This window comes from Mycobacterium saskatchewanense (assembly GCF_010729105.1).
Classification (GTDB): Bacteria; Actinomycetota; Actinomycetes; order Mycobacteriales; family Mycobacteriaceae; genus Mycobacterium; species Mycobacterium saskatchewanense.
This window is the reverse complement of record NZ_AP022573.1, coordinates 3,024,601-3,250,062: the sequence shown is the minus strand read 5'-3', so window position 1 is coordinate 3,250,062 and position 225,462 is coordinate 3,024,601. Positions and strand designations below refer to the sequence as shown.

At 68.9% G+C, this 225,462-nt stretch carries 226 protein-coding genes, 2 tRNA genes and 2 pseudogenes (2 of these 230 cut by a window edge); 142 read left to right on the top strand and 88 right to left on the bottom strand.

Annotated features, from left to right (window positions below; genetic code table 11):
• The 6 genes from G6N56_RS15280 to G6N56_RS15260 form a co-directional block, all read right to left on the bottom strand.
• Positions 1-372 carry the 5' portion of a Rieske 2Fe-2S domain-containing protein gene (locus tag G6N56_RS15280; protein WP_232069067.1) on the bottom strand. It extends 681 nt beyond the left edge of the window, so only the first 372 of its 1,053 coding nucleotides appear in the window; it begins with the start codon at positions 370-372; the stop codon falls past the left edge of the window.
• Positions 369-1,133, bottom strand: coding sequence for an SDR family NAD(P)-dependent oxidoreductase (locus tag G6N56_RS15275; protein WP_085255199.1), 765 nt, complete (start codon positions 1,131-1,133; stop codon positions 369-371). Before G6N56_RS15275 ends, G6N56_RS15280 begins: the two co-directional genes overlap by 4 nt.
• Positions 1,130-1,552, bottom strand: coding sequence for a VOC family protein (locus G6N56_RS29125; protein ID WP_232069066.1), 423 nt, complete (start codon positions 1,550-1,552; stop codon positions 1,130-1,132). The genes G6N56_RS15275 and G6N56_RS29125 overlap by 4 nt, the downstream gene beginning before the upstream one ends.
• Positions 1,539-2,657, bottom strand: a complete 1,119-nt coding sequence (locus G6N56_RS15270) for a C45 family autoproteolytic acyltransferase/hydrolase (RefSeq protein WP_232069065.1) — start codon at positions 2,655-2,657, stop codon at positions 1,539-1,541. Before G6N56_RS15270 ends, G6N56_RS29125 begins: the two co-directional genes overlap by 14 nt.
• The gene (locus G6N56_RS15265) at positions 2,654-3,481 is read right to left on the bottom strand and encodes a polysaccharide deacetylase family protein (protein WP_232069064.1); all 828 of its coding nucleotides are present in this window, start codon (positions 3,479-3,481) and stop codon (positions 2,654-2,656) included. Before G6N56_RS15265 ends, G6N56_RS15270 begins: the two co-directional genes overlap by 4 nt.
• Before the next feature lie 221 nt (positions 3,482-3,702).
• Complete coding sequence (locus G6N56_RS15260) at positions 3,703-4,164, bottom strand: Lrp/AsnC family transcriptional regulator (RefSeq protein WP_085255381.1); 462 nt, start codon at positions 4,162-4,164, stop codon at positions 3,703-3,705.
• A gap of 232 nt (positions 4,165-4,396) precedes the next feature.
• Here G6N56_RS15260 and G6N56_RS15255 point away from each other — a divergent pair, with 232 nt between their 5' ends.
• The 15 genes from G6N56_RS15255 to G6N56_RS15185 all read left to right on the top strand — a co-directional run bounded on the left by G6N56_RS15255 (position 4,397) and on the right by G6N56_RS15185 (position 20,922).
• Positions 4,397-5,863 (top strand): APC family permease, encoded by a 1,467-nt coding sequence (locus tag G6N56_RS15255; protein WP_085255201.1) that lies wholly within the window; start codon positions 4,397-4,399, stop codon positions 5,861-5,863.
• Between the two features lie 511 nt (positions 5,864-6,374).
• Positions 6,375-6,674, top strand: a complete 300-nt coding sequence (locus tag G6N56_RS15250) for a PE family protein (RefSeq protein WP_085255202.1) — start codon at positions 6,375-6,377, stop codon at positions 6,672-6,674.
• A gap of 71 nt (positions 6,675-6,745) precedes the next feature.
• Positions 6,746-7,042 carry a WXG100 family type VII secretion target gene (locus G6N56_RS15245; protein ID WP_085255203.1) on the top strand — a complete coding sequence of 99 codons (297 nt, stop codon included), beginning with the start codon at positions 6,746-6,748 and terminating at the stop codon, positions 7,040-7,042.
• An 11-nt stretch (positions 7,043-7,053) separates the two neighbouring features.
• Positions 7,054-7,338, top strand: coding sequence for a WXG100 family type VII secretion target (locus G6N56_RS15240; protein WP_085254792.1), 285 nt, complete (start codon positions 7,054-7,056; stop codon positions 7,336-7,338).
• Positions 7,339-7,523: 185 nt separating this feature from the next.
• The gene (locus tag G6N56_RS15235) at positions 7,524-8,927 is read left to right on the top strand and encodes a PPE family protein (RefSeq protein WP_232069063.1); all 1,404 of its coding nucleotides are present in this window, start codon (positions 7,524-7,526) and stop codon (positions 8,925-8,927) included.
• Between the two features lie 2 nt (positions 8,928-8,929).
• Positions 8,930-10,264 carry a PPE family protein gene (locus G6N56_RS15230; protein ID WP_142280553.1) on the top strand — a complete coding sequence of 445 codons (1,335 nt, stop codon included), beginning with the start codon at positions 8,930-8,932 and terminating at the stop codon, positions 10,262-10,264.
• Between the two features lie 278 nt (positions 10,265-10,542).
• Positions 10,543-13,875, top strand: coding sequence for a formate dehydrogenase (gene fdh / locus G6N56_RS15225; protein ID WP_163645125.1), 3,333 nt, complete (start codon positions 10,543-10,545; stop codon positions 13,873-13,875).
• Positions 13,850-14,821, top strand: a complete 972-nt coding sequence (locus tag G6N56_RS15220; protein ID WP_085255383.1) for a 4Fe-4S dicluster domain-containing protein — start codon at positions 13,850-13,852, stop codon at positions 14,819-14,821. Before fdh ends, G6N56_RS15220 begins: the two co-directional genes overlap by 26 nt.
• A gap of 7 nt (positions 14,822-14,828) precedes the next feature.
• Positions 14,829-15,914 (top strand): NrfD/PsrC family molybdoenzyme membrane anchor subunit, encoded by a 1,086-nt coding sequence (gene nrfD / locus G6N56_RS15215; RefSeq protein ID WP_085255207.1) that lies wholly within the window; start codon positions 14,829-14,831, stop codon positions 15,912-15,914.
• Between the two features lie 106 nt (positions 15,915-16,020).
• Positions 16,021-17,007, top strand: coding sequence for an LLM class F420-dependent oxidoreductase (locus G6N56_RS15210; RefSeq protein WP_085255208.1), 987 nt, complete (start codon positions 16,021-16,023; stop codon positions 17,005-17,007).
• Positions 17,008-17,183: 176 nt separating this feature from the next.
• Positions 17,184-18,128 (top strand): SRPBCC family protein, encoded by a 945-nt coding sequence (locus tag G6N56_RS15205; RefSeq protein WP_085255209.1) that lies wholly within the window; start codon positions 17,184-17,186, stop codon positions 18,126-18,128.
• Positions 18,125-19,294 (top strand): zinc-dependent alcohol dehydrogenase, encoded by a 1,170-nt coding sequence (locus tag G6N56_RS15200; protein WP_085255210.1) that lies wholly within the window; start codon positions 18,125-18,127, stop codon positions 19,292-19,294. Before G6N56_RS15205 ends, G6N56_RS15200 begins: the two co-directional genes overlap by 4 nt.
• A 15-nt stretch (positions 19,295-19,309) precedes the next feature.
• The gene (locus G6N56_RS15195) at positions 19,310-19,864 is read left to right on the top strand and encodes a type 1 glutamine amidotransferase domain-containing protein (RefSeq protein ID WP_085255211.1); all 555 of its coding nucleotides are present in this window, start codon (positions 19,310-19,312) and stop codon (positions 19,862-19,864) included.
• 105 nt (positions 19,865-19,969) lie between these two features.
• Positions 19,970-20,671 carry a HemK2/MTQ2 family protein methyltransferase gene (locus G6N56_RS15190; protein WP_264020410.1) on the top strand — a complete coding sequence of 234 codons (702 nt, stop codon included), beginning with the start codon at positions 19,970-19,972 and terminating at the stop codon, positions 20,669-20,671.
• Positions 20,668-20,922, top strand: a complete 255-nt coding sequence (locus G6N56_RS15185) for a CDGSH iron-sulfur domain-containing protein (protein ID WP_232069062.1) — start codon at positions 20,668-20,670, stop codon at positions 20,920-20,922. The genes G6N56_RS15190 and G6N56_RS15185 overlap by 4 nt, the downstream gene beginning before the upstream one ends.
• Here G6N56_RS15185 and G6N56_RS15180 read toward each other — a convergent pair.
• Genes G6N56_RS15180 through G6N56_RS15155 form a run of 6 tightly spaced genes read right to left on the bottom strand, consistent with a single transcriptional unit; the run spans position 20,849 to position 26,520 of the window.
• The gene (locus G6N56_RS15180; protein ID WP_085255212.1) at positions 20,849-21,886 is read right to left on the bottom strand and encodes an iron-containing redox enzyme family protein; all 1,038 of its coding nucleotides are present in this window, start codon (positions 21,884-21,886) and stop codon (positions 20,849-20,851) included. The two genes, G6N56_RS15185 and G6N56_RS15180, sit on opposite strands and share 74 nt — an antisense overlap.
• 42 nt (positions 21,887-21,928) lie before the next feature.
• Positions 21,929-24,151, bottom strand: a complete 2,223-nt coding sequence (locus tag G6N56_RS15175; protein WP_085255213.1) for a SpoIIE family protein phosphatase — start codon at positions 24,149-24,151, stop codon at positions 21,929-21,931.
• On the bottom strand, positions 24,148-24,747 hold the full coding sequence (locus G6N56_RS15170; protein ID WP_085255214.1) for a SpoIIE family protein phosphatase: 600 nt from the start codon (positions 24,745-24,747) through the stop codon (positions 24,148-24,150). The genes G6N56_RS15175 and G6N56_RS15170 overlap by 4 nt, the downstream gene beginning before the upstream one ends.
• Positions 24,748-24,778: 31 nt before the next feature.
• Complete coding sequence (locus G6N56_RS15165) at positions 24,779-25,207, bottom strand: ATP-binding protein (RefSeq protein ID WP_085255215.1); 429 nt, start codon at positions 25,205-25,207, stop codon at positions 24,779-24,781.
• On the bottom strand, positions 25,197-25,586 hold the full coding sequence (locus G6N56_RS15160) for an STAS domain-containing protein (protein WP_085255216.1): 390 nt from the start codon (positions 25,584-25,586) through the stop codon (positions 25,197-25,199). Before G6N56_RS15160 ends, G6N56_RS15165 begins: the two co-directional genes overlap by 11 nt.
• 34 nt (positions 25,587-25,620) lie before the next feature.
• Positions 25,621-26,520 carry an STAS domain-containing protein gene (locus tag G6N56_RS15155; RefSeq protein WP_085255217.1) on the bottom strand — a complete coding sequence of 300 codons (900 nt, stop codon included), beginning with the start codon at positions 26,518-26,520 and terminating at the stop codon, positions 25,621-25,623.
• Between the two features lie 154 nt (positions 26,521-26,674).
• Here G6N56_RS15155 and G6N56_RS15150 point away from each other — a divergent pair, with 154 nt between their 5' ends.
• Together G6N56_RS15150 and G6N56_RS15145 are read left to right on the top strand one after the other, a co-directional pair.
• Positions 26,675-27,025 carry an STAS domain-containing protein gene (locus G6N56_RS15150; protein WP_232069061.1) on the top strand — a complete coding sequence of 117 codons (351 nt, stop codon included), beginning with the start codon at positions 26,675-26,677 and terminating at the stop codon, positions 27,023-27,025.
• Positions 27,026-27,061: 36 nt separating this feature from the next.
• Positions 27,062-27,562: a DUF6328 family protein gene (locus G6N56_RS15145; protein ID WP_085255219.1), complete on the top strand. Its 501-nt coding sequence runs from the start codon at positions 27,062-27,064 to the stop codon at positions 27,560-27,562.
• Between the two features lie 11 nt (positions 27,563-27,573).
• On the opposite strand, the gene G6N56_RS15140 is transcribed toward G6N56_RS15145, so the two are convergent.
• Positions 27,574-28,260 (bottom strand): HAD family hydrolase, encoded by a 687-nt coding sequence (locus G6N56_RS15140; RefSeq protein WP_085255220.1) that lies wholly within the window; start codon positions 28,258-28,260, stop codon positions 27,574-27,576.
• 34 nt (positions 28,261-28,294) lie between these two features.
• On the opposite strand from G6N56_RS15140, the gene G6N56_RS15135 reads away from it, so the two are divergent.
• From G6N56_RS15135 to G6N56_RS15115, 5 genes are all read left to right on the top strand, one after another.
• A complete protein-coding gene (locus tag G6N56_RS15135) occupies positions 28,295-28,603 on the top strand; it encodes a hypothetical protein (protein ID WP_085255221.1) in 309 nt (102 codons plus the stop codon).
• A gap of 57 nt (positions 28,604-28,660) precedes the next feature.
• Entirely contained in the window at positions 28,661-28,915 is a 255-nt protein-coding gene (locus G6N56_RS15130; protein WP_142280536.1) for a hypothetical protein, read from the top strand.
• Positions 28,916-29,054: 139 nt separating this feature from the next.
• Positions 29,055-29,351: a DUF4193 domain-containing protein gene (locus tag G6N56_RS15125; protein ID WP_085255223.1), complete on the top strand. Its 297-nt coding sequence runs from the start codon at positions 29,055-29,057 to the stop codon at positions 29,349-29,351.
• 39 nt (positions 29,352-29,390) lie between these two features.
• Positions 29,391-30,797, top strand: coding sequence for a cytochrome P450 (locus G6N56_RS15120; protein WP_142280537.1), 1,407 nt, complete (start codon positions 29,391-29,393; stop codon positions 30,795-30,797).
• Positions 30,798-30,850: 53 nt separating this feature from the next.
• On the top strand, positions 30,851-31,456 hold the full coding sequence (locus G6N56_RS15115) for a restriction endonuclease (RefSeq protein ID WP_085255387.1): 606 nt from the start codon (positions 30,851-30,853) through the stop codon (positions 31,454-31,456).
• On the opposite strand, the gene G6N56_RS15110 is transcribed toward G6N56_RS15115, so the two are convergent.
• From G6N56_RS15110 to ponA2, 7 genes are all read right to left on the bottom strand, one after another.
• Positions 31,453-31,869 carry an ArsI/CadI family heavy metal resistance metalloenzyme gene (locus G6N56_RS15110; protein ID WP_085255224.1) on the bottom strand — a complete coding sequence of 139 codons (417 nt, stop codon included), beginning with the start codon at positions 31,867-31,869 and terminating at the stop codon, positions 31,453-31,455. The genes G6N56_RS15115 and G6N56_RS15110 overlap by 4 nt on opposite strands.
• A 20-nt stretch (positions 31,870-31,889) precedes the next feature.
• Complete coding sequence (arsB, locus tag G6N56_RS15105; RefSeq protein WP_085255388.1) at positions 31,890-33,338, bottom strand: ACR3 family arsenite efflux transporter; 1,449 nt, start codon at positions 33,336-33,338, stop codon at positions 31,890-31,892.
• Positions 33,339-33,343: 5 nt separating this feature from the next.
• Positions 33,344-33,688: an ArsR/SmtB family transcription factor gene (locus G6N56_RS15100; RefSeq protein WP_085255225.1), complete on the bottom strand. Its 345-nt coding sequence runs from the start codon at positions 33,686-33,688 to the stop codon at positions 33,344-33,346.
• A 78-nt stretch (positions 33,689-33,766) separates the two neighbouring features.
• Positions 33,767-33,840 (bottom strand) — tRNA-Pro (locus tag G6N56_RS15095).
• A 61-nt stretch (positions 33,841-33,901) separates the two neighbouring features.
• The gene (gene cds1 / locus G6N56_RS15090) at positions 33,902-34,978 is read right to left on the bottom strand and encodes an L-cysteine desulfhydrase Cds1 (RefSeq protein ID WP_180150338.1); all 1,077 of its coding nucleotides are present in this window, start codon (positions 34,976-34,978) and stop codon (positions 33,902-33,904) included.
• Positions 34,975-35,934 carry a metallophosphoesterase gene (locus G6N56_RS15085; protein WP_085255226.1) on the bottom strand — a complete coding sequence of 320 codons (960 nt, stop codon included), beginning with the start codon at positions 35,932-35,934 and terminating at the stop codon, positions 34,975-34,977. Before G6N56_RS15085 ends, cds1 begins: the two co-directional genes overlap by 4 nt.
• 64 nt (positions 35,935-35,998) lie before the next feature.
• On the bottom strand, positions 35,999-38,425 hold the full coding sequence (gene ponA2 / locus G6N56_RS15080) for a transglycosylase/D,D-transpeptidase PonA2 (RefSeq protein WP_085255227.1): 2,427 nt from the start codon (positions 38,423-38,425) through the stop codon (positions 35,999-36,001).
• Positions 38,426-38,785: 360 nt separating this feature from the next.
• Here ponA2 and G6N56_RS15075 point away from each other — a divergent pair, with 360 nt between their 5' ends.
• Entirely contained in the window at positions 38,786-39,136 is a 351-nt protein-coding gene (locus G6N56_RS15075; protein WP_085255390.1) for a WhiB family transcriptional regulator, read from the top strand.
• 249 nt (positions 39,137-39,385) lie between these two features.
• Here G6N56_RS15075 and G6N56_RS15070 read toward each other — a convergent pair whose 3' ends face one another.
• Positions 39,386-40,516, bottom strand: coding sequence for an ATPase BagB (locus tag G6N56_RS15070; protein WP_085255228.1), 1,131 nt, complete (start codon positions 40,514-40,516; stop codon positions 39,386-39,388).
• Positions 40,513-41,541 carry an ATPase BagA gene (locus G6N56_RS15065; RefSeq protein WP_085255229.1) on the bottom strand — a complete coding sequence of 343 codons (1,029 nt, stop codon included), beginning with the start codon at positions 41,539-41,541 and terminating at the stop codon, positions 40,513-40,515. The genes G6N56_RS15070 and G6N56_RS15065 overlap by 4 nt, the downstream gene beginning before the upstream one ends.
• A gap of 75 nt (positions 41,542-41,616) precedes the next feature.
• Between G6N56_RS15065 and G6N56_RS15060 the strand changes: the two genes are divergently transcribed.
• The 3 genes from G6N56_RS15060 to G6N56_RS15050 are packed head-to-tail and all read left to right on the top strand — an operon-like array spanning position 41,617 to position 43,031.
• On the top strand, positions 41,617-41,778 hold the full coding sequence (locus G6N56_RS15060) for a Sp36 family protein (RefSeq protein ID WP_142280538.1): 162 nt from the start codon (positions 41,617-41,619) through the stop codon (positions 41,776-41,778).
• Positions 41,779-42,234: a RidA family protein gene (locus tag G6N56_RS15055; protein WP_085255230.1), complete on the top strand. Its 456-nt coding sequence runs from the start codon at positions 41,779-41,781 to the stop codon at positions 42,232-42,234.
• Positions 42,235-42,239: 5 nt separating this feature from the next.
• Positions 42,240-43,031, top strand: a complete 792-nt coding sequence (locus G6N56_RS15050; RefSeq protein WP_085255231.1) for an MBL fold metallo-hydrolase — start codon at positions 42,240-42,242, stop codon at positions 43,029-43,031.
• Between the two features lie 107 nt (positions 43,032-43,138).
• Here G6N56_RS15050 and crp read toward each other — a convergent pair whose 3' ends face one another.
• On the bottom strand, positions 43,139-43,813 hold the full coding sequence (gene crp, locus G6N56_RS15045; protein ID WP_044508824.1) for a cAMP-activated global transcriptional regulator CRP: 675 nt from the start codon (positions 43,811-43,813) through the stop codon (positions 43,139-43,141).
• A 97-nt stretch (positions 43,814-43,910) separates the two neighbouring features.
• Positions 43,911-44,306, bottom strand: a complete 396-nt coding sequence (locus G6N56_RS15040) for a hypothetical protein (protein ID WP_142280539.1) — start codon at positions 44,304-44,306, stop codon at positions 43,911-43,913.
• A 161-nt stretch (positions 44,307-44,467) separates the two neighbouring features.
• Between G6N56_RS15040 and nth the strand changes: the two genes are divergently transcribed.
• The 4 genes from nth (at position 44,468) to marP (ending at position 47,818) form a co-directional block, all read left to right on the top strand.
• The gene (gene nth / locus G6N56_RS15035) at positions 44,468-45,148 is read left to right on the top strand and encodes an endonuclease III (RefSeq protein WP_408632704.1); all 681 of its coding nucleotides are present in this window, start codon (positions 44,468-44,470) and stop codon (positions 45,146-45,148) included.
• Between the two features lie 9 nt (positions 45,149-45,157).
• Positions 45,158-45,799: a TlpA disulfide reductase family protein gene (locus tag G6N56_RS15030; protein WP_085255233.1), complete on the top strand. Its 642-nt coding sequence runs from the start codon at positions 45,158-45,160 to the stop codon at positions 45,797-45,799.
• A gap of 64 nt (positions 45,800-45,863) precedes the next feature.
• On the top strand, positions 45,864-46,613 hold the full coding sequence (locus G6N56_RS15025; protein ID WP_142280555.1) for an NUDIX hydrolase: 750 nt from the start codon (positions 45,864-45,866) through the stop codon (positions 46,611-46,613).
• A gap of 11 nt (positions 46,614-46,624) precedes the next feature.
• The gene (gene marP, locus G6N56_RS15020) at positions 46,625-47,818 is read left to right on the top strand and encodes an acid resistance serine protease MarP (RefSeq protein ID WP_142280540.1); all 1,194 of its coding nucleotides are present in this window, start codon (positions 46,625-46,627) and stop codon (positions 47,816-47,818) included.
• 5 nt (positions 47,819-47,823) lie between these two features.
• Here marP and G6N56_RS15015 read toward each other — a convergent pair whose 3' ends face one another.
• Both G6N56_RS15015 and G6N56_RS15010 read right to left on the bottom strand, forming a co-directional pair.
• A complete protein-coding gene (locus tag G6N56_RS15015; RefSeq protein ID WP_085255236.1) occupies positions 47,824-48,789 on the bottom strand; it encodes an alpha/beta fold hydrolase in 966 nt (321 codons plus the stop codon).
• Positions 48,790-49,332, bottom strand: coding sequence for a phage holin family protein (locus tag G6N56_RS15010; protein WP_085255237.1), 543 nt, complete (start codon positions 49,330-49,332; stop codon positions 48,790-48,792).
• A gap of 188 nt (positions 49,333-49,520) precedes the next feature.
• Between G6N56_RS15010 and G6N56_RS15005 the strand changes: the two genes are divergently transcribed.
• Complete coding sequence (locus tag G6N56_RS15005) at positions 49,521-50,219, top strand: chymotrypsin family serine protease (RefSeq protein WP_142280541.1); 699 nt, start codon at positions 49,521-49,523, stop codon at positions 50,217-50,219.
• A gap of 1 nt (position 50,220) precedes the next feature.
• On the opposite strand, the gene acs is transcribed toward G6N56_RS15005, so the two are convergent.
• Entirely contained in the window at positions 50,221-52,179 is a 1,959-nt protein-coding gene (acs, locus tag G6N56_RS15000; RefSeq protein WP_085255238.1) for an acetate--CoA ligase, read from the bottom strand.
• A gap of 110 nt (positions 52,180-52,289) precedes the next feature.
• Between acs and G6N56_RS14995 the strand changes: the two genes are divergently transcribed.
• The gene (locus G6N56_RS14995) at positions 52,290-52,835 is read left to right on the top strand and encodes a DUF4232 domain-containing protein (protein ID WP_408632620.1); all 546 of its coding nucleotides are present in this window, start codon (positions 52,290-52,292) and stop codon (positions 52,833-52,835) included.
• A 28-nt stretch (positions 52,836-52,863) separates the two neighbouring features.
• Here G6N56_RS14995 and G6N56_RS29950 read toward each other — a convergent pair whose 3' ends face one another.
• Positions 52,864-53,040: an LppU/SCO3897 family protein gene (locus G6N56_RS29950; RefSeq protein WP_456299253.1), complete on the bottom strand. Its 177-nt coding sequence runs from the start codon at positions 53,038-53,040 to the stop codon at positions 52,864-52,866.
• A 315-nt stretch (positions 53,041-53,355) separates the two neighbouring features.
• On the opposite strand from G6N56_RS29950, the gene G6N56_RS14990 reads away from it, so the two are divergent.
• The 5 genes from G6N56_RS14990 to G6N56_RS14970 are packed head-to-tail and all read left to right on the top strand — an operon-like array spanning position 53,356 to position 59,166.
• Positions 53,356-54,969, top strand: coding sequence for a peptide ABC transporter substrate-binding protein (locus G6N56_RS14990; RefSeq protein WP_085255239.1), 1,614 nt, complete (start codon positions 53,356-53,358; stop codon positions 54,967-54,969).
• 1 nt (position 54,970) lies between these two features.
• Positions 54,971-55,897, top strand: coding sequence for an ABC transporter permease (locus tag G6N56_RS14985; protein ID WP_085255240.1), 927 nt, complete (start codon positions 54,971-54,973; stop codon positions 55,895-55,897).
• A complete protein-coding gene (locus G6N56_RS14980; RefSeq protein ID WP_085255241.1) occupies positions 55,890-56,765 on the top strand; it encodes an ABC transporter permease in 876 nt (291 codons plus the stop codon). Before G6N56_RS14985 ends, G6N56_RS14980 begins: the two co-directional genes overlap by 8 nt.
• Positions 56,762-58,396, top strand: a complete 1,635-nt coding sequence (locus G6N56_RS14975) for a dipeptide ABC transporter ATP-binding protein (protein WP_085255394.1) — start codon at positions 56,762-56,764, stop codon at positions 58,394-58,396. The genes G6N56_RS14980 and G6N56_RS14975 overlap by 4 nt, the downstream gene beginning before the upstream one ends.
• 11 nt (positions 58,397-58,407) lie before the next feature.
• Positions 58,408-59,166, top strand: a complete 759-nt coding sequence (locus tag G6N56_RS14970) for an oxidoreductase (RefSeq protein WP_085255242.1) — start codon at positions 58,408-58,410, stop codon at positions 59,164-59,166.
• A 432-nt stretch (positions 59,167-59,598) separates the two neighbouring features.
• On the opposite strand, the gene G6N56_RS14965 is transcribed toward G6N56_RS14970, so the two are convergent.
• Positions 59,599-60,456 carry an HAD-IB family hydrolase gene (locus tag G6N56_RS14965; RefSeq protein WP_085255243.1) on the bottom strand — a complete coding sequence of 286 codons (858 nt, stop codon included), beginning with the start codon at positions 60,454-60,456 and terminating at the stop codon, positions 59,599-59,601.
• Positions 60,457-60,939: 483 nt separating this feature from the next.
• On the opposite strand from G6N56_RS14965, the gene ssd reads away from it, so the two are divergent.
• Genes ssd through G6N56_RS14915 form a run of 10 tightly spaced genes read left to right on the top strand, consistent with a single transcriptional unit; the run spans position 60,940 to position 68,209 of the window.
• On the top strand, positions 60,940-62,004 hold the full coding sequence (gene ssd, locus G6N56_RS14960) for a septum site-determining protein Ssd (protein ID WP_085255395.1): 1,065 nt from the start codon (positions 60,940-60,942) through the stop codon (positions 62,002-62,004).
• Positions 62,001-63,176, top strand: a complete 1,176-nt coding sequence (locus G6N56_RS14955) for a TadA family conjugal transfer-associated ATPase (RefSeq protein WP_085255244.1) — start codon at positions 62,001-62,003, stop codon at positions 63,174-63,176. Before ssd ends, G6N56_RS14955 begins: the two co-directional genes overlap by 4 nt.
• A complete protein-coding gene (locus tag G6N56_RS14950; RefSeq protein WP_085255245.1) occupies positions 63,173-63,976 on the top strand; it encodes a type II secretion system F family protein in 804 nt (267 codons plus the stop codon). Before G6N56_RS14955 ends, G6N56_RS14950 begins: the two co-directional genes overlap by 4 nt.
• Entirely contained in the window at positions 63,973-64,569 is a 597-nt protein-coding gene (locus G6N56_RS14945) for a type II secretion system F family protein (protein WP_180150335.1), read from the top strand. Before G6N56_RS14950 ends, G6N56_RS14945 begins: the two co-directional genes overlap by 4 nt.
• An 18-nt stretch (positions 64,570-64,587) precedes the next feature.
• On the top strand, positions 64,588-64,788 hold the full coding sequence (locus tag G6N56_RS14940) for a DUF4244 domain-containing protein (RefSeq protein WP_085255246.1): 201 nt from the start codon (positions 64,588-64,590) through the stop codon (positions 64,786-64,788).
• A gap of 35 nt (positions 64,789-64,823) precedes the next feature.
• Entirely contained in the window at positions 64,824-65,114 is a 291-nt protein-coding gene (locus G6N56_RS14935; protein ID WP_085255247.1) for a TadE family type IV pilus minor pilin, read from the top strand.
• Positions 65,026-65,436 (top strand): Rv3654c family TadE-like protein, encoded by a 411-nt coding sequence (locus G6N56_RS14930; protein ID WP_264020546.1) that lies wholly within the window; start codon positions 65,026-65,028, stop codon positions 65,434-65,436. The genes G6N56_RS14935 and G6N56_RS14930 overlap by 89 nt, the downstream gene beginning before the upstream one ends.
• Positions 65,437-65,445: 9 nt before the next feature.
• Positions 65,446-66,243 carry a prolipoprotein diacylglyceryl transferase gene (locus G6N56_RS14925; RefSeq protein WP_085255248.1) on the top strand — a complete coding sequence of 266 codons (798 nt, stop codon included), beginning with the start codon at positions 65,446-65,448 and terminating at the stop codon, positions 66,241-66,243.
• Positions 66,240-66,662: a hypothetical protein gene (locus G6N56_RS14920; RefSeq protein WP_142280542.1), complete on the top strand. Its 423-nt coding sequence runs from the start codon at positions 66,240-66,242 to the stop codon at positions 66,660-66,662. The genes G6N56_RS14925 and G6N56_RS14920 overlap by 4 nt, the downstream gene beginning before the upstream one ends.
• A 5-nt stretch (positions 66,663-66,667) precedes the next feature.
• Complete coding sequence (locus G6N56_RS14915) at positions 66,668-68,209, top strand: radical SAM protein (RefSeq protein WP_085255398.1); 1,542 nt, start codon at positions 66,668-66,670, stop codon at positions 68,207-68,209.
• Here the strand turns inward: G6N56_RS14915 and G6N56_RS14910 are convergent.
• Both G6N56_RS14910 and G6N56_RS14905 read right to left on the bottom strand, forming a co-directional pair.
• Entirely contained in the window at positions 68,206-69,243 is a 1,038-nt protein-coding gene (locus G6N56_RS14910) for a PAS domain-containing protein (RefSeq protein ID WP_085255250.1), read from the bottom strand. The two genes, G6N56_RS14915 and G6N56_RS14910, sit on opposite strands and share 4 nt — an antisense overlap.
• A 500-nt stretch (positions 69,244-69,743) precedes the next feature.
• On the bottom strand, positions 69,744-72,071 hold the full coding sequence (locus G6N56_RS14905; RefSeq protein ID WP_085255399.1) for a DEAD/DEAH box helicase: 2,328 nt from the start codon (positions 72,069-72,071) through the stop codon (positions 69,744-69,746).
• 248 nt (positions 72,072-72,319) lie between these two features.
• Between G6N56_RS14905 and cspA the strand changes: the two genes are divergently transcribed.
• The 3 genes from cspA (at position 72,320) to topA (ending at position 76,251) form a co-directional block, all read left to right on the top strand.
• Positions 72,320-72,523: a cold shock protein CspA gene (cspA, locus tag G6N56_RS14900; protein WP_007166602.1), complete on the top strand. Its 204-nt coding sequence runs from the start codon at positions 72,320-72,322 to the stop codon at positions 72,521-72,523.
• 132 nt (positions 72,524-72,655) lie between these two features.
• Positions 72,656-73,246, top strand: coding sequence for a hypothetical protein (locus G6N56_RS14895; RefSeq protein ID WP_085255251.1), 591 nt, complete (start codon positions 72,656-72,658; stop codon positions 73,244-73,246).
• A gap of 194 nt (positions 73,247-73,440) precedes the next feature.
• Complete coding sequence (gene topA / locus G6N56_RS14890; protein ID WP_085255252.1) at positions 73,441-76,251, top strand: type I DNA topoisomerase; 2,811 nt, start codon at positions 73,441-73,443, stop codon at positions 76,249-76,251.
• Positions 76,252-76,254: 3 nt separating this feature from the next.
• Here topA and G6N56_RS14885 read toward each other — a convergent pair whose 3' ends face one another.
• A complete protein-coding gene (locus G6N56_RS14885; RefSeq protein WP_085255253.1) occupies positions 76,255-77,883 on the bottom strand; it encodes an adenylate/guanylate cyclase domain-containing protein in 1,629 nt (542 codons plus the stop codon).
• Between the two features lie 155 nt (positions 77,884-78,038).
• Between G6N56_RS14885 and G6N56_RS14880 the strand changes: the two genes are divergently transcribed.
• A complete protein-coding gene (locus G6N56_RS14880; protein WP_085255254.1) occupies positions 78,039-79,259 on the top strand; it encodes a DNA polymerase III subunit delta' in 1,221 nt (406 codons plus the stop codon).
• A gap of 33 nt (positions 79,260-79,292) precedes the next feature.
• Positions 79,293-79,368 (top strand) — tRNA-Thr (locus tag G6N56_RS14875).
• Between the two features lie 266 nt (positions 79,369-79,634).
• On the opposite strand, the gene G6N56_RS14870 is transcribed toward G6N56_RS14875, so the two are convergent.
• Entirely contained in the window at positions 79,635-81,443 is a 1,809-nt protein-coding gene (locus G6N56_RS14870; protein ID WP_163645124.1) for a hypothetical protein, read from the bottom strand.
• On the opposite strand from G6N56_RS14870, the gene G6N56_RS14865 reads away from it, so the two are divergent.
• Complete coding sequence (locus G6N56_RS14865; RefSeq protein WP_163645123.1) at positions 81,409-82,353, top strand: NAD-dependent epimerase/dehydratase family protein; 945 nt, start codon at positions 81,409-81,411, stop codon at positions 82,351-82,353. The two genes, G6N56_RS14870 and G6N56_RS14865, sit on opposite strands and share 35 nt — an antisense overlap.
• Here G6N56_RS14865 and G6N56_RS14860 read toward each other — a convergent pair.
• From G6N56_RS14860 to G6N56_RS14850, 3 genes are read right to left on the bottom strand one after another with little or no spacing between them, the layout of a single operon-like run.
• Positions 82,350-82,691, bottom strand: a complete 342-nt coding sequence (locus G6N56_RS14860; protein WP_085255255.1) for a DUF2304 domain-containing protein — start codon at positions 82,689-82,691, stop codon at positions 82,350-82,352. The genes G6N56_RS14865 and G6N56_RS14860 overlap by 4 nt on opposite strands.
• Entirely contained in the window at positions 82,688-83,389 is a 702-nt protein-coding gene (locus G6N56_RS14855) for a polyprenyl-phospho-N-acetylgalactosaminyl synthase PpgS (protein WP_085255402.1), read from the bottom strand. Before G6N56_RS14855 ends, G6N56_RS14860 begins: the two co-directional genes overlap by 4 nt.
• A 14-nt stretch (positions 83,390-83,403) precedes the next feature.
• Positions 83,404-84,657: a hypothetical protein gene (locus G6N56_RS14850; RefSeq protein ID WP_085255256.1), complete on the bottom strand. Its 1,254-nt coding sequence runs from the start codon at positions 84,655-84,657 to the stop codon at positions 83,404-83,406.
• 103 nt (positions 84,658-84,760) lie between these two features.
• On the opposite strand from G6N56_RS14850, the gene G6N56_RS14845 reads away from it, so the two are divergent.
• Positions 84,761-85,843: a DUF475 domain-containing protein gene (locus G6N56_RS14845; RefSeq protein ID WP_085255257.1), complete on the top strand. Its 1,083-nt coding sequence runs from the start codon at positions 84,761-84,763 to the stop codon at positions 85,841-85,843.
• Here the strand turns inward: G6N56_RS14845 and G6N56_RS14840 are convergent.
• On the bottom strand, positions 85,840-86,328 hold the full coding sequence (locus tag G6N56_RS14840) for an inorganic diphosphatase (protein ID WP_085255258.1): 489 nt from the start codon (positions 86,326-86,328) through the stop codon (positions 85,840-85,842). The genes G6N56_RS14845 and G6N56_RS14840 overlap by 4 nt on opposite strands.
• Before the next feature lie 114 nt (positions 86,329-86,442).
• Between G6N56_RS14840 and dacB the strand changes: the two genes are divergently transcribed.
• From dacB to hpt, 4 genes are read left to right on the top strand one after another with little or no spacing between them, the layout of a single operon-like run.
• On the top strand, positions 86,443-87,828 hold the full coding sequence (gene dacB, locus G6N56_RS14835; protein ID WP_142280543.1) for a D-alanyl-D-alanine carboxypeptidase/D-alanyl-D-alanine endopeptidase: 1,386 nt from the start codon (positions 86,443-86,445) through the stop codon (positions 87,826-87,828).
• Positions 87,825-88,874, top strand: a complete 1,050-nt coding sequence (locus G6N56_RS14830) for a zinc-dependent metalloprotease (RefSeq protein WP_085255260.1) — start codon at positions 87,825-87,827, stop codon at positions 88,872-88,874. The genes dacB and G6N56_RS14830 overlap by 4 nt, the downstream gene beginning before the upstream one ends.
• Positions 88,853-89,815 carry a tRNA lysidine(34) synthetase TilS gene (gene tilS, locus G6N56_RS14825; protein ID WP_085255261.1) on the top strand — a complete coding sequence of 321 codons (963 nt, stop codon included), beginning with the start codon at positions 88,853-88,855 and terminating at the stop codon, positions 89,813-89,815. The genes G6N56_RS14830 and tilS overlap by 22 nt, the downstream gene beginning before the upstream one ends.
• 49 nt (positions 89,816-89,864) lie before the next feature.
• Positions 89,865-90,476, top strand: coding sequence for a hypoxanthine phosphoribosyltransferase (gene hpt, locus G6N56_RS14820; RefSeq protein WP_085255262.1), 612 nt, complete (start codon positions 89,865-89,867; stop codon positions 90,474-90,476).
• A 4-nt stretch (positions 90,477-90,480) separates the two neighbouring features.
• Here the strand turns inward: hpt and G6N56_RS14815 are convergent, their stop codons facing one another.
• Entirely contained in the window at positions 90,481-91,224 is a 744-nt protein-coding gene (locus G6N56_RS14815) for an SIMPL domain-containing protein (RefSeq protein ID WP_085255263.1), read from the bottom strand.
• 291 nt (positions 91,225-91,515) lie between these two features.
• Between G6N56_RS14815 and G6N56_RS14810 the strand changes: the two genes are divergently transcribed.
• The 10 genes from G6N56_RS14810 (at position 91,516) to G6N56_RS14765 (ending at position 100,929) form a co-directional block, all read left to right on the top strand.
• Positions 91,516-91,815, top strand: a complete 300-nt coding sequence (locus G6N56_RS14810; protein WP_085255264.1) for a PE family protein — start codon at positions 91,516-91,518, stop codon at positions 91,813-91,815.
• An 8-nt stretch (positions 91,816-91,823) separates the two neighbouring features.
• A complete protein-coding gene (locus G6N56_RS14805) occupies positions 91,824-93,026 on the top strand; it encodes a PPE family protein (protein ID WP_085255265.1) in 1,203 nt (400 codons plus the stop codon).
• A gap of 427 nt (positions 93,027-93,453) precedes the next feature.
• On the top strand, positions 93,454-93,975 hold the full coding sequence (locus tag G6N56_RS14800; RefSeq protein WP_085255403.1) for an MSMEG_0572/Sll0783 family nitrogen starvation response protein: 522 nt from the start codon (positions 93,454-93,456) through the stop codon (positions 93,973-93,975).
• Between the two features lie 40 nt (positions 93,976-94,015).
• Positions 94,016-94,915, top strand: a complete 900-nt coding sequence (locus G6N56_RS14795) for a carbon-nitrogen hydrolase family protein (protein WP_085255266.1) — start codon at positions 94,016-94,018, stop codon at positions 94,913-94,915.
• Positions 94,908-95,204 (top strand): MSMEG_0570 family nitrogen starvation response protein, encoded by a 297-nt coding sequence (locus tag G6N56_RS14790; RefSeq protein WP_085255267.1) that lies wholly within the window; start codon positions 94,908-94,910, stop codon positions 95,202-95,204. The genes G6N56_RS14795 and G6N56_RS14790 overlap by 8 nt, the downstream gene beginning before the upstream one ends.
• Complete coding sequence (locus G6N56_RS14785) at positions 95,201-96,472, top strand: MSMEG_0569 family flavin-dependent oxidoreductase (RefSeq protein ID WP_085255268.1); 1,272 nt, start codon at positions 95,201-95,203, stop codon at positions 96,470-96,472. Before G6N56_RS14790 ends, G6N56_RS14785 begins: the two co-directional genes overlap by 4 nt.
• Before the next feature lie 12 nt (positions 96,473-96,484).
• Positions 96,485-97,540, top strand: a complete 1,056-nt coding sequence (locus G6N56_RS14780) for an MSMEG_0568 family radical SAM protein (protein WP_163645122.1) — start codon at positions 96,485-96,487, stop codon at positions 97,538-97,540.
• A complete protein-coding gene (locus tag G6N56_RS14775; RefSeq protein WP_085255269.1) occupies positions 97,540-98,964 on the top strand; it encodes an MSMEG_0567/sll0787 family protein in 1,425 nt (474 codons plus the stop codon). Before G6N56_RS14780 ends, G6N56_RS14775 begins: the two co-directional genes overlap by 1 nt.
• Positions 98,965-98,974: 10 nt before the next feature.
• On the top strand, positions 98,975-99,820 hold the full coding sequence (locus G6N56_RS14770; protein WP_085255270.1) for a carbon-nitrogen hydrolase family protein: 846 nt from the start codon (positions 98,975-98,977) through the stop codon (positions 99,818-99,820).
• A 2-nt stretch (positions 99,821-99,822) separates the two neighbouring features.
• Entirely contained in the window at positions 99,823-100,929 is a 1,107-nt protein-coding gene (locus G6N56_RS14765; RefSeq protein WP_085255404.1) for an MSMEG_0565 family glycosyltransferase, read from the top strand.
• 12 nt (positions 100,930-100,941) lie between these two features.
• Here the strand turns inward: G6N56_RS14765 and G6N56_RS14760 are convergent, their stop codons facing one another.
• From G6N56_RS14760 to G6N56_RS14750, 3 genes are read right to left on the bottom strand one after another with little or no spacing between them, the layout of a single operon-like run.
• Entirely contained in the window at positions 100,942-101,958 is a 1,017-nt protein-coding gene (locus G6N56_RS14760) for a zinc-binding dehydrogenase (protein WP_085255271.1), read from the bottom strand.
• A complete protein-coding gene (locus G6N56_RS14755) occupies positions 101,958-103,142 on the bottom strand; it encodes an LLM class flavin-dependent oxidoreductase (protein ID WP_085255272.1) in 1,185 nt (394 codons plus the stop codon). The genes G6N56_RS14760 and G6N56_RS14755 overlap by 1 nt, the downstream gene beginning before the upstream one ends.
• Positions 103,139-104,107: an alpha/beta fold hydrolase gene (locus tag G6N56_RS14750; protein ID WP_142280559.1), complete on the bottom strand. Its 969-nt coding sequence runs from the start codon at positions 104,105-104,107 to the stop codon at positions 103,139-103,141. The genes G6N56_RS14755 and G6N56_RS14750 overlap by 4 nt, the downstream gene beginning before the upstream one ends.
• Before the next feature lie 114 nt (positions 104,108-104,221).
• Here G6N56_RS14750 and G6N56_RS14745 point away from each other — a divergent pair, with 114 nt between their 5' ends.
• From G6N56_RS14745 to G6N56_RS14655, 19 genes are all read left to right on the top strand, one after another.
• Positions 104,222-104,638 (top strand): VOC family protein, encoded by a 417-nt coding sequence (locus tag G6N56_RS14745; RefSeq protein ID WP_085255273.1) that lies wholly within the window; start codon positions 104,222-104,224, stop codon positions 104,636-104,638.
• 149 nt (positions 104,639-104,787) lie between these two features.
• A complete protein-coding gene (gene ftsH, locus G6N56_RS14740) occupies positions 104,788-107,178 on the top strand; it encodes an ATP-dependent zinc metalloprotease FtsH (RefSeq protein ID WP_085255274.1) in 2,391 nt (796 codons plus the stop codon).
• Between the two features lie 16 nt (positions 107,179-107,194).
• On the top strand, positions 107,195-107,800 hold the full coding sequence (gene folE / locus G6N56_RS14735) for a GTP cyclohydrolase I FolE (protein ID WP_085255275.1): 606 nt from the start codon (positions 107,195-107,197) through the stop codon (positions 107,798-107,800).
• A complete protein-coding gene (gene folP / locus G6N56_RS14730) occupies positions 107,797-108,630 on the top strand; it encodes a dihydropteroate synthase (RefSeq protein WP_142280546.1) in 834 nt (277 codons plus the stop codon). The genes folE and folP overlap by 4 nt, the downstream gene beginning before the upstream one ends.
• A complete protein-coding gene (gene folB / locus G6N56_RS14725; protein ID WP_085255406.1) occupies positions 108,623-109,024 on the top strand; it encodes a dihydroneopterin aldolase in 402 nt (133 codons plus the stop codon). Before folP ends, folB begins: the two co-directional genes overlap by 8 nt.
• A complete protein-coding gene (gene folK, locus G6N56_RS14720; protein WP_085255276.1) occupies positions 109,021-109,569 on the top strand; it encodes a 2-amino-4-hydroxy-6-hydroxymethyldihydropteridine diphosphokinase in 549 nt (182 codons plus the stop codon). Before folB ends, folK begins: the two co-directional genes overlap by 4 nt.
• Positions 109,569-110,045, top strand: a complete 477-nt coding sequence (locus tag G6N56_RS14715) for a DUF3180 domain-containing protein (protein ID WP_085255277.1) — start codon at positions 109,569-109,571, stop codon at positions 110,043-110,045. The genes folK and G6N56_RS14715 overlap by 1 nt, the downstream gene beginning before the upstream one ends.
• Before the next feature lie 80 nt (positions 110,046-110,125).
• Positions 110,126-111,514 (top strand): DUF6779 domain-containing protein, encoded by a 1,389-nt coding sequence (locus G6N56_RS14710; RefSeq protein ID WP_085255278.1) that lies wholly within the window; start codon positions 110,126-110,128, stop codon positions 111,512-111,514.
• A 96-nt stretch (positions 111,515-111,610) separates the two neighbouring features.
• Positions 111,611-112,522 (top strand): Rossmann-like and DUF2520 domain-containing protein, encoded by a 912-nt coding sequence (locus G6N56_RS14705; protein WP_085255279.1) that lies wholly within the window; start codon positions 111,611-111,613, stop codon positions 112,520-112,522.
• A complete protein-coding gene (gene panC, locus G6N56_RS14700) occupies positions 112,519-113,460 on the top strand; it encodes a pantoate--beta-alanine ligase (protein ID WP_085255280.1) in 942 nt (313 codons plus the stop codon). The genes G6N56_RS14705 and panC overlap by 4 nt, the downstream gene beginning before the upstream one ends.
• Positions 113,460-113,888: an aspartate 1-decarboxylase gene (panD, locus tag G6N56_RS14695; protein WP_085255281.1), complete on the top strand. Its 429-nt coding sequence runs from the start codon at positions 113,460-113,462 to the stop codon at positions 113,886-113,888. The genes panC and panD overlap by 1 nt, the downstream gene beginning before the upstream one ends.
• 2 nt (positions 113,889-113,890) lie before the next feature.
• Positions 113,891-114,715, top strand: coding sequence for a type III pantothenate kinase (locus G6N56_RS14690; RefSeq protein ID WP_085255282.1), 825 nt, complete (start codon positions 113,891-113,893; stop codon positions 114,713-114,715).
• A 44-nt stretch (positions 114,716-114,759) separates the two neighbouring features.
• Positions 114,760-116,256: a lysine--tRNA ligase gene (gene lysS, locus G6N56_RS14685; RefSeq protein WP_085255283.1), complete on the top strand. Its 1,497-nt coding sequence runs from the start codon at positions 114,760-114,762 to the stop codon at positions 116,254-116,256.
• Positions 116,257-116,382: 126 nt separating this feature from the next.
• Positions 116,383-116,721: a histone-like nucleoid-structuring protein Lsr2 gene (gene lsr2 / locus G6N56_RS14680; protein WP_066817684.1), complete on the top strand. Its 339-nt coding sequence runs from the start codon at positions 116,383-116,385 to the stop codon at positions 116,719-116,721.
• Positions 116,722-117,035: 314 nt separating this feature from the next.
• Positions 117,036-119,567, top strand: coding sequence for an ATP-dependent protease ATP-binding subunit ClpC (gene clpC1 / locus G6N56_RS14675; RefSeq protein WP_085255284.1), 2,532 nt, complete (start codon positions 117,036-117,038; stop codon positions 119,565-119,567).
• Between the two features lie 203 nt (positions 119,568-119,770).
• Positions 119,771-119,983, top strand: a complete 213-nt coding sequence (locus tag G6N56_RS14670; protein WP_085255285.1) for a CbtB domain-containing protein — start codon at positions 119,771-119,773, stop codon at positions 119,981-119,983.
• Positions 119,984-119,992: 9 nt separating this feature from the next.
• Positions 119,993-120,769 (top strand): CbtA family protein, encoded by a 777-nt coding sequence (locus G6N56_RS14665; RefSeq protein WP_085255286.1) that lies wholly within the window; start codon positions 119,993-119,995, stop codon positions 120,767-120,769.
• Entirely contained in the window at positions 120,766-121,308 is a 543-nt protein-coding gene (locus G6N56_RS14660) for a histidine phosphatase family protein (RefSeq protein WP_085255287.1), read from the top strand. Before G6N56_RS14665 ends, G6N56_RS14660 begins: the two co-directional genes overlap by 4 nt.
• 115 nt (positions 121,309-121,423) lie before the next feature.
• On the top strand, positions 121,424-122,668 hold the full coding sequence (locus tag G6N56_RS14655) for an HNH endonuclease signature motif containing protein (protein WP_085255288.1): 1,245 nt from the start codon (positions 121,424-121,426) through the stop codon (positions 122,666-122,668).
• On the opposite strand, the gene G6N56_RS14650 is transcribed toward G6N56_RS14655, so the two are convergent.
• The 3 genes from G6N56_RS14650 to mhuD form a co-directional block, all read right to left on the bottom strand.
• Complete coding sequence (locus G6N56_RS14650) at positions 122,665-123,009, bottom strand: hypothetical protein (RefSeq protein ID WP_142280547.1); 345 nt, start codon at positions 123,007-123,009, stop codon at positions 122,665-122,667. The two genes, G6N56_RS14655 and G6N56_RS14650, sit on opposite strands and share 4 nt — an antisense overlap.
• Before the next feature lie 289 nt (positions 123,010-123,298).
• Positions 123,299-124,663, bottom strand: a complete 1,365-nt coding sequence (locus G6N56_RS14645; protein WP_085255291.1) for a serine hydrolase — start codon at positions 124,661-124,663, stop codon at positions 123,299-123,301.
• Positions 124,638-124,958, bottom strand: a complete 321-nt coding sequence (mhuD, locus tag G6N56_RS14640; RefSeq protein ID WP_085255292.1) for a mycobilin-forming heme oxygenase MhuD — start codon at positions 124,956-124,958, stop codon at positions 124,638-124,640. Before mhuD ends, G6N56_RS14645 begins: the two co-directional genes overlap by 26 nt.
• Before the next feature lie 63 nt (positions 124,959-125,021).
• Between mhuD and G6N56_RS14635 the strand changes: the two genes are divergently transcribed.
• The 8 genes from G6N56_RS14635 to G6N56_RS14600 all read left to right on the top strand — a co-directional run bounded on the left by G6N56_RS14635 (position 125,022) and on the right by G6N56_RS14600 (position 133,333).
• Positions 125,022-125,792 (top strand): alpha/beta fold hydrolase, encoded by a 771-nt coding sequence (locus G6N56_RS14635; RefSeq protein ID WP_085255293.1) that lies wholly within the window; start codon positions 125,022-125,024, stop codon positions 125,790-125,792.
• Positions 125,793-125,983: 191 nt separating this feature from the next.
• Positions 125,984-126,319 carry a lsr2/espR transcriptional regulator gene (locus tag G6N56_RS14630; RefSeq protein ID WP_085255294.1) on the top strand — a complete coding sequence of 112 codons (336 nt, stop codon included), beginning with the start codon at positions 125,984-125,986 and terminating at the stop codon, positions 126,317-126,319.
• A 5-nt stretch (positions 126,320-126,324) separates the two neighbouring features.
• A complete protein-coding gene (locus G6N56_RS14625) occupies positions 126,325-126,804 on the top strand; it encodes an NADH-quinone oxidoreductase subunit B family protein (protein ID WP_085255295.1) in 480 nt (159 codons plus the stop codon).
• A 41-nt stretch (positions 126,805-126,845) separates the two neighbouring features.
• Positions 126,846-128,777, top strand: coding sequence for a proton-conducting transporter transmembrane domain-containing protein (locus G6N56_RS14620; protein ID WP_142280560.1), 1,932 nt, complete (start codon positions 126,846-126,848; stop codon positions 128,775-128,777).
• A 5-nt stretch (positions 128,778-128,782) separates the two neighbouring features.
• On the top strand, positions 128,783-129,733 hold the full coding sequence (locus G6N56_RS14615) for a respiratory chain complex I subunit 1 family protein (RefSeq protein ID WP_085255408.1): 951 nt from the start codon (positions 128,783-128,785) through the stop codon (positions 129,731-129,733).
• The gene (locus tag G6N56_RS14610) at positions 129,730-130,392 is read left to right on the top strand and encodes a hypothetical protein (protein WP_085255297.1); all 663 of its coding nucleotides are present in this window, start codon (positions 129,730-129,732) and stop codon (positions 130,390-130,392) included. The genes G6N56_RS14615 and G6N56_RS14610 overlap by 4 nt, the downstream gene beginning before the upstream one ends.
• Positions 130,392-131,858, top strand: a complete 1,467-nt coding sequence (locus tag G6N56_RS14605; RefSeq protein ID WP_085255298.1) for a proton-conducting transporter transmembrane domain-containing protein — start codon at positions 130,392-130,394, stop codon at positions 131,856-131,858. The genes G6N56_RS14610 and G6N56_RS14605 overlap by 1 nt, the downstream gene beginning before the upstream one ends.
• Positions 131,855-133,333: a hydrogenase large subunit gene (locus G6N56_RS14600; RefSeq protein ID WP_085255299.1), complete on the top strand. Its 1,479-nt coding sequence runs from the start codon at positions 131,855-131,857 to the stop codon at positions 133,331-133,333. The genes G6N56_RS14605 and G6N56_RS14600 overlap by 4 nt, the downstream gene beginning before the upstream one ends.
• A 12-nt stretch (positions 133,334-133,345) precedes the next feature.
• Here the strand turns inward: G6N56_RS14600 and G6N56_RS14595 are convergent, their stop codons facing one another.
• Positions 133,346-134,257, bottom strand: a complete 912-nt coding sequence (locus G6N56_RS14595; protein ID WP_085255300.1) for an HhH-GPD family protein — start codon at positions 134,255-134,257, stop codon at positions 133,346-133,348.
• Between G6N56_RS14595 and G6N56_RS14590 the strand changes: the two genes are divergently transcribed.
• Positions 134,256-134,873 (top strand): carbonic anhydrase, encoded by a 618-nt coding sequence (locus G6N56_RS14590; RefSeq protein ID WP_085255301.1) that lies wholly within the window; start codon positions 134,256-134,258, stop codon positions 134,871-134,873. The two genes, G6N56_RS14595 and G6N56_RS14590, sit on opposite strands and share 2 nt — an antisense overlap.
• A 105-nt stretch (positions 134,874-134,978) precedes the next feature.
• Positions 134,979-135,785, top strand: a complete 807-nt coding sequence (locus tag G6N56_RS14585; RefSeq protein ID WP_142280548.1) for a hypothetical protein — start codon at positions 134,979-134,981, stop codon at positions 135,783-135,785.
• A gap of 6 nt (positions 135,786-135,791) precedes the next feature.
• Here G6N56_RS14585 and disA read toward each other — a convergent pair whose 3' ends face one another.
• From disA to G6N56_RS14570, 3 genes are read right to left on the bottom strand one after another with little or no spacing between them, the layout of a single operon-like run.
• The gene (gene disA, locus G6N56_RS14580) at positions 135,792-136,865 is read right to left on the bottom strand and encodes a DNA integrity scanning diadenylate cyclase DisA (RefSeq protein WP_085255303.1); all 1,074 of its coding nucleotides are present in this window, start codon (positions 136,863-136,865) and stop codon (positions 135,792-135,794) included.
• The gene (gene radA / locus G6N56_RS14575; RefSeq protein WP_085255304.1) at positions 136,862-138,289 is read right to left on the bottom strand and encodes a DNA repair protein RadA; all 1,428 of its coding nucleotides are present in this window, start codon (positions 138,287-138,289) and stop codon (positions 136,862-136,864) included. Before radA ends, disA begins: the two co-directional genes overlap by 4 nt.
• A gap of 48 nt (positions 138,290-138,337) precedes the next feature.
• On the bottom strand, positions 138,338-138,859 hold the full coding sequence (locus G6N56_RS14570; RefSeq protein WP_085255305.1) for a copper chaperone PCu(A)C domain-containing protein: 522 nt from the start codon (positions 138,857-138,859) through the stop codon (positions 138,338-138,340).
• A gap of 325 nt (positions 138,860-139,184) precedes the next feature.
• Here G6N56_RS14570 and carD point away from each other — a divergent pair, with 325 nt between their 5' ends.
• The 7 genes from carD to G6N56_RS14535 are packed head-to-tail and all read left to right on the top strand — an operon-like array spanning position 139,185 to position 145,989.
• Entirely contained in the window at positions 139,185-139,673 is a 489-nt protein-coding gene (gene carD / locus G6N56_RS14565) for an RNA polymerase-binding transcription factor CarD (protein ID WP_007166539.1), read from the top strand.
• 16 nt (positions 139,674-139,689) lie between these two features.
• On the top strand, positions 139,690-140,376 hold the full coding sequence (gene ispD / locus G6N56_RS14560) for a 2-C-methyl-D-erythritol 4-phosphate cytidylyltransferase (RefSeq protein WP_085255306.1): 687 nt from the start codon (positions 139,690-139,692) through the stop codon (positions 140,374-140,376).
• A complete protein-coding gene (gene ispF / locus G6N56_RS14555) occupies positions 140,373-140,849 on the top strand; it encodes a 2-C-methyl-D-erythritol 2,4-cyclodiphosphate synthase (protein WP_085255307.1) in 477 nt (158 codons plus the stop codon). The genes ispD and ispF overlap by 4 nt, the downstream gene beginning before the upstream one ends.
• Before the next feature lie 49 nt (positions 140,850-140,898).
• Positions 140,899-142,305, top strand: a complete 1,407-nt coding sequence (gene cysS / locus G6N56_RS14550; RefSeq protein ID WP_085255308.1) for a cysteine--tRNA ligase — start codon at positions 140,899-140,901, stop codon at positions 142,303-142,305.
• Positions 142,306-143,235, top strand: coding sequence for a 23S rRNA (guanosine(2251)-2'-O)-methyltransferase RlmB (gene rlmB, locus G6N56_RS14545; protein WP_085255309.1), 930 nt, complete (start codon positions 142,306-142,308; stop codon positions 143,233-143,235).
• 4 nt (positions 143,236-143,239) lie between these two features.
• A complete protein-coding gene (locus tag G6N56_RS14540; RefSeq protein WP_085255310.1) occupies positions 143,240-144,259 on the top strand; it encodes a glycerophosphodiester phosphodiesterase in 1,020 nt (339 codons plus the stop codon).
• Entirely contained in the window at positions 144,256-145,989 is a 1,734-nt protein-coding gene (locus G6N56_RS14535; RefSeq protein ID WP_085255311.1) for an AMP-binding protein, read from the top strand. Before G6N56_RS14540 ends, G6N56_RS14535 begins: the two co-directional genes overlap by 4 nt.
• Positions 145,990-146,012: 23 nt before the next feature.
• On the opposite strand, the gene G6N56_RS14530 is transcribed toward G6N56_RS14535, so the two are convergent.
• Genes G6N56_RS14530 through G6N56_RS14505 form a run of 6 tightly spaced genes read right to left on the bottom strand, consistent with a single transcriptional unit; the run spans position 146,013 to position 151,566 of the window.
• Entirely contained in the window at positions 146,013-147,254 is a 1,242-nt protein-coding gene (locus G6N56_RS14530) for an SLC13 family permease (protein ID WP_085255312.1), read from the bottom strand.
• Positions 147,255-147,266: 12 nt separating this feature from the next.
• Positions 147,267-148,187: an MBL fold metallo-hydrolase gene (locus G6N56_RS14525; protein WP_085255313.1), complete on the bottom strand. Its 921-nt coding sequence runs from the start codon at positions 148,185-148,187 to the stop codon at positions 147,267-147,269.
• Positions 148,187-148,945 carry a LamB/YcsF family protein gene (locus tag G6N56_RS14520; RefSeq protein WP_085255314.1) on the bottom strand — a complete coding sequence of 253 codons (759 nt, stop codon included), beginning with the start codon at positions 148,943-148,945 and terminating at the stop codon, positions 148,187-148,189. The genes G6N56_RS14525 and G6N56_RS14520 overlap by 1 nt, the downstream gene beginning before the upstream one ends.
• A 23-nt stretch (positions 148,946-148,968) precedes the next feature.
• Positions 148,969-149,829, bottom strand: a complete 861-nt coding sequence (locus tag G6N56_RS14515) for a metal ABC transporter permease (RefSeq protein WP_085255315.1) — start codon at positions 149,827-149,829, stop codon at positions 148,969-148,971.
• Positions 149,826-150,650, bottom strand: a complete 825-nt coding sequence (locus G6N56_RS14510; RefSeq protein ID WP_085255316.1) for a metal ABC transporter ATP-binding protein — start codon at positions 150,648-150,650, stop codon at positions 149,826-149,828. Before G6N56_RS14510 ends, G6N56_RS14515 begins: the two co-directional genes overlap by 4 nt.
• A gap of 7 nt (positions 150,651-150,657) precedes the next feature.
• A complete protein-coding gene (locus tag G6N56_RS14505) occupies positions 150,658-151,566 on the bottom strand; it encodes a metal ABC transporter solute-binding protein, Zn/Mn family (RefSeq protein WP_085255409.1) in 909 nt (302 codons plus the stop codon).
• A 139-nt stretch (positions 151,567-151,705) separates the two neighbouring features.
• Here G6N56_RS14505 and G6N56_RS14500 point away from each other — a divergent pair, with 139 nt between their 5' ends.
• Positions 151,706-152,785, top strand: a complete 1,080-nt coding sequence (locus tag G6N56_RS14500) for an Rv3575c family transcriptional regulator (protein WP_085255317.1) — start codon at positions 151,706-151,708, stop codon at positions 152,783-152,785.
• Between the two features lie 323 nt (positions 152,786-153,108).
• On the opposite strand, the gene kstR is transcribed toward G6N56_RS14500, so the two are convergent.
• Entirely contained in the window at positions 153,109-153,726 is a 618-nt protein-coding gene (kstR, locus tag G6N56_RS14495; protein ID WP_163645211.1) for a cholesterol catabolism transcriptional regulator KstR, read from the bottom strand.
• A 250-nt stretch (positions 153,727-153,976) separates the two neighbouring features.
• On the opposite strand from kstR, the gene G6N56_RS14490 reads away from it, so the two are divergent.
• Positions 153,977-156,100: an acyl-CoA dehydrogenase family protein gene (locus G6N56_RS14490; RefSeq protein ID WP_085255319.1), complete on the top strand. Its 2,124-nt coding sequence runs from the start codon at positions 153,977-153,979 to the stop codon at positions 156,098-156,100.
• 123 nt (positions 156,101-156,223) lie between these two features.
• Complete coding sequence (locus G6N56_RS14485; RefSeq protein WP_085255320.1) at positions 156,224-157,036, top strand: slipin family protein; 813 nt, start codon at positions 156,224-156,226, stop codon at positions 157,034-157,036.
• Between the two features lie 173 nt (positions 157,037-157,209).
• Here the strand turns inward: G6N56_RS14485 and G6N56_RS14480 are convergent, their stop codons facing one another.
• Both G6N56_RS14480 and G6N56_RS14475 read right to left on the bottom strand, forming a co-directional pair.
• Entirely contained in the window at positions 157,210-157,743 is a 534-nt protein-coding gene (locus tag G6N56_RS14480) for a hypothetical protein (protein WP_085255321.1), read from the bottom strand.
• A 52-nt stretch (positions 157,744-157,795) separates the two neighbouring features.
• On the bottom strand, positions 157,796-158,878 hold the full coding sequence (locus tag G6N56_RS14475) for a ferredoxin--NADP reductase (RefSeq protein ID WP_085255322.1): 1,083 nt from the start codon (positions 158,876-158,878) through the stop codon (positions 157,796-157,798).
• A gap of 153 nt (positions 158,879-159,031) precedes the next feature.
• Between G6N56_RS14475 and hsaA the strand changes: the two genes are divergently transcribed.
• The 4 genes from hsaA to hsaB are packed head-to-tail and all read left to right on the top strand — an operon-like array spanning position 159,032 to position 162,564.
• A complete protein-coding gene (hsaA, locus tag G6N56_RS14470) occupies positions 159,032-160,216 on the top strand; it encodes a 3-hydroxy-9,10-secoandrosta-1,3,5(10)-triene-9,17-dione monooxygenase oxygenase subunit (RefSeq protein ID WP_085255323.1) in 1,185 nt (394 codons plus the stop codon).
• Positions 160,213-161,085 carry a 4,5:9,10-diseco-3-hydroxy-5,9,17-trioxoandrosta-1(10),2-diene-4-oate hydrolase gene (gene hsaD / locus G6N56_RS14465; RefSeq protein WP_085255324.1) on the top strand — a complete coding sequence of 291 codons (873 nt, stop codon included), beginning with the start codon at positions 160,213-160,215 and terminating at the stop codon, positions 161,083-161,085. The genes hsaA and hsaD overlap by 4 nt, the downstream gene beginning before the upstream one ends.
• Positions 161,085-161,987 carry an iron-dependent extradiol dioxygenase HsaC gene (gene hsaC / locus G6N56_RS14460; protein ID WP_085255325.1) on the top strand — a complete coding sequence of 301 codons (903 nt, stop codon included), beginning with the start codon at positions 161,085-161,087 and terminating at the stop codon, positions 161,985-161,987. The genes hsaD and hsaC overlap by 1 nt, the downstream gene beginning before the upstream one ends.
• A 13-nt stretch (positions 161,988-162,000) precedes the next feature.
• Positions 162,001-162,564, top strand: coding sequence for a 3-hydroxy-9,10-secoandrosta-1,3,5(10)-triene-9,17-dione monooxygenase reductase subunit (gene hsaB / locus G6N56_RS14455; protein WP_085255326.1), 564 nt, complete (start codon positions 162,001-162,003; stop codon positions 162,562-162,564).
• 136 nt (positions 162,565-162,700) lie between these two features.
• On the opposite strand, the gene G6N56_RS14450 is transcribed toward hsaB, so the two are convergent.
• Positions 162,701-163,138 (bottom strand): hypothetical protein, encoded by a 438-nt coding sequence (locus tag G6N56_RS14450; protein ID WP_085255327.1) that lies wholly within the window; start codon positions 163,136-163,138, stop codon positions 162,701-162,703.
• 349 nt (positions 163,139-163,487) lie between these two features.
• Positions 163,488-164,099, bottom strand: coding sequence for a mycothiol-dependent nitroreductase Rv2466c family protein (locus tag G6N56_RS14445; protein ID WP_085255328.1), 612 nt, complete (start codon positions 164,097-164,099; stop codon positions 163,488-163,490).
• Positions 164,100-164,195: 96 nt separating this feature from the next.
• On the opposite strand from G6N56_RS14445, the gene G6N56_RS14440 reads away from it, so the two are divergent.
• Both G6N56_RS14440 and G6N56_RS14435 read left to right on the top strand, forming a co-directional pair.
• On the top strand, positions 164,196-165,026 hold the full coding sequence (locus G6N56_RS14440) for an arylamine N-acetyltransferase family protein (RefSeq protein WP_085255329.1): 831 nt from the start codon (positions 164,196-164,198) through the stop codon (positions 165,024-165,026).
• A gap of 143 nt (positions 165,027-165,169) precedes the next feature.
• Positions 165,170-167,010: pseudogene (locus G6N56_RS14435) on the top strand (fatty acyl-AMP ligase).
• On the opposite strand, the gene G6N56_RS14430 reads toward G6N56_RS14435, so the two are convergent.
• From G6N56_RS14430 to fadD3, 5 genes are read right to left on the bottom strand one after another with little or no spacing between them, the layout of a single operon-like run.
• Positions 167,000-168,169: a pyridoxal phosphate-dependent aminotransferase gene (locus G6N56_RS14430; protein ID WP_085255331.1), complete on the bottom strand. Its 1,170-nt coding sequence runs from the start codon at positions 168,167-168,169 to the stop codon at positions 167,000-167,002. The pseudogene G6N56_RS14435 and the gene G6N56_RS14430 sit on opposite strands and share 11 nt — an antisense overlap.
• The gene (gene ipdE2 / locus G6N56_RS14425; RefSeq protein WP_085255332.1) at positions 168,166-169,125 is read right to left on the bottom strand and encodes an acyl-CoA dehydrogenase IpdE2; all 960 of its coding nucleotides are present in this window, start codon (positions 169,123-169,125) and stop codon (positions 168,166-168,168) included. The genes G6N56_RS14430 and ipdE2 overlap by 4 nt, the downstream gene beginning before the upstream one ends.
• Positions 169,122-170,072 (bottom strand): acyl-CoA dehydrogenase family protein, encoded by a 951-nt coding sequence (locus tag G6N56_RS14420; protein WP_142280550.1) that lies wholly within the window; start codon positions 170,070-170,072, stop codon positions 169,122-169,124. The genes ipdE2 and G6N56_RS14420 overlap by 4 nt, the downstream gene beginning before the upstream one ends.
• Complete coding sequence (locus G6N56_RS14415) at positions 170,069-171,202, bottom strand: acyl-CoA dehydrogenase family protein (protein WP_085255333.1); 1,134 nt, start codon at positions 171,200-171,202, stop codon at positions 170,069-170,071. The genes G6N56_RS14420 and G6N56_RS14415 overlap by 4 nt, the downstream gene beginning before the upstream one ends.
• Positions 171,202-172,755, bottom strand: coding sequence for a 3-((3aS,4S,7aS)-7a-methyl-1,5-dioxo-octahydro-1H-inden-4-yl)propanoate--CoA ligase FadD3 (fadD3, locus tag G6N56_RS14410; protein ID WP_085255334.1), 1,554 nt, complete (start codon positions 172,753-172,755; stop codon positions 171,202-171,204). The genes G6N56_RS14415 and fadD3 overlap by 1 nt, the downstream gene beginning before the upstream one ends.
• A gap of 71 nt (positions 172,756-172,826) precedes the next feature.
• Here fadD3 and ipdE1 point away from each other — a divergent pair, with 71 nt between their 5' ends.
• Together ipdE1 and ipdF are read left to right on the top strand one after the other, a co-directional pair.
• Positions 172,827-173,975, top strand: a complete 1,149-nt coding sequence (gene ipdE1, locus G6N56_RS14405; protein WP_085255335.1) for an acyl-CoA dehydrogenase IpdE1 — start codon at positions 172,827-172,829, stop codon at positions 173,973-173,975.
• Positions 173,976-174,095: 120 nt separating this feature from the next.
• Positions 174,096-174,884: a (5R,7aS)-5-hydroxy-7a-methyl-1-oxo-2,3,5,6,7,7a-hexahydro-1H-indene-carboxyl-CoA reductase gene (gene ipdF / locus G6N56_RS14400; RefSeq protein WP_085255336.1), complete on the top strand. Its 789-nt coding sequence runs from the start codon at positions 174,096-174,098 to the stop codon at positions 174,882-174,884.
• Between the two features lie 22 nt (positions 174,885-174,906).
• On the opposite strand, the gene G6N56_RS14395 is transcribed toward ipdF, so the two are convergent.
• Positions 174,907-175,071: a hypothetical protein gene (locus tag G6N56_RS14395; protein ID WP_158090714.1), complete on the bottom strand. Its 165-nt coding sequence runs from the start codon at positions 175,069-175,071 to the stop codon at positions 174,907-174,909.
• Positions 175,072-175,245: 174 nt separating this feature from the next.
• Here G6N56_RS14395 and kstR2 point away from each other — a divergent pair, with 174 nt between their 5' ends.
• On the top strand, positions 175,246-175,848 hold the full coding sequence (gene kstR2, locus G6N56_RS14390; RefSeq protein WP_142280551.1) for a TetR family transcriptional regulator KstR2: 603 nt from the start codon (positions 175,246-175,248) through the stop codon (positions 175,846-175,848).
• An 11-nt stretch (positions 175,849-175,859) separates the two neighbouring features.
• Positions 175,860-177,020: a steroid 3-ketoacyl-CoA thiolase FadA6 gene (gene fadA6, locus G6N56_RS14385; protein WP_085255411.1), complete on the top strand. Its 1,161-nt coding sequence runs from the start codon at positions 175,860-175,862 to the stop codon at positions 177,018-177,020.
• A 9-nt stretch (positions 177,021-177,029) separates the two neighbouring features.
• On the opposite strand, the gene G6N56_RS14380 is transcribed toward fadA6, so the two are convergent.
• The 5 genes from G6N56_RS14380 to echA20 all read right to left on the bottom strand — a co-directional run bounded on the left by G6N56_RS14380 (position 177,030) and on the right by echA20 (position 180,915).
• A complete protein-coding gene (locus G6N56_RS14380) occupies positions 177,030-177,311 on the bottom strand; it encodes a hypothetical protein (protein WP_085255337.1) in 282 nt (93 codons plus the stop codon).
• Positions 177,312-177,468: 157 nt separating this feature from the next.
• Positions 177,469-178,536, bottom strand: coding sequence for a (3aS,4S,5R,7aS)-5-hydroxy-7a-methyl-1-oxo-octahydro-1H-indene-4-carboxyl-CoA dehydrogenase (gene ipdC / locus G6N56_RS14375; RefSeq protein WP_085255338.1), 1,068 nt, complete (start codon positions 178,534-178,536; stop codon positions 177,469-177,471).
• Positions 178,536-179,279, bottom strand: coding sequence for a cholesterol ring-cleaving hydrolase subunit IpdB (gene ipdB / locus G6N56_RS14370; protein WP_085255339.1), 744 nt, complete (start codon positions 179,277-179,279; stop codon positions 178,536-178,538). Before ipdB ends, ipdC begins: the two co-directional genes overlap by 1 nt.
• The gene (gene ipdA / locus G6N56_RS14365; RefSeq protein WP_085255340.1) at positions 179,276-180,160 is read right to left on the bottom strand and encodes a cholesterol ring-cleaving hydrolase subunit IpdA; all 885 of its coding nucleotides are present in this window, start codon (positions 180,158-180,160) and stop codon (positions 179,276-179,278) included. Before ipdA ends, ipdB begins: the two co-directional genes overlap by 4 nt.
• Positions 180,157-180,915, bottom strand: a complete 759-nt coding sequence (echA20, locus tag G6N56_RS14360) for a (7aS)-7a-methyl-1,5-dioxo-2,3,5,6,7,7a-hexahydro-1H-indene-carboxyl-CoA hydrolase (RefSeq protein WP_085255341.1) — start codon at positions 180,913-180,915, stop codon at positions 180,157-180,159. The genes ipdA and echA20 overlap by 4 nt, the downstream gene beginning before the upstream one ends.
• A 100-nt stretch (positions 180,916-181,015) precedes the next feature.
• Between echA20 and G6N56_RS14355 the strand changes: the two genes are divergently transcribed.
• A complete protein-coding gene (locus G6N56_RS14355; RefSeq protein ID WP_085255413.1) occupies positions 181,016-181,774 on the top strand; it encodes an SDR family oxidoreductase in 759 nt (252 codons plus the stop codon).
• Positions 181,775-181,788: 14 nt separating this feature from the next.
• A complete protein-coding gene (locus tag G6N56_RS14350; protein WP_085255342.1) occupies positions 181,789-182,694 on the top strand; it encodes an SDR family oxidoreductase in 906 nt (301 codons plus the stop codon).
• Positions 182,695-182,792: 98 nt separating this feature from the next.
• On the opposite strand, the gene G6N56_RS14345 is transcribed toward G6N56_RS14350, so the two are convergent.
• The 4 genes from G6N56_RS14345 to G6N56_RS14330 form a co-directional block, all read right to left on the bottom strand.
• The gene (locus tag G6N56_RS14345; RefSeq protein ID WP_085255343.1) at positions 182,793-183,983 is read right to left on the bottom strand and encodes a cytochrome P450; all 1,191 of its coding nucleotides are present in this window, start codon (positions 183,981-183,983) and stop codon (positions 182,793-182,795) included.
• 236 nt (positions 183,984-184,219) lie between these two features.
• Positions 184,220-184,666 carry a nitroreductase family deazaflavin-dependent oxidoreductase gene (locus G6N56_RS14340; RefSeq protein WP_085255344.1) on the bottom strand — a complete coding sequence of 149 codons (447 nt, stop codon included), beginning with the start codon at positions 184,664-184,666 and terminating at the stop codon, positions 184,220-184,222.
• Positions 184,667-184,674: 8 nt separating this feature from the next.
• Complete coding sequence (locus tag G6N56_RS14335; RefSeq protein ID WP_085255345.1) at positions 184,675-185,061, bottom strand: DUF8021 domain-containing protein; 387 nt, start codon at positions 185,059-185,061, stop codon at positions 184,675-184,677.
• Between the two features lie 22 nt (positions 185,062-185,083).
• Positions 185,084-186,259 (bottom strand): steroid 3-ketoacyl-CoA thiolase, encoded by a 1,176-nt coding sequence (locus G6N56_RS14330; protein WP_085255346.1) that lies wholly within the window; start codon positions 186,257-186,259, stop codon positions 185,084-185,086.
• 121 nt (positions 186,260-186,380) lie between these two features.
• Here G6N56_RS14330 and G6N56_RS14325 point away from each other — a divergent pair, with 121 nt between their 5' ends.
• From G6N56_RS14325 to G6N56_RS14295, 7 genes are all read left to right on the top strand, one after another.
• A complete protein-coding gene (locus tag G6N56_RS14325; protein ID WP_085255347.1) occupies positions 186,381-187,622 on the top strand; it encodes a cytochrome P450 in 1,242 nt (413 codons plus the stop codon).
• A gap of 7 nt (positions 187,623-187,629) precedes the next feature.
• Positions 187,630-188,655: an acyl-CoA dehydrogenase family protein gene (locus G6N56_RS14320; RefSeq protein ID WP_085255348.1), complete on the top strand. Its 1,026-nt coding sequence runs from the start codon at positions 187,630-187,632 to the stop codon at positions 188,653-188,655.
• The gene (fadE29, locus tag G6N56_RS14315) at positions 188,646-189,809 is read left to right on the top strand and encodes an acyl-CoA dehydrogenase FadE29 (protein WP_085255349.1); all 1,164 of its coding nucleotides are present in this window, start codon (positions 188,646-188,648) and stop codon (positions 189,807-189,809) included. The genes G6N56_RS14320 and fadE29 overlap by 10 nt, the downstream gene beginning before the upstream one ends.
• Positions 189,806-190,765 carry a bifunctional MaoC family dehydratase N-terminal/OB-fold nucleic acid binding domain-containing protein gene (locus G6N56_RS14310; RefSeq protein ID WP_085255350.1) on the top strand — a complete coding sequence of 320 codons (960 nt, stop codon included), beginning with the start codon at positions 189,806-189,808 and terminating at the stop codon, positions 190,763-190,765. Before fadE29 ends, G6N56_RS14310 begins: the two co-directional genes overlap by 4 nt.
• On the top strand, positions 190,762-191,163 hold the full coding sequence (locus tag G6N56_RS14305; RefSeq protein ID WP_085255351.1) for a MaoC family dehydratase: 402 nt from the start codon (positions 190,762-190,764) through the stop codon (positions 191,161-191,163). Before G6N56_RS14310 ends, G6N56_RS14305 begins: the two co-directional genes overlap by 4 nt.
• Positions 191,163-192,332, top strand: a complete 1,170-nt coding sequence (locus G6N56_RS14300) for a 17-hydroxy-3-oxo-4-pregnene-20-carboxyl-CoA lyase (RefSeq protein ID WP_085255352.1) — start codon at positions 191,163-191,165, stop codon at positions 192,330-192,332. The genes G6N56_RS14305 and G6N56_RS14300 overlap by 1 nt, the downstream gene beginning before the upstream one ends.
• 109 nt (positions 192,333-192,441) lie before the next feature.
• On the top strand, positions 192,442-193,287 hold the full coding sequence (locus G6N56_RS14295; RefSeq protein ID WP_085255353.1) for a type IV toxin-antitoxin system AbiEi family antitoxin: 846 nt from the start codon (positions 192,442-192,444) through the stop codon (positions 193,285-193,287).
• Between the two features lie 61 nt (positions 193,288-193,348).
• Here the strand turns inward: G6N56_RS14295 and G6N56_RS14290 are convergent, their stop codons facing one another.
• Both G6N56_RS14290 and kstD read right to left on the bottom strand, forming a co-directional pair.
• Entirely contained in the window at positions 193,349-194,209 is an 861-nt protein-coding gene (locus G6N56_RS14290; protein WP_085255354.1) for a MaoC family dehydratase, read from the bottom strand.
• Position 194,210: 1 nt separating this feature from the next.
• Positions 194,211-195,893, bottom strand: a complete 1,683-nt coding sequence (gene kstD, locus G6N56_RS14285) for a 3-oxosteroid 1-dehydrogenase (protein WP_085255414.1) — start codon at positions 195,891-195,893, stop codon at positions 194,211-194,213.
• Positions 195,894-195,965: 72 nt separating this feature from the next.
• Between kstD and G6N56_RS14280 the strand changes: the two genes are divergently transcribed.
• The 8 genes from G6N56_RS14280 (at position 195,966) to G6N56_RS14245 (ending at position 203,873) form a co-directional block, all read left to right on the top strand.
• Positions 195,966-196,751 (top strand): 2-keto-4-pentenoate hydratase, encoded by a 786-nt coding sequence (locus tag G6N56_RS14280; protein WP_085255355.1) that lies wholly within the window; start codon positions 195,966-195,968, stop codon positions 196,749-196,751.
• 348 nt (positions 196,752-197,099) lie between these two features.
• Positions 197,100-198,020, top strand: a complete 921-nt coding sequence (locus G6N56_RS14275) for an acetaldehyde dehydrogenase (acetylating) (protein WP_085255356.1) — start codon at positions 197,100-197,102, stop codon at positions 198,018-198,020.
• Positions 198,017-199,072 carry a 4-hydroxy-2-oxovalerate aldolase gene (gene dmpG, locus G6N56_RS14270; RefSeq protein WP_085255357.1) on the top strand — a complete coding sequence of 352 codons (1,056 nt, stop codon included), beginning with the start codon at positions 198,017-198,019 and terminating at the stop codon, positions 199,070-199,072. The genes G6N56_RS14275 and dmpG overlap by 4 nt, the downstream gene beginning before the upstream one ends.
• Positions 199,073-199,195: 123 nt before the next feature.
• A complete protein-coding gene (locus G6N56_RS29120) occupies positions 199,196-200,368 on the top strand; it encodes a PPE family protein (RefSeq protein ID WP_085255358.1) in 1,173 nt (390 codons plus the stop codon).
• A 50-nt stretch (positions 200,369-200,418) separates the two neighbouring features.
• The gene (locus G6N56_RS14260) at positions 200,419-200,724 is read left to right on the top strand and encodes a hypothetical protein (RefSeq protein WP_085255359.1); all 306 of its coding nucleotides are present in this window, start codon (positions 200,419-200,421) and stop codon (positions 200,722-200,724) included.
• A gap of 88 nt (positions 200,725-200,812) precedes the next feature.
• Positions 200,813-201,940, top strand: a complete 1,128-nt coding sequence (locus G6N56_RS14255) for a hypothetical protein (RefSeq protein WP_085255360.1) — start codon at positions 200,813-200,815, stop codon at positions 201,938-201,940.
• A gap of 2 nt (positions 201,941-201,942) precedes the next feature.
• Positions 201,943-202,725, top strand: coding sequence for an SDR family oxidoreductase (locus tag G6N56_RS14250; protein WP_085255361.1), 783 nt, complete (start codon positions 201,943-201,945; stop codon positions 202,723-202,725).
• The gene (locus tag G6N56_RS14245) at positions 202,725-203,873 is read left to right on the top strand and encodes a sulfotransferase family protein (protein WP_085255362.1); all 1,149 of its coding nucleotides are present in this window, start codon (positions 202,725-202,727) and stop codon (positions 203,871-203,873) included. The genes G6N56_RS14250 and G6N56_RS14245 overlap by 1 nt, the downstream gene beginning before the upstream one ends.
• Before the next feature lies 1 nt (position 203,874).
• Here the strand turns inward: G6N56_RS14245 and G6N56_RS14240 are convergent, their stop codons facing one another.
• Together G6N56_RS14240 and G6N56_RS14235 are read right to left on the bottom strand one after the other, a co-directional pair.
• Positions 203,875-204,330: a hypothetical protein gene (locus G6N56_RS14240; protein WP_085255363.1), complete on the bottom strand. Its 456-nt coding sequence runs from the start codon at positions 204,328-204,330 to the stop codon at positions 203,875-203,877.
• Positions 204,331-204,335: 5 nt separating this feature from the next.
• Positions 204,336-205,493 carry a 3-ketosteroid-9-alpha-monooxygenase, oxygenase component gene (locus tag G6N56_RS14235; RefSeq protein ID WP_085255364.1) on the bottom strand — a complete coding sequence of 386 codons (1,158 nt, stop codon included), beginning with the start codon at positions 205,491-205,493 and terminating at the stop codon, positions 204,336-204,338.
• Between the two features lie 111 nt (positions 205,494-205,604).
• On the opposite strand from G6N56_RS14235, the gene G6N56_RS14230 reads away from it, so the two are divergent.
• The gene (locus tag G6N56_RS14230) at positions 205,605-206,129 is read left to right on the top strand and encodes a gamma carbonic anhydrase family protein (protein ID WP_085255365.1); all 525 of its coding nucleotides are present in this window, start codon (positions 205,605-205,607) and stop codon (positions 206,127-206,129) included.
• Positions 206,130-206,169: 40 nt separating this feature from the next.
• Here the strand turns inward: G6N56_RS14230 and G6N56_RS14225 are convergent, their stop codons facing one another.
• From G6N56_RS14225 to G6N56_RS14210, 4 genes are read right to left on the bottom strand one after another with little or no spacing between them, the layout of a single operon-like run.
• On the bottom strand, positions 206,170-206,577 hold the full coding sequence (locus G6N56_RS14225) for a nuclear transport factor 2 family protein (protein WP_085255366.1): 408 nt from the start codon (positions 206,575-206,577) through the stop codon (positions 206,170-206,172).
• Positions 206,574-207,773 carry a thiolase family protein gene (locus tag G6N56_RS14220; RefSeq protein WP_085255367.1) on the bottom strand — a complete coding sequence of 400 codons (1,200 nt, stop codon included), beginning with the start codon at positions 207,771-207,773 and terminating at the stop codon, positions 206,574-206,576. The genes G6N56_RS14225 and G6N56_RS14220 overlap by 4 nt, the downstream gene beginning before the upstream one ends.
• A complete protein-coding gene (locus tag G6N56_RS14215) occupies positions 207,773-208,837 on the bottom strand; it encodes a thiolase family protein (protein ID WP_085255368.1) in 1,065 nt (354 codons plus the stop codon). The genes G6N56_RS14220 and G6N56_RS14215 overlap by 1 nt, the downstream gene beginning before the upstream one ends.
• Before the next feature lie 14 nt (positions 208,838-208,851).
• Entirely contained in the window at positions 208,852-209,847 is a 996-nt protein-coding gene (locus G6N56_RS14210; protein ID WP_085255369.1) for a Zn-ribbon domain-containing OB-fold protein, read from the bottom strand.
• Positions 209,848-209,918: 71 nt separating this feature from the next.
• On the opposite strand from G6N56_RS14210, the gene G6N56_RS14205 reads away from it, so the two are divergent.
• A complete protein-coding gene (locus G6N56_RS14205) occupies positions 209,919-210,950 on the top strand; it encodes an LLM class F420-dependent oxidoreductase (protein WP_085255370.1) in 1,032 nt (343 codons plus the stop codon).
• A 60-nt stretch (positions 210,951-211,010) separates the two neighbouring features.
• Here G6N56_RS14205 and G6N56_RS14200 read toward each other — a convergent pair whose 3' ends face one another.
• Positions 211,011-211,733 carry an acetoacetate decarboxylase family protein gene (locus G6N56_RS14200; protein WP_085255415.1) on the bottom strand — a complete coding sequence of 241 codons (723 nt, stop codon included), beginning with the start codon at positions 211,731-211,733 and terminating at the stop codon, positions 211,011-211,013.
• 37 nt (positions 211,734-211,770) lie between these two features.
• On the opposite strand from G6N56_RS14200, the gene G6N56_RS14195 reads away from it, so the two are divergent.
• The gene (locus tag G6N56_RS14195; RefSeq protein ID WP_085255371.1) at positions 211,771-212,991 is read left to right on the top strand and encodes a cytochrome P450; all 1,221 of its coding nucleotides are present in this window, start codon (positions 211,771-211,773) and stop codon (positions 212,989-212,991) included.
• Positions 212,992-213,029: 38 nt separating this feature from the next.
• Here the strand turns inward: G6N56_RS14195 and G6N56_RS29615 are convergent.
• A pseudogene (locus G6N56_RS29615) lies at positions 213,030-213,221 on the bottom strand (hypothetical protein); the annotation flags it as partial.
• 114 nt (positions 213,222-213,335) lie between these two features.
• On the bottom strand, positions 213,336-214,157 hold the full coding sequence (locus G6N56_RS14190) for a crotonase/enoyl-CoA hydratase family protein (RefSeq protein WP_085255372.1): 822 nt from the start codon (positions 214,155-214,157) through the stop codon (positions 213,336-213,338).
• 64 nt (positions 214,158-214,221) lie between these two features.
• Here G6N56_RS14190 and G6N56_RS14185 point away from each other — a divergent pair, with 64 nt between their 5' ends.
• From G6N56_RS14185 to G6N56_RS14175, 3 genes are read left to right on the top strand one after another with little or no spacing between them, the layout of a single operon-like run.
• Positions 214,222-215,874 carry an acyl-CoA synthetase gene (locus tag G6N56_RS14185; protein ID WP_085255373.1) on the top strand — a complete coding sequence of 551 codons (1,653 nt, stop codon included), beginning with the start codon at positions 214,222-214,224 and terminating at the stop codon, positions 215,872-215,874.
• A complete protein-coding gene (locus tag G6N56_RS14180) occupies positions 215,871-216,638 on the top strand; it encodes a fructosamine kinase family protein (protein WP_085255374.1) in 768 nt (255 codons plus the stop codon). Before G6N56_RS14185 ends, G6N56_RS14180 begins: the two co-directional genes overlap by 4 nt.
• Positions 216,639-216,667: 29 nt before the next feature.
• On the top strand, positions 216,668-217,492 hold the full coding sequence (locus G6N56_RS14175) for an amidohydrolase family protein (protein ID WP_085255375.1): 825 nt from the start codon (positions 216,668-216,670) through the stop codon (positions 217,490-217,492).
• Positions 217,493-217,525: 33 nt separating this feature from the next.
• On the opposite strand, the gene G6N56_RS14170 is transcribed toward G6N56_RS14175, so the two are convergent.
• On the bottom strand, positions 217,526-218,155 hold the full coding sequence (locus G6N56_RS14170; protein WP_197746628.1) for a TetR/AcrR family transcriptional regulator: 630 nt from the start codon (positions 218,153-218,155) through the stop codon (positions 217,526-217,528).
• 166 nt (positions 218,156-218,321) lie between these two features.
• On the opposite strand from G6N56_RS14170, the gene G6N56_RS29805 reads away from it, so the two are divergent.
• Together G6N56_RS29805 and G6N56_RS14160 are read left to right on the top strand one after the other, a co-directional pair.
• On the top strand, positions 218,322-219,677 hold the full coding sequence (locus G6N56_RS29805) for an amidase (protein WP_085255377.1): 1,356 nt from the start codon (positions 218,322-218,324) through the stop codon (positions 219,675-219,677).
• A gap of 145 nt (positions 219,678-219,822) precedes the next feature.
• Positions 219,823-221,373, top strand: coding sequence for an acetolactate synthase large subunit (locus G6N56_RS14160; protein ID WP_085255378.1), 1,551 nt, complete (start codon positions 219,823-219,825; stop codon positions 221,371-221,373).
• Here the strand turns inward: G6N56_RS14160 and G6N56_RS14155 are convergent.
• Both G6N56_RS14155 and G6N56_RS29475 read right to left on the bottom strand, forming a co-directional pair.
• A complete protein-coding gene (locus tag G6N56_RS14155; protein ID WP_085255379.1) occupies positions 221,359-222,054 on the bottom strand; it encodes a serine hydrolase family protein in 696 nt (231 codons plus the stop codon). The two genes, G6N56_RS14160 and G6N56_RS14155, sit on opposite strands and share 15 nt — an antisense overlap.
• A gap of 25 nt (positions 222,055-222,079) precedes the next feature.
• Positions 222,080-225,462: the 3' portion of a PE family protein gene (locus G6N56_RS29475; protein WP_163645121.1), read on the bottom strand. It continues 280 nt past the right edge of the window; the window shows 3,383 of its 3,663 coding nt (coding positions 281-3,663); its start codon lies beyond the right edge, outside the window; the stop codon is at positions 222,080-222,082.

The window sequence follows — 225,462 nt, the reverse complement described above, 5'->3', positions numbered from 1 at the left end:
GATCGCCGCTCGCGGTGGGATCTGCGATTGGTCTGACAGGGAAGGGATTCGGGTACACGCGCCGTTCTCGCTGCCGAACTCCCACCCGTGGTACGGGCACGCTATCGAGTCCCTGTGCACCTCGCCGCGGGACAGGTCGGCGCCACGGTGCGGGCAACGCCGCGATTGAACGGTTACCTGTCCCCTCCCGTCGCGGTATACCACCAACTTCGTCCCGAGCAGAGTCGCGCGCTGCGGGGTGTCGAGATCGCGGATGCGAGCCACTGGGAACCAGGACCGGCGCATCGCCGCCTCGGCCAGATCGCGTTTGGTGATGCTGGAATTGGCTGTGACAGTCATGCGACCTGCCTCTTTCGGTGACGTGCTGCTCACGCAGCGGGAATAAGGGCACCGCCGTTGACGGCAAGCGTTTGGCCGGTGATGAAACCGGCGGCGTCACTGGCCAGGAACGCGACCGCCGCAGAGATCTCGGCGGGGTCGCCGAGCCGTCCGAGCGGAACCGCGGCCAACTCGGCTTCATAGACATCCTGTGGCACCATCCGGGTCTGGATGGCGCCGGGGGCGATCGCGTTGACCAGGATCCGATGCGGAACCATTTCGATGGCGAGGGCCTTCATCAGTCCCAGCTGTGCGGCCTTGGACACCATGTAGCCGTAGGAGTGGCCGTCGGGTACTTGGCCCCACTGCGAGGAGATGAAGATGACGCGTCCGGCAGTGCTGTTCTTCAGTAGCGGAAACAACGTCCGGGTGATCTCGTAAGGGCCCAGGACGTTGACGTCGAGGTAGGGCTGCAGGTGCGCGGCCGGGGTATCGGCCAGCGTCTTCCAGTCGTGGACGATGCCGGCGTTGTGCACCACGATGTCGAGACCGCCGAACACCTGCCGAGCGCGGTCACACACGCGCGTCCCGGCATCCGGTGTGGTGACGTCGAGCGTCAAGGTATGCACTTGTCGGCCGGTGTCAGCACGGATCTCTTTGGCCACCACCTCAAGTTCGTTCGTATCAAGGTCGGCGATCAGCAGGTCGGCGCCCCGGTCGGCCAAGGTGGCGGCATGAGTTGCTCCCATTCCGCGGGCGGCGCCCGTGACGAACGCGGTCCGTCCGGCCAGGCTCGTCGTCGGCAGCCCGCTCATGAGGCCGTCCGAGACACGTGCGGTTCGGTGATGTAGAGCATGTTGCCGTCGGGATCGAAGAAAGGACGGTAGCGGTACCAGGTGCCACTGGGGTGCTTCCACTCGATGCGCTTGTCGACCCACTGCACCCGTCCATCGAGCTCGGCCTCGGCCTCGTCGAGGTCGTCGACCTCGAACGCAAAGGAGTCGTACCCGGGCGCGTTCTCCGGATTGACCGCGGTGCGGCGCGGAGGGTGCTCTCCCACTTCGGATTTGAAGATATAAAGGGTGAGGTTACCCAAGTCGATTGCGGCCCACTCCTCGTCCTTCTCATAGGGTAGGTAAAACGGTAGGCCGAGGACGCCGTGGTAGAAGTCAACCAGCGTGTCCACATTGTGAGTAAGGATGTCCATATTGTCGATTCGTTTAAGCGTGGGCATTGGTCTTCTCCTTCGCTGATGGTGCCGCCAGAGCGGCCGGGGCGGTGCACGGGCCGCCCGGGTGGACGGTCAGCGTGCCGGCGTCAACCTCGAGGATGACGGTGGCCAGGGTTTGGAACTGGGCGGACGGCGGCAGCGCGGGATCGACGTGACAGCAGGTGCCGCCGCCGCCCAGCAGATGCGACGACATCGCGGCCAGGACGTCGTGGATGGTGATCTCGGGGCGGCCGGCTAGTGCCCGCCGCAGCATGTCGTGGCGGACGACGGTATCTGGCCCGTTGCGCAGTTCGGTATCGGCGAGATTGGCCGGCGTGCTCAGAAAGTGGTTGGTATGCACCAGGAGTCCGTCGGCGTCAGGCAATGCGTAGCCCACACCGGCGGGGTTGAGTTCCACGCTGATGGCCGCAGACTCGCCACCGGCCGTCGCGACCAGCGTGAGCGAAGAGGAGGCGGACACCGCCGCTTGAGCCGCCATGGTGAGTGCGTGGTTGAGGTCGCGGGCTTCGTCGAGGATCCTGCGGGCCAAAATATGCACCGGCACACCGATTTCGGCCCCGTCGTCACGGTGATGCAGGATGTTGAAGTGGATACCCAGACCCTGGTTGTTGACGCCGATCTTGCCCAAGATGCCGTATTCGGTGACGGTGGTGACGAGGCGGCCGTCGGGGCGCGGAATTTCCCACACGAGCCACAGGTCACTGAGGTCGGCATACCAATCCCAGGCTTGCACCGCCAACGGCGCCCGACCCTTCCGGAGTCGCACCACGGTCGAGCATTCATGGGCCCGCGCCGATTCGCCGTTTGCGCGCCGGCCGAGGGCGGCCAATACCTCAGTACGAGCGTTGATGGCTGCGATGGAGGCGACCGGAACTTTCGCCGCGTGGGCGAGGCCGGTGATCTCGTCGGCCAACTCGGTTGAGTACCGCGCGATGCGACTGAAAGCGATTTTCCCCCAATGCTTCAAGTCCACAGACTTGCCGGCGACGCGGTCGAATAGCCCCTGGTAGGCAGCAACCGTCGCTGCGACTTCGCCCGCATACGTCTCCCCGAACTCGGCGCCTCGCTCATAGGGGAGTGTCTGCGAGGACCGGAATCGGTTTGTCACGGCTGGGATTTCACCGCCACGCCCAGCGACGGCGCCGCGTACTCGGCGACTTGGTCCATTCTGGCGAACCAGACATCCCCCGATGCGACGATGTGTTCCACGACTCGCTCGAGTTGAGCGAGTCGATAGGGCCGGCCGATAACCTCGGGATGCATCGTGAAGCTCGTGTGGCGCCGCTCGGCGCGTGCCGACTCGAATTCGGCGATCCAGGTGCGGCGCAACTCATCCGGGTCGGCGACATTGCCACCGCCGTCGATGTTCCAGCCGAATCGGGGCCAGTCGTCCAGTGACCAGTGCACTGGAATCTCCAGAATCTGGAGATCGCCCCAGCGCTCAATGTACGGACGATCATCACCCATGCAGCTGGAGTCGTAGACGAAGCCGAATTTCACCAGCAGCTCGAAGGTTTCCGGTGTCAGCTCCCAGGAGGTGGAGCGGTAGCCGCGGGGCTTGGGAACGCCGATTTGTTCGAAAACCTCCAGACCACGCTCGATCTCGTCGGCTTGGGACTGCGCGGACGCCTTATCGCTACGCAGGTGCAGGTACCCGTGGTGAGCCACCTCGTGGCCGGCTTCGAGCAACCTGTCCACCAGCCCGGGGTGATGTTCGGCGGTATAGCCCGGCACAAAGAAGGTCGCTGGAATATGTTGGCGTCCAAGCAGTTCCAAGATCCTCGGAATGCCGCGCACCACCCCGTAACGCCCCTCGGAAAGGATCGTGAGCCTGCGCTCGTACTCCGCGCCCTCGCCGAGCCAGCCTGCTTCGGCGTCGACGTCGAACGTCAGCGAAACGGCGACACTGTTGTCGCCGGGGAAGCGGTGCAATCGGGTCACGAAACCTCCTGGTACGCGCTGCGCAATGCATCAATGACACCGCTATGTGCGACGCGTTGCGTTGTCCATAACGCTAACACCACGCAAACAGGGCATGCAACCTGCGCCATTCGCCTTCGCATTGTGCGTGGGAGCCCCGGCGTCCCGCGTTGCGCGACGGTGCGGCGGCTCCGAAATCGCGCCTCTCCCGCGAGATCGGCGCCGCGTCGATGTCAGTCGGTCGGTGGCGTCACGTAGCGCAGCTTATGCACATGCACCACGGACATCGCCTCGACCGACCGCACACCCTCGATCGTATGGACCTCGTTCTCCAGGAACTCCCACAAGTCGACGTTGTCGGCACTGGCGATCTCCGCGCAAACGTCTGCGCGGCCGAGCAGGGTGGAGACATAAGAGATTTGAGGCAATTTCGTCAGGGCGGCCACCACGTCACGATGGTGTTGCGGGTCCACCGTGAGCATTGCGATGGTCAGTTGCTGGTTGCTCAGACGTTTCGGATCGGCAAAAGCCACGATCCGCAAGATCTCGAGATCTTGCATGCGCTTCACGCGTGCGCGCACGGTGGCCTCAGAAGTGCCCACCACTCGGGCGATCTCGCGAAATGCGCGTCGGCCGTCCTCTTCGAGCTGATGCAGGATCGCGCGGTCGAGGTGGTCGAGACTGTCCTGGGCCATGCCCATGACTCTAGCGAGACGCGTTTGCTGCATCGGACGGGCACATCCACGCATTCACTAGGTGCGGGGCGCCCAGCGTCTACGTCTCGCGCAGAAATTTCAAATTGCACCACGCAATGCGCAGTGCTAGTGTTCCGCCTCACAACCGATGCGATGAGCAAAGTTGCGCCGATCGCGTTTCCCGACAGCAAGGCCCGGGGCTTACCTTCAGCCAGGAACCAGAGGAGCCTGAATGACCGCACACGACTCGTTCGCCGACGACCACACCTACGACAAGAGCCTTAGGTGGTGGGACGGCTTCACGATCAGTCTGTCCATCCCAGCTGCCCTGTTTGTCGGTATGGGCTATGCCATCGGCTTGATCGGTGCGTGGACCACGGTGGTACTGCTGGGGATCGTCGCCGTGCAGGCTTGCCTCCAGAACTTTGTGTACTCGGAAATGGCCAGCATGTTCGCCGACAAGGTCGGCGGTATCTCGATGTACGCCCACCAGGGTTGGCGCAGACATTCCACACTGGTGGGTCCGCTCGCAACCTATGGCTACTGGTTTGCGTGGTCGAGTTCGCTCGCCATCTATGGTCTGCAGATCGGCAAGCTGGTGCAGTCCGAGTGGTTCCCCGAGCAAACGTGGACGTTTTCCACCGGGCTTGCGACGGTCGGGCTTCCGCACATGATCGGGCTCGGTGTCCTGGTACTGGGCTGGGCCCTCAACGTGCTGGGCATGCGCCCTGCGATGTGGATCATGTACGCCACGGGGATCCTGGTGCTTATCCCGATCGTGGTGTTCGCCGCTTCTCCGCTGCTCTCCAGCCAGTGGTCGATAAGCAAATTGCATTGGGATCTCGCCGCCAGCGGGGAACCCGGGTGGCGCACAGCACTCGCCTGGATGTTCGTGCTCGCCTGGTCCGGATACGGCATTGAGGCGGTCGCGTCCTTCGTCCCTGAATTCCGTGACACTGTCCGCGACAGCCGAATTGCGCTGCGGCTGGCCGGCCTCTTCATCATCGTCGTGTACACGCTGGTCCCCTTCGGCGTCGGTGGCATTGTCGATCAAGCGGACGTCGCGGCGAACCCCGTGACGTTCTACCTCCGCCTGTTCGGCAGCCTCTTCCGGGGCGGGGACGTGGTGATGACGATCTGCATGATCGCGGGACTGCTACTTCTCATGGTGATGACCACCGCCGACGGCGGACGCGTGCTACACGGGAGCGCGCGTGAAGGTCTGACCATCAAGCAGCTCGGCGAACTCAACCGCTTCAAAGTCCCGGGCCGCGCCATGTCGTTGGATTTGGTAGTGAATGTGATCCTGATCCTTTTCGTCGGGGAAGCGCTCGCGGTGATTGTGGCCGGCATCCTCGGTTACATTCTGTGCCATATCTTTTCGCTCACCGGGTTCCTGCACCTGCGTCGCGACCAGCCGGATGCGCCACGCCCCATCAAACTCGGCCGCCGGTGGATCTACATCGCGGCCGCCCTCGTAGTGATCGACACGGCGATGCTCGTGGTCGGTGCGTTCAGCGCGTCGATCACCGGCTACGGCACTACCAAGGATTTAATCGTCGGAGTCGTGGTGCTCTCGATGTCGATTGTGCTCTACGCCTACCGGCGCCTCGTTCAGGATCGCCAGCCATGGGTATGGCGCGAGCCCGCCGTCGCCAGCGAGGTGGACGGGACCAGCGTTCCCCTGGTCTCGCCGTGACGATGGCGTCAACGTTCATTTACCTAGGACGCTGTTGATAAAGCGATATGCGATCTGTAGCAAACTAATATAGCCGATCAATTGTCTTTGCGACGGGTAGCTTCGAAGTAATCGTTACTGCCGTTGTGTGAACTGTTGCATTCGGACTGGCAAGCGGGCGTGCGAGCCTGGCGGCGACCCGCTCTCATGGAATTCCCCGGCTTCCGGGTTGCAGGGGCGTGACGACGAATTGGGCATGTAAACGCCCTCTGACTCGATACGTGCCGAGGATGCCTCGCGTGCGGGTGTCGGGCTGAACGCCAGAAGTGACGGTTCTCGAGCTTCGAAAGGAACGGTTATCCGCGAGCCGCGACGAATCGGTTCGGCTAATCGATTACTAGACCCGTAACGCGGCTGTTAATTCCGGTAATCAGTCAACAATCCCGTCGGTATAGGTATTGCACAGCTAACTTTACTACGTTAGCATTACGCCAATCAATAAGGGCCTATTACTAGCGCGAAAGGAAAAGCTATGGTGTTCGTGACTACGCAGCCGGAGGCCTTGGCGGCTGCCGCTGCGACTTTGAGCGGTATCGGGGCGGGGGTTGATTCGCAGAACGCGGCTTCCGCGGCGCCCACGACTGGTGTGGTCCCGGCGGCGGCTGACGAGGTTTCCGCGCTAACCGCGGCACAATTTTCCGCGCACGCACAGATGTACCAGGCGGTGAGCGCCCAGGCGGCGGTGATCCACCAGATGTTCGTGAACACGCTGGGAATCAGTGCGTTTTCGTATGACGCCACTGAGGCCGCCAATGCCACCGGCGTGGGTTAACTCCCACCACCCACCGCTCCCCTTGGGGGCGAGTCCTTTCCGGTGATCGATTACTAGTCGAGGAGATTGAGATGGCAACTCGGTTCATGACCGACCCGCACGCGATGCGTGCGATGGCCGGTCGTTTCGAAGTGCATGCGCAGACGGTGGAGGACGAGGCCCGCAAGATGTGGGCGTCGTCGATGAACATCGCCGGTGCGGGGTGGAGCGGCCAGGCCCAGGCCACGTCCTACGACACGATGGGGCAGGTCAACCAGGCCTTCCGCAACATTGTGAACATGCTGCACGGGGTTCGCGACGGCTTGGTCCGCGACGCGAACAACTACGAGCAGCAAGAGCAGGCTTCGCAGCAGATCTTGAGCAGCTAGGGGATATGACGATGACGATCAATTACCAGTTCGGTGACGTTGACTCCCACGGTGCCCTGATCCGGGCCCAGGCGGCGTCGTTGGAGGCCGAGCACCAGGCCATCGTTCGCGATGTGCTGGCCGCCGGTGACTTCTGGGGCGGCGCCGGTTCGGTCGCCTGCCAGGAGTTCATCACCCAGTTGGGTCGTAACTTCCAGGTGATTTACGAGCAGGCCAACTCCCACGGCCAGAAGGTGCAGACCGCCGGCAGCAACATGGCGAGCACCGACAGCGCCGTCGGGTCCAGCTGGGCCTGACGCCCCGCTTTCTCGAACCCGGGGCCGCACCCCGGCGAGGTCGCAACGGTGCTTCCGGCAGGGAATCGGCATCCGCGAGTGCGCCGCGTAACGGCTTGAGAGAACAGACATTTCACTGAAAGCGGTTCCTCGCAGCAACAGGGCAACCGTGAATGCAATCAGCAGCCAGCTGGGTAGGAGGGAAAATGCTGGATTATGCGGCGTTGCCGCCGGAGATCAACTCCGCGCGGATGTACTTAGGAGCCGGTTCGGAGCCGCTGATTACGGCCGCGGCAACCTGGGACCGGTTGGCTTCCGAGTTGACGTCGGCGGCGACCTCCCATCAATCGGTGATCTCCGAGCTGACAAGCGGGCCCTGGTTGGGCCCGTCGTCGGCATCGATGACCGCCGCAGCCCTGGCGTACGTGGAGTGGATGACGACCACCGCAGCGCAGGCTGAACAGACCGCGGACCAGGCGCGTTCGGCGGCCGCGGCATACGAGGCCGCTTTCGCGGCCACGGTGCCGCCGCCGCTGATCGCGGCCAACCGGACGCTGTTGGCGTCGCTGGTGGCCACCAACATCATTGGCCAAAACGGCGCAGCCATCGCCGCCGCCGAAGCCCAGTACGCCGAAATGTGGGCGCAAGACGCCGCTGCGATGTATCGATATGCCGCCGGCTCAGCGGCCGCGACGACGCTGACCGCGTTCACTGCGGCGCCGCAGACCACCACCAACTCGTCCGCGCCGGCCGCCCAAGCTGCCGCGGCGGGCACGCAGGCCAGTTCGGCCGCCGGCCAGTCGCTGCTGTCCCAGGTGCCGGCGGCGCTGCAAAGCCTATTGGGCGGCGGTACCAACCCCCTGCAGGCGCTGGCCGACTTGATCAACGAGTTCAATGCCACCCCCTTGGGTAGCGCGCTTTCCCCGTTCCTGGAATCTGTCGGGTTGGACAACACATTCCTCAGTGGCGTTACGTTCTTCGCTTCCGGTCCCCTGTTCATGCTGGGCCCGCTGATGTCGTTGGCGCTGCCGAATCTGGGAGTCAACGGGGGGCTGGTCGCGGCGGCTGCGACTTCGGTGACCGCGGCACCGGACGCCGTGGCGGGCTTGGCGAACTCGTCGGGGGCCGGAACGGGTCCGGTGAGCCTGGTAGGAGCCGACGTGTCGGCGAAGTTGGGTCGCGCCGCATCCGTCGGAGGTCTCGCGGTGCCGCAGGCTTGGGGCAGTGCTGCGCCGGAGATTCGACTCGTCGGAAAACCGCTGCCGATGCCCGGTCTGGACGCGTTGCCCGAAGCGGGGGCGGCCGGCCCGGGTGGCTGGTTTGGCGGTATGCCTCCCGTGGCCAGCGTGGTCAACGCACCCCGAAGCGGCGCGTCATACCGTCCCGAGACTCGGCGCAAGGTGGTTGCCCAGATGCCCGGGGAGGAGTCCGTCACGCCAGCGGCCATCCAAAGTCGCGAGCCGATGCCGGAGCGGCGTGGCCTGGAGGGCGAAGCCGCGATGAGTGAACGCGAGCGTTTCGATCTGGAGCGACTACGCGACGAGCTAGCCGATTTGGTCATGGAACGGGACGCCGCCGCGCGGCTGATCAAGGAAGCGATTAGGCCATGAGCATAGATTTCACAGCGTTGCCGCCGGAGGTCAACTCGGGCCGGATGTATGCAGGAGCAGGTGCGGGTCCGCTGATGGCGGCCGCGGCGGCCTGGGACGGTATCGCAGCGGAGATGAGTTCGGCGGCGAACTCGTATCAGGCGGTGGTTTTGGAGCTGACCAACGGACCCTGGGTTGGTCCGTCGTCGCTGTCGATGGCCGCTGCGGCGGCTCCGTACGCGGCGTGGATGGACACCACCGCAGCGCAGGCTGAGCAGACGGCAAACCAGGCCCGCTCCGCCGTGGCCGCCTACGAGGCCGCGTTTGCCGCGACCGTGCCGCCCGCGGTGGTCGCGCAGAACAGGTTGCTCCTCGCGACGTTGGTCGCCACGAACATCCTCGGCCAAAACACCCCGGCGATCATGGCGACCGAAGCGCACTACGCCGAGATGTGGGCCCAGGACGCCGCGGCGATGTACGGCTACACCGTCGCGTCGGCGGGAACGGTCCAATCGATTCAATCCACGCCATTCAGCGCTGCACCGCAGACCACCAACGGATCCGGGTCGAGCACCCAGGCCGCTGCTGCCACTCCGGCGGCGGGTTCCACCGCATCGCAGATTGTGCAGACCCTGGGATCGGGTAACGGGCCGCTGAGCTGGCTGACAGACCTTCTGAACAACCCGTGGATCACCGGTTACGAAAGCCTGACGAGTGCCGGGGCTTTGGCTCCGTACGCGTCGTTATCGGACGGAGTCCTGTTCAACGCGTGCGGTGTCCTGTTCGATATCGTCCCCATGACCAGCGCGGGAATGATCCCCGGCGTCGCGGCAGCGCAAGCCACGGTCGCCGCCGCGGCGCCCGCTGACGCGGCGGCCGCCGCGGCGAGCCTGGCGGGCTCTCATAGTGGCGACGCCTCGGCCGCCATAGGTCGGGCGGGCACAGTCGGCGGCCTCTCGGTACCGCAGTCCTGGGCCAGCGCGGCGCCCGAGATCCGGCTTGTCGCAAGAGGTTTGCCGATGGCTGGTCTCGACGCGCTACCGCAGGTGGTGTCCCTACCGGGCGGTGGCTTCGGCGGCATGCCCGGAATTGGTCCGATCGGCAGTGTGGTCAATGCGCCACGAAATGGCGAGACCCGATCCCGGTCCCAGGCCAAAGCAGGTGGGCAGCAGCCCGGCGCGGGCGGCGGCCACGGCGAGACGAAGGTCCGCTGGGCGAACTTCGACGAGTTCCCCACGGACGGGAAGCCGATGAGTGAACACGAAAAGCTGCGCAAGGCGATCGCCGAGGTCGCCAAGGAACGTGATGTGCTCACACGTTCAGCAGCCATGCTCATCAATGAAGCTCTGCAAAGGTGAGGCGCTGAGAACCTGGACGACGCCGGATCCCCGCTTACCCTTCTGCGCTGGTCGCGAACTGCGCGATCCAGCCCGCCGACTGTCCGAGACGGCCGAGTCGGCAGCGGGGCCGTGGACAGGGGCAGCCGGTTCAATTCCCGCACCGCGCATGAACTTCGCGGCAGTCACGGGCTGCGTCGGAGCCCGCCCGGACGCCGTCGGCTTCCGTTGGCGCAGCAAAACTGAGAGTTAGGACGCACGCCAGGGCCCAGCCTCGTCATACCCACTAGGGTGGGGGTATGGCCCCGATAAAAGACCCGCGCAAGCTTTTCCTGGAATGGCCCGTGCTGCGCCAGCTGCGTTCGGGAGATAAATTCGGCCGCGGGTCGGCCGTCACGTCCCAGCACACGCGCGCCGTGGAGCCGCGCACGACGACGGCAGACCGGGTAGTGCAGAGCGTGTGTCCCTACTGCGCGGTGGGCTGCGGCCAGTTGGTCTACGTGAAGGACGAGAAGGTCGTCCAGATCGAGGGTGACCCCGGCTCGCCCATCTCGCGGGGACGCTTGTGCCCCAAAGGTTCTGCGAGTGAGCAGCTGGTCAACTCCCCCGGCCGGCAGGTGCACGTGCTGTACCGAGCGCCGCGCTCGACGGAATGGCAGCGCCTCGAGCTCGACACCGCGATCGACATGATCGCCGATCGCTTCGTGGAATCCCGCCGCCACACCTGGCAGGACATCGACAAGAAGGGCCACCCCCTGCGCCGCACCATGGGGATCGCGGCCCTCGGCGGCGCAACCCTGGACAATGAAGAGAACTACCTCATCAAAAAGCTCTTCACCGCCGCGGGCGCGATCCAGATCGAGAACCAAGCTCGCATTTGACACTCCGCCACGGTTCCCGGTCTGGGAGCCTCCTTCGGGCGCGGCGGCGCCACCCAAACCCTGCAAGACATGGCCAACGCCGACTGCATCGTCATTCAGGGCTCCAACATGGCCGAGTGCCACCCGGTCGGCTTCCAGTGGGTCGAGGAAGCGCGGGCGCGCGGCGCGCGGATCATCCACGTCGACCCGCGGTTCACCCGCACCTCGGCGGTGTCGGACCGGCACATCCCCATCCGGGCCGGCTCGGACGTGGTGCTGCTGGGCGCGTTGATCAACCACATCCTCACCAATGACCTGTGGTTCAAGGAATACGTCGTCGCGTACACCAACGCCGCCACGCTGATCAACGACAAATACCGGGACGCCGAGGATCTCGGTGGGCTGTTCTCCGGCTACGACCCCGAGACCGGGCAGTACGACACGTCGACGTGGGCGTACGAACAGGAGGAGAACGGCCAGATCGAGTCGCCCGGTGGCGGCCACACGCACGGCGCGACGGCGGCGCAGAGCGCGGCCGGCCACGAGCAGGGCAGCGGCGGCCCGCCGCTCGCGCACGCCCGGGTGAAGCGCGACGAGACCCTGCAGCACCCGAGGACCGTGTTCCGGATCCTCAAGCGCCACTACGCCCGCTACACGCCCGAGATGGTGACCGACGTCTGCGGCATCAGCCGCGCGGATTTCGACTACCTCGCCCGCTCGATCGTCGAGAACTCCGGGCGCGAGCGCACCACCTGCTTCGCGTACGCCGTCGGTTGGACGCAGCACACCCTCGGGGCCCAATTCATCCGCACCGCAACCATTTTGCAGCTGCTGCTGGGAAACGTGGGCCGGCCGGGCAGCGGCATCATGGCCCTGCGCGGCCACGCCACCATTCAGGGCTCCACCGACATCCCGACGCTGTTCAACCTGCTGCCCGGGTATCTGGCGATGCCCAAGGCCGGCGTCCACGACACGCTCGCCGACTACCTCGACGCCGTCGGCTCCAAGAAGCAGAAGGGCTACTGGGCCAACGCCGACACCTACATGGTCAGCCTGCTCAAGGCGTGGTGGGGCGACGCGGCCACCGAGGACAACGACTGGGCCTACGGCTACCTGCCCCGGCTCTCCGGCCCGCACGGCACCTACCAGACCGTCACGGCGATGCTGGCCGACGAGGTGGAGGGCTACTTCCTGCTGGGCCAGAACCCCGCGGTCGGGTCGGCGCACGGCCGGATGCAGCGACTCGGCATGTCCCACCTCAAGTGGCTGGTGGTCCGCGACCTCAACCTCATCGAGTCCGCCACCTGGTGGAAGGACGGGCCGGAGATCGCGTCGGGCGAGCTGAAGACCGAGGATATCGAGACCGAGGTCTTCTTCCTGCCGGCCGCCTCGCACGTGGAGAAGGCGGGGTCGTTCACCCAGACGCAGCGGCTGGTGCAGTGGCGCCACAAGGCCGTCGATCCGCCGGGGCAGTGCCAGAGCGAACTGGCGTTCTTCTACGAGCTGGGCAAGCGGATCAGGGAGCGGCTGGCCGGCTCCACCGACGAGCGCGACCGCCCGTTGCTGGACCTCACGTGGGATTACCCGACCGACGAGGACGGCGATCCGCACGGCGAGGCGGTGCTGGCCGAGGTCAACGGGTATCACGTCACCGGCGCCCATGCCGGCACGCCGTTGTCGTCCTACACCGAGATGCGTGCCGACGGATCGACGGCCGGCGGATGCTGGATCTACACCGGGGTCTACGCGGGCGCCGTCAACCAGGCGGCCCGGCGGGTGCCGCAGGGCGGCCCGTCGCCGAGCCAACAGGAGTGGGGCTGGGCGTGGCCCGCCGACCGCCGCATCCTCTACAACCGCGCCTCCGCCGACCCCGAGGGCAAGCCGTGGAGCGAGCGCAAGAAGCACGTCTGGTGGGACGCCGATCAGCAACGCTGGGTCGGCTACGACGTGCCCGACTTCGTCGCCGACCGGGCGCCGGGCAGCCGGCCCGATCCGGACGTCGGGGGTCCCGACGCGCTCGCGGGGGACGACCCGTTCATCATGCAGGCCGACGGCAAGGGCTGGTTGTTCGCGCCGCAGGGCGTGGTCGACGGGCCGCTGCCCACCCATTACGAGCCGCAAGAGTCGCCGGTCGCGAACCCGCTGTACCCCCAGCAGCGCAACCCCGCGCGAATCACGTTCCCGCGCAAGGACAATCTGAGCGCGCCCAGCGCCGGTGAGCCCGGGGCCGACGTCTATCCCTATGTCTTCACGACGTATCGGCTCACCGAGCATCACACCGCCGGCGGCATGAGCCGGTGGCTACCCTACCTGTCGGAGCTACAACCGGAGATGTTTTGCGAGGTGTCCCCGGAGTTGGCCGCCGAGCGCGGCCTCGAACCCTACGGTTGGGCGACGATCGTCTCGCCGCGCGCCGCCATCGAGGCGCGGGTGCTGGTCACCGAGCGGATGAGCCCGCTCGTCGTCGGAGGCCACACGGTCCACCAGATCGGCCTGCCCTACCACTGGGGCGTCGGGAGCGACGCTGTGGTCAGCGGGGACGCGGCCAACGATCTGCTCGGCGTGACGCTGGACCCCAACGTGCAGATCCAGGAATCCAAAGCGGGGTCCTGCGACATCCGCCCGGGCCGCCGGCCACAGGGCGAGGAACTGCTCCGGCTGATCGCCGAGTACCAGTCCCGGTCGGGCGCCACGGTCGAGACCGGCAATGTTTTGGTGAGCGACGCCGCGCGGGAAGGAGGAGCCGATGGGACAACTGAGCGGACCGACTGACCCGACCGTCGACGCCGGCTGGGCGGAACCCAAGCCGCGCAAGGGGTTTTTCACCGACACCTCGATCTGCATCGGCTGCAAGGCCTGCGAGGTCGCGTGCAAGGAGTGGAACCGCAACCCGCGCGACGGCAACCTGGAACTACTGGGGTCGTCCTACGACAACACCGGCGCACTGGGTGCCAGCACATGGCGCCACGTCGCGTTCATCGAACAGGGTCGCGACCGCATCGAGGAGGCGCGCGAATCCGGGCGCGCCCTGGTGGGTTTGGGGATGCCCGCCGTTCGGAAGGCCGACGAGAAGCCGGACCTCACGCCGCCGGACACGCCCGAATTCCGCTGGCTGATGTCGTCGGACGTGTGCAAGCACTGCACCCACGCCGGCTGCCTCGACGTCTGCCCGACGGGCGCGCTGTTCCGCACCGAGTTCGGCACGGTCGTCGTGCAGGCCGACGTGTGCAACGGGTGCGGCACCTGCGTGGCCGGCTGCCCGTTCGGCGTGGTCGAGCGCCGCAGCGACGGCACGTACGCGACGCCGGCCGAACGGCCGGGCCGTCCCGCCGAGAAGTTCGTCACCGGGGTCGCCCAGAAGTGCACCCTCTGTTATGACCGCCTCGTCGAGGACCAGATCCCGGCCTGCGCCAAGACCTGCCCCACCACGTCGATCAAATTCGGCGACCACGACGACCTGGTTGTCACGGCGCGGGAACGGGTCGCGGCGCTGCACGCCGAGGGGCGTACCGAGGCCCGCCTCTACGGCGCCAACGAGCACGACGGGGTGGGCGGTACCGGGTCGATCTTCTTGCTGCTCGACGAGCCGGAGGTCTACGGGCTGCCGCCGGATCCGCGGGTGTGCACGGCCGACCTGCCCCAGATGTTCAAACGGGCGAGCATGGCCGCGGCGGGGATGGCTGCCGCCGCGGTGCTGGCCTTCTGGAAAGGCCGGTGAGGCTCGGATGAGTACCTCCGAATACGACAGCCTGCGTCCGCCGGAGCCTCCAGGAGGCAGGCGCCGCAAGGGCAAGCGCGGCGGACGGCGGGGCGGGGGCGACGGCTCGCGCGAAATGCCCATGGTCCCGGAGGTCGAATTCTCCTCGTACTACGGGCGTCCGGTGGTGAAACCCCCGCCCTGGGGACACGAGGTGGCCGCGTACCTGTTCCTGGGCGGCGTGGCCGGCGGGTCCGGTCTGCTGGCCGCCGGAGCGCAGCTCACCGGGCGAAATACGTTGCGCCGCAACGCGCGGCTGTCGGCGTTGGTCGCGGTGATGCTGGGCGCGGTCGCGCTGGTCAAGGACCTCGGCCGGCCAGAGCGGTTCGTCAACATGCTGCGAACGGTCAAGCTGACCTCGCCGATGAGCATCGGCTCGTGGATCCTGAGCTTCTTCAGCGCCGGAATCGGGATCGCCGCGATCTCAGAGGTCGACCGGATGACCGGAGAGCGAATCCCCTTGGGCCCCTTGCGACCCGTGCTGCGCGCCGTGGAGGGACCGGCCGGACTCGAGGCGGCCGTCTTCGCGCCGCCGCTGGCCGTCTACACCGCCGTGCTGCTCACCGACACCGCGAACCCGACCTGGAACGCCGCGTACCGGGACCTGCCGTTCGTGTTCGTCAGCTCGGCGAGCCTGGCCGCGTCGGGACTGGCGATGATCACCACCCCGGTCGCCGAGGCGGGGCCCGCCCGCCGGCTGGCCGTCATCGGTGCGGTCAGCGACCTGATCTCCGCCAGGTTCACGGAGTACCGGATGGACCCGGTCACCCGCGAACCGCTGCATCACGGCACGCCCGGCCGGCTGCTGGCCTGGAGCGAGCGGCTGGCCGCCGCGGGGGGTCTGGGAGCCCTGGTCGGCGGGCGGCACCGCGGCGTCGCGGTCGTATCCGGGCTGGCGCTGCTGACGGCGTCCGCGCTGCTCAGGTTCGGTTTCTTCGAGGCGGGACTGGAGTCGGCGCGCGACCCCCGCTACACGATCGAGCCGCAGAAACGGAGGCTGGCGGAGCGCCGCGCGGCCGGAACCGCCGGCGACTCGATCACCACCGCCGGTTGACGCGCGGCGGGCCCGCACCGCCGGCCTCCCGTAACGCGGCGACGGAGAATCGGGCGCTATTCCGCCCCGGCGTTACGCCCGCAAGCCAAGCGGGTAATAGCTTGCTATGACGAATTTCGGCTACACTCTGATGACCGAGCAGAGTGGACCCAAAGATCTTGTCCGCTACGCTATTTCGGCCGAAGAACGCGGTTTCGACTTCGAAGTCTGCAGCGACCACTTCACGCCGTGGCTGATGTCGCAGGGGCACGCTCCCAACGCCTGGACGGTGCTGGGCGCGGTTGCCCACGCCACCGAACGGGTCGAGCTCTACACCTACGTGACCTGCCCGACGATGCGGTACCACCCCGCGATCGTCGCGCAGCAGGCCGCCACGTTGCAGATCCTTTCCGACGGCCGGTTCACCCTGGGTCTCGGCAGCGGCGAAAACCTCAACGAGCACGTCGTCGGCAAGGGCTGGCCGACTGTGGAACGCCGCCACGACATGCTGCGCGAGGCCATCAAGATCATCCGCGAATTGTTCGGCGGCGAACTGGTGGACTGGCGGGGCGACTATTTCCAGGTGGACTCCGCGCGCCTGTGGGACACCCCCGATGTCCCGGTCGAGATCGCGGTGGCGATCGGCGGCAAGCGGGCGGTTGACAAATTCGTCAAGCTCGCCGACCACTTCGTCGCGGTGGAACCCGACAAGGAACTCATCGACGCGTGGCACGCCGCGCGGCAGGCCGCCAACGGGACCCAGGCCGGCCGCGTGGTCGGCCAGATACCGGTGTCCTGGGACCCCGACCGCGACACGGCCATCAAGCGCGCGCACGACCAGTTCCGCTGGTTCGCCGGGGGCTGGAAGGTGAACGCCGACCTGCCGACGCCGGCCGGCTTCGCCGGGGCCACGCAGTTCGTCCGGCCCGAGGACGTCGCCGAATCCATCCCCTGCGGTCCCGACCTGGACGCGATCGTCGAGGCGGTCAAGCCGTACTGGGACGCCGGCTTCACCGATGTGGCGCTGGTTCAGATCGGCGGCGAGACACAGGAACGCTTCCTGTCCGAGGCGGCCGAGCCGTTGCTCGAGGCGCTGCGCGACGCCTCGATCTGATTGCTGGTTTGGGTGAACACCCCCCGGGTATTCGCACGAAACCGTGCGCTTCACGCCGCCGCGGTGGCCGGCGCACGGGACAAGACTGATGGCCGGACCCGTGTGCGGTCCGCTGGGCGATTGCGCCGCAGCGGATTCGCGCATTCGTCGTGTCCGGCGAGGCGAGGGGGTCGTTGATGAGTGATCAATCCGGCAAGATCACCGGGACTTTGGTGAAAGCGCTCGCCGGGGCGAGTTTCGGCCTGGGGCTCAGCGAGCTGCTAGCGCCAGGCAAGGTTGCCGCGGTCGCCGGGGTCGACGAGACGGCCCGGTCGCGGCGCGTCATTCGCGCGCTCGGCGCGCGCGAATGCGGGCACGGCGCGGCGCTGTTGGCCGGCTCCGACCGGCTGGTGTGGACGAGGGTGGCCGGCGACGTGCTGGATACGGCGCTGCTGCTGGCCGGGGTCGCCGCCCGCGGGCCCGGGCGGCGCCGCCGGGGCATGATCACGGCCGTGGCGCTCTCCGGGGTCGGGGCGCTCGACCTCTACACGGCGCTGCGGACCGCCGGCGGGGGCCCGGCCGGGGGCGGCGGCCGACACGCCGGCGGATCGCCACACCGCATGGTGCGCGCGGCCGTCACGGTCCGGAAGTCGCCAGAGGAGGTCTACGGCTTCTTCAGCGACCTGCAGAACCTGCCGGCGTTCATGCACCACCTCAAGTCGGTGACCGTCGACGGTGACGGCCGTTCGCACTGGGTGGCCAACGCGCCGGCCGGCCAGTCGGTGGAGTGGGACGCGCAGACCACGGAGAACGAGCCCGGGAAGCGGATCGCCTGGCAATCGCTGCCCGGCTCGGTGGTCGAGAACGGGGGCAGCGTCGAGTTCGCCCCCACGCCGGACGGAAAGAGCACCGAGGTGCGGGTGACCATCGGGTATCACCTGCCCGGGGGCGCCCTGGGTGAGGCGGCGCTCACCCTGTTGGGCGAATCGCCGGATCAGCAGGTCAACGACGACCTTCGCCGTTTCAAGCAGATCCTCGAGACGGGCCAGGTGATGCGCTCGGAGGGATCGCCGGAAGGGGCCGCGGCCGGCCGGCAGCTGCACCAGCAACCCGCCCAGTCGAACCAAGGAGCGTCCGCATGAAAGCCACCGTCTGGGCGGGCCGCAACAGCGTTGAGGTGCGATCGGTTCCCGATCCCAAGATCCTCAACGACCGCGACGCCATCGTGCGCATCACGTCGACCGCGATCTGCGGATCGGACCTGCACCTCTACGACGGGTACATCCCGACCGTCAAGCGCGGCGACGTGCTCGGGCACGAGTTCATGGGCGAGGTCGTCGAGGTCGGTAAAGGGGTGAAGAACCTCGCCGCCGGCGACCGGGTGGTCGTCCCGTTCCCCATCGCGTGCGGGGCGTGCGCCGCCTGCGAACGCGGCCTGTTCTCGTTGTGCGAGAACTCGAACCCGAACGCGGGCATCGCCGAGAAGTTCATGGGACACTCCCCGGCCGGCCTGTTCGGGTATTCCCACATGCTCGGCGGCTTCGCCGGCGGCCAGGCCGAATACGCGCGGGTGCCCTTCGCCGACGTGGGGCCGCTCAAGATCGACGACGACCTGACCGACGAGCAGGCGCTGTTCCTGTCCGACATCCTTCCGACGGGCTACATGGGTGCCGAGATGTGCGGCATCGCGCCCGGTGACGTGGTGGCGGTGTGGGGCGCCGGCCCGGTGGGCATCTTCGCGATCATCAGCGCGTATTTGCTGGGCGCGTCGAAGGTGGTTGCTATCGACCGGGTGCCGTACCGGCTCGAGCTGGCCCAGAAGGTCGGCGCGACGCCGGTCAACTTCGAGGAGACCTCGGTGCTCGCGGAGTTGCAGGACATCACCGCCGGGCGCGGACCGGACCACTGCATCGACGCGGTCGGCATGGAAGCCCGCAACGGCACGACGGTGGTGGACGCCTACGACCGCGTCAAGCAGGCGATGCGCCTGGAAACCGAGCGGCCCCAGGCGCTTCGGGAAGCGGCCATGAGCTGCCGCAACGGCGGCACCATCTCGATCATCGGGGTGTACGGCGGCCTGATGGACAAGTTCCCCATCGGGGCGGTCATGAACCGGTCGCTGACCATCAAGACAGGCCAGTGCCACGTGCAGCGCTACATGCGGCCGCTGCTGGAGCGAATCCGCAACGGCGACATCGATCCGACGATCATCGTCAGCCATCACCTGTCGCTCGACCAGGCTCCTCACGGCTACGAGATCTTCAAGCACAAGCAAGAACGTTGTACAAAAGTCATTCTCAAACCATGAAAACGGGAGGACACAATGTCGAATGAGTTGCAGGGCAAGAGGATTGCATTCCTGGCGGCCGATGGTGTCGAAAAGGTGGAACTCGAGCGGCCGCGTGAGGCGCTGCAGCAGGCCGGCGCGCAGACCGAGGTGTTGTCCCTGAAGGCCGGCGAGATCCAGGCGCGGAACCACGATCTCGAGCCGGCCGGGACCTTCCCGGTCGACCGCGCCGTATCCGACGCATCGGTCGACGAATTCGACGGCCTGGTGCTGCCGGGGGGCACGGTGAACCCCGACAAGCTGCGCATGGACGCTACGGCCGTTTCCTTCGTGCGTGACTTCGTGCGGTCCGGAAAGCCAGTCGCCGCAATCTGTCACGGGCCGTGGACGCTGCTCGAGGCCGGTGTCGCGGCGGGCAGGACGTTGACGTCCTACCCAAGCATCCGCACCGACCTGCGTAACGCCGGTGCCAACGTGGTGGACGAAGAGGTCGTCGTCGACGGCAACCTGATCTCGAGCCGCTCACCGAAGGACCTGCCGGCCTTCTGCGCCACCATCGTCAAGCAATTCGCCCATGCCCCTTCGGCTTAGTCGCCGCTGGGCGGTGGTTGCTCCGTTTGAACCCATGGGTTTGCGGGCATTATCCACGCCAAGCGTTGATCGCCGCGGCGATCTGTCGAAAGGCCTACATTGACCATCACCTATTCCGAGACCATCGCCTATTCCGACCCCGCCGTCTCGGCCGGCGTCAACGTGTATCCGCCGCAGGACGATTCCCGTCTGCTCGTCGACACCATGCATCAGACGTCGCTCATCGCGGGACGGCGGGTGCTCGACTTGTGCACGGGGAGTGGGTTCGTCGCGATCGCCGCCGCCGAACTGGGCGGCGCCAGCGTGACCGCCTTCGACATCTGTCCGCACGCCGTGCGCTGCTCGCGGGAGAACGCCGCGCTTGCCGGCGTCGAGGTCGACATTCGCGAGGGAACGTGGGTCGATGCGCTGGAGTGCGCACCCTTCGACGTCGTCGTGTCCAATCCGCCGTACGTGCCCACGCCGCCGGGCGGCGACACCGAGGTGATCTGCTCCAGCGCCGGCCCGTCGTGGGCCTGGAACGCCGGGCCGGACGGCCGAATGGTGCTGGACCCCTTGTGTGACGCGGCGCCCAAGCTGGTGACCGACGGTGGGTCTCTGCTGCTGGTGCACTCGGCGCTTGCCGGCGTCCAGCAGTCGCTGGATCGTCTGAAGTGGGCCGGTATGCAGGCCGAAGTCATCGCTTCCAAATGGATTCCGTTCGGCCCGGTGATGTCGGTGCGGGCCAAGTGGCTCGAAGACACCGGGCACATCCCCCGCGGGCGCCGCGAGGAGGAGCTGGTGGTGATCAGGGCGGACAAGCCGTGACCACCACTCGCGTCCAGGTGGTGGCGGGCGGCCCCGTGCTCGTGTCGGGGCCGGTGCGGATCGAGATGCCCGGCGGTGACGTCGTCGAGTCGGATCGGTTCATGGTCGCGATCTGCACGTGCCGTCGCAGCGGCGATTACCCGTTGTGCGACACCAGCCACCGCAGGTGCCGAAACCTCAAAGGCTCCGCGCGTCGGGTCGACCCGGGGGCGTCCGCAACGACGTCCGACCCTGCTGCCACGACGCCATGAGCCGGTCGGCGAGCCGGTCTTCGACCGAGGCGTGCGCGCGGATACCGAACACGACGTCGCCGTCGAGGAGGGGTTCGCGTCCGACCAGATCGCCGACCACGTCGCGCACCACATGCTCGTGCACCGCGTCGGCCTCGACGTGCTCGCTGTAGAACTCGACGCAGGCCGCCGGTGCGGCCATCCGCCGCAGCGCCTGAACCATCCGCTTGGACCCGGGGGGCGAGGTGATCTCCGTCGACGCGAAGTGTCCGATCGCGGCGCCGCGCAGCGAGCGGTGCAGACCGAACAGTGACATCAGGTTGACCGCCGCCAGCGACTCGGCGGGGACGGCGTCGATGTAACCCAGGTAGGTCGAATCCAGGCCGGCCGCCGATAGCAGATCGGCGAAGAGCTGCTGATGCAGGCGGGGGCCCTGCCCCGCGCCGTATTCGTCGAACTCGACGGCCACGAACCCCGCCTTGGCCCGACCCATCAGGCGGGGGATCGCCCAGGCGTGGGGGTCGCCCTCCTTGAGGTGGTAGATCGATCGGTGCACGAAGTACTCGCACATCTGCCGCCACGTTCCGGAGTCGCGCAGGAAGTACGACGGGCCCGTCCCGTCGGCCGGCTCGATCGCGATCGCCTCCATTTCGGCCGCCGCCGTGTGATCGGGCTCGATGGGCCCGACTTCGCGCCGCACGCCCGCCAGGAACTCACGCTCGAGCTCGGAGCGCAGCTGCAGGAGTGCGGGGTTCCACTCCCATTCCGGGTCGACGCCCGCGAAGCCGCGGTAGTGCAGCTCGTAGCACATGGAGAGCGCCAGCTGCAGGTCCAGACCGTAGGGGTCGGAGTCGCGAACGGATGCGCCGATGCGGGTCAGCTGGTCGCGGGAGGGCGGCCCGGTCAACGCCCGACGGACAGCCGTCGACAGCGGCCCGTGGGCCGCCGGCAGGACCGGTTCAACCGTCGTCGATGCGTGAGTCACGCCGATGACTACCCGGTCTGCGGGTGGGACAAACGGCGCCGCTCAGGCGGCCGGCAGCCGGAACGTGATGTCGACCGTGGTGCCGGTCGGCGAGCTGTCCAGCTCGATGGCGTCACTCATCGCGCGCATCAGCAGCAGGCCGCGGCCGCTGTTGCCGGGATTGACCGCCGGTGTCTTCCATGAACCGGAGTCGCTGACCTGCGCGCGCACCTCGCCGTCGGCGACGTCGACCGCCAGCAGCATGGTCCCGGGACCGTTTTCGCGGTAGGCGTGCTCGACGCAGTTGGTGCACGCCTCGCTGGCAACCAGCACGATGTCCGCGGCCAGGTCGTCCGGGACGTCGGCCGTCCGCAGCCAGTCGGCCAGCCGATGCCGGATGAGCACCAATTGGTCTGCGGTCGCAGGGCTTTCGATGCGGAGTGGTTCCGGCCGATGCCGGTATATGACCATGGCCACGTCGTCGTCATACCCCGCCGCGGGAGAGAGTTCACGCAGCACCGCGTCCGCGACGGCATTCAGCGGCAACGTGTTGATCTTCGTCAAAACGTCAGCGGCGCGGGCTATTCCATCGTCGATGGACTCGTACTTGCGCTCGACGAGGCCGTCGGTGTACAGCATCAGCGTCGAGCCCGGCGGCAGGACCCGGGTCGCCTGGGGGCGGGGCTGGTCCCGGCGCACCGCGAGCGGCACCGACGCGGCGTCCGTCAACATCGTCGCGTGCGATCCGGGCCCCGCGAGGACGGCGGGCATGTGCCCGGCATTGCTGTACTGCAGGACCCCGGATTTGGTGTCCAGCACCGCGAGAAACACCGTGGTGCAGTACGCGTTCGGGATGAGCGACGCCGCCGAGTCGAGCTGTTCGAGGAGTAACGCGGGTTCGGCGCCGTTGATGAGCAGCGCGCGCGCCGAGCTGCGCAATTGACCCATGATCGCGGCCGCAGGCAGCCCGCGACCGACGCAGTCGCCGACGACGATGCCGATCCGGTGGTCCCCGATGGGCAATACGTCATACCAGTCACCGCCGATCTCCAGCGGCGGCACCGCGGGTTCGTAGCGCACCGCGAACCCCGGCGGCGGCTGCACCGGCGGCAGCATCGCGCGCTGCAACGTCAGCGACGTCTCGCGGGCGCTCTCGAACTGCCGGACGTGCTGCATGGCCAGGCTGAGGTGCCCGATCAGGACGGTGACCAGGAGCCGGTCCTCCGCGCTGACCCACCGGGGTGAGCGCAGCTCCAGCCAGAGCGCCAGGTCGCCCGCTCCGGACAGCACCGCCACCAGCCCGGCCGCCTTGCCGGGGTGCCCGGGACGTTCGACGGTCTTGGCCGTCAGCGGCAACTGGTGCCGGGCGTCGGCGAAGGTGTCACGCAGCCACGGCTCCAGCCGGCGCCAGCTGGACGCGGCCGGGGCGCCCGCGACCTGGACCGCGGGGTCGCCGTCACCGCTCGGCCATGAGACCGCGACCACCCGTTGCACGTCGATCGCCGCGCTGCACTCGTCCAGCGTGATCGCCAGCAGCTCGTCCACCGTCTTGGCCACGGCCACGGCCGTGGCCAGCCGGAGCACCGCGCTTTCCCGGGCCGCGAAGGCGCGTTCGGCGGTGACGTCACGGATCGTGCCGACGTAGGCGTTTCGGTCGCTGTCGGCCTCCTTGACCGAGTTGATGCTCACCGCGACCCACGCGAGGTGGCCGTCGCGGTGCCGGATCGGCGTCTCGTACGCGGTGGTGCCGTTGAGCTCGACCAAGGTCTGTTGCTGGCGCGCCCCGACTCGATCGACAAGCCACGGGTGCGGCCACCGGTACGGCAGGCCGTCCGCCGGGTAGCCGAGGATGTCGATCAGCGCGCTGTTCATCTCGACCACCGTCCCGTTGTGGTCGGCGACGAAGAAGCCCTCCTGCAGCGAATTCACCAGCGCGGTGCGGAATTTGTCGCGGTCGGCGAGTCCGTCGGCGCGGGCGCGCTGCTCGGCGTAGCGCTTGGTGCCGTCGAGGAAGCCGCGTGTCGCCACGTCGAGCGGGGCCAGCGTCTGCAGCAGGAACTCCAGGGCCGTCGGTGCGTCGATACCCGGACCCGCCGCGAGATCCTGAGCCAGGTTGAAATGGTGCTCGACGATGTCGAGCATGCTGACCCGTTCCTCCAGTGCCCGCCGCCCCAGCTCGTGACCGACGGACAGGTTGTCCTCGTCGCGCGCGGCCAAATAGGTGCGCAGCGCGGCGGTGTAGCGGGTGTGGAAGTCCCCACCGCTGACGTTGTCGTGGTCGGTCATGTGGAGGCTCCCCGATGACGGGCGGTCAGCACCATTGCATCGTCGGTCCCCTTGGCATGCCTGCTCAAGAGTTCCGTGGCGATCACCGTGGCCGAAGCCGCAAAGTCGATGTGCTGCAAGTGGTCTTCGGCGATGCCGTCAGTGGCGATGACGATCAGGTCGCCGGCGCGAATGGGGACCACCTGGGCGGGCCGGATGTCGGGGATCCGGTAGCCGACGATGCCCGCGGTCAGGCGTGCGCTGGACCGGACCTGGATGCCGGTCGCCGACTTGGCGACCAGGTCGGCGGTGACGTTCCCGACCCCGGTCCACGCCAGGGTGCCGGCCGCGAAATCCACCCGCGCCAGGGTCATGGCCACCCCCCGCGTGCCGCCCAGCACCCGATGACAGAGCTGAACGAGCACCTCCAGCCGCTGCGCCCGCGCGTTCTCGAGGGTGTCGACGGCTCGCAGCGCGGCCGCCGCGGCTGCCGCGCCGTGGCCGAGGCCGTCCATCACACCGAACAGGGCGGCGTCGTCGTCGATGCCGATCGCGATCGGCTGGTCACCGGAGACGTGCTCGCCCGGCAGCGGGCGACCCGCCGTCGCCCACTCCATCGGTCCGAGGCGTCCCCCTCTGCTGCTGTTCTCACGCACGGGGCGGAACCCATTTCCACATCTCGACGACCGTGCCCCGGCCCAGCGTGGACTCCACGACCAGGCGGTCCATCAGGCGGCGGGCGCCGGGCAGGCCGAGGCCCAGCCCCCGGCCCGTCGAGTAGCCGTCCTCCAGCGCGCGCTCGATGTCGGCGATGCCCGGACCGCTGTCTTCGGCGCGGACCACCAGGGCCTTGCGGCCTTCCTTGTCCGCCACCCCGACCCGGACCGCGCCGCGCCCCGCGTAGCTGGTGATGTTGCGCGCGATCTCAGAGATCGCGGTGGCGATCATCGTGACGTCGGTCAGAGAGAACCCGAGGTCGAGTGCCAGTTGGTGCCCGGCCTTGCGGGCAGCGACGATGTCGTCCGGTTTGTTGATGTCGACGACGATGTTGTCGGGGTCACCCGCGTCATCCGCCACCGTCGCGCCCGATCGTCGAATTACGCTTTCCCAGTTGCCGATTCAGCAGGGCGAGGCCCTCTTCCAGGTCCAGCGCGGTGTTCATGTCGTCGAACGCCAGACCGAGTTGCACCATGGCGAAGGCCACCTCGGGCTGCAGGCCCACGATCACCGTGTCCGCGCCCCGCAGCCGCGTCATGTGGGCGATCGTGCGCAGCGACCGGGCCGCGAAGGAATCCATCACGTCGATGGCGGTGACGTCGACGATGATGCCCTGCGCGCGGAACCGGCTGACCTGCTCCATGAGGTCGTAGCGGAGTCGCTCGGTGTCGGAGTCGGACAGGGCGGCCTGCACCGTGGCGATGAGGATCGCGCCCTGTTTCAGGATCGGTACTGGCATGTGGTGACCGCGGTCGTTCTGATGGTCCGGGCGATCACCCGGTCTGCTCCCCGGTGCGCGTGACCTCGTAGCCCAGCAGTCGCTCCGCCTCTTCGATGCCACCCTGCAGGTCACCGACGGCGTTCATCTTCGACAAGTCCAGCCCGATCGTCACCAGCGTCAGGGCGATCTCCGAGGACAGGCCGGTGATGATGACGCTCGCGCCCATCAGCCCGGACGCGTCCACGGTCTGCACCAGGTGGTTGGCCACCGTCGAGTCGATGGTCGGCACACCCGTGATGTCGATGACCACCACTTTCGCCCGGTTGGCGCGGATCGCCCTCAACAGCTGCTCGGTGACCTGGCGGGCGCGCTGGGAGTCGAGCACGCCGATGATCGGCAGGATCAGCAGCTGCTCGCGCACCTGCAGCACGGGGGTGGAAAGCTCGCGGATCGCCTCCTGCTGCTGGCGGATGATGCGCTCGCGTTCCTGGACGAAGCTGACGCCCACCGTGTTGGCGATGCGGTTGGCGGCCGGTTCGTAGGCGTCGAGCACCCGGTTGAGCATCTCGAAGTCGGTCTGGTACTTCTCGAACAGCGAACGCGCGAGTACGTCGCGCAGCAGCAGGACGATGCCGAGCACCTCGTCGGTCTCGACTCCCCGCGGGATGATGCGCTCGGAGAGGTCCCGGGCGTACGCCTGCAGCGCCTCGACGCTACCGGTCTCGAGCACCTCCACATAGTTGTCGTAGACGGCGGTGGCTTCGGAGAACAACTCCTCCGGGGTCATCGCGGTCAGCAGCTCCGCCTCGGTGATCCGGCGCGCCCACTCCTCGCGCAGGATCGTTCTGTTCTGTCGGAGATGCTGAACCAGCTGCGGCAGCAGGCCTTCGCTGGAAATCACCGTTGGCGTGGCGGTGGCGGTGCTGCTGAAGTCCGACGGCGAATCTGACATCTGGCCTCCCGAGTGCCGTGTCCCCCGCGATGCGCAGGTATAGGGGACACTAGCCTGGGCTGTCGCGGGGTAGGTGCTGAGGGCTTATTCTTCTCGCAGTTCGCACGGCAGGCTAGGCTTGCAGCACGCTCGAGGCCCGGACAAAGGATCGCCATTGTCAGCTCCTGATTCGATTACCACGTTGGTCGAGGACCACGGCGGCGTTTCCGTGGTCCGTGTCAGTGGCGAAATCGATTTGGTCACCGCGCCGACCCTGGAACAGGCGATCGGCGCGGTGGTCGCGGAGAGCCCGACGGCGCTGGTCATCGACCTTTCCGCGGTGGAGTTCCTCGGCTCGGTGGGATTGAAGATCCTGGCGGCGACGCACGAGAAACTCGGCGCGTCAACCCAGTTCGGGGTGGTGGCCCGCGGCCCCGCGACCAGGCGGCCGATCCACCTCACCGGCCTGGACAAGACCTTCCCGCTCTACCCCACGCTGGACGAGGCGCTGACCGCCGTCGGTTAACCGGTTTACCCGCCCGCGGGTGCGATGATCAGGTCTATGGACGTCGACCATCCGCAAGACGACCAGCGCTGGGACCGCCAGGAACGGGACGAAACCGAAATCCAACGGCTGGACCGCAATTGGAACAACCTGCTGCAAGAGCTGCGGGTGGTGCAGACCGGCGTTCAGCTGCTCACCGGGTTCCTGTTGACGCTGCCGTTCCAGCAGCGTTTCGAGACGCTCAACGGGCCCATGCGCCACGTCTATCTGGCCACGGTCGGGCTGTCGGTGGGCGCAACGGTGCTGCTGGTCGCGCCGGTCAGCATCCACCGCCTGCTCTTCCGGCGGCACCGCCTTCAGGTGCTGGTGTCCGCCGCCCACCGGTGCGCCTACGCGGGGCTTGCGCTGCTGGGTGCGGCGCTGACCGGCGTGACCGCAGTCGTCTTCGCCGCGGTGGCGGGGGAGCGCGCCGCCGTCATCGCCGGGGCGTGTGCGCTGGCGCTGTTCACCTTCTTCTGGTGGGTGTTACCACTCATATTGCGCACCCGCGGTATGTGACGGTCCGTCGGTCAGTGCCGGGGTGCCAGCGCCGCGATCCGCGTCGACGACAGGTGCTCGAGCAGATCCTGCGTATCGGTGAAGACCGGGGTCGCCCCGGCCTCCCGGAGTTCGGCCTCGGCGACGCCCCCGCTCTGCACCCCGATGCACGGGAGGTTCGCGCGGGCCGCGGCCTCGGCGTCCCACACGGCGTCGCCGACGAACACGGCATGGTCGGCGTCCACGCCGGCGCGATCCAGCGCGACCTGCACGATGCCGGGTTCGGGCTTGGCGGTGTCGACGTCGTGCGACGACGTCGTCTCGGAGATGACGTCGTCGCAGTCGAGCACCTTGAGCAGCGCCTCGAGCTCGTCGTCGGGCGCGGAGCTGGCCATCACCACCTGCAGTCCCAGCTCGCTGACCCGCCGAACCAGCTCGCGCGCGCCCGGTAACGGCGTCAGCAGCGGGATGAGTTCCTTGTAGACCCGGCTGTGCGCGTCGCTGAGCCGCTCCCGCACGTCGTCGGGGGCATCGTCGGTGAGCGTCCTCACCAGCTGGGAGCCGTCCATGCCGATGCCGCGGTGGATTCGCCATGCCGAAACCGGCACGCCTTCCTCATAGAATGCGCGTTGCCAGGCATAGACGTGGAGATAGACGGAATCGACCAAAGTTCCGTCGACGTCGAACAGGACGGCGGGGGCGCCGTGGCCGGGCTTCAGCGGAGGCTCCCCGAGTCAACGGGGGAGCGGCCCGGTGCAAGCGGTCGAAGTTTCACTCGCGCGGGATACCCAGGTTGGAGGTGGCCGACACGAAACCGCCAAGAACGGCCCCCACGCTCCGGGCGTCTACGGGATCCTGTTCGCCGCCGCCGCTTTGGTCATCGCGTTGAGCGCATTCGCAACCGGGCATCTCGTCGCTGGCACGGTGTCCGTGGTGCTCGCGGCGGCGCTGGGAGTGGCGAGTGCGCTCTGGCTGGTACACAGCCATCGCAAGGTCCGCGCCGCCGAAGAGCGCTGGTACGCCGAGAAGTCCGACGAGCCCGCGCCGCCACCGGTGAGTTGATCGTCACGCTTTTCTTATGTGGCGTTTAATTTCGCCGCGACGGGGTATCAGCGGTCCATGCTCGACACATCCGGTTCGCTGGGCTTTGCGGACGACCCGGTCGGCGGAGGGAACTTCGGCCTTCCTGGCCTGCTGGCCGCTGCGATCTGTGCCGTCGGCCTGCTGATCGGTGTGTTCGCCCTGGCGACGGGGGTCATGTGGCTCGCCGTCGTGGGGCTGGGGGTGGCCCTGATGGGGCCGTGGCTCGGGATGGCCCTGCTCTCGTACGCCCAGCGCGGCGCCTACAACGTCGCCCTGCCGCCGCAGGACTGACGCCGGCGAGCGCTTTTCGTCGTGTGTGCAATTTCTTATGAATTCTCGCGTGTAGACCCCGCCAGAACGGGGTAATGCCTGCGCCACGGGTGACTACAGGGAAGTGCGTCAACCGCCCACTGAGCAGGAAGGAACTCCCATGGCGACTGCAAGCGACTACGACGCACGCCGTGTAGACGTCGACAGCGCGGACAAGACGACGCTGCGCGAGCTGGCGACCCTGCCCGCGGCCACCACCGCCGTGGTCGACGAGGACCCCAACGATGTGCACTTCTTCGAGCTGCCCGGTGCCGACTTGTCCGGCGAGGAACTGTCGATCACGGTGATTCCTCAGCAGAAGGACGAGTTCACCTGCTCGTGCTGCTTCCTGGTGCAGCACCGCAGCCGGCAGCGGAGCACCAACGCGGGGCTTCCGGTCTGCGCCGACTGCGCGTAGCGCCACCCGCGCCGGCCCCGAGACTGGGGCGGGCGCAGCTTGACCAACCCGGCGGCCCGTGTTTCTGTCATCAGCGTGGCAGGACCCGCTATTCGCCGGACGGACGCGCCGGGTGCCACGAGACGTCCACCGGGCCTGCCCGCTCCGCGCCCGTTCCGGTCCGCGTTCGCCGCCGCGTACGCCGTCGCCTACCTCGTGGGTGGCGAGCGGCGGATGCTGCGGCTGATCCGGCGTTACGGGCCGATCATGACCATGCCCATCCTCAGCCTGGGCGACGTCGCGATCGTGTCCGACGCCGACCTCGCCAAGCAGGTGTTCACCGCACCGACCGACGTCCTGCTCGGCGGAGAAGGCGTGGGCCCCGCGGCCGCGATCTACGGGTCCGGCTCGATGTTCGTGCAGGAAGAGCCGGAGCACCTGCGGCGGCGCAGGCTGTTGACACCGCCACTGCACGGCGCCGCACTGAGCAGCTACGTACCGATCATGGAGAACGCGGCCCGCGCGGCCATGCACAGCTGGCCGGTCGACCGGCCGTTCGAGATGCTCGAGGCGGCCCGGGCCCTGACGCTCGACGTGATCGTCAGGGTCATGTTCTGGGTCGACGAGCCCGGCGAGGTTCGGCGATTGGGCCGGCCGTTCGAGCGACTGCTGAACCTCGGTGTGTCGGAGCAGCTGACGCTTCGCTATGCCCTGCGTCATGCGGGGGCGCTGCGGGTCTGGCCGCAGCGGACCAAGGCGCACAACGAGATCGACGAGCTGTTGATGCCGCTCATCGACCACCGCCGTGACGACCCTCGCCTGGACGAGCGGCTCGACATCCTGTCGCTGTTGATCCGCGCCCGCGGCGAGGGTGGAGAACCATTGTCCGACACCGAGATTCGTGACGATGTCATCACCCTGATGCTGGCCGGGCACGAGACCACCGCCACCACGCTGGCGTGGGTCTTCGACCTGCTGCTGCACCATCCCGACGCGCTGCGCCGCGTGCAGGCCGAGGCGCTGAGCGGCGACGAGACCTACACGACCGCGGTCATCAACGAGGCGTTGCGGGTGCGCCCACCCGCCCCGCTCACGGCTCGTGTTGCGGCCCAACCATTTCCGATTGGCGGGTACCTCGTCGACCCGGGCACGCGCATCGTCGTCCACATCATCGCGATCAACCGCGACGCCCAAACCTACGAGCATCCGAACGAGTTTCTCCCCGAGCGGTTCCTGGGCACCCGGCCCCAGACCTATGCGTGGGTGCCGTTCGGGGGCGGCGTCAAACGCTGTCTGGGCGCGAGCTTCTCCATGCGCGAGCTCGTCACGGTGTTGCACACGTTGCTGCGCGAGGGGGAGTTCAGCGCCGTGGACCCCGAGCCCGAGCGGATCGTGCGGCGTTCCATCATGCTCGCCCCCCGCAACGGCACCAGGCTGCGGTTCCGGCCGCTCAAGCCGTCGCTGTAGCGGCGCACCGCTCACCGACCGGGTTGTCGCACCGCTCCGGTAGCTTCATCGGCGTGGAGAAGGTTCTCGGATCGCTGCTCGTTGTCGGGCTCGCTCTCCCTTGGTATTTCGCTCAGCGGGCGACCGGCAGCGTGTTGGCCGGTTGTGTAGCGGGATTGACCGGGCTCGCCGTGGCGGTGGTCGTTCTTCTGTGGTTGTCGGCGCAGCGGGACAGTTACCGCATCGCCCGGCAGCGCAGGCGCGACCATCGGCGCGCGATGGCGGACATGGCAGACGTCGACGAGATGACGGGCGCCGAATTCGAGGGGTTCGTCGCGGCGCGGCTTCGGACCAGGGGCTGGAGCGTCACGCACACCGGCGGCACCGGCGACTACGGGGTCGACCTCATCGCCCGGCGGGACGGCACCCGCATGGCGGTGCAATGCAAGCGGCTGGCCAAGGCCGTCGGTGTAGCCGCGGTGCAGCAGGTGGTCGCCGGCGCGCGGCACCACGGTTGCGATCAGACGGTCGTAGTGACCAATCGATCGTTCACCAGGGCGGCCCGGCAGTTGGCGATCACCCACCGATGCCGCCTGGTGGGCCGGGAGCAACTACTGATCTGGGCGGGCGTCGTGACGCCCCTCCCCAGGCGGCGGTTGCAGCCGGACATGGAAGCCTAGGACTGGCAGCAGGCCGTGTCGCTCGCCGTGACCTCATCACCGAAGGTCTCGGAGTCGGAGAGGACGGTGTAGACCTCCCACCGCTCGCTCGTGGGTCCGGTCACCCATACCTTGTCCTGAGTCGCGTAGCAGCAGGTGGTGCCGATCTCCTCGTCGGGGACCAGGCCTTGGTCGGCGAGGCGCGCGATCTCTGCGTGCACCTTGTCGCTCGAGTCCACCTCGACGCCAAGGTGATTGATGGTGCCGCCGTGGCCGGGGTTTTCGATCAGAACCAGCTTCAGCGGCGGGTCGGCGACCGCGAAGTTCGCGTAGCCCGGTTTGACCTTGGCCGGTGCGGTGTCGAACAGCCTGCGGTAGAACGCGATCGCCTCGTCGAGGTCGTCGACGTTGAGGGCGAGCTGCACACGTGACATGGCGGGTCCTTCCTTGTGGGTTACGGGGCCGGGGCCAGGAGTTCGCTGACCAACGTCTGTACTCTTTCGGCGATGTCGTCGCGGATGGCTCGGACCGTGCTCAGCGGCTGGCCGGCGGGGTCCGGCAGTCTCCAGTCGCGGTACGACACACCGGGAAAGAATGGGCAGGTGTCGCCGCAACCCATCGTGATGACGACGTCACTGGTTTCGACTGCGTCACCGGTCAGGAGCTTCGGGCGGGCGGCGGTGAGGTCGATCCCGATCTCGGCCATGGCGGCGACCGCGGCCGGATTGAGCTGATCCGCGGGCTCGGTGCCGGCGGATCGGACCTCGATGCGATCTCCGGCCAGGTGACTCAGGAGCGCGGCGGCCATCTGCGAGCGGCCGGCGTTGTGGACGCAGACGAAGAGCACGCTCGGTTTGTGGGTGAGCGGGCCGGCGCGCAATGACAGTGCGAGGTAGACCAGTCCGAGCAGCACGGGCACCTCGATCAGCGGTCCGACCACGCCGGCCAGGGCTTGGCCGGACGTGACGCCGTAGGTGGCGATCGCGACCGCGATGGCCAGCTCGAAGTTGTTGCCGGCGGCGGTGAACGCCAGGGTGGTGGTGCGGGCGTAGCCCAGCCGGAGGGCGTATCCAAGGGCGTATCCGCCGGCCCACATGATCGCGAAGTAGGCCAGGAGCGGCACCGCGATGCGGGCCACATCCCAAGGCCGCGAGGTGATTTCGCGGCCCTGCAGGGCGAACAGGATGACGATGGTGAACAGCAATCCGTAGAGGGCCCAGGGGCCGACGTGGGGCAGGAACGTCGACTCGAACCAGGCGCGCCCCTTCGCGCGTTCACCGAGCCGGCGCGACAGGAACCCGGCCAGCAGGGGAATCCCGAGGAAGACGAGCACGGACTTGGCGATCTGCCAGGGGGAGACCTCGATGCCGGCGCGGGGCAGGCCGAGCCAGCCCGGCAGAACCGAAAGGTAGAACCAGCCCAGCGCCGCGAACATGACGACCTGAAACAGCGAGTTGAGGGCGACCAGCACGGCCGCGGCCTCCCGGTCTCCGCAGGCGAGGTCGTTCCAGATGATGACCATCGCGATGCACCGGGCCAGCCCGACGATGATCAGCCCCGTGCGGTATTCGGGAAGGTCGGGCAGGAGCAGCCACGCCAGCGCGAACATCACGGCCGGCCCGACCACCCAGTTCAGCAGCAGCGAGGACACCATCAGCCTGCGGTTGGTGGCGACCTCGTCGAGCCGGTCGTAGCGGACCTTGGCCAGCACCGGGTACATCATCACCAGCAGGCCGATGGCGATCGGCAGCGAGATCCCCTGCACCTCAACGGCGCTCAGGGCCGACCCGAGGCCGGGAATGAGCCGGCCCAGCAGCAGGCCACCGGCCATCGCCACCCCGATCCACACGGGCAGGAAACGATCCAGCGTGGGCAGGCGAGCTGCGGTGTCTTTGGCGGTCATCGACGTCACCGGTCGCCCGGGCTCACGTGAAGGACCGCCGAGAGCTGTTGCAAGGCCGAGGGGATCACCCGGTAGTAGACCCACGTGCCGCGGCGCTCGCAGTCCAGCAGCCCGGCCGAGCGCAGCAGTTTGAGGTGGTGGGAGATCGTCGGCTGCGAGACGTCGAACGTCGCCGAGATCTCACACACGCACGCCTCCCCGCCCGGGTGGCTCGCGACCAGGCTCAGCAGGCGCAGGCGCACCGGGTCGCCCAGCGCCTTGAACATCGCCGCCAGATCCGATGCCTGCGACTCGCTGAGGGCGTCCGCCGTCAGCGAGGGGCAGCACTCCGCCGTCGCTTGATTCGACATCCTTCTATATAAACATTCATCGAATCAAGGCGCAACAAGTGCTGGTGGCGGGAGGGTGATTGGTTGACTCGAACTGAGTCGGGGTGGCGGGATTCGAACCCACGGCCTCTTCGTCCCGAACGAAGCGCGCTACCAAGCTGCGCCACACCCCGCGTGAAGCTCCGACAGCCTATCGTACGGGCCCGGCGGCTCACCAAATCGCGGTGTCTCGGCTCACGCCCAGGTGCAGGACCGCTCGAATTCGACCAGCGCCTCGGCGTGGTCGCCCGGGTCGAGGCCCTGCCTGCTCACCCAGTCGTCACTGAAGTAGGTGTCGGCGTAGCGGTCGCCGCTGTTGGAGATCAGCGTGACCACCGACCCGCTTCGGCCGCCGGAAACCATTTCGGCGAGCAGCCCGAAGGCGCCCCACAGGTTGGTGCCCGTCGACGGGCCGACCCGGCGCCGCAGCACGGCGCTGACGTGCCGGGCGGCGGCGATGGAGGCCGCGTCGGGGACCGTGACCATGCGGTCGACCACGCCGGGCAGAAACGACGGCTCCACCCGCGGGCGGCCGATGCCCTCGATGCGCGACGACACCGGCATCACGATGTCGTACCGCCGCTCGGTGTAGGCGGGAAAGAACGCGGAGTTCTCGGGGTCGACCACGCACAACCGCGTCGCGTGCCGCCGGTAGCGGATATACCGGCCGATCGTCGCGCTGGTGCCGCCGGTGCCGGCCCCGACCACGATCCACTCGGGGATCGGGTAGCGCTCGTCGCGCATCTGCTCGAAGATCGACTCGGCGATGTTGTTGTTGCCCCGCCAGTCGGTGGCGCGCTCGGCGTTGGTGAATTGGTCTAGGTAATGGCCGCCGGTCTCGTCGGCAACGCGCTGCGCCTCGGCGTACACCTGGCTCGAGTCCGCGACGAAATGGCACCGGCCGCCCTGCGATTCGATCAGCGCGACCTTCGCGGGACTCGTCGCCGCCGGCATGACGGCGACGAACGGCAGGCCCAGCAGGGCCGCGAAGTAGGCCTCGGAGACGGCCGTCGATCCCGACGAGGCCTCGACGACCGTGGTGCCCTCGCCGATCCACCCGTTGCACAGGGCGTAGAGGAAGAGCGAGCGCGCCAGCCGGTGCTTGAGGCTGCCCGTGATGTGCGTGGACTCATCCTTGAGGTACAGCGCGACGTCGGCGTGGGAGCACCACGCCGACGGCAGCGGGTACCGGAGCAGGTGGGTGTCGGCGCTGCGGCGGGCGTCGGCCTGGATCAGCCGTATCGCGTTGTCGGTCCAGGCCCGGCCGCTCAACGCACCGAGGCGGTCGGCTGTGAACGGGTCAGGTCGCTGGCCGAGTCCCGGCCGCCCATCGGCGTGGCGATCAAGGTGAGCAGCGTCGCCTCGGGCCGGCAGCAGAACCGCACCGGCGCGTACGGCGAGGTTCCGATCCCGGCCGAGACGTGCAGCTGCATGTTGGCGCCCCAGCGCGACGGTCCCTTCGCCCGCGAGCGGTCCAGGCCGCAGTTGGTCACCAGCGCGCCGTAGAACGGTAGGCAGACCTGGCCGCCATGGGTATGGCCGGCCATCACCAGCTGGTAGCCGTCGGCGGCGAAGCGATCCAGCACCCGGGGCTCGGGCGAATGGGTCAGCCCCAGCCGCAGATTCGCGGCCGGGCTGGCCGGTCCCGCGATCGTGTCGTACCGGTCGCGGTCGATGTGTGGGTCGTCGACGCCCGCGGCGGCGACGTGCAGGCCGGCCACCTCGAACTCGCGGCGGGTGTGGGTCAGGTCGAGCCAGCCGCGTTCGGTGAACGCCGCCCGCAGGTCCTGCCAGGGCAGCGCCTCCCCGCGGATGCGGTGCGACGGGTTGGTCACGTAGTGCAACGGGTTCTTCAGGCGCGGCCCGAAGTAGTCGTTGCTGCCGAAGACGAACACGCCGGGCCGGGACAGCAGGTCGCCCAGGGCCTGGATGACCGCGGGCACCGCCTTGGGGTGGGCCAGGTTATCGCCGGTGTTGACTACCAGGTCGGGCTCCCAGCCGGACAGCTCACGCAGCCACGCCTGCTTGCGGCGCTGGTTGGGCGTCATGTGGAGGTCGCTGATGTGCAGCACGCGCACCGGCGTCGAGCCCGGCGTCAGGACGGGCATGGTGATCTCGCGCAGCACGAAGGCGTTGCGCTCCACGAGCGAGGCGTAACCGATCCCGGCGACGGCCGTGCCGACCGCGGCGGCACCGGTGCGGATGAGAATGGGCAAAACTTCAGCCATGCAGAAAGACTACTGCCGGTCGGGGACAGGCAGCGCATTCCGCGCGCCGACGGTGCCGCAACGCCTACGGGGGCGGCTGACCGGGCGGCGGGGGAGGCGCCAGCAACGGGATGGTGATCGGCGGCAGGCCGGGAATCTCCACCACCTGCGATCCGATCGGCGGGGGCACGCCGTCCGGCGGCGGAGGCGGCGCCGGCGGGATGCCGTTGCTGACCTGAATCGTGATGATCGAGCCCGGAATGGTCTGGCCGCTGGGGGTGGTCCCGACCACCTCGCCCATCTCCGCGCTGCTGTTGACGGAGTTGGTCTGGTCGGCAACCTGGAAGCCCGCGTCCTTGAGCCGCTGCCGGGCGGCGTCCACCTTCAACCCCGCCACGCTGGGGACTCGCGACCCGGGTGACCCGTCGACGTACCGCGGGTCGGTGGGCGGCAATGCCACCGGGCCGAAGTTGAGGGCGATCGGTTTCATGGCGGTGAACCACGTGCGCGCCGGCTCGTTACCGCCGTAGAGGTCGCCCTCGCCGCAATGGCGCAGCGGGGCCGAGCACAGGTCCGTCGGGTTCGGCGAGTCGTCGTAGATGTAGTTCGCCGCCGCGTAATGGCTGGTGAAGCCCACGAAGCCCGACGAGCGGTGCGCCTCGGTGGTGCCCGTCTTACCGGACACCGGCAGGTCCCAGCCCGCGGCGCCGGCCGAACCCGCGGCCGTGCCGCCGCCCACCGCGTCCTTGCTCATCGCGTTCGCCAACGTGTTGGCCAGGCCTTCAGGCACCACCTGGTCGCAGGTCTCGGTGGTGACGGCGACCTCGTTGCCGTTGCGGTCGATGAGCTTGTCGATCGGGTTCGGCGGGCACCACACGCCGCCCGAGGCCAGCGTCGCCGCGACGTTCGAGAGCTCCAGCGCGTTCACCTCGATGGGACCGAGCGTGAAAGACCCGATGTTCTGCCGCTTGACGAAGTCGGCCAGGCTCTCGTTGCTGTCGGGGTTGTACGTCCGGGCGGTGCCGGGGTCGGCGTAGGACCGCAGGCCGAGCTTGATGGCCATGTCGACGGTGCGCTGGACGCCGACCTGCTGGATCAGCTTGGCGAACGCGGTGTTGGGCGAGGTGGCCAGCGCGTCCGTCACGTTCATCGAGCCGCGGTAGTTGCCGGCGTTGACGACGCACCAGGTGTCCTTCGGGCAGCCCTTCGCCCCTCCACTTCCCATGCCCTTGGCCTGGAACCGGCCCGGCACCTCGAGCGTGGCGTTGATGCCCATGCCCATGTCCAGCGCGGCGGCCGTAGTGAAGATCTTGAAGACCGAGCCGGCGCCATCGCCGACCAGGGAGAACGGCTGCGGGCGCATGGTTTCGCCGGCGTCGGTGTCCAGCCCGTACTTGCGGTTGCTGGCCATCGCCATGACCTTGTGCGAGTCCTTGCCCGGGCGGATCACGCTCATCACGCTGGAGATGCCGGGCAGCGTCGGGCTGGCGAACTTGTCGATGGCCGCCTTGACCGGGGTCTGCACGTCGGGGTCCAGCGTGGTGCGGATCAGGTAGCCGCCGCGGGCCACCTGTTCCTTGCTGATCCCGGCGCGCGACAGGTACTCCTGCACGTAATCACAGAAGAAGGCGCGGTCTCCCGCGGCGATGCAGCCGCGGGGGAGCTCGTTGGGCTGCGGCAGAACCCCGAGGGGCGTGGCCTTGGCGGCGCGCAGGGCGTCGGCCTCTTGGGGCAGGTTTTCGATCATCGTGTCCAGCACCACGTTCCGCCTGGCCAGGGCGCCGTCGGGGTTGGTATAGGGGTTGAGCGCGCTGGTCGACTGGACCATGCCCGCCAGCAGCGCCGCCTGCTGCCAGTTCAGGTCGGAGGCGTTGATGCCGAAGTACGTCTGGGCGGCATCCTGAACCCCGAACGAGCCGTTGCCGAACGAGACCAGATTGAGGTACCGGGTCAGGATCTCGGGCTTGGTGAACGTTTTGTCGAGGGTGAGCGCCATCCGGATCTCGCGCAGCTTGCGGGCCGGGGTGGTCTCCACGGCGGCGCGCTTCTCGGCGTCGGTCTTCGCTGTGACCAGCAGCTGATAGTTCTTGATGTACTGCTGCTCGATGGTGGAACCGCCGCGCGTGTCGACGTCGCCGCGCGCGTACCCCGCCAGCCCCGTCAGCGTGCCCTTCCAGTCCACCCCGTTGTGGTCGGCGAACCGCTTGTCCTCGATGGAGACGATCGCCAGCTTCATCGTGTTGGCGATCTTGTCGCTGGGCACCTCGAATCGGCGCTGCGAGTACAGCCAGGCGATGGTGTTGCCCTTCGCGTCGACCATGGTGGACACGGCGGGAATCTCGCCCTGCAGGAGCTGGGCCGAGCCGTTGGCCACCACCTCGGAGGCGCGGTTCGACATGAGCCCGAGCCCCCCCGCGAGCGGGAACATCAACGCCGTGGCCACCACACTCGCCAACAGGCAGCACCCCACGAGCTTGACGATCGTGAGCGCTGCCGGGGGGCGGTCTGACATGGGTACTAGAGTAGCGGCCCGGCGACACGCCGCCGGGCGATCACTTCTCCGGAACCCGTCGCGGGGCCTGACCAGCCAACTTATGATCGGTGTGGGGCAAAATTTTCGCCGGTGTAACTGGACGGTCGCCCAGATGTAGCGCGATTCCGGTAACCAAGACATATCGTTTTGAGACGAGACTGGACGGGCGTCCCAAAAAAAGCGTTATGAGACTGTTGCGCAATTGCCATCTGACCACCTAACTTAGACACACGGTGAGATTCAGATAACACCGATCTGCATGGTGTGGCGTAGATCGCAAGGGGTATGCACCCGAGGAGGGACGGTCGCGAGGCGCGGCCGGGAGGAAGGGAACAGCTCGTGTCAGGAACACGGCCTGCCGCGCGGAGGACCAACATCGCGGCTGCACAAGGGGTGCTCCGAAGCGTTGACGCCGAGGAACGGATTGCATGGGTCTCGAAGGCGCTGTGCAAGACCACTGACCCCGATGAACTGTTTGTCCGCGGGGCGGCTCAGCGCAAGGCTGCTGTGATATGCCGGCACTGCCCGGTCATGCAGGAGTGTGGAGCGGACGCGTTGGACAACAAGGTCGAGTTCGGTGTGTGGGGTGGCATGACCGAACGGCAGCGTAGGGCGCTCCTCAAGCAGCACCCGGACGTGGTGTCTTGGGCCGACTTCTTCGACAAGCGGAGGCCTCGCAGCGTCGGCTGAGGTCACTGGGCTCCGCCATGCGCAGGGTCGCGCCGGCGGGGTCGGTCGTTTCGCTCGGTTCTGAAAACTTCGGTTTGCGTGATTACTTTTTTGTTACGGCTCTCGGGCGATGCGTTACTGACTTTGTTCAATAGCGGGCGGCTTTGCGCCCGCGGCCCAAGTAGCCGCTGCCGGTTAGCGTTTCGCTAACCATGGCGAGGCAAACCCGAGCGATAACTGGCGTGTGCCTAATAACGAACGGCGGGACGCTCAGGCCGTTGACGTGATCTGATCGGCCAGCGCCCGCAGGGCGTCCAGGTCCGACACATCAAACGGCAGTGACGGGACCCCGATCACGGGAACGTGCGGATGGGCGCCGGTGAACCGGGAGAGTAATCGGATCTCCCGCTTCGCGGTTTGCGCCCGGTCGGCGTGGATTTGGAGGACACCGGCGGCCAGCGACGCCACCTCGGAGTCCGACTTGGCCTCCAGCGTCTCGCTGCCGTCGATGGCCCGCTCCACGGGCAGGGAACACAGCGGCGGGTGGGTGCGGTTGAGGATCAACCCGGCGAGCGGCATCCCTTCCTGGGAGAGCCGGTCGACGAAGAAGGCCGCCTCACGCAGCGCGTCGGGTTCGGCCGCCGATACCACGACGAACTGCGTACCGCGCTGCTTCAGCAGGGCGTACGTGCGATCGGCCTTCTCGCGGAACCCGCCGAACGTGGCATCCAGCGACTGGACGAACGCCGCGGCGTCGCTCAACATCTGCGAGCCGAGCACCGTAGACATCGCCTTCATGGCCAAACCCATTGCGCCGGTGACCAGTCGGCCGATGCCCCGCCCGGGGGCCAGCAGCAGGCGCCACAACCGGCTGTCCATGAAGCTGCCCAGCCGCTTCGGGGCATCCAGGAAGTCCAGGGCGTTGCGGGACGGGGGAGTGTCCACCACGACCAGGTCCCACCGATCCTGGGCGAGCAGCTGGCCCAGCTTCTCCATCGCCATGTATTCCTGCGTGCCGGCCAGCGAGCTGGCGACGGTCTGATAGAACTGATTGTCCAGAATGCTTTGCGCCCGACCGGTTCCGGAGTACTGGATCACCATTTCGTCGAATGTGCGGCGCATGTCGAGCATCATCGCGTACAGCTCGCCGGAGACCTCCGGGGCCAGCGGGACACGCTGCGGGGTGTTGCCGAGGTCGTTCACGCCCAGCGCCTGCGCAAGCCGCTTCGCCGGGTCGATCGTCAACACGCAGACATTGCGGCCGTATTCGGCCGCCCGCAGCGCCATCGCCGCCGCGGTGGTGGTCTTGCCCACGCCGCCCGCGCCGCAGCACACCACCACCCGGTTGCCGGTGTCGGCCAGGATCGCTGCCATGTCGAGGGTCGTCGGCGTGATACTCATCTAACCCCCTGCTGCGCAAGCGATTCGGACAGCTCGTAGAGGCTACCGAGGTCGATACCGTCGGAGATCGCGGGCAATTCCAGCCTCGGAACCTTCAATGCATCGAGTTGCTGGGCTATTTCGGCGCGCGCGGTGATTCTGGTTGCATGCTCGATGGTTTCGGTCAGTAGACCGGCGAAGTCGTTGTCGTCCAGCGTGATTCCGGCCATCTCGAGCCCGGCCCGCACCGAGTCGGCATCGATGTGCCCCTCGGCCGCCTTGGCCAGATCCCGCGGGTCCAGGTACGTCGGGATGTTGCGGTTGACGATGACGCTGCCGATCGGCAGCTGCATCTCCGCCAGCTCCTCGATGGCCTCCATCGTCTCCTGGACCGGCAACGCTTCCAGCAGGGTGACCAGGTGGATGGCGGTCTGCTCGGAGTGCAGCAGCTTCACCACACCTTCGGCCTGCGAGTGCACCGGCCCGCCTTTGGCCAGGTCAGACACCGCCTTGGTCACGTCGAGGAAGCGCGCGATCCGGCCGGTCGGGGGTGCGTCGACGACGACCGCGTCGTACACGGGGTCTTTCGAGCCTTTGTTGAGGCGGACGACCGACTCCTTGATCTTGCCGGTGAGCAATACGTCACGCAGGCCCGGCGCGATCGTGGTCGCGAACTCGATCGCGCCGACGCGCCGCATCGCCCGGCCCGCGATGCCGAGGTTGTAGAACATGTCGAGGTATTCCAAGAAGGCGGCCTCGATGTCGATGGCGAGGGCGTTGACCTGGCCGCCGCGCTCGGCGGTCGCGATCTTGACCTCCTGGTATGGCAGCGGCGGGACGTCGAAGAGTTGCGCAATCCCCTGGCGCCCCTCGACTTCGACGAGGAGGACCTTGCGGCCCCCCGCAGCCAGGGTCAGGGCCAGCGCGGCCGCGATCGTCGACTTGCCCGTACCGCCTTTGCCGGTGACGAAGTGCAGGCGGGCCTTCGACAGGCGTGCCGGCCAGCCCAGGGAACTAGCAGCGCCGCTAGATGTGGTTGCCACCATCGCATGCTAGCCCGCCGGTCGGGCGGCGCCCCGGCCTGGCCAGAGCCCTCCGTTTCCGACCGATAAGCTGCCCCCATGACCCAACCGATCGCGTGGGAATACGTCACGGTTCCGCTGCTGACCCACGCCACCAAGCAGATTCTCGACCAGTGGGGGGCCGACGGCTGGGAACTGGTGGCCGTCCTGCCCGGACCCACCGGTCAGGATCACGTCGCGTACCTGAAGCGTCCCAAATAGATGAGCGCTTCCACCCGGCTTGCCGAGCTCGGTGTCACCCTCCCGGAAGTCGTTGCGCCGCTGGCCTCTTACGTCCCCGCGGTGCGGACCGGAAACCTCGTCTACACCTCCGGTCAGCTGCCGATGGAGGCGGGGAGCCTGATGGGGGCGGGCAAGGTCGGCGCGGACGTCGCGCCCGAGCAGGCCAAGGTCATGGCTCGCGTCTGCGCGCTGAACGCGTTGGCGGCGGTGCATTCGCTGGTCGGGATCGACGCGGTCACCCGGGTGGTGAAAGTGGTCGGGTTCGTCGCCTCGGCTCCCGGGTTCAACGGTCAGCCGAGCGTCGTCAACGGGGCCTCCGACCTGCTGGGTGAGGTGTTCGGCGACCACGGGGCGCACGCGCGTTCGGCGGTCGGCGTGTCCGAGCTGCCGCTGGATGCGCCGGTGGAGGTCGAGCTGGTCGTCGAGGTCGGCTGACCGCCGTGACCGAGTCCGCCGGGTCGCCGACCCATCCCGCCTACGGCCGGTTGCGGGCGGTGACCGAGACGGCCTCGGTCATGCTGGCGGACAACCCCGGGCTGCTGACGCTCGAGGGCACCAACACCTGGGTGCTGCGCGGGCCGCGCAGCGACGAGGTGGTCGTCGTGGACCCCGGCCCGGACGACGACGAGCACATCGCGCGGCTCGCCGCGCTCGGCCCCATCGCGCTGGTGCTGATCAGCCACCGCCACGGAGACCACACCGACGGCATCGACAAGCTGGTCGAGCTGACCGGGGCGCCGGTGCGGTCGGCGGGCAGCGGATTCTTGCGCGGCCTGGTCGGCGAGCTGACCGACGGCGAGGTGATCGACGCGGCGGGGCTGACGATCAAGGTGATGTCCACCCCGGGCCACACGGCCGACTCGCTGTCCTTCGTCCTCGACGACGCCGTGCTGACGGCCGACAGCGTGCTGGGCCGCGGCACCACCGTCATCGACAAGGAAGACGGCAGCCTTGCCGACTACCTGGAGTCGCTGCGCCGGCTGCGCGGCCTGGGCCGCCGTACGGTGCTACCCGGGCACGGTCCCGACCTGCCCGACCTGGAGGAAGTCGCCTCGGGTTATCTGAGGCATCGGCACGAACGTTTGGACCAGGTGCGCGCCGCCCTGCGCCAGATCGGGGACGACGCCACGCCCCGCCAGGTAGTCGAACACGTCTACGTCGACGTCGACGAGAAGCTTTGGGACGCCGCCGAATGGTCCGTCCAGGCGCAGCTGGATTATCTGCGCGCTTAGCCGCCTGCCGTTCCCCGGTGCGATCGAGCCTGCGCTCACCGTTAGGCCGGGGGCCTCAAAAAGTGCGCGCAGTTTGGAGCAGGGTTGCGCCCAAGCTTCGCCCGCGCTTACCTCGCTCGGCGGGCCAGCCTCTCGGAGTCCGAGATCAGCACACTCTTGCCCTCCAGGCGGATCCAGCCGCGGTGCGCGAAGTCGGCGAGCGCTTTGTTCACGGTCTCACGCGAGGCGCCCACCAGCTGCGCGATCTCTTCCTGGGTCAGGTCGTGGGTGACGCGCATGGCGCCACCTTCCTGGGTGCCAAAACGTTGGGCGAGTTGCAGCAGCTGCTTGGCCACGCGGCCCGGCACGTCGGTGAAGATGAGGTCGGCCAGGTTGTTGTTGGTGCGGCGCAGCCGGCGGGCCAGCACACGCAAGAGCTGCTCGGCGATCTCGGGCCGATCGGCGATCCACGCCCGCAGGGCGTCGCGGTCCATCGACACGGCCCGGACCTCGGTAATGGTCGTCGCGCTGGATGTCCGGGGCCCCGGGTCGAATATCGACAATTCGCCGAACATATCCGACGGACCCATGATCGTCAGCAGATTCTCCCTGCCATCCGGAGAGCGGCGACCGATCTTCACCTTGCCCGAGACGATGATGTATAGCCGGTCGCCGGGCTCGCCCTCGGCGAAAACCGTGTGCCCCCGGGGGAAGTCGACTGGCTGCAGTTGCTTGGTCAGTGCGGCGACTGCGCCAGGCTCAACCCCTTGGAAGATTCCGGCCCTTGCCAGGATCTCGTCCACGTTGCCTCTTCAGCTTTCCAATTAAGTGATATGGGCAGGCTAACCCCTGACCCGCGTGATGATTCTAGAGGTAGCCAATGTGTCCAACGTGCCAACGCTACACACGATTGACGTATCGGGTTAGCGTAAATTCCGGATTAACGCCCGAATGGGCGCGCATTCGCACAGCTACGAGGGCCTGAACGCGCTCCCTGGAATCCAGGGCAAAGTGCGGCGCGGCGTGGTTCGGCAAGGCGTGCCGGCCCGTCGGCTGGGGACGGGACAGCTCCCGCGCCTGGCGTAGATGGAGGAATTCCAGCGCCTCCGGCATGCCCTCTCGGGCCAGCGTGTGTACGTCGACGGCCTCGGCCTGGTCGAGGAATTCGTCGACGTCGGTGGTCGTGACGGGCGCCGGCGAAAGGTCGCGTTCCAGTCGCCCCAGACCGAGCGCCGCGAGCATCAGCAGGCCCGGAACGCACGCCACCAGCAACCATGACACAAGGGAAGTAAACATGCCCAAGGTCTCAGCGAGATCACGAAATCAGTACTCTGTCGTAGGTGACAGCGGCGAAGGCATCCGGGCGCGCGAAGTCCACCTCGGCCACCCCCGGAGCCGACCTGGCCCGCCGCTGGGCCGACGAAACTCGGGTCGGTCTGGTTCGTCGGGCGCGGCGGATGAATCGTGCGCTGGCGCAAGCGTTTCCGCAGGCCCACTGCGAGCTGGACTTCACGACGCCGCTGGAGCTCACCGTGGCCACCATCCTGTCCGCGCAGAGCACCGATAAACGGATCAACCTGACGACGCCGGCGCTCTTCGCCCGCTACCGGACGGCACTGGATTATGCGCAGGCCGATCGCGCCGAACTGGAAAACCTCATCCGTCCCACCGGTTTCTTCCGCAACAAGGCCACCTCGCTGATCAACCTTGGGCAGGCGCTCGTCGAACGGTTCGACGGTGAGGTGCCGTCGACCATGGCCGAGCTGGTGACGCTTCCCGGCGTGGGGCGCAAGACGGCCAACGTCATCCTGGGCAACGCCTTCGGCATCCCCGGCATCACGGTCGACACTCACTTCGGGCGGCTGGTGCGCCGGTGGCGGTGGACCATGGAGGAGGACCCGGTCAAGGTCGAGCACGCCGTCGGCGAGCTGATCGAACGCAAAGAGTGGACGATGTTGAGCCACCGGGTGATCTTTCATGGCCGCCGCGTGTGCCACTCCCGCAAACCGGCGTGTGGTGTGTGCGTCGTCGCCAAGGACTGCCCCTCCTTCGGCCTGGGCCCCACCGATCCCCTGCTCGCTGCGCCCTTGGTGCGGGGCCCGGAAACCGCGCACCTGCTGGCCCTCGCCGGGCTGTAAAGCACGACGTTGACGCGCACGACGCGCTGGACGATCGCGATCCTCGTGGTGGTGGCGGCGCTGGTGGCGGCGCTGGTCGCCGAGCTGCGGGACCGCTCGGCGCCGACCGCGACGGCCCCCGTCCCCGCCGACCGTGCACACCGGGATGCCGACACCCCGGCCGCGCTCGCCGGTCCTCGCGCGCGCGCGGACCTGCCGCCCTGCCCCGCCCCGGCCGCAGGCGCCAGCGGTCCCGCGGCCTTGCGCGGCGTGACGGCGGAATGCGCAGCCGACGGCTCGGTAGTCGACGTCCCGCGGGCGCTGGCCGGGCGCCGGGTCGTCCTCAACTTATGGGCGTACTGGTGCGCGCCGTGCGCCGCCGAATTGCCCGCGATGGCCGAATACCAACGCCGGGCGGGGCCGGGCGTGACGGTTTTGACGGTGCACCAGGATGAGAACGAGACGGCCGCGTTGCTGCGGCTGGCTGACCTGGGTGTTCGGCTACCGACCTTGCAGGATGGCCGCCGCCGAATCGCCGCCGCGCTGCGGGTCGTGAATGTCATGCCCGCGACCGTGGTCCTGCGGCCAGACGGTAGCGTTGCGCAGACGCTGCCGCGAGCCTTCGCCAGTGCCGACGACATCGCGGCCGCGGTCGGAAACGACGCGGGATGAGCACGTACAAGGGGAGGCGCCGGTGAGTGCTGGGGGTCCTGCCCGCCCGCCGGGGGCCTCGGGGATGCTTGCGCTCAGGCCTGAAGTCTGCCCGTCCTGGCTGCGCCCACTGGTTGACAACCTCGCCGCAATCCCCGACGCGTACCGCCACCGGCTGCCCGCCGACGTGCTGGAGATGGTGAGTAAGGCCGCGTCGTCGCGCGACGGTGGTCGGGAAGCCGCCGTCCTGGTGCTGTTCTCCGGCCCCGTCAGCGGATCGTCCGACGCCGGACTGCCCGACGATGCCGACCTGCTGGTGACGGTGCGCGCGTCGACGTTGCGCCACCACGCCGGCCAGGCGGCCTTCCCCGGCGGCGCGTCCGACCCGACCGACCGCGGCCCGGTGGACACCGCATTGCGGGAGGCCCGCGAGGAGACGGGAATCGACCCGTCCAGGCTGCACCCGCTGGCCACCATGGACCGCCTGTTCATCGCACCGTCGCGGTTCCACGTGGTTCCTGTGTTGGCGTACTCACCCGATCCCGGGCCGGTGTCCGTCGTCAACGCGGCCGAAACGGCGATCGTCGCGCGGGTTCCGGTGCGCGCCTTCGTCAATCCGGCCAACCGGCTGATGGTGTACCGCGGCGACCTGGGTCGCCGATGGGCCGGTCCGGCGTTCCTGCTGAACGAGATGCTGGTGTGGGGATTCACCGGCCAGGTGATCTCAGCGCTCCTCGACGTCGCCGGCTGGGCGCAGCCGTGGGACACCACGGACATGCGCGAGCTGGACGCGGCGATGGCGCTGGTCGGCGAGCAGGGTGGGACCCGCCGATGAACATGAACGCGATGACCCCGTCGCAGTGGCTCGACGTCGCCGTCCTGGCCGTCGCGTTCATCGCGGCCATCTCGGGCTGGCGGTCCGGCGCGCTGGGGTCGGTGCTGTCGTTCGCGGGTGTCCTGCTCGGCGCCATCGCGGGGGTCCTGCTCGCCCCGCACATCGTCAGCCACATCGCCGCGCCGCGCGCAAAGCTGTTCACCGCGCTGTTCCTCATCCTCGCGCTGGTGGTGGTCGGGGAGGTCGCCGGTGTGGTGCTCGGCCGCGCGGTTCGCGGCGCGATCCACAGCCGCACCGTGCGGACGGTCGACTCGATCATCGGGGTCGGGGTCCAGCTCCTGGTGGTGTTGACGGCGGCGTGGTTGCTGGCGACGCCGCTCACGCAGTCCAAGGACCAGCCCGAGCTCGCCTCCGCGGTCAAGGGATCGCGGGTGCTGGCCCAGGTCAACGAGATTGCGCCGGCCTGGCTCAAGACAGTGCCCAAGCGGCTCTCGGCCCTGCTGAACACGTCCGGGCTGCCCGCGGTGCTGGAGCCGTTCAGCCGCACCCCGGTGATCCCGGTCGCCTCGCCCGACCCGGCGCTGGCCAGCAATCCGGTGGTGCTGGCAACCGCGCCGAGCGTTGTCAAGGTGCGCAGCCTGGCACCGAGCTGCCAGAAGGTGTTGGAGGGCAGTGGCTTTGTGATCGCGCCCGACCGGGTGATGACCAACGCGCACGTGGTCGCCGGCTCCAACAGCGTCCAGATCTACGCCAGCGGGAACCCGCTGGACGCGACCGTGGTGTCCTACGACCCGTCGGTCGACATCGCGATCCTCGCCGTCCCGAACCTGCCCCCGCCGCCGCTGGCCTTCGCGCAGAACGAGGCGAAATCCGGCGCCAGCGTCGTGGTGCTGGGCTATCCCGGCGGAGGCAACTTCACGGCGACGCCGGCGCGGATCCGCGAGGCCATCAAACTCAGCGGCCCGGACATCTATCGGGACCCGACGCCGGTCACCCGCGACGTGTACACCATCAGAGCCTCTGTGGAGCAAGGCAATTCGGGGGGACCGCTGATCGACCTCGAGGGCCACGTGCTCGGCGTGGTGTTCGGCGCGGCTGTCGATGATCCCGACACCGGCTTCGTGTTGACGGCCGACGAGGTGGCGGGCCAGCTTGCCAAGATCGGCGAAACCGCACAGGTGGCCACCGGGACCTGCGTCAGCTGACCGGTTCAGCGCACCGGTGAGCCGTGCACGTTCTCGAAGAACCTCATCAGGTGCCGGTTGGTCTCCTCGGGCACCTCTTCGTGACTGAAATGCCCAGCGCCGGCGATGGATACGTACCGTCCGTGCGGTGCGTAGCGCTGGGTGCGGTCCACCGGGTCGGCAAGCACGTAGGGATCGTCCTCGCCGCGTAGGTGCAGCAGCGGCAGGCCGAGCTGTTGGGATATCGACTTCATGAAGCGCCGGCCCTCGTCGCGCAGCTGGCTGCGCACCGCCCAACGCTGGTATTCCAGCGCGCAGTGCGCGGCCGCCGGAATCCGGATCGCCACCCTGAGATGCCCGACGGTCTCCGAATAGTCCTCGGAGGCAATCCACTTGGCCCCACCCCGGCGGCGGACGAGGCGTTCCATCTCGGCGGCGTTGTCCCGGGTCAGCAGGCGCTCCGGCCAGACGGGCACCTGGTAGCGCAGCAGCGTCGGCAGCAGGGCGCGACTTTGGTCACGGCGGGTCAGCGTGGACCGTCGCAGCGCGGCCGGGTGCGGCGAGCTGATCAGCGCGATGGCGCGCACCAGCCGCGAATGCAGCAGCGCCGTGGCCCAGCAGGCCAGCCCGCCGTCGGCGTGGCCGACCAGCGTCGCCGACGAGTGCCCGAGCGCTCGGATCAGTCCCGCCGTATCGCCGGCGAGTGTCCAGCCGTCGTAGCCGCGCGGCGGCTTGTCGCTGCCGCCGTAACCGCGCAGGTCCACCGCGACCACCCGCGCGCCGCTCAGGCCGCGCAGTTGATGGCGCCACGACCACCAGAACGATCCGAAGCCGTGCAGCATCATCACCAGCGGCCGTGCCGTGACCGGCGCGGCCGCGTCGGCGCCGGACGGCAGGGCCTCGACGACATGGAACCGAATGCCGTTGGCGTGCACATCCAGATGACGCCATGGCCCGTCGATGCGCGTGACCGACGGGTCCGGTGCCGCCATCTACCAACCCGAGGGATCGGACGGGGCCCCGTTCTCGGGCTTTTCGTGCCGGCCGTGGGCTTCGGTGAGCTTCCTCGCGCCGGCGGCGGGCTTGTCGTGGCCCGGGGTCAGGGCGGTGCGCGTCTCCTTGACCGATTCGATCGTCTGCCGCGGCCCTCGGATGCGCCGCACCTTCAGGAAACCCAGCAGTCCTAGCAGGGCACCCACCACGACCATGATCCCGAACACGATCAGGAACGACACCCAGCGCCAAAGCCAGGTGTCGAGCAGCTCGGCGAGGAAGAAGAAGAAAAAGAAGGTGGAGTAGAACAGCACCACGAGGGCGGCGACGAAGAAGACGCTGCCGGTCAGGCCCTTCTTCACGTCGCGGGTGATCTCGGAGCGGGCCAGTTCCACCTCGGCGCGCACCAGCGTGGAGACCTGGGCGGTTGCGTCTTTGATCAGGTCGCCGATCGACGGCTCGACGGGCTTGGCGTGCGGGTCGGTCAACGGAATAGTGGTCAGGGTGCTGGGCACACCGTTCTTGCCATCGGTCTTGCTCACAGACGGACCTCTCTCGTTTCTCGCCCCGGGCGCGTTCTCGTCGCGGTTTATGTTGCCATGCGGACGCGGCGCCGAACGAGGCCAGCCGAGGACCACCCGTGCCCGGCGCCGATTCGGGCGGCGCGAGGCGCGGAGCCCATAGACTTACCAAGCCGGTCTGACGCCGGTCGATCGATGGGAGTGGTGCTTTGCGGACGGCGCACCGGTACTTCGTTGCCGCGACGATGACCATGCTGTTGGCGCTCGTGGGCCTGCCCTCCCGTGCCGCCGCGGCCGATGTCCGGGTTCCGATGGGGGGCGGTGCGGGCATCGTGATCAACGGGGACACCATGTGCACCCTCACCACCATCGGCAACGACGCCGCCGGCGAGCTGATCGGCTTCACCTCCGCGCACTGCGGCGGCCCCGGCGCCAAGGTCGCCGGCGAGGGCGCCGAGAACGCGGGCATCCTGGGCACCATGGTCGCCGGCAACGACACCCTCGACTACGCGGTCATCAAGTTCGACCCGGCCAAGGTGACACCCACGGCCAATTACAACGGGTTCCCGATCAACGGCATCGGACCCGATCCGGCCTTCGGCGAGATTGCCTGCAAGCAGGGCCGCACCACGGGTAACTCCTGCGGGGTCACCTGGGGGCCGGGTCAGGATCCGGGCACCATCGTCATGCAGGTCTGCGGCCAGCCCGGGGACTCCGGGGCGCCGGTGACCGTCAACGGCCTGCTGGTGGGCATGATCCACGGTGCGTTCAGCGACAACCTGCCGACCTGCGTCATCAAGTACATCCCGCTGCACACCCCGGCGGTGGTCCAGTCGTTCAACGCGATCCTGGCCGACATCAACGCCAAGCACCGGCCCGGCGCGGGGTTTGCGCCGCTGCCCGCCTGAGCTACTTCGACGGCTGGATGGCGTCGAACACGCCGGGGTCGAGCAGCGTGGAGGTGTCCCCCAACTCGCGGTTCTCGGCGACGTCGCGCAGCAGCCGGCGCATGATCTTGCCGCTGCGGGTCTTGGGCAATTCCGGCACCACGTGGACCTCGCGCGGCTTGGCGATGGGCGAGATCTCCCGGGCCACCTCGACGCGCAGCTCGTCGACGATCCCGTCGTGCACCTGGTAGTCGGCGCGCAGCACGACGAACGCGCAGATGGCCTGGCCGGTGGTTTCGTCGGTCGCTCCCACGACGGCCGCCTCGGCCACCGCGACGTGGCCGACCAGTGCCGACTCCACCTCGGCCGTCGAGAGACGATGGCCCGACACGTTCATCACGTCGTCGATGCGACCCACCACCCAGATGTCGCCGTCGGGGTCGTACCAGGCGCTGTCACCGGCGAAATACCAACCCTGCTCGGCGAACCGGGACCAGTACGTCTCGACATACCGCTCCGGATCGCCCCAGATGCCACGCAGCATGGACGGCCACGGCTCGTCCAGCACCAGGTAGCCGGTGATGTGCTCGCCCTCCTTGCTGCCCGCCGGCAGCCGGTCACCGTGGTCGTCGACGATCTTGGCCGAGATGCCCGGCAACGGCCGCATCGCCGAACCCGGCTTCGCCGCGGCGACTCCCGGCAGCGGGGTGATCATCGCGCAGCCCGTCTCGGTCTGCCACCAGGTGTCGACGATCGGCAGGCTGTCCGCGCCGATCACCTTGTGGTACCAGCGCCACGCCTCCGGGTTGATCGGTTCGCCGACCGATCCCAGCAGTCGCAGGCTGGTCAGGTCGTGCGCGTCGGGAATCTCCCGGCCCCACTTCATGAACGTGCGGACGAGCGTCGGGGCGGTGTAATAGATTGTCACACCGTACTTTTCGATGATCTCGAAGTGGCGGTGCTGGGTGGGGGTGTCCGGTGTCCCCTCGTACAGCACCTCGGTGACGCCGTTGGACAGCGGCCCGTAGACGCCGTAGGTGTGTCCGGTGACCCAGCCGATGTCCGCCGTGCACCAGAACACGTCGGTCTCGGGCTTGATGTCGAAGACGTAGTAGTGCGTATAGGAAACCTGGGTCAGGTAGCCCCCGCTGGTGTGCACGATGCCCTTGGGCTTGCCGGTGGTGCCGGAGGTGTACAGCAGGAACAGCGGGTGCTCGGCGTCGAAGGCCTGCGGGGTGTGTTCGGGGGACGCGGAGTCGACGACGTCGTGCCACCACAGGTCGCGACCGTCGGTCCACGACACGTCGATTCCGGTGCGGCGCACCACCAGAACGTGCTCGACGGGACTGTCGCCGTCTTCACCGGACGAGATGGCCTCGTCGGCCGCGTTCTTCAGCGGAGCCGGCTTGCCGCGGCGGAACTGCCCGTCGCTGGTGATCAGCAACTTGGCCTGGGCGTCGGCGATCCGGGCCCGCAGCGCCTTGGCGGTGAAGCCCGCGAACACGACGCTGTGCATGAGGCCCAGCCGGGCGCAGGCCAGCATCGCGATCACCGCCTCGGGGATGAGCGGCATGTAGATGGCCACGCGGTCCCCGGCGACCAGGCCGATGTCGGTCAGCGCGTTGGCCGCCTTGCACACCTCGGCCTGCAGGTCCGCATACGTAAAGCTGCGGCTGTCGCCCGGCTCGCCCTCCCAGTGGATGGCGACCCGGTCGCCGAGCCCCGCCTCGACGTGGCGGTCCACGCAGTTGTAGGCGACGTTCAGCTTCCCGTCGGCGAACCACTTGGCGAACGGTGCGTTGGACCAGTCCAGCACCTCGGTGAAGGGGGTCGACCAGGACAACCGATTGGCCTGCTTGGCCCAGAACGCCAGCCGGTCCTCCTCGGCCTCGCGGTACAACTCCTCACCGGCGTTGGCCTGCTGGACGAATTCGGCCGGGGGCGGATAAGACGATGGGCCCGCGGTATTCGTGGCGGTCACTGGTTCTCCTATGTCGTGGCGCGTAAATCGTCTGTGAGCCTAACGCCGCGAGGCGAAAAGCGGTTCGTCAAACCGGGGTGAAAATTGCTCTTGTATTCGATAATCACGGGGTGCCAGGATCTCGAGGGCGGTGGTGTTGCCGGCTGGTCCCCGGTCTCGCCGCGGTGGCGGTGGGCTGGGTGGGCGCCGTCGTGTCCGGACCACCGGCCCGGGCCGTGCCCTTCGACACCGGCGACCAGCCGACGCCGTGTTGGTCGGATCGCATCGCGGTGAACGCTTCCCCTATCCAGGCTGCGGTCGGTCACCGCGCGGTGACGCTGTATTTCAGCCTCGCGAGCGGCGTCGAGCCGTGCACGCTGACCGGCTATCCCGGGGTCGACACGGGCGACGGCGGTCCGCTCCTGCACGGCGAGCCCACGCCGCGCGGGTACATGGGCGGCCTACCGGTCGGCGTGGAGGTGCCGCCCACGGTCACGCTGTCGCTCTCGACCCAGGCGCAAGCCGTCGTCGAGGGCGTGGCGATCGACCGCGACGGCAACCTGTGTCCCACGTACACCGGCCTTTTGGTCACGCCGCCGGACGCCGGTCAGGTCTTTTCCGTCGCGGCCCCCATCGACGCCTGCTCGCTGCAGGTGCATCCGGTGACCGCCGGCTGATGGCGGTGGATCACGAGGTGCGAGCCCCTCACGCCAGCCAGTAGACGCGGGGGGAAGTGGGGTAGGCGTTGGCCTTCGTCCCGTCGGGACATTGAGTTTCGTCCGTGCTGCCGTCGATCCGCTGCTCGACCGTGAGCGTTGCGAACCGCGCGGTATCACAATTGGCCGGGGTCCACGTCGTCGTGTTGGTGATGTCGGTCCTCAGGTAGCAGTGGCCGTGGATGAGGTTGGCGATGAAACACAGCGTGAGCGAGTCGTCGGTGAAACGCCCCTAGAGGGAGCCGGGCCGGTGGTACGCGATTCCCGCGCGGCGTGCTCCGACACGACACGGGCGGTGTTCGCGAGAATCCCGAGTCCGCCCAACGCCGGCAGGACGGCACCGACGGACGATGAACGCAGTGGCCGACTGTCCCGTCCGGCGTGGCGGCAGCGGCCATGGATAGCCGGGATATGGCGCGGGACGTGGACCGCCGCGCCCACGCCGCACCAGCCCGACGGCCCAGGCCCTAGGGTCGCAGGCATGCGTCGGATGCGCGGGGCCCTCGCCCTACTGGCCTCGGCCGCCGCCATTCTGTTCCCGGCCGGTTGCGGCGGCGGAGTGCTCACCCCGGACCTGGTTCTGGTCAACGGCGGCGAGCCGCCCTACCCCCTCGTCCCGACCAGCACCAACGACAGCAACGGGGGGCGAATCCTCGATCGGCTCTTCGCCGGCCTGATCTCCTACGACGCCGGCGGGAGGCCCTCGGACGAGGTCGCCCAGACCATCGAGACCGCCGACAACGTCAACTACCGCATCGTCCTGGAGCCCGGATGGAAATTCACCGACGGCTCACCGGTGACGGCGCACTCGTTCGTCGACGCGTGGAACTACGGCGCGTTGAGCCGCAACGCCCAACTTCAGCAGAGCTTCTTCAGCCCGATCGACGGATTCGACGACGTCGCGGGCGCGGATGCGAAGCAGACCAGAATGTCCGGGCTGCAGGTGGTCAACGACCTCGAATTCACCGTTCGGCTCAAGGCGCCGACGATCGACTTCGTGATGCGGCTGGGCCACAGCGCGTTTTATCCGCTGCCCGAGAGCGCTTTTCGCGACATGGCGGCCTTTGGCCGAAACCCGATCGGCAACGGCCCCTACCAGCTTGCCGACGGTCCGGACGGCCCGGCCTGGGAACACAACGTCAGGATCGACCTGAGGGTAAACCCCGATTACCGGGGAAACCGGAAGCCGCGCAACAAAGGCCTGAGGTTCGAGTTCTACGCCAACCTCGATACGGCCTACGCGGACCTGCTGTCGGGGAATCTCGATGTGCTCGACACGATCCCGCCGAGCGCGCTGCCCGTGTATCGGCGCGATCTCGGCGAGCACGTCGCCAGCGGCCCGGTCGCGGTCAAACACAGCCTCGACACCCCCTTGCGGCTGGCGCATTTCGGCGGCGAGGAGGGCCGCCTGCGCCGGCTCGCGCTGTCGGCCGCCGTGGACCGCGCGCAGATCTGCAAGCAGATCTTCCTGGGCACCCGCAGCCCGTCGCGCGATTTCACCGCCCAGTCGCTGCCCGGCTTCGACCCGAACCTGCCGGGCAGAGACGTGCTCGACTTCGATCCCGCACGCGCCAAACAACTCTGGGAACAGGCCAATGCGATCTCACCGTGGAGCGGCCAGTACGCGATCGCTTACAACGCCGACGCCGGGAACCAGGAGTGGGTCGACGCGGTCGCCAACAGCGTCAAGAACGTGCTCGGCATCGATGCGATCGGCGCGCCGCAACCCACTTTCGCCGGGTTCCGCACGCAGATCACCAACCGCACCATCTCGACGGCCTTTCGCGCGGCCTGGCAGGGGGACTATCCCTCGCTGCTGGAGTTCCTGGCACCGATCTTCGCCACGGGCGCGGGGTCGAACGACGTCGGCTACTCGAGCGCCGAATTCGACGCGGCACTGGCGGCCGCCGAGGCCGCGCCCACCATGCGGGACGCGGAGGCCCTGGCCAACGCCGCACAGCGGATCCTGCTGCACGACATGCCCGTCGTCCCGCTGTGGGACAACATCGGTGTGGTGGGGTGGTCTTCGGAGGTCCATGGCGTCACCGTCACCTGGAACGGCCTGCCGGACTACGAGGAGATCGTGAAGGGCTGAGATGGTCGTCTACATCGCGCGCCGAGTCGCCATCATGGTTCCGGTCTTTCTCGGCGCCACGCTGCTGATCTACGGCATGGTCTTCCTGCTGCCCGGCGATCCGGTCGCCGCGATGGCGGGGGACCGGCCGCTGACGCCCGCGGTTGCCGCGGCGTTGCGCGCCCGCTACCACCTCGACGAGCCGTTCCTGGTGCAGTACCTGCGCTACCTCGGCGGCGTCGTGCACGGCGATCTGGGCCGTTCCTATTCCGGCCTGCCCGTGAGTCTGGTTCTGGCGCACGCCTTTCCGGTCACGCTGCGGCTGGCGTTGATCGCCGTTGTCGTCGAGGCCGTGCTCGGCGTCGGCTTCGGGGTGGTCGCCGGGCTGCGTCAGGGCGGGATCTTCGATTCCACCGTGCTGATCGCGGGCCTGGTCATCATCGCCATCCCGATTTTCGTCCTGGGATTCCTGGCGCAGTTCGTGTTCGGCGTCCGGCTGGGGATCGCGCCGGTCACGGTGGGCGACCGGGCGACCCTCGGGCGGCTACTGCTGCCGGGGATCGTGCTGGGCTCTGTGTCGTTCGCCTACGTGGTGCGGCTGACCCGGTCGGCGGTGGCCGCCAACGCGCACGCCGACTACGTGCGGACCGCCACCGCCAAGGGACTCTCGCGCCCGCGGGTGGTGACGGTGCACATCCTGCGCAACTCGCTGATCCCGGTGGTGACCTTCCTCGGCGCCGACCTGGGGGCGCTGATGGGTGGCGCGATCGTGACCGAGGGAATCTTCAACATCCACGGCGTCGGCGGCGTGCTCTACCAGGCCGTGACGCGGCAGGAAGCGCCGACCGTGGTGTCCATCGTGACGGTGCTGGTGCTGATCTACCTGGTGACCAATTTGGCGGTGGACCTGCTCTACGCCGCCCTCGATCCCCGGATCCGATATGCCTGAGCCGCCCATCGAACGCCACGGCTTCTGGCGCGACACGTGGCGCGAATTGCGTCGGCGCCCCAAGTTTCTCGTTGCCGCGGCGCTGATCGTCCTCATCGTGGTGGTCGCGGTCTTTCCGGCCTGGTTCACCGGGATCGACCCCGCCTATGCCAGTCCCAGCCAAAGCCTGCTTCCGCCCTCCGCGGCGCACTGGTTCGGCACCGACCTGCAAGGCCATGACATCTACGCCCGCACCGTGTATGGGGCGCGCGCCTCGGTCACCGTCGGGCTCGGGGCCACCCTGCTCGTGTTCGTCGTCGGCGGGACGCTGGGCGCGCTCGCCGGCTTCTACGGGGGCTGGATCGACGCGGTGGTTTCGCGCGTGGCCGACGTGTTCTTCGGGCTGCCGCTCCTGCTGGCCGCGATCGTCATCATGGGGGCGATGCGCCACCGCACGGTGTGGACGGTGATCGCCATCCTCGCCCTGTTCGGCTGGCCGCAGGTGGCCAGGATCGCCCGCGGGGCCGTGCTCGAGGTGCGGGCCAGTGACTATGTGCTGGCAGCGAAGGCGTTGGGGCTCAGCGATTTCCAGATCTTGCTGCGGCATGCGTTGCCCAACGCGCTGGGTCCGGTCCTCGCGGTGGTCACTCTCGCCCTGGGTATCTTCATCGTGACCGAAGCCTCCCTGTCCTACCTCGGTGTCGGCCTGCCGCCGACGGTGGTGTCGTGGGGCGGCGACATCAACCTGGCGCAGAGCCGGCTGCGGTCCGGCTCGCCCATACTGTTCTATCCGGCCGGCGCGCTGGCCATCACGGTGCTGTCGTTCATGATGCTGGGTGACGCCTTGCGCGACGCGCTGGACCCGGCGTCGCGGGCGTGGCGCGCATGACCGGCCCGGCGGCGCCGCTCCTGTCGGTCGAGGGGCTACGGGTGACCTTCGGTGCGGGCGCCCCGGCGGTTCGGGGCGTGGACCTGACGGTGCTGCCGGGCCAGACTGTCGCGGTGGTGGGGGAATCGGGGTCCGGCAAGTCCACCACGGCCGCCGCGATCCTTGGGCTGCTACCACCCGGGGGGCGAATAACCGCCGGACGCATCGTTTTCGACGGGCGCGACATTGCCGGGGCCGACCGCCGCCTGCTGCGATCCATCCGCGGCCGCTCCATCGGCTACGTCCCGCAGGATCCGATGACCAACCTCAACCCGGTTTGGAAAATAGGGTTCCAAATCCGGGAAGCTCTGCGGGCAAACGCATTCGGCGGCGGGGTGCGCGACCGCGCCGTCGAGTTGCTGGCGGAGGCGGGCATGCCGGATCCGGCGAAGCAGGCCGCCCGCTACCCCCATCAACTGTCCGGCGGCATGTGCCAGCGGGCGCTGATCGCCATCGGTATGGCGGGCCGGCCGAAGCTGCTCATCGCCGACGAGCCGACCTCCGCGCTCGACGTCACCGTTCAGCGCCAGGTGCTCGACCACCTGCAGCAGCTCACCGGCGAACTGGGCACCGCGCTGCTGCTCATCACGCACGACCTGGCCCTGGCCGCCGAACGGGCCGAGTCGGTGGTCGTGATGCATCGCGGCATGGTTGTGGAATCCGGTGCGGCCGAGACGATCCTGCACGCCCCGGGCCACGAGTACACCCGCAGGTTGGTCGCCGCGGCGCCGTCGCTGGCGGTCAGGAGCGCGGCCCGGGCTCGGTCGGCGGCAGCACCGGCCGACGACATCCTCGTCGCCTCCGAGCTGACCAAGGTCTACCGCGAGCCCCGCGCCACGCCCGGGTGGCCGGGGAAGCGGCGGGCAGAGTTCCGCGCCGTCGACGCCGTGTCGTTCCGGCTTCGCCGGGCGGGCACCCTGGCGATCGCCGGCGGCTCGGGCTCAGGCAAGTCGACCCTGGCGCGCATGGTGCTCGGCCTGTTGGAACCGACCTCGGGCACAGTGGTTTTCGACGGCACCCGGGTCGACGGCACGATGCGGCGGGAGCAAGCGCTGGCCTTCCGCCGGCGGGTCCAGCCGGTATTTCAAAACCCTTACAGCAGCCTGGATCCCATGTACTCGGTGTTCCGGGCCATCGAAGAGCCGTTGCGAATTCACCGGATCGGTGATCGCGCGCAGCGTGAGGAGGCGGTGCGCAACCTCGTCGACCAGGTGGCGCTGCCGGCGTCCGTGCTGCGGCGCCTGCCCCGTGAGCTGTCCGGCGGGCAGCGGCAGCGGGTCGCGATCGCCCGGGCGCTGGCGCTGCGGCCCGAGGTGCTGGTCTTCGACGAGGCGGTCTCGGCGCTCGACGTCCTGGTGCAGGCGCAGATCCTCGACCTGCTCGGCGAGCTGCAGGCGGGGCTGGGATTGACCTACCTGTTCATCAGCCACGACCTGGCCGTGATCCGTCAGATCGCCGACGAGGTGCTGGTGATGCAGGCCGGGCAAGTGGTGGAGCGGGCGCCCACCGAGGAATTGTTCACCCGGCCCGCGCATCCCTACACGCGTCGATTGCTGGAGGCCATTCCGCGCGCCCCGGCAGCGCCCCGATAGGTTGGCAAGCTGTGACAGGCGATCCGCTGGCCCCGTTGATGGACCTCCCCGGCGTCGCCGAGGCCAGCGACCGGGCCCGCGACGCCCTCGGCCGCGCTCACCGGCACCGGGCCAACCTGCGGGGGTGGCCGGTGAGCGCCGCCGAAGCGGCGCTGCGGGCGGCGCGCGCGTCTTCGGTGCTCGACGGGGGTCCGGTGCGATTGGACGACGTGGCGGATGCGGGACAGGTCAGCGAGCCGGTGTTCGCCGGGGCGCTGCGGGTGGCCCAGGCCCTGGAAGGTGGCGGTGGCCCCCTGGTCGGTGTGTGGCAGCGGGCGCCGCTGCAAGCGTTGGCCCGGCTGCACATGCTGGCGGCCGCCGACCAGGTGGACGCCGACCGGCTGGGGCGACCTCGGACCGACCCCGAGGTGGGGCCGCGCCTCGAGTTGCTGGCGGGTCTGGTGACGGGCGGCACGCGGGCGGCGGCGCCCGTCGTCGCAGCCGTCGCACACGGGGAACTGTTGACCCTGCAGCCGTTCGGCAGCGCCGACGGCGTCGTCGCCCGCGCCGTGTCGCGGCTGGTGACGATTGCCACCGGGCTCGACCCGCACGGCCTGGGGGTGCCCGAGGTGAGCTGGATGCGGCAACCCGCGGCGTATCGCGACGCCGCCCGCGGCTTTGCGGAGGGGACACCGGAGGGCGTGGCCGCCTGGCTGGTCATGTGCTGCCGCGCGCTGCGGGCCGGCGCCCAGGAGGCCCTGGCGATCGCCGACTCGCTGGCAAATCGTTAGCCAGGCACCATTAGTAACGCGTCTGCGCCAAATGCAATGCGGGCGGCGTACCGAAACTGGTCGGTGCGCCGCCCGCTAACACGGAACCCGGTTACCATGCGTCCATTTCTGGGCTGCGTGGGTGGCCTCGGCGATCTTGCGGCGCCTCCGGCTGCAACCCCACCCAAAGGGCCGTCGATACCGTCCGCTTCCCGCAATTACGCAGGCCCGCAACACTTCTGCCATTATCGCGGCTATGACTCCGCGTGGGTGCCGGGAACCGTGCTAGGCGCCCGGATCGGGAGACTGACCCTTCTCTTCCGGATCGGCCTAGGCCTCACCGGGCTTCCGTGGTTTCCTTTGTACTCCTGCACCCCTCAGCCCAGCAAGGCCCAATTGCGAAGCAATTTCGTCGCGGGGGGTGTGGATTTGCTGGCAGGGGCCGGAAGGCGGCTAGAAGGCGAAGCGTCGCAGCAGCGAGTAGGTGATCGCGCCGGCGGCCAGCGCGCTGACGCCCACGGCGGCGGTAGTCGCGATCGCGGCGCCCGACGGCGCCGGGATCCGGTCGCGCAGGGACACCGGGCGCGAGAACGTCAGCACGGGCCATCCCCGCTCGGTGGCCTCCTTGCGCAATCCCCGATCGGGGTTGACCACGCTGGGATGGCCGACGGCCTCGAGCATCGGCAGGTCGGTGATCGAATCGGAGTAGGCGTAGCAGTGCTCCAGCGGGTAGCCCTCGCGGGCGGCCAGCTCGCGGATCGCCTGCACCTTGCCCTCGCCGTAGCAGTAGAACGCGATCTCGCCGGTGTACCTGCCGTCCTCGACGACCATGCGGGTCGCCATCGCGTGGGTCGCGCCGAGCGCGCGGGCGATCGGTGCCACGATTTCTTCCCCCGACGCCGACACGACCACGACGTCACGGCCGCACAGTTTGTGGGCCGCGATGAGGTCCGCCGCCTCGGCGAACACCAGCGGCGTCACGATGTCGTGCAGTGTCTCGCCGACGATCGACTTGACCTGATCCACGTCCCATCCGGTGACCATGTTGGTCATGTGGATCCGCATCCGGTCCATCTGGTCATGATCGGCACCCGAGAGCAGATAGATGAACTGGGCGTAGCTCGACTTGAGCACGGCGCGGCGGTTGAGCAGTCCCTGATCGAAGAACGGTTTGCTGAATGCCAGCGTGCTCGACTTGGCGATGATGGTTTTGTCCAGGTCGAAAAAGGCGGCGGTGCGGGCACCGGGGGCGCCGGCCGAGGCTGCTTCGGCCGAGAGTTGCTGCGGCGCGGCCGGGTCGGAGACGGTCACCGACCCAGCATAGGGCGACGGTGCTGCGGGGCCGCGGGCTTACACCCGAAAAGGAGGGTCGAAACGAGTGCAATCGTTGCAATGGGCACTGTTTTCGCGGCTCAACGACTTTTTTCAGTCGAAAGCTACTTGCGTTAGTGCGGACTGTCATGTGTATAGTAAGCATTACTCGGCCTGAGCCGAGGGTGCATCAGCCCGACCCCCCGGGGCTGATACACGACGACCCTCGCCTCCTCCCCCCCTGGCGGGGGTCGTCCCTTTTCTTGGGTAAGTAATCTGCCGGCATACGGCGTCTGCCCCTTCACTCCGCCGGTTGCGGGGACCACGCCGACCGTGCGGCGGGCGGGTGGCCCGCGGAACCGTTGTGCACAGTCGCGTCTCTATCCACAAAACGCAGCTTTGGGACTGGTGTGCCAACCGTCGGTCCCGCAGGGTGAGTGCGTGACCAGCGCCAGCGACCCCGGACCCGCGAATTCCGCGGGCGTGCTGGCCGCGCTGGCGGATCCGGAACTGCGCGACGATCTGGACCGCGTCGCCGCCGCCGTCGGCATCCGGGTGGTGCACGCGGGCGGTGCATCGGCGCTCAGTCGGAAGTCGTGGTCGGCCGCCTCGGCCGTAGTGCTCGACGCGTCGGCGGCGCGCCGCTGTGGCGAGGCGGCCCTGCCGCGACGCACCCACGTCAGCGTGTTGACCACCGCTGAACCAGCCGGGTCGACGTGGGCAGCGGCCGTTGCCGCTGGCGCGGACCACGTGCTGTGGCTTCCCCACCAAGAACGGGACTTGATCCGTGAGCTCGCCGAAGCCGCCGAATCGGCGCGCGGCGACGCGCGGCGCGGGCAGGTCATCGCGGTGATGGGCGGATGCGGCGGGGCCGGCGCGTCGCTTTTCGCGGTCACCCTGGCGCAGACTGCCGCCGACGCGTTGTTGGTCGACCTGGACCCGTGGGGCGGCGGCATCGACCTGTTGTTGGGCGGCGAAAACACTCCGGGTCTGCGGTGGCCCGACTTGGCGCTGCGGGGCGGCCGGCTCACGTGGTCGGCCGTGCGCGACGCGCTGCCCCGGCATCGGGGAGTCAGCGTCCTCTCCGGCACGCGGCGCGGGCACGACATCGAGCCAGCGCCCGTGGACGCCGTAGTGGATGCGGGCAGGCGCGGAGGAGTCACCGTCGTGTGCGACCTGGCCCGTCGGCTCAGCGACGCCACGCACGCCGTGCTGGACGCCGCCGACCTTGTCGTGGTGGTCAGCCGCTGCGACGTGCGGGCCTGCGCGGCCACCGGGGCGATGGCCCCGGTGCTGGCCGCGCTTAATCCGAACCTGGGCTTGGTGATTCGGGGACCGGCGCCGGGAGGGCTGCGGGCGACGGAGGTCGCCGACATCACCGGCCTTCCGTTGCTTGCCTCGATGAGGGCCGAACCGCAGCTGGCCGGCCAGTTGGAACGTCGGGGCCTGCGGTTGGGGCGGCGGTCCCCGGCCGCCGCGGCGGCGCGACGGGTGCTAGCGGTCCTGCCGCGGGCCAACGGCGCGGGCCGAAACGGCAGGGCGGCGTGAGCGGATCACTGATCGAGCGGGTGCGCGAGCGGCTGGCGGCTGAACCGGGCTTACTGGGTGCCCCGCCACGCCCCGGCGTCGTGGCCGCGGCGATCCGCGCCGAGTCCGGCGGCATGCTGGGCGACACCGAGATCCTCGCCAATCTTCGGGTGCTCGAGACGGAACTGACCGGGGCGGGCATCCTGGAGCCGCTGCTCTGCGCGGACGGCACCACCGACGTGTTGGTCACGGCGCCGGACGCGGTCTGGGTGGATGACGGAAACGGCCTGCGCCGCACCGATGTTCGTTTCGCCGACGAGGCGGCGGTGCGGCGCCTGGCGCAGCGTCTGGCCGTTGCGGCCGGCCGGCGCCTCGACGACGCCCAACCGTGGGTGGACGGCCACCTGAGCGGGATAGGCGCCGCGGGCTTCGCGGTGCGGCTGCACGCGGTGTTGCCGCCGGTGGCCGTTGCGGGTACCTGCCTGTCGCTGCGGATCCTGCGGCCCGCCACCCAGGACCTGTCGTCGCTGACGGCGGCCGGTGCGATCGCACCCGAGGCGGCCGGCCTGATCGCCGGCATCATCACCGCCCGGCTGGCCTTCCTGGTGTGCGGCGGGACGGGGGCCGGAAAAACGACCCTGCTGGCCGCCATGTTGGGCGCCGTACCACCCACCGAACGCATCGTGTGCGTCGAGGACGCCGCCGAATTGGCGCCGCGGCACCCGCACCTGGTCAAGCTGGTCGCGCGGTGCGCCAATGTCGAAGGCGTGGGTGAAGTGCCGCTGCGCCAGCTGGTCCGGCAGGCGCTACGAATGCGGCCCGACCGCATCGTCGTCGGCGAGGTGAGGGGCGCCGAGGTGGTCGACCTGCTGGCCGCGCTGAACACCGGCCACGAGGGCGGCGCGGGCACCGTGCACGCCAACAGCCCCGGTGAGGTCCCGACCCGATTGGAGGCGCTGGGCGCGCTCGGCGGCCTCGATCGCGGGTCGCTGCACAGTCAGCTCGCGGCCGCGGTTCAGGCCGTATTGCACGTCGCGCGGGACCGGACCGGCCGGCGCCGGCTCGCTGAGATCGCCGTGCTGCGGCCGGAGCGGGGCCAAGTGCGTGCCGTCACGGTCTGGCACGCGGACCGTGGGATGACGGACGATGCCGCCGATCTGCATCGCGTGCTGCAGAGCAGGATGCGGGCGTGAACGGCGTCGGGGCGACAGCCCTGCCGCTGGCGCTCGCGCTCGTGGCCTACCCGTCGTCGCCGCGGCGCCGGCTCGCACCGCCCGGGATTCGTTCACGGCGGCGTGCGGCGCTCAGCCCACGCGAAGTCGGTTTGCTGACCGCCCTTCTCGGCGTCCTGGCCGCCATCCTGCTCCCGTTGACGGCGCTGCTGGCGCTGGCGGTCGCGGTCGCCACCGCGGCCCTGCGGTATCGGCGCCGCCTCCGGCTCCGGCGCGCCGCGGACGAGGGCCGGGCACTGGAGGGAGCCCTGGACGTGCTGGTGGGTGAGCTGCGCGTGGGGGCCCACCCGGTGCGGGCGTTTTCGGTCGCCGCCGATGAGACCGACGGCCCGGTCGCCGTGTCGTTGCGGACGGTGGCCGCGCGGGCCCGGCTCGGCGCCGACGTCACCGCCGGCCTCCAGGATGCGGCCCGAGCGTCCGCGCTGGCCGCGCACTGGACCCGACTCGCTGTGTGCTGGGGCCTGGCCGCCGAGCATGGGCTTGCGATAGCCACCCTGATGCGGGCCGCACAGCGGGACATCGCCGAGCGGCAACGCTTTTCGGCGCGGGTGTCGTCGGGGATGGCGGGGGCGCGGGCCACCGCGGCGATCCTGGCGGCGCTGCCGGCCTTGGGCGTCCTGCTGGGCCAGCTGATCGGTGCCCGGCCGCTCGCCTTCTTGTTGGGCGGGGAGGCGGGTGGCTGGCTGCTGCTGGTCGGGTCGATGCTGACGTGTCTCGGGCTGCTGTGGTGTGACCGTCTCACCGATCGGCCGGCGTCGTGACCGTGGCGGTCGTGCTGCTGGCCGCGGCTTTGTGCGTCGGGCCGGGCCCGTCGGTGGTGCGGGCGCGCGCTGGGGCGCGGTCGCGCCGTGCACGGCAGAAACGTCGAAACGAGCTGGCGCGCGACGCCGATCCGCTGGCCTTTGCCTCCAGCCTCGATGTGCTCGCGGTGTGTCTGGAGGCAGGCATGGCCGTCTCGACCGCGGCGGCCGCGACCGCGTCCTCCGCGCCGCCGGCGCTGGCCGCGGTGCTGCGCCGCGCCGCCGACCTGTTGGCGTTGGGCGCCGATCCCGCCGTCGCGTGGTCGCTTCCGCGGGATTGGCCGGCCGATGCGATTGACGGCCAGAGCGATGCCCTGCTGCGACTGGCGCGGCGGTCCGCGTCGTCGGGGGCGGCGCTGGCGCGCGCGGTCGCCGAGCTGGCCGACCAGGCCCGTCACGACGCCGCGCACGCCGCGGCCGCGGCCGCCGAGCGGGCTGGCGTGCTGATCGCCGGACCGCTGGGACTGTGCTTTCTGCCGGCGTTCCTGTGCCTGGGCATCGTGCCGGTGGTGGCCGGGCTGGCCGGCGAAGTCCTGCAGTCGGGGTTGCTGTGAATCGAAAGGAAGGCATTCATGATCAACGGGTTTCGGACTCTGCTGGCCCGCGTGGCGGTCCTGGCCGCCGACGAGTCGGGCATGTCCACCGTCGAGTACGCGATCGGCACGATTGCGGCCGCCGCCTTCGGAGCGGTCCTCTATACGGTGGTCACCGGCGATTCCATCGTGTCTGCGCTGACCAACATCATCGGCCGCGCGCTCAACACCAAGGTCTAGCCGGCTGTGCGGGAGCCGGCACGGTCGAGGCGGCGTTGGCCATCGCCGCGCTGGTTGTGGTCCTGGCGCTGTGCCTGGCCGGCGTCACGGCCGTGTCGATGCAGGTCCGGTGTGTCGACGCCGCGCGCGAGGCCGCCCGACTGGCCGCGCGGGGTGACGAACGCTCGGCGCTCGAAGCCGCCCGCGGCACTGCGCCGGCCGGCGCCCGGATCCGCGTGGACCACGACGGTGACTTCCTTGTCGCCACGGTGGTCGCCCGCTCGAAGTTGTTACCCCGGCTGGACATCGCGGCGAAGGCGGTGGCCGCGGTGGAGCCGCGGCGATGATCGGGGAGCGGCCACGATCGTCGCGGCGGCGATGGTGGTCGTCCTGCTCTTGGTCACCGGTGCAGGTGCGTACCTCGGGAGTGTCGTGGTTGCGCGGCACCGCGCACAGGCGGCCGCGGATCTGGCCGCGTTGGCGGCCGCCGCCCGGTTGCCTTCCGGAGCGGCGGCTGCCTGCGCCCGCGCCGCGGCGGTGGCCCACGCGATGCGGGCTGACGTCGCCCTGTGTGAGGTGGACGAGCTGGACGTCGTCGTCACGGTGCGGATGGGGGTGCCACTTGCCGGCGCGGCGCGCGCCGCCGCGCGGGCGGGCCCGGACGTATAGTCTGGCGGCGTGATTCCGCAGTGGCGGATCGGTCCGCTGGTGTTGCCGGTGCACGGGGTCTTCGTGGGCCTGGGGGTGCTGGCCGCGGCGGTCGTTTTCATCGCCGAGGCACGTCGGCGCGGCGCCGTCAACGACCAGTCATTGGTGGCCGTCACCGGCGCCCTCGTCGGCGGCGCGATCGGCATGCGGTTGTCCGGGTGGGCGCAACACCTCGACGTCCGGCTCAACCCGTCGCTGCTGCAGGCGTGGGAATACGGCTCGCGCAGCATCCTCGGTGGCTTGCTCGGCGCCTATGCCGGTGTGCTGATCGCCAAGCGGGTCGGTGGCTACACCGGCAAGACGGGCGACCTGTTCGCGCCCGCGGTCGCCCTCGGGATGGCGATCGGCCGCATCGGCTGTCACCTCACCGAGGCGCCCGGGCGCCCGACCGGGCTCCCCTGGGGCGTTCACGCCCCGGCGACGACGCCGAAGTGTCCGGGATGTCTCACGGGCGCGGCCATGCACCCGTCGTTCCTCTACGAAATCGCCTTCCAGCTGGCCGCTTTCGTCATGCTGCTGTGGCTGCGCGATCGCATCCGGCAGCCGGGGGAGCTATTCGTGCTTTACGTCGCGGCCTACGCGGCGTTCCGGTTCGCCGTCGAGTTCGCGCGGGCCAACGAGACCGTCTGGCTGGGCCTGACGCGACCGCAATGGTTTCTACTGCCGTCGCTGGCCCTGATCGCCTGGCGGCTGCGCCGCGGCTACCGACTCGGATATTACGACCCGGTGCTGGACCCGATGGTGCGCCGCCGCGAGGTTGCGACGTGACCGAGCCCCCGCCTCCGCCGGGCTGGCGGCCAGAGGACTGGCCCCCGCCCGGCTATCCCTACGGGATGAACCAGCCATATCCCGACTGGCGGCCCCCGCCCGAAAAGCCAAGTGGCGGCGAGGTCGTCGGCGCGGCCGTCGCCGGCGTCGCCCTCTACCTGGGAATCAATGCGATCGTCGGCCCGATGACGTTGTTCGGCCTCGCCAATGTCATCGCACCGAAGGCAGCCTTCGCGATCGGTGCGGCCACGCTGGCGTTGATCGCGTTTGCCGGTGGCGGCGCACTGCTGTTCGCGAAGAAAGGTGCGTGGGGCAGGGGCATCGGGATGGGGCTGATGATCGGCTGGGCACTGATGTCGATCTTCACCGTCGGCATCTGCACCGGTCTCAACCCCGTGCTGTACCACATCGACCGATGACCGGCATGGGCCTGCGCGGCGACCGGATACACCGGTACGTCAACGCGTTCTGCCCGCACTGCCACGCTCAGCACCCCGACCGTCCGCTGCGTGACGTCGAGCGGCTCAGCGGCTGGCTGGCGGTGCGCGACGACGGGCAGGTGTGGCTGGAACGCGGCTGCCGGACGCACGGGCGCGTGGCAACCCTCTATGACGAAGATCCCGAAATCCTTGCCTACCTTGAAGAGTGGACGGCACCCACCAAGTCACACACGCCGGACGTGGCCGGAAATTTCGACCCCATTCCGTCGGCGTATCTGCGCGGCCTACCGCAGATGCAGACCCAACACACCTGCATCCTGTTGGAAGACATCGCCGAGACGTGCAACCTGCGCTGTCCGACCTGCTTCGCCGACTCCTCGCCCGAGTTGCGCAACGTCGTCGCGGTCCGCGACGTGCTGGCCAATGTCGATCAGCGCCTCGCGCGCGAGAACGGCCGCCTTGACGTGCTGATGCTCAGCGGCGGCGAACCAACCCTGCACCCACAGCTCGCCGAACTGCTTGTCGAGCTCAGCGCGCGGCCCATCACACGAATCCTGCTCAATACCAACGGGTTACGAATCGGTCAGGACGACCGGCTGCTGGACTTGCTCACCGAACATCGGGAACGCGCCGAGGTCTACCTGCAGTACGACGGGTTGTCGGAGGCCGCGCACCGATATCACCGCGGCGGCGACCTGCGCCGCGCGAAGCGCGATGCGCTGCGGCGGCTGTCCGAGCGGGAAGTCTTCACGACCCTCGTGATGACGGCTGCGCTGGACGTCAACGACGGCGAGCTCGGGGACATCGTAAGGCTCGCCCTGGACACCCCCTACGTCGGCGGGGTGTGCATTCAGCCGCAATTCGGTTCGGGCCGTTCGGGATCCATCGACGCCGCCCGCAGGCTCACCCATACAGGTGTGCTGAAGCGACTGGGGCCGCAAACCGGAGGACTCGTGACCTGGCGGGATCTGACCGCCCTGCCGTGTTCACACCCGCATTGCTGCTCGGTCGGTTACCTACTCCGCGACGACGGCGGGCAATGGCGCTCACTGGTCGGCCTGATCGGCCACGACAACCTCAAGGACCGGCTCGGCCTGGTAGCCAACCGGATCGCCGACAGCGACATTCCCCGCGAGTTGCGGCTGGCCGTCCGCGAATCGCTGCTGGGGTTGCTCTCCGAGCAGTCGTCGCTGTCGCACCCGCAGATGTCCGAGGTGTGGCAAATGATCTGCGAGAGCTGCGACCTGGGCATCGGCACGTTGCTGACGGTGGCTTCCGGCGCGCTGCCCGGGCGGCGGAGCCGGTTGAGGCGCCTGCTCGGCGAGCGGGTGGTCCGCCTCACGGTCAAGCCGTTCATGGACATGTCGACGATGATCGAGGAACGGCTGCTGCAGTGTTGCGTGCACGTCGGAACCCGCTCAACGCAGGACCAGTGCGCGCCGTTCTGCGCGGTGCAGGCCTGGCCGCAGCTGAGCGGGCAGCGGCTGTCCGTGGCCGCGCGGCGACTGCTGCCGGTGGTGGGTTAGGCCTCGTCCCGCGGGGGCTTGGGCAGCCCGGCGGCGGCGAGTTCCTCATCGCTGGGCAATCGCAGGGAGATCAGCCCCGCATAGACGTCGGGTTCGAGCTCCACCCTGTTGACCGTGACATGCACCGGCACCCAATCGACCTCGTGGCCGCGCATCCGCAGGACCTGACTGGTGGCGCCGTTGGCGAATTCCGTTGCCATCGCGAACATCAAGTGCTCGTCGTAGGGATGTACCCACGGCCGCTCGGCGTTGCTGCCGCGCCAGTCGTAGAAGGGGCACGGCTCGTCGAGCCACTTCAGGAGGTTCCAGTTCTTCAGGTCGACGAGTGCGCGGTGCACCCCCGCCTGCGCGAGTCCGCTGAGGATCCGCTGGGCCAGGTCGTCGGTGGACACCGCCGGGCCCTTGAGTTCGGCGCGCCAGTTGATCGCCCGGGCGATCAAGTGTTCGTTGCCGTCCGGACCCGGTTCCAGGCCCGTGCGCGCGACGAAGCCGATGCGAATGGGATTTCCTCGCCAGTCCGTGAGATCCCATGTGCTGCAGATCGTCTGGTCGGGCTTGGCCTTGACCGCCATGGCCAGCACCTTGGTTTCGTTCGGGTTGAGCTCCCGCGACGGGAGGTCCTCCGCGAAAGCCCGGCCGAAGGTCACCTCGACCTCGGGGTTCTTGCCGCTGTTGACCAGCGATTCCCGGGTGTCCGTGGCCACCCCGAGGGTCAGGTCCCACTTCAACGGCCCGGGCAGGGGCCGCTCGGGTGGTTCGTCGTCGGCCGGGCCGGTCCACACATGCACCCCATGCAGGTAACCGTCGGACATCACCACCGGTTCGGTCCGGATGACCCGATCGCGCTTCGGGGTAATGCTGGTCATGCTCTGGCTCGTCTGCGCCGTCTCCGCGATCGCCGTGCGAACCGCGGAGAGGTGCGGGCTGCGGCGCATGAACGTGGTGATCGGGACGAGGTTCTTCAGTTGCCGCCCCTGCGCCACTACGGCGGGGTCACCCCCGAGCGTCTCCACGAGCAACCAGTCGTGGGCCATGGCGTCGAGTTTACGGCGATAGGCGTGTGCCGAATAAGCAAGGGCAACCTGATCGACGTCCGGCCCCGCGCACGAAACCGAACCAAGCCTCAGCATGACGGGATCATGCCTTAAGAAGGATCTTGTGTGGATTTGGTGCCCTCAAGTATATAAACGCCCAATCATGCTCGCGCGGAACCGAATTTCGGAATTTTCAGTCGGGCGGACTGAAGCAAAATCCACGTAGACACCGCACGAATGCGCGATGATGACAAGCGCGATCATCAACAATGCGTTTTGAGTAGTTGGATCGTACGCCCGGATTGGACGGGCCTGGGAACGGCTCGCGTGATCCGGCCGTTCGCCCGCTGCAGCGAAACGCGAGCGCTCCTTCGGCGGCGGGGGAGCGTGGGTCCGGGCAGTTGTCGTGGCCGCGATCGGTGGATGTCGACCGTCGAGGGGTCGGTCGGCGTGACTCGCGATCCGGGGCCCTGCAACTGACCGGGGCGCGTATGCGCCGGTCAGCCCGCGCAGCGCCCCAGCTGCCCGAGCACGAGGCGCAGCACCCGGATCGCCCCGGCCTTGTCCAGCGGGTCGTTGCCGTTGCCGCATTTGGGTGACTGCACGCACGACGGGCAGCCCCGCGGACATTCGCACGCCTCGATGGCCGCGGCTGTTGCGCCCAACCAGGTGCGGGCCTGGTGAAAGCCGCGTTCCGCGAACCCCGCGCCGCCCGGGTGGCCGTCGTAGACGAAGACGCTGGGCAGCCCGTCGGGCCCGACGGCGGTGGACAGGCCGCCGATGTCGCCCCGGTCGCAGCTGGCCACCAGCGGCAGCAGGCCGATCGCCGCGTGCTCGGCGGCGTGCAGCGAGCCCGGGATGTGTGGCATGTCAATCCCGTTGTCCAACAAAGCCTCCGGCGTGATCGTGTACATCACGGCGGTGGTCGGCAGCGTATTGGCCGGCATGTCGAGTTCGATGAAGTCGATCACCTCTCCGTCGAGGCGGCGGCGGAGGTAACCGATCACCTGGTTGGTGACCGTCACCGGCACCAGGCCGAGGGTGACCGGTCCGTAGGCCACACGTTCGCCGGGGCCGGTGACGGTGACGTCGGTGACCTCGCGCGCAAACGTCGCATAGCCGGGATCCTCGGCGTGGACGAACGCGATCTGGTCCTGCAGGTCCAGCGAGTCGACGACGTAGCTGTCGCCCTGGTGCAGGTAAACGGCTCCCGGGTGGATGCAGGCCGGCGCCTGGCCGACGCCGGCGCTGCCCAGCAACCGGCCGGTGTCGGCCTCGACGATGACGACCTGCCCGCCCGTCGAGCCCCGGATGTCCACACCCGCATGCGGTTGCAGCCCGGGCGCGGGGAAGTACTTGCCGTTGCGTCGCCGCAGCAGGCCCTCGTCGACCAGCCTCGCGGCCACGTCGGTGGCGCCGAAATCGCGTACCTCGGCGTCGTCTAAGGGAAGTTCTGTTGCGGCGCATAGCAATTGGGGGCCGAGGAGGTAGGGGTTGGCGGGATCGATCACCACTCGTTCGACCGGCTTGCCCAGCAATGCGGCGGGGTTGTGCACCAGATAGGTGTCCAGCGGGTCGTCGCGGGCGATCAGCACGACAAGCGCACCCTGGCCGCGGCGGCCCGACCGGCCGGCCTGCTGCCAGAACGAGGCGACCGTTCCGGGGAAACCGGCAAGCACGACGGCATCCAGGCCGGCGATGTCGACCCCGAGCTCCAGCGCGTTCGTGGTGGCCAGGCCGCGCAACCGGCCCTCGGCCAGCGCGCGCTCCAGCGCGGTGCGGTCCTCGGCGAGGTAGCCGGCCCGGTACGACGCCACCTTGTCCGACAGGTCCGGCGCGATGTCGGCAAGCCGTCCCTGTGCGCCCAGTGCGGTGAGTTCGGCGGCCCGGCGCGACCGGACGAACGTCAGCGTCTGCGCTCCTTCGGCGATCAGGTCGGCCATCACGCGGGCCGCCTCCGCGCCGGCGGAGCGACGCACCGGTGCGCCGTTCTCCCCGGTGAGGTCGGCGCGCAGCGCGGGCTCCCACAACGCGACCGTCCGCGCGCCCTGCGGGGAGCCGTCCTCGACGACCTCCTCGACCGGGAACCCGATCAGCTCGGCGGCCGTCGCGCCCGGCGAATCCGTTGTGGCGCTGGCGAAGACCACGGTCGGGGCGGCGGAATATCGCGCGCACAACCGCAACAGGCGCCGCAACACCATCGCTACGTTGGAACCGAAAACGCCCCGGTAGTAATGGCATTCGTCGACCACCACGAACCGCAGCCCGCGCAGGAACACCGCCCAGCGGGCGTGGTTGCGCAGCATCGACAGGTGGATCATGTCGGGGTTGGAGAACAACCAGCGGGACCGTTCACGGGCGAAGCGGCGCACCTCGCTGGGACTGTCACCGTCGTAGGCGGTGGGGGCGACCGCAAAACGAGGATCGTTTAGCCGTGGGATCGCGGTGGTGAGCGCGTGCGCGGCGCGCAACTGGTCGTGACCGAGCGCTTTCGTGGGCGACAGGTAAAGCACCCGCGCCCGCGGATCCGTGGCAAGGGCGTTGAGAACCGGGAGCTGATATGCGAGCGACTTGCCCGACGCGGTGCCGGTGCTGATCACCACATGGCGGCCGGCGTGGGCCAGCTGCGCGGCCGCGGACTGGTGCGACCACGGGCAGCCGATGCCGCGGTCGGCGAAGGCCCGAATCACGTCCGGCTCCGCCCATTCCGGCCACCCGTGCGGGCGGCCGCCGCGCGCGGGAAGTTCGGCGACGTGGCGCAGCGGGTGCTCACCGGTCGCGGTACCGGCGAGCGCGACGGCGAGCAGGTCGCTGCCGAAACTCGCCAACTTCACATCCTCCTAACATCAGCGCATCACACAAGTCTGTCGCCGACGCGGCGAACATGGTTGGATGGTTGCGGTCGCAGCTTCTGTGTTCGTGTCAAACTTTCGCAGGATCGACGTTGCGGCCGCGGTTCCTGCGAGGTTAATCGGTCGGGTGAAGTTCCGGCGACTGAGCGAGGTATGGCGGTCGTAAAGGCCCGGGGCATCGAAAGGCGATGCCCCGCACCCAGAAGAAAAGGAAAGATCGAGAGATGCCACAGGGAACTGTGAAGTGGTTCAACGCGGAGAAGGGTTTCGGGTTCATTGCCCCCGAAGACGGTTCCGCAGATGTTTTTGTCCACTACACGGAGATCCAGGGTTCGGGCTTCCGCACCCTCGAAGAAAACCAGAAGGTCGAGTTCGAGATCGGCCACAGCCCTAAGGGGCCCCAGGCCACCGGAGTCCGCTCCGTCTGAGACGAGCAAGAACTCCACGGACGCCCCCCGTGCGGCCCGCCCAGCGGGCCCGCCGGGGGGTTTTCGTTTCGCGCCGAAGCCGCGCCGGTTACCTGAAGGCACGGACGCGCGACCTGGCCTACTGTCGGTGACGTGAGCCAGCTGTCCTTCTTCACGGCGGAGTCGGTGCCCCCCGCGGTCGCCGATCTCTCCGGGGTGCTGGCGGCCACGGGCCAGATCGTTCTGGTCGGCGCCCGGGGCGGGCAGGGGGCGCGGCTCTCGGTGGTCGTGGACCAGCTGTGGCGCGCCACGGCGCTGGCCGAGATGATCCGCGAGGCGGGCCTGGTCCCGGAGGTCGGCCGCACCGACGAGGACACCCCACTGGTGCGGACGGCGGTGGAATCCTCGTTGGTCGACATCGCCGCCGAATGGACGCGCGGCGCGGTCAAGACGGTGCCGACGCGCTGGCTGCCCGGGCCGCGCGAGCTGCGGGCGTGGACGCTGGCGGCCGGCGCCCCCGAAGGCGACCACTATCTATTAGGACTGGACCCGCACGCGCCCGACACCCATTCCCCGCTGGCGTCCGCCTTGATGCGGGTGGGTATCGCGCCCACGCTGATCGGCACCCGCGGCGGTCGTCCGGCGCTTCGCATCAGTGGCCGCCGCCGGCTGTCGCGCCTGGTAGAGAACGTGGGCGACGCCCCGGCGGGCGCCGACGCAGCGCCCATGTGGCCCCGGGTATGACGGCCGGATAGGATCTGCGTTTCCGGCATCCGGTTTGCGTCGGCCCGCCCAGGGGTGCGAAATTGTCAGGTGCCCGAGGGCGAGGGAACGCCGTCGTACCTGAGATTTCCGCGGAATTTTCGACGGCGGCCTGTCATTCTTCCTGCAGGGCGGTCTCACAGGGGGGCCGGACAAGAGATGGAGCGTAAGCGTAGTTGGCTGACCCGAAGGTAAAGGACCGCACGAGCGGCCCAAATGGGAGCCGTCGGAGACTCGTCATCGTCGAGTCGCCGACCAAGGCGCGCAAACTGGCGGGTTACCTCGGCTCCAGCTACATCGTGGAATCCTCGCGCGGTCACATCCGCGACCTCCCCCGCGCCGCGGCCGACGTGCCCGCGAAGTACAAGTCCGAGCCGTGGGCCAGGCTGGGCGTCGACGTCGACCACGATTTCGAGCCGCTCTACATCATCAGCCCGGAGAAGAAGAGCACCGTCACCGAGCTCAAGGGATTGCTCAAGGACGTCGACGAGCTCTACCTGGCGACGGATGGTGACCGCGAGGGCGAGGCCATCGCGTGGCACCTGCTGCAGACCCTCAAGCCGAACATCCCGGTCAAGCGGATGGTTTTCCACGAGATCACCGAGCCCGCGATCCTGGAGGCCGCGGAAAACCCCCGCGACCTCGACATCGACCTGGTCGACGCGCAGGAGACCCGCCGCATCCTGGACCGGCTGTACGGCTACGAGGTCAGCCCGGTCCTGTGGAAGAAGGTGGCGCCCCGGCTGTCGGCGGGCCGCGTGCAGTCGGTGGCCACCCGGATCATCGTTCAGCGCGAGCGCGACCGCATGGCGTTCCGCAGCGCGTCCTATTGGGACATCGTCGCGCAGCTGGACGCCAGCGTGTCCGACCCGCAGGCCACGCCGCCCACCTTCGCCGCGCGGCTGAGCAGCGTCGGCGGCCGCCGGGTCGCCACCGGACGAGATTTCGACTCCCTGGGGCAGTTGCGCAAGGCCGACGAGGTGACCGTGTTGGACGAGGCGAGCGCGACCGCGCTGGCCACGGCCCTGCGGGGCGCACAGCTGACTGTGGCGTCGGTGGAGGAGAAGCCCTACACCCGGCGTCCCTACGCGCCGTTTATGACGTCGACGCTGCAGCAGGAGGCGGGCCGCAAGCTGCGCTTCTCCTCCGAGCGGACGATGAGCATCGCCCAGCGGCTCTACGAGAACGGTTACATCACCTATATGCGTACCGACTCGACCACGCTGTCGGAGTCGGCGATCAACGCCGCGCGCACCCAGGCGCGCCAGCTGTACGGCGCGGAGTACGTGTCCCCGTCGCCGCGGCAGTACACCCGCAAGGTGAAAAATGCCCAGGAGGCCCACGAGGCGATCCGGCCCGCCGGTGACGCCTTCGCCACGCCGGACGCGGTGCGCCGCGAGCTGGACGGCGACGAGTTCCGCCTCTACGAGCTCATCTGGCAGCGCACGGTGGCCTCGCAGATGGCCGACGCCCGGGGCACCACGCTCAGCCTGCGAATCGGGGGCCGGGCTGGGGACCAAGATGTCGTATTCTCCGCGAGCGGGCGCACCATCACGTTCGCCGGATTCTTGAAGGCCTACGTCGAGACGGTGGACGAGCTGGCCGGCGGCGAGGCCGACGACGCCGAGAGCAGGCTGCCCCAGCTGACGGAGGGGCAGCGGCTGGCGGCCCTCGAGCTCACCCCGGACGGGCACGCCACCAACCCGCCGGCGCGCTACACCGAGGCGTCGTTGGTCAAGGCGCTCGAGGAGTTGGGCATCGGCCGTCCGTCGACGTACTCGTCGATCATCAAGACCATCCAGGATCGCGGCTACGTCCACAAGAAGGGCAGCGCCCTGGTGCCCTCATGGGTCGCGTTCGCCGTCACCGGGCTGCTGGAACAGCATTTCGGCCGCCTCGTGGACTACGACTTCACCGCGGCCATGGAGGACGAGCTCGACGCCATCGCGTCCGGCAACGAGCAACGGACCAACTGGCTCAACAACTTCTACTTCGGCGGAGACCACGGCGTGGCCGACTCGGTGGCCCGCTCCGGCGGGCTGAAGAAGCTGGTGGGCGTCAACCTGGAGGGCATCGACGCGCGGGAAGTCAACTCCATCAAGCTGTTTGACGACGCGCAGGGCCGCCCCGTCTATGTGCGGGTGGGCAAGAACGGCCCATACCTGGAACGCATGGTGACCGGCGACGACGGCGAACGCACGCCGCAGCGAGCCAACCTCAATGACTCCCTGACGCCCGACGAGTTGACTCTCGAGGTGGCCGAGGAGCTGTTCGCCACCCCGCAGGAGGGCCGCGTCCTGGGCGTGGATCCCGAGACCGGGCACGAAATCGTCGCCAAGGACGGGCGGTACGGGCCGTACGTCACCGAGGTGCTGCCCAAGACCGACGATGACGACGACGGCAGCTCCGGTGCCCCGGCGAAGAAGGGCAAGAAGCCGACCGGCCCGAAGCCTCGCACCGGCTCGCTCCTGCGCAGCATGGACCTGCAGACCGTCACCCTCGAGGACGCGCTCAAGCTGCTGTCGCTGCCGCGCGTGGTGGGCGTCGACCCCGCGACGGGCGAGGAGATCACCGCACAGAACGGCCGCTACGGGCCATACCTGAAGCGTGGCAACGATTCTCGTTCACTGGCGACCGAGGACCAAATCTTCGAGATCACGCTCGAGGAAGCGCTCAAGATCTACGCCGAGCCCAAGCGGCGTGGTCGGCAGAGCGCCGCCGCGCCGCCGCTGCGCGAGCTCGGGAACGACCCGGCGTCGGGCAAGCCGATGGTGATCAAGGACGGCCGATTCGGGCCGTACGTCACCGACGGCGAGACCAACGCGAGCCTGCGCAAGGGCGACGACGTCATGTCGATCACCGACGAGCGCGCCGCCGAGCTGCTGGCCGACCGGCGCGCCCGCGGCCCGGCGAAGCGGCCCGCCAAGAAGGCCGTCCGTAAGGCCCCGGCCAAATCGGCGGCCAAGCGGGCCGCCAAGAAGGGCTAGCCGCTAGAAACCCGGGCCGATCGACTCGCTGGCCACATCGGCGTGGTGGGCTCGCACCGGATGGGAATCCGTGACACCGGCCAGATGCACCGGTCGGGCCAACTGGGTGGGCGCCGTGCGGCCGCGCAATTCGACGACCTCACCGACGTCCCAGCACAGGGCCTCGGCGTCCAGCGCGCCGCTGACCGCGATCGCCGACGCGAGCACGTGGCCGGGCTCGAGTTTGGCCAGCTCGGTCAGCCGCGCGGCCTCGTTGACCGGGTCGCCGATCACGGTGTACTCGAAACGGGCCTGCGCGCCGATGTGGCCGGCGATGGCTCGGCCGGCCGACACCCCGATGCCGAACTCAGCCGATCCGATCACGGGCAGGATTTCGTCGTGCAGCTCGCGCGCGGCGGCGAGCGCCCCGCCGGAGGCGTCGGGGTGCTCGATCGGCGCCCCGAAGATCGCCAGCGCCGCGTCGCCCTGGAACTTGTTGACGAACCCGCCGTGCTTGCCCACGGTGTCGACCACCACCCGGAAGAACTCGTTCAACAGGTGGACCACCTCGGCGGGGGGTCGTGTCGAGGCCAGCTTGGTGGAGCCGACCAGGTCGACGAACAGCACCGCGACGTCACGTTCCTGGCCGCCCAGCTCGGTGCCCCGCTCCAGGGCCCGGCGGGCGACGTCCTCACCGACGTAGCGGCCGAACAGGTCGCGCAGCCGCTGCCGCTCCGACAGGTCGCGCACCATGTCGTTGAACCCCGCCTGCAGCAGGCCCAGCTCGCTGGCGTCGTAGATCTGCATGTGCGCGTTGTAGTTGCCGCGCTGCACCTCGCTCAGGGCCCAGCGGAGCTGACGCAGGGGGTCGGCGATCGACATGGCGACCAGCAGGGTGCTGACCCCACCGATACCCAACGCCGCCATCGCCAGCAGCAGGATCGGGGTGAACAGCTTCTCGGGCGTGGCGTGCAACAGTGAGGCTTTGTCGGCGACCACCGCCAGCACGATCGCCAGCACCGGCACGGCGGTGGACAGCATCCACGTCAGCATCTGCCGCAGGATGACGCCGGGCGCCTGCACGTTCTCCGGTACGCCGCTGCGCAGGGCGGCGACGGCGACGGGCCGCAGCACCCGTTCGGACTGCAGGTAGCCGATGATCGCGGTCGCGGCCGCGCCCAGCCCGGTGGCGACCGCCACGACCGGCGCGGCGTACCGGGCCACCGACCAGCTCGCGATGATGAAGACCGACCCCCCGATGCACCAGGCCACCATGCTGGTCAGCGTGCGGTAGAACGGCATCCGCAACGCGCGGCTGCGGGCGAGCTCGGTATCGGTCGGGTCGGCCTCCGCGAGCAGATTGTCGCGGCGCTGCCAGCGAAACACCGGCATCAGCAGTTTGAGGTTGACCAGCCAACCGGCGATGAACAAGACGATCAGGGAGCCGGCGAAGATCATCAGGTTGAGCGCGGGCAGGTCCTGTAGCTGGACGCGATCCTGCGGCGGCAAGGCATAGCGGAGGAAGCCCAGCACGAAGAGGGCGCCGATGATGTCGGCCTGCAGCATGCTCAGCGAAAACAGCGGCCAGGGCGTGCGTACCACCCAGCGGACGAATGCGGTGATTCGCCCGGGCAGTGCGGCCGCTGTTGCCATGAATCCACCGTATCGGTCGGCGGGGACTTGTCGGAAACTTACAACTGCATCGGCAGGTCGCCGAATGCCGCCATCACCTCGGCAAATGTAACGGGATTGTCGCGATACGGTGGCCGATCGGTATCTGTCGCCGCCGGTGGCTACTGTTGCCGGTGATGTCCGGGGTATTTACGCGGCTGGTAGGGCAGTCCGCGGTCGAGGCCGAGCTGCTCGCCGCCGCGAGAGCGGCCCGTGCGCCCGCCCGTGATTCGGTTCACACCGGGCCCGGTGACGGGTCTATGACACACGCGTGGCTCATCACCGGCCCGCCCGGATCGGGGCGTTCGGTGGCGGCGTTGTGCTTCGCGGCCGCGTTGCAGTGCACCGCGGCCGCCGAGGACGGCGAGCCGGGGTGTGGTCGCTGCCGGGCCTGCGCGACGACGATGGCCGGCACCCACGCCGACGTGCGGCGGGTGATCCCCGAGGGCCTGTCCATCGGGGTCGACGAGATGCGCGCGATCGTGCAGACCGCGTCGCGTCGCCCGACCACCGGGCACTGGCAAATCGTGGTGATCGAGGACGCCGACCGGCTGACGGAAGGCGCCGCGAACGCCTTGCTGAAGGTCGTCGAGGAGCCGCCGCCGTCGACGGTGTTCCTGCTGTGCGCGCCGTCGGTGGATCCCGAGGACATCGCGGTCACCCTGCGCTCCCGGTGCCGGCACATCGCCCTCGTGACGCCGCCGACGGAGGCCATCGCGCGGGTATTGGTCGATCGCGACGGCCTCGCACCCGACGTGGCGGACTGGGCGGCGTCGGTCAGCGGCGGGCACGTCGGTCGGGCGCGCCGGCTCGCCACCGACCCGGAGGCCCGCGAGCGCCGTGAGCGCGCGCTGGGACTGGTCCGCGACGCGGCGACCCCCTCGCGCGCCTACGCCGCCGCCGAGGAGCTGGTGATCGCCGCCGAGGCCGAGGCAGTGGTGTTGACCGCCGACCGCGCCGAGGCCGAAACCGAGGAGCTGCGAACCGCTCTCGGCGCCGGTGGCACCGGCAAGGGCACGGCGGGCGTGATGCGGGGCGCCGCGGGGGCGATCAAGGACCTCGAGCGCCGGCAGAAGTCACGCCAGACGCGGGCCTCCCGCGACGCCCTGGACCGGGCGCTGATCGACCTGGCGACGTACTTCCGCGACGCGCTCGTGGTGTCGTCGGGCGCCCGGGTGCGCGCGAACCATCCGGACATGGCCGACCGGATCGCCGCCCTGGCCGCCCACGCCGCGCCCGAGCGGCTGTTGCGCTGCATGGAGGCGGTGCTCGAGTGCCGCGACGCGCTGGCGATCAACGTCAAACCCAAGTTCGCCGTCGACGCCATGGTCGCGACGATCGGGCAGCAACTTGGGTGAGCGAGCCGGGCTGCCGTAGACTCGTGCCGCCGTGCCGCCTTAGCTCAGTCGGTAGAGCGATTCACTCGTAATGAATAGGTCGGGGGTTCGATTCCCCCAGGCGGCTCCAAGTTTCTCCTGGTGACATCTCCTGATGACGTCTCTTGATCACAACGGTCGATGATCACAACGGTCGGCGGTCCGGTTTCCCGCGCCGCCAACCCGGGTAGTGCCAACGCGGGCAGTGCCACCACTCAAATACCCCGCCCGGACGGAGGACCGCATGACCACCGCCGAACAGCCGCCGCCGGAAGGCGACGAACAGCCCCCGCAAGCGAGCGAGGAGGACGGCGAACAACCTCCCCGGAACGGGGACGACGCCGCCGAATAGCGGGCTCAGGCCGGTGCCACGAAACCCACCGGGCCGGATGCGAGGCACAGCGACAACGCGGTGGTGTTGGCCCGGACGGTGACCGCGTCGCCGGCGCCGGGCAACCTCGCGAAGACCCGGTTGAGGCCCGGGTGCACCGGAACCTTGACGTCGGGACCCTGCGTCAGCGACAGGGTCATCGACCCGTCACTGTTGGCCAGGTAGTTGAGTTCGACGGTCCAGTCGGCGGGCAGCAGCGGGCCGTCCAGGAGCAGCCGCGCCGGCCGATCGGGTTGCGCGAAGTAGCCGCACCGCGGCATGGGACCGGGCACGATCGTGCGGATCCAGGTCACGCGGGCGGGGATCAGCCGGCCGGAGCTGTCGATCATGCGCAATTGCGTTGTGGCCGTGGCAAATTCGGGTCGATCCCGCAGCAGGCCGAATAGGTGGCTGGCCAGGTTCTCCGGTGCGGCCACCCGCTGCAGCACCAGCGGGTCGACTTCCTGGTCGAGCAGGGGCACGTTCGAGGCCGCGTGCGCGGCGGCCAGCCCCGCCCGCGCGTTGCGCAGGTAGGGCTCGGCGGGGTTGTCCCGCCAGCTGGTCAGGAACGTGGCCGTCGAGTAGAGGCTGCTGGCGGCGAACAGCGCCGCCGCGCCCACCGCCGCCACCGCGGTGCGCCTCGGCGAGGGGTCCAGCCAACGCGGCGCGGACGGACGGTTCGGGGCGGCCACCGCGACGGCGGCCAGCAGGGCCAGCACCACCGCGAGGTCCGGCAAATACCGTAGCGTCTGGGCGAGCTCCAGGGCGGTCTGCTTCGATGAGCGCATCAGGTAGATCGGCACCTGGCACGCGACGGCGTAGCCCGCCGCGGTCAGCCACAGCGCCCCCACCCGCTTGCGGGCCAGCGACACCGCCAGCGCCGCGGCCAGCACCAGCCAGCCGAGCGCCATCACCGCCGGCGGGGGCGTCGCCCACGGCGAGGCGGGCGCCCACCTGTCCCAGTGCCACGGGCCGCCGGCGAGCCCCGGCACGATGCCGTGCGTGATCGACCGCCACAGCAGGTCTCCCGTCATCGACAGGTCGAAGCTCCACCGCCGCTGGTTGACCACGGCCAGATACAGCGCGATCCAGGCCACGGTCAACGCCAGCGCCGGGGCCCACAGCCGAATCCCGGCCCGCCACACCGCCCGCAGGGCCGAGGTGTCGCCCCGCACGTGGTGCAGCAGGGCGGTGACGGCGAAGGCGACGAACGGGATCACCGCGGCCTTCTCGAAGAACAGCAGGCCGCCGAGGTAGGCCAGCACGCCGGTCGCCGCGTACCGGCGGTCGCCCGTGCGCACCAACAGGATCGCGTCGCCGCACACCCACGCCAGCGCGGCCAGCATCGGCAGCGAGTTGAGCGCCGCCGCCCACCACGCGAACGCGGGCACGGTCAGCGGGGTGAACAGTGCGAACGTCAGCGGCGCCAGCAGCGCCGGCCGCCAGCCGAGGACGACGTACAGGGCGCGCAGCAGGGCGAGCGAGGCGAGCAGCTGGAGCGCCAGCAGGCTGATCGCCGGCCACGTCCAGTCCAGCGGTGCCAGCCGGATGATCAGGCCGGCGAGCAGGAAAGCGCCCGGCATCACATGCCCGTCGTGGTCGTCGAACAGGTACGACGGCGACAACAGGTTGTGCGTGCCGGCCTTGCCGATGAGGATCAGGTCGTCCCAGTAGAAATAGCCCCCGAACGCCACTGCCGCGCGCACGCCGAGCTGAACGGCGATGAGCACGGCGGCCGCCAGCGGTATGTATGGTGGGCCGGTGCGCGCACTGGTCACCGGGGCAGCCGGATTCATCGGGTCGACGCTAGTCGACCGTCTGCTGGCCGACGGTCACACGGTGGTGGGGCTGGACAACTTCGCCAGCGGTCGCGCGACCAACCTCGAACACCTGGCGGGGAACGCGTCGTGCGCCTTCGTCGAGGCCGACATCGTCACCGCCGACCTCGACGCCATCCTCGGCGAGCACCGGCCGGAGGTGGTGTTTCACCTCGCGGCGCAGATCGACGTGCGGCACTCGGTTGCCGACCCGCAGTTCGACGCGTCGGTCAACGTCATCGGCACGGTGCGCCTGGCCGAGGCGGCCCGGCTGACCGGGGTGCGCAAGGTCGTGCACACGTCGTCGGGCGGCTCCATCTACGGCACCCCGCCGCAATACCCGACCCCCGAGACCGTGCCCACCGACCCCGCTTCGCCGTACGCCGCGGGCAAGGTGGCCGGCGAGATCTACCTCAACACCTTCCGCCACCTGTACGGGCTGGATTGCTCGCACATCGCCCCGGCCAACGTCTACGGCCCCCGCCAGGACCCGCACGGCGAGGCCGGCGTGGTGGCCATTTTCGCGCAGGCCCTGCTGTCGGGTAAGCCGACCAAGGTGTTCGGTGACGGCACCAACACCCGCGACTACGTGTTCGTCGACGACGTGGTGGACGCCTTCGTGAAGGCCTCCGGCGACGCGGGCGGCGGGCAGCGGTTCAACATCGGCACCGGCATCGAAACGTCGGACCGGCAGCTGCATTCGGCGGTGGCGGCGGCCGTCGGCGGCCCCGACGACCCGGAGTTCTACCCGCCGCGCTTGGGCGACCTCAAGCGGTCATGCCTCGACATCCGGTTGGCCGAACGGGTTTTGGGCTGGCGCCCGCAGGTTCGGCTCGACGACGGGGTGCGCCGCACGGTGGAGTACTTCCGCCACCTGCGGACGGACTAGCGCGGCTCCGGCGGCTGCGCGCCCTCGAGCGCTACGGCCCGGGCCAGCCGCGCGTAGCGCAACTCCAGGTCCTTGAACCGCATGTACGTGCTCAGCGTGGTGAAGCTGAAGGCCATGATCAGCGCGTAGAGCATCAGATCGGTGCCGCGGCGCACGCCGAACCAGTGCGCGACCACGGTGGTGTCGTCGGGCCGCAGCACGGCGTAGATGCCGGCCAGGACGAACAGGACGTAGCCGACCTTGACCCACGCGCGCGACCGGGCATTGCGGCGCGAGCGCAACAGGTAGACGAGCAGGGCCACGATCGATCCGATCAGCAGCACCTGGATCCAGTTCATCGTGAAGTCCTTCCTCGCAGGAACCCGTCGAAGATGATGTTGACGCCGTTGAGGAGCGGCTGCCCCTTCGACTTCGAGTACTCGGTGTAGAGCACCTCGACCGGGAACTCGGTGACGCGCCAATGGTTTTCGTCGACCAGCATGATGAACTCGTTGGCGTGGCTCATGCCGCTCATGGTGATGTTCAACCCGTCGGCCACCTTCTTGTTGAACACCCGCAGCCCATTGTTGGTGTCCGTCAACCCGAGTCGGCGGCCGCGGCGGCTGAGCCGCGCCGCCGTTTGCAGCACGAGCCGTTTCACGAACGGCGGGCGGCTGCCCTCCTGGCCCGCGAACCGGGTCCCGATGACGACGTCGACGTCGCCGGCGCCGAGCCGGTCGATCATCGCGGCCACATCCTTGACCCGGTGCTGGCCGTCGGCGTCGAACGTGGCGAACACCTGGGCGCCGGGCTGACCGCGGGCGTACTCGACCCCGGTCTGGATGGCCGCCCCCTGGCCCAGGTTGATCGGGTGGCGCACCAGGTGGGCGCCGGCGCGCCGGGCGATCTCGCCGGTGCCGTCGGTGCTGCCGTCGTCGACGCACACGACATGGTCGAAGACGGAGCGGACATCGGCGATCACCTCACCGATGACGGCGGCTTCGTTGAAGGCGGGAATGACGATCCAGACGCCCGGGTAGTGGCTTTCGATGTACACAAGGTTAGCCAGGATCAGCCGGTTGGACGTCCGGCGCGCGCCAGCGCCCACAGATGGACTCCGATTCCCACCAGCGGCCCGCACAACAGGGCGACTACCGTGCGGGTCTGCAGCGGCAGCGGCAACAGCAGGAGCAGCCCGGCGGCCACCGTCGCGACGACCCAGCCCAGCGAGTACGCGCGGTGCAGCGCGGCCGCGACGGCGGCGGCACCGGTGAGCGTCAGCACGGCGATCGCCACCGCCGCGCCCGTCAGCCACGCCAGCAGGGCGCCGCTGGCCAGGTACTCGGGGCCGAACGCCACGCGCAGCAACCACGGGCCCACCACCCCAGCGGCGAGCACGCCGATCGCGCCGATGCCGCCGATGACGGCCGCCGGCGCGGCCAGCGCGCGGACCCGGTCGCTGCGCTCGTCGACGAAGTGGGCGATGAGATTGCCCTGCATGGCGGTCAGCGGTACCAGCAGCGGCGCGCGAGTCAACGTGACGGCCAGGATGATCACCCCGCCCTGCGCGCCCAGCTGGTTGCTGGTCAGCTTCAGCAGCACCGGGAATCCCATCACCAGGATCGCGCTGGCGCCCGCGGCGGTGATCGAATGCGCGGCGCCGCGCAGGAACGTTGCGGTGCCGCCCGCGGTCAGCAAGCGGGCCGCGGTGCGCGCCGCGGGCGAGGTCAGCAGCACGATCAGCCAGGCCACCGCGCCCGCCACGGTCGCCCACAGGAAGCCGATCAGCCCCCAGCCGAGGACGACCGTGGCTGCCGCGACCGCGACGCGCAGGACGGCGTCGGTCACCATCAGCGCGCCGTACCGGGTCCACTGGTCGGTGCCGGCCAGCATGCCGAGCAGGGTCGCGTGCAGGCAGAAACCGGCCAGGCCGACGCTCAGCAGGCCCACCGACAGCCAGCGCGCCTCGACGAAGACCCGCCCGCCCCACAGCGGCGAGCTGCCGGCGATCAGGACGGCGGCGGCCACGCCGACCAGCGCGGCGACGCGCAGGGGATGGGTGCGGCCGCCCGGGGGGATCTCGCTGACGTAGCGCGTCGAGCGGACCTCCCGGGTGGTTTCCTGCAGCAACCCGAACGCCGCGCCGGTGACCAAGCCGAAAGCGCCCCAGAACACCCCGAAGATCGAGAAGCCGCCGGGGGCGAGGTCGCGGGCGGCGAGGTAAATGACGGCGTAGCCGCAGCAGGCGGTCACCGCGGTGGCGGTGCCGACCCGGGCCACGCTGCCGCGGGCGACCGGTCCCCGCGAGGCGCCGACCTCGGTCACCCGGCCCGCACTTTGCTCACATTTGAAAATATTAGGGGCGGCGCACTGATGTCCCGCGCCGATGACGCCGTTCGCTATCGTGGGCGCCTGTCGGGAAGGATCCATGGCCGCGCTTCGCACCTTCGGAATTTCGCTCGTTGTCACCGCCGCGGCCCTCGCCGCCGGATACGCGCATGGCGGCGCCAAGGATCTCTTCCTCCTCCTGGTGCTCGCCGTCCTCGAGGTGTCGCTGTCGTTCGACAACGCCATCATCAATGCGGCGATCCTGCAGCGGATGAGCCCCTTCTGGCGGCAGATGTTCCTTACGGTCGGGGTGCTGGTCGCGGTCTTCGGCATGCGGCTGCTGTTCCCGTTGGTGATCGTCTGGGCGACCGCCGGCATCCCGCCCGTTCGCGCGATGGACATGGCGCTGCACCCGCCGCCGCACGGGGCGCTGGAATACCCGGACGGCTCGCCCAGCTACGAAAAGCTCGTCGTCGCCGCGCACCCGCAGATCGCGGCGTTCGGCGGGATATTCCTGCTGATGTTGTTCCTGGACTTCGTCTTTCACGACCGGGACATCAAGTGGCTCAAGTGGATCGAGGTCCCGTTCGCGCGGATCGGCCGCGTCGGTCAGGCGTCGGTGATGGTGGCCGCGGTCGTGCTGATCGTCGTGGGCACGCAGCTGACGCGTTCCGACGACGAGCGCGCGACGGTGCTGACCGCCGGGCTGCTCGGCCTGGTCACGTACCTGGTCGTCAACGGGATGAGCCGGGCGTTCCGGCCGCCGGACGTCCAGTCGGCGGGAAAGGCGGCCGGTAAGGCGGTGGGCAAGGCCGGGCTGACGCTGTTCCTCTACCTCGAGGTGCTCGACGCCGCCTTCTCGTTCGACGGCGTCACCGGCGCCTTCGCGATCACCTCGGACCCGATCGTCATCGCGCTCGGTCTGGGGCTGATCGGGTCGATGTTCGTCCGGTCGATCACCATCTTCCTGGTGAACCAGGACGCGCTGGACCGCTACGTGTACTTGGAGCACGGCGCGCACTGGGCGATCGGCGTGCTGTCGGTGATCATGCTGCTCTCGATCGAGCCGCGGTTCGAGATCCCCGAGGTGCTGACGGCTTCCGTGGGAGTGGTGTTCATCGGCGCGGCGCTGGGCTGGAGCGTGTTGCGCAATCGGCGCGCCGCGGCGCTCAAGGCCGGCTAATGCCCTGAGGTCTTGAACCGCTCCACCGAGCGCTGTACCTCCGCCTCGGCGTCCGCCCGGCCGACCCAGTCCGCGGCCTTGACGAACTTGCCCGGCTCCAAATCTTTGTAGTGCATGAAGAAGTGCTTGATCGTGTCGAGCTCGAACGCCGGGACGTCGCCGATGTCCTGAATGTGCTCCCACCGGTGGTCCCCGGCCGGGACGCAGAGCACCTTGTCGTCGCCGCCGGCCTCGTCGGTCATCCGGAACATCCCCACCGGCCGTGCCTCGACGATCACCCCGGGGAACACCGACTGCGGGAGCAGCACCAGCGCGTCGAGCGGGTCGCCGTCCTCGCCGAGGGTGTCGTCAATGAAGCCGTAGTCGGTCGGGTAGGCCATCGAGGTGTAGAGGTAGCGGTCCAGCCGCACCCGCCCGGTCTCGTGATCGACCTCGTACTTGTTGCGCTGGCCTTTCGGAATTTCGATGGTCACGTCGAACTGCACCGTCTCGGCTCCTTCATCTGCGGTGGGCCCGGGTCAAGCTGGCGTCGGGGGTCCACCCTAGTCGAGCGCGCTGCGGCTCTTTCGGCAGAATGGGTCGAAACAGTCAGGAGAGTGATGGGTCCTACTCGCTGGCGGAAATCCACCCAGGTGTTCATCGGATTGGCCGTGCTGGTGTTCGTCGCCGCGGTGGTTGCGGCGGCGACGTTCTTCACGACCGGTGGCCACGGGTCTGGCGGCGCGCGGGCCCCGATTCCGCCGCCGCACGCGCCCACCGTCAAGCCCGGCGTGACCCCGGTCAGCGACACCGCGGAGGTGCCCAGCCCCGCGGGGGTGGCGGCCACTCTCGCGGCCCTGGCGGCCGACCCGAACCTGGGCCGGCTCGGTGCCCGGGTCACCGACGCCCTGACCGGCAAGGAGCTCTGGCAGGTGGCGAGCGACCTCCCCCTGGTCCCGGCGTCGACCAACAAGGTGCTGACCGCCGCCGCGGCCCTGCTGACCCTCGACCACCAGGCGCGCATCAGCACGCGCGTGGTGGCCGGCAGCCAGAACGCGCAGGGCCCCGTCGTGTTGGTGGGCTCCGGGGACCCGCTGCTGTCGGCGGTGCCGCCCGGCGTCGACACCTGGTACAAGGGTTCGGCGCGGATCAGCGACCTCGTCGAGCAGGTGCGCCGCAGCGGCGTGACGCCCACCTCGGTGCAGGTCGACACCTCGGCGTTCAGCGGTCCCATGATGGCGCAGGGCTGGGACCCCGCAGACGTCGACAACGGCGACATCGCGCCGATCGAATCGGTGATGGTCGACGCCGGGCGCATCCAGCCGACCACGGTCAACTCGCGGCGGTCCAGGACTCCGGCGCTCGACGCCGGCCGGGAGCTGGCCAAGGCCCTCGGGCTGGATCCTGGCGCGGTGACCATCGCCAAGGCGCCGTCCGGCGCGCGGCAGCTGGCCGTGGTGCAGTCCGCGCCGCTGGTTCAGCGGCTGGGGCAGATGATGGACCACTCCGACAACGTCATGGCCGAGTGCATAGCCCGGGAGGTGGCCGCGGCCATCAACCGCCCGCAGAGCTTCGCCGGCGCGGCGGACGCGGTCACCAACCGGTTGAGCACCGCGCACGTCGAGACCGCCGGCGCCGCGCTGCTGGATTCCAGTGGGCTCTCGGTCGACGACCGGCTGACGGCCAAGACGCTCGACGGCGTGGTGCAGGCGGCGGCGGGGCCGGACCAGCCCGCGCTGCGGGCGCTGCTGGACCTGCTCCCGATCGCGGGCGGCAGTGGCACGCTGGCCGACCGTTTCCTCGACGCGTCCACCAACCAGGGCCCGGCGGGCTGGTTGCGTGCCAAGACCGGCTCGTTGACCGCGATCAACGCGTTGGCGGGCGTGCTGACCGACCGCAGCGGCCGGGTGCTCACGTTCGCCTTCCTCTCCAACGCCGCGGGACCGAACGGCCGCAACGCGATGGACGCGCTGGCCGCCCGGCTCTGGTCCTGTGGGTGCGCATGACCCCGTCGGACCTGACCCTCGGCACCGCCGTCGACTGGCGCTTCGCCGCCACCGTCGGCCAGCGGTTGGCCCGCCCCGGCCCGGCGTCCAGCGAGTACACCCGCCGCCAGGCGGTCGACGAGCTCGCGGGCGCGGCGGCCAAGGCCGAACCGCCGGTGCGTGACGTCACCGGCCTGGTTACCGACGGCCCCATCCCCCCGGCCCGCGTCGTGGACCGGCCGCAGTGGATCGGCGCGGCCGCCGAGTCGATGCGTGTGATGATGAACGGCAGCGAGAAGCCCCGGGGGTTCCTCACCGGCCGCGTCACCGGCGCGCAGACCGGAGCCGTGCTGGCGTTCGTATCGTCCGGCATCCTCGGCCAGTACGACCCGTTCGCCGAGGCGAAACAGGGCCGCCTGCTGCTCGTGTATCCCAACGTGATCGCCGTCGAGCGTCAACTGCGGGTGCAACCGTCCGATTTCCGGCTATGGGTGTGCCTGCACGAGGTGACGCATCGCGTCCAGTTCAGCGCCAACCGGTGGTTGTCCGGCTACATGTCCCAGGCGCTGGAGATGCTGACCCGCGACACCGGCGAGGACATCGGCAAGGTGGCGGCCCGACTCGCCGACTACGCGCGCACCCGCGGCGTGGGGGCCGCCGCGCCTGATGCGAACTCGTCGGGAATTCTCGGCCTGGTGCGCGCCGTGCAATCGGAGCCGCAGCGCAACGCGCTCGACCAGTTGCTGGTGCTGGGCACGCTGCTGGAGGGGCACGCCGACCACGTGATGGACGCCGTCGGCCCGATGGTGGTGCCGTCGGTGGCCACGATCCGCCGCCGGTTCGACGAGCGCCGGAACCGCAAGCAGCCGCCCCTGCAGCGCCTGCTGCGCGCCCTGCTCGGCCTCGACGCCAAGCTCAGCCAGTACACCCGCGGCAAGGCGTTCGTCGACCACGTGGTCGGCCGGGTCGGCATGGAGCGGTTCAACACCGTCTGGTCCGGTCCCGACACGCTGCCTCTGCCATCCGAGATCGAAGAGCCGCAGCGATGGATCGACAGGGTTCTGTAGGCCAGTTGCGCCAGGCCGTCGAGGCATTCGGCAAGAACTATCTCGGCACCGTCGACCGGTGGTGCGTGGCCCTCTCGGGCGGACCGGACTCGCTGGCGCTGACCGCCGTGGCGGCCGGGCTGGCGCCCACCACCGCGCTGATCGTGGATCACGGGCTGCAATATGACTCGGCGACCGTTGCCGAAGCCGCCCGGGCCCAGGCTGTTTCCCTGGGATGCGTTGACGCGCAAGTGGTTCGGGTGCGCGTAGGCAACGAGGGCGGTCCCGAGGCGGCCGCCCGTGCCGCCCGCTACGCCGCCCTGGGTGCGTACCGCGACGGCCCGGTGTTGCTGGGCCACACCTTGGACGACCAGGCCGAGACGGTGCTGCTGGGTCTGGGTCGCGGCTCGGGGGTGCGCTCGATCGCCGGCATGCGCCCGCATGACCCGCCGTGGTGCCGGCCGCTGTTGGGCGTCCGGCGCGTCGTCACGCTCGCCGCCTGCGAGGAGCTGGGCCTGACCGCCTGGCAGGACCCGCACAACTCCGACCGCCGGTTCACACGGGCCCGGCTGCGCCTCGAGGTACTGCCGCTTTTGGAGGACGTGCTGGGCGGCGGAGTGGCCGAGGCGCTGGCCCGCACCGCGACGGCGTTGCGGGAAGACAACGAGCTCATCGACACGCTGGCCGCGCAGGCGCTGCCGGAATGTAAGGCAGACGCGGGCCTGCGGGCCGCGGCGCTGTCCGCGCTGCCCGCCCCGGTGCGCCGGCGGGTGATCCGCGGCTGGCTGCTGGCGGGGGGTGCGACCGGCCTGACCGACAAGCAGATTCGCGGCGTCGACGCGCTCGTGACCGCCTGGCGCGGGCAGGGCGGCGTGGCGGTGGGGTCCGCCTTGCGCGGCGAGCGGTTGGTCGCGGGGCGGCGCGACGGCGTGCTCGCGTTGTGGCGCGAGCCGGTCCGCTGACCCAATTTTGGGGCTGCCGTTGGTTTGTCGGCCGGTGGCGTGGCACGCTGTGGGCGTGGCCCAGATCCCGTCGGCGACCAGTTCCGCCCAACCCGTGGAGCTGTACCCCGGGGACATCAAGTCGGTGCTCTTGACTGAGGAGCGCATTCAGGCCCGTATCGCCGAGCTCGGCGAGGAGATCGGCAACCACTACCGGGCCGCCACCGCCGAGACCGGCCAGGACCTGCTGCTGATCACCGTGCTCAAGGGCGCTGTGATCTTCGTCACCGACCTGGCCCGCGCGATCCCGGTACCGACCCAGTTCGAGTTCATGGCCGTCAGCTCCTACGGGACCTCCACGTCGTCGTCCGGTGTGGTGCGCATCCTCAAGGACCTGGACCGCGACATCGAGGGCCGCGACGTGCTGATCGTCGAGGACGTCGTCGACTCCGGCCTGACGCTGTCCTGGCTGCTGCGGAACCTGACCAGCCGGCATCCACGGTCGCTGCAGGTGTGCACGCTGCTGCGCAAGCCCGACGCGCGGGGCGCCAACGTCGACATCGCCTACGTCGGCTTCGACATCCCCAACGACTTCGTCGTGGGCTACGGTCTCGACTACGACGAGCGCTACCGCGACCTGTCCTACATCGGCACCCTGGACCCGCGGGTGTATCAGCAGTAGGGCTTCAGTTCAGCTCCCACACCGCCGTCACCGAGAAGCTCACCGTCTGCTGGCCGGGTTCCAGGCCGAGCGCGCTGGCCCTCGGTGGCGCCGGCGGGCCCGGTGCGGGCGTGCCGCCGGCCGCCTCGGAGATGGACAGCACTCTGCCCAGGTGCAGGCCGGACAGTTGCGCGTATTGGTCGGCGCGGTTTTTGGCGTCGTTGAAGGCCCGCGCCCGCGCGTCTTTGACCAGCTGCGAGTCATCGGCGATGGAATAGCTGACCGAGCCGATCCGGGTGGCGGCGCCGCCGGTGTTCACGATGAGCGCCAGCGTCTGCGACGCGGCGTCCGGGGGGTGGATCTTGACCACGATGGAATTGGTGGCGCGGTAGCCGGTGATGGTGGGGGCGCCGTTTGGCTCGGGGTTGCTGTATTGGGGTTGGAGCGTGACGTCGGTGGTCTTGATGTCCTTGCGGTCGATGCCGGCGCCCAGCAGCGCGTTGATGACCGCTTGCTGGCGGTCATTGGTCTGGTTCATCGCGGTCGTGACGTCCGGGCTGGTGAATTCGATGCTCGCGTTGGTGGTCAGGGTGTCCGGGACGCCCTGCACCTGGCCCGCTCCCACCACGGTCACCTGACGTGGGTTGGCGCCGGGCGGGGTGGCTGGGGTGTGGGAGTCGCACGCCGGCACCAGGGCGATGGCCAGGCCGGCGGCGGCGAGGACCGGCGCCCTGCGGACGAAACTCGGGGCGCGTCGTGCGGTTGGCATGGGTGGACACTAGCGCGCCGGCCCCGGCGGCGTTGAGCCCTCGCGTCGGCGGCAAAGGATAATGCCTGCTCTAGCAACCGGAGCAAAGTTCATGCTGAACTCAAAACATATTGGTTTCCAACAATTTTGATTGACTCTTCAAAATCTGCAGCACAGTCGGCCAGCTAAGTGAACAGCCCATGAAAAGACGACGCACGGGCTGTAATGCGCGGCCCTGGGTGCCTAACGTGTCGGGCTGACGAGTGCGGGTCACGAAACCCGTTGAGCCAGAACACCCTTTGAGGAGGACGCATGTCCATGATGAAAGCGCAGCCGGAACAGCTGGCCGCGGCCGCCGACGAGCTGCAGGCCATCAACGCGGCGATGCGCGCGGGAAGCGCGGCGGCCGCCGCACCGACGACCGGGGTGGTTCCGGCGGCCGCCGACGTGGTGTCGGCGCTCACCGCCGCGCAATTCGCCGCGCACGCAGGGCTTTACCAAGCGATCAGCGCGGAGGCGGCGACCTTCCAGGAACTGCTGGCGACCGTGCTGGGCATCAGCGCGGGTTCCTATGCCGCCACCGAGGCGGCCAACACCGCCGCGGTCGGTTAGGGGCGGTCATGCTGGATTTTGCGCAATTGCCCCCGGAGGTCAATTCGGCGCTGATGTATTCGGGCCCCGGCTCCGGGCCGATGCTGTCGGTCGCGGCCGCATGGGATGGCCTGGCCGCCGAGCTGCACGACACCGCGTCCGCGTACGCGTCGTTGATCGCCGGGCTGACAGACAGGGCCTGGAACGGACCGGCCGCAGCGGCTATGGGGGCGGCGGCCGCACCGCAGCTGGCGTGGCTCGACATCACCGCCGGACAGGCGGAGCAGGCCGCCGCCCAGGCCGTGGCGGCGGTGGGCGCCTACGAGGCGGCGTTTGGCGCGACGGTCCCGCCCGCGGAGGTCGCCGCCAACCGAGCGCTGCTGGCGGCCCTGCTGGCGACGAACGTCCTCGGGCAGAACACGGCGGCGATCGCGGCGACGGAGGCCCAGTACGCCGAGATGTGGGCGCAGGACGCGGCGGCGATGTACGGCTACGCCGGGTCGTCCGCCGCGGCGGCGACGTTGTCGCCGTTTCGTCCCGCGGCGCCGGCAACGAATCCGGCCGGAGTCGCCGCGCAGACCGCGGCGGTGGCCCAGGCGCAGAACCTCTACGCGGTGCCCGACGCGCTGTCGGCGCTGGCCGGGTTGACCAATTCCCCGCCCTGGCTGGCCAACCCGGCGGCGGCACTCGGACTCACCGGTCACGCCTGGAATGGCAACGGGGACGGGATCATCGCTGCGGGGGTCCTCGGCGACTTGGTAGAGGGCCTGACCGGTTCGGCGACCGTCGATGCCAGCACGGGTTTCGACGCCTTCATCAGGCTGATTTCGCCAACCCGACTGTTCACCACGGCGTTCAAAGACATCCAGGGCCTGACCCAGGCGATTACGCCGTCGGCCGCGAAGGCCGCCGAGGGTGCCGCCAAAGCCGTCGAGGCCGTGCCGCAAGCCATTCCATCCGCGCTGGGCGGTGCGGCGGCCTCGCTGGGCAGGGCGATGCCGGTGGGGGGAATGTCGGTGCCGTCGGCCTGGGCCGGGGCGGCCCCGGCGGCGACCTCCACCCTGTCGGCACTCAACGGCTTGGCGGCCGGCACCGCCGCCGAGCCGGTGGCCAACACCCTGGGCGGCTTGCCGGTCATGGCCGGAGGAGGTGGGCGCGGACTTGCCCACTTCGTCGCCCCTCGATACGGATTCAAGCCGACCGTGGTGGCGCAGCCGCCCGCCGGCGGATGATCTCGGGGCGGACGCGCCCGGGCCATCGGGGTAGGAGACCTTTCGGACCGCAACAGGCGATGAGCCAGTGCCGGTCGCCCGAAGCATCAGTTGTCGGTAATTGAGGTTCTGTCGGCGGGTGCGGCATGTCACCGGTCGGCTGACAGACAGTTTCGCGCGTGCGCATGGACCTCGGTCCGCCGCGAACTGCGGATACCGCTTCGAGGAGCTTAGTCCCGTGGTTGCCGGCCGTCGTTTTCGGCGACGCGGCTGGGAAGCAACGTGACGTCAGGGACATTACGGAAATATTACGCGTGTGAGCACGAGTAAACGTGTCTGTATTCCACAGATAACCATTGCATAATTCGAGAGGCCTGTAATGGACACAGTCGGAGTTCCCGACAACCAGGCAAAGTCGCCACTCACCCACCGAAATATGGAGCATTCCATGCCTTTTGACGAGTCCATCGCCGAGAAGATCGCGACATCTCTGGCCGAGATCCCGCATCCGTCGCAACCGAAGGGCGCAAATATCTACGGCAGTACGAAGATCTTTCCGGACTACCAGGCCGGAGACGGGGAGTGCTACTTCACGCTGATCCACGGCGTTGCCCACGAGTCGTCCGTGACGTTCACCGCGGTGTTGCAGGCCACCCGCGCCCTGCGTAAGGGCTTTGAGTCCGCAGTATACTTCTACGGCCCGGGCGCAATCAATTGTCTTGCCACCCGGGGGTTTCCGAAGATCGGGGACTCCGGCTTCCCCGGCCAGCAGAACGTCAACGAGGCATTGACGACGTTCATCGCCGAGGGGGGCACCGTCTTCTGCTGCCGCTGGGGGCTGGGTCTGCACGGCGGCCGCGAAGAGGACCTCATCGAGGGTGTCATCCCTGCACACCCGCTCGATGTGCAGGACGCTCTCATCTACTACACCCGCAAGGGAGCCGTCATCAATTCCACCTACATGGTCTGACGGCGACGCCAGAATCGTTGCGCAGAACGGGGATTCAGTGATGACAACTCTTGCGGCCGTATCGGCGAACTTTACCCGCGACCTCGAACAGAACTTCGCGCAGATCGCCTCCCTCGCCCAGGAGGCCCGGGCAAGGGGCGTCGATTTCATGGCGTTGCCCGAGGCCGCCGTCGGCGGGTATCTGTCGTCGCTGGGCAACCACGGCGACACTATTCGAACGACACCACGCTCTTTGCCGCCGGCGATTCGGATCGACGGGCCCGAAATCGCCCGCGTCCAGACCATCGTCGGTCGGCTCATCGTCGCGATCGGCTTCTGCGAGCTGGACGACGATGGCGAGACTCGTTACAACTCCGCTGCTTTGCTCGACGGTGAGAACGTCTACGGCGTCTATCGCAAGGTGCATCAGCCGCTGGGCGAAGGCATGTCGTATTCGGCGGGCTCACGCTACGACGTCTTCGACACGCCGTTGGGCCGAGTCGGTCTGCAGATCTGTTATGACAAAGCCTTTCCCGAGGCCGCCAGGGTCATGGCACTCAACGGGGCGCAGATCATCGCCAGCCTGTCGGCCTGGCCGGCGGCGCGCACGGCTACGGCCGAGAACCTGCAGGACGATCGGTGGACGTACCGGTTCAACCTGTTCGACACGGCCCGCGCCCTGGACAACCAGGTGTTCTGGATGGCCTCCAACCAGAGCGGCACCTTCGGTTCCCTGCGCTACGTCGGAAATGCGAAGATCGTCGACCCGGGCGGAAACGTTCTGGCCACAACGCTTCTGGACAGCGGGATGGCGGTAGCCGAGGTGGACGTCGACGCGACATTCCGCACGATGCGGGCGGGAATGTTCCACCTGCGTGACCGGCGGCCTGACGTCTATGGGCCGCTGACGGACATCGACGCCTCGCAGGCGGCCAAATGGCGGGAGCTGGCCCATGCCTGAGATGACTTTTGAGGTGCGCTGGCCCGACGGCAGCACCCTGCGCTGTTACTCGCCCAGCCTGGTCATGCATGACTACCTGCGCACCGGCTCTGAATACACGGTCGCGGACTTCCTCGACCGCTCGGGTCGTGCGCTCGCCGAGGCGAGCGAACGGGTGCGGGCCAAGTACGGCTTCGCGTGCACTTCCGCGGCCGAGACGACTGCGTTGATCGCCGGTGCCGCCGAACAGTTCCCCTCCCATGCCCTGGTCGAGATAACCGCGATGCAACCCGAATTGGAGCGATCATGACAACCTCGGGCCATGCGACCGTCGCGGTCATCGGCGGCGGTCAGGCGGGCCTCTCGGTCAGCTGGTACCTGGGCCGCGCCGGCATCGACCACGTCGTCCTGGAAGCGGCGACACCGATGCACGCCTGGGCCGACACTCGTTGGGACAACTTCACTCTGGTCACTCCGAACTGGCACTGCCGGCTACCCGGGTACGCCTACGACGGGCCGGACCCGGACGGATTCATGACACGTGACGAGTTGGTCGAGTGGCTGGCGGGGTGGCTGAAGACGTTTGCTCCCCCACTGCGCACCCGGGTCCGGGTGACGCGTCTGGTGAATCGGTCCGAGGGTGGCTTCGAATTGACCTTGCAGACCGCGCGGGGAACCGAGACATTGACGTGCGAACACGCGGTGGTCGCCACCGGCGGATACCCGGTGCCGGTGGTTCCGCCGTTCGCCGGCTCGCTGGATCCGGCGATCACCCAGATCCACTCCGAGCAGTACCGCAACCCCGACCAGCTTCCGCCCGGTGCGGTCCTGGTCGTCGGTAGCGGGCAGTCCGGTGTTCAGATCGCCGAGGACCTGCATCTGGCGGGCCGCCAGGTCCACCTCGCGGTGGGCAACGCTCCCCGGGTGGCCCGCTTCTACCGGGGACGCGACTGCATGACCTGGCTGGCGGACATGGGCCTGTATGACAAACCCGCACAACAGTATCCGGGCGGCAAAGCCGCCACCGAGAAGACCAACCATTACGTCACGGGACGCGATGGCGGCCGTGACGTGGACCTGCGCCGCTTCGCCCAGCAAGGGATGAGGCTGTACGGGGTGCTCGCCGACGGCAAAGACGCGACACTGCGCTTCGAACCCACGTTGACCCAGGCGCTCGATCATGCCGACTCGGTGTACAACTCGATCTGCTCGGACATCGACGGCTACATCCAGCGGGAGAACCTCGATGCGCCGCCGGCGTCGCGGTACGAACCGGTTTGGCGACCCGACGTCGAGCCGACGGCGCTCGACATGGCGGCCGAGGGGGTGACCGGCATCGTGTGGGCCATCGGCTACCGGCCCGACTACCGGTGGATCGAGGCCAGCGCCTTCGACGGTGCCGGTCGCCCGATGCAGACCCGCGGCGTCACGATGGTGCCGGGGCTGAGTTTCATCGGCCTGCCGTGGATGCACACCTGGGGCTCGGGCCGCTTCCTCGGCATCGACTGCGACGCTCGACACGTCGCCGCCACCATCATCGACGGCTACGAGTCGCTACGACTCGCGGTCGGGCACTGAAGGAGTCACACCATGTCTGTGTCCACCCGGGTGGATCTGGCGTTGCTGGGTATCCGCGGACGGCCTCCGGTCAGCCGAACCGCGGGCGCCGGCCCGAGCGCCGACGGCCATCTCGTCATCGACGGGCTCAACGCGGCGGTTCCCCGCAACCCGAAGAGTCCCTTCGTGTTCGAGGGCGCCCGCATACTTTTCGGCGATCAAGACACCGGGCTGGACGTCGAGGTCGTCGACCGGCCGCGCTTCTACGACCTGACCACCGCCGACGGCGTACCCTACGAGAAACTCGCTCGGCTGCACGGGCGCAACGTGCTGGCGACCACCGTCGTGCAGACCTGCGTCCGGTACGCGCCCGAGAAGCGGTGCCGCTTCTGCACCATCGAGGAATCGCTGCGGTCGGGCGCCACCACGGCCGTCAAGCGCCCCGCCGAACTCGCCGAAGTCGCGGAGGCGGCGGTCCGCCTCGACGGCGTCACCCAGATGGTCATGACCACCGGAACCTCTGCCGGCGCCGACCGCGGCGCCCGCCACCTGGCCCGCTGCGTGCGCGCGGTGAAGGCGGCCGTCCCGGACCTGCCCGTCCAGGTCCAGTGCGAGCCCCCGGCCGACCTGGCGGCGCTCGGCGAGTTGCGCGAGGCGGGCGCCGACGCGATCGGCATCCACGCCGAGTCCCTCGACGAAGACGTTCGGCGGCGCTGGATGCCAGGCAAGTCCGTTGTCCCGCTGGACATCTACCGCGCCACGTGGCGGGAAGCGGTCCGGCTCTTCGGCCCCAACCAGGTCTCCACCTACCTGCTGGTCGGCCTCGGCGAAGATCCCGATGCGCTGATCGCCGGGGTATCGGAGTTGATCGCGATGGGCGTGTACCCCTTCGTCGTGCCGTTCCGGCCGCAACCCGGGTCCCTCGCCGTCGACGCCGACGGCATCGGTGCCCCCGAGGCGGCGGTCGTCGAAAAAGTCAGCCGTGAGGTCGCCGCTCTGCTGCGGGCGGCCGGGATGTCTGGTGCCGACCAGCGGGCCGGGTGCGCGGCCTGTGGGGCTTGCAGCGTCCTGCAGAACCTGGGGGCGTGATGATTCCCTTCACCACCGTCGCCCAGGCAACGCCGGTCGGCTCGTCGATCCTGGCGGGCACCCCGCCGGCTCCCGCGCGGTTCCTCATCCGGCCCGTCGAGTCCCCAGGCGAACTCGAGGGCTACCGGCGGCTGCGCCGCGACGCGTTCGTTACCGACCAGGGCCTTTTCCCCGGAAGCGACCGCGACGATGCCGACGACGATCCCCGCACCGTCGTATTGGTCGCGACCACGCCGGATGAGCGGGTGCTCGGCGGCGTGCGCCTGGGCCCGGCCACCAACGTCGACCTCGGCTGGTGGACCGGTAGCCGGCTGGTCAGCGACCCCTCGGCGCGGGCCGCCGGCGTGGGACCCGCGCTGGTACGTGCGGCGTGCGCGTACGCCGAATCGGCGGGCGTGTTGCGCTTCGAGGCCACGGTGCAGCGGCGCTACGCGCCCCTGTTCGCCCGACTGGGCTGGCAAACCCTGGGAGAGTGCGTCGTCGCGGGGCGTCAGCACACGTGGATGCGCTGGCCCTTGCACCCGATACATCAGGTCACCGCGGCGGCGAAATCGTTTCTCGGGGAGGCGCTTCGGCCACTACGGACCTTGCCGGGTGCGCTGGGACCGGCGGGTTTCGTCGGTGACGACGGCGCACCGGTTCCCGGCAGCGACGTCATCGCCGCATGCGATGCCATCGTCCCGTCGATGGTCGAGCGCGACCCGCACTGGGCCGGGTGGTGTTCGGTTCTGGTCAACGTCAACGACCTCTCCGCCATGGGCGCTGACCCGATCGGCCTGTTGGACGCCGTCGGCGCTCCCAATCGCGGCATACTCGACCGCGTGATCGCTGGATTGTCGGCAGCTTCGGAAGCGTGGCGGGTGCCGGTGTTAGGCGGACACACCCAGCTCGGCGTGCCGGCGGCGCTGGCTGTCACGGCGCTGGGCAGGACCCGCACACCAGTTGCGGCCGGGGCGGCGAGGGCGGGCGCGCGGGTACGCCTGACAGCGGACACATACGGCCGATGGCGGCCGGGATACGCTGGGCGTCAATGGGATTCGACCAGTACGCGCAGTACCGACGACCTGGTGGCCATGACCCGGATAGTCCAGTCGATGCAACCCCGGGCCGCCAAGGACGTCAGTATGGCCGGCGCGGTGGGAACGCTGGGGATGATGGCCGAGGCGTGCGGTACCGGCGCCGAACTCGACATGGCAGCGGTACCCCGTCCGGCGGACGCGGAGATGCGCGATTGGCTGACCTGTTTTCCCGGCTACGCGATGCTCACCGCGGACTCGCGGCAACCGACGCCCCCGCTGCCTGCGGGGGTGGTCAGCACCGAATGCGGATCGCTGACCACCGAGCCGGGTGTCAGATTGCGCTGGCCGGACGGCGTTGTGACGGCGGCGCTCGGCTCGGCGGTGACCGGACTTGGCCCAGCCTGAGGGAGATCGTTTGGCACCCATCACCATCGCCGCGGTCGCCGCGCATTTCGGCCGCGATCTGGAGCGTTGCCTGAACAAGGTCGTCGGGATCATCGACGCCGCGGCGCAGGGCGGGGTGGACCTGCTGGTGTTCCCTGATGCCTGCCTGGGCGGCTACATCGGGGACTTCCAGGTGCCCGACCCGGACGACCCCCCGCCCACGCTGCAGCCCGACGGACCCGAGATCGCGCGAGTGAGCGCCGCGGCCGGCGCCATGACTGTGTGTGTGGGCTACGCCGAAGCGGCGCCGCAGGGGGGCAGGTACAACACCGCGGTGTGCGTATCCGGCGACGGCACGCTGGGCAGCTACCGGAAGGTGCACCAGCCGGTCGGCGAATCGTTGACCTACCTGGCCGGTGACTCGTTCTCCACCTTCGATACCCCGGTCGGGCGGCTGGGAATGCTCATCGACTACGACAAGACGTTCCCGGAGGCAGCCCGCACGTTGGCGACCGACGGCGCCGACGTCATCGCGGCCCTGTCCGCCTGGCCGGCGAGCATCACCGACCGAGCCTCCCGGCTACCGGCCGACCGGCAATCGCGGCTCTTCGATCTTTACGACTGCGCGCGCGCCGCCGAAAACCAGGTGGTGCTCGTGTCGTCCAACCAGACCGGCATCATGGGAAACCTCCGTTTCCTCGGCCAGGCAAAAGTGGTGGGACCCGGTGGTGACATCCTGGCGACCACACGCACCAAGGGGGGACTGGCCGAGGTGAGCATCGATGTTGCCGCCGAAATTGCGCGTGCGCGCAGGGTTTTGAACCATCTGGCGGAGCTGCGGCCCGACGCCTACCAGACGAAGCCGGCTCCGCTATGACGGTGCGCGTCGCACTGCTGACCTACTCCACCAAGCCGCGCGGGGGCGTGGTTCACACGCTCAACCTCGCCGAGGCCCTGGCCCGCCTCGGTGTCGAGGTCACCGTGTGGTCGCTGGCCCGCGCGGGCGATCGCGGTTTCTTCCGGGCCGTCGATCCGGCCGTGGCCGTACGGTTGGTCGAGTTCGTCGACTATCCGGGCGACACGGTCACCGACCGTATCGTGCGTTCGATCGATCTCTTGCGCGCGGCTTTCGACCCCGACGACTACGACATCGTGCATGCGCAGGACTGCGTCAGCGCCAACGCCGTGGATAGCTGCATCCGCACTATCCATCACCTCGACGAGTTCACCACCCCCGTCCTCGTCGCGTGCCACGAGAAGGCGATCACCGACCCGTACGCGCGGATCTGTGTTTCCAGCGCCGTCGCCGAAGAAGTCACCGCGAAGTGGGGCTACCGCCCCACCGTCATCCCCAACGGCGTTCAGGCGCAGCGGTTCATCGCCGCGGCGTCCGGCGATGCGGCGGCGACCGCTGCGCGTACCCGCTGGCGCGGCGAGCTGGGCCGGTACGTCCTCGCGGTGGGTGGTATCGAGCCGCGGAAGGGCTCTCTCGACCTCGCCGGCGCGTATCACTTGGCGCGCCGACGCTTTCCCGGTCTCGCCCTGGTGATAGCCGGCGGGGAAACCCTCTTCGACTACCGCGAGTATCGTGCCGCGTTCGATGCGCGCTGCCGCGAACTCGCCGTCGCGCCGGTCATCCTTGGCGCAATCGACGATGCAGCGCTACCCGGTCTCGTCGCCGGCTGCGAGGTGTTCGCGTTCCCCTCCACCAAGGAAGGGTTCGGCCTGGCTGCGCTCGAGGCGCTGGCAGCGGGTCGCCCCGTGGTCGCCCGCGACCTGCCGGTCTTGCGCGAGGTTTTCGGGCCGACGATCCGCTACGCGCCCGACGTGTCCGGCCTGGCGGCCGCCATGACGGCGGCGATCGAGGGTCCATATGATCCGGAACCCGGGCGGCGTCTGGCCCAAACGAAGACCTGGGACGCGGCGGCACGGGCGCATCTCGACTTCTACCGCAGCCACCCGAGCCCCGCCCGCCGTCCGAGATAGGCGGATCGCGAACTATGGCGTAACGAGAATCTTGCAGTGCCGTTCGGGGTCGGCGAGGTCGTCGAACGCCGCACCGACCCCGTCCAGGCTGACCTCGGCGGTGATCAGCGGGCTGACGTCGATCTCGCCCTCGGCGAGTGCGCGCAGCGACTCGGCGAATTCCTCGGGGCTGTAGGCCACGCAGAACTGCAGGCTGATCTCTTTGGCAATCGCGAAGAACGGATGGAAGGTGTCGGGCTCCATGCACACCCCGGCAACGACCAGGCGGCTGCCTGGTCGCGCCCGCAGCAGTACGTCGTCGATGATGCCGGGCACCCCGATCGCCTCGAACACCACCGTAGGTTTGACCGTGTCGAACGGCGAACCTTGTGCGGCGTCCAGCGTCTCGTGAGCGCCCATCATGGTGGCCAGCTCGCGGCGCTTCGGTGAAAAATCCGAGGCCACAATGCGTTCCACGCCTCGGGCCCGAAGGAATGCGATGATCGCGATTCCGATCGGGCCGCAACCGAGCACCAGGGCGGTCTCACGGGGTGCGATGTTCGATTTGTTGACGGCATGCAAGCCCACCGCCATGGGTTCGGTCAATGCGGCGTGTTTGAGGTCGAGGCCATTGGGGATGGGCAGCAGCAGCGGCGCCGAGAGCAGCATCCGTTCGGCATAGCCGCCCATCGTGCTGTTGCTGTAGACAATCGGTTCGACACCAGTTCGGGACAACAACACGGGGAGCGAGGTGACCGGGGTTCCGGGTGCGGCGCACTCGGTGTCTGGCCCTGCCTCCAACACCTCGGCACTGAACTCGTGACCCATGAAGACGTCGCGACTCAGATCGACGTCCATTCCCGTGAAGGCGCCGGCACCCAGTCGATCGGTCAGGGAGAGCACGTCGGCTCCGTGGTCGGCGAAATGCAAGTCGGAGCCGCAGATTCCGCAGGCCCGAATGGCGACCAACACCTGGCCGGCTTTTGGCACCGGCTCGGGCACATCGTCCCGGTAGACCATGTGGCCGTCTCGCAGCACCGCTGCGCGCATCAGTTACCTCCCTGCTCGGCGACGTGCTCGGTGATGGCCTTCACCACGGCCTGACCCGCGCGACCGATCAGCTCGTCGCGCCTGCCCCTGGCCCATTCGTGCGACGACCTCGAGGCTTCCAGCTGGCCCTTGAAATGCGGGATCACCTTGCGGGCCATCAGGTCATAGCAGTGGTAGGTCGCCTCCGGCGGGGCCCAGTCGTGGCCGAGCATCAGCAGCGCCCCGAACCCGCCGGAGCGTTCGAGCAGGTCCTCGATGTGTGCAATGGCGTCGTCGGGTGTGCCGATGCAGCAATTGCCTTTGGCAGCATAGTCTTCGACGAACTCGTGCGGCGACTGGGTGGCGCCGTCCATGGAATTGGACAGCGGCACGAAACCGGCGGCACCGAAGTAATTGGCGAAATCCTGTAGCCCATAGGTGCAATCGTCGATCGCCTGCTCGCGGCTGTCGGCGATGTGCATGATGCTCAGCACGCGCCAGTCGGCGCGGTCCGGCTCGGGCCGCCCGACTTTGGCGGCCTGCTCGCGAACCACGTCCCACGTCGTCTCGAGCGCGGCGTAGCCGCCCGGCACCGACATCGACAGCGACAACAGTGACGTGCCGAGCGCGCCGGCCAGGCGGGGGCCGGACGGTGAAATCATTGCGGCCGTGGCTATTTCGGGGTAAGGCCAGGTGTACGGGCGGACGTGCAACTGCGCGTCGCGCAGCGTGAACCAGTCGGAGTGCCGGTCGATCCGCTCGGTGGGTTCCGCGCGGAAGAGCGCAAGGATCGCCTCGAGTGACTCCTGCATCATCCGCCGCTGCTCGACCGGGTCGATGCCCATCATGTACGCGTCCGACGGCAGCGCTCCGGGGCCGGTGCCGAACATGACGCGTCCGCGCGTCAGGTGGTCCAGCAGAACCCAGCGGTCGGCCACCATGAGCGGATGGTGGTACGGGAGTGAGACCACTCCGGTGCCCAGCCGGATGTGTTTCGTGCGCTCCGCCGCGGCGGCGATGAACACCTCCGGGCAGGCGATCAGCTCGTAGCCACCGGAATGGTGCTCGCCGAACCACGCCTCGTCGAACCCCAGCCGATCCAGCGCGACGACACGTTCCATGTCGTATTCCAGTGCCACGGTGGGCGACTGGCCAGTGGGGTGAAACGGCGTGATGAAAACGCCGAACCGCAGCGGCGCGGTCATCGCAGCTCCAATCCGTTGAGGAACTCCAACAAAATCGCGTTCACCTCGTTGGGACGCTCCTGCTGAAGCCAGTGCCCCGCACCGTCGATCATCGCCTGGCGGTACGCGCCCGAGATCACCTCCGCGGCCCGGTCGGCACGCGTGAAACCCAGCACCGGATCGGCCGTGCCCGCGACAAACAGTGACGGCACAGCGATTTTTACCCCGTCCAGCTCAGCGGTGGTCTCCCAGTTGCGATCGAAATTGCGATACCAGTTCAGGCCGCCGGTGAACCCGGTGCGGGAGAACTCGGCGATGTAGTGATCCAGTTCCTCCTGGCTGAGCCAGTCGGGCAACCGTTCCGGCTCGGGCAGTCGATCGATGAACCCGTCGGGGCCCGGCGCCACCATCCGCAGCGCTGCGGCGTGATCGCCCGAGGCCCGCAGGCCGCCAAGCATTCGACGCATGGTGCGGGCGGGGTCGGCGTCGAGTTCCGCGTCGGCAACCCCCGGTTCCTGGAAGTAGAGGATGTAGAAGAAGTTCTTACCGAAGGCCTTGCGCCAGGCCCTCGTCGGCGCCACGCGCGGTCGGGGCAAGGCCGGGACGCTCAGCGCGGCGACGGCCGCGACCCGGTCCGGGTGCAGCAGCGGCGCATTCCACACCACGGCAGCGCCCCAGTCGTGGCCGATCCAGACGGCGCGCTCGGCGCCGATGTCGTCGAGCAGCCCGACCAGGTCGCCGGTCAACGCGTGGATGTCGTAAGCGTCGATCGCCTCCGGCCGCGACGACCCGCCGTACCCCCGCTGGTCGGGGGCGAGCACGTGGTAGCCGGCCTCGGCCAGGACGGGTATCTGGTGTCGCCACGAGTAGGCCAACTCGGGAAAGCCGTGCGCCAGGACCACCGCGGGCGCGGTGCGGTCCCCGGCTTCGACGACCCGCAGGCGCACGCCGTTGGTCTCGACAAGACGCTCGGTGGGGGAGGGCACCGTCACACCAAATCACAATGATTCGGGGCTGAGAAGGGCTCGACCCGTTCGGGATTTCCCGGTAAACATCCCGGTGCGGGCAAAAAGCAATCGGCGAAGGCGGGGGTTCGGCTGATGCGGTTGGACCACGTGGTGTTGTGGACAAAGGACCCGGGCGCGGCGATGGACTTCTACACCAGGGTCGTGGGCCTCGCGCCGCTGCGGTGGGAGGAATTCGAGCGCGGGGAGGCGCCCTTCCCCAGCGTTCGCGTCTGCGAGGACTCGATCCTCGACCTGATGCCGGTGCAACTGGCGGCCGGTGGCGCGTCGTCGGCGGCCGTGGCGGACGACTGTGCCGGCCACCCGGTCAACCACGTGTGCCTGGCGCTCGGAAAGTCCGAGTATGCCGCCCTGGAAAGCCGCCTGCGGGCCGAGGGGGTGGACATCAGCGTGCGGCTCGAGCACAGCTACGGGGCCCAGGGTTGGGCGCCGCACACGTATTACTTCACCGATCCCGACGGCAATGTGGTGGAAGCCCGCTACTACGAGTAGGCGCGACCCCGCTCGGGAACCGCCGGACGTTGACCAATCAAACGGTGGCGAACTCAGCTCGACCGGGCTGGCGCTGGCGGGTAGCGGTAGCCTGGACTTTTCCAGCTGTGTGTATCGGGAAGGAACCTGGCCTGCACGGCCGATGATCGATGAACCGAAAAAACTTGATCCGCACGCTCACGGCTGTCGCTGTCGTGGTGCTGCTCGGCTGGTCGTTCTTCTACTTCAGTGACGACACCCGCGGCTACAAGCCCGTCGACACGTCCGTGGCGATGGCTCAGATCAGCGGCGACAACGTCAAGAGCGCGCAGATCGACGACCGCGAGCAGCAGCTGCGGCTGACCCTGAAGAAGGGCAACGGGGACACCGACAACTCCGACAAGGTCATCACCAAGTACCCGAGCGGGTACGCCGTCGACCTTTTCAACGCCTTGAGCGCGAAAAACGCCAAGGTGAGCACCGTCGTCAACCAGGGCAGCATCCTGGGTGAGCTGCTCGTCTACGTGCTACCGCTGCTGTTGCTGGTGGGCCTGTTCGTGATGTTCTCCCGCATGCAGGGCGGCGCCCGGATGGGGTTCGGCTTCGGCAAGTCGCGCGCGAAACAGCTCTCCAAAGACATGCCCAAGACGACTTTCGCCGACGTGGCGGGCGTCGACGAGGCCGTCGAGGAGCTCTACGAGATCAAGGATTTCCTGCAGAACCCGGGCCGGTATCAGGCGCTGGGCGCCAAGATCCCCAAGGGCGTGCTGCTCTACGGCCCGCCCGGGACCGGCAAGACACTGCTGGCGCGCGCGGTCGCCGGCGAGGCCGGGGTTCCGTTTTTCACCATCTCCGGCTCGGACTTCGTCGAGATGTTCGTCGGGGTGGGCGCGTCGCGGGTCCGCGACCTGTTCGACCAGGCCAAGCAGAACAACCCGTGCATCATCTTCGTCGACGAGATCGATGCGGTGGGCCGCCAGCGCGGCGCGGGCCTCGGCGGCGGTCACGACGAGCGCGAGCAGACGCTGAACCAGCTGCTGGTCGAGATGGACGGTTTCGACCCGCGTGCCGGCGTCATCCTGATCGCGGCCACCAACCGGCCTGACATCCTCGACCCGGCGCTGTTGCGGCCCGGCCGCTTCGACCGGCAGATCCCGGTCTCCAACCCCGACCTGGCCGGCCGCCGCGCGGTACTCGAAGTGCACTCGAAGGGCAAGCCGATCGCCCCCGACGCCGACCTGGACGGGCTGGCCAAGCGCACCGTCGGCATGACGGGTGCCGACCTGGCCAACGTCATCAACGAGGCGGCCCTGCTGACCGCCCGGGAAAACGGCACCGTCATCACCAGCGCCGCCCTGGAGGAGGCGGTCGACCGGGTCATCGGCGGGCCGCGCCGCAAGGGCCGGATCATCAGCGAGCAGGAAAAGAAGATCACCGCCTACCACGAGGGCGGCCACACCCTGGCGGCCTGGGCGATGCCCGACATCGAGCCGATCTACAAGGTGACGATCCTGGCGCGCGGGCGCACCGGCGGGCATGCGGTGGCGGTTCCGGAGGAGGACAAGGGCCTGCGCACCCGCTCCGAGATGATCGCGCAGCTGGTGTTCGCCATGGGCGGGCGCGCCGCCGAGGAACTGGTGTTCCGCGAGCCGACGACCGGCGCGGTGTCCGACATCGAGCAGGCCACCAAGATCGCGCGCGCGATGGTGACCGAATTCGGCATGAGCTCCAAGCTGGGTGCCGTCAAATACGGTTCCGAGCACGGCGACCCGTTCCTCGGCCGCACCATGGGCACGCAGGCGGATTATTCGCACGAGGTCGCGCGCGACATCGATGACGAGGTGCGCAAGCTGATCGAGGCCGCGCACACCGAGGCCTGGGAGATCCTCACCGAATACCGCGACATCCTCGACTCGCTGGCCGGCGAGCTCCTGGAAAAGGAGACCCTGCACCGGCCCGAGCTGGAGGGCATCTTCGCCGGCGTCGAAAAGCGGCCACGGCTCACCATGTTCGACGACTTCGGGGGCCGCATCCCGTCGGACAAGCCGCCGATCAAGACACCCGGAGAGCTGGCCATGGAACGTGGCGAGCCCTGGCCGCCGCCCGTGCCGGAGCCGGCCTTCAAGGCGGCGATCGCACGGGCGAGCAAGGCGGCCGAGGCCGCGCGCGCCGAGGCCGAGGGTAACTCCAATGGCGGCAACGGTTCTCATGGCTCCCATGGTTCTCATGGTTCTCGGGGCGCCGCCCAGCCCGATTACGGTGCGCCGGCGGGCTGGCGGGCACCGGGATGGCCGCCGCAGAACCAGCAGGCCGGGTACCAGCCGCCCGGGTACTGGTATCCGCCGCCGCAGGCCCCGCAGCCGCAGCACCCGCAGCAGCCGTACTGGCCGCAGCCAGCACCAAGCTACCCGGGCCACCCGAGCCACCCAGGCAATGCTCAACCCGCGTACCCGCCCTATCCGCCGTATCCGCCGCCCGGCCAATCCACCCCGGATGCCGGAAAGTCGCCCGAGCATCAGGACGACGACGTGAGCCGGTCCAACCCGCCGGCCCACGGCTGACGAACGGAGGATTTCGATGGCCTTGTCGCCGGACACTGTCACTCCGCCGGTACGGGTCTTCGATCAGGCGCGCGCCGAGGCCGCGGTGCGCGAACTGCTGTACGCGGTCGGCGAAGACCCGGACCGGCACGGCCTGCAAGAGACCCCGGCCCGCGTCGCCCGCGCCTATCGCGAGATGTTCGCCGGCCTCTACACCGACCCCGACACCGTGCTCAACACCATGTTCGACGAGCAGCACGACGAGTTGGTGCTGGTCAAGGAGATACCGCTGTACTCCACCTGCGAGCATCACCTGGTGGCGTTCCACGGGGTGGCCCACGTGGGCTACATCCCGGGCAACGACGGCCGGGTGACCGGCCTGTCGAAGATCGCCCGGTTGGTCGACCTGTACGCCAAGCGGCCGCAGGTGCAGGAGCGGCTCACCAGCCAGATCGCCGACGCCCTGATGAACAAGCTCGACCCGCGCGGCGTCATCGTCGTCATCGAGGCCGAGCACCTGTGCATGGCCATGCGCGGCGTCCGCAAACCGGGCGCGACCACCACGACGTCGGCGGTGCGCGGCCAGTTCAAGAGCAGTGCCGCCTCCCGGGCCGAAGCGCTCGATCTCATCCTGCGTAAGTGAGCCCGGCGCCTGTGCGAGTGATGGGTGTTCTCAACGTCACCGATGACTCGTTCTCCGATGGCGGGCGTTATCTCAATGCCGACGACGCCGTGGCGCGGGGCCTGGTCATGTCCGCCGAGGGCGCGGACATCGTTGACGTCGGCGGTGAGTCGACCCGGCCCGGCGCCACGCGGATCGACTCCCGGGTCGAGGCGTCCCGTGTCGTCCCGGTCATCAAAGAGCTTGCGGCGCAAGGCATTACCGTGAGCGTCGACACGATGCACGCGGATGTGGCGCGCGCGGCGCTGGACGGTGGCGCGCGGATCGTCAACGACGTGTCCGGCGGCCGGGCCGATCCCGCGATGGCGCCGCTGGTGGCCGAGGCCGGGGTCTCGTGGGTGCTCATGCACTGGCGACCGGTGTCGGCGGACCGGCCGCACCGGGTGCCGCACTACCGCGACGTGGTGGCCGAGGTACGCGCCGAGTTGCTGGCCGGTGTCGACGACGCGGTGGCCGCCGGCGTCGACCCCGCCAAGCTGGTGATTGACCCCGGACTCGGGTTCGCCAAGACGGGTCAACACAATTGGGCGCTGCTGCACGCCCTGCCGCAACTGGTCGGCACCGGACTGCCGGTGCTCTTGGGCGCCTCACGCAAGCGGTTCCTCGGTACGTTGTTGGCCGGAGCGGACGGAACGCCCCGGCCGCCCGACGGGCGCGAGACGGCGACCGCGGTGATCTCCGCTCTGGCCGCTTTGAACGGGGCCTGGGGCGTGCGGGTGCACGACGTGCGCGCCACGGTCGACGCCCTCAGCGTGGTGGGGGCCTGGACTGGGGGTGGAGACGATGGCTGATCGAATCGAGTTGCGGGGCTTGACCGTTCGGGGGCGGCACGGGGTATTCGACCACGAACGGGCCGACGGGCAGGACTTCGTGGTCGACATCACCGTCTGGATCGACCTCGCCGGGGCCGCGGCCAGCGACGACCTGGCCGACACCTATGACTACGGCGCGCTGGCTCAGCTGGCGGCCGACGTCGTGACCGGGCCTCCGCGCAACCTGATCGAGGGGGTCGGGAGCGAGATCGCCGACCGGATCATGGACGACGAGCGGGTGCACGCCGCCGAGGTGGCGGTGCACAAGCCGCAGGCTCCGATTCCGCACCAGTTCGCGGACGTCGCCGTCGTGGTGCGCCGGTCTCGGCGCGGCGGTCGCGGCTCCGTCGTCCCCGCCGGCAGGCCGCTATGACCCGGGTGGTGCTGTCGATCGGGTCGAACCTGGGCGACCGGCTAGCGCGGCTGCAGTCCGTCGTCGACGGGCTGGGCGACGCCGTCGTCGCGGTCTCACCCGTGTACGAGACGGATCCGTGGGGCCGGCTGGATCAGGCGCCGTTTCTCAATGCGGTTCTGATCGCCGACGACCCCGCGCTCGACGGGCAGGCCTGGCTGCGCCGGGCGCAGGAGTTCGAGCGGGCGGCGGGCCGGGTCCGCGGCGAGCGCTGGGGACCGCGCAGCCTCGACGTCGACCTGATCGCCTGCTACGAGACGGACCCCGCCGGCGAGCCCCTGCGGGAGGTCACCTCGTTCGAGAACAACCTGACGTTGCCGCACCCGCTCGCCCACCTGCGGGCATTTGTGATGGTGCCGTGGCTGGCCATCGACCCGGACGCCCGCCTGACGGTCGCCGAGGGCGAGCAACCGGTCGTCCGGCTACTCGCCGAACTGGACCCCGCCGACCGGGAGGGTGTTCGGCTGTCCAACCTGGCGCTCACGCTGCCCGGGTCGGTGGGCTGATGGGGCCGACGAGGAAGCGCGACCTGACGGCCGCGGTGGTGTGCGCCGCGGTGGTGGGCTACCTGCTGGTGACCGCGCTGTTCCGGTTCTTCCCTCCGATCACGGTGTGGACGGGCCTGTCGCTGCTAGCGGCCGCGGCCGGCGAGGCGCTGTGGGCGCGGCACGTGCGGGCCAAGATCAACGACGGGGAGATCGGCGACGGACCCGGACGGCTGCACCCGCTCGCCGTGGCGCGCAGCCTGACGATCGCCAAGGCGTCGGCCTGGGTGGGCGCGTTGATGCTCGGGTGGTGGGCGGGGGTCCTCGCGTACTTTCTGCCGCGGCGGTCGTGGTTGCGAGTCGCCGCCGAGGACGCGGGCGGAACGACGGTGGCGGCCGTGAGCGCGCTGGCGTTGGTCGCCGCCGCACTGTGGCTGGAGCAATGCTGCAAATCCCCGCCCGACCCCACCGAGCACGGCGAGGGCGCGGAGAGTTAGCCGAGCCCCCGGATAACCCGGGTGAGAATCGCCGGACTCGCCCGACACGCGGATTGACGTCGCACAGGTACAGTCAGGCCATGTCCGTTCTGTCCCGCGGCGCCAGAGTTCGGCGCGGCGGCCGCAGGCCGGGGTGGGTGCTCTTGACGGCGTTGCTGGTCCTCGCGATCGGGGCCAGTTCCGCACTGGTTTTCACCAATCGCGTGGAACTCCTCAAGCTCGCTGTAATCCTGGCGCTGTGGGCCGCGGTCGCCGGTGCCTTCGTCTCGGTGCTCTACCGTCGGCAAAGCGACGCCGACCAGGCCCGCGTGCGTGACCTCAAGCTGGTCTACGACCTGCAGTTGGACCGCGAGATATCGGCCCGCCGGGAATACGAGCTCACCGTCGAGTCGCAGTTGCGCCGCGAGCTGGCCTCCGAGCTGCGCGCGCAGGCCGCCGACGACCTGGCCGCCCTGCGCGCCGAATTGAACTCCCTGCGCACCAGCCTGGAGATATTGTTCGACACGGACCTGCAGCACCGCCCGGCGCTGGAGACGGTCGAGGCCCCGAACGCGGAGGCGCCCCCCGAGCGCGCGTACAGCGAATGGGACCGCAACGGCGAGAATCCGCGCGGCGCCCCCGTCGACTGGGTGACCAGCGACCGCGTCACGTCCGTGGCTGCCGACCGTCCGCCGCCGCGTATCGACGAGACCGCGATCATCGACGTCCCGGAGGTCGGCGTGCCGCCGGCGGACGGCGCACCGCTGGCCACGCCGCGGCAGCAGCCGCCGCGCGAGCGCGTCCGGTTCGCGCCCGAAGCAACGCAAGAACCGCCGGGGTACGTCCCGGCGCCGGAGCAGCGGTTCGAACCGCGCCACCGGCCGCCGCCGGCGGCACCGGCCGGACCCCCGCCGCAGCCCGCGCCCCAGCCCCAGCCCCAGATGCAGGGTTGGCAGCCGGCGCCCGCGACGGGACTGTGGTTGCCGCCGGGAGCCCCCGGCAGCAACTGGGCCGGCGGCGGTCCGGTGAATGCGCCCGCCGAGTCGCCCGGCGGGCGTCGCGCGCGGCATTCCGAAGCCGCCCAGGCCGCCGACAGCCCGCCCGCCGAGCCGGCGCCGCCACCCCCGCAGTACGGCGATTCCGGCCGCCGGTCCCGTTCCCGCCATTCGGCGGAGTACCGCGACTACGGCGTGCGCAACTTCACAGCCCCCGAGTCCGCCCCCGAACCAGAGCCCGAGCCACCCGCTTCGGTCGCCGCGCCCGCCGCCGCAGCGCCACCGCCGGCGCAGCACCGGCCGCCCGCGCCGGCGGCCGAGCCGCCGCCACCCCAGATGGCTCCGCCGCCCGTGCCCCGGCACGGCGGGGGCGACCCGCTGCTGGACGGGGCGGACGACGGGTCACAGACCGGAGGCCAGTCGGTCGCCGATCTGCTGGCGCGGCTGCAGGTCCAGCCGTCCGAGGGCGGCCGGCGCCGTCGCCGCGACAGCTGACGGCGGCCACCCCGGCGGATCGTCTACAGTTTTAGTGACCGTCCGGTACCCCCGAGGGGACTGGAACGTACGTAGAGAGTTGTGAGGTCGTCTGCGATGGGGCAGCTCGACGGTTTGCGCCCGGCCAGGCTTCAAGTGGGGATCATCTCGGCCGGCCGCGTGGGCACCGCGCTGGGAGTCGCGCTGGAGCGCGCCGACCACGTCGTCGTCGCGTGCAGCGCCATTTCCCGCTCGTCGCGCCAGCGAGCGCAGCGCCGGCTGCCCGACACCCCGGTGGTTTCTCCCCCCGAGGTGGCGGCCGGCGCCGAGTTGCTGGTGCTGGCGGTTCCTGACAGCGAACTCGCCGGCCTGGTGTCCGGGCTGGCCGCGACGTCGGCCGTGCGGCCCGGCACCATCGTCGCGCACACGTCCGGCGCCAACGGCGTGCGCGTTCTCAGGCCGCTGACCGAGACCGGCTGCACGCCGCTGGCCATCCACCCGGCGATGACGTTCACCGGCTCCGACGAGGACATCAGCAGGCTGCCGGACACCTGCTTCGGGATCACGGCGGCCGACGAGGTCGGCTACGCGATCGGGCAGTCGCTGGTCCTGGAGATGGGCGGGGAGCCGTTCTGCGTCCCCGAGGATGCCAGGGTCCTCTACCACGCCGCCCTGGCCCACGCGGGTAACCACATCGTCACCGTGGTCGCCGACGCGCTCGAGGCGCTGCGGGCCGCGCTGCACGGCAGCGAACTTCTGGGCCAACAACTCGTCGACGACCAGCCGGGCGGCCTCGCCGAACGCATCATCGGCCCGCTGGCTCGCGCGGCGCTGGAGAACACTTTGCAGCGCGGCCAGGCCGCGCTGACCGGCCCGGTCGCCCGCGGGGACGCGGCCGCGGTCGCGGAGCATCTCGCCGCGCTCAACGGGGTCGATCCGGACCTGGCGGAGGCGTATCGCGTCAATGCCCTGCGCACCGCCCGGCGGGCGCACGCGCCGGCCGACGTCGTCGAGGTGCTGACGCCATGAATACGGCGCACAGGCCACCCGCCTTCTCCCCGGGCGAGCTCAACGTGTATTCGCGGCCCCGCGACGTCAGCGACGTCAGCCGCGCGCTCCGTCACACCGGCCGCCGGGTGATGCTGGTGCCCACGATGGGCGCGCTGCACGACGGGCACCTCGCCCTCGTGCGCGCCGCCAAGCGGGTCCCGGGTTCGGTGGTCGTGGTCTCCATCTTCGTCAACCCGCTGCAGTTCGGCGCAGGGGAAGACCTGGACGCCTACCCCCGGACCCTCGACACGGACCTCGCTCTGTTGCGCGGCGAGGACGTCCACATCGTGTTCGCCCCGCCGGCCGCGGCGATGTATCCAGACGGGCTGCGCACCACCGTGCACGCCGGCCCGCTGGCCGCCGAACTCGAGGGGTGCGTGCGGCCAACGCATTTCGCCGGCGTGCTCACCGTCGTCATGAAGCTGCTGCAGATCGTGCGCCCCGACCGGGTGTTTTTCGGCGAGAAGGACTACCAGCAGCTGGTGCTGATCCGGCAGATGGTGGCCGACCTGAACCTCGACGTCGCAGTCGTCGCGGTGCCCACCGTCCGGGAGGCCGACGGGCTGGCGATGTCGTCACGCAACCGCTACCTGGACCCGGCGCAGCGGGAGGCGGCGGTGGCGCTCTCCGCGGCGCTGACGGCCGGGGCGCACGCCGCGCAGCACGGCCCGCAGGCCGCGCTCGGCGCCGCGCGTGCGGTGCTGGACGCCGTGCCCGGCCTTTCCGTCGACTACCTGGAGCTGCGCGATCTCGAACTGGGCCCGCTGCAACCCGACCGGCCCGGCCGGCTGCTGGTCGCCGCCCGGCTCGGCGGCACGAGGCTGTTGGACAACATCGCCATCAACATCGGAATTTCGCCGGCACCGATCGGGCCGGACGACTATCGGGACACCCTCGAATCACCTTGGAGGAATTGATGCTGCGCACCATGCTGAAGTCGAAGATCCACCGCGCCACCGTCACGCAGGCCGACCTGCACTACGTCGGCTCGGTGACCATCGACGCCGACCTGATGGACGCCGCGGACCTGCTCGAGGGCGAGCAGGTGACCATCGTCGACATCGACAACGGGGCCCGCCTCGTCACCTATGCCATCACCGGCGAGCGCGGCACCGGGGTGATCGGAATCAACGGTGCCGCCGCCCATCTCGTCCACCCCGGGGACCTCGTCATCCTCATCGCCTACGGCACCATGGAGGAGGCGGAGGCACGGGCCCACCAGCCGCGCATCGTGTTCGTCGACGCGGACAACAAACAGGTCGACCTCGGCCACGACCCGGCGTTCGTGCCGGCGGACATCTCCGCCGCCGCCGAGTTGCTGAACCCCCGGATCGGCGTGCGGTAACCGTGCTGCTGGCAATCGACGTCCGCAACACGCACACCGTCGTCGGACTGATTTCCGGATCGAAAGACCACGCAAAGGTCCTGCAGCAGTGGAGGATCCGCACCGAGGCGGAGGCCACCGCGGACGAACTGGCGCTCACCATCGACGGGCTGATCGGAGACGACTCCGACCGGCTCACCGGCGCGGCGGCCCTGTCCACCGTTCCCTCGGTGCTGCACGAGGTGCGGATCATGCTCGACCAGTACTGGCCGTCGATACCGCACGTGCTGATCGAGCCGGGCGTGCGCACCGGCATCCCGCTGCTGGTGGACAACCCCAAAGAGGTGGGCGCCGACCGGATCGTCAACTGCCTGTCCGCGTTTCACAAGTTCGGCACCGCAGCGATCGTCGTCGACTTCGGATCCTCCATCTGTGTGGACGTGGTGTCGGCCAAGGGCGAATTCCTGGGCGGCGCGATCGCGCCCGGCGTGCAGGTGTCCTCCGACGCCGCCGCCGCCCGGTCCGCCGCGCTGCGTCGCGTGGAGCTGGCCAGGCCCCGCTCGGTGGTTGGCAAGAACACCGTCGAGTGCATGCAGTCCGGCGCGGTGTTCGGTTTCGCCGGGCTGGTCGACGGCTTGGTGAGCCGCATCCGCGACGACGTCGACGGCTTCTCCGCCGACCCGGGTAACCAGGTCGCGATCGTGGCGACCGGCCACACCGCCCCGCTCCTGCTGCCCGAATTGCGCACGGTCGACCATTACGACCAGCACCTCACCCTGCACGGCCTGCGCCTGGTGTTCGAGCGCAACCGCGACGCCCAGCGCGGCCGGCTCAAGACCGCACGCTGAGCCTGCGACCGGCGGCCATACCAGGTCATTTAAGCTGGCACGTCGTGAGCGACGCCGATTTGAGCCTTCCCGAGCAGTTCCGGATCCGCCGGGACAAGCGCGCTCGGCTGTTGGCCGAGGGGCAGGAGCCCTACCCCGTCGCGGTCGAGCGCACCCACACGCTGGCCCAGGTGCGCGCCGCCCACGCCGACCTGCCGACCGACACCGAGACCGACGACGTCGTCGGCGTGGCGGGGCGCGTGATCTTCGCCCGGAATTCCGGGAAATTGTGCTTTGCCACGCTGCAGGAGGGCGACGGCACCAGCCTGCAGGTGATGATCAGCCTGGACAAGGTGGGCCGGGAATCCCTCGACGCCTGGAAGGCCGACGTCGACCTCGGCGACATCGTCTACGTGCACGGCGTCGTGATCAGCTCGCGGCGCGGCGAGCTGTCCGTGCTCGCCGACTCCTGGCGGATGGCGGCCAAGTCGCTGCGGCCGCTGCCCGTCGCACACAAGGAGATGAGCGAAGAGGCGCGCGTGCGGCAGCGCTACGTCGACCTGATCGTGCGCCCCCAGGCCCGCACGGTGGCCCGCCAGCGAATCGCCGTTATCCGCGCAATCCGCAGCGCGCTGGAGCGGCGCGGGTTTCTCGAAGTCGAAACCCCTATGTTGCAGACGCTGGCCGGCGGCGCGGCGGCGCGGCCGTTCGTCACCCATTCCAATGCGCTCGACATCGATCTCTACCTACGGATCGCGCCGGAACTGTTCCTCAAGCGATGCGTCGTCGGTGGATTCGACAAGGTCTTCGAACTAAATCGGGTGTTCCGAAACGAAGGCGCCGATTCGACGCATTCTCCGGAATTCTCCATGCTAGAGACCTACCAGAGCTACGGAACCTATGACGATTCGGCGGTCATGACGCGCGAGCTTATTCAAGAGGTGGCCGACGAGGCGATCGGAACCAGACAACTACCGCTGCCCGACGGCAGCGTCTACGACATAGACGGAGAATGGGCTTCCATACAAATGTATCCGTCGCTCTCGGCGGCGCTCGGGGAAGAGGTCACGCCGCAGACCTCGGTCGAGCGGCTCTGGGCCATCGCGGACACCCTCGGTGTGGAAATCCCCCGCGACCGCGGCTACGGGCACGGCAAGCTGGTCGAAGAACTGTGGGAGCACGCGGTGGGGAACGCCCTGAGCGCGCCGACCTTCGTCAAGGACTTCCCTGTCGAGACAACGCCTTTGACTCGGCAGCACCGCAGCATCCCGGGTGTCACCGAGAAGTGGGACCTGTACCTGCGCGGCGTCGAACTGGCGACCGGGTACTCCGAGCTGAACGATCCGGTGGTCCAGCGCGAACGGTTCGCCGCCCAGGCCCGCGCCGCGGCGGCCGGTGACGACGAGGCGATGGTGCTGGACGAAGATTTCTTGGCGGCCCTCGAGTATGGGATGCCGCCGTGCACCGGGACCGGAATGGGTATCGATCGGTTGTTGATGTCTTTGACCGGGTTGTCAATTCGAGAGACAGTTTTGTTCCCGATTGTTCGGCCGCACTCGTAGTTGAAACGTGAACTGTGCGCCATCGTGGCGGATTGAGTATGCTTCGTTGCTATGGCAGATTGGTGGCCGGGGAGGTTCGCCCAATCTGTTCAGTAACTGCTCAGGACGAAACGCGAGGGTGAGATAATGGCGAAAAAAGTGACCGTCACCTTGGTCGATGATTTCGACGGTGCCGGCGCAGCCGATGAAACAGTCGAATTCGGGCTTGACGGAGTGACCTACGAGATTGACCTTTCGTCCAAGAATGCCGCCAAACTGCGCAACGACCTGAAGCAGTGGGTGGCGGCGGGCCGTCGCGTCGGCGGCAGGCGGCGTGGGCGTTCCGGCACCGGGCGGGGCCGCGGGGCGATCGACCGCGAGCAGAGCGCCGCGATCCGCGAATGGGCTCGTCGCAACGGCCACAACGTGTCCACTCGTGGCCGCATCCCGGCCGACGTCATCGACGCCTTCCACGCGGCGACCTGACAAACACGCTCACCGGCGCCCGGGCCCACGCGGTCCGGGCGCCGATTATTTGTCCTTTCGCTGGCGGCGAAAAGATTGCCGGCGTCAAAGGAAACGAATTGGCGGCCCGCCGCGTTTGTTCAGTTACTGCTGATGAGACAAGAAGTCACAGGGGGATTCGGCGCCAAACGCCGGGCGCTTCTCGGAGTGTGAGGAACCGCAAGGTTAGGCCCCCTGGCAGGCCGACCATTACAGTGGATGGCAGGTACGCGAGACCGGCCCCACTGGTCGGTAACGAGGTTGTACCGATGGTGAGGGAGAGCAGGTAACCACCGATGTTCGAAAGATTTACCGACCGTGCCCGCAGGGTCGTCGTCCTGGCGCAAGAAGAGGCCCGGATGCTCAACCACAACTACATCGGCACCGAGCACATCCTGTTGGGTTTGATTCACGAGGGCGAGGGCGTCGCGGCGAAGTCGCTGGAGTCGCTCGGGATCTCGCTTGAGGGCGTCCGCAGCCAGGTCGAGGAGATCATCGGCCAGGGGCAGCAGGCGCCGTCGGGGCACATCCCCTTCACGCCGCGTGCGAAGAAGGTTTTGGAGCTGAGCCTGCGCGAGGCGCTGCAACTGGGCCACAACTACATCGGCACCGAGCACATCCTGCTGGGTCTCATCCGGGAGGGCGAGGGCGTCGCCGCCCAGGTGCTGGTCAAGTTGGGCGCCGAGCTGACCCGCGTGCGCCAGCAGGTCATCCAGCTGCTGAGCGGCTACCAGGGCAAGGAGGCCGCTGAGGCCGGCACCGGTGGCCGCGGCGGCGAGTCGGGCAGCCCGTCGACGTCGCTGGTCCTCGACCAGTTCGGCCGCAACCTGACGGCCGCCGCGATGGAGGGCAAGCTCGACCCGGTCATCGGCCGCGAGAAGGAAATCGAGCGGGTGATGCAGGTGCTGAGCCGGCGCACCAAGAACAACCCGGTGCTGATCGGCGAGCCCGGCGTCGGCAAGACCGCCGTCGTCGAGGGGCTGGCGCAGGCCATCGTGCACGGCCAGGTCCCGGAGACGCTGAAGGACAAGCAGCTCTACACGCTTGACCTCGGCTCGCTGGTCGCCGGTTCGCGCTACCGCGGTGACTTCGAGGAGCGCCTGAAGAAGGTGCTCAAGGAGATCAACACTCGCGGTGACATCATCCTGTTCATCGACGAGCTGCACACGCTGGTCGGTGCCGGTGCCGCCGAGGGCGCGATCGACGCAGCGTCCATCCTCAAGCCGAAGTTGGCCCGCGGCGAGCTGCAGACCATCGGCGCCACCACGCTCGACGAGTACCGCAAATACATCGAGAAGGACGCCGCGCTCGAGCGCCGCTTCCAGCCGGTGCAGGTGGGCGAGCCGACGGTGGAGCACACCATCGAAATCCTCAAGGGCCTGCGGGACCGCTACGAGGCGCACCACCGGGTGTCCATCACCGACTCGGCGATGGTCGCGGCCGCAACCCTGGCCGACCGGTACATCAACGACCGGTTCCTGCCCGACAAGGCGATCGACCTGATCGACGAGGCGGGTGCCCGGATGCGGATCCGCCGGATGACCGCTCCGCCAGACCTGCGCGAGTTCGACGAGAAGATCGCCGACGCGCGCCGGGAGAAGGAATCGGCGATCGACGCCCAGGACTTCGAGAAGGCGGCCAGCCTCCGCGACCGGGAGAAGCAGCTGGTGGCCCAGCGGTCCGAGCGCGAGAAGCAGTGGCGTTCCGGTGACCTCGACGTGGTCGCCGAGGTGGACGACGAGCAGATCGCCGAGGTGCTCGGCAACTGGACCGGCATCCCCGTGTTCAAGCTCACCGAGGCCGAGACCACCCGCCTGCTGCGCATGGAGGACGAGCTGCACAAGCGGATCATCGGCCAGGAGGACGCCGTCAAGGCGGTCTCCAAGGCGATCCGCCGCACCCGTGCCGGGCTGAAGGACCCCAAGCGCCCGTCGGGCTCGTTCATCTTCGCCGGCCCGTCCGGTGTCGGTAAGACCGAGCTGTCCAAGGCGCTGGCCAACTTCCTGTTCGGCGACGACGACGCGCTCATCCAGATCGACATGGGTGAGTTCCACGACCGGTTCACCGCGTCGCGACTGTTCGGTGCCCCTCCGGGGTACGTCGGCTACGAGGAGGGTGGCCAGCTCACCGAGAAGGTGCGGCGCAAGCCGTTCTCGGTGGTGCTGTTCGACGAGATCGAGAAGGCACACCAGGAGATCTACAACAGCCTGTTGCAGGTCCTGGAGGACGGCCGGCTCACCGACGGGCAGGGCCGCACGGTGGACTTCAAGAACACCGTGCTGATCTTCACGTCGAACCTCGGTACCGGCGACATCTCCAAGCCGGTCGGCCTGGGCTTCACCCAGGGTGGCGGTGAGAACAACTACGAGCGGATGAAGCAGAAGGTCAACGACGAGCTGAAGAAACACTTCCGCCCGGAGTTCCTCAACCGCATCGACGACATCATCGTCTTCCACCAGCTGACGCGCGACGAGATCATCCAGATGGTCGACCTCATGATCGGCCGGGTCGCCAACCAGCTCAAGGCCAAGGACATGGCGCTGGAGCTGACCGACAAGGCGAAGTCGTTGCTGGCCAAGCGCGGCTTCGACCCGGTGCTGGGTGCCCGCCCGCTGCGGCGCACCATCCAGCGCGAGATCGAGGACCAGCTGTCGGAGAAGATCCTCTTCGAGGAGGTTGGACCCGGCCAGGTCGTCACGGTCGACGTGGACAACTGGGACGGCGAGGGCAGCGGCGAAGACGCCGTGTTCACCTTCACCGGCACCCGCAAGCCGCCGGCCGAGCCGGACCTGGCGAAGGCCGGAGCGCACAGCGCCGACCCGCAGTAGCGGTTGTCGGCGACGGGCAACGGGCGGGCGGTGGTCGCGATCGCGACCACCGCCCGTTTTCCGTTAGCCCGCGGTCTACACTGACCTTTGCCATACGGGCAACGGAATCTGGTGAAACTCCAGAACGGTCGCGCCACTGTCCACAGTCAGACCCGAAGCCCGTCATCCCAACCGGGGCGCGATATCCCCAGAAGGAGCCGACGGTGTCCAACCGCCAGAGAATCGCCCGCATTCGACCCCTGGATCTCTCGACGGCTAGTGCCGCGCTGTGGCTGTCGGTGACCGCCTTCCTGGCGCTCTTGGCGCTCTACGTCGTCGGCCTGGAGCACGGCGCCGTATCCCTGGTCAGGGGGGACGCGAGCGTGCACGAGTTCCTGCACGACGCACGGCACCTGCTCGGCTTCCCCTGCCACTGACCCCGGCGCGTGGAGAAACGCCTGATCGGGCGCGGCCTACTGGCCGGCGCCCTCGGCGCGGTGCTGGCGTTCGTCTTCGCCCGGCTGTGCGCCGAACCCGTCATCGGCCGTGCCATCGCTTACGAGGACGGCCGGATCGATGCCGAGGACGCGCACGGCGTCCATGAGCACGGCGCCGAGTTGTTCAGCCGCGGGGTGCAGGCCAACGCGGGGCTCGGTTTCGGGATGCTGATTTTCGGCGTCGCGATGGGCGCTCTGTTTGCCGTACTGTTCTGCGTCGCCTACGCGCGGACGAATTCGGTTGCGCCACGGACGCTCTCGGTGCTTTTAGCGGCGGGTGCGTTCGGCGCGGTGTATCTGGTGCCGTTCGCCAAATATCCGCCGAACCCGCCGGCGGTCGGCCAGGCCGATACGATCGGGGCGCGCACCGGTTGGTATCTGGCGGCGATGCTGGTATCGGTGGCGCTGGCGATCGCCGCGGTGTGGCTGGCGCGCCGCCTGACGGACCGCCTCGGCGGGCGGGGCGCGGCGTGGCTTGCGGCGGGGGCATACGTTGTCGCGATCGCCGCCGCGCTGGCGGCGCTGCCGCCCGTGGACGAGACGCCGCAGCCTATGCGCGACGCGTCGGGCGCGATCGTCTATCCCGGCTTCCCGGCCGACGTGCTCTACGAGTTCAGGTTGGTCGCACTGGCCACGCAGCTGATCCTCTGGGCGACCATCGGCGTGGTCTTCGCCGTGCTGGCCGGCCGGTTGCTGGAGGACCGGGCGCCGAGCATCAACGCGTGAGTGATGTCCTCCGGCTGACGCTGGTGTCGCACGCGATGACGGACGCCATGGCAACCGGGCGCTTTCCTCTCGACGAACCGCTCAGCGACATCGGACGTCGGCAGGTGAAAAGCTCGGCCGCCGTGCAGGACTGCCGTCACTTCGCCGCGCCCGAGCGGCGCGCCCGGGAAACCGCGGAGCTGCTCGGCCTGCGACCCATCGTCGAGCCCCGGTTGGCCGATCTCGATTGTGGGACGTGGCGAGGCCGGCCTTTGACGGCAATCGATCCACGAGCGCTCGAGACGTGGCTTTTCAATCCGGCGTGCGCGCCGCACGGAGGCGAGTCGATCGTCGACCTGACCCGGCGGGTGGGCGGCTGGCTGGGGTCCTTGGGCGACGACGCTTCGCCGACTGCGGCCGTGACGCATCCCGCGGTGGTCCGTGCGGCGATCCTATTCGCCCTCGACGCACCGCCGAAATCGTTCTGGCGCTTGGACATTGAACCGGTCAGCCGCACCGTCCTGCATTTCCGCAACGGCCGCTGGACCTTGCGGTCGTGAGATTGGGGTTGCGGTCCTGCGGTCGTGCACCGTGGTGCGGTGAATGAGAACGGTCTCACCTCGGCACAGAATTCGGCAGCCGGGTGTTGTCGTACCCGGATGCGATGATCGGGTTATGTCGTTGACCGCATTGCCTGCCGCGGCGGTGAGCCCTGCGGATCGTGTTGGGGTGCTGTTCGAGGAGTTGGCGGAGTTGGCCGGTCAGCGCAACGCGATTGATGGGCGGATCGTGGTGATCGTTGCTGAGTTGGATCGCGACGAGCTCTGTGGTGCGACGGGTGCGCGGTCGGTCGCGGCGTTGGTGGCCTGGAAGATGGGTTCGTCGTCGACGAACGCCCACACGATCACCACCGTCGCGCGCCGGCTCGAGGAGTTTCCGCGCTGCGCCCAAGGCATGCGCGAGGGCCGACTGTCCCTGGATCAGGTCGGCGTCATCGCCGCACGCGCCGGTGCGGGATCTGATGGGCACTACGCGCAGTTGGCGCGGGTCGCCACGGTCGCCCAGCTGCGCACCGCGGTCAAGCTCGAACCCCGACCCCTACCCGATCCGCGACAACCGCGGCCCGCGATCACCAAGACTTCCAGCGAGGAGTTCACCTGTTGGCGGATCACCCTCCCGCACCCCGACGCGGCGAAGTTCGACGCCGCGCTGGCCTCTCACCGTGACGCGCTGATCGCCGAGTGGAAGCACGACCGGGACAACGGCAATGGCGCCGCAACACTCGCGGCGCCATTGCCGGGCACCCTCGAGGCGTTTATGCGTCTGGTCGAGGCCGGCTGGGATGCCGAGGCCACCCGCCGCCCACACGGGCACCACACCACCGTGGTGGTGCACGTCGACGTCGCACAGCGCGCCGCCGCACTGCACCTGGGCCCGCTGCTCACCGACGACCAACGCCGCTACCTGACCTGCGATGCCACCTGCGAAGTCTGGTTCGAACGGGCCGGCCAGCTCATCGGCGCCGGCCGAACGACCCGCCAGATCCCCCGGCGACTGCGCCGCGCACTCGAACACCGCCACCCCGCCTGCGCCGTTCCCGGCTGTGGCGCTACCCGCGGCCTGCACGCCCACCACATCTGGCACTGGGAAGACGGCGGCCCCACCGACTTGTCCAACCTGGTCCTGGTCTGCCCCTTCCACCACCGCCAACACCACCACGGCGCCATCACCATCACCGGCCCCGCAGCCGATCCCACCGTCACCGACAGCTCCGGACGACCGCTCAGCCCAGGATCACTCGCGCGCCCGCCCACCCTTCCGCCACCCGCCGTCGCGCCCTACCCCGGCCCCACCGGCGAACGCGCCAACTGGTGGTGGTACCAACCCTTCCAGCCCCAACCACCACCAACCAGCAACTAAGCCGGGGTCTCGCCCGGCGCCGGTTTGACCAACACGTTCGGCGGCTCGCGTAGCCAAGCGGTGCAGACCGCGGACCAGTGAGCGACGCCGGCGTAGGGGCCGGCTTCGCTGTGCGCGTATCCCGATCCGTCGGTGGTGCGGAACGGGGTGGCCGAGATCTTGGGGTGGGCGAGGAGCAAACCGGCCGGCGACAGGTGCACCGCATCCCAGGACCCCGCGATCCCCGTCCAGTCCGGGTATTTACATCCGCCAGCCGTGGCGGGATGCGCGTCGATCAGCCCGGCCCAATCGCGGGCCGAATCGATCCGTACGACGCGGGCGTGTGTGACGTCGAAATGCACCTTTGGGGATGCAATTCGCCGATCGTTCCCTGATGGATCTGTGGCGACCCGAACGACGGTAGTGCCGACAATGCCGCGAGGCTCGCGGTGTCGTACGCGCGAAGCTCCGGTTCACTCACGTCGAAGTCCAGCACGCCCAGACACCGATCGGAGTAGAGGTAGCTGCCGACAGCCCAATTCGCGGCGCGGATGACCTCCTCGGCGATACCCAGCCCACCGAACGACCGCATGTGTTCGATGAACAAGCGCCCCGGGAAGGTATCCAGTAGCGGTTCGTCGTTGCTCACCGCTACCGCGGCGCGATGAGCGCGAAGGCCTGCTGGGCGATCTGCAGCATCCAGCTGGTCACCGTCGGGCCGTGATCGCGGGGCCAGTTCAGCTGGAAGCTGACCACCCAGGGCTGCTGAGTCTTGTCGACGGCGTACCAGCTGAACGTGAGGTCGCCTGGCAAACCACCGGCCTTCGCGCCGATGTATGGCCAGACGTTGCGGTCCAGCCGGATACCCGACACCGCCGAGAGGATCTGCCTGACCGGCGCCGCCGCGCCGACGGCGTCGGCCTGTAGCGCCGCGTGCACCCGGCAGATGTCCTGCGCGTTGCCGTACCACTCCGCGCCGTAGGCGGAGGCCGGAGAGTGCGCGCGGGTCGGATCGGGATGGTACGGAGTCGAATTCGCCTGGGTCAGCAGATTGGCCCGGACTTGCGGCGACCCCTGCTTCCACTGCTCGCGCAGGTCGGGCTGGCCCCAGCCGACGGAGAACAGCTCGTACATGGTGGGGAACGGCGTCATGCTTGCCGGGTCGTGATGGCCGGCCGTGACGAGGGCTTGTTCGATCGCACGGGTGCCCATCCGTCCGATCAGCAGGTCGGTCGCCATATTGTCGCTCGTGGCGATCATCTTCTCGGCGGCGGTGCGGACCGAGACATGTTCTCCCGCACGCAATTCCAGCCCTGACGAGCCGACCGCCCGGCTTTTGTCGGTGACGGTCAGCTGATCGTCCCAGGACACCGTGCCGTTCCTGACGGCGGCGGCCAGGGCGTGCAGCACGTACAGCTTGAAAATCGATGCCAGTGGCAGGGATTCGCCCGTATTGGTGCCCGCCACCGGGTCGCACTTGCCACTGTCGACTTTCGCGACCTGATAGGAGTAGCGGGCGCCCGTCTTGCCCAGCACCGCATCGATGTCACTCCAGGACGAGATCTTGGGTGCCTGTGTGTCGACGTCGAACCGGTCGACCCGCCCGTCGTCGTCGGTGTGTAGCCGGATGCTCTGGCGCGCACCATAGGAGGACGTGAGGTGCAGCGTGGCGACGCTTGCGCTGAGGTCGACCCTGTCGAGGGTGAACGGACGGTCCCACCACAGCCTCTCCATGGTGGTCTCCACCGGATCGACCATGCCGGGCGCGGCCAGCGTGCCGACTCCTACCGGCCCGATCGGCCAGTCCGAGTTGAGCATCTCCAGGGTCTGCTGGGCCCGGATCCCCGGTGGGGTGGTGGGGTCGATCGGCCGCCCCGGGTTCGCCGCGTTCGCCCGAGGTGAGGGGTTGGGGGCGCAGCCGGGTGCCAGGGCGACCACCAGCGCCAGCGCGGCGCTCACCGCCAACGCGCGGCGCCGGGCCGAGCGTTGGCTACTGAGCCTGCTTATTGCCGGCAACGTCCATCACGACCTCGAATTCCAGCAGTGAGGCCCCGGTCGCCACCGGGTTGGCCCGCTCACCGGCATGGGCTTGAATGGCGGGCCCTTGCGCCCACGCTTGGAAGGCCTCTTCGGACTCCCACTGGGTCACCACGAAGTAGCGGCTCTCGCCCTTGACGGGGCGCAGCAGCTGGAACCCGAGGAAACCGGGCTGGTTGTCGACCGCGTGCGCCCGGTGTGCGAACCGCTTCTCCAGCTCGGGGCCGGCGTCGGCGGGCACTTCGATTGCGTTGATCTTCACCACTTGGGGCATTTTGCTAGGCTACCGCGCCGCACCCGCTCTTTCGCCGGCGGGCGGTCCGCGCAGGATGGAGCCATGGCCACCGATTTGTTGACCCGCCGGGGCGGGCGGGGTGAGCCATTGGTGCTGGTGCACGGCCTGATGGGCCGGGGAAGCACGTGGTCGCGGCAGACTCCGTGGCTGCGCCGGATGGGCACCGTCTACACCTACGACGCGCCATGGCACCGGGGCCGCGACGTCGGCGACCCGCACCCAATCAGCACCGAGCGATTCGTGGCCGACCTGGCCGACGCGGTGAACGAGCTGGGCACGCCGGTGCGCCTCGTCGGCCATTCGATGGGCGCCCTGCATTCGTGGTGCCTGGCCGCCGAACGCCCCGACCTGGTCTCGGCGCTGGTGCTCGAGGACATGGCCCCGGACTTTCGCGGCCGCACCACCGGTCCCTGGGAGCCGTGGCTGCGCGCCCTGCCGGTCGAATTCGGCACCGCCGAACAGGTGCTCGGTGAGTTCGGGCCCGTCGCGGGGCGGTATTTCCTGGAAGCCTTCGACCGCACGCCCACCGGTTGGCGGTTGCACGGTCACACCTCGCGGTGGATCGAGATCGCCGCCCAATGGGGCACAAGGGACTACTGGGCGCACTGGCGCGCGGTGCGTGCGCCGGCGCTGCTCATCGAGGCGGGCAACTCGGTGACACCGCCGGGCCAGATGCGAACGATGGCCGAGAATGGCTGTGACACAACGTACGTGTGTGTCACCGAGGCGGGCCACCTGGTCCACGACGAGGCGCCGCACGTCTACCGCGAGGCCGTCGAGTCGTTCCTCACCGGCCCGGCCGGCCGCGCCTGACCGTTGGTGTGCCCAACGTCATACCGGCCCCATTCGCGCGGCGTCGGCGCCGCTCACCCGGCATAACCCGGGCCCGCACGGTGGCGTCGACGGGGGCGTACCCACCGATCGCGGTGCGGATCGCTCGATGACTTGATAAATTCTTCAATTGTTCGAACGTAGAAACGTTGTAACCTTCGGGAGTTTGGGTCGTGTCTGAGCCGCTGTACAAGCTGAAGGCAGAGTTCTTCAAAACCCTCGGGCACCCCGCACGAATCCGGATTCTCGAGCTTTTGGTCGCGGGGGAGAAGTCGGTTGCGGAGCTGTTGCCCGAGGTCGGCCTCGAATCGTCCAATTTGTCCCAGCAGCTGGGCGTCCTGCGCCGGGCCGGCGTCGTCGACGCACTCAGGGACGGCAACACGGTGATCTACTCGATCGCCTCGCCGGACATCGCCGAACTGCTGATGGTGGCTCGCAAGGTTCTCACCGGGGTGCTCAGCGACCGCGTGGCGGTGCTGGAGGACCTGCGCGCCGGCGGGGCGGAGTAGGGCGCATGGGCTGGATAGGCAAGGTACTCAGGGTCGGCCGAATCGCCGAGGCCGCGCCCACGCCTCCGCCACATGCGATGGAACCGATTGCCGGAGTGAAGGGTTCGCTGCAGGTCCGGCACGTTGACGCGGGCTCGTGCAACGGGTGCGAGGTGGAGATCTCGGGTGCGTTCGGCCCGGTGTATGACGCCGAGCGATTCGGGGTCCGGCTGGTGGCCTCGCCCCGCCATGCGGACGCGCTGTTGGTGACCGGCGTCGTGACCCGGAACATGGCGGGCCCCCTGCGGACCACACTCGACGCGACCCCACGCCCGCGGCGGGTGATCGCGTGCGGGGACTGCGCGGTGAACGGCGGTGTCTTCAGGGACGGCTACGGCGTGGTCGGTGCGGTGGGCGAGGTGGTGCCCGTCGATCTGGAGATACCCGGGTGCCCGCCGACCCCGGCCCGGATCGTCGAAGGCCTCAGATCGGTGTCGGGTAAGTGAGCACGATCGTCGCCGCCGGTGCGTCGCCGGCGCCAACGACGCTGCCCCGCGAGGGCGTCGGCCCGGCCGTCGCGGGCTTGTTGACCACAGTGGTTGGCGCGGGCGGGGTATGGCTCGGCGCGCTGGCCATATTTCGACCGGTCCGACCGGTCCACATCGGGTGGCTGATTCCCCTCACCGGGGTCCAGCTGGACCTGGACGCGCTGGGCGGCTTCTTCATGGCACTCGCCGGGGCGGTCACCGCCGCGGTCGGGATCTACGTGATCGGGTACGGCCGGCATGGGCATCTGAGCCGCGCCACCCTGGCGTTGTTGCCGGCGTTCGCCGCCGCGATGCTGCTGGTGCCCGCCGCAGGTTCGGTTACCACCTTCCTGCTGGCCTGGGAGCTGATGGCGGTCTCGTCGCTGCTGTTGGTGCTGGACGACCACGGCCGCGAAGAGGTCCGCTCTGCCGCGCTCGTCTACGCCGTGATGACCCAGCTGGGGTTTGTGGCGATCATGGTCGGGCTCATGGTCCTCGCGGCCGCCGGTGGCGGTGACCGCTTCGCCGAGCTGCACGGCATCGCGCCGGGGGCGCGCACCGCGGTGTTCCTCCTGACGGTGGCCGGATTCGGCTCGAAGGCCGGCTTGGTTCCGTTGCATGCCTGGTTGCCCCGCGCGCACCCCGAGGCGCCCAGCCCGGTGTCAGCGCTGATGAGCGCGGCGATGGTGAGCCTCGGTGCCTACGGCATCTGCCGGTTCGATATGCAGCTGCTCGGACCGGGTCCGCGCTGGTGGGGCCTCATCCTGATGGTCGCCGGCGGAATCTCGGCCCTCTACGGCGTGGTCCAGGCGTCGGTGGCCACGGATCTCAAGCGGTTGCTTGCCTACTCGACGACCGAGAACCTCGGGTTGGTCACGCTCGCGCTGGGAGCCGCGACCCTGTTCGCGGCCTCGGGGGCGCCCGCCCAGGCGACGATCGCCGCGACCGCGGCGCTGCTGCACCTCGTCGCGCACGCCGCGTTCAAGGGTCTCGGCTTCCTCGCCGCCGGGGCGGTGGTCGCCCGGACCGGCGTGCGGGACCTCGACGGACTGGGTGGCCTGGCCCGCCGGATGCCGGCGACCACCACCCTGTTCGGGGTGGCCGCGCTCGGGGCGTGTGGGCTTCCCCTGGGCGCCGGGTTCGTCGGCGAGTGGCTGCTGGTGCAGTCGCTGATCCACACGGCCCCCGGCCACGACACCGTCCTCGCCCTGACTACTCCGCTCGCGGTGGGAGCGGTCGCGCTCACCACGGGATTGGGGGTGGCGGCGATGGTCAAGGCGTTCGGGATCGGATTCTTGGCCCGCCCGCGCAGCCCGGAAGCCGCCCGGGCCCGCGAGGCGCCCGGCAGCATGCTCGCGGCCATGACCATCGCAGGCGCCGCCTGCCTGGTGCTGGCCGTGGCGCCGTCGGTTCTTGCGCCCGGGCTGCGCCGAGTCATCGCGGCGCTGCCGGCATCCCGCACGGTGCCCTTCACCGAGTTCGGCGCGGTGGTGCGACTCCCCATGCTGCAGGGCTCGATCGCGCCCGGGTGGATCGCCGGCGGGGTTTGCGCGACCGCGCTAACGGTCGCTGTGCTGGCGCGCTGGCGCCACAGGGACCGCCCGCCGGCCATCGGGCGGCCGCTATGGGCTTGCGGCTCGGACGATCTCACCGCGCGCATGGAGTACACGGCCACATCGTTCGGGGAGCCACTGCAGAGAATTTTCGACGACGTCCTGCGTCCCGACACGGACGTCGAGGTCGATCACGTCACCGAGTCGCGATACCTGGCGGACAAGGTCGTCTACCGCAGCCGGATCGCCGACTCCATAGAGGACCGCCTCTATACCCCGGTGCTCGCCGGTGTGGCGGCGGCCGCCGCGGTGGTGCGGCGCGCCCACACCGGCAGCGTGCACCTGTACCTGGCCTACGGTGCCCTCGGGGTGCTGATCGTGCTGTTGGTGGCCCGATGAGTGTGCTGTCCTACGTCGCGGGCGCGGCGCAGATCGGCGCGGTGGCCGCCGGGGCGCCGCTGGTGGTGGGCCTGACCCGGCAGGTGCACGCGCGATGGGAGGGCCGCGCCGGTTCCGGCGTATTGCAGCCGTGGCGCGACTTGCTCAAACAGCTTGGCAAACAACGGATCACGCCGGAAGGGACGACGGTGGTGTTCGCGGCCGCGCCCGCTGTCGTCGCCGGGTCGACCCTGCTGATCGCCGCGATCGCGCCGCTCGTCGCCACCGGCTCCCCGCTGGATTCCGGCGCCGACCTGTTCGCCGTTGTCGGGCTGCTTTTCCTTGGCACGGTCGCGCTGACCCTGGCCGGCATCGACACCGGCACCTCGTTCGGCGGCATGGGTGCCAGCCGCGAGATCACGATCGCCGCGCTGGTCGAGCCGACAATCCTGCTCGCGGTGTTCGCGCTGTCCATTCCGGCGGGGTCGGCCAATCTCGGTGCCTTGGTCGCCCATACGATCACCCATCCCGGCCAGGTGGTGTCGCTGGTCGCCGTGCTGGCGTTCGCCGCCCTGGTGATCGTGATCGTCGCCGAAACCGGGCGGCTGCCGGTGGACAATCCGGCCACCCACCTCGAACTGACGATGATCCACGAGGCGATGGTCCTCGAGTACTCCGGCCCGCGGCTGGCGCTGGTCGAGTGGGCGGCGGGCATGCGATTGACCGTTCTGCTCGCGCTGCTGGCAAACCTGTTCGCGCCGTGGGGAATCGCCGGTGGCGACCCCGGTGTCGTCGACATCGCCGTCGGTGTCGGTGCCCTGGCCGCCAAGGTGGCCGGGCTGGCGGCCCTGTTGGCGACCGTCGAGGTGTTCGTCGCCAAGCTGCGCCTGTTCCGGGTTCCCGAGCTGTTGGCGGGTTCGTTTCTCCTGGCGTTGCTCGCCGTCATCGCCGCCAACTTCTTCACGGTGCCGGCATGACGCGTGACACCTTCGCCGTACTGGTCGACCTCGCTGCCGGCGGCCTGATCCTGGCCGCGGTGCTGGTCGTATGGCGTCGGGACCTGCGCGCCATCAACCGTCTGCTCGCAGGCCAGGGCGTGGCGCTTGCGGCCATCCCGGTCCTGCGGGGGGCGTACGACGGTGATCGCGCCCTCGTCGCGGTCGGGGTTGCCGTGCTGGTGCTGCGGGCCGCGATCCTCCCTCGACTGCTGGGCCGCGCGTTGAGATCCGGGCCGCAAGCCCACCGCGAGGCCACCCCGTTGGTTAACACGGCGACGTCACTGCTTATCACCGGTGTGCTGACGCTCGCCGCGTTCGCCGCGGCCCGCCCGGTGGTGAATCTCCAGCCGGCGGCCTCGACCAACGCCGTTCCGGCCGCCTTCGCGGTGGTGCTCATCGCGCTGCTGGTCATGGTGACGCGGCGCCACGCCCTGTCACAAGCCGCGGGATTCCTTATGCTGGACAACGGGATTGCGGCCACCGCGTTCCTGTTGACCGCCGGTGTGCCGCTGGTCGTGGAGCTGGGAGCCTCACTGGACGTGCTGTTCGCGGTCATCGTGATCGGCGTCCTGACCGGTCGGCTGTCGCGCACCTTCGGCGGTGCGGACCTCGACGCCCTACAGGAGTTGCGCGACTGATGACCGGTCTACTGTTCGCCGCCATTCTCGCGCCGATCGGCGCGTCGATTGCTGTGCTGATCGTCGGGTGGCGCCGGTCCACCGCGACGCTGATTGTTCTCTCGGCGCTGACGGTGCTCGGTTGCGGCGCCGCGCTGGGTCTTCGTGCGGGCTCGCGGCCGCAGTTCGCGTTGGGTGGGCTGCTGCGGGTCGACGCGCTCACGGTCACCATGCTGTTGGTGATCGGAGTCGTTGCCACGCTTGCCACCTGGGCCAGCATCGGCTACCTCGAGACCGAACTCGCGGACGGCCATACCGATACGGGCGGGGCGCGGGTGTACGGAGCCCTGACGGCCGGCTTCCTGGCCGCGATGGTCGTAGCGGTGTGCGCCAACAACATCGGCGTCATCTGGGTCGCGATCGAGGCGACGACGGTGATCACCGCGTTCCTGGTCGGACACCGGCGTACCCGTGGGGCGGTCGAAGCCACCTGGAAGTACGTCGTGATCTGTTCGGTGGGCATCGCGATCGCGTTCCTGGGCACCGTCCTGCTGTACTACGCCGCCGAGCATGCCGGCGCGCCGGCGGGCGCGGCTCTGAACCTGGACGTTCTCGCGGCACGCGCGCGCGGCCTCGATCCCGGCACGGCGCGACTTGCGGGCGGCCTGCTGCTGATCGGCTACGGCGCCAAGGCCGGGCTCTTTCCGTTCCACACCTGGTTGGCCGACGCCCACAGCCAGGCCCCGGCTCCGGTTTCGGCGTTGATGAGCGGGGTGCTGCTGGCGGTCGCGTTTTCGGAGTTGATCCGCATCAAACCGATCGTCGACGCGGCCACCGGCCCCACCTTCCTGCGGTCGGGGCTGTTGGTGGTGGGGCTGGCGACCCTGGTCATCGCGGCCCTGATGCTCACCGTGGCAACGGACATCAAGCGCATGCTCGCCTACTCCTCGATGGAGAACATGGGGCTCATCGCGATCGCCGCGGCCGCCGGCACAGCCCCGGCGATCGCCGCGCTGCTGTTACATGTGTTCGCTCACGGGCTCGGCAAGACGATCCTGTTCGTGACGAGCGGCCAACTCCAATCCGCGCAACACTCCACCGCAATCGCCGACATCACCGCCGTGCTGAGGCGTTCCCGCGTGCTCGGCCTTTCGCTCGCGGTCGGGGTGATAGCCCTGCTGGGCATGCCCCCGTTCGCGTTGTTCGCCAGTGAGCTGGCCATCGTGCGCTCGCTGGCCGATGCCAGGCTCAGCTGGGCCTTGGCGGCGGGCGCGGCTCTGATCGCGATCGCGTTTGCCGCCTTGGCGCGCAACTCAGGCCGCATGCTGTTGGGCGGCCCGGCCACCGCACCCGCGATCGTGGTGCCGCGCACCGTGGCAGCGGCCTTGTTGGCCGGTGTTGCGGCATCGATCGTCCTCGGCATCACCGCCGGCCCGCTGACGGGCCTGTTCACCGCCGCCGCGGGCGCCCTCGGGGTATCACCATGAGCTGGGACTGGACGCATCACCGGGTATCACAGGACAGGCTGGCCGAGACCGCGGAAGAGCTGCAGGGCAAGGGATTTCGTCTGGCCTTGGTTGCCGCGCACGACGACGGCGGCGCCTTCCGCATCGTCTACCTGTTCCTCGCCGGCCGGCCCGATCGGCGAGTGGAGCTCGAATGCGTCGTGCCCGGCAACGACCCGGCGCTGCGGTCGCTCGCGTATTTGTCGTTTCCGGCCAGCAGGTTCGAACGCGAAATGGCGGACCTTTACGGGATCCGGGCGATCGGACATCCCAAGATGCGCCGATTGGTCCGGCACGCGCACTGGCCCGAAGAGTGGTACCCGATGCGCGAGAAAGCCGTTCCGGCAACTGGATTCGATGTGCCTGGTCGGTTCCCCTTCGTGCCCGTGGAGGGCCCCGGGGTGTACGAGATCCCAGTTGGGCCGGTGCACGCCGGCCTGATCGAGCCCGGCCATTTTCGGTTCTCCGTGGCCGGCGAAACGGTGCTGCGCCTCAAGGCCAGGCTGTGGTTCGTGCATCGGGGCCTGGAAAGGCTCTTCCATGGCCGACCGGCGGGCGGCGCGCTGGATCTGGCCGAGCGCGTCAGCGGTGACACCTCCGTGGCGCACGCGCTCGCCCACAGCCTCGCGATCGAAGACGCGCTGGGCGTCCGGCTGCCCGATCCCGTGCACCGGCTGCGGGCGTTGCTCGTCGAACTCGAACGGCTGTATAACCACGCGACCGATTTGGGCGCGCTTGCCAATGATGTCGGGTACGCGCTGGCGAACTCGCACGCTCAGCGCATCCGCGAGCAACTCCTTCGGCTCAACGCGGCGGTCACCGGGCACCGGTTGCTGCGGGGCGCCGTCCGGCCGGGTGGTGTCACGGTGCGTGCGCTGCCCGACGCCGCTGTGTTGCGGTCCATTGCGGCCGACGTCGCCGAGGTCGCGGAACTGACGCTGCGCAACACCGTGGTACTCGACCGGTTCGCCGGCACCGCCGTCCTGCGTGCCGACGACGCCCACGCCCTGGGGTGCCTCGGCTATGTCGCACGCGCCAGCGGCCTGCGCACCGACGCCCGGCTCGACCATCCGACCACCGCGTTGCCCGTCACCGAGATCGGTGGTGCGACGGGCGATGTGCTGGCCCGCTACACCGTCCGTCGAGACGAATACGCGGCATCCACCGAGTTGGCCTGCGATCTCGTCCAATCACACTCGGGACCCTTGGATTACGTCGCACCATTACCGTCAGTGCCGGCGGCGCGCAGCGGGATCGGCATCGTGGAGGGCTGGCGCGGCACCATCGTCCACCGCGTGGAGCTCGATGCCGCCGGCCGGATCACTCGCGCCAAGATCGTCGACCCGTCCTGGTTCAACTGGCCCGCGCTCGCCGTCGCGATGGCCGACACCATCGTCCCGGACTTCCCGCTGGCCAACAAGAGCTTCAACCAGTCCTACGCGGGCAACGACCTCTGACGAGCGCCGCGGCTACCCTTCGCCGGCGAGTGCGAAGCGGCCGTCGACCGTCTGGGTCACCAGGCCGTCGGCAAGCAACGAATACAGGGCACGGTCTCGCTGCGCCGTGTCGGTGAGCCACGCCACATCCAGTTCGGCGCGGGTCACCGGAGCGTCCTTGGCGCGCAATACATCCAGCAGACGACCTCGGACTTGCCGGTCCGTTCCGGCGTATGTCTGGGCCCGCCGCGCCGGACCGTGCGCCGGGGGGAAACCCGCCTCCCGCCACGCGCATTCGCCCAGCGGGCACAGCCCGCAACGGGGCGCCCGTGCCGTGCACACCGTTGCGCCCAACTCCATCAAGGCCACCGAGAACCGCGGCGCCGTTTCGTCGGCGGGGAGCAGCGCCAGGATGTCGACATGGTCGCGCGCCGCGGACGGCGGACCGGCGTCGGCCCGGCCATGCACGGCGCGGGCGACCACCCGGCGAACATTGGTGTCCACCACCGGCACTCGCCGCCGATAGGCGAAGCAGGCCACTGCCCGCGCGGTGTAGCTGCCAACGCCGGGCAGGGTGAGTAGCACGTCGACGTCGTCGGGGACGACATCGTCGTGCTCGCGCGCGATCACGGTGGCGCACTCGTGCAGGCGTTTCGCCCGCCGCGGATACCCGAGCTTGCCCCAGGCGCGCAACACGTCGGCGGCGCTGGCCGCGGCGGTGGCCGAAGGGGTGGGCCAGCGTCGCACCCAGTCCGGCCAGATCGGCAGTACCCGCGATACCGGCGTCTGTTGCAACATGAACTCGCTGACCAGGATTTGCCACGCGCTGACGCCGGGTGATCGCCAGGGCAGGTCGCGCCCCGATCGGTCGTACCAGCCGAGTAACTCCTCGACTGAAACATTTGGTCGTCCGTTCACCGCGGGGTGCGGCATGATGTCAGCCATGCCTAACACCAGTCCGGTAACCGCGTGGAAAGCACTCAAAGAGGGTAACGAGCGATTTGTCGCCGGGAAGCCGCAGCACCCCAGCCAGAGTGTCGCGTATCGGGCCAGCCTGGCCGCGGGGCAGAAACCCACCGCGGTCGTGTTCGGCTGCGCCGACAGCCGGGTGGCTGCCGAGCTGATCTTCGACCAGGGGCTCGGGGACATGTTCGTGGTGCGCACCGCCGGACAGGTGATCGACTCCGCGGTGCTGGGCTCCATCGAATTCGCGGTGACGGTTCTCGACGTGCCGCTCATCGTCGTCTTGGGCCACGACAGCTGCGGAGCCGTCAAGGCGGCTTTGGCGGCCATCGAGGACGGCGCCATTCCCGGCGGCTTCGTCCGGGACGTCGTGGAGCGGGTGGCGCCCTCGATTCTCATCGGCCGCCGCGACGGACTCAGCCGAGTCGACGAGTTCGAGGAGCGTCACGTGCGTGAGACCGTGGCGCAGCTGACGTCGCGCTCGACAGCAATCGCGGAGCGGCTGGCCGCCGGCAACCTGGCGTTGGCCGGTGTCACGTATCACCTCGCCGATGGCAAGGCGGCCCTGGTCGAGCACGTGGGCGACATCGGCGAGTAGCGGGCCGCAGCGGGACGGCCACTAACACGGCGGTCGGCCAGCAAACTCCGCGACACGCCGGGGAGGGTCGGACGAATCCGCGTGACCTGCCCCTACGCTGCAAATGTGCTGGATCTGGAACCGCGGGGCCCGCTACCTACCGAGATCTACTGGCGGCGCAGGGGCCTGGCCCTGGGTATCGCGGTGGTCGTCGTCGGGATCGTGGTCGCCGTCGTCGTCGCCTTCTTGAGTCACAACGCGGGGACCAAACCCGCGAGTGTCGACAAACCCAATACCGCCCAGGGCAAGGCCGGTCCACCCGCGCCCCAGGCGCCCCAGGGGCCTCAGGGGCCGGGACAGGAGGGCGTCACGCCGGTACCGCCGCCGCAGGGGCAGAACCCGGAGTCGGTGACCCCCACCGCCGCGGTGCAGCCCCCGCCGGTGCTCAAGGAGGGCGACGACTGCCCCGACTCCACGCTGGCCGTCAAGGGCCTGACTAACGCGCCGCAGTACTTCATCGGTGACCAGCCGAAGTTCACCATGGTCGTCACGAACATCGGGTTGGTGTCATGCAAGCGCGACGTCGGCGCCGCCGTGCTCGCGGCATACGTGTACTCCCTGGACAACAAGCGGCTGTGGTCGAACCTGGACTGCGCGCCGTCGAACGAGACGCTGGTCAAAACCTTCACGCCCGGCGAGCAGGTGACCACTGCGGTGACCTGGACAGGCATGGGTTCGGCGCCGCACTGCCCGCTCCCACGGCCGGCGATCGGGCCGGGCACCTACAACCTGGTGGTGCAGCTGGGCAACCTGCGCTCGCTTCCGGTGCCGTTCATCCTCAACCAGCCGCCACCGCCGCCCGGTCCGGCTCCCGGGCCAGGTCAGCCGGCGATGGCGCCGCCGCCCGAAGCGCCGGGTTCTCCCGCGGGCTAACCCGCTTCAGCCGACGGAATCGGCGATCGTCGACTCCGCCAGCTGCGACAGCCCCTCCCGCACGTGGCGGGCCCACATCGCGCCGATGCCGTCCACCGACTGCAGGTCGCTCGCGCTGGCGGCCAGCACCCCCTGCAGGGTGCCGAAGGTCCGCACCAGCAGATCCACGTGGGCGAACTGCAGTCGCGGGATCCCGGCCATTGCGCGGTAGCCCCGCGGGCTCAGCGCCGAGTCCTGCGCCTCCGTCGTCGTGGGGTAGCCGAAAACCTTTGCCAGCGAGGTGAAGTCGAGCAGCTCGGTGTCGGACAACGCGTCCAGCTCGTCCAAGGTGGCGGTCAGCTGCGCCTCGGACAACGGCTCCGGGCTGGCGTGGTAGTCCCGCACGATCAGCTCGCGGGCGATGTCATTGCCGCCCAGCAACTCCTCGAGCTGGAGCCGCAGCTGACGGCCGTCAGTGCCCAGCTCGACCACGTCGTTGTCGATGACCAGTCCGATCCGCCGAACCAGCTCGAGCCGCTGCACCACCGTCATCACGTCCCGCAGCGTGACGAAATCCTCGATCTCGGCCCGCGACAACTGCCTGCTGACCTCATCGAGCCTCATCTTGTACCGCTCCAGGGTCGCGATCGCCTGGTTGGCCCGCGACAGGATGGTCGCGGAATCGGCTACCACGTGCCGCTCGCCGCCGACGTAGACGGTGACGGTATTCATCGAGTGGCTGACCGAGATCACCGGGTAACCCGTCTGGATAGCCGCCCGTTCCGCCGAGCGGTGGCGCGTCCCCGATTCGTCCGTGGGGATCGACGGATCTGGGACCAGCTGCACGTTGGCCCGCACGATGCGGCTGCCGTCGGTGGAGAGTACGACGGCGCCGTCCATCTTCGCCAGCTCGCGTAGCCGGGTCGGGGCGTAGCGGACGTCCAGCGTGAAGCCGCCGTCGCAGATGGCCTCGACGTTCTCGTCGTTGCCGAGCACGATCAGGGCGCCGGTACGACCGCGGAGTATGCGCTCGAGGCCGTCACGCAGCCCGGTGCCCGGTGCCAGGCGGGCGACGGTCTCACGCAGCGTCGGACGGGTCACAGGGTGTCATTCTGCGGCCCTGGCGCGCCGTGCGTCCAGCCGTTGCGGCGGTCGGCGATGTCTCGCACGTGCTGGAGCGCCGCGGCGATGGTCGGCGCCCGCAGCGCGCGCATCCCGTTCGGGACGATCTCGCGCCTGGGGTCGTCCCCGTCGGGGATGAGCGCGACGGTGAACCCCTGCCGGGCCGCCTCGCTCAACCGGCGCTCCATGCCGCTGACCCGGCGCAGGTCGCCCGCGAGTCCGACCTCGCCGATCATCACAGCCGTGGTGGGCAGCGGCAGGTTGGCGTAGGCCGAGGCCAACGCGACCGCGACGGCGAGGTCCGAGGACGGGTCGGTGAGCCGCATCCCGCCCACGGTGGACAGGTAGATGTCGTTGACGGCGAGGTTCAGCCGGCCGTGCTTTTCCAGCACCGCGGTGATCATCGCGGCGCGCGCGTGGTCGATGCCGCTGACGGCGCGGCGCGGTGACCCGCCCGCCGGCGTGGCGAGCAGCGCCTGCACCTCGCCGATCAGCGGTCGCTTCCCGTCCAGCGTCACCGTGATCGCGGTGCCCGCGACGGGTGCGGGGCGCTGATCGAGGAAGAGGTTCGACGGGTCGCTGACGTCCTCGATCCCGTTGTCGTGCATGACGAAACAACCGACCTCATCGGCGGCGCCGAAGCGGTTCTTGAGCCCGCGGACCATTCGCACGGAGCCGTTGCGGTCGCCCTCGAAGTGCAGCACCACGTCGACGAGATGTTCCAGCGAGCGGGGCCCTGCGATCGCCCCGTCCTTGGTGACGTGGCCGACGAGGATCAGCGCGACGCCCTTGGCCTTCGCCGCGGCGGTCAGCGCGGCGGTGACCGCGCGCACCTGCGTCACGCCGCCGGCGACACCGTCGGCCTCGGTGGTGGACATGGTCTGCACCGAGTCCACGATGACCAGCGCGGGCCCGACCGTCTCGATGTGGTTGAGCACCGTGTGCACGTCCGACTCGGCCGCCAGGTACACCTCGTCACCGCCGCAGCCGATCCGGTCCGCGCGCAACCGGATCTGGCCCGTGGATTCCTCGCCGGAGATGTACAGCGCGCGCCGGCCGCGCTGCGCCCACCGGTGCGCGACCTTGAGCAGTAGCGTCGACTTGCCCACGCCCGGGTCGCCGGCCAGCAGGGTGACCGAGCCGGGCACGACGCCCCCGCCCAGCACCCGGTCGAGCTCTCCTATGCCCGTCGACCTGTGCCGGCTGGCATCGGGCTCGATGGAGCTGATGGGAACGGCCCGCGCGGCCGAAGCCGGGTTCGATCGCCGCCCGGCACCCACGGCGCTGAGCACCGCCACCTCGTCGACGCTGCCCCAGGTGCCGCATTCCAGGCAGCGGCCCACCCACTTGGCCGTGACGTGCCGACACTCCGAGCAGCGATATTGCGACCGTGCAGTTGCCACGTCATGACGGTATCGGGCCGGTGTGACAAGCCCGGCGTGACAGGCCGGTCAGATCGGCTGCGGCTGCGGCGACGGGCCGGCCGAGATCGGCACCTGCACGCTCGCCTGCCCGGCCTTTTCGAAGTTGAAGGTGAAGTTATAGGTGAGGCCGTTGCTGATCGGCTTGCTGAGGTTGACGGTCGCCCGCACCGCGTTGTTGGAGTCGGTGGGGCCCGGCGCCACCCGCTGGCCCTCCGGGGTGCCGATGAACAGCATCCCGGCCGGCGCCAGCCGGGCGTCGCCGCTGAGCGTCACGGTGCCGATGTCGCTGGTGATGCCGACCAGCCTGTCCGGCTGATCGGGGGACTGGTTGACGGCGACCGCGATCAGCTCGACGCTACGGCCGGGCTGGAGGAAGTCGCTGGTCTGCACCGCCTGGATCCGGATGTCGCGGAGCGCCACGTTGTTGAAGGTGACCTTGTTGCCGTTGATCGCCGGCTCCTGGACGGCCATCTGGGAGACCTGGCCGGCCCCGCAACCGCTGAGCAAGGCGGCGACCAACGCGACCAGGCCGATCTTGAAGCGGTTCACTCGGGTGCCTCCTGGGCCTCGCGCCGTCACGGGACAGCGGATCAACGCGGATCACATACGCAACTATGCAGAGTAGTAGGAACCTTTCAGCGGCGGTAGCGCAGGGCGGCAGACCAGTGCGCCAGGCCGGCGGCGGGCCGGTGAGGGGCCTCCAGGCGGGACCCCCATGTCCTTAAGGCTGTGGCATTGGTAAGCTGTTGCATTGCATGTCTTGCTCCGTCTGTCAACCCCTAGTTTGCGTGCGTTGTGCCCCTGACCTGCACTGTTGTTCCGCACGCGGCGCGTTGACGTGTTAGAATGAAGTAACGAAAGGGGCTCGAATCACATGATCTTCAAGGTCGGCGACACCGTTGTCTACCCGCATCACGGTGCTGCGCTAGTCGAGGCGATTGAAACCCGGACCATCAAAGGGGAACAAAAAGAGTATCTCGTCTTGAAGGTGGCGCAGGGCGACCTGACCGTTCGAGTACCCGCCGACAACGCCGAATACGTCGGCGTCCGTGACGTCGTGGGCCAGGAAGGCCTCGACAAGGTTTTCCAGGTCTTGCGCGCTCCCCACACGGAGGAGCCGACGAACTGGTCGCGCCGCTACAAGGCCAACCTGGAGAAGCTCGCCTCGGGTGACGTGAACAAGGTCGCCGAGGTCGTCCGCGATCTGTGGCGTCGGGACCAGGAGCGCGGTCTGTCCGCTGGGGAGAAGCGCATGCTGGCCAAGGCCCGGCAGATCCTGGTCGGTGAGCTGGCCCTGGCCGAGAGCACCGACGACGCCAAGGCGGAGACCATCCTGGACGAGGTCCTGGCCGCCGCTTCTTGACATTCCTGACGCTTCGGTGGTCACGGGGACGGGCTCCTCGGGCACGGTCGTCGCAGTAGTCCCGGCCGCCGGGTCGGGTGAGCGACTGGGTGCCGGCATTCCGAAGGCATTCTGCGAGTTAGGCGGTCGCACGCTGCTCGACCTGGCCGTGTCCGGCCTGGTCGAGTCCGGCGTCGTCGACCACATCGCAGTGGCCGTGCCGGCCGACCGCATCGACGAGGCGAAACGGATTGTGGGCGACCAGGCGACCGTAGTCGCCGGCGGCGCCGACCGCACGACGTCGGTCAGCCTGGCGCTGGCCGGCCTTGCCGGCGATCACCGGTTCGTTCTGGTGCACGACGCCGCCCGCGCACTCACGCCGCCTCGGCTGATCGCGCGAGTGGTCGAGGCGCTGCGGGCAGGTCACGCCGCGGTCGTACCGGCGCTGCCGGTTTCCGACACCATCAAGGCCGTGGATGCCAACGGGGTCGTGCTGGGCACGCCGGAGCGGGCCGGACTGCGGGCCGTGCAGACCCCGCAGGGCTTCGCCACCGACCTCCTGTTGCGCGCGTACCAGCGCGCCGACACCGCGACTTTCACCGACGACGCATCGCTCGTCGAACACGTCGGCGGCCAGGTTCAGGTGGTCGACGGCGACCCGCTGGCCTTCAAGATCACCACCCAGCTCGACCTGTTGCTGGCCGAAGCGATCGCGCGCCGATGACCGTGCCGCGCGTCGGGATCGGCACCGACGTCCATCCCATCGAGCCCGGACGGCCATGCTGGCTCGTCGGACTGCTGTTCGAGGGCGCCGACGGCTGCGCCGGCCACTCCGACGGGGATGTGGCGGCGCACGCGCTGTGCGACGCCGTCCTGTCGGCGGCGGGGCTGGGCGACATCGGCGCCGTGTTCGGCGTCGACGACCCGCGCTGGAAGGGCGTCAGCGGCGCCGACATGCTGCGCCACGTCGTCAACCTGATTTCCCGGCACGGTTACCGGGTCGGGAACGCCGCCGTGCAGGTGATCGGCAACCGGCCGAAGGTCGGGCCACGCCGCGCCGAGGCGCAGGACGCGTTGTCGGGATTCCTGGGGGCGCCGGTATCGGTGTCGGCCACCACCACCGACGGGCTGGGGCTGACCGGACGCGGGGAGGGCCTCGCCGCCGTCGCCACGGCCCTGATCATCCCCACCGGCTAAGCGTGCGCAGCGCCCGGCGCCCCGGAACCACCCGGTAAGCTGGCACGTCGTGACCGATCGCGCCCGACTGCGGCTACACGACACCGCCGCCGGTGCGGTGCGCGATTTCGTTCCGCTGCGCGAGGGCCACGTCTCCATTTACCTGTGCGGGGCCACCGTTCAGGGCCTGCCTCACATCGGGCACGTCCGCAGCGGTGTCGCCTTCGACATCCTGCGCCGCTGGCTGATGGCGCGCGGTTGCGACGTCGCCTTCATCCGCAACGTCACCGACATCGACGACAAGATCCTCAACAAGGCCGCCGCGGCGGACCGGCCGTGGTGGGAGTGGGCGGCCACGTACGAGCGCGCGTTCAGCGCCGCCTACGACGCCCTGGACGTCCTGCCGCCCTCGGCCGAGCCGCGCGCCACCGGGCACATCACCCAGATGGTCGAGTTAATGGATCGGCTGATCGAAACCGGTCATGCGTACGCCTCGGGCGGAGACGTCTATTTCGACGTGCTCAGCTACCCGGAGTACGGGCAGCTGTCCGGGCACAAGATCGACGATGTCCATCAGGGCGAGGGCGTGGCCACCTGCAAGCGCGACCAGCGCGACTTCACTCTCTGGAAGGCCGCCAAGCCCGGCGAGCCGTCGTGGCCCACGCCGTGGGGCCGCGGCCGCCCAGGCTGGCACCTGGAATGCTCGGCGATGGCGCGCACCTACCTCGGGCCGGAATTCGACATCCACTGCGGCGGGATGGATCTGGTCTTCCCGCACCACGAGAACGAGATCGCGCAGAGCCGCGCCGCCGGGGACGGCTTCGCACGGTACTGGCTGCACAACGGCTGGGTGACCATGGGCGGCGAGAAGATGAGCAAATCGCTGGGCAACGTGTTGTCCATCCCGGCGATGCTCGAACGGGTGCGGCCGGCCGAGCTGCGCTACTACCTCGGCAGCGCCCACTACCGGTCGATGCTGGAATTCTCCGAGACCGCCCTGCAGGACGCGGTCAAGGCCTATGTCGGCGTGGAGGAGTTCTTGCATCGCGTCCGCGTCCGCGTCGGCGGCGTCCAGCCGGGTGAGTGGACGCCCCGGTTCGCCGAGGCGCTCGATGACGACCTGGCCGTCCCCATCGCGCTGGCCGAGGTGCATCAGACCCGCGCCGAGGGCAACCGGGCGCTCGACGCCGGCGACCACGAGGGCGCCATGGGACACGCCCGCGCCATCCGGGCCATGATGGGCATCCTCGGCTGCGACCCGCTCGACGAACGCTGGGAAACCCGCGACGAGACCTCGGCCGCGCTGGCGGCCGTCGACGTGCTGGTGCGGGCCGAGCTGCAAAGCCGTGAGAAGGCGCGCGAGCAGCGCAACTGGGCGCTGGCCGACGAGATCCGCGATCGGCTCAAGAGCGCGGGCATCGAGGTCACCGACACCGCCGACGGGCCGCAGTGGACGCTGGGCGGTGACGGCAAGTAGATGGCCGGCAATTCGCGACGCCGGGGCGCGGTGCGCAAGGCGGGCACCAAGAAGGGGCAGACCGTCGGGTCCGGCGGCCAGCGCCGGCGCGCGCTGGAGGGGCGGGGCCCGACGCCGCCCGCGCACCTGCGACCCAACCACCCCGCCGCCAGGCGGGCCCAGTCGCAGCCGCGCCGGCCGGCCAGGCGCACCGAGGAGGCCGAGACCGTGCTGGGCCGCAACCCGGTGCTGGAGTGCCTGCGCGCCGGTGTTCCGGCGACGGCGCTGTACGTGGCGCTCGGCACCGAGGCCGACGAGCGGCTCACCGAATCCGTAACCCGCGCGGCCGATTCGGGCATCGCGATCCTCGAGGTGCCGCGGACCGACCTGGACCGGATGACCGCCAACCACATGCACCAGGGCATCGCGTTGCAGGTGCCGCCCTACGAGTACGCCCACCCCGACGACCTGCTCGCGACCGCCCTCGCCGCCCCGCCCGCCTTGCTGGTCGCACTGGACAACATCTCCGATCCCCGCAACCTCGGGGCGATCGTGCGGTCCGTGGCGGCGTTCGGCGGCCACGGTGTGCTGATCCCGCAACGGCGGTCGGCGTCGGTGACGGCCGTCGCGTGGCGCACCAGCGCGGGCGCGGCGGCCCGCATCCCGGTTGCCCGGGCCACGAATCTCACTAGAACGCTCAAGGATTGGGCCGACCGTGGCGTTCGTGTTGTCGGATTGGATGCCGGTGGCGACACCCCGCTGGACGACCTGGACGGCACCGACTCGCTGGTGGTGGTGGTGGGCTCGGAGGGCAAGGGCTTGTCGCGGTTGGTACGGCAGAACTGCGACGAGGTGGTGTCCATCCCGATGGCCGGGCAAACCGAATCCCTGAACGCCTCGGTGGCCGCCGGGGTGGTGCTCGCCGAAATCGCACGCCAGCGCAGGGGTTAACCCGTTGCCTGCCTGGCCCGCCCGCCTCGGGGCCGTGCTGGCCGCACTCACGCTCGCCGCGCCTACGCCCGCGGCATCCGCCGATGGGCCGGGCTTCGACCTGCAGGCCCATCGCGGCGGGCGTGGGGAGACCACCGAGGAATCCCTGCGCGCCTTTGCCAAATCGATCGAATTAGGCGTCAGCACACTCGAACTCGACGTCGTCGTCTCCAAGGACGGGCAGCCCCTGGTGTGGCATGACCCGACGATCCAGGCCGAGAAGTGCACGGACACGGCGCCCGCGTTCCGCGGCGACCCGCAATACCCCTACGTCGGCAAGCTGGTGCACGAGCTCACTCTGGCGCAGGTTCGCACGCTGGACTGCGGCAAGCTGCTCGAGGAGTTTCCCAACGCGGAAGTGGTGCGGGGCAACAGGATAGCGACGTTGCCGGACGTGTTCGCGTTGAGTGACTCGTACCGCGCGGACGTGCGCTTCAACGTCGAAACCAAGGTGGAGGCCGACAAGCCCGGCGCCTCGGCGGAACCGCAGGAGTTCGTGGACGTCATCCTCGCGGCGGTGCGGGGCGCGGGCAAGGCCGACCGCGTGGAGATCCAGAGCTTCGACTGGCGCACACTGCCCCTGGTGCGCCGCGCCGAGCCGTCGATTCCGCTGGTGGCGTTGTACAACGAGCAAACCTGGGCGCCGGATTCGCCGTGGCTGAACGGCGAGAACGCGGCCGTCATCGGTGACCCGATGATCGGTGCGAAAATCGTTGGCGCCGAGATCATCTCGCCGCGGTACCCTCTGGTCGAGGGCAGATCCTACGTCGACCACGCGCATGCCCTAGGCCTCAGGGTGATACCCTGGACCGTGAACGACGCGGCCACCATGCGCGAGCAGATTGCGGACGGCGTGGACGGCCTCATCACCGACTACCCGAAACTGTTGCGTACCGTCCTGAGCCAGCTCGGCATGCCGTTGCCCCCGGCCGGCCACGAACGTGGGCGTTTAGACGGGGCGAATGGGGGCAATCAATCCCGGTGATTCAGGCATCAATCGCGTCCGTGCTGCGTGAGCGCGCCAGCCTACAGCCCAATGACCCGGCCGTAACCTTCATCGACTACGAGCAGGACTGGGACGGCGTCGCCGAGTCGCTGACGTGGTTGCAGCTGTATCGGCGTGCGTCAGGCGTCGCGCGAGAGCTCAGCCGGTGCGGGTCCCCCGGTGACCGGGCCGTAGTCCTGGCCCCCCAGGGCCTGGACTATATGGCAGCCTTCCTCGGCGCGCTGCAGGTCGGGCGGATCGCGATCCCGCTTTCGGTGCCGCTGGGCGGCGCGATCGACGAACGCGTCGGGGTGGTGCTCACCGACGCCTCGCCCGCTGCCGTGCTCACGACCTCGTCAGTGGCGGACCTCGTCGCCGAATACCTCGGACCGCCTTGCGGGACCGACGCCCCCGCACTGATCGAGGTCGACCGGCTGACCGGGAACTCGCGGCTCGGCCCCCACGTCGAAATCGACAGTCGGGACACGGCGTATGTGCAATACACCTCCGGGTCGACGCGCCAGCCGGCCGGGGTCATGATGTCCCACCAGAACCTGCTGGCCAACTTCGAGCAGTCGATGTCGGACTACTTCGCGGACTGCGGCAAAGTCCCCCCGGCGGACACCACGGTCGTGTCGTGGCTGCCCTTCTATCACGACATGGGTTTGATGCTCGCGATGCGGGAGCCGATCCTCTTGGGTTTCCCCAGCGTGATCATGAGTCCGGTGGCCTTCCTGCAGCGGCCGGCGCGATGGATGCAATTGCTGGCGAACAACAGTCACGCATTCTCGGCGGCACCGAACTTCGCTTTCGAGATAGCGGCGCGGAAGATATCGGACGCCGACATGGCGGGGCTCGACCTCGGCGACGTGCTGGGGATAGTGACCGGCAGCGAGCGGGTGCATCCGGCGAGCCTGCGCCGCTTCACCCAGCGATTCACGCGGTTCGGTCTGCCCGAGCGTGCGATCCGGCCGTCGTATGGACTTGCGGAGGCAACGGTATACGTGGCGACGCACGCACCCGGGGCGGCGCCGAAGGTCGTCCACTTCGACCCCGCGAAACTCTCCGAAGGGTACGCGGAGCCGCAGGCCGATGGTGGGGGCACCCCGCTGGTCAGCTACGGGGTGCCCAAGTCGGTGACCGTGCGAATTGTCGATCCAGACACCAGAACCGAGCTGCCCGTGGGCACCACCGGGGAGATCTGGGTGCACGGTGACAACGTCGCCGCGGGCTACTGGGGCAAACCCGAAGAGACTGCGCGCACGTTCGGCGCCACGCTGGCCGCGCCGTCGGATGGCACACCCCGCGGACCGTGGCTGCGTACCGGGGATCTGGGCTTCATCGCCGACGGCGAACTATTCATCGTCGGCCGCATCAAGGACCTGTTGATCGTCCGCGGCCGCAATCACGCGCCCGATGACATCGAGGCGACCATCCAGGAGATCACCGGCGGCCGCATCGCGGCGATATCCGTCCCGGACGCGCACACGGAGAGACTCGTGGTCGTCGTGGAAATGAAGAAGCGGGACGAGTCGCCCGGAGAAATGGCGGAGAAGCTCGACACCGCGAGGCGCGAAATCAACGCGGCCGTGTTCAACTCGCATGGCCTCAAGATCGCGGATCTCGTTGTGGTGGCGCCCGGTTCGATTCCGATCACCACGAGCGGCAAGGTCAGGCGCGCGGCGTGCGTCGAGCAATACCGGCAGCAGCAATTCGATCGCATCGCCTGAATCCGCGGGCTACGCGACCCGTACTAGCCGCCCAGTAGCCGCACGCTCGCCCACAAGGCGAGCACGGCGACCGCTAGGGACGGCGGCACGGTGCACAGCCCGAGCCTGGTGTATTCGCCGACGCCGGCCTCGACGTCGTGCCGGCGCAGCACGCGTCGCCACAGCAGATTCGACAGTGAACCGGCGTAGGTGAGGTTGGGTCCGATGTTGACGCCGATCAGAACGGCCAGGATGACGACCGGACCCCCGTGCGCGACGAGCGGCAGCAGCACCAGCGTCGCCGGCAGGTTGTTGACGACGTTTGCCAACAGGGCCGCGATCGCCGCGATCGCCAGCAGCGCGGGAAGCCCGGAGCCGGACGGCAGGATGGCGGACATCGCCCTATCGATCCCGTTGAGCATGACCGCGTGCACCACGACACCCAGCGCGAGGACGAACACCAGGAACGACACGTGCGCCGAGCGCGCGATGTCCCGCACCGACGTGTGGCCGCGGCTCAGGCTGCGCACTGCCAGCACCGAGGCTCCGACGAGCGCGATCCAGGCCGGCTCCACACCCAGGGGCTGGCCTACGGCGAACCCGACGAGCGTCAGGCCGACGACCACCAAGACGAACACCGGCGGCCGCGGCGCCGGCCCCACCTGCTCTGGGTCCGGCTGAACGCGGAGGTCCGCGGCGAAGAACCACCGGAAGATCAGGTACAGCGTGGTCACCACGCACAGCCACGGCAGGGCCATCTCCAGCGTGAACTTCGCGAACGAAATGCCGGCGGTGTGAAACGCCAGCAGGTTCGTCAGATTCGACACCGGCAGCAGCAGGGAGGCGCCGTTGGCCAGGTGCGCGGTGGCGTAGGCGTACGGCCGCGCCGGGGTGCGCAACCGGCGGACCGCCGACAGCACAACCGGGGTCAGCAACACCACCGCGGCGTCCAGGCTCAGCGCGGCGGTGATCAGCGACGCGATGGCGAACACCCGCAGTAGCAGACCGCCCGACCCGACCCGTCCGCGGGCGATCGCCGCGCCGGCCGCCTCGAAGAGGCCCTCGTCGTCGCACAGCTTGGCCAGCACCAGCACCGCGCCCAGGAAGGCGACGACGCCCGACAGGTCGGCGACCTCCACGGCCGCCTGATGGACGGAGATCGCGCCGATCGCCACCAGGATGAGGGCCGCGGGGACCGCCGCGATCGCCTCCGGCAGGCCCCGCGGCCGCACGACGGCGAACCCCAGCACAGCAGCAAGCAGCACCAGCGCAGCGGTCAGTATCAAGTCAGGGCCGCTCTAAACCCAGGGGTCCTCGCGCCGCCAAACCGTCGGCAGGTGCAGCGCGACACCGTCCTGCGCGGCAAGCTCCGCGAGGACCCGCATCGACACGTCCAGGTCGTCGCCCGCATAGGGCAAGGCGCGCAACGGCTTGGACAGTGGCCGGAAGAAGTCGTCCCAGTGGATGAGCACCACCCGGCGCGCACCCACCGCGCGCACGGTCTCGGTCCAGTAGTCGACCAGGTACGACCGCGGCCGCAGGCCGAGCTGGCCGACGCCGAGGTAGACGACGTCGGCCCGGCGGCCGGCGAGGGCCCCCCGCACAAAACCGGCGCTGCCCTGGATCAGCAGTCGCCGGTCCGACGGCAGGTGGTGCAGCAGCGCCGACCAGGCCTCCCCGCAGCGGTAGGCCGAGGCGCGCACCGGTGGAACCAGCGGCGCGTCGATCGTGCCGGGGAACCGGTCGGGTGGGCAATGGTGCGATTCGACCAGCGTCAGCTCGTAGGGGCCCAACCGGATCGGCTCACCGCTGACCGCCACCACCAGGCGGTTTTCCGGCAGCCCGTAGCCCCGACCCACATTGGCCGCCGACTGGCCGCCGACCAGTTGCGCGCCGGTACGGTCGGCGACCAGCGCGGAGTCCATGACGTGGTCGATGTGGGTGTGCACGGGGACGACGGCGACGAGGTCGGTCACCCCGGCCCGGTGCAGGCAGCCGTCGACACGCGCGGGGGAGGGCGACACCGTGCCCGCCGCTACCCGGGCCAGTCCCGGGCGGGAGAAATAGCCGTCGGTCATCAGGGCCGACGACCCGTCGTCGATGAGCAGCGTGGCGACGCCCAGCCACGTCACGGTCAGCGGGGCGTCCGGCGCGGCGGCGGGCGCGTCGAACCGCGCCGAGTGCCGCGAGATGTCGGGGCGACCGGGTTTGAGCCGCATCAGCAGAACGCCCTGATTTCGGCGCCGGCCGTCTTGAGGTGATCGCGCACCGCGGCGGCGATCTGCACCGCCCCAGGTGAATCACCGTGCACGCAAACGGATTCCACCCCGACGGAGATCTGGGTGCCGTCGATGGCGGTGACCTGGCCGGTGGTCACCATGGTGACCACGCGCTGGGCGACCGTCGCGGGATCATGCAGGACGGCACCCGGTTCGCGGCGGGATACCAGCCGGCCCGTCGGGTCGTAGGCGCGATCGGCGAATGCCTCGGCCACGGTGCGTAGGCCGCGGCGGGACGCCTCGTCGAAGAAGGCCGAGCCGGCCATGCCCAGGACCGGGAGCTTGGCGTCCACCATGCGTACCGCTTCGGCGACCGCGGCGCCCTGCTCGGCGTGGTCGACGATCGTGTTGTAAAGGGCGCCATGGGGTTTCACGTATGAGACCGATGATCCCGCCGCGCGTGCGATCGCCTGCAGCGCCCCGATCTGGTACACGAGGTCGGCAACGAGGTCTTCGGCGGCGACGTCGATGAATCGCCGGCCGAAGCCCGCCAGGTCGCGGTAGCTGACCTGCGCGCCGATGCGTACCCCGCGTTCGGCCGCCGACCGGCAGACCTGCAGCAGGCCCGCGGGATCTCCCGCGTGGAAGCCGCACGCGACGTTGGCGCTGCTGACGATCCCCAGCATGGCGTCGTCGTCGCCCAGGCGCCAGACGCCGAAGCCCTCGCCCAAGTCGGCGTTGAGGTCGATAACGGGCACCCGCCCAGCTTATGCACGGCGCCTCAGGCCGGGGCCTCCCGCCGCCTCCCGACGACCCAGCAGATCAGGTAGATGACGAAGGAGATGCCGGCGACGAAGACGGATATCGGTACGCCCGGCGCCAGCGACAGCACGATCCCCCCGACGGCGGACACCTCGGCGAAGACGACGGATGCGATCATCGCTGCCACCGGCGAGGCCACCACCCGGGCGGCCGCGGCCGCCGGGGTGATCAGCAGCGACATCACCAGCAGCGCCCCGACGATCTGCACGGCCTGCGCTGCGACCGCGCCGACCAGCGCGGCGAACACGATGCCCAGCCCGCGGACGGGCACGCCCCCGGCCGCCGCGACTTCGGGGTCGACGGAGGCGAACAGCAACGGCCGGTAGCAGGCCGCGAGCACGGCGGCGACGACCACGCACACCAGCGCCAGCATCGCCAGGCCGGTGTACCCGACGCCGACGATCTGGCCGGTGAGCAAGGCGAAGCTGGTCGCCGTCCTGCCCGGGTAGAGGTAGACGAACAACACGGCCAGGCCCAGGCCGAACGCCAGCACCACGCCGGTCACCGAGTCGCGTTCACGGGCGCGCTGGCCGAGCAGACCGAACAACGTCGCCGCCAGCGCGCTGCCGATCAGCGCCCCCGCGCCCACCTGGAATCCCACCAGCAGCGCGAACGCCGCGCCCGTCAGCGACAATTCGCTGGACCCGTGCACGGCGAACGACATCTGGCGCATCACGATGAACGGCCCGATCAGCCCGGCCGCCAGGCCGAGCAGCGCGGCCGCCAGCAGCGCCTGCTGCACGAAGTCGTGGCGGAGCAGGTGGGCGGTGACGTCAAACGAGAACAGATGGCCCAGCACGTCGGAGAGCCGCTGGTTCATCCTTCGCGCCCGTCGTCCGGCTCGCCCACCACCACGTAGCCGCCCCTGATCCGCACCACCTGGATGTCGGCCCGGTACAGCGCCGACAGCGTCTCGGTGTTCATCACCTGCTCGACGGTGCCGACGCTGAACCGGCCGTTGACGATGTACAGCACCCGGTCGACGTACGGCAGGATCGAGTTGAGCTGGTGGGTGACCACGATGACCGTGGTTCCGGCGTCCCGGCGGCGCCGGTCGATGAGCGCCGACACCAGCTTCGCGTTGGCCGGGTCGAGCGCGAGCAGCGGCTCGTCACACAGCAGCAGCATCGGGTCACTGGCCAGCGCCTGCGCTATGCGCATCCGTTGCAGCTCGCCGCCGGACATGAGGCCGACCCGGACGTCGGCCAGGTGCTCGCCATTGACCTCGCGCAGCGCGCGGCTCACCGCCGCGCGGCGCCGTGCCCGGTCTTCGGCACGCAGGGCGATGCCGCCCCAGCGAGTCCCGTCGATGCCGAGCCGGACCAGGTCGCGCCCGCGCAGCATCACGTCCCGGTCGATCGGGCGGTGTTGCGGCACATAGCCGATCCGGCGGCTGCCCGAGGTGACCGCCTTCCCGTCGATCAGGGCCACGCCGGTATCGAGCGCCAGCTGCCCGAGCAGCACCTTCAGCAATGAGGTCTTCCCGCTGCCGTTGGGGCCGAGCACCGCGATGAACTCGCCCGGCGACACCGACAGGTCGAGGTGGTCCCACAGCACCCGGTCGCCGAACGACAGCCGGGCGTCGCTCAGCGAAACCACGTCCACTCGACGTTCGACGGCCCGCACGGCGTCGAGGCTCACGCTCGCCTCACCGGCCCGCTCGCAGCGCGGCCAGCAGCTGGTCGACCGTCTTGCGCTGCCAGGACAGGTAGTCGCTGCCGTCGGGCAGGGTCTCGGTCACGTCGGTCACCGGGACGCCCGCGCGCCGGGCGGCGTCCTCGAGGCCGCTGATGGCGGCGGTGGACGTCTGCGGGTTGACCAGCACCGCCGAAACCTGCCGGTGATCGACGAGGTCTAGCACCGAGGCCATATCGGAGGGCGAGGGGTCGGTCTCGTTCTCGTTGGCGGCGGCGAAGGCGGGCGGTGTCCGGTTGACCAGCCCCGAGGCGGCCAGCAGGTAGTAGCCGTCGGACTCGGTCGCGATGACGCCGGTGTCGGGATAGGCGCTGGCGATGGCGTGCTCGGAGATCGCGACGGCGTCGGCGCCGCGGCAGAAGTCAGCCGCGTTGGCCCGGTAATCGCCGGCGTTCGCCGGGTCGATGGCGACCATCCGGTCGGCGATCGCCGAGGCGACGGACTTGGCGACGTTCAGGTCGTAGAAGACGTGCTCGTTGGGTGGTTGGCTGCCCGACCTGGAGTCGGCGACGAAGGAATAGGCGTCGACCGATGTCACGGACCGATGCCGCGCCAACACCTGGTCCACCCAGGGGTCGTAACCGCCGCCGTTGTAGACGACCAGGGCGGCGTCGGTGATGGCGGCGGCGTCCGACGGGGTGGCCTGGTAGGAATGCGGGTCGACCCGCGCACCGCCCAGGATGGACTTGACCGGGACATGGCGCCCGGTGATGGCGCGGGCCACGCTGCCCCAGACATCGGTCGACGCGACCACGGTGGCCGCGCGCGGGTGTGCCGCGCCGGCGCAGCCGGCGAGGATCGGCCAGCCCGCGAGGATTAGCAGGGCCGCGGCCGCCACCTCCAGTGGCCCTCGCCCCCGCATCAGCGCCACGCGCACGTCCAGAGTCCTCTCGCCGGCTCGGTCAGCCGAGCCATAATACTAATGAAAATCGTTTCCATTAGAAAGCGGCGCGGTGCGGCCGCATGGGCGCCGGCCCGCGTGCGCGGTAGCGTCACCGAACGTGAGTCCCACATCACGCCGGCGTGCGACTCTGGCTTCGTTGGCCGACGAGTTGAAGGTTTCGCGCACCACCATCTCAAATGCCTTCAACCGGCCGGATCAGCTCTCCGCCGACCTTCGGGAACGGGTGTTGGCGACGGCAAAGCGGCTCGGTTACGCCGGACCCGATCCGGTCGCCCGGTCGCTGCGGACCCGCCGGGCCGACGCCGTTGGTCTGGTGATGGCCGAACCGCTGACCTATTTCTTCAGCGATCCGGCCGCGCGGGACTTCGTGGTTGGCGTGGCGCAGTCGTGCGAGGGCTCGGGCCAGGGGCTGTTGTTGGTGGCCGTGGGGCCCGGCCGAGGCCTGGACGACGGAACGGCCGCCGTGCTCAATGCGGGCGTGGACGGCTTCGTCGTGTATTCGGTCTGCGACGACGACCCCCACCTCCAGGTGGTGCTGCAACGGCGCCTGCCGGTGGTCGTGGTCGACCAGCCGAAGAGCCTCGCCGGGGTGTCCCGGGTCGGCATCGACGATCGCGCCGCGATGCGTGGTCTGGCCGATTACGTGCTCGGCTTGGGGCATCGCGAGATCGGGTTGCTGACCATGCGGCTGGGCCGGGATCGCCGCCAGGGCCTGGCCGACGCAGATCGGCTGCGGTCGCCGGCGTTCGACGTGCAGCGCGAGCGCATCATCGGCGTGTGGGAGGCGATGGCCGCCGCCGGTGTCGACCCCGATTCGTTGACGGTCGTGGAAAGCTACGAGCACTTGCCGGAGTCGGGAGGCGTGGCCGCCAAGACGGCGCTGGAGGCAAATCCGCGGATCACCGCGCTGATGTGCACCGCGGACATCCTGGCCCTGTCCGCCATGGATTACCTACGCTCACATGGCATTTACGTGCCCGGCCAGATGACGGTCACCGGGTTCGACGGCGTTCCCGAGGCGATCGGCCGCGGGCTGACCACGGTCGCGCAGCCCAGCTTGCAGAAGGGTCGGCGCGCGGGCGAACTGCTGCTGCAGCCGCCCCGGTCGAACCTGCCTGTCGTGGAACTGCTGGAAACCGAGCTGATTCGGGGCCGGACCGCCGGGCCACCCGCCTGATTCACACCCACATATGACGACATGTCGCCCCCGCATCGGTCAGCGCATGGCTCGGACGCGACACGCCGTCAATTGGGTAGTTAATCTGCGCACGTAGAATGACATGCCGAAGTCATCTGACGCTCAACACATTCGGATTCCCCGCGTGAAGCCGAAACGCTTCGTGCCGACGAGATTCCGTCGTTACTTCCGCCAGCCGACGACGACCGGAACCGCAGTCGTATTGGCCGCTGGCAAAGATCGGTCGGCGCGGGATGGGCGAGAAAGCGGACGGACGGACCGCTTCGGCTCAGCGAATCAATTGCGCCGCGACTGCCAGAAAACTAACCGCCCTGGGCGGCGTTCGATCGTTCCTGGTCGCCGATCAGCAATCGCACCGCCAGGTCAAGCCGTTTGCTGACGTCCGTCGCCGATGCCCGCCTGGTCAGCCAAGCGAGCAGGTTCGACAGCCACACATCCGAGATCACCCGCGCGATGTGGTACTGGTCCTCGGTCGGTTCGCCGTCGGCCATCGCGCGGGCGAACATGCTGTCGATGAGCTTCTCGACGGTGTCGACCTCGCTGGCCGCCGAGGCGTCGGCGAAGACGTAGGCCCGGGTCATTGCCTCGGTGAGCAACGGGTTGCGCTGCATCGCGCGGTTGAGCTTGCCGATCATGAAGTTGAGCCGCTGGAACGGGGTCCCCCCGGAGAGCGCGGAGCGGTCCGTCTTGGCGTCGATGCGGCTGAACTCGCGGCCCAACGCCGACACCAGCAGGTGCACCTTCGACGGGAAGTACCGGTAGAGCGTCCCTACCGCCACGTCGGCGCGGTCGGCGACGGCCCGCATCTGGACCGCCTCGTAGCCGCCCTTGGACGCGATCGCCATGGTGGCGTCGAGAATGCGCTTGCGCCGTTCCCGCTGTGCCTCAGAGCCCAATTCCGACTCGGCGAGTACCGCCACGTTCACGACCTCGCGCGGCTGCGAGTCGGGAACGCGGCCCGAGTTCGTGTTCGCTGGCATACGGCGGTCGTCTCCTGTGTCGGGCGGTTCGTTCGGAAACGATACGCATGCTGGGTGTGAATTTCCCACCTCCGTACCGCCGCGACCCCCACCTGTGCTGCTCCGATGGCGTTCGACTTGACGGCCGATCGCTGGCACTATTAGAACACGTTCTAGTCGGCCCGACGATACTGACGAAGAGGACCAGCGGGTGGTAGCGAGCGTCACCGAAGAGCAATTCGCAGCGCGTGCGCTGGTACGCGACTGGGCGCGCAACGCCGCCTCCGGGCCGGGCGGGACCGCGGCGATCCGGGCGGTGGAACGGGGCGACGCCGACGCCTGGCGGCCCGTGTTCGCCCGCCTGGCCGAGCTGGGTATTTTCGGCGTTGCGATCCCGGAGGACGCGGGCGGGGCGGGCGGGACCATCGAGGACCTGTGCGCCATGGTGGAGGAGGCGGCCAAAGCGCTGGTGCCGGGCCCGGTGGCCACCACCGCGGTGGCCACGCTGGTCGTCACGGACCCCGAGGCGCTGGCCGCGCTCGCGTCGGGGGAACGCTTCGCCGGGCTGGCGCTCGAGGGTGACGCCCAGTTCGACGCCGGGACGGCACGGGCGTCGGGCACCCTGCCGCACGTGCTGGGCGCGGCGGACGGCGGCCTGCTGCTGGTGCCGTCCGGCGGCAGGTGGCTGCTGGTCGACGGCGCCGGCGACGGCGTGAAGATCGAGCCGCTGCGGGCGACGGACTTCTCCCGGCCCCTGGCGCGGGTGACGCTGACGGCGGCGCCGGCCGTGCCGCTGGCGGACTCCGGGCGGCGGGTCGATGAGCTGGCCGCGACCGTGCTCGCGGCCGAAGCGGCCGGAGTGACTCGCTGGTCGCTCGAGACCGCGGTCGCCTACGCCAAAGTGCGCGAACAGTTCGGCAAGCCGATCGGCAGCTTCCAGGCGGTCAAGCATCTGTGCGCCGAAATGCTGTGCCGCGCTGAGCAGGCCGAGGTGGTCGCGGCCGACGCCGCCCGCGCCGCGGCGGATCCGGAGGAGGGCCAGTTCTCGATCGCCGCCGCCCTTGCCGCCGGGGCCGGCATCGCGGCGGCCAAGGCCAACGTCAAGGACTGCATTCAGGTGCTCGGGGGCATCGGCTGTACGTGGGAGCACGACGCGCATCTGTACCTGCGGCGGGCGCACGCGATCGGCGCGTTCCTCGGCGGTGCCGAGCGCTGGTTGCGCCGGGTTACGGAGCTGACTCAGGGAGGGGTGCGGCGGCGCCTGGGCATCGACCTCTCCGATGTGGAGGCGCGGCGCCCGGCGATCGCCGCCGCCGTCGCCGAGATCGCCGCGCTACCCGAAGGACAGCGGCAGGCGGCGCTGGCGGAGGCGGGCCTGCAGGCGCCGCACTGGCCGGCGCCGTACGGCCGCGGCGCATCACCGGCAGAACAGCTGCTGATCGACCAGGAGATGGCGGCCGCCGGCGTGGTGCGCCCGGACTTGGTGATCGGCTGGTGGGCGGCCCCGACCATCCTCGAGCACGGGACGCCCGAGCAGATCGAGCGCTTCGTCCCCGCCACCATGCGTGGCGAAATCCTTTGGTGTCAGCTGTTTTCCGAGCCGGGGGCCGGATCCGATCTGGCGTCGCTGCGGACCAAGGCGGTGCGGGGGCAGGGCGGCTGGCTGCTCAGCGGGCAGAAGGTGTGGACGTCGGCGGCGCAGAAGGCGCGGTGGGGGGTGTGCTTGGCACGCACCGACCCGGATGCGCCGAAGCACAAGGGGATCACGTACTTCCTGGTCGACATGAAATCTCCGGGAATCGAAATCCGGCCGCTGCGCGAGATCACCGGCGACTCGCTGTTCAACGAGGTCTTCCTGGACAACGTGTTCGTTCCCGACGAGATGGTGGTGGGCTCGGTCAACGACGGCTGGCGGCTGGCGCGCACCACGCTGGCCAACGAGCGGGTCGCGATGGCCAGCGGCACCGCGCTGGGCAACCCGATGGAGGAGTTGCTCCGGGTACTGGCCGAAATCGAGCTCGACACCGCGCAGCAGGACCGCCTGGGGCGGCTGATCGTCCTCGCGCAGACCGGCGCGCTGCTGGATCAGCGGATCGCCCAGTTGGCCGTCGGCGGGCAGGATCCGGGGGCGCAGTCCAGCGTGCGCAAGCTGATCGGGGTCCGCTACCGGCAGGCGCTGGCCGAGTACATGATGGACGTCTCCGAAGGCGGCGGCCTAGTGCACAGCCAGGCGGTGTTCGACTTTCTCAACACGCGCTGCCTGACGATCGCCGGGGGCACCGAGCAGATCCTGCTCACCGTCGCCGCCGAGCGGTTGCTGGGGCTGCCCCGCTAACCCGGCTGGGCTCAGCGAGGTGGCCACCCTGGTCGTGAAAGGCCCTTCTCGAAGGTCTTTGGGCCACCCGAAGCGGGACTTGTGGCCGCTGACGGGCACCGGTGGCGCTCCTAGCCTTGCTATATGAGCGTCATGGTCGTGTCAGTGGTTGTCGCCGCCGTCGCCGTCCTGCTGTTGGCGGCGTCGATTCGCGTCGTCCAGCAATACCAGCGCGGGGTGCATTTTCGGCTCGGCCGGGTGATCGGTGTCCGAGAGCCGGGGCTGAGGTTTATCGTGCCGATCCTCGACCGGATGTGGCGGGTGTCGATGCGCATCGTCACCATGCCCATCCAATCGCAGGGAATCATCACGCGCGACAACGTGAGCGTCGACATCGCCGCGGTCGCCTACTTCCGCGTAATCGATGCCCGCAAGGCCGTCGTCGTGATCGAAAATGTCAACGCTGCCATCAATCAGATCGCCCAGACGACCCTGCGTAACGTCGTCGGTCAGCACTCCCTCGACGAGGTGCTCGCCCAGACGGAGAAGATCAACGGCAGCATCCGCCAGATCCTCGACACCACCACGGTGGAGTGGGGCGTGGAAGTGACCCTGGTGGAGCTCAAGGACATTCAGCTGCCCGACAGCATGAAGCGCGCGATGGCGCGCGAGGCCGAGGCCGAGCGGGAGAAGCGCGCCAAAATCATTGCCGCGGAAGGCGAAGCGCGGGCCGCGGCCGCGTTGGGCGACGCATCGGACACCATGATGCGCCACCCGCTGGCCCTGCAGCTGCGCAACCTGCAGACCCTGCTGGAGCTGGGCGTGGAGAAGAATACGACCATCGTGTTCCCCGCTCCGCTGATGAACTCGATCGGGGAGCTCACCAGTTTCATGACGCGGGAAGCGGAGGCCTCAAAGACGTCCGCGCCCAACGGCGTCTCACCCGCCGGGGTCTGACCCGAAATGGTATTGCAGGCCTGCGCCACGATGCGGTGCAGCATCGCCAATCCGTTCGCCTTCCGCAGGTAGGGCGTCAAGCCCTCGGCGACCACCAGGACCGGCTTGTCAGGGGGAATCGCAGATGGGCCCGGGCGCGATCACGGTACGTGATGGCCACCGGTCAAAGTGCCTCAGGAGAACGTCGTCTGCGCGCAGGTGCTCGGCGAGGTGATGTTCACCCCGGTATAGACCACCTGGATGTGGGTGCAGACGATGACATTGACGTCGGTCTTGGGTTGACCCGTCCCCCAGTCCGTGGAGTCGATCCGGCCCGTCGTCTGGTACTTGTCCGGCGGGCCGCCGCCGAAGTAGACGGTGGTGATCTCGTCGTTGCCCATCGCCTTGTTGACCCGCTCGTTTTGGCCGGCGGCGTGCGCGTCCAGGTAGGCCATCCGGTTCGACGAGCGGACCTCGGTGGTCTGCCGGGCCCACAGGTCGTTGGGGAAGCCGGTGACGCCGTCGGGGGTGCGCATGTCGGCCCCGGCGACGAAGTTGCAGAAGCCGCCGGCCTTGAAGCAGTCGAGGGTGGTGTGCGTCTCGAGCTGGTTGGGCCCATCCAGCGGGAACAACGTGGTCGCGGTGTTGCTCGTGGCCGACGAGACCGCCCCCGGCAGCAGCGCCAGCATGCCTCCGACGACCGCAAATCCCGTTATCAGCCGCTTCATCGGAGCTCCCCTTCCCGGTTAGCTGAACCCAACGGTGAATCTAGCGCCGCGACTACTCGTCGTAGGTGACTTCCACCGAATCAGATTCCGGGTGAGATTGACAGGCCAAAATCAGTCCGTCGTCGATGTCCTGCTGCTCGAGCACGTCGTTGACCTCCATCGAGACCTTGCCCTTGCGCAGGGTGCACGCGCAGGCGCCGCAGTGGCCCTCCCGGCAGGAGAACGGTGCGTCGAGCCCTTTGGCGAGCAGCACGTCGAGGAGCTTGGCGTTGCGCGGCCACGACACGGTGTGGGTCTCGCCGTCCAACTCGACGATCGCGGTGGCCGGCGGCTCGTCGCCCTCGGCGGTGTCCTCGATCTTCACCGCCGCGAACGGGTCGGACTCCAGGGACTTGAAGACCTCGATATGTATCTGGGGCGCAGGCACTTTCAGCGTTTCCAGCGCCTGGCGGGCCGCATCCATGAACGGGCCCGGCCCGCAGATGTACGCGGGCCGAGCGGTGAAGGGAGCGGCCAGCTGGGCCAGCGCGGTGGCACTCGGCAATCCCTGCAGCGACTCCAGCCAGTGCACCACGGTGAGCCGGTCGGGATATTTGGCCGAGAGCTCGCGGAGCGCGTCGGAGAAAATCACCGAGCGGTCGTCGCGGTTGGCGTAGAGCAGCAGCACGTGGCCGCCGCCTTCGGCCAGCGCCGACTTGCAGATCGACATGATCGGCGTGATCCCGCTGCCGGCCGCCATCAACAGGAAGTCGTCGTCGAGCGTCTTGGGCACGAAGGTGCCCGACGGCGCCAGCACGTGGACGCGCATGCCCGCCCGCGCGTGGTCGCACAGCCAGTTGGACGCGTACCCCTGCGCGGTTCGCTTGACGGTGACGGTCAGGGGGTCACCGGTGAACGGCGAGCTGCACAGCGAGTAGCAGCGGGCCACCGCGCCGGTGCGCTCACTGGGAATGCGCAGGGTCAGGAACTGGCCCGGTGCGTACCGCAGCCGCTCGGCCGGAATATCCGGGTCGCCCGGCTCGTCCGGGACCGCGAACACCAGCGACCTCGCGTCGTCGGTCTCCGCGACAACCTCGGCGATCTGCAGCTCCAGGACGTGGTCGCCGAGCGGCTCGTCGGGGATTGCCTCGGTCAAGGCCCGTCCTCCCTCGTCACAACTAGAACATGTTACAGAAAAGCCGATACGGGGCGCTACCAGCCGCAGGAATACGCTGCTCGACACAAATCGGAACGTGTTCTAGTCTCTGGTGTAAGTCCACGGTGTAAGTCTGGCCCAGGAGGACCCTAAGTGACGTCCATTCAACAGCGTGATGCGCAGTCCGTTCTGGCGGGCATCGACGATCTGCTGCCGCGGATCGCCAAACGCGCCCAGGCGACCGAGGACCTTCGCCGGTTGCCCGAGGAGACCGTTCAGGATCTGCAGGACGTCGGCTTCTTCACCCTGCTGCAGCCCGAACAGTGGGGCGGCCTGCAATGCGATCCCACACTGTTCTACGAGGCGGTCCGCCGGCTGGCGAGCGCCTGCGGATCGACCGGCTGGGTCAGCTCGATCATCGGGGTGCACAACTGGCATCTCGCGCTCTTCGACCAGCGCGCCCAGGAAGAGGTGTGGGGCGAGGACGCCAACGTGCGGGTGTCGTCGTCGTATGCCCCGATGGGTGCCGGCGTCGTGACCGACGGAGGCTATCTGGTCAACGGTTCGTGGAACTGGTCATCCGGTTGTGACCACGCGACGTGGGCGTTCCTGGGCGGTCCGGTCATCAAGGACGGCCGTCCGGTGGACTTCGGCAGCTTCCTGATCCCGCGCACCGAGTACCGCATCGACGACGTGTGGAACGTCGTCGGCCTGCGCGGCACCGGCAGCAACACCGTCGTCGTCAAGGACGTGTTCGTGCCCCGGCACCGGTTCCTCTCCTACAAGGCCATGAACGACGGGACCGCCGGCGGATACCAGACCAACACCGCCCCGGTTTACAAAATGCCTTGGGGCACAATGCATCCCACTACCATCTCGGCTCCCATCGTCGGCATGGCTTACGGCGCCTACGCCGCCCACGTGGAGCATCAGGGTAAGCGGGTGCGCGCCGCGTTCGCGGGGGAGAAGGCCAAGGACGACCCGTTCGCCAAGGTCCGTATCGCCGAGGCCGCCAGCGACATCGACGCCGCGTGGCGCCAGCTGATCGGCAACGTCGGTGACGAGTATGCGTTGCTTGCCGCGGGCAAGGAGATTCCGTTCGACATTCGCGCCCGCGCGCGCCGCGACCAAGTGCGGGCCACCGGCCGGTCGATCGCCTCGATCGACCGGCTCTTCGAGGCGTCCGGCGCCACCGCGCTCGCCAATGACGCACCCATCCAGCGGTTCTGGCGCGACGCGCACGCCGGCCGGGTGCACGCCGCGAACGACCCCGAGCGCGCGTACGTGATCTTCGGCAATCACGAGTTCGGGTTGCCGCCCGGCGACACGATGGTATGACCGCTACCGAGGAACTGACTTTCCAGTCCACCTCGCGCTTCGTCGAGGTCGACGTCGACGGTCCGCTCAAGCTGCACTACCACGAGGCCGGCGTCGGCAACGACCAGACCGTGGTGCTGCTGCACGGCGGCGGTCCCGGCGCGGCGAGCTGGACCAACTTCGCGCGCAACATTCCCGTGCTGGCGCAGCGGTTTCACGTGCTGGCCGTCGATCAGCCCGGCTACGGGCTGTCCGACAAGCGCGCCGAACACGGGCAGTTCAACCACTACGCCGCGCGGGCGCTCAAGGGGCTCTTCGACCAACTCGGCCTGGGACGCGTTCCGCTGGTGGGCAATTCGCTGGGTGGGGGCACCGCAGTGCGCTTCGCCCTCGACTACCCCGACCGGGCGGGGCGACTGGTGCTGATGGGCCCGGGCGGGCTGAGCATCAACCTGTTCGCCCCCGACCCCACCGAGGGTGTCAAGCGGCTCGGCAAATTCTCCGGCGAACCCACCCGGGAAAACCTCGAAGCATTCCTTCGGGTCATGGTCTACGACCAGAAGCTGATCACGCCCGAGTTGATCGACGAGCGATTCGCCCTGGCCAGCACGCCCGAATCGCTCACCGCCACCCGGGCGATGGGAATGTCCTTCGCCGGGGCGGATTTCGAGCTCGGCATGATGTGGCGCGAGGTGCACCGGCTGCGTCAGCCCGTGTTGTTGATCTGGGGTCGCGAGGATCGGGTCAACCCGCTCGACGGAGCGCTGGTGGCGCTGAAGACCATCCCCCGCGCGCAGTTGCACGTCTTCGGGCAATGTGGGCATTGGGCGCAGGTGGAGAAGTTCGACGAGTTCAACAAACTCACCATCGATTTCCTGGGAGGTGCCTGATGAGCATCCGTTCGCTGGGCTATCTGCGCATCGAGGCCACCGACATGGCGGCGTGGCGGGAGTACGGTCTGAAAGTGCTCGGCATGGTCGAGGGCAAGGGGAACACCGAGGGTGCTCTCTACCTGCGCATGGACGATTTCCCGGCCCGGTTGGTGATCGTGCCCGGCGAGCGGGACCACCTCATGGAGGCCGGCTGGGAATGCGCGAATGCCGAAGGGCTGCAAGAGATCCGGAACCGGCTCGACGTCGAGGGCGTGCCGTACAAGGAGGCCACTGCCGCCGAGTTGGCCGATCGCCGGGTGGTGGAGATGATCCGGTTCTCCGACCCGTCCGGCAACTGCCTGGAGGTGTTTCACGGGGTAGCCCTGGAGCACCGCCGCGTGGTCAGCCCGTACGGCCACAAGTTCGTCACCGGTGAGCAGGGCCTGGGCCACGTGGTGTTGTCCACCCGCGACGACGACGAGGCGTTGCACTTCTACCGCGACGTGCTCGGCTTCAGGCTTCGCGACTCGATGCGGATGCCGCCGCAGGTGGTGGGGCGGCCGGCCGACGGGGCGCCGGCGTGGCTGCGCTTCTTCGGCTGCAACCCCCGCCACCACAGCCTCGCCTTCCTGCCGCTGCCGACGCCGAGCGGAATCGTCCACCTGATGATCGAGGTGGAGGACGCCGACGACGTGGGGCTGTGCCTGGACCGGGCGCTGCGCCGCAAGGTGCCGATGTCGGCGACGCTCGGCCGGCACGTCAACGACCTGATGCTGTCGTTCTACATGAAGACCCCGGGCGGATTCGACGTCGAATTCGGTTGCGAGGGAAGGCAAGTCGAGGATCAAGACTGGGTGGCTCGAGAGAGCACCGCGGTGAGCCTGTGGGGCCACGACTTCACCGTCGGCATGAGCGGATGAGCCGGAGCCCGTTATGTCCGCGCAAATCGATCCGCGCGCCTTCCGACAGGTGCTGGGCCAGTTCTGCACCGGGATCACCATCATCACGACCGTGCACGACGAGACCCCGATCGGGTTCGCGTGCCAGTCGTTCGCCGCGCTGTCACTGGACCCTCCGCTGGTGTTGTTCTGCCCAACGAGGGTGTCGCGGTCCTGGCAGGCCATCGAGGCGAGTGGCCGGTTCTGCGTCAACGTGCTGACCGAGAAGCAGAAGCCCGTCTCGGCGCGGTTCGGGTCCAAAGAACCCGACAAGTTCGCCGGCATCGATTGGCATCCCTCCGAACTGGGTTCGCCCATCATCGACGGGTCGTTGGCCCACATCGACTGCACGGTGGCGTCCGTGCATGACGGTGGCGACCATTTCGTGGTGTTCGGCGCGGTGCAGTCCCTCTCGGAGGCACCCAAGATCAAGCCGCGACCGTTGCTGTTCTACCGCGGCGAGTACACGGGGATCGAACCGGACAAGACGACCCCCGCCCAGTGGCGCGACGATCTGGAAGCGTTTCTCACCACCACCACCCAGGACACCTGGCTGTAGTCACCGGCCCGGGCACGGCCCGATGTTTGGCGGCGGCGCGATTTGGAAACTCGTACACCCACAGCGTGCGACGGCGGTCATGGCGCTCCCGATGGCCCGTTGAGGGGGCGGGCCATCGGGGCGACCCGAAACGCGATCAACTCTTGGCCGGCCGGTGGCTGCCGGTGTGATCGGTTTCGTGCTCCCCCGCTCCCCGCGGGGCGGAGCCGTCACCTGACTCCGCGGTGACCGTGGGGTCGATGCTGTCCGCGCGTTTCCACTGTTCGTCGACCCGCTCGCGTGACGTCGCCGCTGCGCCCTGATGCATCTGCGCCCGTTCCTGCAGACGAGCCGCTTCAGCGGCCTTTGCCTCGGCCTCGGCCTGCGCGGCCCGGGCCTTGGCGGCGGTCTCGTCGGCGACCGCCTGGCGGCGTTCTACCCGGGCCGTTTCCTGCTTGGCCTGCTCGCGGATCTCTTCGGCCTGGCGCAGGCGGCGCCGGTGCGTCGCCCTGCGTGCCCCGACGATCACCGCCGCGAGCACGAGGATCACCACGACGGCGGCGATCACGATCCAGACGATGTTGTTCGTACTCATGATGGGCGCTCCGTTTCAGGCGTCGGTTGCTACAGCACGCCCTGAGCGGATTTCCATATTCGACAGATATCAAACAAGCCCAAAGACGGTGGCTGCGCCGCCACGAACCGTCGCGCCCGCGCTTGCCTCCGACCGCAACATATGACCCATTGCCGCTAAATGCGGCGACGGCAATTCGATGGCGCTCCAATTCACGAGCGGAGCGATTTCCACCAGCCTCGGTTCGGTTGATTCGGATGACCGGGGCACCAGTTCGATTCGGGCACCGTTGCGCGGACTTGCTCGACGTGTGCGCCGCAGCCGGCCCACGTCGTCTTCCCGCACGTGCGGCATTTGACGGGATGACACATCAGCGTGGTCTTTCCTCGAGCACCGGCGGACCCTGGGTCGGCCTTTGCAGCGTGGCAAATTCGGGGATTTTTGCGGCGACGACAATCGCGTCCAGCAGGCGGACGCCGTCCTCGTGACTCGGAATCCGCGTGAGCACCGGGCCGTGGAATCCGCGGCCGTCGACCACGATGACGGGACTGCCGGCCGAGCCCCCGAGCGAGTCCTGGCTGGCCTGGTGGCTGCGCTTGACCTCGTCGTCGAGGCTTGCGTCCCCGAGCGCTTCGCACAGCGATTCCTCGAGCCCGCATGCGTTCAGCAGCGCCCTCAGCTCATCCCCGTCGAGTTCGTCGTCGCGCAGATGGAGCTGCGTTCCCAGCGCCTCGTACAGCCGCCCGAACGCGTCCTGGCCATGCTTACCGACTGCCGCCGCAAAGAGGCGCCCCAACCGCCGCGATCGTTCCATCATTTGTTGTCTTTGGCCGTCGAAGCCTTGGCCCTCGTTGAGCACTGCCAGGCTCATCTGCCGCAGGTTGACCGGGCGTCGAGAGACGTCGGCCGCGTCCAGCAGCCAGCGCGAGGTCACCCAGGAAAATGGGCACACCGGATCCAGGTAGAGGTCGACGGCCGTCATTGGTTTCTCCCTTCCCGCGCGGTACGACTATACCCCCACGGGTATATGGCTGTCGAAGCAGCGCTCGGGGTTGGCCGTTGCCAGCAGAATGGGTCCATGACGCTCGATCTGAACGGGTACTTCGAACGCATCGGCTACCGCGGCGCCACCGAGCCGAACCTCGGCGTCCTCCAAGGGCTGATCACCGCCCACACCAGGTCTATCCCATTCGAGAACCTCGATCCGTTGATGGGGGTGCCGGTCGAGGACCTGAGTGCCGAGGCGCTCACCGACAAACTGGTGTACCGGCGCCGGGGTGGCTACTGCTACGAGCAGAACGGGCTGATGGGCTACGCGCTCGCCGCGCTCGGATTCCGGGTGCGGCGGCTCGCCGGTCGGGTGGCCTGGCTGCTGCCGCCCGGCGCGCCACTGGGCGCGCAGACGCACACGGTGCTGGTGGTCACCTTCCCCGGCTCGCCGGGGCCATACCTGGTCGATGTCGGCTTCGGCGGTCAGACGCCCACGTCGCCGCTCCGGTTGGAAACCGGCACCATCCAGCAGACCGCGCAGGAGCCGTACCGGCTCGAGGACCGGGGGGAGGGGCTACTCCTGCAGGCGCAAATCCGCGGTGAGTGGACCCCGCTCTACGTTTTCAGCACCCAGACGGCGCTGGACGTCGACCTGCAGGTGGGGAGCTGGTTCGTCTCCACTCACCCCGAGTCGATCTTCGTCACCGGATTGATGGTCGCCCTGGTGGGTGACGACGGGCGACTGAATCTCTCCGGGCGTGACCTGACCATCCACCGCGCCGACGCGAGCGAGGAGATCCGCCTCGACGGAGCGGCGGCCGTCGTCGACACCCTCGCCGGGCGGTTCGGGATCGACGTGAGCGGGGTCGGTGCACGCGGCGCCGTCGAGGCGCAGATTGCACAGACCATGCGCGAGTGATGGCGGAGTGCATTCGACCGAGGTGTGATGTGGCACGACGCCCCGTGAAATAGTGACGACCGCCATACCCGCGCAAATGCGCCGTTTTGTAAGTATGTCTATTAGCCTCTCCCAACGTGGGTCGGGATCACGAATTAACCAATATCGGCGCTTCCGCGAGCGGCGCAAATACTGACGCCGCCGTTGCCGGCAAGATCGTGGTGCCCGAGGGCGTGACGTTGACCTCGAATTTCGACCAGAACCGGGCTCAGCTCGGCGACAGCCCGGCTTACCGTTTCATCGACTACTCGCACGAACAGGACGGGCGGGTCGCCGAGCTCAGTTGGAACGAGCTCTGGTCACGCGTCTGCGCGATCGGGGCCCGTTTGCAGCAGGTCACCAAGCCCGGCGATCGGGTGGCGATCCTGGCGCCGCAGGGCCTCGACTATGTCGCGGGCTTCTTCGCTGCCGTCCACGCGGGCAACGTCGCGATCCCGCTCTTTGCGCCGACCCTGGCGGGGCACGGCGAGCGGCTGGCGGCGGTGCTCGCCGACGGCCGGCCCGCCGCGATCCTGACCACGACCGCCGCCGCCGAATCGGTCCGGGCGTTCATTCGGACTCTGCCCCCGGACGAGCGGCCGCGGATGATCGCCGTGGACGCGGTGCCCGCGACGCTCGCCGCGAGCTTCACCGACGTCGCCCGCGACACCGATGATCTCGCCTATCTGCAGTACACGTCGGGCTCGACCCGCACGCCGGCCGGACCCGCACGCCGGCCGGGGTGGAGATCACCCATCGCGCCGTCTACACCAATGCGATGCAGATGATCCTGCACGGCGGGCTGAATACCGATGTCCAATGCGTGAGCTGGCTGCCGCTGTATCACGACATGGGACTGATGATGATCGTGTTCACGGCGTACTTCGGGGCACACGTCACCCTGATGGATCCCATGGCGTTCCTTCGCCGGCCCTACCGCTGGATCAAGCAACTGGGCATTGCGGCGACCCGCGGCCGCACAATGGCGGCGGCGCCGAACTTTGCCTTCGAGCTGACGGCCCAGCGGGGACTGCCGCCTGGTGGCGAGGATCTCGACCTCAGCAACGTGGTGTGCCTGCTCAACGGGTCGGAGCCCGTGAGCATGTCGGCCATCGAGCAGTTCACCCACGCCTTCGCCCCGTACGGGCTGCCCGCGAACGTGGTCAAGCCGTCCTACGGGATGGCGGAAGCGACACTGTCGGTCGCCAGCATCGCCTCGGACGCCGCGGCCAGCGCGACCTTCTTCGACCGGCAGCAACTCGGCGCCGGCCGCGCGGTGGTCGTCGACCCGACCGCGCCCGACGCGGTCTCCCTGGTCTCGTGCGGCCAGCCGATCCTCGAGCAGTGGGCGGTGATCGCCGACCCGGACGGTGCGGAGGTTCCGGACGGAATCGTGGGCGAAATCTGGCTGCACGGCAACAACATCGGCCGCGGGTACTTCGGCCGCGAAGACGAAACACGACGGGTGTTCTACAACAAGCTGCAGTCTCGGCTGCAGGTCGGTAGCCATGCCGACGGCGCCCCGGACAACGGCTGCTGGCTGGCCACCGGCGATCTCGGTGTCTACCTCGACGGCGAGCTGTACCTGACGGGGCGCATCAAGGACCTCATCATCATCGACGGCCGCAACCACTACCCACACGACATCGAAACCACGGTGAGCGAATCCTCGCCGGCAATCCGCACCGGTTATGTCGCAGCGTTTTCCGTTCCGGCCGATAGTGTTTCGGCGGGCAGCGGTTCCGGTGAGCAGGTGGTCGTCGTCGCCGAGCGCGCCGCCGGAGCGGGCCGCGCCGAATCGGGGTCGATCGCCGAGACCGTGCGGGCGGCGATCTCGCGGCATCACCAGATCCGGGTCGCCGATGTGCGGCTGGTCGCGGCCGGAGCCATCCCCCGCACCACGAGCGGCAAGCTCGCCCGCCGCGCGTGCCGGGCCGAATACCTGGCCGGGCGGTTCAACCGCTGACGGACAGCCATGGCCCCATTCGCCGCAGCGCCTCTTCGATGTCGCTCGTGGGGCCGGCGAACGACAACCGGACGAACGAGTTGCCGCGCGCTGTGTCGAAGTCGATGCCCGGCGCGATGGCGACTCCGGTGTCGGCCAGCAACTGCGAGCAGAAGCCGAGCGAGTCGGTGGTGAAATCGGAGACGTCGGCGTAGACGTAGAACGCGCCGTCGGTCGGCGCCAGCCGGTCGACGCCGATGGCGCGCAGCCCGTCGAGCAGCAGCGAGCGGTTCGCCGCGTAGTGCTGCAGGTTGCCGTCCGCCTCGGCGGTCGACGCCGGGGTGAACGCCGCGACCGCGGCGATCTGGGACAGCACCGGCGGGCAGATGGTGAAGTTACCGGTCAGGCAGTCGACCGCGCGACGCAGCGCGGGCGGCACCAGCAGCCAGCCCAGCCGCCAGCCCGTCATCGCGTAGTACTTGGAAAAGCTGTTGACCACCACCGCGTCCCGCGAGGTCTGCCAGGCGCAGCTGGTCTGCGGCGCTCCCGGGTAGACCAGGCCGTGATAGACCTCGTCGCTGATCAGCCGAACCCCGGACTCCTCGCACCAGGAGGCGATCGCGGCCAGCTCGGCCGGCGCGATGACCGTGCCGGTGGGGTTGGCCGGGCTCGCGACGATCACGCCCCGCACCGGGGGGTCGAGTTCGGCCAGCATCCGCGCGGTGGGCTGGAACCGGGTCTGCGGCCCACAGGGGATCTCGACCACCTCGCATCCCAGCGCCGACAGGATGTTTCGGTAGCACGGGTAGCCGGGGCTGGCCAGCGCCACCCGGTCGCCCACGTCGAAGCACGCGAGGAAGGCGAGCAGGAACCCGCCGGAGGAACCCGTGGTCACGACGACCGCGTCGGCGTCCACGTCGATGCCGTGCTTGCGCCGGTAGTCCGCGGCGATCGCGGCGCGCAGCTCGGGGATGCCCAGCGCCACCGTGTAGCCCAGCTCGTTGAGGTGCAGGGCGGCGGCCGCGGCCGCGCGCACCGGTTCGGGCGCGCCGACGCTGGGCTGGCCCGCCGACAGATTCACCAGGTCGCCGTGGCTGCGCTGGCGCTCGGCGGCGGCCAGCCAGACATCCATCACATGGAAAGGCGGGATACCGGCGCGCAGTGCGACATGGTCGTTCACTTCGACCTTCTTGGCTTGAGTACCTCGGATTCGAGCCGGCCAAGCAAGTCGCGCGGCGAGTCGAGCAGATGGGCGCTGCCGTGCGCGCGCTTGAAGTACAGGTGCATGTCGTGTTCCCAGGTGATCGCGATGCCGCCGTGCAGCTGGATACCCTCGGCGGACACGACGTTCAGTGCCTCGGTCGCCGCCAGGCGCGCGGTGGCGGCCTTCGTGGCGGTGGGCTCGCCGCAGGCGTCGGCGACGACGGCCTTGGCGGCGGCGATGCAGACGTAGAGGTCCGCCATCCGGTGCTTGAGCGCCTGAAAACTGCCGATGGGGCGGCCGAACTGGACGCGGCTCTTCGAGTATTCGACCGTCAGCTCCAGGCAGCGCTCCGCCGCGCCGATCTGCTCGGCCGCCAGCAGGATCGCCGCGGTGTCGGCGAGGCCGGGGTCCGCGCCCAGCTTCTCGGTCTGCTCGGGCCGTACCCGGGCCAGCCGGCGGGTGGGGTCCATACTGTCCAGGGATTCGGCGCTGAACCGGGTCCACCTGCTGAGCTCGCCGTCGGCGACGGCGACGGCGACGTCGGCAATGTCGCCGTTGACCACGTAGTCGGGATCCAGCACCAGCGCGCCGATCAGGCGGCCCTCGGCCAGGCCCGCCAGCGTTTCGCCGTCCGGCTCGGGTGTCGCCAGCAGCGCGAGCTCCGCCAGCGTGGTGCCCAGCAGCGGGGAGGGCACCAGGTTGCGGCCGAGCTCCTGGAGAACCGTTGCCGCGTCGGCCAATTCGCCGCCGGCGCCACCCAGCTCCTCCGGAACCACCAAAGCGGCCGCACCGACCTGTTCGCACAGCAGCTGCCACAGCGACTCGTCATAGCCGCGGTCGGACTGGGTCGCGGCGCGCACGGCCGACGGGCTCGCATGCTTGGCGACCAGGGCCGCGACCGTGTCCCGCAGCATCTCCCGCTCGTCCGTCATAGCGCCTCCAGCACTCTGCGCCGGTGGGCTTCCGGCGTACCCCAGGCCGACCGTAACGCTTGCACCCGCAAGAGCCACAGGGATAGGTCGTGTTCCTGGGTGAAACCGATCGCGCCGTGGGTCTGCAGCGCCGCGCGCGCCGCCAGCAGGGCCGCGTCGGACGCGGCCGCCTTGGCGGCGCTGACGTCACGCGGGTGGAGCGTCACTGCCGCGCCGTAGACGAGCGGGCGGGCCAGCTCCACCGCGATGTGCACGTCGGCGAGCTTGTGTTTCACCGCCTGATAGGAACCGATCACCCGGCCGAACTGGGACCGCTGCTTGGCGTAGTCGACGGCAGCATCCAGCATCGCCCCGGCGGCGCCGACCAGTTGCGCGGCGGTGCCCAGCGCGCCGAACTCGTGGGCGCGCGCGATGTCCACCTGCCAGGGGGCGCCGGCAGCGGTGACGTCGTAGAGGCGGCGGCTGGGGTCGACGGATTCGTGCCGTTCGCCCGGCTGGGCCTCGGTTACGCCGGCGTCGGTGACCAGAAGCACCAGGCCCGCCACATCGGCGTCGACGGCGCGGGGCGTGTGCGGCGGGTGCGCGACGGTGGCGATGAGTTCCCCGGCGGCCAGGCCCGCGCAGCGTTCGCCATGGTCGTCGGTGGCGAGCAAGACCGGCGCCACGGCAATGGATTCGGTCACCGGCCCCGGCACGCACCAACGGCCCAGGCGCTCGAGCGCGACCACCAGGTCAACCGGTTCGGCCCCGATGCCGTCGAACTCTTCGGGCACGAGCAGCGCGGTGACGCCGAGATTGGCCAGCTGCTCCCACACCTTGCGGCCCGGTGCCGCGTCGCCCGCGGACCATGCGCGCACCGCGGCGGGCAGGTCGGCCGCCCCAAGCGCGGCGTCGATGCTGGCCGCGAAGTCGCGCTGCTGTTCGTCCAGTTGGAATTCCACGGTCACTTCTTCTCTCGGGGCAGGCCCAACAGCCGTTCGGAGATGATGTTGCGCTGGATCTCGTTGGTGCCGGCGTAGATCGGGCCGCCCAGCGCGAAGAGCAGGCCGTCGGTCCAGGTGCCGGCCAGCTCGCCGTCGGCTGCGAGGACGTCGAGGGCGGTCTGATGCAGCTCGACGTCGAGGTCGGACCAGAAGACCTTGGTCACCGACGATTCCGCGCCCAGCTCACCGCCGGCGGCCAGCCGGCTGACGGTGCCGAAGGTCTGCAGCCGGTAGGCATGGGCCTTGATCCACGCGTCCGCGACCCGGTCAGCGAATGCCGCGGGGGAGCCGCGGTCCTTCCACAGCCGCACCAGCCGCTCGGCTGCCGCCAGGAAGCGGCCCGGGCTGCGCAGGGACATCCCACGCTCGTTGCTCGACGTGCTCATCGCCGCGCGCCAGCCGTCGTGCGGGCTGCCGATCACGTCGGCGTCGGGAACGAAGACGTCGTCGAGGAAGATCTCACCGAAGCCGGTGTCGCCGCCGAGTTGAGCGATCGGGCGCACGGTGACGCCGTCGGCCTTCAGGTCGAACATGAGGTAGGTCAGGCCGTGATGCCGCTCGGCGGTGGGGTCGGAGCGGAACAACCCGAAACCCATGTCGGCGAACGGCGCCCGCGAGCTCCAGATCTTCTGTCCGTTGAGTAGCCAGCCGCCGTCGGTCTTGGTCGCGGTGGACCGCAGCGACGCCAGGTCGCTGCCGGACTCGGGCTCCGACCAGGCCTGCGCCCAGATCTGTTCACCGCTGGCCATTTTGGGCAGGATCCGGTCCAGCTGCTCGGCTGTGCCGTGCGTGAACAGTGTGGGGGCGAGCATGGAGGTGCCGTTGGCGCTGGCCCGTCCGGGTGCGCCGGCGCGGAAGTACTCCTCCTCATACACCACCCAGTGCAACAGCGGCGCGTCGCGACCCCCGTACTTTTCCGGCCAGGTGATCACCGACAGGCCGGCGTCGTACAGCACCCGGTCCCAATGCCGGTGCTGGGCAAAGCCTTCGGCGTTGTCGTAGGACTTCGTCGGGATCTCACCGGCGTTGGCCGACAGGAACTCCCGGACCTCGGTCTGGAAGGCGAGCGTGTCGTCGTCTAATTGCAGGTCCATCAGGCCAGCTCCCGCAGTTGTGGTTTGACCACCTTGCCGCCCGGGTTACGCGGCAACGTGTCGACGAACCGCACCGATCGTGGTGCCTTGAAGTTCGCCAAATGTTCACGTGTGTAAGCGATCACCGATTGCTCGTCGAGGTCGACACCGGGCCGGACCACCACGAACGCACGACCGACTTCGCCCAGCCGTTCGTCGGGCACGCCGATCACGGCGGCGTCGGCCACCCCCGGCATGCGGGCCAAGACCTGCTCCACCTCGGCGGGGTAGACGTTGAAGCCACCGCAGATGTACATGTCCTTGAGGCGGTCGGTGATGCGCAGGTTGCCGGCCGCGTCGACGGCGCCGATGTCGCCGGTGTGCAGCCAACCGTCGGAATCGATTGCGGCCGCGGTCGCTTCGGGGTCATCGAGGTAACCCAGCATCACGTTCGGCCCGCGCAGCAGGACCTCGCCGGTCTCGGAGCCGGGCGCGGCGTCGATGCGCAACTCGAAATCGGCGAACGGGCGCCCGCACGTCGTCGCGACGGTGACCGCGTCGTCGTCCGCGCGGCACATGGTTCCCATGCCGTTGGCCTCCGTCAGCCCGTAAGCGGTCAGCACGATGTCGATGTCGAGCTCGGACTGCATGCGTTCCACCAACACCACCGGTACGGTGGCCGCTCCGGTCACCGCGAACCGCAGCGAACTCAGGTCGTAGTCCTGCCGGGCCGGATGGTCCAGCAGCACCTGATAGATCGTGGGTGGGCCGGGCAGCACCGTGATGCGGTGTTGCTCGATCGCCTGCAGCGTGCGCAGCGGGTCGAAGGTCAGATGTGGGATCAGCGTGGCGCCGGTCTGCAGGCAGGCCAGAATGCCGGCCTTGTAACCGAAGTTGTGGAAGAAGGGGTTGATGCACAGGTACCGGTCGGCGCTGGTGATCTTGCCGTTGGCGGCCCAGGACGCCGACGCCGACAGCGATTGCCGGTGTGCGCACAGCACGCCCTTGCTGCGGCCGGTGGTGCCTGAGGTGAACAGGATGTCGCTCACGTCGTCGGGGGTGACGGCGGCGGCGCGGGCGTTGACCGCCTCGGTGGCTGAGGATTCGGCGCCCCGGGCGATGAAGTCGTCCCAGGACCCGACACCGGTCTCCGCGGCTTCGATCGGGATCCGCACGATGTGCCGCAGGGCGGGCAGGTCGTCGCGCCGCAGTTCGGCGACCCGGTCGGCGCCGAGGAACTCACCCATCCCGAACAGCACGGGCGCCTCGGTGCGGGCCAGGATGTCGGCCGCCTCTTCCGCGGTGTAGCGGGTGTTCAGGGGAACCATGGCGGCCCCGGCGTGGTGGATCGCCAGGCAGGCCACCACCCAGTGCCAGGTGTTGGGCGACCAGATCGCGACGCGATCCGCCGGCCGCACTCCGAGGGCGATCAGCGCGGCCGCGGCCCGGTGGACCTCGTCGCGCAGGGCGGCGGCCGTGAAGGCGCGCTCGTCGGTGATCAGCGCGGGGTGGTCGGGAAGTCGGTGCGCGAACCGATCCAGCGCCGCGGGCACGGTGCGGGGACCGTCCGTCATCGATGCTCCTCCAAGCGGCCGTCCGTCAGCGGCCTAACAAAGCAAGTGCTTGGTAGGTTAGCCTACAGGTCATGCAGGACGTCGAGGAGTTCCGGGCGGAGGTCCGACAGTGGCTCGCCGACAATCTGGTCGGCGAATTCGCGGCATTGAAAGGTCTCGGGGGTCCCGGGCGCGAGCACGAAGCCTTCGAGGAACGCCGGGCGTGGAACCAGCACCTGGCGGCGGCCGGGCTCACCTGTCTGGGTTGGCCCGTCGAACATGGCGGCCGCGGACTTTCGACCGCTCATCGGGTGGCGTTCTATGAGGAGTACGCGCTGGCGGACGCCCCTGACAAGGTCAATCACTTCGGCGAGGAGCTGCTGGGTCCGACGCTGATCGCGTACGGCACCGCCGAGCAGCAACAGCGTTTCCTGCCGCGAATCCTCGACGTCACCGAGCTGTGGTGCCAGGGCTATTCGGAACCCGGGGCGGGCAGCGATCTGGCGAACGTGTCGACCACAGCCGAACTCGACGGCGACCAGTGGGTGATCAACGGCCAGAAGGTGTGGACGTCGCTGGCCCACTGGGCTCAGTGGTGCTTCGTGGTCGCGCGCACGGAGAAGGGCTCCAAGCGGCACGCCGGGCTCTCCTATCTGCTGGTGCCGCTGGACCAGCCGGGAGTGGAGGTCCGCCCGATCATTCAGCTGACCGGTGACTCGGAATTCAACGAGGTGTTCTTCGACGACGCCCGCACCGACGCCTCGATGGTGGTCGGTCAGCCCGGTGACGGATGGCGAGTGGCGATGGGGACGCTGACCTTCGAGCGCGGTGTCTCCACACTGGGGCAGCAGATCCGCTATGCCCGTGAGCTTTCCAACCTGGCCGAGCTGGCGCAGCGCAACGGCGCCGCCGACGATCCGTTCATCCGGGAGCGGCTGACGCGGGCGTGGACCGGGTTGCGGGCCATGCGCAGCTACGCCCTGGCCACGATGGACGTCGAGCAACCCGGCCAGGACAACGTGTCGAAGTTGTTGTGGGCCAACTGGCACCGCGCCCTGGGCGAGCTGGCGATGGACGTCATCGGCAAGCCGGGGATGACGTTGTCGGATGGGGAATTCGACGAATGGCAGCGGCTGTTCCTGTTCGCCCGCGCCGACACCATCTACGGGGGGTCGAATGAGATCCAGCGCAACATCATCGCCGAGCGGGTGCTCGGCCTGCCCCGAGAAGGTCGTGGATGAGCGCTTGCGCGAAGACACAGGGGTCCGATGAGCGCTTGCGCGAAGACACAGGGGTCCGATGAGCGCTTGCGCGAAGACACAGGGTCCGATGAGCGCTTGCGCGAAGACACAGGAGGAAGCATGAGTTTGTCGGAAGCACCGAAAGAAATTGCCGGACACGGGCTTCTGGAAGGCAGGGTGGTGGTCGTGACCGCCGCGGCGGGCACGGGGATCGGCTCGGCGACCGCCCGGCGTGCGCTTGCCGAGGGCGCCGACGTGGTGGTCTCCGACCACCACGAGCGGCGGCTGGGGGAGACCGCCGAGGAATTGACCGCGCTGGGTCTGGGCCGGGTCGAGAAGGTGGTGTGCGACGTGACGTCCACCGCCCAGGTCGACGCCCTGATCGACTCGACCACCGCCCGGATGGGCCGTCTCGACGTCCTGGTCAACAACGCGGGACTGGGCGGGCAGACGCCGGTCGTCGACATGACCGACGAGGAATGGGATCGCGTCCTGGACGTCACGCTGTCGTCGGTGTTCCGCGCCACGCGCGCGGCCCTGCGCTACTTCCGCGAGGCCAAGCACGGCGGCGTCATCGTCAACAACGCCAGCGTGCTGGGCTGGCGCGCCCAGCACTCGCAGTCGCACTACGCGGCGGCGAAGGCCGGGGTGATGGCGTTGACCCGGTGCAGCGCAATCGAAGCCGTCGAGTACGGCGTCCGGATCAACGCGGTGTCGCCGAGCATCGCCCGGCACAAGTTCTTGGACAAGACCACGTCGGCCGACCTGCTCGACCGGCTGTCCGCGGGTGAGGCGTTCGGGCGGGCCGCCGAGCCCTGGGAAATCGCGTCCACGATTGCGTTCCTGGCGAGTGACTACTCGAGTTACCTCACCGGAGAGGTGATCTCGGTATCCAGCCAGCATCCATGAGAAGGCTGGCCGGCTCCTTTCGCTAGGCGAGGGCCGCGGCGAAACCTCCGCCCACCACCAGGGCGATGATCAGCGCGGCGGTGGTCTGTCCCATCGAGGCGGCCACAACGATTCCGACGACCGCGCTGATGAAGATGGTCACCACCAGGGCGGCCATCAGGATTCGGTGTGGACTCGCCGCTCCCACGGAGCGTTGTGTAGCCAACGGCCTCTGCGGGCGGTCTAAGCCAGCCATCGCGTCACCTTTCCCGCGGTGTGATGTGGAATACACACTAACGCGAATGTGCTGCGCATCACAACGGAGGTATGACAGGTAGCGCTGCAGCTGGCCGAGCAAGCGCTTGGTTGATACGCTGGCCAGGTGGACCGAGTGCCCGGTCAGGCGAACAGCCGGCGAGACGAGTTGCTGGAGCTCGCCGCGACCATGTTCGCCGACCGCGGTCTGCGCGCCACCACCGTCCGTGACATCGCCGACGGGGCGGGCATCCTGTCCGGCAGTTTGTACCACCATTTCTCCTCCAAGGAGGAGATGGTCGATGAGTTGCTGCGCGGGTTCCTGGACTGGCTGTTCACCCGTTACGCCGAAATCATGGGGACCGAGGCCAACCCGCTGGAGCGGCTCAAGGGGTTGTTCATGGCGTCGTTCGAAGCGATCGAGCACCGGCACGCGCAGGTCGTCATCTACCAGGACGAAGCGCAGCGACTCTCCACGCAGCCGCGGTTCTCCTACATCGAGGACATGAACCGTCAGCAACGCAAGATGTGGGTCGAGGTCATTCACCAGGGCATCGACGAGGGATATTTCCTGCCCGAACTCAATGTCGACCTGGTTTACCGTTTCATCCGTGACACCACCTGGGTGTCGGTGCGCTGGTATCAACCGGGCGGGCCGCTCACCGCGGAGCAAGTGGGTCAGCAGTATCTCGCCATCGTCCTGGGCGGGATCACCAGAGAAGGAGTCTGAACATGGCTGGGATATCCCAGGCGTACGTCATCGACGCCGTGCGTACCGCGGTGGGCAAGCGCAACGGCGCCCTCGCCGGAGTGCATCCGGTCGACCTCGGGGCCCTGGGTTGGCGCGGCCTGCTCGATCGGGTCGACGTCGACCCCGCGGCCGTCGACGACGTGATCGCCGGCTGCGTGGACGCCATCGGCGCGCAGGCCGGCAACATCGCGCGGCTGTCCTGGCTGGCCGCCGGCTATCCCGAAGAGGTGCCGGGCGTGACCGTGGACCGGCAATGCGGGTCGAGCCAGCAGGCAATTTCGTTTGGCGCGCAAGCGATCATGGCGGGGACGGCCGACCTCATCGTGGCCGGCGGCGTGCAGAACATGAGCCAGATCCCGATCTCGTCGGCGATGACCGTCGGCGAGCAGTTCGGGTTCACCTCGCCGACCAACGAGTCCAAGCAGTGGCAGCACCGGTACGGCGACCAGGAGATCTCCCAGTTTCGCGGCTCGGAGCTGATCGCCGAGAAGTGGAACCTGTCCCGCGAGGAAATGGAGCGCTTCGCCCTGGCGAGCCACGAGCGCGCGTTCGCGGCGATTCGCGGCGGCCACTTCGACAACGAAATCATCACGGTGGAAACCGAATCGGGACCGTTCCGCGTAGACGAGGGGCCTCGCGAGTCGTCGCTGGAGAAGATGGCCGGCCTCAAGACCCTGGTCGAGGGCGGCCGACTGACGGCGGCGATGGCCAGCCAGATCAGCGACGGCGCCAGCGCGGTGCTGCTGGCGTCCGAGCAGGCGGTCAAGGATCACAACCTGACCCCCCGGGCCCGCATCCACCACATCAGCGCCCGTGCCGCCGACCCGGTGTTCATGCTGACCGGGCCGATCCCGGCCACCCGCCACGCGCTGGAGAAGGCCGGGCTGTCGATCGACGACATCGACACGGTGGAGATCAACGAGGCGTTCGCGCCGGTGGTGATGGCCTGGCTCAAGGAAATCAAGGCCGACCCGGAGAAGGTCAACCCGAATGGTGGCGCCATCGCGCTCGGACACCCGCTCGGCGCCACCGGTGCCAAGCTGTTTGCCACCATGCTCAACGAGCTCGAACGCATCGGCGGCCGCTACGGGTTGCAGACGATGTGCGAGGGCGGGGGCACGGCCAACGTCACGATCATCGAACGGCTGTAGCGGCGCCGCCTAGCCCATCGTGAGGACAGCGGCTGCGGCGACGACGATGATGGCGAAGAGCGCGGCGAAGATCACCGAGATCGACGCGACCATGATGTCGTGCTCGCTGGCCCACCACCGTCGCCGTTCTTCGACGGTTACGGTCTTACTTCCCAACGCCAGTGCGGCCAAGGAGGCCTCATGGCTCAATGACGAATCGCGAAGCGGCAACCCGGTCAATCGCATGGTCTCGCCTTGCACATCCCCGGAGTGGGTTTCGTCCGCGAGCAGCGCGGGTGTCGCGGTGGTCATGTCACGCCGCCCCGAGCCGTCGCACCGAAATTGGGGGGCTGGGGCCGGCGTCGTCAGCGTTCTCATCGTTCCAACGATACGAAGCGACCGCAAAAGTACGACTACCGTTGAGGCGATGTTGACTAACGATCCGGGTACGGACCAATCACACGCGTGACTATTCCACCAACGCGGACGCAGCCTGCAGGTGTTTGATCGCGTCCCGCACGATCGACTCGATCAGCTCGGAGCACGACGGCAGGTCGTCGAGGATGCCGGCCACCTGGCCGGACGCGAGGACGCCGGCGTCGGTATTGCCCTCGACCAGCCCGGCCTTCAGGAGCATGGGAGTGTTCGCCGCCATCACGACCTGCGACCACGTGAGGTCCTTGCCGTGACGCATCGCCATGCCGTCGGTGATCATCGACCGCCACGTCATCTGCGACATCTGCTTGAACTTCGCGGCGTTGCGCACCGCGGCAACGAATCCCCTCGCCGGTGAACCGCTTTCCAGCTTCTCCACCAGCCCGGTGCGCAGCACGCGGTGCGGCATCCCGTCGACCCGGGTAGTGACCACCGTGCCGTCCAGTGCCGCCTCGAGATAGCGCCGTTTGACCGCGTCGGGCACCGTGGAGTCCGACGTGAGCAGGAACCTTGTGCCCATCGCCACACCGGCCGCACCGTAGCTCAGGGCCGCGGCGAGCCCGCGCCCGTCGAAGAATCCGCCCGCCGCGATCACCGGGATTCCGGTGCCCTGCACGGCGTCCAGCACCGACGGCAGCAGCAGCGTGGTGGCGACCGGCCCGGTGTGGCCACCGCCCTCGCCGCCCTGCACGATCATCGCGTCGGCGCCCCAGGCCGCGACCTTGCGGGCGTGCTTGGCCGCGCCGATCGACGGAATGACCACCGAGCCGGCCTCTTTCAGCCGGGCGATCAGCTCTTGCTTGGGCGCCAGCGCGAAGGAGGCCACCTTGACGCCCTCGCGGATCATCAGCTCGACGCGATCGCCGGCGTCGGCGGCGTCGGCGCGGATGTTCACGCCGAATGGTTTGTCGGTGGCCGCCTTGACCTTGGCGATGGCCGTCGCCAGCTCGTCGAGCGTCATGGTGGCCGAGGCCAGGATGCCGAGCCCGCCCGCGTTAGCCGTGGCGGACACCAGCCGGGCGCCGGCCACCCAGCCCATCCCGGTTTGCACCACCGGATGCTCGACGCCGACCAGCTCGGTCAGCGGCGTGCGCAGCTTCATCAGCGTATTTCCCTGTCACGCAGCGCCTTCGGGTCGATGACCTCGCGGATCAGGCGCAGTTCGTCATCGGTCGGCAGCCTGGTCTCGTCGGCCTCGTCGAGGCCGTGCACGTCGAACGAGGTGTTCTCGCGGACATCATCCGGGGAAACGCCGGGGTGCAGGCTGAGCACCCGCATGGTGTGGTCGGGGCCGCCGAAGTCGAAGACTCCGAGGTTGGACACCACCCGATACGGGTTGGCGAACCGGAACGCGGGGTTGTCGGGGTCGATCTTGTCCCAGCCGATGCCGCAGATCACGTCGACCTCCTCGCAGAACACCCGCTTGGAGTGATTGCCCACCCAGTAGCTGGTGGCGTGGTTGATCGCGTTGCCGGGTGCGCCCCGCAGGCCGAACATCTGTCGGGTCGGGTGCTGCAGTGGGCCGAACGCCGAGATGTTCTGATTGCCATAGCGATCCACCTGGTTGGCGCCCATCACCACGTGCCGGCGCCCCCAGGCCAGCGTTTCGAACACCCGGCCGAACGGCATCCAGCCCTCGATCGCGCCGGACGCACCCAGCGCCGGCGTGTCCGCCAGCAGCTGCGCTTCGCCGTCGGTCAGCACGATGTCCGGCGAGAAGGTCAGCCGCGCGAGCCGCGCGCCCACCGAGGCCATGTTGGTCATCGGGCTGATCATGATTTCGCCGGCTCCGGCGAACAAGTCGGCGCAGGCGACCGCGCACACTTCGGCCCGGGTGCTGCTCATTTGGCCGCCTCCTCTGCGAATGCGCGAACCGCCGCCTGGTAGTCGTCCTCGCTGCCCGACAGGTAGGTCTCTACGAACTTCTGCCAGCCCTGTTCGGTGGAAGCGGCCTCGGCGTAATGCCGCTGGAATTTCTCGTCGCGGCCGTAGTCCGGTGCGGCGGTGGTGAAGTGGGCTCCGCCCGGCGCCTCCACCACGGAGTCGACCATCATCCGGTTGACCAGCAGTGCCTGCGGCGGTACCGCTTTCACCAACTCCTCGGTCGGTACGACGCGCTCGACCGACAGGTAGCGCCGCTCGGCGGCCATGAGGAAGAGATCGTCGAAGTACGGGTCGATGCCCGTGTAGGCCGCGTTACCTTTGCTGTCGCCGAGATTGAGGTGCACGAAGGCGGCGTCCAGACGCAGGGCCGGCATGGCGATCAGGGTTTCGTGCCCGCCGCCCGGCGCCGGGTATGGGCTGGTGACCGTGCGCAGTTCCCCCTCCCAGAAGTCGGGGACCGAGCTGCCCAGCCCCGCGCGAATCGGCAGGAACGGCAGCCGTTGCGCCGCCGCTTGCAGCCCGCAGCGCAGCATGCCCTCGTCCATCTCCCGGGCCTCGATGGCCCCGCCGGTGCGAGCTTTGGCGAACCACGGGTCGTAGAAGGGTGGGGAGTCCAGCGACACGAATCCGTAGTAGACCCGCTTGACCTTGCCCGCCGAACAGAGCAATCCCAAGTCGGGTCCGCCGTAGGTGACCACGGTGAGGTCTTTGACGCCGGTGCGCAGCATGGCCCGCACGAACGCCATGGGCTTGCGGCGGGAGCCCCAGCCGCCGATCCCGATGGTCATGCCGCTGCGCAGCTGCGCGACGGCGTCGTCCAAAGTGGTTCTCTTGTCGGTCATTCCTTCTTGCCCTTCGCCGTGCCGGCGAACGCGTCGCGGTGCTCGTCGGCGACGCCCGCGAGGTTGAGCTCGAACGTAAAGCCCTGTTCCATGCGGTAACTCGAGTTCACGCGCTGCACGTCGATGAGGTTCAGGGCCTCCTTGGCCGCGCGGATCACGCGGGTGTCCTTGGCGGCGATGTCGCGCGCCACGCGCAATGCGGCCTCGGCCAGCTGATCGCGTGGCACCACCTCGTGCACCGAACCGAAATGGTGCAGGGTGGCGGCGTCCACGGTCGCGGCGGTGAAGAACAGCCGGCGCATCATGTGCTGCGGCACCAGCCGCGACAAGTGGGTGGCGGCGCCGAGCGCGCCGCGTTCCACCTCGGGAAGCCCGAAGGTGGCGTCGTCGCTGGCGACGATGACGTCGGAGTTGCCGACCAGGCCGATGCCACCGCCGACGCAGAATCCGTTGACCGCCGCGATCACCGGCACGGCACATTCGTAGACGGCGCGGAACGCGGCGAAGCAGCCGCGGTTGGCGTCGATCAGCGCGGTGAACCCCTCGGTGCGCTGCATCTCCTTGATGTCCACCCCGGCGTTGAAACCACGGCCCTCCGCGCGCAGGATCACCGCATGGGTCTCGAGGTCCTGTCCGGCGGCCGTGATGGCGTCGGCAAGTTCGAACCAGCCGCGCGACGGGATGGCGTTGACGGGCGGGTAGTCGACGGTGACCGCGACGATGCCCGGCTCGATGGTTGTGGATGTGATGGTCAAGGTGCCACTTCCTCGTGGGGGGTAACTACCTAAGCAAGCACTTGCTTGGTACGCTAGCACAGTGACGCGCGCCGAAGCAGGCCCCCCATTTGAAGACACCATCAAATTGGGGCTGACCGGGCGGGTGGTGCTGGTGACCGGCGGGGTTCGCGGGGTAGGCGCCGGTATCAGCGCGGTCTTCGCCGGACAGGGCGCGACCGTGATCACCTGTGCGCGCCGAGCCGTCGACGGCCTGCCGTACGAATTCCACCCCTGCGACGTGCGCGACGACGAGGCAGTGAGGGCGATGATCGGCGCCATCGCCGACAAGCACGGCCGGCTCGACGCCGTCGTCAACAACGCCGGGGGATCGCCATACGTGTTGACCGCCGGCTCCAGCCCGAAGTTCAGCCGCAAGATCATCGAGCTCAACCTCATTGGGGCGCTCTGGATTTCGCAGTTCGCGAATGATCAGATGCAAGAGCAGCCGAGCGGCGGGTCGATCGTCAACATCTGCAGCCTGAGCGGCCGGCGGCCCTCGCCGGGCACCGCCGCCTATGGTGCGGCCAAGGCGGGGCTGGAAAGCCTCACTCAGACCCTGGCCGTCGAGTGGGGGCCAAAGGTCCGGGTGAACGCCCTCGTGGTCGGCATGGTGGAAACCGAACAGTCCGAGCTGTTCTACGGCGACGCCGACTCGATCGCCGCGATCTCGGAGAACGTGCCGCTGGGCCGGCTGGCCAAGCCCGAGGACATCGGTTGGGCCGCGGCGTTTTTGGCATCCGATGCGGCGTCCTACATCAGCGGGGCGTCGCTGGAGGTGCACGGCGGCGGCGAGCCGCCGCACTATCTGGCCACAACGAACGCCAGCGCGATCAAGTAGAGGAGACAACAACTATGGGAGTCGTCGACGGCCGCGTCGTCATCGTGACCGGAGCCGGTGGGGGTATCGGCCGCGAGCATGCGTTGGCCTTCGCGGCCGAGGGCGCGCGTGTGGTGGTCAACGACATCGGGGTGGGCCTGGACGGCTCACCGGCCGGCGGCGGCAGCGCCGCGCAGAGTGTGGTCGACGAGATCACCTCCGCCGGTGGGGAAGCCGTGGCCAACGGTTCCAACGTGGCGGACTGGGACCAGGCGGCCGCCCTGGTTCACACGGCCGTCGACACCTTCGGCGGCCTGGATGTTCTGGTGAACAACGCCGGCATCGTGCGCGACAGAATGATCGCCAACACCAGCGAAGACGAGTTCGACGACGTCATCGCCGTCCACCTCAAGGGGCACTTCGCGACGATGCGGCACGCCGCGTCGTACTGGCGTGGGCTGTCGAAAGCGGGTCAAACGGTCGACGCGCGGATCATCAACACCAGTTCGGGTGCCGGGCTGCAGGGCAGCGTCGGGCAGGGCAACTACAGTGCCGCCAAGGCCGGCATCGCGGCACTGACCCTCGTCGCCGCCGCCGAGATGGGCCGCTACGGGGTCACCGTCAACGCCATCGCGCCGTCGGCCCGCACCCGTATGACCGAGACCGTCTTCGCCGAGATGATGGCAACGCAGGATCAGGATTTCGACGCCATGGCGCCGGAAAATATTTCGCCGCTGGTGGTTTGGCTGGGCAGCGCCGAATCCCGCGACGTCACCGGAAGGGTGTTCGAGCTGGAGGGCGGCAAGATCCGGGTGGCCGAAGGCTGGGCGCACGGGCCGCAGATCGACAAAGGCGCCAAGTGGGATCCCGCCGAACTGGGGCCCGTCGTCGCCGACCTGCTCGCCAAGGCCCGCCCGCCGGTGCCGGTCTACGGAACGTAGCGCGGCCCCCCGCGCCAGCGTGAACTGGTGGCGAGATTCTCGGCGATTTCCCGCCCTGGTTTCACGCTGGGCGACCGGCTCGCGCTTAATGACGGCACCTATGCCGCAATCAGCTTGAGTGGCAGGGCTTGGTGGCGACGGATGATGTTATTGATCGCCCAAGTCGGGGTGCCGGCGACCTCGATGCGGTCGACGCGATCGAGCAGCGCGCGCAGCATGGCTGACGTTTCCAGGCGCGCCAGACCTTGGCCGGCGCAGGCGTGTGCACCGTGCCCGAACCCGATCTGACGACCGGCGTCGCGGCGGATGTCGAAGACTTCGGGCTTCGCCCACTCGTGTTCGTCCCGGTTGGCCGACGCGTACATCACCAGAACGCGGGCCCCCGACGGCATTGTCACACCGCTGATTTCAGTCTGCCGACCCACCCAACGCGCGAATGCGCGCAGTGGGGGCTCGTAGCGGACGACCTCGTTGATGGCGTTCGCCATCAGGGCCGGCTCTTGCTTCAGGAGCTGCCATTGCTCGGGGTGGATGGCGAACAAGTACAGAGCGTTGGAGATGGCGCTCATTGTGGTATCAATCGACGGAGCGAGGTAGTCGACCATCAGCGGCGGGCACTCGCTGTGTGACAGTTTGCCCTCGTCGGCCGCCCGCAGCAGCTCGTGCGCCATGCTGCCGTCGAGAACCGCGCGCTGGCGAACGACGCGCCGCGCGAAGTGCAGCATCCTCAACGCTTGCGGCGTCGATCTGATCGCCTGCCAGTTGAGCGGACCGAGTACGTCGAAAGTCGTCCCGCCCCAATCGATCAGGTGGGCGCGACGATTCCGGGGCCAACCGATGAGGTCGGGCACCACGGCCAGTGGCAGGGCGGCGGCGAGGTCGGTCACGCCGTCGACCTCGCCCTTGCTGAGCGCCGCATCGACGACCGCGACGGCGGTCGCGTCCAGCCCGTCGCTGATCGCGCGCAACGCGCGCGGCAACAGCCGGTGCGCGACCAGCTTGCGTCGCCGATCATGCTCGCCGCCATCGCTGTTGAGCGTCGTGCCCCGGGACAGGCGGTTGGTGATCGGATTCAGCGATACGCCCCTGCCCGACAAGAAGGTCTCGTCATCCCGCAACACTGCCTTGCACTCGGCGTAGCGGGGCAGCGCGTACGCCTTCTGCTTTGCCAACCAGACCACCGGCCCCAGAGTCCGCAGTCGCTGGTAATGCGGGTAGGGATCGAGGATCGCGTCCGTGGAGTAGAGGTCGGGCGTGTATACGGGGACACCGGCCGGTCTGCGGCGCATCGGTTCTCCTCACATGCGCTGCCGGCGGGTACGGCAACGCCCTCGTTATTGACGAAATCGTCACACACGACGAGATGATCAGTCAAGGCATCGGACGAGGAGGGCGCGTCGACGCAGAGCCCGGTGCCAGCTACGTGCTCGCGGGATTCGTCCCGGGCATGCCGCACCGCAACGCGGCGATTGACACGCCATGGCCCGTCGGCTCGCGGGGCACCGCGTCGAGGCGCCGGGAGACCTTAGGGGTCGCAGATGATGACCGGTATGACCCGCTCGGTCCACGACTGGTAGTCGTCGAACGAGGGATACATGGCCACCAATTTCGGCCAGTACTGCGCGCGCTCTTCGGCCGTGGCATCGCGGGCCTGCAAATGCAGAACCTCGTCTTTAATCTGCACGGACACTTTCGGATTCGCCTTGAGGTTCAGGTACCACAGCGGGTGCTTGTCGCGGCCGCCCTGGGACGCCACCAGGATCACGCGGTTGCCCTCGCGCAGGTAGAGCAGCGGACTCACGCGGGGCTGGCCGGTTTTGCGGCCGGTGGTTGTCAGCAGCGCGACCGGGCTCTTCTGGAAAGTGCCACCCCACCTGCCCTTGCTGACGCGATACATCCAGGTGTTGGCGCGCGACATCCATTTGATGAAGAAGCCGGTCATGGGCGAGTTGAGCGATTTCGGCTTTTCCATCACGTTCCTTAGCGCTGGACGAAGGGTCGGAAGCGGACATCGATGTGGTGAATTTCGGCTTTGCCGCTTGCGCTTTCGGCGGGGATGCGGAACGTCTCGTTGACCCGGGCGGCCACGCGGCGCCCGACGAACGCCACCTTGGTCACCAGGTCGTACGCCGCGTGCACCTCGTCGCCCGCGATGCGGTAGTTCGGTGGCGCCGCGTCGGCGATGATCCGGTACTGCGGACCGCGCTGCAGGCTGCGCCGCAGGTGCTTTCCGGAGAAGCCGTTCTTGATCCCCTGCTCGACGCGGGTGCAGCGCGCGGCAAACGGAACGGCACGTCCGTCGTGGCTGACCAGGGCGTCAATGTACGCCTGCGCCGCGGCGACCCGGCTCTCGTCAGTGACCAGCACTCGGAAGCGAAGCGACGACGAGCTAGATGCGCTCGATGATGGTGCCGGTGGACAACGCACCGCCGGCACACATGGTGATCAGCGCGGTCGTCTGGTCGGTGCGCTCCAGCTCGTGCAGCGCCGTGGTGATGAGCCGGCTGCCGGTGGAGCCCACCGGGTGGCCAAGTGCGATGGCGCCGCCGTTGACGTTCACCTTGTCCATGTCGGGATTGTGCACCCGAGCCCAGGACAGCACGACCGACGCGAAAGCCTCGTTGATTTCAGTGATGTCGATGTCGCCCATCTTCATGCCGGCCTTTTCCAGCACCTTCGCCGTCGACTGCACCGGGCCGTCCAGGTGGTAGTAGGGCTCGGCCCCGACCAGCGCCTGACTGACGATGCGCGCGCGCGGCCGCAGCCCGAGCGCCCTGGCCTTGTCCTCGTCCATCCAGAGCACGGCCGCCGCGCCGTCGGAGATCTGCGATGACGTTCCCGCCGTGTGGATTCCGCCCTCGATGACGGGCTTCAGCGAGCTCAGGCCCGACAGTGTGGTGTCGCGCAGGCCCTGGTCGCGGGAGATGGTCACGCGCTCCGACGTCGGCTGCTTGTTCTCGTCCAGCGCCGGCGCCTCGATCGGCGAGATCTCGCGGTCGAACCGGCCTTCGTCCCAGGCCTGCTTGGCCTTGGCCTGCGATCCGAAGCCGAACTCGTCGATGTCGTCGCGGGTGATCCCGCGGCGCTTGGCGATCCGCTCGGCGGCGGTGAACTGGTCGGGCAGGTCGATGTCCCACGAGGCGGGCCGCAGAATACTGCGGTCCGGACCGGCGTTGGCGCCCAATCCGACGCGGCTCATGGCCTCGATGCCGCAGGCGATGCCGATGTCGATCGCGCCCGCGGCGATCAGGCCGGCGATCAACCCGTTGGCCTGCTGCCCGCTACCGCACTGGCAGTCCACGGTCATGGCGCCGACGTGCTCCGGCAGCCCGGCGACGAGCCAGCTGACCCGGGTGATGTTGTTGGACTGCTCGCCGAACTGCGTCACGCAGCCGCCAATGACCTGCTCGACGTCTCCTGCTTGGAATCCAGACGAGATGGCCGCCTTCTCCACCAGCGCCCTCTGCACCGCGCCCAACAGCTCGGTAGCGTGCAGCCCTGAGAGCCATCCATTGCGCTTCCCGATCGGGCTGCGAGTGGCTTCGACGATTACCGGGTTACCCATTCCGTCAGGCTAGAACACGTTTCATTAGTCTGACAAGCGACGATGGTGACCTGCCTTTTATCTGCGCAGGAGCCGTGTTTTACTGGCACTAGAACACGTTGCAATTGAGGAGCGCACCTACATGGCACCCCCCAACATTCCCGCTGACTTCGACTTCCTGGACCCGGACGTCAACCTCGCCGGATTGCCCGTCGCGGAACTCGCCGAGTTGCGCAAGGCGGAGCCGATCCACTGGGTGGACATTCCTGGCGGCGCGGGCGGGTTCGAGGACCACGGATATTGGCTCGTCACCAAGCACGCCGACGTCAAGGAGGTGTCGAAGCGCAGCGACATCTTCTCCAGCTGGATGAACGGGGCCATCCCCACGTGGCCGCCGGAGATGAAGCGCGAGCAGGTCGAACTGCAGCGCAGCGTCATGCTCAACATGGACGCACCGCACCACACCCGGTTGCGCAAGATCATCTCCCGGGGATTCACGCCGCGCGCCATCGGGCGGCTGGAAGCCGAACTGGCCCAGCGCGCCCAGAACATCGCCAAGACCGCGGCGACGGAGGGGAGCGGCGACTTCGTCGAGCAGGTGTCGTGCGAGCTGCCGCTGCAGGCCATCGCCGGGCTGCTCGGCGTTCCGCAGGAGGACCGCGACAAGCTCTTCCGCTGGTCCAACGAGATGACCGGTGGCACCGACCCCGAGTACGCCGACGTCGACCCCGCGCAGTCGTCGATGGAACTGATCATGTACGCCATGAAGATGGCCGAGGAGCGGGGCAAAAACCCCACCGACGATATCGTCACCACGCTTATCCAGGCCGACATCGACGGCGAGAAGCTCTCCGATGACGAGTTCGGTTTCTTTGTGGTGATGCTCGCCGTGGCCGGCAACGAGACCACCCGCAACTCGATCACCCACGGCATGATCGCGATGGCCGACAACCCCGATCAGTGGGAGCTGTTCAAGAGGGAGCGCCCGTCGACCACCGCCGACGAGATCATCCGCTGGGCCACCCCGGTATCCGCCTTCCAGCGCACCGCCAACGAGGACACCGAGCTGGGCGGCGTGCGGATCAAGAAGGGGCAGCGGGTGGTGATGTCCTACCGGTCGGCCAACTTCGACGAAGAGGTCTTCGACGACCCGCACACCTTCAACATCCTGCGCGACCCGAATCCCCACGTCGGTTTCGGCGGCACCGGCGCCCATTACTGCATCGGCGCGAACCTGGCCCGCATGACCATCAACCTGATCTTCAACGCGGTCGCCGACCACATGCCGGACCTCAAGCCCATCGGCGAGCCCGAGCGACTGCGGTCGGGCTGGCTCAACGGCATCAAGCACTGGCAGGTCGACTACACCGGCCAAACGCGGTGACGTCCTGATGGACTTCAGCCTCACTGCGACGCAGCAGGCCGTCGCCGACGTGGTGACATCGGTTCTGGACCGCGACCTTTCGTGGCCGGCCTTGGTCGACGGCGGCGTGACCGCGCTGCCGGTGCCGGAACGCCTCGGCGGCGACGGCGTGGGCCTTCCCGAGGTCGCGACCGTCCTGACCGAAGCGGGCCGCCGCGGCGCCATCACGCCGGCGCTGGCGACGCTCGGCCTTGGTGTGGTGCCGCTGGTCGATCTCGCCTCCGACGAGCAGCAGGATCGCTTTCTGGCCGGCGTCACCAAGGGCGGCCTGCTGACGGCCGCGCTCAACGAGCCCGGCGCCGCACTCCCGGACCGCCCCGCCACCACGCTGTCCGGTGGCCGGTTGTCCGGCACGAAAATCGGTGTTGCATATGCCGAGAACGCCGACTGGATGATCGTCACCGCCGACAACGCGGTCGTCGTGGTGTCGCCGAAGGCCGACGGGGTCCGGCTGGTCCGCACTCCGACGTCGAGTGGATCCGACGAATACACGGTCACTTTTGCCGACGTCGCGGTCGATGACGCCGACATCCTGACCGGTGCGACCGCGTACCGGGTCAACCAGCTGGCGCTGGCGATGATCGGCGCGTTCGCCGACGGACTCGTGGCCGGCGCGTTGCGGCTGACCGCCGACTACGTGGCCAACCGCAAGCAGTTCGGCAAGCCGCTGTCGACCTTCCAGACGGTTGCGGCACAGCTCTCCGAGGTCTACATCGCCTCGCGCACCATCGATTTGGTCGCGAAGGCGGTCGCCTGGCGGCTGGCCGAAGGCCGCGACGCCGACCCCCAAACTTTGCGGGACATCGACGTCCTGGGCTACTGGATCACGTCGCAGGCGCCGCCGGCGATGCAGATCTGCCACCACCTGCATGGCGGCATGGGCATGGACATCACCTATCCGATGCACCGGTACTACTCCACGATCAAAGACCTGTCCCGGTTGTTGGGCGGGCCGTCTCATCGCCTCGACCTCGTGGGAGCGCAATGTTCATAGATCTGACTCCTGAGCAGCGGCAGCTGCAGGCCGAGCTACGGGAGTACTTCGAGAACCTGATTTCGCCCGACGAGGCGAAAGCGATGGAGTCCGACCGCCACAACGAGGCCTATCGCGCGGTGATCCGGCGCATGGGCCAGGATGGCAAGCTCGGCGTCGGGTGGCCAAAAGAGTTCGGCGGCTTGGGTTTCGGCCCGATCGAGCAGTCGATCTTCGTCAACGAGGCGCACCGGGCCGACGTCCCGCTGCCCGCGGTGACGCTGCAGACGGTCGGCCCGACCCTGCAGCAGTTCGGCAGCGAGCTGCAGAAGAAGAAGTTCCTGCCGGCGATCCTCGCCGGCGAGGTGCACTTCGCGATCGGCTACACCGAGCCCGAGGCGGGCACCGACCTCGCGTCGCTGCGGACCACCGCCGTGCGCCAGGGCGACGAATACATCGTCAACGGGCAGAAGATCTTCACCACCGGCGCGCATGACGCGGACTACATCTGGCTGGCCTGCCGCACCGATCCGGAAGCCGTGAAACACAAGGGCATTTCGATCCTGATCGTCGACACGAAGGACCCCGGCTACTCCTGGACGCCGATCATCCTGTCCGACGGCGCCCACCACACCAACGCCACCTATTACAACGACGTGCGGGTGCCCGCCGACATGCTGGTCGGCGAGGAGAACGGCGGATGGCGGCTGATCACCACCCAGCTCAACAACGAGCGCGTCATGCTGGGCCCCGCCGGGCGGGTCGCCGGCATCTACGACCGCGTGCACGCGTGGGCGTCCAAGCCGGGGGCCGACGGCGTCACGCCGATCGACCACGAGGACGTCAAGCGTGCGCTCGGGGAAATCTACTCGATGTGGCGGATCAACGAGCTGCTCAACTGGCAGGTGGCCGCCGCCGGCGAGGACATCAACGTGGCCGACGCCGCGTCGACGAAAGTGTTTGGCACCGAACGCATCCAATACATCGGCCGACTCGCGGAGGAGATCGTCTTCAAGTACGGCAACCCGGCCGAGTCGGAGACCGCAGAGTTGATCAACTGGCTGGACTCGCAGACCAAGCGCAACCTGGTGATCACCTTCGGTGGGGGCGTCAACGAGGTCATGCGGGAGATGATCGCCGCCGCCGGCCTCAAGGTGCCGAGGGTGCCGCGATGACCGAAATCCAGGACGCCGTCGCGGAGATCAAAGCGGCTGGCGGGGCCAAGCCGCGGGCGGCCCGGGATCCGGTCAACCAGCCGACCATCAACAACTGGGTTGAAGCGCTCGGCGACCGCAACCCCATCTACGTGGACGAGGCCGCGGCCTGGGCCGCCGGTCATCCTGGGATTGTGGCCCCTCCGGCCATGATTCAGGTCTGGACGATGTTCGGCCTGGGCGGTGAGCGCCCCAAGGATGACCCGCTCGGGCCGATCATGCAGCTGTTGGACGACGCCGGCTACATCGGCGTCGTAGCCACCAATTGCGAGCAGACCTACCACCGTTACCTGCAGCCCGGCGAGCAGGTGAGCGTCACCTCGGAGATGGGCGACGTCGTCGGGCCCAAGCAGACGGCCCTGGGCGAGGGCTATTTCGTCAATCAGCACATCATCTGGCGCGTCGGTGACGAGGACGTCGCCGAGATGAATTGGCGGATCTTGAAGTTCAAGCCGCGGGAGTCCGCCGAGGCCTCATCGGTTCCGGCGGATCTCGATCCCGACGCCATGATGCGGCCCGCGTCCTCGCGCGACACGGCGTTCTTCTGGGAGGGTGTCAAGGCGCACGAGCTGCGCATTCAGCGGCGGCCGGACGGCAGTCTGCAGCATCCGCCGGTACCGGCGGTATGGCAGGACAAGGCCGCGCCGATCGACTACGTGGTGTCCAGCGGCAAGGGCGCCGTGTTCAGCTTTGTCGTGCACCACGCGCCGAAGGTTCCAGGCCGCACACTGCCTTTCGTCATCGCGCTGGTCGAGCTCGAGGAGGGCGTGCGGATGCTGGGCGAGCTGCGCGGGGTCGACCCCGCCCAGGTACAGATCGGCACGCCCGTTCGCGCCACCTACATCGACTTTCCTGCGGGTGATAGCGGCCCGGAATGGAGCCTCTACGCGTGGGAGCCTTTGGGAGACAAAGCATGAGCGCCCCGGCCGTCGAAGTGGGCACGACGCTGCCCGAGCTCAAGCTGTACGGGGACCCGACGTTCATCATCTCGACCGCGCTGGCCACCCGCGACTTCCAGGACGTGCACCACGACCGGGACAAGGCGCAGGCCAAGGGCTCCAAGGACATCTTCGTCAACATCCTGACCGACACCGGTCTGGTCGAGCGGTTCGTGACCGACTGGGCCGGGCCGTCTGCGCTGATCAAGTCGATCGGGCTGCGGCTAGGGGTGCCGTGGTATGCCTATGACACGGTGACGTTCACCGGTGAGGTGACCGCTGTGGACGACGGCCTCATCACCGTCAAGGTGTTCGGCCGCAACAGCCTTGGTGACCATGTCATTGCGACGGTGACCCTGCGGATGGGGGACTCCTGATGCTTTCTGGTAAAGCGGCGATCGTCGGCATCGGCGCGACTGACTTCTCGAAGGACTCCGGTCGCAGCGAGCTGCGGTTGGCGGCCGAGGCGGTGCTGGACGCGCTGGACGATGCCGGCCTTTCGCCGGCGGATGTCGACGGCCTGACCACCTTCACGATGGACACCAACAACGAGACCGCGGTGGCGCGTGCGGTCGGCATCGGCGACCTGAAGTTCTTTTCGCAGATCGGTTATGGTGGCGGCGCCGCGTGCGCGACCGTCCAGCAGGCGGCGATCGCCGTCGCCACCGGGGTGGCCGACGTGGTGGTGGCGTACCGGGCGTTCAACGAGCGGTCGGGCATGCGGTTCGGTCAGGTGCAGACCCGGCTGGCGGGAGACGCCCGCGCACAGGCCGATTCGACCGCGGCCGACAATTCCTTCTCCTACCCGCACGGGCTTTCGACCCCGGCGGCGCAGGTGGCCATGATCGCGCGGCGCTACATGCAGCTGTCCGGCGCCACCAGCCGCGACTTCGGGGTTATCTCGGTGGCCGATCGCAAACACGCCGCCAAAAACCCCAAGGCGTACTTCTACGAGAAGCCGATAACCATTGAGGATCACCAGAATTCGCGGTGGATCGCCGAGCCCCTGAGGTTGCTGGACTGCTGCCAGGAGACCGATGGCGCGGTTGCGATCGTGGTGACGTCGGCCGAGCGAGCGCGGGACCTCAAGCAGCGGCCGGCCGTCATCGAGGCGGCGTCGCAGGGATCGAGCCCCGACCAGTACACCATGGTCAGCTACTACCGGGCCGAGCTCGGCCTGCCGGAGATGGGCGTGGTGGGGCAGCAGCTGTGGCAGCAATCCGGACTGCAGCCGTCGGACGTCCAGACCGCGATTCTCTACGACCACTTCACGCCCTTCACGCTGATCCAGTTGGAGGAGTTGGGCTTCTGCGGCCGCGGCGAGGCGAAGGACTTCATCGCCGACGGGGCCATCGAGATAGGCGGGCGGCTGCCTATCAACACGCACGGCGGCCAGCTAGGCGAGGCGTACATCCACGGCATGAACGGCATCGCGGAGGGCGTGCGCCAGCTGCGCGGCACCTCAGTGAACCCGGTCCCCGACGTCGAGCATGTCCTCGTCACCGCGGGCACCGGTGTGCCCACGTCGGGCCTGATCCTCGGCTAGACGCTTTGCCGAGCGCCCGGCCAGCCGGGCGTTCGGACCCTGGGGCCCGGCTAGCCGGGCGCCCGACAGCTGAAGTGACGCCGCTGGTTTGGCATGCGACCCTGCGGCCATGGGCGAGCCTTTTGTCGGGAGCGAAGCCGTTGCCTGTGGACTGCTGACCAAAAGTCACTTGGAAACGCGCTACATTCGGCTGTTTCGGGGCGTCTACATCGATCGCGACGCCGAGGTCACCGCTGCGGTTCGTGCGAGGGCCGGGTGGTTATGGACACGCCGTCGTGGCGTCGTCGCGGGGTTCTCGGCGGCCGCGCTGCACGGAAGCAAATGGGTCGACGACCGAAGACCTGTGGAGCTGATCCACGACAACCACCATGTCGCGGCGGGGCTACAACTGCACAGGGAGCCTGTCCAGGCGGACGAAGTCGAACTGATCGACGGCGTTGCGGCGACGTCACCAACGAGGACAGCACTGGACCTCGGCTGTTGGTACCCGACGATGACCGCCGTGGCGGCGATGGACGCGTTGGCCGGAGCAACGGAAATCAAGGCCGCTGACGTCGAGCTGCTGACTCGCAGGTACTCGGGACGCCGAGGCATCGCGCGAGCGCGCCGGGCGGCGGACCTCTTCGACGCCGGAGCGCAGTCGCCGAAAGAGTCGTGGCTTCGAGTCGTGTTGATCGACGCCGGTCTGCCGCGGCCGCACACGCAGATTCAGGTGCTCGACGAGTTCGGCAGTGCCTTCGCCTACTTGGACATGGGATGGGAGGACGTGAAAGTCGCGGTGGAATACGACGGCGAGCAGCACCGCAGCGATCGCCGACAGTACACCTGGGATGTCCGGAGGCTGGAGAGGCTTGAGCGTCTGGGGTGGATCGTCATCAGGGTGGTCGCCGGCGACCGGCCGGCCGACATCATCGGACGAGTGCGCGCCGCTCGTGCTCGTCGTGTGCCCGCCTAGCTGGGCGCCCGAGGCCTGCGGCCCGGCTGGCCGGGCGCTCGGCCGCAGAGGGCAGAAAGCTCTAGGCCGGAACCAACTCGACGCCGCCGAGCACTACGGCGTTGTCTCGTGAAGGCGCGACAACGCTGGCCGATAGCCGCCCGTCTTCCTTCCAGATGTTGACCGCAAGCCTTTCACCCGGGAACGCAACACCCGCGAAACGGGCGCCGTACGCCGCGACCGCCGAAGCGTCGCCGTCCAGGACCGCGTCGGTGATCGCCTTGCAGGTCATCCCGAAGGTGCACAGGCCGTGCAGGATCGGCTGGGGAAAGCCTGCGGCTGCGGCGAATTCGGGATCGGAGTGCAGCGGGTTGCGGTCGCCGCAGAGCCGGTACAGCAGTGCCTGCTGCGGCAGGATCGGCATCGCCACCTCGAAATCGGGCGCCCGGTCGGGCGCCGCTTCCGACGATGACGGCCCGCGCTCACCACCGAACCCGCCTTCCCCACGGGCGTAGATCGATCGCTTCTGCGTCCACAGGTGCGCGCCGTCCGGCGTGGTTACCGTTGTTTCGCTCCAGATGACGGCGGCTTTGCCCTTGTCCCAGATGTCCGTGAACCGGGTGACGGCTCGCGCGGAACCCGACGGCGGCAGCGGCGCGGGCACTTCCACTCGCTCGCTGGCGTGCAGCACCTTGCTGAGCTCGATGTCGATGCCGGGGAACTTGACGGTTGGCGGCTTGGTGGCGTGGAAGGTGGCCGCGACGGTGGCGAACGTCGGCAGCACCTGGGGCGTCTCGTCCACGAGGTAGCGCAGTTCGCGAGGGCTCATCGGATCGGCGCCCGCGCCGAGGCCCAGATGGTAGAGCTGCACATCGCTACTGGACCAGGAGAATTCGATCGGGTCCAGCACGGCCTTCAGCGCGACGTCCACGTCGATCGGCATGTCAGTTGGCTCCAGCCAGGTGCAGGGCGGCCAGGTACCCGAAAGTCATCGCGGGTCCGATGGTTCCACCGGGGCCGGGATAGGTGTGTCCCATCACCGGCGCGCTGACATTGCCTGCGGCGTAGAGCCCTTCGATGATCGTGCCGTCGTCGCGTAGCGCGCGCCCGTGCACGTCGGTACGAATGCCGCCCTTGGTCCCGAGGTCACCGGGTACCATCTTGGCGGCGTAATACGGCGCGTGGGTGATCTCGCCCAAGTTGGGATTCGGCTTGTTGGTCGGGTCGCCGTAGTAACGGTCGTAGGCGCTTTCGCCCCGGTGAAAGTCCGAGTCGACGCCCGAGCGTGCGAACCCGTTGAAACGCTGCACGGTCGCGGCAAACTGGTCGGCGGGAAGGCCCGCCTTTTCGGCCAGCTGCTCGAGGGTGTCGGCCTGGACGATGACGCCCGACTCTAGCCATTTGCGCGGGATCCGTTGCCCCGGTTGGAGTCCGGCGAAGATGTAGCGATCCCGGTACTGCTGGTCGAACACCAGCCACGCCGGAATGTTTTCACCGGGTCCGGGCCCCTGGCCGTACTCCCCGCCGTACATGTGGTGGCACGCTTCGACGTACGGCATGGATTCGTTCATAAACCGCTGACCGGACATGTTGACGATGATCGACCCGGGCGAGTTGCGCTCCGACAACGCAAACCACGGTGCGCCGACCAGCGGCACGGTGGGGCCCCACCACGCGTCTTCCATCAAATCCAGTGCGGCGCCAAGCTTTTCACCAGCGATGATACCGTCGCCGGTGTTGGCCTTGGCGCCCACGGTCCACTCGGTGGTGATGGGTGCGCGCTGATACTTCACCCGCATCTGTTCGTTGTGTTCGAAACCGCCGCTAGCCAGGATGACGCCCCGCCGGGCCCGGATCAACCGCGGCTCGGCCGATTCGGATTCGGTGGTTTCGCGGACGTACACGCCCCGAACCACGCCGTCCTCGACGTAGAGGTCGGTGAGCGCGGTGTTGAGTACGACCGGGACTCCGGCTCGCTGCAGGCCGATGCGCAACGGGCCGATCAGGGCGCGGCCCATGCCGACGAGATTCTTGCCGGTGGCCTTGGCCCACATGGTGCGAGCACCCACCTTGAGGCTGCGCGCCAGACCGCGCGGGTGCCGCTTCAGCTGGTTGAGCCGCACGTAGTCCTGCTGCATCACAACGACGTTGAGCGGCACCTTGCCGTAGGCCGGTTCCAGGCCCGCCTCGTCGGGACCGAGCCTGCGGGCGTCGAACGGTTTCGGCTCGATCGACCGACCACCCGCGCGGCCGCCCGGGGCCTCGGGGTAGTAGTCGGCGTACTGCGGCACCCAGCACATCTTGAGCGGCGTGTGCTTGAGCACGAACGACAGCATCTCCGGGCCGCGGTCGAGGTAGGTGTCGATGCGCTCGGGCTCCACGATGTCGCCGACGATCCCGTGCAGGTAGGTCCGGGCAGCCTCCGGGGTGTCGCGCACGCCGGCGCGCTTGAGCACTTCGTTGTTCGGAATCCAGACGCCGCCGCCGGAGCGCGCGGTAGAGCCGCCGAAGTGGGCAGCCTTCTCGATGACTACTGTCGACAGACCCCGGTGGGCGGCGGTGAGGGCGGCGACCATGCCGGCTCCGCCGCTGCCAACCACGACGACGTCGTACTCCTTCGCTGTCATGTAGAACACGTTATAGAATTGCCCGGGTTGGGCGCTACCGGCCCGGTCACACTAACGAGGGGACTTCGGTAAATGCTCAGTGCCGCGATCCGCGACGAGCTGGCCGCCGACCTGGCGCAGGCCGAGCGCAGCCGCGAACCGATCGCTCCCCTGACGGGCGCGCACCCGGACATCGACGTCGTCGACGCCTACGAGATCCAGCTGATCAATATCCGTCAGCGGGTCGCCGAGGGGGCCCGGATCGTCGGCCACAAGGTGGGGCTGTCGTCGAAGGCCATGCAGCAGATGATGGGGGTCGACGAGCCGGACTACGGGCACCTGCTCGACGAGATGCAGGTGTTCGAGGACATCCCGGTCAAGGCGAGTCGGTACCTGTATCCCCGGGTCGAGGTCGAGGTCGGTTTCATCCTGGCCGAGGACCTGCCGGGGGCCGGCTGCACCGAGGATGACGTGCTCGCGGCCACCGAGGCGCTGGTGCCGTCGATCGAGCTCATCGATACGCGCATCACGGACTGGAAGATCGCGCTGTGCGACACCATTGCCGACAACGCGTCGTCGGCGGGTTTCGTGCTGGGCGAGGCCCGGGTTTCGCCCGACAAGCTGGACGTGAAAGCTATCGACGCGGTGTTGACGCGCAACGGCGAGGTCGTCGCCGACGGGCGCAGCGACGCGGTGCTGGGCAATCCGGTCACGGCGGTGGCGTGGTTGGCCCGCAAAGTGGAAAGCTTCGGGGTGCGGCTCCGAAAAGGTGATGTGGTACTTCCCGGGTCGTGCACGCGCGCGATCGATGCGCGCGCGGGAGATGAATTTCTCGCCGACTTCACGGGCCTGGGTTCGGTGCGGTTGTCGTTCGAGTAGGAAGGGAGCGATCGCCAGCGCGGCGAAGCCGGGCGCAGCGGGTCGCGACCAAACAGGAAGGGAGCGATCGCCAGCGCGGCGGAGCCGGGCGCAGCGGGTCGCGACCAAACAGGAAGGGAGCGATCGCCAGCGCGGCGAAGCCGGGCGCAGCGGGTCGCGACCAAACAGGAAGGAGCGATCGCCAGCGCGGCGAAGCCGGGCGCAGCGGGTCGCGACCAAACAGGAAGGGAGCGATCGCCAGCGCGGCGAAGCCGGGCGCAGCGGGTCGCGACCAAACAGGAAGGGAGCGATCGCCAGCGCGGCGAAGCCGGGCGCAGCGGGTCGCGACCAGGTGAAAGGGGCCGATGGATGCCTTCGAAGGCGAGTGTGGCCATTGTCGGGTCGGGGAACATCAGCACTGACCTGCTCTATAAGCTGCTGCGGTCGGATTGGTTGGAGCCGCGGTGGATGGTGGGCATTGACCCTGAGAGTGAGGGTCTTGCCCGGGCCCGCAAACTGGGGTTGGAAACCACTCACGAGGGCGTGGACTGGTTGCTGGCGCATTCGGAGAAACCTGATCTGGTGTTCGAGGCGACCAGTGCCTACGTCCACCGCGACGCCGCACCCAAGTATGCGGACGCCGGCATCCGCGCGATCGACTTGACGCCGGCCGCGGTGGGCCCGGCGGTGATCCCGCCGGCGAACCTGCGCGAGCACCTGGACGCGCCGAACGTCAACATGATCACCTGCGGGGGGCAGGCGACGATCCCGATCGTGTACGCGGTCAGCCGGGTCGTGGAGGTTCCTTACGCCGAGATCGTCGCGTCGGTCGCCTCGGTCTCGGCCGGGCCGGGCACGCGGGCCAACATCGACGAGTTCACCAAGACCACCAGCAGGGGTGTGGAGACCATCGGTGGGGCCAGGCGGGGCAAGGCCATCATCATCTTGAACCCGGCGGATCCGCCGATGATCATGCGCGACACCATCTTCTGCGCCATCCCCGAGGACGCCGACCGCGACGCGATCGCGAAGTCCATTCACGACGTGGTGGCCGAGGTGCAGACCTACGTGCCGGGTTACCGGCTGCTCAACGAGCCGCAGTTCGACGAGCCCTCGCTCAACTCCGGGGGCCAGGCTGTGGTCACCACGTTCGTGGAGGTGGAGGGCGCCGGTGACTACCTGCCGCCGTATGCGGGCAACCTCGACATCATGACCGCGGCGGCCACCAAGGTCGGCGAGGAGATCGCCAAAGAGTCCCTGTCCGCAACGGCGGGAGGAGCGCAGGCATGAGTGACATCTTCTTCAACCCGATCTGGGACGTCCGGATGACCGACACGTCGTTGCGGGACGGCTCGCATCACAAACGCCACCAGTTCACCACCGAGGAGGTGGGCGCGATCGTCGCCGCCCTGGACACGGCGGGTGTCCCGGTCATCGAGGTGACCCATGGTGACGGGCTGGGCGGGTCGAGCTTCAACTATGGGTTCTCCAAGACCCCCGAGCAGGAGCTGATCAAGCTCGCGGCCCAGACGGCCAAGGAGGCCAAGATCGCCTTTTTGATGCTGCCCGGGGTGGGCACCAAGGAGGACATCAAGGAGGCCCAGAACAACGGCGGCTCGATCTGCCGCATCGCCACCCACTGCACCGAGGCCGACGTGTCGATCCAGCACTTCGGCCTGGCCCGGGAGCTGGGGCTAGAGACCGTCGGGTTCCTGATGATGGCCCACACCATCTCCCCGGAGAAGCTCGCGGCCCAGGCGCGGATCATGGCCGACGCCGGCTGCCAGTGCGTCTATGTCGTCGATTCGGCCGGCGCGCTGGTCCTCGAAGGGGTGCGTGACCGGGTCGCCGCGCTGGTCGCCGAGCTCGGTGACGACGCCCAGGTCGGGTTCCACGGGCACGAGAACCTGGGCCTGGGGGTGGCCAACTCGGTCGAGGCCGTACGCGCGGGCGCCAAACAGATCGACGGCTCGTGCCGCCGCTTCGGCGCCGGGGCCGGCAACGCGCCCGTGGAAGCGCTCATCGGGGTGTTCGACAAGATCGGCGTCAAGACCGGCATCGACTTCTTCGACATCGCCGACGCCGCCGAGGAAGTCGTCGCCCCGGCCATGCCCGCCGAATGCCTGCTGGACCGCAACGCCCTGATCATGGGCTACTCCGGGGTGTACTCCAGCTTCCTCAAACACGCCATCCGCCAGTCCGAGCGCTACGGCGTACCCGCCCACCAACTCCTGCACCGCGCCGGCCAACGCAAACTCATCGGCGGCCAAGAAGACCAACTCATCGACATCGCCCTGGAGATCAAACGCGAGCAAGAAAGCGGAGCGGTCGCCGCGCAATAGATTCCACCCAGGGGCTCGCGTGTGATCTGAACCTCATATAATTTGAGTTTGACCTAAAGCGCGGAATCTAACGTTGTCTAGCGTTACGTTTTGTTCGTCGATTGAAGCCGCCTGGGGGAACCGATGAGTTTTTTGACGTTGCCGCCGGAGATCAACTCGCTGCTGATGTACTCGGGCGCCGGTGTTGGCCCGATGCTGGAGGCGGCGGCCGCTTGGAACGGATTGGCCTCCGAGCTGGCGACCGCGGCACAGTCGTTCACCTCCGTGACGTCGACGCTGGCCGGCCAGGCGTGGCAGGGCGCCGCCGCACAGGCGATGGCCGCGGCCGCCGCTCCGTACGCCGGGTGGTTGAGCGCGGCCGCGGCCCAGGCGGCCGGTGCGGCGTCGCAGGCCACGGCGGTGGCCAGTGCGTTCGAGTCCGCCCTGGCGGCCACGGTGCATCCCCTGGAGGTCGAGGCTAACCGCAACGGCCTCTTCCAGTTGGTGATGTCCAATCTCTTCGGTCAGAACTGGCCCGCGATCGCGGCTACCGAGTTCAACTATGCGGAGATGTGGGCTCAAGACGTGGCCGCGATGATCGGTTACCACGGCGGGGCGTCGGCCGCGGCCGGAGAACTTCTCTCGGGGCAGGCCAGCCTGCCGGCCCTGCCGATGATGCCGGGGATGCCGGCCGTGGGCGGCGGGGCCAACGCCAACGCGGTCGCTGCCGCCACCGGTACCGGCAGTGCTGGCGGCGGCGGTGGCGGCGCCGCCGCGCCGACCCAGGGGAACGTCGGCGGCTACGGTGGGGCCGCGGCTAGCGGTGCCGCCATCAGCACCGCAGGCCCCGCCCCCGCCATGGACACCACCGGCGCTGCCGGAGGCGTGACAGCCGCCGCCCCCACCGGCCCGCTCCCCGGTGGGAGCGTAGGCCCGGTCACCGGCATGGGCGGAAGCCCCGGCCTCATCGGGGCCGCGGGTATGTCGGCCGTGATGGCCGCGGCCGCCACCCGGTCGTCGTCGTCGGACGGCGCGGCCCCGGCGGCCCAGGCCCCGGCGCCGCCGGTCCCCGAGGTGGAGGCGCCGGCTGCGGCGGCGGTCGACGAGGCCACGGTCGCGGAGGTCACCGAAATCGCGGAGGCCGTCCCGGCCGCGGCGACGCCACTCACCGCCACGTCGACTTCGGCCGCACCGGCGGCCGCAGAGTCTCCGAGGGAGGCCCGCGCCGCGCAAAGCCGGGAGCAGGCGGAAGGCGAAAGGGTGGCCCTCGCCCTGCCGTCGGACGAGATGCCGGAACCGCAACGCCGGGTCCAGTAGGCGCTTCGTCGCCCGGCGGGTCATCGGCTAACGCGGGTAATCTCGATCCCATGACCGTGACAATTGCCGACCCTTGTCGCCGCGGGCTGTACGGCGTCCTCGCCGGCGGTCTGCTGAGCGTCGCCGCCTCGGCGGTGGTCGCGCTGCCGGTGGCCAACGCGGCTCCCCAGTGCGATCAGAGCCAAACCGTGGGTCAATCCATCGACTCGTACCTGACGCGGCATCCGGACATCAAGCAGCAGCTGCAGTCGAAGTCCCAAGCGGAAGGCGGCGGCAGCAACGTCATCGACTACCTGAACCGGCACCCCGACGTGCGGCAGCATCTCATCGACCTATCGCAGCAATGCGCGCCCTAGCGAGTTGGCGTCGTTCCCACACGCCATAGCCGACGCGCGGAAACGCTCGTTGTTGACGAAAAAGTAGAACACGTTCTAGCGTCTAGGCGTGTTCTCCGATCCCCTCGTGGCCGCCATCGCCGAGGCCGAGCAGCTCGTCGCTGCCGCGCCGTTCATCGAGACCGAAGCAGACCTGCTCGAAGGGCTGCAGTACCTGGCGGGCTGCGTCGCCGGGTGCATGCATCTGGCCTTCGATTACGACCGTGACCATCCCTTCCTGCAGTCTGGGACCGGGCCATTCACCAAAATGGGTCTCGACAACCCCGATACCCTCTACTTCGGTACCCGGGTGCACGCCAATCGGGACTATGTGGTCACCGGTAGGCGTGGCACCACGACCGATCTGAGCTTTCAACTGCTGGGCGGCGAATACACCGACGACAACGTGCCCGCCAGCCAGGCGGCGTTCGACGACCGCGAGCTCGAGATAGGCGAGGACGGCGGCTTCGAGTGGCGGGTGCGACCGAACAGCCCCGGCCAGCTGGTGATCCGCGAGGTGTATGGCGACTGGTCGGCGCAGCGCGGGACGCTCACGATCTCCCGGCTGGACACCGCCGGTACGGCGCCGCCGCCGCTGACCCGCGAACTGATCGAGAAGCGTTACGCCACAGCCGGAAAGCAGCTCGTCAACCGGGTGAAGACATGGCTGCAGTTCCCGCAGTGGTTCTATCTAGATATCCCTGTCAACACCATGGTCGCGCCCCGGCTGACTCCGGGTGGCCTGGCGACCCAGTATTCGTCGGTGGGGCACTTCGACCTGCGGACCGATCAAGCCCTGGTGATCACTGTTCCCGCCTCCGACGCGCCGTACCTGGGCTTCCAGCTGGGCAGCATGTGGTACATCTCTCTGGATTACATCAACCACCAAACGTCGCTGAACAACACTCAGGCGCAACAAGACCCGGACGGCATGGTCAGAATCGTGGTCGCCGACCAGAATCCGGGGGTGACCAACTGGGTGGAAACCCTCGGGCATCGGCGCGGATTCCTGCAGTTCCGGTGGCAGCGGGTGGCACGCCAGCTCACCGACGCCGACGGGCCGACCGTCGAACTGGTCGACTTCGACGCGATACCGACCAAGCTGCCGTACTTCGACCACAATAAGATCTCCGAGGACCAGTGGCGCGCGCGAATTGCGTTGCGCCAACAACAAATTGCGGCCAGGATGCTGGGGTGACGATGTCAGACATGCTCGAACAAAAGGTAGTCGTCATCAGCGGTGTCGGCCCGGGGCTGGGCACGACACTGGCGCACCGCTGCGCGAGCGCCGGCGCAGACCTGGTCCTGGCGGCCCGCACGGTCGAACGGCTCGAGGAGCTCGCCAAGCAGATCAACGACGGCGGGCACAAGGCGCTGGCGGTGCGCGCGGACATCACCGACGACGACGAGGTGGCCTACCTCGCCGAAACCACCATGGCCACCTACGGCAAGGTCGACGTGCTGATCAACAACGCGTTCCGGGTGCCGTCGATGAAACCGTTGGCAGCGACCAGTTTTCAGCACATTCGCGACGCCATCGAGCTGAGCGCACTCGGCGCGCTGCGCCTCATCCAGGCCTTCACCCCTGCGCTGGAGGCGTCGCACGGCTCGGTCGTCAACGTCAACTCCATGGTGCTGCGCCATTCGCAGGCCAAATACGGCGCGTACAAGATGGCCAAGTCGGCGCTACTGGCCATGTCCCAATCGCTGGCCACCGAGCTGGGCGACAAGGGCATTCGGGTGAATTCCGTTGCGCCCGGGTATATCTGGGGTGACACCCTGCAGGCCTACTTCGAGCATCAGGCCGGCAAGTACGGTACCACGGTGGACCAGATCTACCAGGCCACGGCGGCGAATTCCGACCTCAAGCGCCTGCCGACCGAAGACGAGGTTGCCTCGGCAATCCTGTTCCTGGCCAGCGATCTGTCCAGCGGCATCACCGGGCAGACCCTGGACGTCAACTGCGGGGAGTACCACCTCTGATGACGACCGATCGCACCGATGTCGGGACGGTTGACGAGCTGCGCGCATCGGCCACCAAGCTGGTCGGGCTCGACGATTTCGGTACCGACGACGACGGCTACCTCGAAGCGCTCGAGGTGCTGCTCGACTCCTACCGCCGTGAAGCGGGACTTACGGTGTTGGGGAGCAAGATGAACCGCTTCTTTTTGCGCGGCGCGCTGGTGGCCCGGCTGCTGTCCGAATCCGCCTGGAAGCAGTACCCCCAGCACGCCGACGTCGTCATCGAACGGCCGATCTTCGTCACCGGGCTGGTGCGCACCGGCACCACGGCGCTGCACCGGCTGCTCGGCGCCGACCCCGCGCATCAGGGCCTGCACCTGTGGCTGGCCGAGTTCCCGCAACCGCGGCCGCCGCGCGACACGTGGGAATCCAACCCGTTCTACAGCCAGCTCAATGAACAATTCGAGCGGCATCACCGGGAGAACCCGGATTACACCGGCCTGCATTTCATGGCCGCATACGAGCTGGAGGAGTGCTGGCAGCTGCTGCGACAGTCGCTGCACTCGGTGTCCTACGAGACGCTGGCGCACCTGCCGACTTACGCCAAATGGCTGTCCCAGCAGGACTGGACGCCGTCGTATCGCCGGCACCGCAAGAACCTTCAGCTGATCGGACTCAACGACGCCGACAAGCGGTGGGTGCTGAAGAATCCCAGCCATCTGTTCGCGCTGGACGCGCTCATGGCGACCTATCCCGACGCGTTGGTCATTCAGACCCATCGCCCGGTCGAGACGATCATGGCCTCGATGTGCTCGCTCGCCCAGCACACCGCGGAGGGCTGGTCCACGACGTACGTCGGCGCCCAGATCGGCGCCGACTCCATGGAAACGTGGTCACGCGGATTGGAGCGCTTCAACACCGCGCGTGCCAATTACGACCCGGCCCAGTTCTACGATGTCGAGTATCGCGAGCTCATCGCCGACCCGCTGGGCACGGTGTCCGACATCTACCGCCACTTCGGCCTGACGCTGACCGACGAGGCGCGGGCGGCGATGGAAAAGACACACGCCGACAGCCAGTCCGGCGAACGGGCGCCGAAACACCGTTACTCGCTGGCCGATTACGGGCTGACCGTCGACCAGGTCAAGGAGCGATTCGCCGGGCTGTAGATCAGTCGTCCTCGGGACCCGGCTGGCTGAGACAGCCTTCGGCGACCGCATGCTCGATGCTGTCGCTCAATCTGGGGCACGACCGGGTGCGCGCGGTATCACCACCGGAATTGCGGATCTCGGTGAAGTGCGCGCAGCGCTGCCACGCTTCGGTGTTCCACTGCACCGCGGTGTGGCCCGGGCCGAGCCTGCGCACAGTGACCGTGACATGGCAGAAGCGGCAATCCACCGGCATCAGCCCGGAGCTGAGGTAGCGCTCGCGGTCGGCGCGGCTGGCCTCGGCGACGGCCGCGGCACGCTGCGGGTCATTGCTGAAATCCCTTGACTTCGACCACGATCCGCCACTGCGCTCCGAACTGGCCGGTCGCTCGTCGTGGTCGTGCTGATCGCCGTGCAGCAACAGCATCGACCGGGCGAGCCGATCGACGTCGGGAACTGCCGGCTGATCGTCGGGCATGGGCGTCAGTGTTGCTCCGCGGGGACGTCTTCGGAATCCCTGGCCTTCAGGTTCTCCGCCACCTCGGCGTTCCAGTACTCGTTGGCGCGGGTGGTGTCCACCTCGATCTCGAAGCGCTCCACCATTTCCGGCTCGATGTCGGCGACGTCGACGTAGAACTGTTGATACCAGCGGCGCAGCTGGTAGACGGCGCCGTCCTCCTCGACCAGCAGCGGGTTGTCGATCCGGGTCTTGTGCTTCCAGATCTCGACGTCCTGCAGGAAGCCCTTGCTGACGCCTTCGGTGAACACGCGAGACAGCTTGTCGGTCATCGCTTCGTCCATGCCCTTGGGCTTTTCGACGATGACGCCCCACTGCAGCACGAAGGAGTTCTGGGTGACCGGGTAGTGGCAGTTGATCAGGATCGACTCGGCCTTGTAGCCGCCGTAGCTGTTGTGCAGCCAGTTGATCATGAACGATGGCCCGAAGTAGGACGCCTCGGAATCCAGATGGGCCTCGCCGTAGGAGGTCCCCAGGTCGTTGACGTCGGGCCGGCCGACGTTGTGCAGGTACTGCGAGGCGATGTGGCCCTCGAAGACGTTCTTGAAGTACGTCGGCAGCCCGAAATGGATGTAAAAGAAGTGCGCCATGTCGGTGACGTTGTCGATGATGTCGCGGCAGTTGGAGCCCTCGATGAGGATGCGGTTCCAGCGCCATTCGGTCCACTCGTCGCTGTGCGCCTCGGGAATGTCGGGGATCTGGACCGCGGGGTCCGGCGGGTTGCCCTCGTGGTCGTGCCAGACAAACAGCAGGCCGCCGCGGACGTCGGTCGCCCACGCCCGGGTGCGCGCCGTCTTGGGTGTGCGCTTGGCGTACGGCACCAGCTTGCAGCGCCCGTCGCCGCCCCACCGCCAGTCGTGGAACGGGCACGCGACCTCGTCGCCCTTGATGGTGCCCTCCGACAGGTCACCGCCCATGTGCCGGCAGTAGGCGTCCAGCACTTTCAGCTCGCCCTCGGAATCGGCGAAGACCACGAGCTTGGTGCCGAACGCCTGCACGGCGTGCGGTTTGCCGTCCTGGAAGTCTTTCGCGACGCCCAGGCAGTGCCAGCCCCGGGCATACCTGGTCGGCAATGCGCCGGGATCGATCTCCCGGATGCCGACCGCCTTGGTGTCGGTACTCACCAGTCACCTCCAAGTCGTCTCTAACTAGAACACGTTACAGTTTTGGGTGGCAACGGCGCAACGACGGCGGGTCTGGCCACGTCAAATGCCGGCTGCGGGTATATCTAAGCGATGCCGCTGTTTTCTTTCGAGGGTCGATCGCCGCGGGTGGACCCCGGCGCGTTCGTCGCCCCGACCGCCACTCTGATCGGTGACGTCACCGTCGAGGCGGGTGCGTCCGTCTGGTTCAACGCCGTGCTGCGCGGTGATTACGGGCCCATCGTGGTGCGCGAGGGCGCCAACGTCCAGGACGGGTCGCTGTTGCACGCGCCGCCCGGCATCCCGGTCGACATCGGCCCCGGCGCGACGGTAGCGCACCTGTGTGTCATCCACGGCGTCCACGTCGGTCCGGAGGCCCTCATCGCGAACCACGCAACGGTTCTCGACGGTGCGGTGATCGGCGCGCGCAGCTTGATCGCGGCACACTCGCTGGTGACCGCCGGCACGCAGATTCCGGCCGGCATGCTGGCGGTGGGCGCGCCGGCCCAGGTGAAGGGGCCCGTCGCCGGAACCGGCGCGGAGATGTGGATCAACCTCAATCCGCAGGCGTACCGCGACCTGGCGCAGCGCCACATCGCCGGCCTGGAGCCGATCTGAAACCGGACGCCCCAGCGGTATCACCGCCGGGGCCGGTGCGTCAGACCTGCCGCGGGCTCGCGGCCGCGCGGTCCATCTCCCAGTAGGCGCGCAGGGCGACCAGCTCGCCGGCGTCGTTCGCCTTGTAGGTGAAGACGCCCTCCGCCGTGACCTGGTAGTCGCCCGTCGTGATGAGGATGTGGCCCACGTTGGCTTCCTCGTTGCCGCACTGGTAGGTGTCGCGGAAGACGAACTCGATCCGGGTGGTGGGGGCGATCGCCTTGTCCCAGAAGGCCGAGATCGCATCGCGGCCCCGGTGACCCTTGCCCTCCGGGTCGAACGCCGATGGCCCGATGGGGTCCTCGACGACGGCGTCGTCGGTGAACACCGCCAGCCACGCCTCCTTGTCGCGGGCCATCACGGCCTCCCGCGACCGGCGGCCGGCCTCGTGCGCCGGGTGCTCGCTCACGCGCCGACCTTTTCGGGCGTGGGCTTGTCCGCCCCGACCACCCACATGGAGTAGTACTGCGAGCCGCCTCCGTAAGCGTGGCCCAACGCCTTTCGAGCGCCGGGAACCTGGTGATCGCCGCCCTTGCCCATCACCTGGATCGCGGCCTCCGCGAAGCGAATCAGCCCGGACGCACCGATCGGGTTCGACGACAGCACCCCGCCGGACGGGTTCACCGGCAGCCGTCCACCGATCTTGGTCTCGCCCGCCTCGGTGAGCTTCCAGCCCTCGCCCTCGGCCGCAAAGCCCAGGTTCTCCAGCCACATCGGCTCGAACCAGGAGAACGGCACGTAGATCTCGGCGGCGTCGATCTCGTCGATGGGACTCTTGATGCCGGCCGCCTTCCACAGCGCGGCGGCCGCGTCCCGGCCGGCCTGAGGGCTGACCTGGTCGCGTCCGGAGAACTGCAGCGGTTCGGTGCGCAGCGCGGTGGCGTGGATCCACGCCACCGGATTTCCTGCCGCCAGACGGGCTTCAGCGCTCTCCTCATCGCCGATGACGACCGCGGCGGCGCCGTCGGAAGACGGGCAGGTCTCGTCGTACCGGATCGGGTCCCACAGCATGGGCGACTCCATCACCTTCTCCAGGGTGATGTCGGGCTGGTGCAGGTGGGCCAGGGGATTGCGGGCGCCGTTGAGCCGGTCCTTGACCGCGACCATCGCGCCGATGTTCAACGGTGCGCCCGACCGGCGGATGTAGGAGCGCACGTGCGGGGCGAAATAGCCGCCGGCCCCGGCGCCGACCGGCTTGATGAACGGAATTGGAATCGACAACGCCCACATGGCGTTTGACTCCGACTGCTTCTCCCAGGCCATCGCCAGCACGCGCCGGTACTTGCCCGACTGCACCAGGCTGGCGGCCACCACCCCGGTGGATCCGCCGACCGAGCCGGCCGTGTGCACCCGGATCAGCGGCTTGCCCGTCGCGCCCATCGCGTCGGCCATGAACAGCTCCGGCATCATGACGCCCTCGAAGAAGTCGGGAGCCTTGCCGACGACGACGGCGTCGATGTCATCGAACGTGCAACCGGAGTCGGCCAGCGCCCGGTCGATCGCCTCGCGCACCAGCCCGTTCATCGAAACGTCCTGGCGCTTAGCCACATACTTGGTCTGCCCGGTACCGAGTACCGCGGCGAGGTGTGCGCCCGCGCCGGCCATCAGTTCGTCCCTTCCATCACCGCGACCAGGTTCTGTTGCAGCGCAGGCCCACTGGTCGCGTGCGCGAGCACCCGTCCCGCCGATCCGTTCCAAATATGTTGCGCCGCGAAGCCGATGCGCTCCAGCCCGGCGACGAACATCGGGTTGGCCGACAGCGCACCGCCGGACGGGTTGACCTTCGTCGCCCCGGGTATCCGGATCGCCTCCGCGACGATCAGGTGCTGGTGCGTGAACGGCGCGTGAATCTCGGCCACGTCGACGTTGCGGATGTGGCCGCCGGTGGCCGCCTTGGTCGCCGCCGTGGTCGACGGCGACTCGGTGAGATCACGCACGCCCAGCGACGGGGATTCGATGCGGTGCTCGATTCCGGTGATCCAGGCCGGGTTGTCGCGGAGCTCGCGCGCCCGGCCGTCGGCGGCCAGCACGATCGCGGCCGCGCCGTCGGTGATCGGTGCGATGTCGTGACGTCGCAGCGGGTCCGCGAAAAACGGGCGGTCGAGCAGGTCGTCGATGCTGACCGCCGGTTCCACCGAGTCCACCCGGCTGGCGGCCGCGAAGGAGTCCAGCGCCACGCGCGCCATCTGCTCGTAGCTCCACAGGTCGGCCTCGAGGCCGATGCGGGCCTGCAGCGCTGCCATCGACACCGAGTCGGGCCACAGCGGGGCGACGGTGTAGGGATCGGTCTGCCGCGACAGGATGCGGCGCAGCACCCCGGCCGACGACTTGCCGAACCCGTAGACGAGTGCGGTGTCGACCTCGCCGGTCAGGATCTTGATGTAGGCCTCGTAAAGGGCCCAGGCCGCGTCCATTTCGACATGGGACTCGTTGATCGGCGGCACGGCGCCGATCGAGTCGATCGCCGAGATGAACGAGAACGCGCGTCCGGCAAGGTAATCCGATGATCCCGAACACCAGAAGCCGATGTCCGCCTTGGTGATGCCGAGGTCCTCATAGAGCTGGGCGAAGCACGGCATCAACATCTCGACGCCGTTGGTGGTGCCGTCGGTGCGGCGTACGTGGGGGGCGTGGGCAAAGCCGACGACCGCAACGTTGCGAGCGCTCATGTCAGGTAAGCCCTTTACAGGTGGTGCTTGTAGGTGTCGTACTCGGCGTCGGGTTCCCCGGTCGGCCGGAAGTACTCGATGTTGTCGATGCCGAAGCCCCACTCCTCGCGGGGCCGCCAGACCGCCTGCACACGCATGCCCATTCGCACCTCGTGCGCGTCGACATCGGCCACCAGGTGCAGGAAGGGGATGTCGGCCCCGTCGAGCAACACGTAGGCGGCCACGTACGGGGGCTTGATGCGCTGTCCCTGGAAGGGGATGTTGATGATCGCGAACGTCGTCACCGTGCCCTTGTCCGGCAGCTCGACGAACTCGGTGGTGGGTTGGCCGGTCGCCGGGTCGGCGCCATGCGGCGGGAAGTAAACCTTCCCATGTTCGCCCGTCCGCGCGCCCAGCAGCTTGCCCTCGGCGATGGCCCGCAGATACGCGCTTTCCTCGTGGGATGCGGTGTGCTGGATGGTCATCGAGATCGGCGTGACGATCATCGTGACCGGATCCTTTTCGCTCCCCGACGATTCGGCGACCGGCTCGGCCTCCGCGCCCAGCGCGAAGTAGGCGATGTCGGTGATCGCACCCACCGGCTCGTCGGCCCAGTGCACGTGCACCCGGCTGCCGATGCGGATGGCCTCCGGCTTGCCGGCGTCGACGGCGTGCATCAGCAGGGTGTCGGCGCCGTCGAGCTTGATCAGGGCCCAGGCGAACGGACGGTCCAGCGGCTGGCCCTCCAGCGGCTCGGCTTGCCAACTCCAGGACGCGACCGTGCCGACGCTGGACACCGGTACCATCTCGCCCAGCGGCTCATAGGTGACCGGGTCATACTCCGCAGGGGGGACATGCACTCGGCCATCCGATCCGCGCACGCCCAGGACGTGGCGGTCCCGCAGTGCGGTGAAGAACTTGCCGAGTGTGGGTCCCACCGAACGGGTGTAGTCGAAGGACAACGTCAGCGGCGCTGAGAGTGGTGGCTCGCGGTGATCGATCAAGGTCGGGCTGCTTGAGCTGGCTGTCACGCCATCGAGTAGAACAGGTTCTAAGAACGGATTCAACATCGGTTCGGGTGCGGCCGGGAAAGGCAGAGACCATGAAGCTGGGGTTGCAGCTGGGGTATTGGGGCGCGCAGCCGCCCGAGAATCACGGGGAACTCGTCACCGCCGCGGAGGAGGCCGGCTTCGACGCCGTATTCACCGCCGAGGCCTGGGGATCCGACGCGTACACGACGCTGGCGTGGTGGGGATCGTCGACGCGCCGGCTGCGGCTGGGCACCTCGGTGGTGCAGCTGTCCGCCCGCACGCCGACCGCGTGCGCCATGGCCGCGCTGACACTCGACCACCTCTCCGGTGGCAGGCACATTCTGGGGCTCGGGGTGTCCGGCCCGCAGGTGGTCGAGGGCTGGTACGGCCAGCGCTTCCCGAAGCCGCTGGCGCGGACGCGCGAATACATCGACATCCTCCGCCAGGTGTGGGCACGGGAGAAGCCGGTCACCAGCGAGGGGCCCCACTATCCGCTGCCGTTGACCGGCACGGGTACAACGGGACTCGGCAAGCCACTCAAGCCGATCACTCATCCGTTGCGCGCCGACATCCCGATCTTCCTGGGGGCCGAGGGCCCCAAGAACGTCGCGCTGGCCGCGGAGATCTGTGACGGGTGGCTGCCGATCTTCTACACGCCGCGGATGGCCGACACCTACAACGAATGGCTGGACGAGGGGTTCGCCCGGCCCGGGGCGCGCCGCAGCCGCGAGGACTTCGAGATCTGCGCGACCGCCAACATCGTCATCACCGACGATCGCGCCGCCGCCTTCGCAGCCATGAAGCCGTATCTGGCGCTGTACATGGGGGGCATGGGCGCGGAGGACACCAACTTCCACGCCGATGTCTATCGCCGGATGGGCTATGCCGAGGTGGTCGACGAGGTCACCGCGCTGTTCCGGTCCGACCAGAAGGAGAAGGCCGCCGAGATCATTCCCGACGAGGTGGTCGACGACGCCGCGATCGTCGGCGACCTGGACTACGTGCGTAAGCAGATCAAGGTGTGGGAAGCCGCAGGGGTCACCACGATGGTGGTCTCCGGGCGCAGTGCGCAGCAGGTCCGCGAACTGGCCTCGCTGATCTGACCGCTCCTTGCCACCGGATAGAACACGTTCTAGATTGGCCGGATGACCGAAATCGGCCGGTCAGCCGATCGGGTGGGCGTCACCGAAGGACATCTCGACGTGACCGACCGACCCGGAGACCATCGCCCGCTTCGGCAGGCCCAGCGACGCCAGCTCCTTGGCATAGGGGTGGTCGCCCAGCCGCAGCGTCGCGCCGCCGACCCGTCCTCGCATGCCGCTGACCCGCATCTCCCAGGGCACCTCCCGGGTGGTGCCCTCGGCGAAGGTGTAGGTTTTGAGCACCTGTGGGCGCGAGGTGAACATCGACGGCACGGGCAGTCCGCGGGCGAAGTCGATGCCGGCGATGTGCGCACCATCGGCGCTGACGTCGAACCCGAACCGCCCGTTCTCGCGAATGGTGAAGTCGGCCATGATCTTCGGGAATCCCCAGATGGTGCGTCCGGCCTCCAGCGTGAAGCTCTGGTCGACCGGCAGGTGGTGGATGAACGCTGCGGCCGCGCCGAGAGCCCGAAGGCCGCGCGCGTCCGAGCCGGGCGGATTCACCATCACGCAGGTGCCGAATTCGTGGTACTGCCCGAGGTCGCCGTCGAGGTAGCGGGCCAGCATCAGATTGACCACCGCGCGGCCCGGGCGGTGCTGGCAGACCTTCAGCCCGCTGTAGTCGATGAGTCGTTGTGCCGCTGGGGCATCCACCGAGAACATCGCGGTGTGGACGTCCGCCTTCCGGATCCGCACCGGCATGGTGAGGACCGTCCCGGCGATGATGTGTTGTGAATCAGGCATGCCGGTCACTGTAATCCGCTCGTAGGAGGCTAGATAGATGACGTCAACCATCCCGGACACGATCTTGGACATCGACCTGACCGACGGCTACTTCTATGCCGACGGCCGCAAGGCGCGGGAGGCGTATCGGTGGATGCGCGCCAATCAGCCGGTGTTCCGAGACCGCAACGGCCTGGCCGGTGCGACGACCTATCAGGCGATCCTGGATGCCGAGCGGAACCCTGAGCTGTTCTCCAACACCGGTGGAATCCGCCCCGACCAGCCGGGCATGCCGTACATGATCGACATGGACGATCCCGCGCACGTGTTGCGGCGCAAGCTCGTCAACGCCGGCTTCACCCGCAAGCGGGTGAAAGAGAAGGAGCCGTCCATCGAGCGGCTGTGTGACACGCTGATCGACGCGGTGTGCGAGCGGGGCGAGTGCGACTTCGTCCGCGACATCGCGGCGCCGCTGCCGATGGCGGTGATCGGCGACATGCTCGGGGTGCTTCCCGAGGAACGCGGGATGCTGCTGAAGTGGTCCGACGACCTGGTCTGCGGGCTGAGCTCCCACATCGACCCGGCCTCGGCGGAGTTCCAGACGGTGATGGAGGCCTTCGCCGCGTACACCGCCTTCACGATGGACATCATCGCCAAGCGGCGCGCGGAGCCGACCGACGACCTGTTCTCCATCCTCGTCAACGCCGAAGTGGAGGGCCAGCGGATGTCCGACGACGAGATCGTCATGGAGACGCTGCTGATCCTGATCGGCGGGGACGAGACGACGCGGCACACGCTCAGCGGCGGGACGGAACAGCTGTTGCGGCACCGCGATCAGTGGGGCGCCGTGCAGCATGACCCCGCACTGCTTCCCGGCGCCATCGAGGAGATGCTGCGCTGGACGTCGCCGGTGAAGAACATGTGCCGAACCCTGACGGCGGACACGGACTTTCACGGGACCTCGCTGCGCGAGGGTGAGAAGATCATGCTGCTGTTCGAGTCGGCCAACTTCGACGAGGCCGTCTTCGATCAGCCGGAGAGCTTCGACATCCGCCGAAACCCCAACAGCCACATGGCCTTCGGCTTCGGCACTCACTTCTGCCTGGGTAATCAGCTGGCGCGCTTGGAATTGTCGCTGATGACGGCGCGTGTGCTGCAACGGCTGCCCGACCTGCGGCTGGCGGCCGACGATTCGGCGTTGCCCCTGCGCCCGGCGAACTTCGTCAGCGGCCTCGAGTCGATGCCGGTGGTGTTCACGCCGACGGCACCGGTGGGCTAGGCGCCCCCTCCTCGCCGAGCGTGATGTTCGGGCGGGATCTAGGCGATTTTCCCGCCCTGAGAACACGTTCGGCGCGACCAGGCCGCCGCGACCCTGGCCAAAACGCCGCCTCGCGTGTCCTCGGCCGTAGCACGGAGTGCCACCCATTCCAGATCGAGCAGCGCTTAGTAGCGGGCGATATCGCTACGAAATTGCCTGCGATCGGTCCGATGGTGGTCGCCTTCGTATTCCGACGCCATGTCTCACGGGGCGATTGGGCGCCCGGGCCGAGCGTGATGTCAGGGCCGAAAATCGGCAGGCCGAAAAGTCGCCATCAGATCACGCTCGGCGCACAGCGAAAGGGCCTACTTGTTCTGGAAGTTGGGCTTGCGCTTCTCGGCGAACGCGCGCGGGCCTTCCTTGGCGTCGTCGGACAGGAACACCTTGATGCCGATCTGGGTGTCGATCTTGAACGCGTCGTTCTCGTGCATGCCCTCGGTCTCACGGATGGCGCGCAGGATCGCCTGCACGGCCAGCGGGCCGTTGTTCTCGATCAACGAGGCGATCTCGAGCGCCTTGGTCAGGGCCTGGCCGTCGGGCACGAGGTGCCCGATCAGGCCGATCTCCTTGGCCTCGGCCGCGGTGATGTGCCGGCCGGTCAGCAGCAGGTCGCACGCGACCGTGTACGGGATCTGCCGCACCAGGCGCACCGCCGAGCCGCCCATCGGGTACAGGCTCCACTTGGCCTCCGAGATGCCGAACTTGGCGCTCTCCCCGGCGACGCGGATGTCGGTGCCCTGCAGGATTTCGGTGCCGCCGGCGATGGCGGGCCCCTCGACTGCCGCGATGAGGGGTTTTGTGAGTCTGCGGCCTTTGAGCAAGGCGTCGATTCGCGACGGGTCGTAGCTGCCGTCCTTGAACGACTCACCCGGCGGCTTCTTGGTCGCCGCCTTGAGGTCCATGCCGGCGCAGAAGTAGCCACCGGCGCCGGTCAGGATGCAGCACCGGATGTCGGGATCGTTGTCGACGCGATCCCAGGCCCGCACCATGATTTCCATCATTTCGGTGCTCAGCGCGTTGCGGGCGTGGGGCCTGTTCAACGTGACAATGAGGGTGTGACCGCGATGTTCGACGAGCGCGTCGGGTTCAGAGGGGCCGTTTTCCTCGTTTGCTGGAGCCTGGGCCACGGCTACCACCTTTCGGTCGACGTCGGGGGCGAGCTTGTCAAGAAATGTAACACGTTCTAATTTGGTGGCCGTGGCCCTGAATATTGCCGATCTTGCCGAGCACGCCATCGACGCTGTGCCTGACCGTGTCGCCCTGATCTGCGGTGACGAGAAGTTGACCTACGCCGAGCTGGAGGAGAAGGCCAACCGCCTCGCGCACTACCTGATCGACCAGGGGGTCAAGAAGGACGACAAGGTCGGACTGTATTGCCGCAACCGCATCGAGATCGTGATCGCGATGCTCGGCATCGTCAAGGCGGGCGCCATCCTGGTCAACGTCAACTACCGCTACGTCGAGGGCGAGCTCCGCTACTTGTTCGACAACTCCGACATGGTCGCGCTGGTCCACGAGCGCCAGTACGCCGACCGGGTGGCGAATGTCTTGCCGGACACCCCCAATGTCAAGACGGTTCTGGTCATCGAGGACGGCAGCGATAAGGACTACCAGCGCTACGGCGGTGTCGAGTTCTACTCCGCGATCGCGCAGGGCTCGCCCGAGCGCGACTTCCAAGACCTGCTCGGCGAACGCAGCCCCGACGACATCTACCTTCTCTACACGGGCGGCACCACGGGGTTCCCCAAGGGCGTCATGTGGCGCCACGAGGACATCTACCGCGTGCTGTTCGGCGGAACCGACTTCGCGACAGGGCAATTCATCGAGGACGAGTACGACCTGGCCAGGGCGGCCGCCGCCAACCCGCCGATGATCCGCTACCCGATTCCGCCGATGATCCACGGCGCCACCCAATCGGCCACCTGGATGTCGATCTTCTCCGGCCAGACGACCGTGCTGGCACCGGAATTCGACGCCGAGCAGGTGTGGCGCACGATCCACGAGCACAAGGTGAACCTGCTGTTCTTCACCGGCGACGCCATGGCGCGGCCGCTGCTCGACGCGCTGGACACCGACCATGACTACGACCTCTCGTCGCTGTTCCTGCTGGCCAGCACGGCGGCGTTGTTCTCGCCCAGCATCAAGGAGAAGCTCCTCGAGCTGCTGCCCAACCGCGTCATCACCGACTCGATCGGCTCGTCGGAGACCGGCTTCGGCGGCACCAGCATCGTCGCCAAGGATGCGCCGCATGCCGGCGGCCCGCGGGTGAGCATCGACCACCGCACCGTCGTCCTCGACGAGGAGGGCAACGAGGTGCAGCCGGGCTCTGGCGTGCGCGGCCTGATCGCCAAGAAGGGCAACATCCCGGTCGGCTACTACAAGGACGAGAAGAAGACCGCCGAGACGTTCAAGACCTTCAACGGCGTGCGCTACGCCATCCCCGGCGACTACGCACTGGTCGAGGAGGACGGCACCGTCACGATGCTCGGCCGCGGCTCGGTGTCGATCAACAGCGGCGGCGAGAAGATCTACCCCGAGGAGGTCGAGGCGGCGCTCAAGGGCCATCCCGACGTCTTCGACGCGCTGGTGGTCGGCGTGCCCGACCCGCGCTACGGCCAGCACGTCGCCGCCGTCGTGGCTCCCCGCCCCGGGGCCCGGCCGACACTGGCGGAGCTGGACCGCTTCGTGCGCTCCGAGATCGCGGGATACAAAGTGCCGCGCAGCCTCTGGATCGTCGACGAGGTGAAGCGCTCGCCGGCCGGCAAGCCCGACTACCGCTGGGCCAAGGAACAGACCGAGGCGCGGCCCGCCGACGACGTGCACGCCGCTCACGTAACCGCTTGAGCGACTTCGTCAAGCAGCACCCGGCCGCACCCGACGGCTACTTCGCCTGGGAAGCCGCCGGCCTGCAATGGCTTTCGGCCGTCAAAGGCGGCGTGCCGTGCGCACACGTGGTGTCCGTCGACGCGACCAGCCTGACGCTGGGCCGGCTCGATTCGGTCACTCCCACCGCGGACGCGGCGCGCGAGTTCGGCGGCCGGCTGGCCGTCACGCACGCGGCGGGCGCGCCGGCATTCGGCGCCGGCCCCGACGGATGGGACGCGCCCGGGTTCTTCGGGCCGCTGTCGCGGCCGTTGCCGATGTCGCTGCGCCCGCACGGACGGTGGGGCGAGTTCTACGCGGACGAGCGGCTGGCCCCCATGGCCGACCTGGCCGCGCCGCGCCTGGACACCGCGACCCGCGGCGCGACCGACGCGGTCGCCGAACGGTGCCGCGTGGGTGACTTCGACGACGACGATCGGCCGGCCCGGCTGCACGGCGACCTGTGGAACGGCAACGTCATGTGGACCCGCGACGGGGTGGCGCTGATCGACCCGGCCGCGCACGGCGGTCACCGCGAGACCGACCTGGCGATGCTGGCGCTGTTCGGCTGCCCGCACTACGACGACGTCCTCGCCGGGTACCAGCGCATTGCACCGCTGCGGCCGGGTTGGCGCGACCGCATCGGCCTGCACCAGCTTTTCCCATTGCTCGCGCACGTCGTGCTGTTCGGCGGCGGGTATGCGGCGCAGGCGCACGCTGCCGCCCGCGCCGCGCTTGCGGCCTAGCCGGGCCGGGCGTCTACAGTCGGATTGCGATGACGATCGACGTGTGGATGCAGCACCCGACCGCGCGGTTTCTGCGCAGCGAGATGCTGGCGTCCCTGCGGCGCTGGACCGGCGGATCCATGCCCGACACCGACGTCCCGATCGAGGCCACCGTGGCGGCGATGGACGCCGCCGCCGTCGACTTCGGGCTGCTCAGCGCGTGGCGCGGGCCCTTCGGGCAGGACCTGGTCTCCAACGACGAGGTCGCGCAGTGGATCGCGCTGTATCCCCAGCGGTTTGCCGGGCTGGCCACCGTCGACCTCGACCGCCCGATGGAGGCGGTGCGGGAGCTGCGCCGACGTGTCACCGACGGTTTCGTGGGGCTGCGGGTGGTGCCGTGGCTGTGGGATGCGCCGCCTACCGATCGCCGCTACTACCCGTTGTTCGCCGAGTGTGTCGAGTCGGGCGTGCCGTTCTGCACGCAGGTCGGTCACACCGGCCCGCTGCGGCCCTCGGAGACCGGGCGCCCGATTCCCTACATCGACCAGGTGGCCCTGGACTTCCCGGAGCTGGTGATCGTCTGCGGGCATGTTGGATATCCGTGGACCGAGGAGATGGTCGCCGTCGCGCGCAAGCACGAGAACGTCCACATCGACACCTCGGCATATACCGCCCGCCGCCTGCCGGACGAGCTGGTGCGATTCATGAAAACCGGTACGGGACAACGCAAGGTCCTGTTCGGCACCAACTACCCGATGATCGCGCACGCACACGCTCTGGCGGGGCTGGACGAATTGGGGCTCAGCGAGGAGGCCCGGGATGACTTCCTGCACCGCAACGCCGAACGTGTATTCAGACTGCAGGCAAACAGGTGAACGGTGCTCCGGCGCGAAGCTGGATCGCCGACATCACGTGCGGACGGACCGGCGTCTGCCGGGTTTTGCGCGTGCGGAGGGTTGGACGGACACATCGCTGGCGAACACCGAGTGCAGGATAGTGGCCAGATAAGCGCGTTCGAGTTCGCCCACGGGCAACGTGTCGCGTTCCACCAGGCTTTGCGCCAGACTTCCCTCGTGAATCGCGACCAGCAGTCGGGCCAACATGTCGAGATCGACATTGCCCCGGTGTCCTGATCTTTCGAGCAGCAGCGTCAGGAGCCCGACGAGTTCCCCGCGTAGTCTTCGGTCATGATCCGCAAGCGCCCGGGCAGCTGCGGGATTACGAATCGCATGCAGCGTGTACTCCATGGACAGTAAGAACCAGCCCGGGTCCTCTTCGTGTCCCTCTGCCATCGCCGCAACCAGCGTGGCGATCGGATCCTCGGAGCGAAGCGCTTCGCTGACGATGTTCTTGAGCCGTTCGACGACATCCTGGCTGTGCTGATCGAACAGCGCGAGAAACAGTGCGTCCTTGCTGTCGAAGTTCGAGTAGAAAGCGCCCGTTGTCAATCCCGCGCGCGCACTGATCTCTCCGATCGTTGATCCGTGAAAACCGCGCTCCGCGAACACATCTCGAGCTGCACTCAGCAGGGCGGCCATGGTCTTCGGTCGCCGCTTGGTCGGCCCTCGTGGCATCGATAAAGGATATCACTGGCTATCCGATACGCAGACGCATCTTATTCGTGTAACCTCGCTGTATTGCATACGATATCGATCCCTATCGGATAGACGATAGTATCCGATTGAGCGTTGTTGGAGGAAGGCGATGTCCACCCCACCATGTACTGCAGTCGATCTGGCGCGTCGTGTGCGCGCCGGTCAACTCGATGCCGTCGACGTGACCACGGTCGCCCTCGAACGGATTGCCGGTGATTCCCGCGCTGCGGCGGCGTTTCGCCACGTCAGGCGGGAGGAGGCGCTCAGCGATGCAGCGCAGCTCGCCCGCCGCCCCGACCTGGGGGAACTACCTCTTGCCGGAGTGCCGGTGGCGGTCAAGGAAGTAGCGGCCGTGCGGGGCGAACACCTCCCGTGGTCCATGACGGGCGGTCGACGATTCGATTCTGACAGCGACATCGTCGAGCGTCTCCGAGCCGCGGGAGCAGTGATCATCGGAACGACTCGAACGCCGCAATCGTGTCTGTGGCCGATGACCGACGACCGAGACGCAATCGTCGCGAACCCGTGGGTATCCACCTGCACTGCAGGTGGATCATCAGGTGGTAGCGCGGCCGCGGTCGCTGCCGGCCTGGTTCCCCTCGCCCACGGCACCGACGCGTTCGGGTCTGTGCGCTCACCGGCCGCCATATGCGGAATAGTCGGATTCACACCAGGTTTGGGAACCGTTCCGGCCACGGACCGGGATCAATGGTCGGGCCTGTACACCCACGGGCCGCTGGCTACCACCGTTTCCGATGCGGCCTTGATGCTTTCGGTGCTAGCGGACAAACCCGAACTCGCCACCGTCGGTGCGGTCGGCGCGCTGCGCATCGCTCTCTCCCTACGGCCGCCAGGGTTCGCGCTCCCGATCCCGAAGGAATATCGCGCCGCCGCTGTGCGGACCGGCGACCTGCTCCGAGAGTCTGGCCATCGCGTCGTGCAGCACTCACCGCGCTACGGAAACATCGCTCCGGCGATGCTGGCCCGTTGGCTTGCCGGTCCCGGGCCCGGCGCCCCGGCTCCGGCTCGGCCCGAACCGCGTACTCGGCGACACCTACAGGCGGCAGCCCTCGTACGGTCTGCAGGACTGATCAGAGCGCGGCCACAACGCAAGTGGATCACCCGAGCGCGGGCATTCTTCGATCATCACGACGTGTTGATAACCCCCATGCTCGCGACGCTTCCGCCCCCGTCGAAGCGGTGGAGCGATCGAGCATGGCTTCCCAATGCGGTGGCGGCGGTTCGATTGACCCCTTTCCTGGGGCCGTGGGATCTCGCCGGCTTTCCAGCCATGTCGGTACCGATTGGGCGGCTGCCGACCGAGCCACCGATCGGTGTGCAACTCGTGGCACCCCCCGGCCGGGAGTCGTTGTTATTGGCGGTGGCGGCCCAGCTCGAGAGTCTCGATCCGTGGCCGCGCATCGCGGGTGATCCGTCGTCCGGCGGATCGCGGGCTTCGAGCTGATCGCTCGCGGCCATGCACGCAGCGGCACCGCTCGCAGGAAGCAGACGTAAAGTCCGTTTCGGCACCATCAGCCGATAACAACGCCGATGCGCGTTGTGGCCAGGTCGGACGTTGGGTCCGGTTATTTTCGGACGGGAGGACAAAGGTGAACGGCGCTCAGGCTTTGATCAACACCCTGGTCGACGGCGAGGTCGACGTGTGCTTCGCCAACCCCGGCACCTCGGAGATGCATTTCGTGGCCGCGTTGGACACCGTGCCGGGGATGCGTGGCGTGCTGACCCTCTTCGAGGGTGTAGCCACCGGGGCGGCCGACGGCTATGCCCGCATGGCCGACCGGCCGGCTGCGGTGCTGCTGCACCTGGGGCCCGGCCTGGGCAACGGGCTCGCCAATCTGCACAACGCGCGCCGGGCCCGGGTGCCGATGGTGGTGGTCGTCGGCGACCACGCCACCTATCACAAAAAGTACGACGCCCCACTGGAATCCGACATCGACGCGGTCGCCGGCACCGTGTCGGGCTGGATGCGCAGAACCGCCGACACCGGCGCCGTCGGCGCCGACGCGGCCGAGGCCATCGCCGCCAGTCGGTCTGGTTCGAAGATCTCGACGCTGATCCTGCCAGCCGACGTGTCGTGGACCGACGGGGCCCAACCCGCAGCGACGCCGACGGGGCGGCCGCCGGAAGCCGATCCGACGCTGGCCGTCGAGGTGGTGGAGGTGCTGAGGTCGGGGGAGCCGACGGTGATCATGGTTGGCGGGGATGCGACCCGTGGGCCGGGGTTGGCGGCGGCCGCGCGGATCGCGGAGGCGACGGGTGCCCGGTTGTTGTGCGAGACGTTCCCGGCGCGACTGGAACGCGGCGCGGGCGTGCCCGCCATCGATCGGCTCGCGTACTTCGCCGAGGCCGCCACGGCCCAGTTGGACGGCGCCAAGCATTTGGTGCTGGCCGGTGCGAAATCGCCCGTGTCGTTCTTCGCCTATCCCGGCATGCCGAGCGACCTGGTACCGGCCGGGTGCGACGTGCACCTGCTGGCCGAACACAGCGGTGCCGCCGAGGCTTTGATCGCGCTGGCCGACGAACTGGCGCCCGGGACCGAAGCGTCGGTAGCGGAGGCGTCGCGCCCGGAGTTGCCCACGGGTGCGCTCACGTCCGCGGCCGCGGCCGGGGTGATCGGGGCGCTGTTGCCGCAGGGCGCGATCGTCGTCGACGAGTCGAACACGTCCGGCCTGCTGCTGCCGCAGGCCACCGCCGGGTCACCGGCCCACGACTGGCTGACGCTGACCGGCGGGGCGATTGGCTATGGCATCCCGGCGGCGGTGGGCGCGGCGGTGGCGGCCCCGGACCGACCCGTACTCTGCCTGGAGTCGGACGGTTCGGCCATGTACACCATCTCCGGGTTGTGGACCCAGGCACGGGAGAACCTGAACGTGACGACCGTGCTCTACGACAACAGCGCCTACGACATCCTGCGAGTGGAGCTGCAGCGCGTCGGGGCCGGTTCCGCTCCGGGTCCGAAGGCGCTGGACCTCCTTGATTTGTCGCGGCCGACAATGGACTTCGTGAAGATCGCCGAGGGCATGGGCGTTCCCGGTCGGCGCGTCACCACCGCCGAGGAGTTCGCCGACGCGTTGCGTCACGCCTTTGCCGAGCCCGGTCCCCACCTCATCGACGCGGTGGTGCCGTCACTGTTCGGTTAGCGTCGGGAGGTGGCCGGCGAGCCAGTCGGCCATCGCGTTGACCGCATCGATTCCTGTCTCGAAGGAGTCGGCCTGCGCCGCCATCGCGACGCCGGCGTGCCCGGATGAGGTTGGTACGACAGCGAATTGCCGGACCAAGTAGCTCCCGTCGGTGCCGGGACCCCAACCGCCCTTGGCGGCAGCCCCTTTGGCGGCCAGGCCCCAGCGGTGGGTCGGGGTCAGGTTTCGCATCAGCTCGAGGACGGGGTCGGCGCCCTCGAGGTCGGGTAAGCGGGCGGCGAACTGCGCCTGGCGGCTCAGGGACCAGTGCGTCTGCCCGAACGGGGTGAAACCCTCGCGCAGCCGACGGGACTCGACCACCGTGTCGGTGTCACCGGAATCGACGAGAATAGCCCGCACCTTTTGTGCGGCGTCGGGGGGTGCGCCGAGTTGTGTCCACAAATGTTCGGCCGCCGGATTATCCGACTCGACGATGGCTTCGGTCGCCAGGTCAATTGCGCGTGGGCGGTCGTTGCGCAATGCCGCTATTGCGAGGGGAACTTTAATGGTTGACCAGGCAACTCCGGAGGACCACCGGCCAAATGAATACAATTCGGCTCCGGCGGCCACTGCAATTCCCATGGGGGGCGAATCCGCGGCTGACAGCTGTTCGAAGCTCGCCCGTGGCGCATGGTGTCGCATAGGGACTCGAGATTACAAGCGGTCCTCACCCGGCGCTGCCGTCGGCGCCTTGGCCGCCGCCGCTGCCGGCGCCGCCGGCCGCGCCGGTGCCGCCCTGGCCGCCGGCAACGCCGCCCGCACCGAGCACACTGAGACCGCCGCGACCACCGTCGCCGCCGGTACCGCTACCGCCCCCGGTGCCGCCGGTGCCCGCGGCGCCGCCCGCTCCGCCCCCGCCGCCCGTGCCGTTGCCGCCGGCACCGGGAGCGCCGCCGTTTCCACCGTTTCCACCGGTGCCGCCCGTGCCGCCGATCCCGCCGGTGCCGCCGGTGCCGCCCGTTCCGCCGTTGCCGGCCTGGCTGCCGGCACCGGCGCCGACGAGCACGTCGCCGCCGGCGCCGCCCATGCCGCCGTAGCCTCCGGTGGCACCGGTGCCGCCCTGGCCGCCGGCACCGCCTGCGCCGCCCGCACCGCCGCTGCCTCCGTTCGCGCCGCCGGCGCCTCCCGTGCCGCCGTGGCCTCCCGTGCCGCCTGTGCCGCCGGTGGCACCGGTGCCACCGTTACCGCCGGTGCCGCCGTTACCGCCGTGGCTGCCCAGACCGACGGCGACGCTTCCACCGGGGCCGCCGATGCCACCGGTGAGCCCTCCGCTCCCGCCGTCGCCGCCGGTGCCACCGTTGCCGGCGGTCCCGCCGCTGGTCCCCAGCAAAACGCCACCGCCGCCACCGCCGGCACCCCCAAGGCCGCCACTGCCGCCGTCGCCGCCGTCGCCGCCGCGCCCGCCGAGCACCGAGCCACCGCCACCGGCGCCACCCGTCCCGCCCGTGCCGAGTGGGCCGCCGTTGCCGCCGGTGCCACCGTTTCCGCCGGTCGGGTTGAGGCCGAGTGGGCTGCCGTAACCCGCCCCACCGGTTCCGCCCGTTTCCTGAGTGTTGGTCGCGTCGGTGCCCGCTCCGCCGTTGATCGACGACGACGTCCCCGCCGTGCCGGTGGGCGCCTGCGACAGCTGCAACTGAGGCAGCGAGTTTGCGCCCGCGGCACCGGCGCCCCCGTCACCTCCGGCGCCGCCCTTGCCGCCGTCGCCGCCGGCTCCCTCGGCGCCCATGGTGCCACCGGCCGCTCCCGGAATGCCGCCCCGTCCCGGGTCGCCGCCGTCCCCGCCGTTGCCGCCGGCGCCCCCGGTTCCGGCGTTGCCCGTTCCGGTCGCCCCGTTGCCGCCGTAGCCGCCCTTGCCCCCGTCGCCGCCCTGGCCGCCGGTCGCGCCAGTGCCGCCGGGGGCGCCGCCGTCGCCGCCCGTGCCGCCGCTGCCGCCGTTCGTGCCGGAGGTGCCGGTGCCGGTCAGGCCACTGGCGTCGTAGCCGTTGCCGCCGTTGCCGCCCGTGCCGCCGGTGCCGCCGCCGCCGTTGGAGCCCTCCGAGCCTCCGTTGGTGGTCGACCCAGCCGAGCCACCGTTGCCGCCGACTCCGCCGTCGCCACCATCCCCGGCGTTGGTCAGCAGCGTGCCGTCGGCGCCATCGCCGCCGGCGCCGCCACCACCGCCGGTGCCGCCGTTGCCGCTGTGGGCCCCGGTGCCGCCGGCCGCCCCTCCGATGCCGCCGTCACCGCCGCGGCCGCCGTCCGTGCCGGCATCGCCCAGAAGACCCAACGTGTTGGCGTCGTAGCCCTTGCCGCCGATCCCGCCGTTGCCCCCCGTGCCGCCGCTGCCGTTGGTGCCGTCGCTGCCGGCGGTGCCGCCGTTGGTCGCGCCGTGGGCGCCGCCCAGGCCGCCGTCACCGCCGTTGCCTCCGGCCCCGCCGTCGCCTCCCTTGGTCAGGCCGGTGACGGCATTGGACCCGCTGGCGCCGCCGCCCCCGGTCCCGCCGGTTCCGCCGTTGCCGCCTTGGCCGGACATTGCGCTCGTACCGCCGGCGGCTCCGCCGACGCCGCCGTCGCCCGCCTTGCCGCCGTCACCGCCGCTGAGCCCGGTGCCGGTAAGGCCGCTGGCGTCGAAGCCGCGTCCGCCGTCGCCGCCGTTGCCGGCGTTGCCGCCGTTGCCGTCGACGCCGTCAGCACCGGTACTGCCGCCGTTGACGATGGAGCCTGCCGCCCCTCCGGTGCCACCGTCGCCGCCGTTGCCTCCGTCGCCGCCTTGGCCACCGCCGATCAATGACGTGACGCCCTGGGTTCCGTTGGCGCCATCACCACCGGTTCCACCACCACCGCCGGTGCCGCCGTTACCGGCATGGGCGCCCGCACCGCCGGCCGCCCCGCCGGTGCCGCCGTCGCCGCCGGTGCCGCCGTCGGTGCCCGAGGTGCCCAACACCGCACTCAACGTCTTGGCGTCATACCCCTGGCCGCCGTCACCGCCGTTGCCGGCGTTGCCGCCGCTGCCGTTGGTGCCGTCACTGCCGGCGGTGCCGCCGTGGGTCGCGCCGTGGGCGCCGCCCTGACCGCCGTCACCGCCGTTACCGCCGTTACCGCCGTCGCCTCCCTTGGTCAGGCCGGTCAACGAGTCGGCCCCGTTGGCGCCATCACCCCCGACCCCACCGGTGCCGCCGTTGCCGCCGGCACCCGAGGTCGCGCCCGCACCGCCGGCCGCCCCGCCGACCCCGCCGGCCCCGCCGGCCCCGCCATTGGTGCCGGACGTTCCAGCCAGCGCATTCGTCGCGTCAAAGCCCTGACCGCCGTTGCCGCCGTCACCGCCGCCACCGCCGCTGCCATCGGTGCCGGTGGTGCCGCCATGGGCGGCGCCGGCCGCGCCCCCGTCGCCACCTAGGCCACCGTTGCCCGCGTTGCCCCCGTCCAGGCCGTTGAGTAAGGCGCCGTTGGCGCCATCACCACCGGCGCCACCACCACCGCCGGTGCCGCCGTTACCGGCGTGGGCGCCGGCGCCACCGGCATCACCTCCGACGCCGCCGGCCCCGCCGTTGCCGCCATCAGTGCCGGCATCGCCCAACATGCCCAACGTGTTGGCGTCGTAGCCCTTGCCGCCGTTCCCGCCGTCGCCGGCGTTGCCGCCGTTGGCGTTGGTGCCGTCGCTGCCGGCGGGGCCGCCGTTGGTCGCGCCGTGGGCGCCGCCCTGACCGCCGTCACCGCCGTTACCGCCGGCCCCGCCGTCTTGTCCTTTGGTCAGGCCGGTCAACGAGTCAGCCCCGTTGGCGCCGCTGCCCCCGACCCCACCTGCTCCGCCGTTGCCGCCGGCACCCGAGGTTGCGGTGGCCCCACCCGCGGCCCCGCCGACCCCGCCGTTACCGCCGTTGCCGCCGTTGGTGCCCGCTTGGCCGGGTGCGGTCAACGCACTGGTGCTCGCGTCATACCCCTGGCCGCCGACCCCGCCGTCACCGGCGTCGCCGCCGCTGCCGTCGACACCAGAGCTGCCGCCATTGGCGGTCGACCCGCCAGCCCCGCCGGCCCCGCCGTTGCCGCCCGCACCGGCGTTGCCCGCATTGG

What these genes read in the sequence shown, in the direction of transcription:
- G6N56_RS15275 (WP_085255199.1), bottom strand. Translation starts at nt 1,133, where the DNA reads ATGAGCGGGCTGCCGACGACGAGCCTGGCCGGACGGACCGCGTTCGTC.
- G6N56_RS29125 (WP_232069066.1), bottom strand. Translation starts at nt 1,552, where the DNA reads ATGCCCACGCTTAAACGAATCGACAATATGGACATCCTTACTCACAAT.
- G6N56_RS15260 (WP_085255381.1), bottom strand. Translation starts at nt 4,164, where the DNA reads ATGGCCCAGGACAGTCTCGACCACCTCGACCGCGCGATCCTGCATCAG.
- G6N56_RS15255 (WP_085255201.1), top strand. Translation starts at nt 4,397, where the DNA reads ATGACCGCACACGACTCGTTCGCCGACGACCACACCTACGACAAGAGC.
- G6N56_RS15250 (WP_085255202.1), top strand. Translation starts at nt 6,375, where the DNA reads ATGGTGTTCGTGACTACGCAGCCGGAGGCCTTGGCGGCTGCCGCTGCG.
- G6N56_RS15245 (WP_085255203.1), top strand. Translation starts at nt 6,746, where the DNA reads ATGGCAACTCGGTTCATGACCGACCCGCACGCGATGCGTGCGATGGCC.
- G6N56_RS15240 (WP_085254792.1), top strand. Translation starts at nt 7,054, where the DNA reads ATGACGATCAATTACCAGTTCGGTGACGTTGACTCCCACGGTGCCCTG.
- G6N56_RS15235 (WP_232069063.1), top strand. Translation starts at nt 7,524, where the DNA reads ATGCTGGATTATGCGGCGTTGCCGCCGGAGATCAACTCCGCGCGGATG.
- G6N56_RS15220 (WP_085255383.1), top strand. Translation starts at nt 13,850, where the DNA reads ATGGGACAACTGAGCGGACCGACTGACCCGACCGTCGACGCCGGCTGG.
- nrfD (WP_085255207.1), top strand. Translation starts at nt 14,829, where the DNA reads ATGAGTACCTCCGAATACGACAGCCTGCGTCCGCCGGAGCCTCCAGGA.
- G6N56_RS15210 (WP_085255208.1), top strand. Translation starts at nt 16,021, where the DNA reads ATGACGAATTTCGGCTACACTCTGATGACCGAGCAGAGTGGACCCAAA.
- G6N56_RS15205 (WP_085255209.1), top strand. Translation starts at nt 17,184, where the DNA reads ATGAGTGATCAATCCGGCAAGATCACCGGGACTTTGGTGAAAGCGCTC.
- G6N56_RS15200 (WP_085255210.1), top strand. Translation starts at nt 18,125, where the DNA reads ATGAAAGCCACCGTCTGGGCGGGCCGCAACAGCGTTGAGGTGCGATCG.
- G6N56_RS15195 (WP_085255211.1), top strand. Translation starts at nt 19,310, where the DNA reads ATGTCGAATGAGTTGCAGGGCAAGAGGATTGCATTCCTGGCGGCCGAT.
- G6N56_RS15175 (WP_085255213.1), bottom strand. Translation starts at nt 24,151, where the DNA reads ATGACCGACCACGACAACGTCAGCGGTGGGGACTTCCACACCCGCTAC.
- G6N56_RS15170 (WP_085255214.1), bottom strand. Translation starts at nt 24,747, where the DNA reads ATGGAGTGGGCGACGGCGGGTCGCCCGCTGCCGGGCGAGCACGTCTCC.
- G6N56_RS15160 (WP_085255216.1), bottom strand. Translation starts at nt 25,586, where the DNA reads ATGCCAGTACCGATCCTGAAACAGGGCGCGATCCTCATCGCCACGGTG.
- G6N56_RS15155 (WP_085255217.1), bottom strand. Translation starts at nt 26,520, where the DNA reads ATGTCAGATTCGCCGTCGGACTTCAGCAGCACCGCCACCGCCACGCCA.
- G6N56_RS15145 (WP_085255219.1), top strand. Translation starts at nt 27,062, where the DNA reads ATGGACGTCGACCATCCGCAAGACGACCAGCGCTGGGACCGCCAGGAA.
- G6N56_RS15130 (WP_142280536.1), top strand. Translation starts at nt 28,661, where the DNA reads ATGCTCGACACATCCGGTTCGCTGGGCTTTGCGGACGACCCGGTCGGC.
- G6N56_RS15125 (WP_085255223.1), top strand. Translation starts at nt 29,055, where the DNA reads ATGGCGACTGCAAGCGACTACGACGCACGCCGTGTAGACGTCGACAGC.
- G6N56_RS15110 (WP_085255224.1), bottom strand. Translation starts at nt 31,869, where the DNA reads ATGTCACGTGTGCAGCTCGCCCTCAACGTCGACGACCTCGACGAGGCG.
- arsB (WP_085255388.1), bottom strand. Translation starts at nt 33,338, where the DNA reads ATGACCGCCAAAGACACCGCAGCTCGCCTGCCCACGCTGGATCGTTTC.
- G6N56_RS15100 (WP_085255225.1), bottom strand. Translation starts at nt 33,688, where the DNA reads ATGTCGAATCAAGCGACGGCGGAGTGCTGCCCCTCGCTGACGGCGGAC.
- G6N56_RS15085 (WP_085255226.1), bottom strand. Translation starts at nt 35,934, where the DNA reads ATGGCTGAAGTTTTGCCCATTCTCATCCGCACCGGTGCCGCCGCGGTC.
- ponA2 (WP_085255227.1), bottom strand. Translation starts at nt 38,425, where the DNA reads ATGTCAGACCGCCCCCCGGCAGCGCTCACGATCGTCAAGCTCGTGGGG.
- G6N56_RS15070 (WP_085255228.1), bottom strand. Translation starts at nt 40,516, where the DNA reads ATGAGTATCACGCCGACGACCCTCGACATGGCAGCGATCCTGGCCGAC.
- G6N56_RS15065 (WP_085255229.1), bottom strand. Translation starts at nt 41,541, where the DNA reads ATGGTGGCAACCACATCTAGCGGCGCTGCTAGTTCCCTGGGCTGGCCG.
- G6N56_RS15060 (WP_142280538.1), top strand. Translation starts at nt 41,617, where the DNA reads ATGACCCAACCGATCGCGTGGGAATACGTCACGGTTCCGCTGCTGACC.
- G6N56_RS15055 (WP_085255230.1), top strand. Translation starts at nt 41,779, where the DNA reads ATGAGCGCTTCCACCCGGCTTGCCGAGCTCGGTGTCACCCTCCCGGAA.
- G6N56_RS15040 (WP_142280539.1), bottom strand. Translation starts at nt 44,306, where the DNA reads ATGTTTACTTCCCTTGTGTCATGGTTGCTGGTGGCGTGCGTTCCGGGC.
- nth (WP_408632704.1), top strand. Translation starts at nt 44,468, where the DNA reads ATGAATCGTGCGCTGGCGCAAGCGTTTCCGCAGGCCCACTGCGAGCTG.
- G6N56_RS15025 (WP_142280555.1), top strand. Translation starts at nt 45,864, where the DNA reads ATGCTTGCGCTCAGGCCTGAAGTCTGCCCGTCCTGGCTGCGCCCACTG.
- marP (WP_142280540.1), top strand. Translation starts at nt 46,625, where the DNA reads ATGACCCCGTCGCAGTGGCTCGACGTCGCCGTCCTGGCCGTCGCGTTC.
- G6N56_RS15015 (WP_085255236.1), bottom strand. Translation starts at nt 48,789, where the DNA reads ATGGCGGCACCGGACCCGTCGGTCACGCGCATCGACGGGCCATGGCGT.
- G6N56_RS14990 (WP_085255239.1), top strand. Translation starts at nt 53,356, where the DNA reads ATGCGTCGGATGCGCGGGGCCCTCGCCCTACTGGCCTCGGCCGCCGCC.
- G6N56_RS14985 (WP_085255240.1), top strand. Translation starts at nt 54,971, where the DNA reads ATGGTCGTCTACATCGCGCGCCGAGTCGCCATCATGGTTCCGGTCTTT.
- G6N56_RS14980 (WP_085255241.1), top strand. Translation starts at nt 55,890, where the DNA reads ATGCCTGAGCCGCCCATCGAACGCCACGGCTTCTGGCGCGACACGTGG.
- G6N56_RS14975 (WP_085255394.1), top strand. Translation starts at nt 56,762, where the DNA reads ATGACCGGCCCGGCGGCGCCGCTCCTGTCGGTCGAGGGGCTACGGGTG.
- G6N56_RS14940 (WP_085255246.1), top strand. Translation starts at nt 64,588, where the DNA reads ATGATCAACGGGTTTCGGACTCTGCTGGCCCGCGTGGCGGTCCTGGCC.
- G6N56_RS14915 (WP_085255398.1), top strand. Translation starts at nt 66,668, where the DNA reads ATGGGCCTGCGCGGCGACCGGATACACCGGTACGTCAACGCGTTCTGC.
- G6N56_RS14910 (WP_085255250.1), bottom strand. Translation starts at nt 69,243, where the DNA reads ATGGCCCACGACTGGTTGCTCGTGGAGACGCTCGGGGGTGACCCCGCC.
- cspA (WP_007166602.1), top strand. Translation starts at nt 72,320, where the DNA reads ATGCCACAGGGAACTGTGAAGTGGTTCAACGCGGAGAAGGGTTTCGGG.
- G6N56_RS14885 (WP_085255253.1), bottom strand. Translation starts at nt 77,883, where the DNA reads ATGGCAACAGCGGCCGCACTGCCCGGGCGAATCACCGCATTCGTCCGC.
- G6N56_RS14880 (WP_085255254.1), top strand. Translation starts at nt 78,039, where the DNA reads ATGTCCGGGGTATTTACGCGGCTGGTAGGGCAGTCCGCGGTCGAGGCC.
- G6N56_RS14870 (WP_163645124.1), bottom strand. Translation starts at nt 81,443, where the DNA reads ATGAATCCGGCTGCCCCGGTGACCAGTGCGCGCACCGGCCCACCATAC.
- G6N56_RS14860 (WP_085255255.1), bottom strand. Translation starts at nt 82,691, where the DNA reads ATGAACTGGATCCAGGTGCTGCTGATCGGATCGATCGTGGCCCTGCTC.
- G6N56_RS14845 (WP_085255257.1), top strand. Translation starts at nt 84,761, where the DNA reads ATGGCCGCGCTTCGCACCTTCGGAATTTCGCTCGTTGTCACCGCCGCG.
- dacB (WP_142280543.1), top strand. Translation starts at nt 86,443, where the DNA reads ATGGGTCCTACTCGCTGGCGGAAATCCACCCAGGTGTTCATCGGATTG.
- G6N56_RS14830 (WP_085255260.1), top strand. Translation starts at nt 87,825, where the DNA reads ATGACCCCGTCGGACCTGACCCTCGGCACCGCCGTCGACTGGCGCTTC.
- tilS (WP_085255261.1), top strand. Translation starts at nt 88,853, where the DNA reads ATGGATCGACAGGGTTCTGTAGGCCAGTTGCGCCAGGCCGTCGAGGCA.
- G6N56_RS14815 (WP_085255263.1), bottom strand. Translation starts at nt 91,224, where the DNA reads ATGCCAACCGCACGACGCGCCCCGAGTTTCGTCCGCAGGGCGCCGGTC.
- G6N56_RS14810 (WP_085255264.1), top strand. Translation starts at nt 91,516, where the DNA reads ATGTCCATGATGAAAGCGCAGCCGGAACAGCTGGCCGCGGCCGCCGAC.
- G6N56_RS14805 (WP_085255265.1), top strand. Translation starts at nt 91,824, where the DNA reads ATGCTGGATTTTGCGCAATTGCCCCCGGAGGTCAATTCGGCGCTGATG.
- G6N56_RS14800 (WP_085255403.1), top strand. Translation starts at nt 93,454, where the DNA reads ATGCCTTTTGACGAGTCCATCGCCGAGAAGATCGCGACATCTCTGGCC.
- G6N56_RS14795 (WP_085255266.1), top strand. Translation starts at nt 94,016, where the DNA reads ATGACAACTCTTGCGGCCGTATCGGCGAACTTTACCCGCGACCTCGAA.
- G6N56_RS14790 (WP_085255267.1), top strand. Translation starts at nt 94,908, where the DNA reads ATGCCTGAGATGACTTTTGAGGTGCGCTGGCCCGACGGCAGCACCCTG.
- G6N56_RS14785 (WP_085255268.1), top strand. Translation starts at nt 95,201, where the DNA reads ATGACAACCTCGGGCCATGCGACCGTCGCGGTCATCGGCGGCGGTCAG.
- G6N56_RS14780 (WP_163645122.1), top strand. Translation starts at nt 96,485, where the DNA reads ATGTCTGTGTCCACCCGGGTGGATCTGGCGTTGCTGGGTATCCGCGGA.
- G6N56_RS14775 (WP_085255269.1), top strand. Translation starts at nt 97,540, where the DNA reads ATGATTCCCTTCACCACCGTCGCCCAGGCAACGCCGGTCGGCTCGTCG.
- G6N56_RS14760 (WP_085255271.1), bottom strand. Translation starts at nt 101,958, where the DNA reads ATGCGCGCAGCGGTGCTGCGAGACGGCCACATGGTCTACCGGGACGAT.
- G6N56_RS14755 (WP_085255272.1), bottom strand. Translation starts at nt 103,142, where the DNA reads ATGACCGCGCCGCTGCGGTTCGGCGTTTTCATCACGCCGTTTCACCCC.
- G6N56_RS14745 (WP_085255273.1), top strand. Translation starts at nt 104,222, where the DNA reads ATGCGGTTGGACCACGTGGTGTTGTGGACAAAGGACCCGGGCGCGGCG.
- ftsH (WP_085255274.1), top strand. Translation starts at nt 104,788, where the DNA reads ATGAACCGAAAAAACTTGATCCGCACGCTCACGGCTGTCGCTGTCGTG.
- folE (WP_085255275.1), top strand. Translation starts at nt 107,195, where the DNA reads ATGGCCTTGTCGCCGGACACTGTCACTCCGCCGGTACGGGTCTTCGAT.
- folB (WP_085255406.1), top strand. Translation starts at nt 108,623, where the DNA reads ATGGCTGATCGAATCGAGTTGCGGGGCTTGACCGTTCGGGGGCGGCAC.
- folK (WP_085255276.1), top strand. Translation starts at nt 109,021, where the DNA reads ATGACCCGGGTGGTGCTGTCGATCGGGTCGAACCTGGGCGACCGGCTA.
- G6N56_RS14715 (WP_085255277.1), top strand. Translation starts at nt 109,569, where the DNA reads ATGGGGCCGACGAGGAAGCGCGACCTGACGGCCGCGGTGGTGTGCGCC.
- G6N56_RS14710 (WP_085255278.1), top strand. Translation starts at nt 110,126, where the DNA reads ATGTCCGTTCTGTCCCGCGGCGCCAGAGTTCGGCGCGGCGGCCGCAGG.
- G6N56_RS14705 (WP_085255279.1), top strand. Translation starts at nt 111,611, where the DNA reads ATGGGGCAGCTCGACGGTTTGCGCCCGGCCAGGCTTCAAGTGGGGATC.
- panC (WP_085255280.1), top strand. Translation starts at nt 112,519, where the DNA reads ATGAATACGGCGCACAGGCCACCCGCCTTCTCCCCGGGCGAGCTCAAC.
- panD (WP_085255281.1), top strand. Translation starts at nt 113,460, where the DNA reads ATGCTGCGCACCATGCTGAAGTCGAAGATCCACCGCGCCACCGTCACG.
- lsr2 (WP_066817684.1), top strand. Translation starts at nt 116,383, where the DNA reads ATGGCGAAAAAAGTGACCGTCACCTTGGTCGATGATTTCGACGGTGCC.
- clpC1 (WP_085255284.1), top strand. Translation starts at nt 117,036, where the DNA reads ATGTTCGAAAGATTTACCGACCGTGCCCGCAGGGTCGTCGTCCTGGCG.
- G6N56_RS14655 (WP_085255288.1), top strand. Translation starts at nt 121,424, where the DNA reads ATGTCGTTGACCGCATTGCCTGCCGCGGCGGTGAGCCCTGCGGATCGT.
- mhuD (WP_085255292.1), bottom strand. Translation starts at nt 124,958, where the DNA reads ATGCCCCAAGTGGTGAAGATCAACGCAATCGAAGTGCCCGCCGACGCC.
- G6N56_RS14635 (WP_085255293.1), top strand. Translation starts at nt 125,022, where the DNA reads ATGGCCACCGATTTGTTGACCCGCCGGGGCGGGCGGGGTGAGCCATTG.
- G6N56_RS14625 (WP_085255295.1), top strand. Translation starts at nt 126,325, where the DNA reads ATGGGCTGGATAGGCAAGGTACTCAGGGTCGGCCGAATCGCCGAGGCC.
- G6N56_RS14610 (WP_085255297.1), top strand. Translation starts at nt 129,730, where the DNA reads ATGACGCGTGACACCTTCGCCGTACTGGTCGACCTCGCTGCCGGCGGC.
- G6N56_RS14605 (WP_085255298.1), top strand. Translation starts at nt 130,392, where the DNA reads ATGACCGGTCTACTGTTCGCCGCCATTCTCGCGCCGATCGGCGCGTCG.
- G6N56_RS14600 (WP_085255299.1), top strand. Translation starts at nt 131,855, where the DNA reads ATGAGCTGGGACTGGACGCATCACCGGGTATCACAGGACAGGCTGGCC.
- G6N56_RS14590 (WP_085255301.1), top strand. Translation starts at nt 134,256, where the DNA reads ATGCCTAACACCAGTCCGGTAACCGCGTGGAAAGCACTCAAAGAGGGT.
- G6N56_RS14595 (WP_085255300.1), bottom strand. Translation starts at nt 134,257, where the DNA reads ATGGCTGACATCATGCCGCACCCCGCGGTGAACGGACGACCAAATGTT.
- carD (WP_007166539.1), top strand. Translation starts at nt 139,185, where the DNA reads ATGATCTTCAAGGTCGGCGACACCGTTGTCTACCCGCATCACGGTGCT.
- ispF (WP_085255307.1), top strand. Translation starts at nt 140,373, where the DNA reads ATGACCGTGCCGCGCGTCGGGATCGGCACCGACGTCCATCCCATCGAG.
- rlmB (WP_085255309.1), top strand. Translation starts at nt 142,306, where the DNA reads ATGGCCGGCAATTCGCGACGCCGGGGCGCGGTGCGCAAGGCGGGCACC.
- G6N56_RS14525 (WP_085255313.1), bottom strand. Translation starts at nt 148,187, where the DNA reads ATGCGGCTCAAACCCGGTCGCCCCGACATCTCGCGGCACTCGGCGCGG.
- G6N56_RS14515 (WP_085255315.1), bottom strand. Translation starts at nt 149,829, where the DNA reads ATGAACCAGCGGCTCTCCGACGTGCTGGGCCATCTGTTCTCGTTTGAC.
- G6N56_RS14505 (WP_085255409.1), bottom strand. Translation starts at nt 151,566, where the DNA reads ATGCGGGGGCGAGGGCCACTGGAGGTGGCGGCCGCGGCCCTGCTAATC.
- G6N56_RS14485 (WP_085255320.1), top strand. Translation starts at nt 156,224, where the DNA reads ATGAGCGTCATGGTCGTGTCAGTGGTTGTCGCCGCCGTCGCCGTCCTG.
- G6N56_RS14480 (WP_085255321.1), bottom strand. Translation starts at nt 157,743, where the DNA reads ATGAAGCGGCTGATAACGGGATTTGCGGTCGTCGGAGGCATGCTGGCG.
- hsaD (WP_085255324.1), top strand. Translation starts at nt 160,213, where the DNA reads ATGACCGCTACCGAGGAACTGACTTTCCAGTCCACCTCGCGCTTCGTC.
- hsaC (WP_085255325.1), top strand. Translation starts at nt 161,085, where the DNA reads ATGAGCATCCGTTCGCTGGGCTATCTGCGCATCGAGGCCACCGACATG.
- hsaB (WP_085255326.1), top strand. Translation starts at nt 162,001, where the DNA reads ATGTCCGCGCAAATCGATCCGCGCGCCTTCCGACAGGTGCTGGGCCAG.
- G6N56_RS14450 (WP_085255327.1), bottom strand. Translation starts at nt 163,138, where the DNA reads ATGAGTACGAACAACATCGTCTGGATCGTGATCGCCGCCGTCGTGGTG.
- G6N56_RS14445 (WP_085255328.1), bottom strand. Translation starts at nt 164,099, where the DNA reads ATGACGGCCGTCGACCTCTACCTGGATCCGGTGTGCCCATTTTCCTGG.
- G6N56_RS14440 (WP_085255329.1), top strand. Translation starts at nt 164,196, where the DNA reads ATGACGCTCGATCTGAACGGGTACTTCGAACGCATCGGCTACCGCGGC.
- ipdE2 (WP_085255332.1), bottom strand. Translation starts at nt 169,125, where the DNA reads ATGACGGACGAGCGGGAGATGCTGCGGGACACGGTCGCGGCCCTGGTC.
- G6N56_RS14415 (WP_085255333.1), bottom strand. Translation starts at nt 171,202, where the DNA reads ATGGACCTGCAATTAGACGACGACACGCTCGCCTTCCAGACCGAGGTC.
- fadD3 (WP_085255334.1), bottom strand. Translation starts at nt 172,755, where the DNA reads ATGACGGACGGTCCCCGCACCGTGCCCGCGGCGCTGGATCGGTTCGCG.
- ipdE1 (WP_085255335.1), top strand. Translation starts at nt 172,827, where the DNA reads ATGCAGGACGTCGAGGAGTTCCGGGCGGAGGTCCGACAGTGGCTCGCC.
- ipdF (WP_085255336.1), top strand. Translation starts at nt 174,096, where the DNA reads ATGAGTTTGTCGGAAGCACCGAAAGAAATTGCCGGACACGGGCTTCTG.
- G6N56_RS14380 (WP_085255337.1), bottom strand. Translation starts at nt 177,311, where the DNA reads ATGACCACCGCGACACCCGCGCTGCTCGCGGACGAAACCCACTCCGGG.
- ipdC (WP_085255338.1), bottom strand. Translation starts at nt 178,536, where the DNA reads ATGAAGCTGCGCACGCCGCTGACCGAGCTGGTCGGCGTCGAGCATCCG.
- ipdB (WP_085255339.1), bottom strand. Translation starts at nt 179,279, where the DNA reads ATGAGCAGCACCCGGGCCGAAGTGTGCGCGGTCGCCTGCGCCGACTTG.
- ipdA (WP_085255340.1), bottom strand. Translation starts at nt 180,160, where the DNA reads ATGACCGACAAGAGAACCACTTTGGACGACGCCGTCGCGCAGCTGCGC.
- G6N56_RS14350 (WP_085255342.1), top strand. Translation starts at nt 181,789, where the DNA reads ATGGGAGTCGTCGACGGCCGCGTCGTCATCGTGACCGGAGCCGGTGGG.
- G6N56_RS14345 (WP_085255343.1), bottom strand. Translation starts at nt 183,983, where the DNA reads ATGCGCCGCAGACCGGCCGGTGTCCCCGTATACACGCCCGACCTCTAC.
- G6N56_RS14340 (WP_085255344.1), bottom strand. Translation starts at nt 184,666, where the DNA reads ATGGAAAAGCCGAAATCGCTCAACTCGCCCATGACCGGCTTCTTCATC.
- G6N56_RS14330 (WP_085255346.1), bottom strand. Translation starts at nt 186,259, where the DNA reads ATGGGTAACCCGGTAATCGTCGAAGCCACTCGCAGCCCGATCGGGAAG.
- G6N56_RS14325 (WP_085255347.1), top strand. Translation starts at nt 186,381, where the DNA reads ATGGCACCCCCCAACATTCCCGCTGACTTCGACTTCCTGGACCCGGAC.
- G6N56_RS14320 (WP_085255348.1), top strand. Translation starts at nt 187,630, where the DNA reads ATGGACTTCAGCCTCACTGCGACGCAGCAGGCCGTCGCCGACGTGGTG.
- fadE29 (WP_085255349.1), top strand. Translation starts at nt 188,646, where the DNA reads ATGTTCATAGATCTGACTCCTGAGCAGCGGCAGCTGCAGGCCGAGCTA.
- G6N56_RS14310 (WP_085255350.1), top strand. Translation starts at nt 189,806, where the DNA reads ATGACCGAAATCCAGGACGCCGTCGCGGAGATCAAAGCGGCTGGCGGG.
- G6N56_RS14305 (WP_085255351.1), top strand. Translation starts at nt 190,762, where the DNA reads ATGAGCGCCCCGGCCGTCGAAGTGGGCACGACGCTGCCCGAGCTCAAG.
- G6N56_RS14300 (WP_085255352.1), top strand. Translation starts at nt 191,163, where the DNA reads ATGCTTTCTGGTAAAGCGGCGATCGTCGGCATCGGCGCGACTGACTTC.
- G6N56_RS14295 (WP_085255353.1), top strand. Translation starts at nt 192,442, where the DNA reads ATGGGCGAGCCTTTTGTCGGGAGCGAAGCCGTTGCCTGTGGACTGCTG.
- G6N56_RS14290 (WP_085255354.1), bottom strand. Translation starts at nt 194,209, where the DNA reads ATGCCGATCGACGTGGACGTCGCGCTGAAGGCCGTGCTGGACCCGATC.
- kstD (WP_085255414.1), bottom strand. Translation starts at nt 195,893, where the DNA reads ATGACAGCGAAGGAGTACGACGTCGTCGTGGTTGGCAGCGGCGGAGCC.
- G6N56_RS14280 (WP_085255355.1), top strand. Translation starts at nt 195,966, where the DNA reads ATGCTCAGTGCCGCGATCCGCGACGAGCTGGCCGCCGACCTGGCGCAG.
- G6N56_RS14275 (WP_085255356.1), top strand. Translation starts at nt 197,100, where the DNA reads ATGCCTTCGAAGGCGAGTGTGGCCATTGTCGGGTCGGGGAACATCAGC.
- dmpG (WP_085255357.1), top strand. Translation starts at nt 198,017, where the DNA reads ATGAGTGACATCTTCTTCAACCCGATCTGGGACGTCCGGATGACCGAC.
- G6N56_RS29120 (WP_085255358.1), top strand. Translation starts at nt 199,196, where the DNA reads ATGAGTTTTTTGACGTTGCCGCCGGAGATCAACTCGCTGCTGATGTAC.
- G6N56_RS14260 (WP_085255359.1), top strand. Translation starts at nt 200,419, where the DNA reads ATGACCGTGACAATTGCCGACCCTTGTCGCCGCGGGCTGTACGGCGTC.
- G6N56_RS14250 (WP_085255361.1), top strand. Translation starts at nt 201,943, where the DNA reads ATGTCAGACATGCTCGAACAAAAGGTAGTCGTCATCAGCGGTGTCGGC.
- G6N56_RS14245 (WP_085255362.1), top strand. Translation starts at nt 202,725, where the DNA reads ATGACGACCGATCGCACCGATGTCGGGACGGTTGACGAGCTGCGCGCA.
- G6N56_RS14240 (WP_085255363.1), bottom strand. Translation starts at nt 204,330, where the DNA reads ATGCCCGACGATCAGCCGGCAGTTCCCGACGTCGATCGGCTCGCCCGG.
- G6N56_RS14230 (WP_085255365.1), top strand. Translation starts at nt 205,605, where the DNA reads ATGCCGCTGTTTTCTTTCGAGGGTCGATCGCCGCGGGTGGACCCCGGC.
- G6N56_RS14220 (WP_085255367.1), bottom strand. Translation starts at nt 207,773, where the DNA reads ATGGCCGGCGCGGGCGCACACCTCGCCGCGGTACTCGGTACCGGGCAG.
- G6N56_RS14215 (WP_085255368.1), bottom strand. Translation starts at nt 208,837, where the DNA reads ATGAGCGCTCGCAACGTTGCGGTCGTCGGCTTTGCCCACGCCCCCCAC.
- G6N56_RS14205 (WP_085255370.1), top strand. Translation starts at nt 209,919, where the DNA reads ATGAAGCTGGGGTTGCAGCTGGGGTATTGGGGCGCGCAGCCGCCCGAG.
- G6N56_RS14200 (WP_085255415.1), bottom strand. Translation starts at nt 211,733, where the DNA reads ATGCCTGATTCACAACACATCATCGCCGGGACGGTCCTCACCATGCCG.
- G6N56_RS14195 (WP_085255371.1), top strand. Translation starts at nt 211,771, where the DNA reads ATGACGTCAACCATCCCGGACACGATCTTGGACATCGACCTGACCGAC.
- G6N56_RS14175 (WP_085255375.1), top strand. Translation starts at nt 216,668, where the DNA reads ATGACGATCGACGTGTGGATGCAGCACCCGACCGCGCGGTTTCTGCGC.
- G6N56_RS14170 (WP_197746628.1), bottom strand. Translation starts at nt 218,155, where the DNA reads ATGGCCGCCCTGCTGAGTGCAGCTCGAGATGTGTTCGCGGAGCGCGGT.
- G6N56_RS29805 (WP_085255377.1), top strand. Translation starts at nt 218,322, where the DNA reads ATGTCCACCCCACCATGTACTGCAGTCGATCTGGCGCGTCGTGTGCGC.
- G6N56_RS14155 (WP_085255379.1), bottom strand. Translation starts at nt 222,054, where the DNA reads ATGCGACACCATGCGCCACGGGCGAGCTTCGAACAGCTGTCAGCCGCG.